184 protein-coding genes, 4 tRNA genes, 1 other RNA gene and 1 riboswitch (1 of these 190 only partly in view) are annotated in these 230,686 nt (G+C 44.8%); of the genes, 106 read left to right on the forward strand and 83 right to left on the reverse strand.

What is annotated here, in order from left to right:
* Positions 1 to 122: 122 nt before the first annotated feature.
* From CS948_RS00805 to CS948_RS00845, 9 genes are all read right to left on the reverse strand, one after another.
* Entirely contained in the window at positions 123 to 1,445 is a 1,323-nt protein-coding gene (locus CS948_RS00805) for a sigma-54 dependent transcriptional regulator (protein ID WP_004293870.1), read from the reverse strand.
* Positions 1,438 to 3,756 (reverse strand): ATP-binding protein, encoded by a 2,319-nt coding sequence (locus CS948_RS00810; RefSeq protein WP_004348456.1) that lies wholly within the window; start codon positions 3,754 to 3,756, stop codon positions 1,438 to 1,440. The genes CS948_RS00805 and CS948_RS00810 overlap by 8 nt, the downstream gene beginning before the upstream one ends.
* Positions 3,756 to 5,681: a tetracycline resistance ribosomal protection protein Tet(Q) gene (gene tet(Q) / locus CS948_RS00815; protein ID WP_004293868.1), complete on the reverse strand. Its 1,926-nt coding sequence runs from the start codon at positions 5,679 to 5,681 to the stop codon at positions 3,756 to 3,758. Before tet(Q) ends, CS948_RS00810 begins: the two co-directional genes overlap by 1 nt.
* 656 nt (positions 5,682 to 6,337) lie before the next feature.
* On the reverse strand, positions 6,338 to 12,151 hold the full coding sequence (locus CS948_RS00820; protein WP_005790817.1) for an N-6 DNA methylase: 5,814 nt from the start codon (positions 12,149 to 12,151) through the stop codon (positions 6,338 to 6,340).
* Complete coding sequence (locus CS948_RS00825) at positions 12,141 to 12,593, reverse strand: DUF1896 domain-containing protein (protein WP_004304266.1); 453 nt, start codon at positions 12,591 to 12,593, stop codon at positions 12,141 to 12,143. Before CS948_RS00825 ends, CS948_RS00820 begins: the two co-directional genes overlap by 11 nt.
* A 162-nt stretch (positions 12,594 to 12,755) precedes the next feature.
* Positions 12,756 to 14,843 carry a type IA DNA topoisomerase gene (locus CS948_RS00830; protein WP_005790822.1) on the reverse strand — a complete coding sequence of 696 codons (2,088 nt, stop codon included), beginning with the start codon at positions 14,841 to 14,843 and terminating at the stop codon, positions 12,756 to 12,758.
* A gap of 61 nt (positions 14,844 to 14,904) precedes the next feature.
* Complete coding sequence (locus CS948_RS00835) at positions 14,905 to 16,473, reverse strand: DUF3945 domain-containing protein (RefSeq protein WP_004348473.1); 1,569 nt, start codon at positions 16,471 to 16,473, stop codon at positions 14,905 to 14,907.
* A 20-nt stretch (positions 16,474 to 16,493) separates the two neighbouring features.
* The gene (locus tag CS948_RS00840; RefSeq protein ID WP_004291454.1) at positions 16,494 to 16,844 is read right to left on the reverse strand and encodes a helix-turn-helix domain-containing protein; all 351 of its coding nucleotides are present in this window, start codon (positions 16,842 to 16,844) and stop codon (positions 16,494 to 16,496) included.
* A gap of 3 nt (positions 16,845 to 16,847) precedes the next feature.
* Positions 16,848 to 17,204: a helix-turn-helix domain-containing protein gene (locus tag CS948_RS00845; protein ID WP_002561004.1), complete on the reverse strand. Its 357-nt coding sequence runs from the start codon at positions 17,202 to 17,204 to the stop codon at positions 16,848 to 16,850.
* Between the two features lie 202 nt (positions 17,205 to 17,406).
* Between CS948_RS00845 and CS948_RS00855 the strand changes: the two genes are divergently transcribed.
* Together CS948_RS00855 and CS948_RS00860 are read left to right on the forward strand one after the other, a co-directional pair.
* Positions 17,407 to 17,706, forward strand: coding sequence for a helix-turn-helix domain-containing protein (locus CS948_RS00855; RefSeq protein ID WP_004348475.1), 300 nt, complete (start codon positions 17,407 to 17,409; stop codon positions 17,704 to 17,706).
* A 31-nt stretch (positions 17,707 to 17,737) separates the two neighbouring features.
* Positions 17,738 to 18,043 carry a helix-turn-helix domain-containing protein gene (locus tag CS948_RS00860; protein ID WP_004348476.1) on the forward strand — a complete coding sequence of 102 codons (306 nt, stop codon included), beginning with the start codon at positions 17,738 to 17,740 and terminating at the stop codon, positions 18,041 to 18,043.
* 80 nt (positions 18,044 to 18,123) lie between these two features.
* Here CS948_RS00860 and CS948_RS00865 read toward each other — a convergent pair whose 3' ends face one another.
* Entirely contained in the window at positions 18,124 to 18,486 is a 363-nt protein-coding gene (locus CS948_RS00865) for a hypothetical protein (protein ID WP_004348477.1), read from the reverse strand.
* A 12-nt stretch (positions 18,487 to 18,498) separates the two neighbouring features.
* Positions 18,499 to 19,734: a site-specific integrase gene (locus CS948_RS00870; protein ID WP_004348478.1), complete on the reverse strand. Its 1,236-nt coding sequence runs from the start codon at positions 19,732 to 19,734 to the stop codon at positions 18,499 to 18,501.
* A gap of 353 nt (positions 19,735 to 20,087) precedes the next feature.
* Here CS948_RS00870 and CS948_RS00880 point away from each other — a divergent pair, with 353 nt between their 5' ends.
* The 19 genes from CS948_RS00880 (at position 20,088) to ribE (ending at position 45,218) form a co-directional block, all read left to right on the forward strand.
* Positions 20,088 to 20,651, forward strand: coding sequence for an RNA polymerase sigma factor (locus CS948_RS00880; protein WP_099289866.1), 564 nt, complete (start codon positions 20,088 to 20,090; stop codon positions 20,649 to 20,651).
* 73 nt (positions 20,652 to 20,724) lie between these two features.
* Complete coding sequence (locus tag CS948_RS00885) at positions 20,725 to 21,888, forward strand: FecR family protein (RefSeq protein ID WP_099289867.1); 1,164 nt, start codon at positions 20,725 to 20,727, stop codon at positions 21,886 to 21,888.
* Positions 21,889 to 22,074: 186 nt separating this feature from the next.
* Complete coding sequence (locus CS948_RS00890) at positions 22,075 to 25,440, forward strand: SusC/RagA family TonB-linked outer membrane protein (protein ID WP_099289868.1); 3,366 nt, start codon at positions 22,075 to 22,077, stop codon at positions 25,438 to 25,440.
* Between the two features lie 12 nt (positions 25,441 to 25,452).
* Positions 25,453 to 26,949, forward strand: a complete 1,497-nt coding sequence (locus CS948_RS00895) for a RagB/SusD family nutrient uptake outer membrane protein (RefSeq protein ID WP_176554850.1) — start codon at positions 25,453 to 25,455, stop codon at positions 26,947 to 26,949.
* 17 nt (positions 26,950 to 26,966) lie between these two features.
* A complete protein-coding gene (locus CS948_RS00900; protein WP_176554851.1) occupies positions 26,967 to 27,656 on the forward strand; it encodes a DUF4843 domain-containing protein in 690 nt (229 codons plus the stop codon).
* A 25-nt stretch (positions 27,657 to 27,681) separates the two neighbouring features.
* Complete coding sequence (locus CS948_RS00905; RefSeq protein ID WP_099289871.1) at positions 27,682 to 29,229, forward strand: PKD-like family lipoprotein; 1,548 nt, start codon at positions 27,682 to 27,684, stop codon at positions 29,227 to 29,229.
* An 83-nt stretch (positions 29,230 to 29,312) separates the two neighbouring features.
* Positions 29,313 to 31,979, forward strand: a complete 2,667-nt coding sequence (locus CS948_RS00910) for a zinc-dependent metalloprotease (RefSeq protein WP_255301820.1) — start codon at positions 29,313 to 29,315, stop codon at positions 31,977 to 31,979.
* Positions 31,980 to 32,138: 159 nt separating this feature from the next.
* Positions 32,139 to 34,229: an alpha-L-fucosidase gene (locus CS948_RS00915; protein WP_099289872.1), complete on the forward strand. Its 2,091-nt coding sequence runs from the start codon at positions 32,139 to 32,141 to the stop codon at positions 34,227 to 34,229.
* 15 nt (positions 34,230 to 34,244) lie between these two features.
* Entirely contained in the window at positions 34,245 to 34,565 is a 321-nt protein-coding gene (locus tag CS948_RS00920; RefSeq protein WP_099289873.1) for a 50S ribosome-binding protein YggL, read from the forward strand.
* Between the two features lie 118 nt (positions 34,566 to 34,683).
* Positions 34,684 to 36,720 carry a M13 family metallopeptidase gene (locus CS948_RS00925; RefSeq protein WP_099289874.1) on the forward strand — a complete coding sequence of 679 codons (2,037 nt, stop codon included), beginning with the start codon at positions 34,684 to 34,686 and terminating at the stop codon, positions 36,718 to 36,720.
* Between the two features lie 583 nt (positions 36,721 to 37,303).
* Positions 37,304 to 38,044, forward strand: a complete 741-nt coding sequence (locus CS948_RS00930; protein WP_099289875.1) for a DUF169 domain-containing protein — start codon at positions 37,304 to 37,306, stop codon at positions 38,042 to 38,044.
* Positions 38,044 to 38,373 (forward strand): hypothetical protein, encoded by a 330-nt coding sequence (locus CS948_RS00935; RefSeq protein ID WP_099289876.1) that lies wholly within the window; start codon positions 38,044 to 38,046, stop codon positions 38,371 to 38,373. The genes CS948_RS00930 and CS948_RS00935 overlap by 1 nt, the downstream gene beginning before the upstream one ends.
* Positions 38,373 to 39,062, forward strand: a complete 690-nt coding sequence (locus CS948_RS00940) for an ATP-binding cassette domain-containing protein (protein ID WP_099290043.1) — start codon at positions 38,373 to 38,375, stop codon at positions 39,060 to 39,062. Before CS948_RS00935 ends, CS948_RS00940 begins: the two co-directional genes overlap by 1 nt.
* Complete coding sequence (locus CS948_RS00945; protein ID WP_099289877.1) at positions 39,028 to 40,350, forward strand: hypothetical protein; 1,323 nt, start codon at positions 39,028 to 39,030, stop codon at positions 40,348 to 40,350. The genes CS948_RS00940 and CS948_RS00945 overlap by 35 nt, the downstream gene beginning before the upstream one ends.
* A gap of 80 nt (positions 40,351 to 40,430) precedes the next feature.
* The gene (locus CS948_RS00950) at positions 40,431 to 41,351 is read left to right on the forward strand and encodes an Rpn family recombination-promoting nuclease/putative transposase (protein ID WP_099289878.1); all 921 of its coding nucleotides are present in this window, start codon (positions 40,431 to 40,433) and stop codon (positions 41,349 to 41,351) included.
* 57 nt (positions 41,352 to 41,408) lie between these two features.
* Positions 41,409 to 41,530: riboswitch (FMN riboswitch) on the forward strand.
* 93 nt (positions 41,531 to 41,623) lie between these two features.
* Positions 41,624 to 42,730: a bifunctional diaminohydroxyphosphoribosylaminopyrimidine deaminase/5-amino-6-(5-phosphoribosylamino)uracil reductase RibD gene (ribD, locus tag CS948_RS00955; RefSeq protein WP_099289879.1), complete on the forward strand. Its 1,107-nt coding sequence runs from the start codon at positions 41,624 to 41,626 to the stop codon at positions 42,728 to 42,730.
* Between the two features lie 81 nt (positions 42,731 to 42,811).
* Positions 42,812 to 43,459 (forward strand): riboflavin synthase, encoded by a 648-nt coding sequence (locus CS948_RS00960; RefSeq protein WP_099289880.1) that lies wholly within the window; start codon positions 42,812 to 42,814, stop codon positions 43,457 to 43,459.
* Between the two features lie 31 nt (positions 43,460 to 43,490).
* Complete coding sequence (locus CS948_RS00965; RefSeq protein ID WP_099289881.1) at positions 43,491 to 44,744, forward strand: bifunctional 3,4-dihydroxy-2-butanone-4-phosphate synthase/GTP cyclohydrolase II; 1,254 nt, start codon at positions 43,491 to 43,493, stop codon at positions 44,742 to 44,744.
* A 12-nt stretch (positions 44,745 to 44,756) separates the two neighbouring features.
* Positions 44,757 to 45,218: a 6,7-dimethyl-8-ribityllumazine synthase gene (gene ribE / locus CS948_RS00970; RefSeq protein WP_099289882.1), complete on the forward strand. Its 462-nt coding sequence runs from the start codon at positions 44,757 to 44,759 to the stop codon at positions 45,216 to 45,218.
* Positions 45,219 to 45,554: 336 nt separating this feature from the next.
* Here the strand turns inward: ribE and yidC are convergent, their stop codons facing one another.
* From yidC to CS948_RS00985, 3 genes are all read right to left on the reverse strand, one after another.
* The gene (gene yidC, locus CS948_RS00975) at positions 45,555 to 47,399 is read right to left on the reverse strand and encodes a membrane protein insertase YidC (RefSeq protein ID WP_099289883.1); all 1,845 of its coding nucleotides are present in this window, start codon (positions 47,397 to 47,399) and stop codon (positions 45,555 to 45,557) included.
* A 103-nt stretch (positions 47,400 to 47,502) separates the two neighbouring features.
* A complete protein-coding gene (locus CS948_RS00980; RefSeq protein WP_099289884.1) occupies positions 47,503 to 49,101 on the reverse strand; it encodes a CTP synthase in 1,599 nt (532 codons plus the stop codon).
* Positions 49,102 to 49,289: 188 nt separating this feature from the next.
* Entirely contained in the window at positions 49,290 to 51,149 is a 1,860-nt protein-coding gene (locus CS948_RS00985) for a DUF349 domain-containing protein (protein WP_099289885.1), read from the reverse strand.
* A 145-nt stretch (positions 51,150 to 51,294) separates the two neighbouring features.
* Here CS948_RS00985 and CS948_RS00990 point away from each other — a divergent pair, with 145 nt between their 5' ends.
* From CS948_RS00990 to CS948_RS01020, 7 genes are all read left to right on the forward strand, one after another.
* Complete coding sequence (locus tag CS948_RS00990; RefSeq protein WP_099289886.1) at positions 51,295 to 52,161, forward strand: lysophospholipid acyltransferase family protein; 867 nt, start codon at positions 51,295 to 51,297, stop codon at positions 52,159 to 52,161.
* Positions 52,162 to 52,217: 56 nt separating this feature from the next.
* Positions 52,218 to 53,222: a glycosyltransferase family 2 protein gene (locus CS948_RS00995; protein ID WP_099289887.1), complete on the forward strand. Its 1,005-nt coding sequence runs from the start codon at positions 52,218 to 52,220 to the stop codon at positions 53,220 to 53,222.
* 71 nt (positions 53,223 to 53,293) lie between these two features.
* Positions 53,294 to 53,863, forward strand: coding sequence for an RNA polymerase sigma factor (locus CS948_RS01000; protein WP_099289888.1), 570 nt, complete (start codon positions 53,294 to 53,296; stop codon positions 53,861 to 53,863).
* A 22-nt stretch (positions 53,864 to 53,885) separates the two neighbouring features.
* Positions 53,886 to 54,269, forward strand: a complete 384-nt coding sequence (locus tag CS948_RS01005) for a hypothetical protein (RefSeq protein WP_141560853.1) — start codon at positions 53,886 to 53,888, stop codon at positions 54,267 to 54,269.
* 22 nt (positions 54,270 to 54,291) lie between these two features.
* Positions 54,292 to 54,750, forward strand: a complete 459-nt coding sequence (locus tag CS948_RS01010) for a hypothetical protein (RefSeq protein WP_099289890.1) — start codon at positions 54,292 to 54,294, stop codon at positions 54,748 to 54,750.
* Between the two features lie 117 nt (positions 54,751 to 54,867).
* Positions 54,868 to 54,958, forward strand: a tRNA-Ser gene (locus CS948_RS01015).
* An 18-nt stretch (positions 54,959 to 54,976) separates the two neighbouring features.
* Positions 54,977 to 55,050 (forward strand) — tRNA-Pro (locus tag CS948_RS01020).
* Positions 55,051 to 55,225: 175 nt separating this feature from the next.
* Here CS948_RS01020 and CS948_RS01025 read toward each other — a convergent pair.
* The 5 genes from CS948_RS01025 to CS948_RS01045 all read right to left on the reverse strand — a co-directional run bounded on the left by CS948_RS01025 (position 55,226) and on the right by CS948_RS01045 (position 61,715).
* Positions 55,226 to 55,636, reverse strand: coding sequence for a hypothetical protein (locus CS948_RS01025; RefSeq protein WP_255301821.1), 411 nt, complete (start codon positions 55,634 to 55,636; stop codon positions 55,226 to 55,228).
* 33 nt (positions 55,637 to 55,669) lie between these two features.
* Positions 55,670 to 56,290: a fasciclin domain-containing protein gene (locus CS948_RS01030; RefSeq protein WP_099289891.1), complete on the reverse strand. Its 621-nt coding sequence runs from the start codon at positions 56,288 to 56,290 to the stop codon at positions 55,670 to 55,672.
* A gap of 17 nt (positions 56,291 to 56,307) precedes the next feature.
* Positions 56,308 to 57,825, reverse strand: a complete 1,518-nt coding sequence (locus CS948_RS01035; RefSeq protein WP_255301822.1) for a RagB/SusD family nutrient uptake outer membrane protein — start codon at positions 57,823 to 57,825, stop codon at positions 56,308 to 56,310.
* Between the two features lie 4 nt (positions 57,826 to 57,829).
* Complete coding sequence (locus tag CS948_RS01040) at positions 57,830 to 61,165, reverse strand: SusC/RagA family TonB-linked outer membrane protein (protein WP_099289892.1); 3,336 nt, start codon at positions 61,163 to 61,165, stop codon at positions 57,830 to 57,832.
* Between the two features lie 82 nt (positions 61,166 to 61,247).
* The gene (locus tag CS948_RS01045) at positions 61,248 to 61,715 is read right to left on the reverse strand and encodes a hypothetical protein (RefSeq protein WP_099289893.1); all 468 of its coding nucleotides are present in this window, start codon (positions 61,713 to 61,715) and stop codon (positions 61,248 to 61,250) included.
* Between the two features lie 159 nt (positions 61,716 to 61,874).
* Here CS948_RS01045 and CS948_RS01050 point away from each other — a divergent pair, with 159 nt between their 5' ends.
* Positions 61,875 to 62,096: a helix-turn-helix domain-containing protein gene (locus tag CS948_RS01050; RefSeq protein WP_099289894.1), complete on the forward strand. Its 222-nt coding sequence runs from the start codon at positions 61,875 to 61,877 to the stop codon at positions 62,094 to 62,096.
* Positions 62,097 to 62,549: 453 nt separating this feature from the next.
* Positions 62,550 to 62,978, forward strand: a complete 429-nt coding sequence (locus tag CS948_RS01055) for a helix-turn-helix domain-containing protein (protein ID WP_099289895.1) — start codon at positions 62,550 to 62,552, stop codon at positions 62,976 to 62,978.
* Positions 62,979 to 63,152: 174 nt separating this feature from the next.
* Here the strand turns inward: CS948_RS01055 and CS948_RS01060 are convergent, their stop codons facing one another.
* From CS948_RS01060 to CS948_RS01085, 6 genes are all read right to left on the reverse strand, one after another.
* The gene (locus CS948_RS01060) at positions 63,153 to 63,503 is read right to left on the reverse strand and encodes an Arm DNA-binding domain-containing protein (protein ID WP_099289896.1); all 351 of its coding nucleotides are present in this window, start codon (positions 63,501 to 63,503) and stop codon (positions 63,153 to 63,155) included.
* Positions 63,504 to 64,110: 607 nt separating this feature from the next.
* A complete protein-coding gene (locus CS948_RS01065; protein ID WP_099289897.1) occupies positions 64,111 to 64,863 on the reverse strand; it encodes a hypothetical protein in 753 nt (250 codons plus the stop codon).
* A gap of 22 nt (positions 64,864 to 64,885) precedes the next feature.
* Positions 64,886 to 65,602, reverse strand: coding sequence for a DUF4595 domain-containing protein (locus CS948_RS01070; protein ID WP_099289898.1), 717 nt, complete (start codon positions 65,600 to 65,602; stop codon positions 64,886 to 64,888).
* Positions 65,603 to 65,997: 395 nt separating this feature from the next.
* Positions 65,998 to 67,053, reverse strand: coding sequence for a DUF3871 family protein (locus CS948_RS01075; RefSeq protein ID WP_099289899.1), 1,056 nt, complete (start codon positions 67,051 to 67,053; stop codon positions 65,998 to 66,000).
* Between the two features lie 251 nt (positions 67,054 to 67,304).
* A complete protein-coding gene (locus tag CS948_RS01080) occupies positions 67,305 to 67,730 on the reverse strand; it encodes a JAB domain-containing protein (protein ID WP_176554852.1) in 426 nt (141 codons plus the stop codon).
* Positions 67,731 to 67,953: 223 nt separating this feature from the next.
* A complete protein-coding gene (locus tag CS948_RS01085) occupies positions 67,954 to 68,433 on the reverse strand; it encodes a hypothetical protein (protein ID WP_099289901.1) in 480 nt (159 codons plus the stop codon).
* Positions 68,434 to 68,659: 226 nt separating this feature from the next.
* Here CS948_RS01085 and CS948_RS21520 point away from each other — a divergent pair, with 226 nt between their 5' ends.
* From CS948_RS21520 to CS948_RS01100, 3 genes are all read left to right on the forward strand, one after another.
* Positions 68,660 to 68,836 (forward strand): hypothetical protein, encoded by a 177-nt coding sequence (locus CS948_RS21520; RefSeq protein ID WP_176554853.1) that lies wholly within the window; start codon positions 68,660 to 68,662, stop codon positions 68,834 to 68,836.
* 176 nt (positions 68,837 to 69,012) lie between these two features.
* A complete protein-coding gene (locus CS948_RS01090) occupies positions 69,013 to 69,774 on the forward strand; it encodes a Fic family protein (RefSeq protein WP_099289902.1) in 762 nt (253 codons plus the stop codon).
* Between the two features lie 757 nt (positions 69,775 to 70,531).
* Complete coding sequence (locus tag CS948_RS01100) at positions 70,532 to 71,908, forward strand: ATP-dependent endonuclease (protein WP_099289904.1); 1,377 nt, start codon at positions 70,532 to 70,534, stop codon at positions 71,906 to 71,908.
* 399 nt (positions 71,909 to 72,307) lie between these two features.
* Here the strand turns inward: CS948_RS01100 and CS948_RS01105 are convergent, their stop codons facing one another.
* From CS948_RS01105 to CS948_RS01120, 4 genes are all read right to left on the reverse strand, one after another.
* The gene (locus CS948_RS01105) at positions 72,308 to 74,236 is read right to left on the reverse strand and encodes a hypothetical protein (protein ID WP_099289905.1); all 1,929 of its coding nucleotides are present in this window, start codon (positions 74,234 to 74,236) and stop codon (positions 72,308 to 72,310) included.
* Positions 74,237 to 74,750: 514 nt separating this feature from the next.
* A complete protein-coding gene (locus CS948_RS01110) occupies positions 74,751 to 75,749 on the reverse strand; it encodes a hypothetical protein (RefSeq protein ID WP_099289906.1) in 999 nt (332 codons plus the stop codon).
* A gap of 119 nt (positions 75,750 to 75,868) precedes the next feature.
* Positions 75,869 to 77,068, reverse strand: coding sequence for a site-specific integrase (locus CS948_RS01115; protein WP_099289907.1), 1,200 nt, complete (start codon positions 77,066 to 77,068; stop codon positions 75,869 to 75,871).
* Positions 77,069 to 77,183: 115 nt separating this feature from the next.
* A tRNA-Ile gene (locus CS948_RS01120) sits at positions 77,184 to 77,257 on the reverse strand.
* 172 nt (positions 77,258 to 77,429) lie between these two features.
* Between CS948_RS01120 and rlmH the strand changes: the two genes are divergently transcribed.
* Positions 77,430 to 77,903 carry a 23S rRNA (pseudouridine(1915)-N(3))-methyltransferase RlmH gene (rlmH, locus tag CS948_RS01125; protein ID WP_099289908.1) on the forward strand — a complete coding sequence of 158 codons (474 nt, stop codon included), beginning with the start codon at positions 77,430 to 77,432 and terminating at the stop codon, positions 77,901 to 77,903.
* A gap of 19 nt (positions 77,904 to 77,922) precedes the next feature.
* Positions 77,923 to 81,546, forward strand: a complete 3,624-nt coding sequence (locus CS948_RS01130; protein ID WP_176554854.1) for a HAMP domain-containing sensor histidine kinase — start codon at positions 77,923 to 77,925, stop codon at positions 81,544 to 81,546.
* A gap of 4 nt (positions 81,547 to 81,550) precedes the next feature.
* On the opposite strand, the gene CS948_RS01135 is transcribed toward CS948_RS01130, so the two are convergent.
* Positions 81,551 to 82,582: a glycosyltransferase family 9 protein gene (locus CS948_RS01135; protein ID WP_099289910.1), complete on the reverse strand. Its 1,032-nt coding sequence runs from the start codon at positions 82,580 to 82,582 to the stop codon at positions 81,551 to 81,553.
* 93 nt (positions 82,583 to 82,675) lie between these two features.
* On the opposite strand from CS948_RS01135, the gene pssA reads away from it, so the two are divergent.
* Positions 82,676 to 83,521: a CDP-diacylglycerol--serine O-phosphatidyltransferase gene (gene pssA / locus CS948_RS01140; RefSeq protein ID WP_099289911.1), complete on the forward strand. Its 846-nt coding sequence runs from the start codon at positions 82,676 to 82,678 to the stop codon at positions 83,519 to 83,521.
* On the opposite strand, the gene CS948_RS01145 is transcribed toward pssA, so the two are convergent.
* Positions 83,487 to 84,191: a hypothetical protein gene (locus tag CS948_RS01145; RefSeq protein WP_099289912.1), complete on the reverse strand. Its 705-nt coding sequence runs from the start codon at positions 84,189 to 84,191 to the stop codon at positions 83,487 to 83,489. The genes pssA and CS948_RS01145 overlap by 35 nt on opposite strands.
* A 128-nt stretch (positions 84,192 to 84,319) precedes the next feature.
* On the opposite strand from CS948_RS01145, the gene galE reads away from it, so the two are divergent.
* Positions 84,320 to 85,336, forward strand: coding sequence for a UDP-glucose 4-epimerase GalE (gene galE, locus CS948_RS01150; protein ID WP_099289913.1), 1,017 nt, complete (start codon positions 84,320 to 84,322; stop codon positions 85,334 to 85,336).
* Positions 85,337 to 85,369: 33 nt separating this feature from the next.
* Here galE and glmS read toward each other — a convergent pair whose 3' ends face one another.
* Positions 85,370 to 87,208 (reverse strand): glutamine--fructose-6-phosphate transaminase (isomerizing), encoded by a 1,839-nt coding sequence (gene glmS / locus CS948_RS01155; protein WP_099289914.1) that lies wholly within the window; start codon positions 87,206 to 87,208, stop codon positions 85,370 to 85,372.
* A gap of 74 nt (positions 87,209 to 87,282) precedes the next feature.
* The gene (locus tag CS948_RS01160; RefSeq protein ID WP_099289915.1) at positions 87,283 to 88,089 is read right to left on the reverse strand and encodes a glycogen/starch synthase; all 807 of its coding nucleotides are present in this window, start codon (positions 88,087 to 88,089) and stop codon (positions 87,283 to 87,285) included.
* Positions 88,090 to 88,300: 211 nt separating this feature from the next.
* Here CS948_RS01160 and CS948_RS01165 point away from each other — a divergent pair, with 211 nt between their 5' ends.
* From CS948_RS01165 to CS948_RS01215, 11 genes are all read left to right on the forward strand, one after another.
* Positions 88,301 to 88,651: a YraN family protein gene (locus tag CS948_RS01165; RefSeq protein ID WP_099290046.1), complete on the forward strand. Its 351-nt coding sequence runs from the start codon at positions 88,301 to 88,303 to the stop codon at positions 88,649 to 88,651.
* Positions 88,652 to 88,965: 314 nt separating this feature from the next.
* On the forward strand, positions 88,966 to 89,373 hold the full coding sequence (locus tag CS948_RS01170; protein ID WP_099289916.1) for an OsmC family protein: 408 nt from the start codon (positions 88,966 to 88,968) through the stop codon (positions 89,371 to 89,373).
* Positions 89,373 to 90,365 carry an NAD-dependent epimerase/dehydratase family protein gene (locus tag CS948_RS01175; protein ID WP_099289917.1) on the forward strand — a complete coding sequence of 331 codons (993 nt, stop codon included), beginning with the start codon at positions 89,373 to 89,375 and terminating at the stop codon, positions 90,363 to 90,365. The genes CS948_RS01170 and CS948_RS01175 overlap by 1 nt, the downstream gene beginning before the upstream one ends.
* Before the next feature lie 530 nt (positions 90,366 to 90,895).
* Positions 90,896 to 92,098, forward strand: a complete 1,203-nt coding sequence (locus tag CS948_RS01180) for a FecR family protein (protein ID WP_176554855.1) — start codon at positions 90,896 to 90,898, stop codon at positions 92,096 to 92,098.
* 136 nt (positions 92,099 to 92,234) lie between these two features.
* A complete protein-coding gene (locus CS948_RS01185; RefSeq protein ID WP_255301823.1) occupies positions 92,235 to 94,907 on the forward strand; it encodes a zinc-dependent metalloprotease in 2,673 nt (890 codons plus the stop codon).
* A 31-nt stretch (positions 94,908 to 94,938) separates the two neighbouring features.
* Complete coding sequence (locus tag CS948_RS01190; protein WP_099289920.1) at positions 94,939 to 97,503, forward strand: zinc-dependent metalloprotease; 2,565 nt, start codon at positions 94,939 to 94,941, stop codon at positions 97,501 to 97,503.
* 43 nt (positions 97,504 to 97,546) lie between these two features.
* On the forward strand, positions 97,547 to 100,153 hold the full coding sequence (locus CS948_RS01195; protein ID WP_099289921.1) for a zinc-dependent metalloprotease: 2,607 nt from the start codon (positions 97,547 to 97,549) through the stop codon (positions 100,151 to 100,153).
* Positions 100,154 to 100,215: 62 nt separating this feature from the next.
* Positions 100,216 to 103,614 carry a SusC/RagA family TonB-linked outer membrane protein gene (locus CS948_RS01200; RefSeq protein WP_099289922.1) on the forward strand — a complete coding sequence of 1,133 codons (3,399 nt, stop codon included), beginning with the start codon at positions 100,216 to 100,218 and terminating at the stop codon, positions 103,612 to 103,614.
* A 37-nt stretch (positions 103,615 to 103,651) separates the two neighbouring features.
* Entirely contained in the window at positions 103,652 to 105,115 is a 1,464-nt protein-coding gene (locus CS948_RS01205; protein ID WP_099289923.1) for a RagB/SusD family nutrient uptake outer membrane protein, read from the forward strand.
* Between the two features lie 19 nt (positions 105,116 to 105,134).
* The gene (locus CS948_RS01210; protein ID WP_176554856.1) at positions 105,135 to 105,803 is read left to right on the forward strand and encodes a DUF4843 domain-containing protein; all 669 of its coding nucleotides are present in this window, start codon (positions 105,135 to 105,137) and stop codon (positions 105,801 to 105,803) included.
* Positions 105,804 to 105,827: 24 nt separating this feature from the next.
* Positions 105,828 to 107,384, forward strand: a complete 1,557-nt coding sequence (locus tag CS948_RS01215) for a PKD-like family lipoprotein (RefSeq protein WP_176554857.1) — start codon at positions 105,828 to 105,830, stop codon at positions 107,382 to 107,384.
* A gap of 75 nt (positions 107,385 to 107,459) precedes the next feature.
* Here the strand turns inward: CS948_RS01215 and CS948_RS01220 are convergent, their stop codons facing one another.
* Positions 107,460 to 108,038, reverse strand: coding sequence for a sigma-70 family RNA polymerase sigma factor (locus CS948_RS01220; protein ID WP_099289926.1), 579 nt, complete (start codon positions 108,036 to 108,038; stop codon positions 107,460 to 107,462).
* A 180-nt stretch (positions 108,039 to 108,218) separates the two neighbouring features.
* Between CS948_RS01220 and prfA the strand changes: the two genes are divergently transcribed.
* Positions 108,219 to 109,304 carry a peptide chain release factor 1 gene (gene prfA / locus CS948_RS01225; protein ID WP_099289927.1) on the forward strand — a complete coding sequence of 362 codons (1,086 nt, stop codon included), beginning with the start codon at positions 108,219 to 108,221 and terminating at the stop codon, positions 109,302 to 109,304.
* A gap of 36 nt (positions 109,305 to 109,340) precedes the next feature.
* Positions 109,341 to 110,168: an orotidine-5'-phosphate decarboxylase gene (pyrF, locus tag CS948_RS01230; protein ID WP_099289928.1), complete on the forward strand. Its 828-nt coding sequence runs from the start codon at positions 109,341 to 109,343 to the stop codon at positions 110,166 to 110,168.
* A 203-nt stretch (positions 110,169 to 110,371) separates the two neighbouring features.
* On the opposite strand, the gene CS948_RS01235 is transcribed toward pyrF, so the two are convergent.
* The 4 genes from CS948_RS01235 to CS948_RS01250 all read right to left on the reverse strand — a co-directional run bounded on the left by CS948_RS01235 (position 110,372) and on the right by CS948_RS01250 (position 115,067).
* Positions 110,372 to 110,935 carry an AAA family ATPase gene (locus CS948_RS01235; RefSeq protein ID WP_099289929.1) on the reverse strand — a complete coding sequence of 188 codons (564 nt, stop codon included), beginning with the start codon at positions 110,933 to 110,935 and terminating at the stop codon, positions 110,372 to 110,374.
* A gap of 5 nt (positions 110,936 to 110,940) precedes the next feature.
* Positions 110,941 to 111,765 carry an HAD family hydrolase gene (locus CS948_RS01240; RefSeq protein WP_099289930.1) on the reverse strand — a complete coding sequence of 275 codons (825 nt, stop codon included), beginning with the start codon at positions 111,763 to 111,765 and terminating at the stop codon, positions 110,941 to 110,943.
* Between the two features lie 101 nt (positions 111,766 to 111,866).
* Positions 111,867 to 112,733, reverse strand: coding sequence for a pyridoxamine kinase (locus tag CS948_RS01245; RefSeq protein ID WP_099289931.1), 867 nt, complete (start codon positions 112,731 to 112,733; stop codon positions 111,867 to 111,869).
* 39 nt (positions 112,734 to 112,772) lie between these two features.
* On the reverse strand, positions 112,773 to 115,067 hold the full coding sequence (locus CS948_RS01250) for an ATP-binding protein (protein WP_099289932.1): 2,295 nt from the start codon (positions 115,065 to 115,067) through the stop codon (positions 112,773 to 112,775).
* A 615-nt stretch (positions 115,068 to 115,682) separates the two neighbouring features.
* Between CS948_RS01250 and CS948_RS01255 the strand changes: the two genes are divergently transcribed.
* The gene (locus CS948_RS01255) at positions 115,683 to 117,863 is read left to right on the forward strand and encodes a glutamine synthetase III (RefSeq protein ID WP_099289933.1); all 2,181 of its coding nucleotides are present in this window, start codon (positions 115,683 to 115,685) and stop codon (positions 117,861 to 117,863) included.
* An 83-nt stretch (positions 117,864 to 117,946) separates the two neighbouring features.
* Here CS948_RS01255 and CS948_RS01260 read toward each other — a convergent pair whose 3' ends face one another.
* The 3 genes from CS948_RS01260 to CS948_RS01270 form a co-directional block, all read right to left on the reverse strand.
* Positions 117,947 to 118,966 carry an META domain-containing protein gene (locus CS948_RS01260; RefSeq protein ID WP_255301824.1) on the reverse strand — a complete coding sequence of 340 codons (1,020 nt, stop codon included), beginning with the start codon at positions 118,964 to 118,966 and terminating at the stop codon, positions 117,947 to 117,949.
* Between the two features lie 153 nt (positions 118,967 to 119,119).
* Positions 119,120 to 120,619 carry a GH3 auxin-responsive promoter family protein gene (locus CS948_RS01265; protein ID WP_099289935.1) on the reverse strand — a complete coding sequence of 500 codons (1,500 nt, stop codon included), beginning with the start codon at positions 120,617 to 120,619 and terminating at the stop codon, positions 119,120 to 119,122.
* A gap of 98 nt (positions 120,620 to 120,717) precedes the next feature.
* The gene (locus CS948_RS01270) at positions 120,718 to 121,323 is read right to left on the reverse strand and encodes a ribonuclease HII (protein ID WP_099289936.1); all 606 of its coding nucleotides are present in this window, start codon (positions 121,321 to 121,323) and stop codon (positions 120,718 to 120,720) included.
* Between the two features lie 316 nt (positions 121,324 to 121,639).
* Between CS948_RS01270 and CS948_RS01275 the strand changes: the two genes are divergently transcribed.
* Positions 121,640 to 122,104 carry a DUF4268 domain-containing protein gene (locus CS948_RS01275; RefSeq protein WP_099289937.1) on the forward strand — a complete coding sequence of 155 codons (465 nt, stop codon included), beginning with the start codon at positions 121,640 to 121,642 and terminating at the stop codon, positions 122,102 to 122,104.
* 35 nt (positions 122,105 to 122,139) lie between these two features.
* A complete protein-coding gene (locus CS948_RS01280) occupies positions 122,140 to 123,246 on the forward strand; it encodes a pyridoxal phosphate-dependent aminotransferase (RefSeq protein ID WP_176554859.1) in 1,107 nt (368 codons plus the stop codon).
* An 85-nt stretch (positions 123,247 to 123,331) separates the two neighbouring features.
* Here CS948_RS01280 and CS948_RS01285 read toward each other — a convergent pair whose 3' ends face one another.
* From CS948_RS01285 to CS948_RS01305, 4 genes are all read right to left on the reverse strand, one after another.
* Positions 123,332 to 123,844: a ParB/RepB/Spo0J family partition protein gene (locus CS948_RS01285; protein WP_099289939.1), complete on the reverse strand. Its 513-nt coding sequence runs from the start codon at positions 123,842 to 123,844 to the stop codon at positions 123,332 to 123,334.
* Positions 123,831 to 125,135 (reverse strand): DUF3440 domain-containing protein, encoded by a 1,305-nt coding sequence (locus CS948_RS01290; RefSeq protein WP_099289940.1) that lies wholly within the window; start codon positions 125,133 to 125,135, stop codon positions 123,831 to 123,833. The genes CS948_RS01285 and CS948_RS01290 overlap by 14 nt, the downstream gene beginning before the upstream one ends.
* Positions 125,132 to 125,527 (reverse strand): hypothetical protein, encoded by a 396-nt coding sequence (locus tag CS948_RS01295; protein WP_099289941.1) that lies wholly within the window; start codon positions 125,525 to 125,527, stop codon positions 125,132 to 125,134. The genes CS948_RS01290 and CS948_RS01295 overlap by 4 nt, the downstream gene beginning before the upstream one ends.
* A 1,090-nt stretch (positions 125,528 to 126,617) precedes the next feature.
* Complete coding sequence (locus tag CS948_RS01305; protein WP_099289943.1) at positions 126,618 to 127,604, reverse strand: aldose epimerase family protein; 987 nt, start codon at positions 127,602 to 127,604, stop codon at positions 126,618 to 126,620.
* Between the two features lie 170 nt (positions 127,605 to 127,774).
* Here CS948_RS01305 and CS948_RS01310 point away from each other — a divergent pair, with 170 nt between their 5' ends.
* Both CS948_RS01310 and CS948_RS01315 read left to right on the forward strand, forming a co-directional pair.
* Entirely contained in the window at positions 127,775 to 128,929 is a 1,155-nt protein-coding gene (locus CS948_RS01310) for a galactokinase (protein ID WP_099289944.1), read from the forward strand.
* A 25-nt stretch (positions 128,930 to 128,954) separates the two neighbouring features.
* Entirely contained in the window at positions 128,955 to 130,580 is a 1,626-nt protein-coding gene (locus CS948_RS01315; protein WP_099289945.1) for a sodium/sugar symporter, read from the forward strand.
* A gap of 39 nt (positions 130,581 to 130,619) precedes the next feature.
* Here CS948_RS01315 and CS948_RS01320 read toward each other — a convergent pair whose 3' ends face one another.
* The 5 genes from CS948_RS01320 to CS948_RS01340 all read right to left on the reverse strand — a co-directional run bounded on the left by CS948_RS01320 (position 130,620) and on the right by CS948_RS01340 (position 134,955).
* The gene (locus CS948_RS01320; protein ID WP_099289946.1) at positions 130,620 to 131,171 is read right to left on the reverse strand and encodes a 2-oxoacid:acceptor oxidoreductase family protein; all 552 of its coding nucleotides are present in this window, start codon (positions 131,169 to 131,171) and stop codon (positions 130,620 to 130,622) included.
* 153 nt (positions 131,172 to 131,324) lie between these two features.
* The gene (locus CS948_RS01325) at positions 131,325 to 132,092 is read right to left on the reverse strand and encodes a thiamine pyrophosphate-dependent enzyme (RefSeq protein WP_099289947.1); all 768 of its coding nucleotides are present in this window, start codon (positions 132,090 to 132,092) and stop codon (positions 131,325 to 131,327) included.
* A 3-nt stretch (positions 132,093 to 132,095) separates the two neighbouring features.
* Positions 132,096 to 133,184, reverse strand: coding sequence for a 3-methyl-2-oxobutanoate dehydrogenase subunit VorB (locus tag CS948_RS01330; protein ID WP_099289948.1), 1,089 nt, complete (start codon positions 133,182 to 133,184; stop codon positions 132,096 to 132,098).
* 18 nt (positions 133,185 to 133,202) lie between these two features.
* Positions 133,203 to 133,430, reverse strand: coding sequence for a 4Fe-4S binding protein (locus CS948_RS01335; protein ID WP_099289949.1), 228 nt, complete (start codon positions 133,428 to 133,430; stop codon positions 133,203 to 133,205).
* Between the two features lie 211 nt (positions 133,431 to 133,641).
* Positions 133,642 to 134,955: a pyridoxal phosphate-dependent aminotransferase gene (locus CS948_RS01340; RefSeq protein ID WP_099289950.1), complete on the reverse strand. Its 1,314-nt coding sequence runs from the start codon at positions 134,953 to 134,955 to the stop codon at positions 133,642 to 133,644.
* A 295-nt stretch (positions 134,956 to 135,250) separates the two neighbouring features.
* Here CS948_RS01340 and CS948_RS21420 point away from each other — a divergent pair, with 295 nt between their 5' ends.
* The 11 genes from CS948_RS21420 to CS948_RS01390 all read left to right on the forward strand — a co-directional run bounded on the left by CS948_RS21420 (position 135,251) and on the right by CS948_RS01390 (position 147,304).
* Positions 135,251 to 135,484 carry a hypothetical protein gene (locus tag CS948_RS21420; protein ID WP_141560854.1) on the forward strand — a complete coding sequence of 78 codons (234 nt, stop codon included), beginning with the start codon at positions 135,251 to 135,253 and terminating at the stop codon, positions 135,482 to 135,484.
* Between the two features lie 106 nt (positions 135,485 to 135,590).
* Complete coding sequence (locus CS948_RS01345; protein ID WP_099290047.1) at positions 135,591 to 136,820, forward strand: ABC transporter permease; 1,230 nt, start codon at positions 135,591 to 135,593, stop codon at positions 136,818 to 136,820.
* A gap of 17 nt (positions 136,821 to 136,837) precedes the next feature.
* Positions 136,838 to 137,611, forward strand: coding sequence for an energy transducer TonB (locus tag CS948_RS01350; RefSeq protein WP_099289951.1), 774 nt, complete (start codon positions 136,838 to 136,840; stop codon positions 137,609 to 137,611).
* Between the two features lie 52 nt (positions 137,612 to 137,663).
* Positions 137,664 to 138,365 (forward strand): ComF family protein, encoded by a 702-nt coding sequence (locus CS948_RS01355; protein WP_141560855.1) that lies wholly within the window; start codon positions 137,664 to 137,666, stop codon positions 138,363 to 138,365.
* Between the two features lie 81 nt (positions 138,366 to 138,446).
* Positions 138,447 to 140,363 (forward strand): Ig-like domain-containing protein, encoded by a 1,917-nt coding sequence (locus CS948_RS01360; protein WP_099289953.1) that lies wholly within the window; start codon positions 138,447 to 138,449, stop codon positions 140,361 to 140,363.
* A complete protein-coding gene (locus tag CS948_RS01365; protein WP_099289954.1) occupies positions 140,360 to 141,121 on the forward strand; it encodes a DUF3108 domain-containing protein in 762 nt (253 codons plus the stop codon). The genes CS948_RS01360 and CS948_RS01365 overlap by 4 nt, the downstream gene beginning before the upstream one ends.
* 139 nt (positions 141,122 to 141,260) lie before the next feature.
* Positions 141,261 to 142,274, forward strand: coding sequence for a DUF4837 family protein (locus CS948_RS01370; protein WP_099289955.1), 1,014 nt, complete (start codon positions 141,261 to 141,263; stop codon positions 142,272 to 142,274).
* A gap of 3 nt (positions 142,275 to 142,277) precedes the next feature.
* Complete coding sequence (locus CS948_RS01375; RefSeq protein WP_099289956.1) at positions 142,278 to 143,432, forward strand: exo-beta-N-acetylmuramidase NamZ domain-containing protein; 1,155 nt, start codon at positions 142,278 to 142,280, stop codon at positions 143,430 to 143,432.
* A 69-nt stretch (positions 143,433 to 143,501) separates the two neighbouring features.
* Positions 143,502 to 146,576, forward strand: a complete 3,075-nt coding sequence (locus CS948_RS01380) for an AsmA-like C-terminal region-containing protein (RefSeq protein WP_099289957.1) — start codon at positions 143,502 to 143,504, stop codon at positions 146,574 to 146,576.
* A 67-nt stretch (positions 146,577 to 146,643) separates the two neighbouring features.
* Entirely contained in the window at positions 146,644 to 146,937 is a 294-nt protein-coding gene (locus CS948_RS01385) for a nucleotidyltransferase family protein (protein WP_099290048.1), read from the forward strand.
* Entirely contained in the window at positions 146,930 to 147,304 is a 375-nt protein-coding gene (locus tag CS948_RS01390; protein ID WP_099289958.1) for a DUF86 domain-containing protein, read from the forward strand. The genes CS948_RS01385 and CS948_RS01390 overlap by 8 nt, the downstream gene beginning before the upstream one ends.
* Before the next feature lie 61 nt (positions 147,305 to 147,365).
* Here CS948_RS01390 and CS948_RS01395 read toward each other — a convergent pair whose 3' ends face one another.
* The 8 genes from CS948_RS01395 to CS948_RS01430 form a co-directional block, all read right to left on the reverse strand.
* The gene (locus CS948_RS01395; RefSeq protein ID WP_099289959.1) at positions 147,366 to 148,544 is read right to left on the reverse strand and encodes an AIR synthase related protein; all 1,179 of its coding nucleotides are present in this window, start codon (positions 148,542 to 148,544) and stop codon (positions 147,366 to 147,368) included.
* Positions 148,545 to 148,694: 150 nt separating this feature from the next.
* Positions 148,695 to 149,378 (reverse strand): LytTR family DNA-binding domain-containing protein, encoded by a 684-nt coding sequence (locus tag CS948_RS01400; RefSeq protein WP_099289960.1) that lies wholly within the window; start codon positions 149,376 to 149,378, stop codon positions 148,695 to 148,697.
* Positions 149,379 to 149,390: 12 nt separating this feature from the next.
* Complete coding sequence (locus CS948_RS01405; protein WP_099289961.1) at positions 149,391 to 150,452, reverse strand: sensor histidine kinase; 1,062 nt, start codon at positions 150,450 to 150,452, stop codon at positions 149,391 to 149,393.
* A 141-nt stretch (positions 150,453 to 150,593) separates the two neighbouring features.
* Positions 150,594 to 151,814: an ABC transporter permease gene (locus tag CS948_RS01410; RefSeq protein WP_099289962.1), complete on the reverse strand. Its 1,221-nt coding sequence runs from the start codon at positions 151,812 to 151,814 to the stop codon at positions 150,594 to 150,596.
* A 98-nt stretch (positions 151,815 to 151,912) separates the two neighbouring features.
* Positions 151,913 to 152,671 carry an ABC transporter ATP-binding protein gene (locus CS948_RS01415; protein WP_099289963.1) on the reverse strand — a complete coding sequence of 253 codons (759 nt, stop codon included), beginning with the start codon at positions 152,669 to 152,671 and terminating at the stop codon, positions 151,913 to 151,915.
* Between the two features lie 14 nt (positions 152,672 to 152,685).
* The gene (locus CS948_RS01420) at positions 152,686 to 153,843 is read right to left on the reverse strand and encodes an efflux RND transporter periplasmic adaptor subunit (protein ID WP_099289964.1); all 1,158 of its coding nucleotides are present in this window, start codon (positions 153,841 to 153,843) and stop codon (positions 152,686 to 152,688) included.
* Positions 153,844 to 153,861: 18 nt separating this feature from the next.
* Complete coding sequence (locus CS948_RS01425; protein ID WP_099289965.1) at positions 153,862 to 155,202, reverse strand: TolC family protein; 1,341 nt, start codon at positions 155,200 to 155,202, stop codon at positions 153,862 to 153,864.
* 163 nt (positions 155,203 to 155,365) lie between these two features.
* Positions 155,366 to 155,439: transfer RNA gene (locus CS948_RS01430), tRNA-Asn, on the reverse strand.
* A 231-nt stretch (positions 155,440 to 155,670) separates the two neighbouring features.
* Between CS948_RS01430 and CS948_RS01435 the strand changes: the two genes are divergently transcribed.
* Together CS948_RS01435 and CS948_RS01440 are read left to right on the forward strand one after the other, a co-directional pair.
* On the forward strand, positions 155,671 to 156,003 hold the full coding sequence (locus CS948_RS01435) for a diguanylate cyclase (protein ID WP_099289966.1): 333 nt from the start codon (positions 155,671 to 155,673) through the stop codon (positions 156,001 to 156,003).
* A gap of 85 nt (positions 156,004 to 156,088) precedes the next feature.
* On the forward strand, positions 156,089 to 157,564 hold the full coding sequence (locus CS948_RS01440; RefSeq protein ID WP_099289967.1) for a catalase: 1,476 nt from the start codon (positions 156,089 to 156,091) through the stop codon (positions 157,562 to 157,564).
* A gap of 44 nt (positions 157,565 to 157,608) precedes the next feature.
* Here CS948_RS01440 and CS948_RS01445 read toward each other — a convergent pair whose 3' ends face one another.
* The 3 genes from CS948_RS01445 to CS948_RS01455 form a co-directional block, all read right to left on the reverse strand.
* Positions 157,609 to 157,992, reverse strand: a complete 384-nt coding sequence (locus CS948_RS01445; RefSeq protein WP_099289968.1) for an MmcQ/YjbR family DNA-binding protein — start codon at positions 157,990 to 157,992, stop codon at positions 157,609 to 157,611.
* A gap of 119 nt (positions 157,993 to 158,111) precedes the next feature.
* Positions 158,112 to 158,513, reverse strand: a transfer-messenger RNA (tmRNA) gene (gene ssrA, locus CS948_RS01450).
* A 116-nt stretch (positions 158,514 to 158,629) separates the two neighbouring features.
* The gene (locus CS948_RS01455; RefSeq protein ID WP_099289969.1) at positions 158,630 to 159,184 is read right to left on the reverse strand and encodes a manganese efflux pump MntP family protein; all 555 of its coding nucleotides are present in this window, start codon (positions 159,182 to 159,184) and stop codon (positions 158,630 to 158,632) included.
* A 99-nt stretch (positions 159,185 to 159,283) separates the two neighbouring features.
* On the opposite strand from CS948_RS01455, the gene CS948_RS01460 reads away from it, so the two are divergent.
* Positions 159,284 to 160,273, forward strand: a complete 990-nt coding sequence (locus CS948_RS01460; RefSeq protein WP_099289970.1) for a GSCFA domain-containing protein — start codon at positions 159,284 to 159,286, stop codon at positions 160,271 to 160,273.
* A 46-nt stretch (positions 160,274 to 160,319) separates the two neighbouring features.
* Here CS948_RS01460 and CS948_RS01465 read toward each other — a convergent pair whose 3' ends face one another.
* Positions 160,320 to 160,850, reverse strand: coding sequence for an SPOR domain-containing protein (locus tag CS948_RS01465; RefSeq protein WP_099289971.1), 531 nt, complete (start codon positions 160,848 to 160,850; stop codon positions 160,320 to 160,322).
* Positions 160,851 to 160,996: 146 nt separating this feature from the next.
* On the opposite strand from CS948_RS01465, the gene CS948_RS01470 reads away from it, so the two are divergent.
* The 5 genes from CS948_RS01470 (at position 160,997) to CS948_RS01490 (ending at position 168,220) form a co-directional block, all read left to right on the forward strand.
* Positions 160,997 to 162,283: a serine dehydratase subunit alpha family protein gene (locus tag CS948_RS01470; protein WP_099289972.1), complete on the forward strand. Its 1,287-nt coding sequence runs from the start codon at positions 160,997 to 160,999 to the stop codon at positions 162,281 to 162,283.
* Between the two features lie 3 nt (positions 162,284 to 162,286).
* Positions 162,287 to 162,967, forward strand: coding sequence for a TatD family hydrolase (locus CS948_RS01475; RefSeq protein ID WP_099289973.1), 681 nt, complete (start codon positions 162,287 to 162,289; stop codon positions 162,965 to 162,967).
* Positions 162,967 to 163,710 (forward strand): ThiF family adenylyltransferase, encoded by a 744-nt coding sequence (locus tag CS948_RS01480; RefSeq protein ID WP_099289974.1) that lies wholly within the window; start codon positions 162,967 to 162,969, stop codon positions 163,708 to 163,710. Before CS948_RS01475 ends, CS948_RS01480 begins: the two co-directional genes overlap by 1 nt.
* 373 nt (positions 163,711 to 164,083) lie before the next feature.
* Entirely contained in the window at positions 164,084 to 167,293 is a 3,210-nt protein-coding gene (locus tag CS948_RS01485; protein ID WP_099289975.1) for a hypothetical protein, read from the forward strand.
* An 18-nt stretch (positions 167,294 to 167,311) separates the two neighbouring features.
* A complete protein-coding gene (locus CS948_RS01490; RefSeq protein WP_099289976.1) occupies positions 167,312 to 168,220 on the forward strand; it encodes an ABC transporter ATP-binding protein in 909 nt (302 codons plus the stop codon).
* A 46-nt stretch (positions 168,221 to 168,266) separates the two neighbouring features.
* On the opposite strand, the gene clpX is transcribed toward CS948_RS01490, so the two are convergent.
* The 3 genes from clpX to CS948_RS01505 form a co-directional block, all read right to left on the reverse strand.
* Entirely contained in the window at positions 168,267 to 169,484 is a 1,218-nt protein-coding gene (clpX, locus tag CS948_RS01495) for an ATP-dependent Clp protease ATP-binding subunit ClpX (protein ID WP_099289977.1), read from the reverse strand.
* Positions 169,484 to 170,161, reverse strand: a complete 678-nt coding sequence (clpP, locus tag CS948_RS01500) for an ATP-dependent Clp endopeptidase proteolytic subunit ClpP (protein ID WP_099289978.1) — start codon at positions 170,159 to 170,161, stop codon at positions 169,484 to 169,486. The genes clpX and clpP overlap by 1 nt, the downstream gene beginning before the upstream one ends.
* Before the next feature lie 72 nt (positions 170,162 to 170,233).
* Positions 170,234 to 171,535 carry an alpha-L-fucosidase gene (locus tag CS948_RS01505; protein ID WP_099289979.1) on the reverse strand — a complete coding sequence of 434 codons (1,302 nt, stop codon included), beginning with the start codon at positions 171,533 to 171,535 and terminating at the stop codon, positions 170,234 to 170,236.
* 256 nt (positions 171,536 to 171,791) lie between these two features.
* On the opposite strand from CS948_RS01505, the gene CS948_RS01510 reads away from it, so the two are divergent.
* Both CS948_RS01510 and CS948_RS01515 read left to right on the forward strand, forming a co-directional pair.
* Entirely contained in the window at positions 171,792 to 172,118 is a 327-nt protein-coding gene (locus CS948_RS01510; protein ID WP_099289980.1) for an RNA-binding protein, read from the forward strand.
* 190 nt (positions 172,119 to 172,308) lie between these two features.
* Complete coding sequence (locus CS948_RS01515) at positions 172,309 to 172,821, forward strand: DUF4494 domain-containing protein (RefSeq protein ID WP_099289981.1); 513 nt, start codon at positions 172,309 to 172,311, stop codon at positions 172,819 to 172,821.
* 182 nt (positions 172,822 to 173,003) lie between these two features.
* Here the strand turns inward: CS948_RS01515 and CS948_RS01520 are convergent, their stop codons facing one another.
* Positions 173,004 to 173,981 carry a hypothetical protein gene (locus CS948_RS01520; protein WP_099289982.1) on the reverse strand — a complete coding sequence of 326 codons (978 nt, stop codon included), beginning with the start codon at positions 173,979 to 173,981 and terminating at the stop codon, positions 173,004 to 173,006.
* A 335-nt stretch (positions 173,982 to 174,316) separates the two neighbouring features.
* Here CS948_RS01520 and CS948_RS01525 point away from each other — a divergent pair, with 335 nt between their 5' ends.
* The 9 genes from CS948_RS01525 to CS948_RS01570 all read left to right on the forward strand — a co-directional run bounded on the left by CS948_RS01525 (position 174,317) and on the right by CS948_RS01570 (position 186,992).
* Complete coding sequence (locus CS948_RS01525) at positions 174,317 to 174,877, forward strand: DUF3575 domain-containing protein (protein WP_099289983.1); 561 nt, start codon at positions 174,317 to 174,319, stop codon at positions 174,875 to 174,877.
* 8 nt (positions 174,878 to 174,885) lie between these two features.
* Positions 174,886 to 176,424 (forward strand): hypothetical protein, encoded by a 1,539-nt coding sequence (locus tag CS948_RS01530; protein WP_099289984.1) that lies wholly within the window; start codon positions 174,886 to 174,888, stop codon positions 176,422 to 176,424.
* Between the two features lie 49 nt (positions 176,425 to 176,473).
* Positions 176,474 to 178,057: an Mfa1 family fimbria major subunit gene (locus CS948_RS01535; protein ID WP_099289985.1), complete on the forward strand. Its 1,584-nt coding sequence runs from the start codon at positions 176,474 to 176,476 to the stop codon at positions 178,055 to 178,057.
* Between the two features lie 106 nt (positions 178,058 to 178,163).
* A complete protein-coding gene (locus CS948_RS01540; protein ID WP_099289986.1) occupies positions 178,164 to 179,189 on the forward strand; it encodes a FimB/Mfa2 family fimbrial subunit in 1,026 nt (341 codons plus the stop codon).
* 18 nt (positions 179,190 to 179,207) lie between these two features.
* The gene (locus CS948_RS01545) at positions 179,208 to 180,617 is read left to right on the forward strand and encodes a hypothetical protein (RefSeq protein ID WP_099289987.1); all 1,410 of its coding nucleotides are present in this window, start codon (positions 179,208 to 179,210) and stop codon (positions 180,615 to 180,617) included.
* A 19-nt stretch (positions 180,618 to 180,636) separates the two neighbouring features.
* Entirely contained in the window at positions 180,637 to 182,949 is a 2,313-nt protein-coding gene (locus CS948_RS01550; RefSeq protein ID WP_099289988.1) for a hypothetical protein, read from the forward strand.
* Between the two features lie 18 nt (positions 182,950 to 182,967).
* Positions 182,968 to 184,632, forward strand: coding sequence for a hypothetical protein (locus CS948_RS01555; protein ID WP_099289989.1), 1,665 nt, complete (start codon positions 182,968 to 182,970; stop codon positions 184,630 to 184,632).
* Positions 184,633 to 185,031: 399 nt separating this feature from the next.
* On the forward strand, positions 185,032 to 186,444 hold the full coding sequence (aspA, locus tag CS948_RS01565; protein WP_099289991.1) for an aspartate ammonia-lyase: 1,413 nt from the start codon (positions 185,032 to 185,034) through the stop codon (positions 186,442 to 186,444).
* A 65-nt stretch (positions 186,445 to 186,509) separates the two neighbouring features.
* The gene (locus tag CS948_RS01570; protein WP_099289992.1) at positions 186,510 to 186,992 is read left to right on the forward strand and encodes a DUF3332 domain-containing protein; all 483 of its coding nucleotides are present in this window, start codon (positions 186,510 to 186,512) and stop codon (positions 186,990 to 186,992) included.
* 109 nt (positions 186,993 to 187,101) lie between these two features.
* Here the strand turns inward: CS948_RS01570 and recG are convergent, their stop codons facing one another.
* Complete coding sequence (gene recG, locus CS948_RS01575; protein WP_176554863.1) at positions 187,102 to 189,204, reverse strand: ATP-dependent DNA helicase RecG; 2,103 nt, start codon at positions 189,202 to 189,204, stop codon at positions 187,102 to 187,104.
* Positions 189,205 to 189,334: 130 nt separating this feature from the next.
* Here recG and CS948_RS01580 point away from each other — a divergent pair, with 130 nt between their 5' ends.
* From CS948_RS01580 to CS948_RS21525, 4 genes are all read left to right on the forward strand, one after another.
* Entirely contained in the window at positions 189,335 to 189,955 is a 621-nt protein-coding gene (locus tag CS948_RS01580) for a hypothetical protein (protein WP_099289993.1), read from the forward strand.
* Positions 189,956 to 190,083: 128 nt separating this feature from the next.
* Positions 190,084 to 190,644, forward strand: a complete 561-nt coding sequence (locus CS948_RS01585; RefSeq protein ID WP_099289994.1) for a cob(I)yrinic acid a,c-diamide adenosyltransferase — start codon at positions 190,084 to 190,086, stop codon at positions 190,642 to 190,644.
* 57 nt (positions 190,645 to 190,701) lie between these two features.
* Positions 190,702 to 191,364: a DUF2461 domain-containing protein gene (locus tag CS948_RS01590; RefSeq protein ID WP_099289995.1), complete on the forward strand. Its 663-nt coding sequence runs from the start codon at positions 190,702 to 190,704 to the stop codon at positions 191,362 to 191,364.
* Positions 191,365 to 191,448: 84 nt separating this feature from the next.
* Entirely contained in the window at positions 191,449 to 191,619 is a 171-nt protein-coding gene (locus CS948_RS21525; RefSeq protein WP_176554860.1) for a hypothetical protein, read from the forward strand.
* Here the strand turns inward: CS948_RS21525 and CS948_RS01595 are convergent.
* On the reverse strand, positions 191,603 to 192,178 hold the full coding sequence (locus CS948_RS01595; RefSeq protein ID WP_099289996.1) for a Fic family protein: 576 nt from the start codon (positions 192,176 to 192,178) through the stop codon (positions 191,603 to 191,605). The genes CS948_RS21525 and CS948_RS01595 overlap by 17 nt on opposite strands.
* Before the next feature lie 143 nt (positions 192,179 to 192,321).
* Between CS948_RS01595 and purD the strand changes: the two genes are divergently transcribed.
* Positions 192,322 to 193,590, forward strand: coding sequence for a phosphoribosylamine--glycine ligase (purD, locus tag CS948_RS01600; protein ID WP_099289997.1), 1,269 nt, complete (start codon positions 192,322 to 192,324; stop codon positions 193,588 to 193,590).
* Positions 193,591 to 193,602: 12 nt separating this feature from the next.
* Positions 193,603 to 194,577, forward strand: a complete 975-nt coding sequence (locus CS948_RS01605) for a hypothetical protein (protein ID WP_099289998.1) — start codon at positions 193,603 to 193,605, stop codon at positions 194,575 to 194,577.
* Between the two features lie 26 nt (positions 194,578 to 194,603).
* On the opposite strand, the gene CS948_RS01610 is transcribed toward CS948_RS01605, so the two are convergent.
* From CS948_RS01610 to murF, 3 genes are all read right to left on the reverse strand, one after another.
* Positions 194,604 to 195,929 (reverse strand): dihydroorotase, encoded by a 1,326-nt coding sequence (locus CS948_RS01610; RefSeq protein WP_099289999.1) that lies wholly within the window; start codon positions 195,927 to 195,929, stop codon positions 194,604 to 194,606.
* A 157-nt stretch (positions 195,930 to 196,086) separates the two neighbouring features.
* Positions 196,087 to 196,827, reverse strand: a complete 741-nt coding sequence (locus CS948_RS01615; RefSeq protein ID WP_176554864.1) for a polyprenol monophosphomannose synthase — start codon at positions 196,825 to 196,827, stop codon at positions 196,087 to 196,089.
* A 5-nt stretch (positions 196,828 to 196,832) separates the two neighbouring features.
* Positions 196,833 to 198,125 (reverse strand): UDP-N-acetylmuramoyl-tripeptide--D-alanyl-D-alanine ligase, encoded by a 1,293-nt coding sequence (murF, locus tag CS948_RS01620; protein WP_099290001.1) that lies wholly within the window; start codon positions 198,123 to 198,125, stop codon positions 196,833 to 196,835.
* Positions 198,126 to 198,264: 139 nt separating this feature from the next.
* Between murF and ispF the strand changes: the two genes are divergently transcribed.
* Positions 198,265 to 198,744, forward strand: a complete 480-nt coding sequence (gene ispF / locus CS948_RS01625; protein ID WP_099290002.1) for a 2-C-methyl-D-erythritol 2,4-cyclodiphosphate synthase — start codon at positions 198,265 to 198,267, stop codon at positions 198,742 to 198,744.
* Positions 198,745 to 198,778: 34 nt separating this feature from the next.
* Here ispF and CS948_RS01630 read toward each other — a convergent pair whose 3' ends face one another.
* Entirely contained in the window at positions 198,779 to 200,158 is a 1,380-nt protein-coding gene (locus CS948_RS01630; protein ID WP_099290003.1) for an aminopeptidase C, read from the reverse strand.
* Positions 200,159 to 200,259: 101 nt separating this feature from the next.
* A complete protein-coding gene (gene lpdA, locus CS948_RS01635; protein WP_099290004.1) occupies positions 200,260 to 201,651 on the reverse strand; it encodes a dihydrolipoyl dehydrogenase in 1,392 nt (463 codons plus the stop codon).
* Positions 201,652 to 202,209: 558 nt separating this feature from the next.
* On the opposite strand from lpdA, the gene CS948_RS01640 reads away from it, so the two are divergent.
* The 7 genes from CS948_RS01640 (at position 202,210) to CS948_RS01670 (ending at position 210,955) form a co-directional block, all read left to right on the forward strand.
* Positions 202,210 to 203,082 carry an electron transfer flavoprotein subunit beta/FixA family protein gene (locus CS948_RS01640; RefSeq protein ID WP_099290005.1) on the forward strand — a complete coding sequence of 291 codons (873 nt, stop codon included), beginning with the start codon at positions 202,210 to 202,212 and terminating at the stop codon, positions 203,080 to 203,082.
* Between the two features lie 90 nt (positions 203,083 to 203,172).
* Positions 203,173 to 204,192 (forward strand): electron transfer flavoprotein subunit alpha/FixB family protein, encoded by a 1,020-nt coding sequence (locus CS948_RS01645; RefSeq protein ID WP_099290006.1) that lies wholly within the window; start codon positions 203,173 to 203,175, stop codon positions 204,190 to 204,192.
* Positions 204,193 to 204,293: 101 nt separating this feature from the next.
* Positions 204,294 to 206,000 carry an acyl-CoA dehydrogenase family protein gene (locus tag CS948_RS01650; RefSeq protein WP_099290007.1) on the forward strand — a complete coding sequence of 569 codons (1,707 nt, stop codon included), beginning with the start codon at positions 204,294 to 204,296 and terminating at the stop codon, positions 205,998 to 206,000.
* Positions 206,001 to 206,267: 267 nt separating this feature from the next.
* Positions 206,268 to 207,476, forward strand: a complete 1,209-nt coding sequence (locus CS948_RS01655; protein WP_099290008.1) for a hypothetical protein — start codon at positions 206,268 to 206,270, stop codon at positions 207,474 to 207,476.
* A 94-nt stretch (positions 207,477 to 207,570) separates the two neighbouring features.
* Positions 207,571 to 208,920: a hypothetical protein gene (locus CS948_RS01660; protein WP_176554861.1), complete on the forward strand. Its 1,350-nt coding sequence runs from the start codon at positions 207,571 to 207,573 to the stop codon at positions 208,918 to 208,920.
* A 60-nt stretch (positions 208,921 to 208,980) separates the two neighbouring features.
* A complete protein-coding gene (locus tag CS948_RS01665; RefSeq protein WP_176554865.1) occupies positions 208,981 to 209,724 on the forward strand; it encodes a YjbH domain-containing protein in 744 nt (247 codons plus the stop codon).
* A gap of 34 nt (positions 209,725 to 209,758) precedes the next feature.
* The gene (locus CS948_RS01670; RefSeq protein WP_099290010.1) at positions 209,759 to 210,955 is read left to right on the forward strand and encodes an OmpA family protein; all 1,197 of its coding nucleotides are present in this window, start codon (positions 209,759 to 209,761) and stop codon (positions 210,953 to 210,955) included.
* A 103-nt stretch (positions 210,956 to 211,058) separates the two neighbouring features.
* Here the strand turns inward: CS948_RS01670 and CS948_RS01675 are convergent, their stop codons facing one another.
* Positions 211,059 to 211,277 carry a hypothetical protein gene (locus CS948_RS01675; protein WP_099290011.1) on the reverse strand — a complete coding sequence of 73 codons (219 nt, stop codon included), beginning with the start codon at positions 211,275 to 211,277 and terminating at the stop codon, positions 211,059 to 211,061.
* A gap of 196 nt (positions 211,278 to 211,473) precedes the next feature.
* On the opposite strand from CS948_RS01675, the gene CS948_RS01680 reads away from it, so the two are divergent.
* From CS948_RS01680 to kdsA, 3 genes are all read left to right on the forward strand, one after another.
* On the forward strand, positions 211,474 to 211,773 hold the full coding sequence (locus CS948_RS01680) for a DUF3276 family protein (RefSeq protein WP_099290012.1): 300 nt from the start codon (positions 211,474 to 211,476) through the stop codon (positions 211,771 to 211,773).
* 214 nt (positions 211,774 to 211,987) lie between these two features.
* On the forward strand, positions 211,988 to 213,259 hold the full coding sequence (locus CS948_RS01685; protein WP_099290013.1) for a replication-associated recombination protein A: 1,272 nt from the start codon (positions 211,988 to 211,990) through the stop codon (positions 213,257 to 213,259).
* 67 nt (positions 213,260 to 213,326) lie between these two features.
* A complete protein-coding gene (kdsA, locus tag CS948_RS01690) occupies positions 213,327 to 214,124 on the forward strand; it encodes a 3-deoxy-8-phosphooctulonate synthase (RefSeq protein WP_099290014.1) in 798 nt (265 codons plus the stop codon).
* A 34-nt stretch (positions 214,125 to 214,158) separates the two neighbouring features.
* Here kdsA and CS948_RS01695 read toward each other — a convergent pair whose 3' ends face one another.
* Positions 214,159 to 215,130 carry a type I phosphomannose isomerase catalytic subunit gene (locus CS948_RS01695; protein WP_099290015.1) on the reverse strand — a complete coding sequence of 324 codons (972 nt, stop codon included), beginning with the start codon at positions 215,128 to 215,130 and terminating at the stop codon, positions 214,159 to 214,161.
* Positions 215,131 to 215,257: 127 nt separating this feature from the next.
* On the opposite strand from CS948_RS01695, the gene CS948_RS01700 reads away from it, so the two are divergent.
* On the forward strand, positions 215,258 to 216,310 hold the full coding sequence (locus tag CS948_RS01700; RefSeq protein WP_099290016.1) for a hypothetical protein: 1,053 nt from the start codon (positions 215,258 to 215,260) through the stop codon (positions 216,308 to 216,310).
* Positions 216,311 to 216,461: 151 nt separating this feature from the next.
* Here CS948_RS01700 and CS948_RS01705 read toward each other — a convergent pair whose 3' ends face one another.
* The 8 genes from CS948_RS01705 to CS948_RS01740 form a co-directional block, all read right to left on the reverse strand.
* A complete protein-coding gene (locus CS948_RS01705) occupies positions 216,462 to 217,241 on the reverse strand; it encodes an alpha/beta fold hydrolase (protein ID WP_099290017.1) in 780 nt (259 codons plus the stop codon).
* A gap of 101 nt (positions 217,242 to 217,342) precedes the next feature.
* Positions 217,343 to 218,104 carry a succinate dehydrogenase/fumarate reductase iron-sulfur subunit gene (locus tag CS948_RS01710; RefSeq protein WP_099290051.1) on the reverse strand — a complete coding sequence of 254 codons (762 nt, stop codon included), beginning with the start codon at positions 218,102 to 218,104 and terminating at the stop codon, positions 217,343 to 217,345.
* Between the two features lie 18 nt (positions 218,105 to 218,122).
* Positions 218,123 to 220,063, reverse strand: coding sequence for a fumarate reductase/succinate dehydrogenase flavoprotein subunit (locus tag CS948_RS01715; RefSeq protein WP_099290018.1), 1,941 nt, complete (start codon positions 220,061 to 220,063; stop codon positions 218,123 to 218,125).
* Positions 220,064 to 220,158: 95 nt separating this feature from the next.
* A complete protein-coding gene (locus CS948_RS01720) occupies positions 220,159 to 220,851 on the reverse strand; it encodes a succinate dehydrogenase cytochrome b subunit (protein ID WP_099290019.1) in 693 nt (230 codons plus the stop codon).
* Between the two features lie 285 nt (positions 220,852 to 221,136).
* Positions 221,137 to 224,109 carry a glycoside hydrolase family 3 N-terminal domain-containing protein gene (locus CS948_RS01725; protein ID WP_099290020.1) on the reverse strand — a complete coding sequence of 991 codons (2,973 nt, stop codon included), beginning with the start codon at positions 224,107 to 224,109 and terminating at the stop codon, positions 221,137 to 221,139.
* 128 nt (positions 224,110 to 224,237) lie between these two features.
* A complete protein-coding gene (locus CS948_RS01730; protein WP_099290021.1) occupies positions 224,238 to 225,323 on the reverse strand; it encodes a TlpA disulfide reductase family protein in 1,086 nt (361 codons plus the stop codon).
* 37 nt (positions 225,324 to 225,360) lie between these two features.
* Complete coding sequence (locus tag CS948_RS01735; RefSeq protein WP_255301825.1) at positions 225,361 to 226,620, reverse strand: hypothetical protein; 1,260 nt, start codon at positions 226,618 to 226,620, stop codon at positions 225,361 to 225,363.
* Positions 226,621 to 226,645: 25 nt separating this feature from the next.
* Positions 226,646 to 228,043, reverse strand: coding sequence for a DUF4270 family protein (locus CS948_RS01740; RefSeq protein WP_099290022.1), 1,398 nt, complete (start codon positions 228,041 to 228,043; stop codon positions 226,646 to 226,648).
* A gap of 232 nt (positions 228,044 to 228,275) precedes the next feature.
* On the opposite strand from CS948_RS01740, the gene CS948_RS01745 reads away from it, so the two are divergent.
* The 3 genes from CS948_RS01745 to CS948_RS01750 form a co-directional block, all read left to right on the forward strand.
* Entirely contained in the window at positions 228,276 to 229,427 is a 1,152-nt protein-coding gene (locus CS948_RS01745; protein WP_099290023.1) for a kelch repeat-containing protein, read from the forward strand.
* Positions 229,428 to 229,872: 445 nt separating this feature from the next.
* Positions 229,873 to 230,016: a CxxxxCH/CxxCH domain-containing protein gene (locus tag CS948_RS21940; protein ID WP_369689222.1), complete on the forward strand. Its 144-nt coding sequence runs from the start codon at positions 229,873 to 229,875 to the stop codon at positions 230,014 to 230,016.
* A 47-nt stretch (positions 230,017 to 230,063) separates the two neighbouring features.
* On the forward strand, positions 230,064 to 230,686 hold the 5' end (the start) of the coding sequence (locus tag CS948_RS01750) for a tetratricopeptide repeat protein (RefSeq protein WP_255301826.1). Its footprint extends 1,339 nt past the window's final position; only the first 623 of its 1,962 coding nucleotides appear in the window; it begins with the start codon at positions 230,064 to 230,066; the stop codon falls past the right edge of the window.

A 230,686-nucleotide genomic window follows, 5' to 3' on the forward strand; every position in this document is an offset into this window, starting at 1 on the left:
TACCAGATTTTCGCTTGAAACGCCTTGCGGTCTTATCCTATATGTTGGCGGCGAAAAGCTCCTGCCAATCGCCGTTTTTCTCAAATGTTATGCAAAGATAGCCAAATTCAGTGAATTACGGGCTATGATTGCTTGAATTTATATTTAAGTCCATACTCTTCAAGTTTGCTGTATAGTGTTGTCCTGCCTATGCCGAGCAGTTCTGCGGCGACACTCCGGTTGCCGTTTGCCTGTTTCAACGCACGCAATATCCGCTCCTTATCCTCCGCGTCATTGCGCAAGGCGAAGCTGACAGTAGAGGTCGGTTTCGTCACGGCAAGTTCCAGATGCTCTTTCATGACAACACCTTCCTGCGCCTGCAATACAGCACCCATAACTTTCTGCCGAAGTTCCCGCACGTTGCCCGGCCATGCGTGTGTCAGCAACGCTTTACGTGCTTCGGAACTGAACCCGCTCACGCTACACTCCAGCTCTCTGTTTGCCATATCACGGAAGAACTCTGCCAGCGGCATGATGTCTTCCTGACAGTCACGCAACGGAGGAACGGTTATCCCGAAGTCGTGCAGGCGGTACAGAAGATCCTGCCGAAAACGCTTTTCATTCACCGCTACTTCCAAATCTTCATTGGTAGCAGCGATGATGCGGACATTGAAATTCCGGTCTGCCTTGTCTCCGACCGGGCGATACCGCCTCTCCTGTATGGCGCGGAGCAACATCTGTTGGGTTTCCAACGCGAGGTTTCCTACCTCGTCCAGAAAAAGCGTGCCGCCTTCCGCCTCATGGAAATATCCTTTCTTGGCATTGTCCGCACCTGTAAACGCTCCCTTGACGTGTCCGAAGAAAGCCGACGGTGCAAGCTCTTTGGAGAGTGAACCGCAGTCCACCGCCACAAATGGCTTGCCTGCACGTTTGCTCTTGTCATGCAACAGATGGGCAATATGCTCCTTACCCGTGCCGTTCTCACCAAATATCATCACGCTCATGTCGGTGGCGGCTACCAGCCTTATCCGGTGCATGATTTTCTGAAAAGCGGAACCTTCACGGGCGAATACAGGCATACGGCGTTGTCCTGCCTGACGTTCTTTCAGTATGGAACGGATCAGGGGGACAAGTTTATCCTCCACAAGCTGTTTGGGAATATAGTCTATCGAGCCGAGTTTCATGCTTTCCACGGCGGTATTAACTTCGGCGTAGTCGGTCATAATGATGAAGGGCTGCATCTTTCCCTCCTTTCGCATCCAGCACAAAAGGTCTATGCCACTGCCGTCAGGCAGACGCAGGTCGGCAACCACGATATCATTATCTGTTGCCTGTTGCAGATGTTTCTTCGCGGTTGAGAGGTGGTAAGCCTTCATATTGCGGTAGCCCTCCCGTGACAGCATATTGCAGACATATTCGCAATACACGATGTTGTCTTCCACCACAATTATTTTTGTCTTATCCATCTTCGTATTTTCTCCTTTCCTCTTCTGCCAACCGTATTATTTCCACTCCCTTATCCAGCACAGCAGTCACGGCATGGCTTAACGCTTCACCATCCGGGAGAGCATCGCCACGAAGCAATCCGTAAAGTACATTCAGCGGTTGGTCGGCACGGAGCACCTCCCACGAACTGCGCAGGTGGTGGATCAGGGAATCCAGCTTTTGCAGGTCTTTTTCTTTTGCTGCATCCCGTACCGCCTGCATTTCCTTTTCTGTTTCAGTTATCAACTTTTCCAGCATGACGGCTTCATTGCCATAGGACAATAAGGCGGAAAAGTCCGGTTTCCCGTCCGGTGTCGCTTTTATGGCACACCTGTCGGAAACCTCCATCAGTTCCGATATGGAGAACGGCTTGAACAGGCATCCGGCAAAGCCTTTTGCCAATAGTTCCCCTTTGTTACAACTGCCCGAAGCGGTTGCCACAACCACCGGGATTGTTGGTGAATTGCCCACGTTGGACGAACGCAACAGTTCCAGCAATTCGAAACCGTTTATACCAGGCATATTCAAGTCTGTCAGCAACAGGCTGTATTCTTTCTGGCGTATCATTTCCATCAGTGCCGCAGCATCGGTGCAAGTGTCGCAGTGTATTCCTTCTTGGGAATACATCTCTTTCAGCATTAGAAGTAATACCTCATCATTGTCAATGGCGACAACATCATGGAATTTATTGTTATGATAAACAGGTGTATTGCTTGTATATCCAAGCTGTTCTTCAGCTTCCTGCATAGAAATTTCAACTGTGAAACGACTGCCTTTCCCTTTCTTGCTGTCCAAACGGATTGTTCCGCCAAGCATCGACACAATATTACGCATTATGGCAAGCCCAAGCCCGAAACCCTCCTTTGCAGCGGCATTTGATAGACGTTCAAACGCACCGAACGCTTGTTTCTGTTCCTCTTCTGTCATGCCTGTACCTGTATCTTCAATGACCAGTGTCAGAACTCCATTATCATATTCAGTAATCAAAGAAACACCGCCTTCTTCTGTGAACTTGACAGCGTTTGACAGCAGGTTATTCCCGATTTGTATTATTCGCTCTTTGTCGGTCAATACAATGGCATCGTGTCCAGTCTTCACGGACAAGGACAACCCTTTGTTCACGGCAACAGGCATGAACTCCGTTTCAAGTGTGTGCGTGATTGCAGAAATCCGGCAGGGTGACAGACGGGGCTGTTCCTTGCCGTTGTCCAGGCGGAAGAAGTCAAGCAAAGTGTTGAGCATATCCCGCATACGGTCGGAGGATTGCAGTATATTTTGGATATATTGCCCATTATTACCGCTATTGCATTCTTTCCGCAAAAGTTCGGTATAGCCGGTTATTGCCGTCAGTGGTGTACGCAACTCATGGGTAATAGTATATACCGCTTTCTTTCGGGAGGTTATGAGTATCTCATTTTGTTGCACGGACTGTTCCAATTGCTCGATCAAATCCGTTGTCTTGCGTTTGTATCGTTTAATGTTCTTTGCATCACGGTGTATGATGATATAGGAAATGACCAACAGCAAAAGAACAAATCCCATCAAGCCGCCTATCTGCATAAATGATTTTTTACGCATGGCTGTTATCTCGCTTTCTCTATTTTGTAAATCAGATTGCACCTTCTTTTCGATTTGGCAAATCAATCCTTGCAGTTGTCTGTTAAGTTCTGCATTACGGGCAGCAAGACTATCGGCTTGTTCTGACAATCGACGGCTCTGCGCATTCTGTTCGTTGACCATGTTTCTATTGGATGAACGGAGCGTAGTCGTTGTTGTCGTTGGCTTCGTTCCCTCTTTTTTGCCGAAGATGCTCAAGAAACCTTTTCGTTTTGGCTTTTTGGACTGTTCCTGCACACTTTTCTGCACAATAACCGGAATTTGATTGGCTATCTTCTTGTTAATAGATTGTTGTTCATCCATTAACCGGACTATCTGGAACATCTGTCGTTCCTTATCCTCTAAAAGACTGCGCACACTATCGATGCGCTCTGCTGGATAGGTGGCCTTGAAACGGCAAAGCATACTGTCCATTGCCATACGCCGTGCATGGTAATGCTCGATATCTTTATCGTTCCATTCCAGTATTGTTTCACCCAATAGAGAAAATTTTATCATTTGAATATTGATATTGTTTATTTCTTTTCGGAGCTCGTCTATTTTTTTATTGCCAAGTTCTAATGCTTCTATCTCCTGCCATTCATAGAGGCTATTATATGCCATACATCCGATAAGAATGGAGATAAGTATATATCCCAACTGTATTGCCTTATAGAAATTTCCTGACCGCTCCATTATTTTGATGACATTGATTTTTGGAACATGAATAAAAGTTTATCTTTTTCGTTCATGCGGATATTATCAGAATAACCGCCTTTTGTTATTTGATACCCGCATGGCTTAACCATAAAAATGCCTAAGCCCTTAGTGTATGAACTTACTTCTGATGCATAGTCTTTACTTGTATTTAATGGAACTTTCCCTTTAATATGACACCACTCATTATTGCAACTGATGTCTTCAATCTCAGACATCATTTTTTGCAAATCTGTAATAGCTTTGGAACTTGCCGCTTGGGGTATCTGCAACTCAAAATAGAGCATCGGTTCGAGAATGTCCACACCTGACTGTTGCAAGGCCAGCCTGAAGACATAAGGGGTCAGCTGTCTGAAATCAGCAGGTGTACTTACCGGGCTATAATACTCGGCTTGAGTAAAAGTTACTTTCAGATCAGTCACTTCCCATCCATGTAACCCGGATTGGCAAGACATACGAATCCCTTCAAAAACGGCATTTTGAAAAGAATGGTTCAGATAACCATAGGAGATGTCACTTTCGATTTGCAACCCTGTCCCTAACGGTAAGGGTTCAAGAGTCAGCCCTATTGTGGCCCAATAAGGGTTGGGCGGCACTTCGATCTGAATAATCTTATTGACCTTTTTTACAGGTCGTTCTTTGTATATAGTCTTGATCTCATCAAAATGGACCTTTACGGAAAATCGTTCTTCCAGCAATGTCTGTATGATTTCCTTTTGGGTTAAACCATATAACGAGATTTCCAATTCATCACTATATGAGTTTATGGAAAAGGACAAAGACGGGTCTTCAATCCACAATGTATTCAGAGCGGATATCACCTTGCTTCTCTCTTCGGGCCTGTCTGGCCGGACGGAGGATTTGAGAGCGGGATGCTGATGCGATAATCCTTGAATCAAACAAGGTTCAGCACCTAAATAATTTCCGATTCGAAAATCATCCATATCCTCTACAATCGCGATATCATTGGCGCCCACTTCATCAACATTTATCTCTCTGCCCTGATTGATAGTTTTTAGATTTTTAATCTTGATGAATTTTTCCGAATCGTTGATTCTTACAACGTCTCGAAGTCTCAGACTTCCGTCAATTATTTTTAGAAAACTTCTTTTATGTCCTTTGGGGTCATGCTCTATCTTATAAAGATAAGATGAAAGTCTGTTTGAGACCGATGCCGGAGGAAGTATAAAAGAAGTGATGGCGTCCAACAACTCATTGATACCGATATTGAACATTGCTGATCCATGTAGCACCGGATAGACTTTGGCTTTTGCCACAAGAGCGATTATCGTATTCCAATAATCAGCCGGTGAAATTTCGCTATCCGCCAAATATCGTTCTAATATATTGTCGTCATGGTTGCATACAAATTCTTTGTATTCTTCCTTTATATATGTTTGGGAGCAAACCGGATAAACCGATCCATCGACAACATTTTGCATAAACAGGACATCTTGAGACAGATTTGCTTTTATATCCAGATACAAACGCTCCAAATTCACACCGGCTCGGTCAATCTTATTGATAAATATAATTGTCGGGATTTGCAGCTTCTGTAAAGTATTGAACAGCAACTTTGTCTGCGCTTGTATGCCTTCCTTTGCGGATAAGATGAGGACTGCTCCATCAAGCATTTTGAATGTCCGCTCCACTTCCGCAATAAAATCCATGTGTCCCGGAGTGTCAATGATATTGCATTTCACACCATTCCAGATAATAGATGTCGTAGAAGCCCGAACAGTAATTCCTCTACGTTTCTCTATATCCATAGAGTCCGTTATGGTGTCACCATTATCCACACAGCCGCACTTTTCCGTTGCTCCACTGGCAAACAGCAGATTCTCGGTTACGGAAGTTTTTCCTGCATCAATGTGAGCAAGAATTCCTAAATTTATAATATTCATTTGGATTAAGCAATAATATACTACAATAGATGCATTGTCGAAACGCACCTTTTAATACCTCCTCGTAGCATATGAGAACTACAGGATTCCTAACTCGTATTAATATGTATATTATTACTGCCGCATAACGATTACAAAATTACACAAAAAAATATATCTAACAAAAGTAGGAGGATTTTTTAACTTTTTACCATAGACATTTTATTAGGGAAACGTAGGTTCAACTGGTAAGTACAAATAAGTAGAAATGTTTGAACAACACTGTTTTAGGAAGTTGAAAAATCAAGTTTCTCTCTCGGTATAGCGTTTATTTTGGCCAATATCTTCTTTAGTTTGGCATTTGAGTATTTCCCATTCGTGTTCTATTTAGCTCCTTATTATGAGTATGTAGCAAGTTGCTTATCAAATTCAGCCTCTTTGAGGGTCAAATATGGTTTTGCAAATGGTGACTGACAAGACATAAACAAGGTCAGCAGGATTTTTTACATAAATGGACATGAATGTATATAACCTAAAATAAGAATAAATTTTAATAAGGGCTGCCCAAAAAGAAAAAAATGCAGTTGCCATCCTACAGATACTTGCAGAAAGGATAAAATTTACTTTTAGACCTTTTGGGATAGCCCTTATTAATACTTCAGATAAAATTCCTAAGGTTATATTTTCAATCCTTTGAACCGGGTTTCCTCCTTGGCATACAGTCCCGGACGCCCGATTATGACATGGTTGGCAACGATACTATCCGCCGGACTGCGTATCTGCGGCGGTGCATTTTCGGGATATTGCGCCTGCCTGTTCCTCACATCTTCCGCTTCCGGCTTGACCTGTTGCCCTTCTTTCTCCTTTTCGGCGACTTCGGGCGTGGGCGGCGCAAGTTCCAGCTGTATTTTTCGGTCAAGGGCGGCAAGTTCGGATTTCAGCTGCTTCAGCTCGTCCTCCTTCTTCCACACCTTGCCCGCTATCTCCTGCAACTGCGGTATCTCCCTCTCCAGCACCTCGTTCTTCGCCTTGTACTGGTCGATAATGGAGGGTATCCTCTCCATCGCGTTCAGGAAGTTTCGGGCGGCAGCCATCGGATCAGCCATTGCCAGATGTCCGTTGTTATAGGTGTACTTGTAGTTCCCCTCTACCACGAAGCGGTTGTCGGTAAACTCCAATCCCTCTTTGAGTATCCTCTCGCTCACCACCTTTATCGGAAAACCGTACAGTTCTCCGACCTGTGTGTAAAGCCCGCCCGTAGTGGCGTTTTTCGCTATCTCCTGCAAACGCTTTCCGATAACCTTCTCATCGGCGGAATCCACACCGTCCACCTTTATTATATTAAGGCGGTTGCCCTCCCTGTCGGTCTGCGCCACCGAAAGGAAGCGGTTCCAGTCCTCCGTCATGGCATCTATGAAAGCCGTGTTGTTACGCAACTCGCCCGTCTTCGACTCTAACTTGAACTCCGAATCACGCTTGCCCTTGTTAAACGACTTGCGTTCCCCTTCGAGCGAGGCGATGCGCTTTTCAAGTTTCGCCTTGTCCAGCAGGTCGGTGTTGCCGGATAGCAACGCCATATATTCCGAAAAGTTCATGCCCGATTTCTCGTCCACTGCCCCCTCGTCGATGGTACGCGCCCCCATAGCACCGCTTTTGAGCTGGCTGATGAAAGTCTGCTTGCAGTGCAGGAGGTTGAACTTGTAGCTGTCCAGTGACTTCTCCACCGCGTAGATGATTACGTCCACGTTGTTCCCGGCGAAATGCTTGGCAATTTCGTTTCCGGCTCTAACTCCGCGTCCGTCACGCTGTTGCAGGTCGGACGGTCGCCACGGCGTATCGAGATGATGAATTGCCACACACCTTTTCTGTGCGTTCACACCCGTTCCGAGCATGGAGGTGGAGCCGAACAGAACACGCACCGTTCCGGCATTCATGGCGTCTATCACCGCCTTCCGAGCCTTGTCGGTCTTGCACTCCTGAATGAAGCGCACCTCGCTTGGCGGTATGCCGTAATCCTCCGTCAGCTTGCGCTTGATTTCCGAATAGACGTTCCACCCGTCGCCCGGCTGATATGTCCCCAAGTCCGAGAAAACGAACTGCGTGCCTTTCTGCGCGTCGTATTTTTGGTAATACTCCGCGATCATCTTGGCACAGTGGCTCGCCTTGTTATCGGGGTGGTCTTCATAATGCGGGTCTATCATGCGCATGTCGAGTGCCATCTTGCGGGCGTAGTCGGTGGCGATAAGCATCTTCGCCTTTTCCTCCGTTTCCGAAAGCGGCAGCCTGCCCAGAAGTGTGGCATCGCCAGTCTTGGCGAACTGCATCAGCTTCTGTATGAAGTCCTCCTGCTCCGGCGTGGGCGGTATGTGGTGCAGTATCTCATTCTTGTTGGGACGATCTACGCCCACGTCCTCTGCCGTGCGGTAGTCCGTGATTTCATTATAGAAGGCGGCAAGTTCCGGCACCTTGATGAAGTAGCGGAAACGCTCCTTTTGAACCACGTTGTTCGTCACGTTAAATTCAAAATCCGTCGTCTTCTTGGCGAATATCGCCGCCCAAGCGTCGAAACATCGGATGTCCTGCCGTTCCAGCTCCTTCGGACGCAAATACTTGAACAGCAGATACAACTCCGTCAGCGAGTTGCTGATGGTAGTACCCGAAAGGAAGGTCGCTCCCAAGTCTCTGCCCGTGCGCTCCTGTATGGTGCGTATGGCAAAGAGCATGTTCAGTGCCTTCTGGCTTCCCTCGCTGTTGCCCAGTCCCGCCACACGGTCATGGCGCGTGTTGAACGTCAGATTTTTGAACTGGTGGCTCTCATCTATGAAGATGTGGTCGATGCCCATCTGCTTGAAATCCACCACGTCGTCCGTGCGTGACTTTATGGCATGTTCCACCTTCTCCAGCTTCGCTTCAAGGTTGTGTTTGCGCTTCTCCAGACCTTTCAGCATAGCCCGCGACACGTTCTTTCCCTGCTGCCGCAGCACTTCGAGGTTTTCCTCCACCGTGTCAAGCTCCGCTTGCAGGATGCGCTGCTGCAACTCCGGCGACTGCGGTATCTTGCCGAACTGGTCGTGCGACATGATGACACAATCGTAGTCGTTGTTCTTTATATTATTGAAGAAGCGCACACGGTTGGCGGTCGAAAAGTCCTTCTCCGAAGCGTACAGAATACGTGCGTTGGGATATGCCGCCTGATAGGTGGCGGCAATCTCCGCAACGTTGGCTTTCAGCCCGATAATCATCGGCTTATGTGCCAATTTCAGACGCTTCATCTCATGCGCGGCGATGCACATTATCAGCGTCTTGCCGGTTCCCACCTCGTGGTCGCAAATTCCGCCGCCGTTCTGTTTCAGCATCCAGACGCAATCCATCTGCGAGGGATAGACGCTCTTGATACCCCGGCTTGCCAAGCCTTTCAGATTGAGGTCGGGGAAGGTCTGGTGCGAGCCGTCATACTTCGGGCGCACGAAACAGTTGAACTTGCGGTTATACATTGTCGTCAGCCGTTCCTTGAACTGCGGCGACTGTTCTTCGAGCCATTCGGAGAAACCGTTGCGGATTTCATCAATCTTGGCGTTGGCGAGCTGTATGCCCTCGCTGTCGCGCACCTTGATGTCGTTGCCATGCTCGTCCTTGCCGATGGACTTCATCATGTCGGGGCAGGTGTTGTGCAGGGCGTGTTTCAAGAGGTGCATACCGTCATAGTTCCGGTAATACCCCTTTACCAGAAACTCGTCCGTGATTTTCATGGTGCGGTAGCCGCACGCAACCGAAAACTCGTCCATGCTTGCGGAATAGGCGATTTTCACCTCCGTGTCGAACAGCCGGCTCATGTAGGCGGCATAGACACCCGTCGGAATCCAGCGTTCCCCGAAATTGAAGTCCAGATCCTCGAAGGCGATACGCGGCGGTTCGGCATCTTTCAGAGCCTCCAACGCCTGTTTCACTTCCGGCATACGCTCACTTTCGGGGTTTTCGCCCATCCAAGCCTCTATGCGTTCCGCCTTCTCTATCACGTTCCCGGCTATGAAGCGGTCTTTGATTTCGTAACCGGTCACGAGCGGATTGTAATAGATGCGTCCTTGCAGGGCTGTGAGCAACTCCTCCGCCGTGCTGTCGGTTATCTCCCGCATATAGTCGAGATTGACCGTGCCATATTTGTTGAGCGACGCGGACAGGGCTTCTTCGGGAGAGCCTACGTTGGCATGGCTCTCCACGGAGAAGGAAACGGGATGCTCGAAGATGTCCGCCTTGACGAACTTTCCGTTCTCCACCCGTTCCAGCGAAAGGATGTCACGCCCGCCCGCGTCCATCATCACTAACTTCACGTTCTGCTTGGCGTTGAGGTTGCCGTAGCGCATGACAAACTCATCGTAACAGGTATTCAGATGCTCTCGCCACGGAACATTTGCCTCGCGCCGGAGCGATTCATAACGGTACAGACGCTCGTAGGCGTCACGCAGCGACACATACAACAACGCCTTTTCCTTCTGGTATCCTTTCAGGTCGAGCGGCTGGAATGTAGCCCCGTATGGCGTGATGTCCTTCAGATAGCCGATGTTATGACGCCCCCGGTCAGCCACCAGCGAGCCTTCGCGCAGGTGCATCTCCGGCGTGCGATGGTAGGCACGCGGCGTAAGGTCCGCGACTTCCTCCTTCGGCTTTTCCGGTTCGATGTCGGGAAAAAGGGAAGTAGCCACCGTTTCCGGTGGAGCATCGGTAACAGCAGGTGCGGCGACTGCTTCCGGCTGTGTTTCCTCCTGCCGGGGTTGTTCACGTGGTACTTCCGGCGTGATCGTCGCAACCGTTCTGTTTTCATGTTTTTCATTATGCTGCCTTGCCAGCTCCCGAAGTTCCTTCCTGCGCTCCGGCGTGAGTTCCATCATCATCTCGTAGAAGCCGTTGATGGGAGGATTGGTTTCCCAGTCCAGCTTTGCATAGATGTCGTCCGGGTCGGCAGGCTTGGCGGTGTTCTCCGCTTTCACCTCCTTATTCTCCATAGCGGGTTTTGCAGTTGGAGCTGTCGGTGTAACCGTGACTTTCGGTTTGGGCGGAGTGGACTTTGCCGTAACTGCCTTTTTCACCGTCTTTTTCTTTTTGGAGGTTTTCGGTTGGCTGACCTCTTCCGTCATCCCCCAGAGGTTGAGCAAGGAGAGCTGCACCCCGTCAGAATATTTCGGACGTGGCTCTATCTCCGGTTTTTCCTCAACGGGTTGCGGTTTTTCCGTCGGAGTTTCCACCGTCTGCGCCGAAGATACCGTTTCCAATTTTATAGCAGGACGCTCCGCCTCCTTTTGAACGGTAACCTTTTCTTCCGTTCCCGACTGCCAGATTGTTCCCGAATACAGACGCATGGCGAGCCTGTAATGGAAATCCTCGTTGAGCATCCGGCGCAAGTCCCCGGCGATACCTGCGGTCTTGCCCTCGTGCAGATAAACCATAGCGGGCTTCCCGTAGGGGTCAGTGTCAAGTTTCGACGTCGTATGCACGATGCGTTCCGGGTGGTGGATGAAATAGGCGTTGTCGGTCAGGTCGGTTTTCGTGTCCGTCTGTATCACGGTCATCAGCCGCTCGTCCTGCGACATTTCCTTCTTGCTGAGGTTCTTTTGCAGGACAATCAGGTCGCTGCCCACCTCCGTCCCCGCGTTGTCCGTGAACAGGTTGTTGGGCAGGCGTATCGCGGATACCAGATTGGCCTGACTGAACAGCTCGTTACGCACGGAGGTCTTGGTGCTATTCAATACCCCTTGCGAGGTGATGAACGCCACGATACCGCCGTCACGCACGGCATCCAGTCCTTTGAGAAAGAAATAGTTGTGGATGGTTTTCTGGGCGGAGCGTCTGCCGAAAGAGTCGCTCCGCTGAAACTCCGCGTCGAACACGGCAATGTCACCGAACGGAATGTTGGACACCGCCAAGTCGAAATAATTGTTGAACGGTCTTTCGATTTTCTCAAAACCGCAGGTGCGCATTTTCTGGTCGGGATAGAGATGCCTCAAGATTGTACCCGTGAGCAGATCCTTCTCGAAAGCCATCACATCCGCATTGGGGCTGTGCCGTAGCATGGAATCCACGAACACGCCGACACCTGCCGACGGTTCGAGCATACGGGCGGGGCGGACGCTGTAATCTGCCAGCACGTCCGCGATGGTGTCGGTTATCTCTTTGGGGGTGTAGAAAGCGGTCAGCACGGACGCTTTCAGCGAATCCACAAACCGCTTGTACTCTGTTTCGTCCTTGCTGTTCTCACGGATAAGCCTGTGCAGCTCCACCGTCGGGGCGAACAGTTCGAGGTCGGATTTCGCCCACCGGACGGCATCCGTCAGTTCCTTTGCAGGGTTGAGGATACATTTCAGACCGCCGAAACCGCAGTACCTTTGAAGTATGGCACGCTCTTCGGTTGTCGCTGTCCTGTTTTCCCTGTCAAGGATGAATGCCGTCCGTATCGCCTCGATGTTGTCCCGCAGTTTCTGTTTGCGGTTAAACGCCATATTCGTCTAAGTAAAGGACGGTTGCTCCCGTCAGCTCCGTGTAGAGCAGGTCGTAATCGGAAGACAGGGCGAAATTGTCATCCGAGAGGTCATAGACGGAGAACACGTTGCCGACAAGCGGCAGCAGTTTCAGGACAAAGGCTTCACGCTTCTCTTCCGGCACTTCATCGGCAAACTCGTTTTCCACGACTTCGCGGAGGATGGCGTAACGGGAATAATGCAGCCCGCGCAGCAGCGTGTCCATCGCCAGTTCCTGCGCACCATCGGCGGGATAGCCTTCAAGCCGTGCCCTCTCATACGTTTCGGCGGCACGGTCGGCCCGTTCCCGTATGAAAGCGGTGTCGTCAGCCTGTTCAAACTTGTTCGTGCGGAGATAGTCCAGCAGGTACAGACCGTAATAGGAAAAGTCGGTCTGACCCTCGTTTTTCTTCTTGTTGTTCATTACTTTGGATTTAGCGGATTGATAATTAACGGGATAATCGGTTGGAAAAAGGAAGAAAAAGGCACTCGGTATCCCTCCGAGTGCCACCACTAAATCCAAAGTATGAGTGTAATCCGGTATCGAAGAACAATTCATTACTCTGAACAAGTGGCAAAGTTAATACTATTTCTTCCGTCCTGAAAATTTCTTGCCCTTTTTAGCCTCCGGGAACACAAAAGTCGTGTTATATTCCCCGTCAAAGGCGACAACAGCATCGAAACTCTTGCCCTGTTTGCTCTTGAACCCTTTGAGCAGCTTGGTATGCCCTTCGGTGAGCAGGTCTTTGATTTCATCGTCGGACAGGGTGCGTCCCGCTTTCAGCCGGAACACGGGCAGTCCGCACTCCGTGTTGTCGCAGCGTACCACCTTGCCGTAGAACCGCATCCTGCCCGTGCCACACTTGGGACACGCGCAGCCGGAGTCACGGCTGCCGAAGAGCTTGTCGCACGAGAGCAGTTCGGAGGTTATCTCACGTGTGTACGCCTCTATCTCCTTGCGGAAGGTGTCGGCGGACAGTTCCCCGCGCTCGATACGCGCCAGCTCCTTTTCCCATTCGCCCGTCATGGCAACATCGGCGATGCGCATCGTCTTGACGACGGAATTGAGGGCAAGTCCTTTTTCGGTGGGAACAAGCGACTTCTTGCAGCGTTCCATGTAACCGCGCTTGAAAAGCGTTTCGATGATGGAGGCGCGTGTGGCGGGAGTACCGATGCCACAGTCCTTCATCGCCTGCCGCAGTGCGTCGTCCTCAATTTCCTTGCCCGCCGTTTCCATTGCCGAGAGCAGGGTGGCTTCGGTATGCAGCGGCTTGGGTTTGGTCTTTCCTTCGGTAATGGACGAGCCTTTCGGTGTCAGCGTGTCGCCTTCCTGCCAGCCGGGGATGGTAATTTCCTCTTTTTCCTCGCCATAGACGGCACGCCATCCGGTTTGCTTCACGACGCTGCCTTTTACGGTAAACTCCACTCCGGCACATTCCGCCGTGACAGTGGTCACATCCTTGACGCATTTCTCAGAGAATGCCTCGACCATGCGCCCGGCAATCATCTGATAGATGGTATTGTCCTCTTTGGAGAGGAAGAGCGGTTTCTCACCCGTGACGAGCAGGGCATGGTGGTCTGTCACCTTGCCGTCGTCCACGCTGCGGCGTGTCGGGGCGGCTTTTGCCCGCACCTTGTCTTTCCATTCGGGCTGTGTGCCGATGAAAGCGAGCAGTTTGGGAATTTCGGCAAACACGTCTTCGGGGATGTAGCGGCTTCCCGTTCTCGGATAGGTTATCAACTTCTTTTCGTAGAGTTTCTGCGCGATTTCAAGCGTCTGTTCCGCCGTGAAGCCGTGCTTGGCGTTGGCTTCTTTCTGGAGCGTGGTCAGGTCGTAGAGCAAGGGAGTTTCCTCCGTCTTCTCCTTGCGCTCGGCTTTCGTGACAGTGGCGCAACCTGCCGCCTTTACCTTATTATATAGTTCCATCGCCGGTTCTTTCTCTTTCCATTTCTCGGAGGATGAGAATTTCACGACTTCGCCGTCGCAACCGTCCGTTGCGATATGGAGCAGCCAGAATGCTTCGGACGTAAAGCGGCGGTTCTCCCAGTAGCGTTCACATACCATAGCCAACGTTGGTGTCTGCACCCGCCCCACGGAATACGTGCCGTGTCCGGCGGCGATGGATAACGCCTGTGTGCCGTTGATGCCCACGAGCCAGTCGGATTCGCTCCGCGCTTTGGCGGCGAGGTAGAGGTTGTCGTATTTGCTGCCGTCTTCGAGTTTCCGCAGTCCCTCACGGATAGCTTTGTCGGTGAGAGAGCTGATCCACAGGCGCACGAAAGGAGTGGTGCAACCCGTATAGTGGTAGAGGTAGCGGAAGATAAGCTCTCCCTCGCGTCCGGCATCGGTCGCCACGATGATATGTTCGCTTGTGTCGAACAGTCTTTTGATGACTTTTATCTGCGACACCACGCCGCTGTCGGGCTTGTAACCTTTCTCCGTCCTGACCTGACGGGGGACGAGCGTGAATGTGTCGGGAATAATCGGGAGGTTGTCACGGACAAATCCGCGCACGCCGTAGCCGTCGGGCATGGCAAGCTGAACGAGGTGTCCGAATGCCCATGTCACGGCATAGCCGCCTCCCTCGAAATATCCTTCCTCTCTCTTTGTCGCGCCCACGATGCGGGCGATTTCACGTGCCACGGAGGGCTTTTCTGCAATGATTGTCTTCATGTTTTCTTGCTTTTTTGTTGATACTTTGGATTTTATTTTGGATTCAGTGGCGGACACGGGATTACATTTTCATGCCTTTGTTGTTCTTCTTTTTCGGCTTCTCCTGCTGCTGTTGCTGGCGGTCGTCCTTCGGGGCGGTCTGACCTTTCTGCAAAGGCTCTTTCAGGTTCTTTGTCGCCTCGTTGGTTTTGCCCTCGTTGTTCACCGCCACCTGTGTGCGGCTCTCGTTGGACGGGGCGACCTGCTGGGCGTTGTCGGGGTTCGTTTCGTAGCGGTACGGGCGGCCCTTCTCCGGGTTGAACTTGATATACATCGTGGCATGGAAGCCCTGCTTGTCGGTCACGTTCTCCAGTTTCACGGCTTTACCCGCCACGTAGTCGGCTTTCTGCTTGTCGGTGAAGTTCACGCCGCTCCATTTGCTGATGGGGCGGATGCTGCCGTCCTCGTTCATCCACGTGTTGCGGCGTTGCTCCTTCTTGGTCTGTGCGGCATTTTCCCCGCCTTGCGCCTGACTTTTCGAGGTGTCACCTTTGGCTTCCTGCGTCTGTGCGGTACGGGGCGACCTTCCGGTTCCCGGCACGAACTCCACGCCGCGCTGCTCCACGTTCACTTGAAGGGTGGTGACGAACTTCCTGCCGTCGTTGCGCTCGATGAGCTTGTCGCGCACGGGCAGTCCGGCGCGGAGCATGTCCTGCTCCTGTTTGGTGATTTCCGTCTTGCCGATGCGCTCCGGGATGCGCACCTTGTTTGCCGGAATGTCCGTGATTTCATTCGTCTTGCGGTCGATGCTGATGTAGGAGGGGATGATTTCGCCCGTTTCCCTGTCCTCAATGTCCACGACCCTGCCGAGGTTGCCCGTTTCGCGCAGGTTCTTCCGGTCATCGTCGGAGAATTTGTGTTCCTTGTACTCATCTAACTTCTGCTCCTTGCGGATGAAGTGCGGCACGAGGCTGACATTTCCCTCACCGTCCTTCTTGAAGGAGAGGCGGGCGTCCAGCTCGAATGATTCGCCGCCGAAGGTGGGCTTGACCTTTACCAAGTCGGACTTGCCGTAGTGGAGCATCTTCGTAAGGTCTCCGGACTTTTCAAGGTCGTCACGCTTCACGCCCCATCTGTCCTCCAGCTCCTGCCAGTTGATTTTGCTCTCGTTGATGGGTTGGTAGCCCTGTCTGCCCTGCGTCTGTTGCGGGCTTTCCTGCTGTTCTTTCTGTTGTTCCATGTTTTCCTGTTTTTGAGGTTCTTGTTTCTCTGTCTTTTGTGCCGCCATCTCTTCCTGCACCTGCTGTTGATAAGGGAAGGTGTCGATTTTGTGCGGTGCAAGGATTTGTTTGTTCTGGTACGGATGCTGAAGCAGGTCTTTCATCACGCCAAGCATGGAATCCACTTGGTCTGCCGCGATGCGGTAGAAACCGAAGCGGCTGGGTTCCTTGCACTGCCGGAAGAAGTTCTTGAAGAAGTTGTCCAGCACGTCGCCTTGTCGGTCGAATTGCAGGAAACTCTGCGCGTTCTCAGCTTTCGCAGGGGTACGCTTGGGTGTGCCGTCTGCATTCAGCCCGGCTACCACGCTGATCTCGCCCGTCTTCTCATCACGGACTACCAGCACGTCCTTTTCGTCTTTTTTCTTTGCCATTTGAAAAATGTTTTAATGGGTTATTTATGAAAGAAATTATGGATACGAGCCTTGTAGAAGGCTATATCTTCTTTTTTGAAGTCCTTGATATGGTTGGAAAGGAATGTCAGCACATCCTCCTCGCTGTAATAGGTTTTCTTGCCCAGTGTCTTGTAGGGCAATGCGCCGACACTGCGGTAGCGTTGCAGTGTGCGCTTGCTTATCTGGAGCAGCATGCACAAATCCTGATTGTCGAAAAGGCGGATGCTTTCCGTGATAGTAGGCTGTTTCCCCTCAGCCTTCATCGCCAGCAGCAGTTCGTCCTGACGGTCGAGCCGTTCCATCAGCTTCTGCATCCAGCCCTCGAAGTTGTTTCGTGTGAGCAGTTCCATGACCTATGTCCTCCTTCCTTTTGGTTTGCCGCCAGTGCGCAGCGTGTGGTTGCGTTTCAATTCCTGCGGTGTCGCCGCGTCCTCGTTGACGGCACACGCTTCAAGCAGGCGGTCTATTTCCGACTGCCGGTAGCGGCATTTACCGCGAAGCACGACATAACCGATGCGTTGCTCGCTGCGCATACGCTGGAGGGTGCGGGTACTCACGTTAAGCAGGTGCGCCGCCTCGCGTGTGGTGAGCAACCTGTCGGGCGATGCCGCTTTCTTGTCGCCGGAGGCGGCACGGACGTGTGCCGCAATCTCCGCTATCTGTTCCGTCAATGACCGGAAGGCGGAACTTTCCATCGTTATCACTTTCATATTCAGTCCTTTCTTTTTGTTTCTGCAGCAAAAATCGGCAATAAACAAAAGGGGCTTTAACAACTCACTACGTGACTCACGTAAGATTTTTACGGAAGATGGCTCCGTAACCCGGTCAAACGGCGCAACAGGCAGCCTTTCAGCGGAAAACGGCACGTGTTCAGGACCGTACCGTTACCTTTGCGGGCAAACCGATAATTGCATGAATATGGAAATAGTATCTATCGAGAAAAAGACTTTCGAGATGATGGTGGCGGCATTCGGCGCACTCTCGGAGAAGGTCGCCGCCCTGAGGCGCAAAAGCGACACGAGGCGCATGGAAAGATGGCTCACGGGCGAGGAAGTCTGTAGGCAGTTGAGAATAAGTTCGCGCACGTTGCAGACGCTGCGCGACAGGCGGCTTATCGGCTACTCGCAGATAAACCGCAGGTTTTATTACAAGCCGGAGGAGGTGAAGCGGCTGATACCGCTTATCGGCACGCTCTATCCGCACGGCAGATGATTTGATTTATTCACCCACTGAATCCGAAGTTATGATGAACGAGAACAACGATGTTTTTACGATGGAAGACGAGCCGATAGCCTCTGTGGTGCAGGATATGCGCAAAGGCTCGAAATGGCTGTCCGCCTTTCTGGAAAGTTACCGTCCTCTGCTGGACGGGGAACGTTACCTGACGGACGGCGAGGTGGCGGAACTGCTCCGCGTAAGCCGACGCACATTGCAGGAATACCGCAACAACCGCGTGTTGCCCTTCATACTTTTGGGAGGGAAGGTGCTTTACCCGGAAACGGGGCTGCGTGAAGTGCTGGAAGCAAATTACCGCAAGCCGCTGGAGTGAGCGCGGTTGGCAAGAAAAAAGGAAACGGGCGACACTTTTTGTGGTGCTGCCCGTTTCCTTGTCTTATGTGGTATGCGCAATCAGCAGTACCCGGCTTTTCCGTTCTGTATGAACATCACGTATGCCTGCCGTTTCTCTTTGGCGAGAGCTTTTCCCACCAGCCATGTGCGGAACAGGTGGGTGTTGTAGGTGTTCAGCCGGAAGGCGACGGGGATGATGATTTCAAGCGCGTACACATCTGCGTACAGTCCGTTTTCAAGTTGCATGTAGCGGCACACCTCGTAGTCGTTAAGCACGTCCGACTTGCGGATGGCTTTGATGGCGGCGTTCACTGCCGGGACGGTCGTATGGAACAGTCCGGCGATTTCGGTGGCGGTCATCCACACGTCGTTACCGGTTACGCTGACCGCCTTGTCCTCTATGATGATTATGTCACGTTTCATGGCTTCTCTTTTTTAGATGGTGCAACCTGCAAATTCCTCAACACTGTTCAACCTTGCGGCAAGGTTCTTCATGTCCTGATTGAGTTTTTCTTTGGTTATCTTCGCGTAAATCTGCGTCGTCTTTATGCTCTTGTGTCCGAGCATGGAGCTGACGGTTTCGATAGGTACGCCATTAGAGAGAAATACCGTCGTGGCTGCCGTGTGGCGGCTCTGATGCCACGTGATATGCTTGGTGATGCCGCAACGCTTGGCGACGGCACGGATACCGGCAAGGCACGTGTTATAATGCGGGACGGGGAATATCTTGCCGTTCTCGCACAGCCCACGGTATTTGCCGATTATGCGGTTGGCGATGTCAAGCAGGCGGATGTTGGACACCACGCCCGTTTTCTGGCGGTTGATGTTTATCCACTCGTGTTCGTCGAAGTAGGTGCGGATATTCTCTTCCGTGAGGTTGCGCATATCCGAGAACGACAACCCGGTGAAAGCGCAGAACAGGTAGAGGTCACGGTACAGTTCCTGTTTGGCGTTTTTCAGTTTCCCGTCCATCAGCAGGCGTATTTCCTCTTTGGTCAGAAAACTGCGTGTTGTTTCCTCCTTCTTGATTTCATACTCGCGGAACGGGTCGCGTGTCAGCCACTCGTTGTTGATGGCGATGAACACCATCGTCCGTAGCGGGCAGACGTACAGCCACACGGTATTGGTGCAGCAGTGTTTGTCCGTGCGCAGGAACATCTCGAAGTCGGAGATGAAAGCGGGGGTAAGCTCTTTCAGTGCGATGTCCTTCACATGGTAGCGGATGTCGAGGAACTCTTGCAGGTGCTTGTAAACGATACGGTACTTTTCCAGTGTACCTTTTGCTTTCATGCCTGCTTCCACCTGTTTCTCATAGTCCTCATTGTGACGACGGTACACCTGCATCAGCGTGTGGTAGCGGTGTTCCAGTCCGAGAAAAGCGTTCTTCACCTTCTCAGCCGTGACGAAGTTGTCACGTTCCATGATTTCCTGATAGTGCCTATTGATGCGCACCCGCATCTTGTCAAGCATACGGTTCGTTTCGAGTGCCGCCGCGCTTCTGCCTGTGACACGTCCACCTTTGGTGTCCCACAGTTTCGGATCGACTGTCAGCTTGCAGCTGAACTGCGTCTGGCTGCCGTCCACCGTGATGCGTCCCATGACGGGTACTGTCCCGTCCTTTTTCACTACCTGACGCTTGAGGTAATAGATTACTGAAAATGTACTCTTCATCGTCCTTAATTTTTTGGTTTCAAAATTAGTTGGTGAAGAGTCCGGTGTCGGTACGCAAAACGGGGAGGAACGGAGCAATCTTTTTCCGTAACCGAAATTTTTGCGTGAGTTATCGGTAACTCACTATTCCTTAACGTATTGTTTCGCTATCCGTACCCGTTTGTCGCATTTTCGGGCATGGTTACGAACAAGTAACGTTGCGGCGTCAGGATTTGGCTTCGGCAGGGATTGTAATGGCTTCACGAATTATCGCCACTTCAACTAAAACCCTTGTAACTCAATTCTATCACTATAACTTTCCGCATTTCACTTTTTTGTAGTAACTTTGTCAACAAGAAGTGAATGCGTTTACGATGATGGAGGATACTGAAAAGAAACTTATTTTGACCCAAAGTGTCTACAAGGAGATATTTATGGAATATTACAAACCATTGTGTCTCTTTGCCGGGAAAATGCTGTCATGTGATGAGGATGCTGAAGATATGGTGCATAACGTGTTTCTGGCAATATGGGAAAAGAAAATGAGTTTCATTGACAAGAGTCATTTGAAGGCTTATCTTTTTCAGGCTGTCTACAATCAATCATTGACTTTTATTCGACGCCGGAATTTTACGATTCGTTTGCAAGGGGGGGAGGGAGAAGAACGGGCGGATGATAATAATTATTTAAAACAGCGGATTGAAACGGAAGTATTTTTGGAAATACTAAAAGCAATCGATCAATTACCGGCACATCGGAAGGAAATCTTCAAGTTAAGTTATATCGACGGCTTGAAAGTGTCAGAAGTGGCTGAAAAATTGCATATTGCAGAGGAAACCGTGCGGTCGCAACGAGTAAAAGCCCGAAAACAATTGCAAGTGATTTTAAAAGATTTATTTCCGCTTTGCTGTCTTCTTTTTCTTTCCGAGATATGTTAAAATAAGATTTTTTTTCTTTCCGGATAACTCATTTTGTAAGTTCGTTAGTCTTAGGGATAGATAACAGACAATTATGAGGACAGATGAGAAAATAATAGACCGGATGACTCGTTTATTCCTGAAAGAAGTTTTTGAGAAACTTACTCTTGAGGAACAAAAGGAATTGAATGATTGGATTCAGGCAGATCCCGGCAACAAGGAATGGCGCGAGGAGATGAAAACATTGAAATTTGTGGAGGAGGATTATCGGAATTATAAACGTATTCCGGAAGCTGAACAAGCTTGGGGACGTTTGGAGAAAGATATGAATCGAAGATCAAAATGGCGTCGTAAAGTATGGACTTATTCTTCCGTGGCTGTCTTGGTGTTGTTATTGTGTTCTGTTTTCATTTTGCAGTGGGAAATAAAGGAGGACAACGAGATTATGGAACCCGTTTGTGTACATGAACTGGCATTGATTTCTCTTGTCGTGGATAACCATAGGGACTCTATTTTGCTTGGGATAAACAGGAATGTTGAGATAGATTTAGCCGGAGTGCGTAACGAAAATAACACTTTGATTTACGATACTACTGCGTTAACTGTTGAGGAAACAGAATATCATACATTGATTGTCGGTCGGGGTGGTGAATATCAATTGACACTCTCGGATGGGACTATTGTTTGGTTAAATTCAGAGTCTTCATTAAGGTATCCGGTACATTTTAACGGAGATCGGCGAGAAGTGGAATTGAAAGGAGAGGGCTTTTTTCAAGTAAGTCGTAATGAGGCTATGCCTTTTTATGTGAAAAGTGAGGGGTTTGATGTTGAGGTGTTGGGAACATCATTTAATATTATGAATTACGTGGATGAGCAGTATGCGTGGGTGACGTTAGCCTCGGGAAAATTGAAAGTCAACCGAGGGGAATGCCATACGATAATATATCCGAATCAACAGGTGGAAATAGGAGAAAATGATTTTAAGATACACGAGGTTGATTCTCGCTACTACACTTCATGGATAGAGAGTAAATTTATGTTCGATGATGAATCATTGGATATGATCGTCCGCAAGTTAGCCCGTTGGTATAATTTAGATTACGAATTTAGAGATTCAACGTTGATGAGTACCCGATTCTCGGGGCAATTACTAAAATATGATGACATTACAAAAGCTTTTGAATTGTTAGAGTTGACGACAGATGTACATTTCACTATTAACCAAGAAACAATACAGATTATGAGAAAGAAAAAGTAATTTTATTAAATACAGAAAACCGGAATGGGGACTCCGGTTCTGTAAAAAGGTTTCATCACTGGGTGATGAGTAATCACGATTCAAAAATACGAAAATTAATTGAATAACCAAGCTTGCTAATTTATTTTGTACCGTTGGTGACGGTATGGGGAGTTGTATGCTAATGGTTAGATAAATTGAAACAAAATGATGATGAAAAAAAATATGAAGTTTATGCTCGGGTGGCTTTCCGTGCTTCTACTGTTATTCTCTTGCCCAACATATGCGCAGGAACAAGATTATCTTAAAAAGAAGATAGATGTGACGTATGCTGCTGCTGCAATGAAGGAAATATTGACAGATTTAACTAAAAAAACGGGAATCGAATTCTTGTACAATCAAGATGAGGTGAAACAAGTACAACCGCAAACCTTTACCATGAAGCAGGTTACTGTAACGGAAGTACTAGACCGCTGTTTTAAAGGGACTAATTTAGGGTACAAATTTGTAGATGGAACTATTATTATTACCGTGAATAAAATTTCGCCAGTAGTGAATATGATTAAATTGACCGGTAAAGTGACAACATCTAAAGGTGAAGTTTTGTCCGGGGCAACTTTAACGTTGAAAGGTACTACTGTTGGAGTCGCGACTGATGTAAACGGGAAGTATGAGTTAAATATTCCGGATGGTAAGAATCAGGTATTGATTGTGTCGTTTCTCGGGATGAAAACACAAGAAATTAAAATACAGTCGAATAAGACCGTGTATGATGTCGTGTTGGAGGAAGATAATGTAGAGATGGAAGATGTTGTCGTGACAGGGTACGCGAACATTAAGAAGTCAAGTTTTACTGGGGCTTCCGTGCGGGTTAGTAAAGAGGATATATTGAAAGTGGCATCCCGGAACGTGATTGATGCTTTACAAGTATTTGATCCGTCTTTACGTTTGATTAAGAATAATCTGATGGGTTCCGACCCTAATACTTTACCGGAGTTTTATATCCGGGGGCGTTCCGGAATAGGAGTTAAAGAACTGGATGTACAGGATATTTCTCAGGCTGCATTGCAAAATAACCCGAACTCTCCCGTGTTTATTATGGATGGGTTTGAGGTTAGTATGGAGAAAGTGTATGATTTTGATCCTAATCGTATCGCAAGTATTACGATTTTGAAAGATGCGGCGGCAACTGCAATTTATGGTTCCCGTGCGGCTAATGGCGTGATAGTTATAGAGACGGTTGCCCCGGAAATAGGTAAGGTAAAGGTAACGTATAATTTTGTAGGTTCTTTGACATTGCCTGATTTGTCGGATTATAATTTGATGAATTCTCGGGAGAAGTTGGAAGCCGAAGTTTTGGCAGGAGCCTTTATTGGAGAAACAGAGCTTGACAAGCGTAGTCTTTACCAAGAATATATGGAGAAATTGACGGCAGTAAATAAAGGTATGGATACCGATTGGTTGGCTCAACCTTTATGCGATGAGTTTAATCACAAGCATAGTCTTTATGTTGAAGGGGGAAGTCAGGAATTACGTTTTGGTGTGAGTTTCAAATATGATTCACAGGGAGGAGTAATGAAAGGTTCTTCTCGTGATCGTGTAGGTGCGGGATTGGATTTGGGATACCGAATGAATTCAGTACAAATCAAAAATCAGATTACTTTTGACCGGGTGAAAGCTGTAGATTCTCCTTATGGCAGCTTTAGCGATTATGCCAAGATATTACCGTATAGTACACCTTATGATGAAGAAGGTAATTTGGTGCAAAAATTCCCTTACTGGCATGTGGGAAGCGATAAAAATCCTTTGTACGAGGCATTGAAAACCAATAATTTCAGTAAAAACGGATACACTGAATTTGCGAATAATCTTTCTGTCGATTGGTATATACGGGACGATTTGCAATTCAAGGGACAATTTGCCATATCTAAGTATGATTCGGATTCGGAAGTGTTCTATGACCCTGCATCGGGGAGATATGTCGTGTCTTTTGAAACAGATATAGCGATAAAAGGCGAGTTAACTCAAACTACATTAGAACGTTTGAGTTGGAACACGAATTTGTATCTAAATTATTTGAAGTCATTCAAGAAACATCATTTGAACTTTTCTTTGGGAGTAAATGTGAAAGAAACAAAATCCAAATTTTCTTCAGCATACTATAAAGGTTTCCCGTCGGGACAGTTGCATTCACCTCAATTTGCAGCAGAAATTGCGGAAAAACCGACTTTCACGGATGACCATAATCGTTTGTTTGGTGCATTTTTGGCTCTTAACTATACTTTTAATGATATTTATTTATTGGATGCTTCTTTCCGGGTGGATGGTTCTTCTGATTTTGGAACGAAAAAGAAGTATGCCCCTTTTTGGTCTTCCGGTGTAGGAATCAATATCCATAATTACGATTTTATGCAACAATTGGATTGGTTGAGTTTGCTGAAAATCAGGGCGACTTACGGGCAAACCGGTAAAGTGAATTTCCCTGCATATGCAGCAAAACAGAGTTATGATATTATCGATCATTGGTATGATACGGGTAATGGCGTCTTGTTAACTTACTTGGGAAACGAGAATTTAAAATGGGAACGTACCAATACATCGGATTTCGGGTTGGAATTGGGCTTTTTGAAAGATCGTTTTCTTGTTAAAGGGACTATTTATAATAAGAAAACCATTGATTTGATCACGGATGTCGATCTGCCGGCTTCTACCGGCTTCGTGTCATATAAAGATAACATGGGAGAAGTCAGTAATAAAGGATTCGAGTTGGATATAAAATTGGACGTGATAAAGAAAAAAGATTTATTTATTTCTTTGTACGGGAATCTGGCACATAACAAAAATGAAATATTAAAAATATCCGAATCGTTGAAAGCTTATAACGAATTGGTAGACCAGCAATTCGCTGCTTACGGGTCTTCGGTTGCCAGTACGAAAGATGCAAAATATTCCAAGCCGTTGATGAAATATGTTGAAGGAGGGGCTATGACATCCATTTTTGGAATGTATTCTTTGGGAATAAATCCGACAGATGGAAAAGAACTTTTCATGAAGGCGGATGGTACGGTTACTTCCACGTGGAATGCTTCCGATCAAATGATTATCGGGGATAGTGAACCGGATGCCCAAGGTGCCTTTGGAGTAAATGCGCAATGGAAAGGTTTCACTTTGTTTGCTTCTTTCTTGTATGAATTCGGGGGAGACGAGTATAATCAGACTTTAGTAAATAGGGTGGAAAATGTAGATATATACGAGTATAATGCAGACAAACGGGTATTAACGGACCGATGGAAAAAGCCGGGAGATATCACGAAATTGAAAGATATTGGAGAACAAGGTATTGTTACTCGCCCGACCTCTCGTTTTATTCAAAGATATAATGGTGTGACGTTTAATTCTTTGACCGTTGGTTATGACTTTGATAAAAAATTGATTGGTAAAATTGGTTGTAGTATGTTACGTATACAATTTAACATGAAGGATATCGCGAAGATCACGAGTGTACGACAGGAGCGAGGTACGGACTATCCTTTTGCCCGGACTTATAACATAACATTAAATGCAAGTTTCTAAATGAGAGTAATTATGAGAAAGTATATATATTTAATGATGACAATCCTAGCCATAGCCTTGTTTTCATCTTGTGATGAATGGTTGGATTTAGAGCCCAGTGACAAAGTGGATGATTCCAAATTGTACGGTACGTACGAAGGATTTCGGAATTCGTTGAATGGAATTTATACTTCGATTTCAGAAGGAGAGCTTTACGGGCGAGAAATGACATGGGGACTGTTGAGTGTTTTGGGGCAGGATTACCTGAGTGGAAGTTCGGGTACGAGTTCAACCTATCAATATGCGCAACAATACAATTACACGAGAAGTACGATTAAGACCATTATTTCCAAAATGTGGTCTAAGAGTTATAATGCAATAGCGAATTGTAACAAGTTAATTCAGGAGATTGATGATAAAGACCCGGGATTTTTTCCTGAAGGAGATATGGAGAAAAATTTAATACTGGGAGAAGCTTTAGCTTTGAGAGGTTTCCTGCATTTTGATATGGTCAGATTATTTGCTCCAGCCCCGGAATCCGGGGATAACGGGGAGTACGTGCCTTATTATGCAACATTCCCTTCTTACTCGGAACCCCGTTTGAGAACCAGTGAAATATTGGAAAAAATTATTATAGATTTGGAAAGGGCGAAGGATTTGGTTATACAGTGGGATACAACAAATTATCGAATTATGAGTTCTGTTTCGGGACGTTTCACGAGAATGTCGACGCCAGAAAGTGGTAATTTTTTTGCCAGTCGGGGTAATCGTTTGAATTTTGTGGCAATCAACGGCATGTTGGCAAGAGTGTGCCTTTATGCAGGGCAGTTGGATAAAGCGAAAAAATATGCTCTTTATGTTTATGAAAATTTCGGACCGGAAGGAAAGAATAAATGGAGTTCTTCAGCATGGTTTAAATTTACGGCGACAAGTAATATCGGGTCTTCGACTGCATCGAGCAATTATATAAAATTATTTGATGATGTAATCTTTTCTCTTTATGATGATTTACTCTTATCGCATATTTCAACTTATAAAGGGTCTTCTGTGTATATGAGATTGAATATGAATATATTTGATTTCGGTGCTTATGATGATACTGATGATGCTCGGGCAAAATTGATCGTTAAAGACAATGGTAATAAGGAAGTCTGTCAGAAATGGCTGGATACCGGTGCTGCAACATCGATTAATATCAAGTGCCAGTATAGAATGTTGCCCAATTTGCGGATGAGCGAGATATATTACATCTTGAGTGAATGTTACTATGCTGAGGGTAACACGGTGGAGGCAGAACGACTTTTGAATTACGTGAGAAATAGTCGAGGAGCAAAACGTCAAGTAAGTGGGACTACGCCGGCACAATTCAAAACAGAGTTGATGTGGGAGGCTCGTAAAGAGTTTATGACTGAAGGACAGACTTTTTTTGTTTATAAACGATTGAATGAGAATATAAAGATCGGTAGCCAAGTGATTCCAATGAAAGATAATTTCGTGTTCCCGTTACCGGATAATGAAACGATTTTCTAATTCAAAAATATAAGATGATGAAAAAGTATATTTATATATTATTCCTCGTGTTAGCTATTACGGGATGTGAGAAAGAAGAAATGGAAACTTATGTCGGTTTTAATTACGTTCAGTTCGTGGATTCATATGCCGATTCAACGACGCTTTCGTTCTTTTTTTATCCGGGGCAGACAGAGTTGAAATATCCTTTGGGAGTCAAATTGTTAGGGGTAATGCAAGGTGAAGATGTTCATTATAAATTGAGAGTTGTAAAGGAAGAAACGACAGCGTCCCTCGATATGTATGATATTCCCGAGTCACAAGTACTACATGCTGGCAACGTGACAGACAATGCCGATATTCTATTTAAGAAATCGGGAGAATTGGATATGAAGGCTTTTCGTATCGTGATCGACGTGGTTGATTCTGATGAAGCGTTGGCAGGGGAAACGCTCTATTGCCGGAAGGTTTTTTGGATATCAAACATGATCGCCCAACCGGAATGGTGGGATGCCGATATCGTAAAGTCTTTTCTGGGAACTTATTCGGATGAGAAATTTGAAGAATTTATCAAAATCGCGGGAACGGGAGATTTAAGTGGTAAATCCCCGGACGAGAAACGAGCTTTAGTCTTAAAATTCAAGTATTATTTGCAAAAAAGAATAGATGATGGCGATCCGGTAAAAGAGCTGGACGGTTCAAACATGACAGTCCCTATTCTTGGTTAGTTATTCACTTAATAAGTATGAGATTATGAAGATACGAATTTTATTATATGCGTTGATCGGTGTTTGGTTGTTTGCCTCGTGTTTTGATGATGAAGGCAATTATAATTACGTCGAAGATCGTGGTGTATGGGGTGATCTGAATGTTATTTCCACGTATATCGGGGAAGAAATAGAGATAGCACCTGAAATGCATTATGGTGATTTGAAAGATACAATGGATGTTAGTTTTGTCTGGTTCGTGAAAGATACGGTTATATCGACAGATCGAACCTTACATTTTAAAGGAGAAAAAAGTGAGACTGTTAATTGTTATCTTTACGTGACGGATAACGGCACAGGGATCGCTTCTGCAACTTATTTCCAAATTAAAGTGCTTTCACCTTTCGCAACCGGATGGTCTATTCTTTACCAGAGAAATGGGAAATCCGAGATTGGGCATATCTCTATGTTGGAAAAGGAAGTCGAGGGAAATGTGGTGGAGATAGAATACCGGGTTTATGAAGATTTATATAAGCAGCAGAATGGTGGGATGGAATTAGGAAGTCAGCCTGTGAAATTAATCGAGCATTATAGTCTGGCTGAAACTCCTAGCGAAGTGTTGGTTATTCAAAAAGGAGGACAAGGAAACGTGGAATTGGATGGTAATTCTTTCCAGCGGGTGTTAAACATTTATCAGGAATTTATAGGGGAGCAGTTGCCGACAGGCTTCTCCCCGACGGATTACGTGTATCTTTCCTATTTGCATTTTATCCGGAATAGTGATGGGAATTTATATTCTCGCTTGGTGACAAACCCGAGGGATGGGTTTCATGTGGCTCAGTTTAATAATACCCCGGTGTATGTTGCAGGTGGATTACGGGTGGAGCAGGTCTTTCCTTCGGCATACTATACGACGGATATGGTGATTCTGTATGACGGTTTGAATAAACGGCTTCTTCCTTTCGGCACCCAAGTGGCTACTAACACGGGGAATATAGGCGAACTGATATTCACGGGGACTTATCCTGATGGATATACGCGTCTGGATAATTTCGGGGATATGGAAGTGATACACGGAGCTTCATGTAATGATTTTTATAGCGTGTACGGGAATGAGTGCGACTATTCAATGATATTGAAAGAACCGCAATCAGGAAAATACTACTATCAAACTTTCCATGTGCTCTATAAGAAGCCTACTTTCACGGTAACTATTCCGGAAAAGGATGCTTGTGTTGAGTTTCCCGGGGAGAATTTACTTACCGAAAAGACCTTGTTCTGGTTGTTGAAACAAAGGGCATATCTATTCTTTACTGCCGGTACGAATAATGATAAACTGTATTATTATGATACCAAAAAGAAGTCCGTGCATCTGTATAAAGATTTTGATGGCGTGGAGATTGTTGCTATGCATCCGAACAAAGGATTTACCCAGTTAGGGGTTGGGCTTAAAAACGGAACATTCACGCTGTTTGATATCACGGATGCGACATTTATTTCCGGGCAACCTAACGTGATTTACAGTAAAGATGGTTTCGGGGAAATCGTGGATGTAATTTATCGCTACGGAGTGCGCAAAGAGTATTGGATGTAAATGAATTTATCAATTCATCTTTCATGGGGTGGTTCGTACTACCCCATGGGATACTTATCAAATATTTAATTAAAACTAATGTTATGAAATCACTGTTTATTTTGTGGATGATATGGGTATTTTTAGTACCATATCCTATGAATTTGTATGCTAGAAAAAAGGACAAGAATGCCACTAAAGAAGTAAAGCAAAAAGAATCGGCTTATGAAAAACTCTTTAGTGGGCACAAAAAGGAAACCGTCAAGGGAATGTTGACGATTTATAAGATGGAAGGGAAAATATATTTTGAGATTCCCTTGAATTTATTGGGACGGGATATGTTGTTAGGTTCAACGGTATCAGAGATTAATGATAATGGTGATGCTTTGGTCGGACAAAAACCGACGAAACCGCTCCATGTGAAATTTGTGAAACATGATAGTACGATACAATTGTTGGAATATACATCATTGAACTCTTTATACGATCCGGAATACAAACAGATTGAGAAAGCGATAAAATTGAATAACGCCCCGGCTGTTTTCCAAAGTTTTAAAATTGAGGCTTTCAGTCCGGATAGTTCTGCCGTTGTTGTAGAAGTGACTCCTTTGTTCACCACGGATATTAAATCACTTCAGCCTTTTGATCCTTACGGGGATAATATGTTCTTTGGATTAGCAACCCGAACCTCAACATTCCAAAAGGATTTGGCATGTTTGAACGAGATCAAGGCTTTCGAGGATAATGTTTCTGTAAAATCGACTTTAACTTACATGTCCGATATCAAAATATTAGGATTGTTTTTGTGGAAGAAAGATAAACCGACAACGGCTAAGATGACAAGGACGTTTTTGTTATTACCGGAATACCCCATGCGTCCTAGGATTGCAGATCCCCGAATCGGAATTTTTTACACGGGTAACGAGTACTTCACTGCAAAGGAGGATCGGGTGAAAGCGTTGTATTATGCCAATCGTTGGCGTTTGGAACCTGTTGACGAAGTGGCGTACAAACGGGGAGAACTTGTTGAACCCCAAAAGCCAATCGTATTTTACGTGGATGATGCTTGCCCGACAGAATGGCGGGAAGCTGTGAAATTGGGAATAGAAGAATGGAATGCGGCTTTTGAAAAGATCGGTTTTAAAAATGTTGTACGAGCATTGGATTTCCCGAAGGATGATCCGGAGTTTGATCCGGATAATTTGAAATACTCCTGTGTGCGTTATGCTCCCACGTGGACGGCTAACGCGATGGGACCCTCGTGGACAGATCCTAGAACGGGCGAAATTATCAATGCTTCAGTCTACTTGCATCACAACATTGTAAAGTTACTAAATAATTGGCGGTTTATTCAAACGGCACAGGTAGATCCCTCTGTTCGAGTAAAAGTTTTACCCCATGAGGTGAAAGCAGATGCTCTTAGGTATGTTGTCGCTCATGAAATCGGTCATTGTTTGGGATTGATGCACAATATGTCAGCTTCTGCTGCTTTTCCGGTGGATTCATTACGTTCCGTAACTTTTACGAACAAATATGGAACGACAGCCTCTATTATGGATTATGCCCGTTTTAATTACGTGGCGCAGCCCGAAGACAAAGGGGTTAAACTTACACCGCCTCGCTTGGGAGAGTATGATTATTACGTGATTAAATGGCAATATACGCCTTTGTTCGTTTCTCCTGATGAAGAGGCAACTATTCTAGATAGATGGATTTCGGAAAAAGCGGGGAATCCGATATACAGATACGGGAAACAGCAAATCCGTTCAAAATATGATCCTTCCTCTATGACTGAAGATTTGGGGGATGATCCGGTTAAGGCGGGAGAGTACGGTATTCGGAACTTGAAATATATCATGCAACATTTGAACACATGGTTCGTGAACGATGATAAAGATTTTTCACATAGGGAAATACTTTATGGGCAATTGATTAATCAATTCAAACGTTATTTGAATAATGTGATGATGAATATCGGGGGGATGTATTTGTACGAGAAAAACGAGGGAGACCCGTATCCTACTTATAAGTCTGTGCCAAAAGAGGTGCAACGGAAATCTTTACAATTCTTGTTGGAGCAATTGAAAGATGTTTCTTGGTTAGAGAACGAAACGATGGTGAGAAATTTTTCTTTGGACCAATCCCCGGTGAAAGAAATGCAAGTTGGTAAATATTCCGTGTTCAGTAAATTAATGGACAAAAAAAATGCGGTATTGCTATCTTCCGAACGTTCGGATGATCCGTATACATTGAAAGAGTATTTGGATGATCTTTACCAAAGCGTATGGCAAGGAACAGTGACCGGACGTACATTAACAACGGCAGAGAAGAACTTCCAAATTAATTTCATTACAGCCTTGGCAGCCGATGTTGATCCTTCAGTGAAAAAAGGTGCAATGTTCTTTACCGATCCGGAAGCCTTGAAGGAAGGACGGTTGAGTGCCTGGGATAAGGCATACGCGATTTCTTTGGATGATATGATACTTTATAACTCGGGTTTAAACGGAAATGTCGAAAGAATGGGCAATACGATAAAAGAATTGGTGACCATGATAGATGACACGGAAGTATTTGATACTAATGGCTTCGGATGGTTAAGAGAAGTGAAAACCGAGGACGTGTACGATACAAAATCTTTGTATTATAATTATCTGTTGAAAGTGAGAAGTTTACTGGAGAAAAGTCAAAATACTGGCTCACAGGATACGCGTGACCACTATAAGCATATGCTGTATAAAGTGAAAAAGATGTTAGATACTTTTAAATTGTAATTGACACATCTTTACACGGGAAAGAAATGATTATCAAACATTTCTTTCCCGTGTAAGGACTTTTTTCTATTACTTGGTAGAGATAATTTTCCAAAATCTTTCCGTGCAAACATGATTAAATACTATATTTACAACCGTTAAATTGTAAATGTGTTTATTATGTTATTGCGCGGATGTTTAATTATTATTTTGCTGGGTGTGCAGTTTGCTTTCGGGCAACAGAAACCCGATCCTGATTGGGTAAATCAGAAGTTTTCAATGTTCATTCACTGGGGCTTGTACTCGGAACTGGGGGGAGTTTGGAAGGGAGAACCGGTACGGACGGGATACAGTGAGCAGATTCAGTCGTTTGCACGGATTCCGAAAGCGGAGTACGAGGCGGTGGCGAAACAGTTCGAGCCAAAGAAGTGGAATGCGGACGAGGTGGCAGCTTTGGCGAAAGCGGCAGGGATGAAGTCGATCGTGTTCACGTCGAAGCATCATGACGGTTTTTGTATGTACCATTCCAAGTACACGAAATACAATATCGTGGATGCTACTCCGTTCAAACGGGACGTGATGAAGGAATTGTCGGATGCCTGTCAGCGGCAGGGAGTGAAGTTTGCGGTGTATTATTCTTTGATAGACTGGAACTTCCCGGGCAACGGGATTACTCCTCATAACGCGGATGCTATTTCCCCGAAACATCACGAGTTTAGTATGAAGCAAGTGGAAGAGATCATGACGAACTACGGTCCGATCTCCGAAATTTGGTTTGACATGGGTTCCTTGACGGCGGAGCAGAGTAAGGAATTGTACGACTTGGTGACCCGCTTGCAACCGCGATGTATGGTGAGCGGACGTTTGGGAAATGACCGGGGTGACTTTGCCGTGATGGCGGACAATAAAATGCCTGACCACAAGATCGGGGTGCCTTGGCAAACCGCGGCTTCATTCTTCCATGAAACGTGGAGTTATCGTTCATGGCAGGAACGGGGTAATTTGGATGCGAAGATCAACGAGAAGATAGGCAGTATGGTCAAAGTGGTAAGCCGGGGAGGGAACTACTTGTTGAATATCGGTCCCCGGGGAGATGGTTCCGTGGTAGAGTTCGAGAAGGATGCTCTTTTGGCGATGGGACAATGGCTGAAAAATTACGGGGAAGCGATTTATAGTACCACTGCGAATCCGTTTGACCATGCCCCGGAATGGGGTGATATCACCCGTAAGGGGAACAACCTCTATTTGTTCGTCGAGAAAATGCCGGACAATCGGGAAATCGAGTTAAAAGGCGTGATAGGCAAGGTAAAGCGTGCGACGTTGTTGCTTGACGGCAAGGCGTTGGACACGAAACAAAACGGGCAAACGGTATCCGTGGCCATCCCGCGAACCGTGCAGCCGGATAGGGGTATAATCGTGGTAAAACTTGAATTTGAGGATACATTCCGGGCGGTACCTGATCAAGTTTTAAAAACGAAAGTGTTGACGGTGGATAACGCTATACCCGTGTACGCGCATTCAAGTATGGATTACTATTCCAGTTACCGGAGTACGGTCGGTTTCGTGTGGCATTTCGAGAAAAAGGGGGCAACGGTGACCCCGACGGTCGTTTACACGGCAGGGGATCAGGATCGGGTGGTACGTCTTACGATAGATGGAGAAGTACAAGATGTTACTTTAACAGGTGGTAAAATTCAAGCGTTGAATGGTAACCCCCGATCTTTACACTGGGGCAACGTGTACATGTACAGTGCCCGGGGCGGAGCCTATACCGGTAATGCCGAGGGATTGAAAAAGAATATCGATATCATCGGGGATGGTTGGAAATCCCGTCAGGACTTAAAGCCGGGCGAGGAGGTGAAAATTCCGGTAGAAGAAAAGGAATCCGTGGAGATTTTACACGAGTTCACGAGTGACCGGGAACAAGATATTCTGGTGGAGATTGCCGTTGCCGACGGTACCCAAGTTATTTTGAACGGGAAACGAGTATCCTTGCGCTCGTACGTGGGAGGAGTGCCCCGGAATAACACGGTGGTGAAATTGCACGTGCAAAAAGGGAAAAATCAATTGATAGTGCAGCTATATAACCGTTACGGGAAAGAAGTTACCTACTTGATGAACCCGAACGTGAAACAAGAAGAGTATAAACTACGTTTGAATCCTATGGAGCTTTACCCGGGAAATATCCATGACTGTACGTTGAAAGAGGCATTCCCGGTGAACAAGAACAGTGACATGGGATTACGGGATACACGGGTAGAATTTGAATAATCAATAATAAAGAGTATGAGAAAGAGATTGCGGAAAAAATTGCACAAGGGAGAATTCCAAGAATTGGGGTTCTCGTTTGAGGCTGTAATTAAGGAAAATGTAGATGACAACGGTTTTGATGCATGGATGAATGAATTGGGAAAGTTATTGAACCAAATGGACTTGAATATGATAGGCTCCGTGTATTCCGGTGTTTGCGGGGGGACCATCACTCGCCAGCAAGGATGCGTGACCCTGAAAGAATGGGAATTGTTGAGCGCGTGGCTTCGCGAGCATGATCAAATCTTTGACCAGGTCATCGTGGGCAAGTTGGAAGATCTTTGGCGTGACGACTAAAAATAGCCTGATCGCTTTTCGTTTTATTACAAAATATTTTACTTTTGTCAGTCACTACCCGGGGACAGGTTCTCCGGGTATGTGTTTGAAAGGAAAAGACGACTAGAAAACTGATAATATGAGAAAAACAATTTATTTACCTTTTATTGCATTGGCATTAATGGCTACAAGTTGCAATACCAAAAAAGCAGCCGCTCCCCAAGGGGGTATTCGGGTGGAGAACCTCGATAAGACGGCGAATCCGCGTGCTGATTTTTATCAATACGCTTGTGGAGGTTGGATGGCAGCGAACCCGTTGACCGACGAGTATTCTCGTTTCGGTTCTTTTGACCAGTTGGCGGAAAACAATCGCACGCAAATCAAAAGTTTGATCGAGGACTTGGCTCACAAACAGTCCGAACAGGGGAGTGTTGCCCGGAAAGTGGGTGATTTGTATAATATCGCCATGGATAGCGCGAAGTTAAACGCCGAGGGGATTGCCCCGATCAAGGCGGAACTGGAAAAGATTGCCGCTATTTCCAACCGGAAAGGGCTTCCCCAATTGATCGCGAATATGCATCGTGACGGTTTCGGACCTTTCTTCGGGTTGTACGTGGGGGCTGACGAAATGAACAGTTCCATGAATATAGCCCAACTTTATCAGGGAGGCTTGAGTTTGGGACAACGTGATTATTACATGGAGAATGACGAGCACACGAAAGAAATTCGTGCGAAATTCGAAGAGCACGTGGCTAAGATGTTCCAGTTAGCAGGATTCACGGCAGAGGAGGCTCAAAAGGCTGCCGCTAACGTGATGAAAGTGGAAACCCGTTTAGCTGAAAGCTCAAAATCCATGGTTGAATTGCGTGATCCGCAGGGAAACTATAATAAAATCACGGTGGCTCAATTGCAGAAAGAAGTTCCGGGGATGGATTGGAATACTTATTTCACCACGATCGGGTTGAAAGACTTGAAAGAGGTAAATGCCGGGCAGATCGCTCAATTGAAGGCGGTTGCCGATTTACTGAACAAGGAAAATCTGGATGTGTTGAAATCATACTTGGAATGGAACGTGATTAATTCCGCTGCCGGTTACTTGAGTGATAACTTGGTTGCCCAGAATTTCGAGTTCTACGGAAAAGTACTGTCCGGGAGAAAAGAGATGCAACCCCGTTGGAAACGTGCTGTGAGCACGGTCAACGGCGTGTTGGGAGAGGCGGTAGGTCAGATGTACACGGAGAAATATTTCCCCGCCGCGGCAAAGGAACGTATGGTGAAATTGGTTGCTAACTTGCAGAAAGCGTTGGGTGAACGTATCCAAGGTTTGGCATGGATGAGTGACGAAACAAAAGCGAAAGCGCAAGAGAAGCTGGCTGCATTCCACGTGAAGATCGGTTATCCCGACAAATGGAGAGATTATTCCAGCTTGGAAATCAAGAATGATTCTTACTGGAATAACATCGTTCGTTCCAATCATTTCGATTATGACTACATGATCTCTAAAGCCGGCAAACCGGTGGATAAAGACGAGTGGTTGATGACTCCCCAGACCGTGAACGCGTATTACAACCCGACCACGAACGAGATTTGTTTCCCTGCCGGGATTCTTCAATACCCGTTCTTCGACATGAATGCCGATGACGCTTGCAACTACGGGGCTATCGGTGTGGTGATCGGACACGAGATGACTCACGGGTTTGACGATCAAGGTCGCCAGTACGACAAGGACGGTAACTTGAAAGACTGGTGGACGGCTACTGACGCCGAGAACTTTGAAAAACGGGCTCAAGTATTGGTGGATTACTTCAACAATATCAAAGTATTACCCGATTTGAATGCGAACGGAGAATTGACTTTGGGTGAGAATATTGCGGACCACGGGGGATTGCAAGTGGCTTACACGGCATTGCAAAAAGCGATGGCTGAAACCCCGCTCGGTAACGATGCAAACGGCTTTACCCCGGCACAGCGTTTCTTCCTGTCATACGCTAACGTGTGGGCAGGTAATGTTCGTGACGAGCAAATCCGTCTGCAAACGAAATCCGATCCCCACTCTTTGGGACGCTGGCGTGTAAATGGTGCTCTTCCGCATATCGGTGCTTGGTACGAGGCATTCGGGGTGAAAGAGGGCGATCCGTTGTATTTGCCCGTGGAGCAGAGAGCTTCTATCTGGTAATTTGTAAATAGAATTTATTATGAGGGTGTGTTGAAGCACACCCTCTAGTTCATAAAGTCTAAAAGTCCATAAGGTCGTAAGGTCAAATGTGTAGGTGATTTGTATATCATTATATTGAATATCATCGTGTTTTTGACTTTGTGGACTTTAAGAGCCGGAGGCTCGACTTTATGAACTTTATAGACTAGAGGTGTGTTCTGACACACCTCCTTTTTATTTTTAGTCGCGATAACAGCTATATTCTCGTGTAGTTATTTGGCTCGTGTTTGAGAAAAATTTCTATCGATTTTAGTTATCCTATTGTTATTAATCATGATTTTATCAAGTAGTTTTCAAGTATTAAATTTTAAATAATTACTATTTAATTTCTATTTTTCAACTATTGTAATAGGCTTTGAATGGGAGATGAATGGGAATTGAATAGGAGATGATACTAATGAACTATAAATGTGATAAAATAAAAATACTTATTATTTAACTTTTGTTTTGCTTTTCCGGTCTGTCCTTCTTATCATTTTGGGCATAGGGCTTGTTTTTAACAAACAAATAATATATATTTGTTTGATACTAAAAATAATGGGTCATGGACATAGTTAAACGAGATCGTTTTACCGCACTCTGGAAGAAATATTTCAATGATGCGGAACTTCCTGTCGCCTTTTATTATTCGAAAGAGAATAATAATGCGACTATCGTAAAAAAAGCCGTGGGACATACTTGTATTATTGCTCAACTCGGACGGGTAAGAAAAGGTGAGCCACTTTGTTTCCTGCCGGATTCGGTCGGTTGCGGAGGGGGAAAATATTACTTGGGATTTAGTGACGGGATGCGTGAAGGGTTCGAGTATTTTTTGTCACACGGGGAGAACGAGCCTCATTGTGAGCGCTATAAACGTACACTGGAACAAGTGAACGCGTTAATGAAAACTATACCGGTGTTGCCGAGGAAAGGTGATTGTCTGGTATTCAAGCGTTGGGATCATTTGACGGAACAGGATGAACCGGAAGCGGTATTTTTCTTTGCGACACCTGATGTACTGTCCGGTCTTTTTACTCTAGCCAACTTTGACAGTACCAAGCAAGAACCGGTGATCTCTCCTTTTGGAGCGGGATGTACCTCTATTATTTATTATCCTTACCGGGAACAACTGGAGGGGACGCGAAGAGCCGTAATCGGGATGTTTGACCCGTCGGCGAGAAAATGTATCACGAATAATTTAATATCGTTTGGCGTGCCTATCACGAAATTCATGGAAATGATCGACCAGATGGAGGAGTGTTTTCTGGTAACTGACACGTGGAAGGTGATACAAAAGCGAATTTGATGGGGACGGGGTGTACTTTGAGGGCGTGTATCTCTTTTTGTAGAATGTACATGACTCCTGCGTTGGCGGTATCTTGCTCTTGCGGGGGAATCATGTACGCGTATAGCATGAAAGCACCTGCCGTCATCGGGGTAATTATAGTCGCCACGTTTTGGTTCAAGGTGGCGACTATGGTGTTTTTCTATTTTGCCATGAAACGGAAAGTGTGGAAAATCTTCTATTATTACAAGAACGTGGGGGTGTCTGTCCGGTGGTTGTGGGGAACGACTTTGTCGTTTGACTTCTTGACATACGTGGCGGCTTTGTTTGTCGGTTATTATATAAGGTGATGCATAGACTTGATATAAGTAATCTCCGTTTGGAGTATGGTTTTAAACGTGTACTGTGGGACGTGTTTTTGCGTTGCGAAACGGGAAAAGTACTCGGTTTGTTAGGACGGAACGGTTGCGGCAAGACCTGTTTGATGAAAGCCGTGTACGGGGAATTGAAATTGCAGGATCAATACGTGGGGATTGACGGAAAGGTTTTGTTGACAAGCGAGAGGCGACCGGAAGATATGCGTTATTTACCCCAGCACGATTTTATTCCTTCCGGTTTATCCGTGAAGCGGGTGTTTGGTGATTTTGGCGTGGATTTTGAACGGTTTGTAACGGACTTCCCGGAGTTTGAGCAAGTTTACCGGAAACGGATAAAGGCGTTTTCCTCGGGAGAACGGAGAATAATCGAGGCGTATTTGATATTGACTTCCGAAACGAAGTTTTGTTTGCTGGATGAGCCTTTTTCTTTTTTGATGCCGTTGCACGTGCAGAAAATGAAAGAAATTATTCACCGGGAAAAAGCGACGAAAGGTATACTGATTACCGATCATTATTTCGAGGACGTGATGGAGGTTAGCGACGAGTTGTTCGTCTTGCGGGGTGGCAAGACTTGGAAAGTAAACGAGCGTACGGATTTGGAATTATTGCAATATATAAAAGAGTCAGATGGAATTCAAGACAGACGAGCAGACATTGAATGACCTTGAGTTATTCGCCGCGAGAGAGGGAAAAAGTGTCTTTTCCTATTTCGATTATGCCCGCTCGGATGGGGGACGGGCGTACATGAAAAAGTTATTCGAGAATCCGTTGGCTGACGCGGAGCGTATTCGGGAACGGGTGGAGGCTATCGTTTATTTGCAGCGGTTGCCTTTCTTCTTGGAAATACGGCGGGATGAATTGAGTTTTATCGAGATATATTTGCAGCAGAAGGAGGTGCCTAAACGGGACGTGCTTCATTTGATGAAACGTGCCGTGGCGGGATGGGTGAATCCGGATAACGATCACTACGTGCGTCAGCGTGCGGTGTCCTATCTGGGGCGGTTGATTCACGAGTTGGCTGTTTTTATGGATGATGTACCTGCGGTTCGGGTACCGAAGATCATGCGGGAATTGAAAGAGCAAGTGGCTAAGGTGCTCTCTCGTCCCGGTATGCGCTATCTGGCAAACCGGAAAAAGGATACTTTTTGGTCGAGGGAGAAGTTAGACCTTTATTTCAGGGGAAAAGAAGCGGATGCCGTACGGACGGTGTTGGATACGCTTTATATGTTGGAGGCTTTGAGGACAATAGGTCAGGTGGCACTGGAGCATGGTTTTGTTTTTCCGGTTTTTGTCGAGGAGAGAAGAAAGATTGAAATAGAAGGTTTGTTTCATCTTTTTTTGCCTGATCCGGTGAGGAATGACGTGCGGGTGGATGATAAGCATCACTTGTGTTTTTTGACAGGACCGAATATGGCGGGGAAATCGACTTACATGAAGGCTTTCGGGGTGGCGGTGTATTTGGCGCATTGTGGTTTCCCGGTTCCCGCGCGAAGAATGGAAGTTTCCGTGTTCCGTGGATTGTTCACGACGATTAATTTGTCTGATAATTTGTCATTGGGGTATAGCCATTATTATAATGAGGTGGCGCGGGTGAAGTACGTAGTGGAACGAGTGCGTGAAGTGGGGGACGTGGTGGTTGTGTTTGATGAATTATTCCGGGGCACTAACGTGAAGGATGCTTACGATGCTTCGTTCGTGGTGGTGGACGGACTGGCACGGTTGAAACAGGGAGTATTTGTTATTTCATCGCATATTGTGGAGGTGGCGGAGGCGTTAAAACGAGAGTCTTCGGTGGACTTCCGGTTTTTCGAGATCAATATGGAAACCGGAGAACCTCGCTACAGGTATCGTTTGCGGGAAGGTGTTTCTGACGAACGTATCGGGATGTATATTTTGAGAAAGGAGAGGGTGGTAGCTTTAATAGAGGAGTTGACGAGGAATCCGTCGTGAGAGAAAAGCAATTTATATTTGATACCCGCTTTGTCGAAAAAAGTCGTAACTTTGTAGAAGTATACTAAACATCCTATTGTATGGACGATAGAAATAAATATATTCGTTTCGATTGGGCAGCCAAACGGCTATTGAGGAACAAGGCGAATTTCGGGGTATTGGAAGGCTTTCTCACCGTGTTGTTGGGGAAAGAAATCCATATTATAGATATTCTCGAGAGCGAGAGTAACCAGCAAAACGAGGAAGATAAGTTTAACCGCGTGGACATTAAAGCTAAGGATAGCGAGGATGAGATTATCATTGTAGAGATTCAAATTACCCGCGAATTATATTATCTTGAGCGGATACTTTATGGGGTTGCAAAAGCGATTACCGAGCATATCGAGTTGGGACATCTTTACTCGGAGGTGAAAAAAGTGTATTCTATCAGTATACTTTATTTTGATATTGGTAAGGGGGATGATTATTTGTATCACGGTCAGAATACTTTCACGGGGGTTCACACGGGGGATTTGTTGCAGGTAACCATGAAAGAAAAGGGCGCTATCGTACGTAGGCTCCCCTCCGAGATATTTCCGGAGTATTTCTTGATTCGCGTAAATGAGTTTAATAAGGTTGCGGTAACTCCGCTTGAGGAGTGGGTGGAATATCTCAAGAGCGGTCATATTAGTCCGGATACACAAGCTCCCGGATTGAAAGAGGCTCGTCAGAAGTTGGTGTATTATAATATGGATGTGGCAGAGCGTGAAGCTTATGATCGCCATATCGATGCCATTATGATCCAGAATGATGTTCTGGGTACTGCTAAGTTGGAAGGGTTGGTAGAAGGGAAAGCAGAGGGGTTAGCAGAAGGAAGGGCGGAAGGGTTAGTAGAAGGAAGAGCAGAAGGGTTGGTAGAAGGAAAAATAGAGGTCGCCAGAAGCTTGAAGCAGATGGGCTTGCCGGTTGAAACAATAATGAAAAGTACGGGTTTGTCTATTGAAGAAATAGATAAGTTATAAATCTATTTCTTGTTTGTTTGTATTCGTGAAAATATTTACTATTTTTGCGTTCGTGAAATGTTTCTTCGGGGCAGGGTGCAACTCCCTACCGGCGGTTATAGTCCGCGACTCCCTTTCGAGGGACTGATTCAGTGAAATTCTGGAACCGACGGTTAAAGTCCGGATGATAGAAGAGATGTTGATTGTAATTGATATTATATTAGTACAATATAAATCTATGCCCCGAATGTATTACATTCGGGGTATTTTGTTTTTGGAAAGGAGTAACACGTATGGTAAAACAGAAAGATATCGAGTACATGAGGCGGGCGATAGAACTTGCCGAACAGGGAGCGGGATTCGTGAATCCCAACCCGATGGTGGGAGCCGTGATCGTGAAGGGGGGACGAGTGATAGGTGAAGGTTGGCACGAGCGTTACGGGGAGTGGCACGCGGAACGGAATGCGTTGAAAAATTGTACGGAAGATGCCCGGGGTGCGACGATGTACGTGACTTTGGAGCCGTGTTGCCATTACGGGAAAACTCCGCCTTGCACGGAGGCGATTATCGAACACGGAATTGAACGGGTATTTGTCGGGATGCCTGACCCGAACCCGTTGGTGGCGGGAAAAGGATTGTCTTTATTGAGAGAAGCGGGGATAGAAGTGGTTTGTGGGGTTGAAGAAGAAGCGATACGGGAGCAAAACAAGATATTTTTGAAGTATATAGCGACACGGCGTCCGTGGGTAATATTGAAGACGGCGATGACGTTGGACGGAAAGATAGCCACGTGGTCGGGCGATTCGAGATGGATCACCGGTACGGAAGCACGGGCTTACGTGCACGAGTTGCGTCATCGTCTGATGGCGGTAATGATTGGTATCGGTACTGCCGTGGCGGATGATCCGTTATTAAACTGCCGGATAGAAGGGCGGGGAGTGCGTCAGCCGATACGGGTTATCGTGGATAGCAATGCCCGTTTGGGATTGGATAGCCAAATTGTGAAGACCGCGGGTAAATATCATACGATTGTGGCTCATACCCGCTTTGCTGCGGAGGAACGTTTGGAAGCGTTGAAGCAAGCGGGTGTTGAAACTTTGCTTTGCGAGGAGAAAGAAGGATTGGTAGACGTGGATAACTTGCTTTTCTTACTAGGACAAATGGGGGTGGATTCCATTTTGTTGGAAGGCGGTGGAGGTTTGAACTACAGCTTTCTTGCCGGTGGTTTCACGGATGAAGTCTACTCTTTTATCGCCCCGAAGATAGTGGGAGGCGAAAAAGCCAAAACCCCGGTGGAAGGTGTCGGTATTGAAAAAATGGCAGATGCCGTCACTTTAGAAAGAACAGATGTGTTGTGTTTGGGACAGGATATACTCGTGAAGCTAAAAGTTAAAAATTAAAAGATAATAGATTTGGTGATTTAAAAGCGGGGGATTTGAGTGGGGAAATCTAAAATCTAAAATCATAAATCTAAAATTAGTATGTTTACAGGAATAATAGAAGAAATAGGAACAATAAAAGGTATCAAGCGGGGAAACCGGAGTGTGGTGCTGGAGGTGAAGGCGAAAAAGGTGTTGGAGGATTTGAAAGTGGGTGATAGCATTGCCACGAACGGGGTTTGCCTGACGGTGATTTCTTTTGATAGCGGAAGTTTTTGCGCGGATGTGATGCCGGAAACGATGCAGCGCAGTAATCTCGGAGAGTTACGCGCGGGTAGTCCCGTGAATCTGGAAAGAGCGTTGAGTTTGAACGGTCGATTGGGGGGGCATATTGTTTCGGGACACGTGGACGGGATGGGAAAGATCGTGGGGCGAGAGAAGGATGAAAATGCGATACGGGTGACGATTGCGACCTCTGGCGAATTGTTGCGGTATATCGTGGAGAAGGGGTCTATCACGATTGACGGGATTAGTCTGACCGTGGTGTCGGTATCGGATAGCGTATTTACCGTTTCTGTTATTCCTCACACGCGGGATGAAACGACCTTGGTAAAGAAACAGGTCGGGGATAACGTGAACTTGGAGAATGACGTGATTGCCAAATACGTGGAGAAGTTAATGCGTCCGGCATCTCCCGCGGAGCCTAAGGGTGGATTGACGTTGGATTTTTTGTTGGCGAACGGGTTTTGAGAATTTAAAATATAGAATTTAAAACAAAGATATGGAAGATTTCAAGTTTAGTACGATTGAAGAGGCGATAGCCGATTTGAGAGCCGGGAAAATGATTATCGCGGTGGATGATCCGGATCGTGAGAACGAGGGGGATTTGATTTGTGCCGCGGAGTTTGCCACGTTGGAGAACGTGAATTTTATGGCATCATACGCTAAAGGTTTAATTTGTATGCCGATGAGCAAGGCTTTGACGACAAAGTTAGGCTTGGAACAAATGGTGACCACGAATACGGATAATCATTGTACGGCTTTCACCGTGTCAATCGACCACGTGGATACAACCACGGGTATTTCCGCGTTGGAGCGTTCGGTTACGGCAATGAAGGCGGTAGAGGATGATGCCAAGCCGGCGGATTTTCGTCGTCCGGGACATATGTTCCCGTTGGAGGCGAAGAAAGGCGGTGTGTTGGAGCGTATGGGACACACGGAGGCCACGGTGGATTTGATGCGGATTGCCGGGTTGAAAGAGTGTGGGTTGTGCTGCGAGATCATGCGGGAGGATGGGACGATGATGCGTACCCCGGAATTGATGGAATTCGCTAAAGCACACGGGATGAAGATGATTACCGTGTCGGATTTGATTACTTATCGTCGGCAGACGGAGATGCTCGTGGAACGGGTGACAGAGGCGGATATGCCCACGAAGTACGGTTTCTTCAAAGCGTACGGGTACGTGAATAAGATTAACGGGGAGCATCACGTGGCGTTGGTGAAAGGTGACGTGACGGATGGCGAACCTGTTTTGTGTCGGGTGCATTCGGAATGTCTAACGGGCGATGTGTTCGGTTCCTTGCGTTGTGATTGTGGCGACCAGCTTGCCGAGGCGATGCGCCGGATAGGCGAGAGAGGGCGTGGCGTGTTATTGTATATGCGTCAGGAAGGTCGCGGTATCGGGTTGATTAATAAGCTGAAGGCTTACCACTTGCAGGACGAGGGCATGGATACGGTGGACGCGAATCTGGCACTCGGTTTTAAAGCCGATTTACGGGAATACGGCACCGGGGCAGAGATTCTCGCTGATCTTGGCGTGAAGAAAATGGTATTAATGACCAATAACCCGTTGAAAATTAACGGGCTGACAGGATACGGGATTGAAATCGTGGGACGTGAACCGATAGAGATGACGTGTAACGAGAAAAACGAGTTCTACATGTACACGAAGTACAAGAAAATGGGACACATGCTTCATGTGCGTGAACGCGAAGAGGTAGAGAGATTGAAAGAAGAATTGAAAAATAAATAAATATAGGAAACGATGAATTTACTCGAAGGAAAATTATTAGCAGAAGGACAGCGCATCGGTATCGTTGCGGGACGTTTTAATGAATTTATCACCAGCAAATTGTTGGGTGGGGCAGTAGATGCTTTCAAGCGTCATGGCGGTGACGAGTCGAATATTGATTTGGCTTGGGTTCCCGGTGCATTCGAGATTCCGTTGGTTGCCAAGAAAATGGCAGAAACAAAGAAGTACGATGCCGTGATTTGTTTGGGTGCCGTGATTCGCGGTGCAACTCCTCACTTCGACATGGTCGCTAACGAGGCTACCAAAGGTATTGCTAACGTGGGTTTACAAACCGGGGTACCGATTGTTTTCGGTGTTTTGACTACCGACACGATTGAACAAGCCGTTGAGAGAGCCGGAACGAAAGCCGGAAACAAAGGTTTCGAGGCTGTAACCACGGCAATCGAGATGATTGATTTGTTGAAGCAGATTTAAGACAATAAATGATAAGTGAAGAAAAACGTCGCTCTCACGAGTGGCGTTTTTTTTTAAAGGTATATTTCCTATATCTACTGAAGACCTATCGTAATCCTACTGAGGAACTAGGGTAATCAGTACGTGGTGCTGTGTTTGCTGCGGCGAATACCCGGGGTTTCTATATGGGAGATAATAGGATGTCCGGGGAATAAACGGAGGACAACCGGAGACAGGGTATGATTACGGTATTATTTGGGTAGGATTACAATGGATTCTCGGTAGGAATTGGTACAATAAAACAAAGGGGCTGCATCAGAATTTTTGATACAGCCCCTAATCGAGTTCTTTTGAACGTTATTTCTTTTTCGGCATTTGTTTCATGCGTTGTTCTTGCATACGTTGCATATCTTCCAGTCTTTGTTGGAACTTGGATTTCTTCACAGGTTTCGTTTTGGCGAGTTCTATTTGTTTCAATAGTTTCTCGTCGTTGACGAATTTACGGATAGCCCAAGTTTGCACGATGGTGATCAACGTGGCGATGAAGTAGTAGTAACTCAAACCGGACGAGTAGCTGTTGAAGATGAACAGGAACATGATAGGCATGATATACATCATGGTCTGCATACCTTTCATTTGGTCGTTTTGCGGTTGGTTCTTACTGTTATACCACATGTACAGGATGTTCGTGATTGTCATTAACAAACAGAATAAGCTGACATGGTTGCCGTAGAACGGGATGTTGAACGGCAGCGTGGCGATAGAGTCGTATGACGCGAGGTCGGTAGCCCACAAGAAACTCTTCTGGCGCAATTCGATGGCACCGGGGAAGAAGTAGAAGAGGGCGATCAAGATCGGCATTTGTAATAGCATCGGCAAACAACCGCCCATGGGGTTGACTCCCGCCTTTTTATACAGTTTCATGACTGCCTGCTGGCGTTCCATGGCTTTGTCGGCAGGGATTTTCTTGTTGATTTCGTCAATCTGCGGTTTGAGTACCCGCATTTTCGCCTGTGACATATAGGATTTATAGGTCAAGGGGAAGAGTACTAATTTGATAATCAACGTCAACAGGAAGATGATTAAACCGTAGTTCAGAGTCACGTTTGATTCCAAGAAGTTGAAAATCGGAATTACCACGTAACGGTTAAACCAAGCAATCCATTTCCACCCGAGGTTGATTAGTTGGGGAAGTTCTATGTCTTTTCCGTATTCTCTTAGTATCGGGTAGGAGTTCGGTCCGAAGAAGAATTGCATATCGTATTTCTCGATAGCTTTTCCCGTGTAAGGGAGAGATATTTCAGCCTCGGCGTTCTTCAAGTAGCCCGGGGTATTGTTTGTTGTGTTGGAAACGTCGGCGTTTGGAAACGATTCTTTGGCGATAAGTACCGAGGAGAAGAATTGTTGTTTGAATGCAATCCATTTCACGCTCGTTGCCAGATCGGTCTTCTCGTCGCCGGTAAGTGACAAGTGTTCCACGTCGTTGTTCGAGAAGTTATAGTAGACTCCCGTGTAGCGACTTTCGAAATCACGGCTCTTTTCCAATTGCGGCATATCCACTTTCCAGTAAAGGGTCAGGAAATTCGTGTTGGCGGCAATGACGTCGTTAAGGTTATAGGTGTTGATATTGAAATCGACCATGTAGGAGTCGGGTGCCAGCCTGTACTCAAATTCGAGGTATTTGTTTTCTTCCACGTATGCACGCATGGTGAGCACTTGCTCGGAATTTGCGGCGATTAGGTTTTTCTGGTTCGTACTGGGAACAAAGATCAAGTCTTCGGTGTTGATCTGTTTATTTCTGGCATAGAAATTCATTCCCAAGGCACTCTTGTTTTCTTTCCACAATACAAGCGGGAGTGAGTCGTGGGTACGGTAGTCTTTCAAGTCCACGTAGTCAATCCGTCCGCCTTTGGTGTTGATATGCAATTTGATTTTGTCATTTTCCAGCGTGTATTGTTCCTCGACAGCCGAAGAGTCTTGCGTGAAGACACTTGTAGCGGTTTGAGCCGTTGCCTCCTGTTGTGAAGCGAAATCAGCTTCTCTCTGTTTCTCCAGCGCGGCGGCTCTTTGAGCCTCCACTCTCGCTATGGAGTCACGGCGGTGTATTTGCCGCAATTCCTCTTTCGATGGGCTCATGAAATAAGAGTAGCCGATTAGCATTAATGCGATAACGACTAAACCGGTTATTGTATTTCTATCCATATACTGATTTTAAATTTTATGATTTATTGATTCTGTGATTTATTGATTGCCGATTCTGTGATTCTTGTAATCTGGGAATCATTGAATCGGCAATCACGGAATATCATGATAAACACGCTTTTACAAATGCCACGAACAAGGGATGCGGGTTGGTTACCGTACTCTTGTATTCCGGGTGGAATTGAGTTCCCACGAACCATTTGTGCGTGGGGATTTCCACGATTTCGGTCAACCCTGTTTCCGGGTTTACCCCTGTCGTGATCATTCCGGCTGCTTCGAATTGGTCGGTGTATTCTCCATTAAATTCGTAGCGGTGGCGATGTCTTTCTTCAATCTCTTTCGAGCCGTATGCTTCCATGGCCTTGGAACCTTCTTTTAACACGCACTTGTAGGCTCCCAGACGCATGGTACCTCCCTTGTCGGTTACTTCTTTTTGCGATTCCATGAGGTCTATCACGGGATATTTGGTTTTGGGTGCCATTTCCGTAGAATCGGCTCCTTCAAGGTGCATCACGTTGCGAGCGTATTCGATAACAGCCATTTGCATTCCGAGGCAGATACCGAGGAACGGGATGTTATTGGTGCGGGCGTATTCGATAGCCAGCAGTTTGCCTTCTATGCCGCGTTGCCCGAAACCGGGAGCAACCAAAATGCCGTCAACGTCCTTGAAGAGTTCGCAGATATTGTCTACATGGATATCATGGGCACTGTGCACCCATTTGATATTCACTTTGCAGTCGTTGGCTGCACCGGCATGGATGAATGATTCCACGATAGATTTGTACGCATCGTGTAATTCCACGTACTTACCCACGAGGGCAATGTTTATTTTGCGGTTGTAGTTTTTGAATTTGTACAAGAAACGCTCCCATGATTCCAAATCCGGCTCGTGTTTTAAAGGTAATCCCAGTTGGGATAGTACTATCTCGTCGAGTTTCTCTTCCCGCATTTTGATGGGCACCTTGTAAATGGTGTCGACGTCGATGGATTGAATGACAGCTTTCGGGTCTACATTACAGAATAAGGCTACTTTTCTCCGGATGTCGGAACCCAGTTCATGTTCCGTGCGCAACACGATGATATCCGGTTGTACCCCGTTTTCCAAAAGGGCTTTCACGGAATGTTGCGTGGGTTTGGTTTTCAATTCTCCCGATGCGGTGAGATAAGGAACCAAGGTCAAATGGATGAACACGGATTTCTCCCCGAGCTCCCAGCGTAACTGGCGAACGGCTTCGATGAACGGCAGCGATTCGATGTCGCCCACGGTTCCCCCGATCTCGGTGATAACGAAATCGTAGTCACCTTGGCTGCCGAGAAGTTTTATATTTCGTTTGATCTCATCCGTGATATGCGGAATGATTTGTACGGTTTTTCCCAGATAATCTCCGCGGCGTTCTTTGGTAATCACGTTCTGGTATATGCGTCCGGTCGTGATATTGTTGGCCTGTGAAGTGGGGATGTTCGTGAACCTTTCGTAATGTCCCAAATCCAAATCGGTTTCCGCACCGTCATTGGTCACGTAACATTCTCCGTGTTCATAGGGATTCAAGGTTCCGGGATCTACATTAATATACGGGTCCAGTTTTTGGTTTGCGACTTTATAACCTCTTGACTGGAGGAGTTTGGCTAGCGAGGAAGCAATGATTCCTTTCCCCAAAGATGAGGCAACTCCACCTGTAACGAATACATATTTTGTTGACACGATATAAATATTTTATAATTGTTTCTATATTCTACATCCAACGACTTGAAAATACTTGAACTGTTTGTTATTCTGCTGAATAACAAGCAAAATGATCAAGTATGTCGAAACTTAACGACAAAAGTAAGAAAAAATATGATACAAACATAAAAAGAGGGGCAACTGTGTGCCCCTCTTTTTTATCTTTCTTAGATCATGCCGTCGATAAGTTTTAGCTTTTCTTGCATCAGACTTAGTTTGTGGCGGGCGTTTTCGATCTTGGCGGTAAATTCCCGGATTAAACCTTCCGATTTGTTGGACTTGGAGAAGAACCCGATATTGTTCTCCCAAGCGTGCAGGTCTGTTTCCAGTTGCTTGATCTTGTTTACCAGTTTTTCCCTTTCTTGGATGATCTTGCTTACCTTGTCGTCGCTGTTGTCGAACGTGTTGATCTTGGATTTGAAGCGTTCGATGTTTTTATCGAATTCGTCAATGTCAAGTAGATCAAAATGTGCGTTAATCAGTTTGCGGAATTCTGTTTGAACCGCGTCTTTCTCTTTGATAGGTACGAATCCGATTTCAGCCCAACGGGTTTGGAATGCTTTCAAAGTTTCGATATCTTCGTCTGTGTTGCCTGTCAGTTGGAAGTTGCGCACCTCTTCAATCAAGGCTTTCTTGAGTTCCAGATTCTTCACTTGATCGGCATTCAAGTTCTTTGTCAATTCGGATTTTCTGTCAAAGAAATAGTCACAAGCGGAACGGAAGCGATTCCATATTTTATTGGAAACCTTTTTTGGTACGGGTCCGATTGTCTTCCATTCCCGTTGATATTCAATAATCTTGGATGTAGTCGGTCGCCAATCAGTACTTTCTTTTATAGCCTCTACTTTTTCACAAAGAGCTATTTTCTTTGCCAGATTCTGGCTTTGCATATTTTGAATTTCTTGGAAGTATTGGCGTTTCTTGTTAAAGAACGCGTCGCACGCTGCCCGGTATCGCTTGTAAAGGCGATTACGTTCTTTGATAGGAATGGTGCCCGCGTGTTTCCATTCTTCTTGAAGGGCGAGTACTCCGTCTGCTGCCGTGTTCCAATCCGAGATCTTTTCGATGTTCAAGGCGGCGTATTCTTCGAGTTTCCGGCAAATCTCTTCTTTTAATTTTAAATTGTTTTCTTGTTCTTCCCGGAGGGTGTCGAAGAATTTATGATACGCGTCATTGATCTTGTCGGTCACTTCTTTGAATCGATTCCACGCCTCTTCTTGATGTTCTTTGGCAACCGGGCCAATCTCTTTCCATTGTGCATGGAGCGATTGCAATTGGCGGAAGGCGTTGCCGACATTGTTATCTTCGAGTAAGGCGGTAGCCTGTTCGATCAATGTATTTTTGGCGTCGAGGTTTTTCTTCAGATCCAAATCACGCAATTCTTTATTGATCTTGACGTAGTTGAAGAAGTTCTCCACGTGGTGGTGGTATGTTTCCAGCAGGTTGTTTGCTTGTGCTTGCGGAACCATACCGGTATTACGCCACCTGTCTTGCAGGTTTTTGAAATCCTGATAAGTTTTATTCAACGATTCCTCGTGTTGGATCAAATCTTTGAGTTCCTCTATGATCTGGAGTTTATCTTTTAAGTTTTGTTCTTTTTCCTCTTCCAGTTTTTTATAAAATTCCGTTTTCTTTTCGCGGTAGGTTCTGTACACGCTATAAAAACGCTCCTTGGAATTGTCTTGATAATCGAATGTTTCCGCCGGACTTCCGTCTTTCGTGTACTCGGCGAGAGCTTTGTCGTATTCTTTCTGGTATTGTGCTTCGAAAACTTGCGGCAGGCTGTCCAGTACCTTCAAGCGTTGCACGGGAAAGTCGTCGATCAGAGCTTTCATGTGAGAGATGATCTCATCCGTGTTAAAACTGGAGAAATCCCATACCGGAACTTCTTTTTCGGGGGTTTTCTCGATAGGTGTAGGTTGACCCTGAACTGAAACTTCGTTTTGTGTTTCGTCATTTAAAGTGTCCGAAGAAAGCTGCTCGTTATTTTGCAACTCCTCGGCTTGTTGTAAGTTTTCTTGCTCCATAGCTATTCCTGTTTTTACGCATTCAACTGACGAAAATAATGATTTATTCTGACACTGCCAATTTATATTAACTAAAAAAACGGAGAAGACTTCTTTTTGGAATTCTATCGTAAACATGTATCTTTGACATTTATTATTAGCGATTATGTTTTCATATATATTATATGGTCTTGTTTGGTTGATCAGCTTTTTGCCGTTTCGGGTGCTGTATATTATCGCGGACATAAATTATGTCCTGCTATATTACGTGTCCCGTTACCGCCGGGAAGTGGTGCGTACGAACCTCTGTAACTCTTTTCCGGAAAAGAGTTTGAAGGAGATTGTGGCAATAGAGAGGAAGTATTATAAGCATATGGCAGATCTGTCGGTCGAACTGTATAAATTGTGGCATATGTCCGAGGCCGCGATACGGAAACGCTGTGTTTTTCGAAACACGGAGTTGCCGCAGAAATATTTTGACGAGGGAAGGAGCGTGATCGGCGTGCTGGGGCATTACGGCAATTGGGAATGGATGTCTTCGTACAGTCTTTGGGAGAACGATGCCGACTTTTTGGCTTTATATAAGCCTATCCGGAGTAAGGTGACCGACCGGATGATGAAAGCGATTCGCTCGAAGTTTGGTGCCGTGTTGGTTGCCAAGGATGATACCTTGCGGGTGATTGTCCGTTATCGTTCGGAAAAAAAGTTGTTTTTAGCCGGATTTATCGGGGATCAGACACCCAATGTTCACAATCTTAATTTCTGGACTCGCTTTTTGAATCAAGATACTCCTGTTTTACTGGGGACGGAACGAATCGCGAGAAAGTACAATTTTCCTGTTGTTTCCGTGCGTATGCGTAAAGTAAAGCGTGGTTATTACGAGGTGGAGTTTATTGATGTTTGTGCTAATCCTGCCGGGTTGGAACCGGGGGTATTGACCGAGATGCATACCCGGTTACTGGAGTCATTTATCCGCGAGGAGCCGCAGTATTGGCTGTGGTCGCACAAGCGATGGAAACATAAGAAAGTTTAAGACTCGAGAATAGAGTGTGCGGGGGAAAATTAGAAATCTAAAATCTAAAATCTAAAATGTATAAGCGTGTTGCTGTCATTATATTGAATTGGAACGGGGAGAAGTTGTTGAGGAAATTCCTGCCTTCGGTGATTCGGAATACCAATCCGGAATTGGGAAGGGTGATCGTGGTAGACAATCATTCTTCTGACGATTCGTGGGGGTGTTTGGAACGGGAGTTTGCGAGTGTGGAACGGGTGTTGTTTGAAGATAATTTCGGTTTCGCGGGAGGGTATAACCGGGCGTTGGAGATGATCGAGGCAGAGTACGCGGTGTTGTTGAATAGTGACGTGGAGGTTGCACCGGGATGGCTGGAACCGTTGGTTGATGCTTTGGATCGTGATCCGCGTGTTGTTGCCGTGCAACCCAAAATATTGGCTTACCGGGAGAAAGATAAATTCGAGTATGCCGGGGCGAGTGGCGGTTTTATCGACTATCTCGGCTTTCCCTTTTGCCGCGGCCGCGTGATGGATTGCACGGAGGTCGATACCGGACAGTATGATGATGAGCGGGAAGTGTTTTGGGCAACCGGGGCGGCGTTGTGTATCCGGCGGGAGCGATATCTGGAGGCTGGCGGGTTGGACGAGGCTTTCTTTGCCCACATGGAGGAAATCGATCTTTGTTGGCGATTGAAAAATAGCGGGTATATATTAAAGGTAGTACCTTCTTCCGTGGTGTATCATTTGGGTGGAGGCTCCTTGCCCATGAATCATCCCCGGAAGTTGTTTTTGAATTATCGCAATAATCTGTTGATGTTGCACAAGAACCTCGGGGGGGCTTCCCGGCAGAAAGTGTTTTTCGTGCGTTTGCTGTTGGATTGTATGGCAGGGGCTCTTTTTCTGATGAAAGGAGAGTTTGCCAACACTCGTTCGATCATGCAAGCGTACAAGGCATTCCGGAAGTTGAGGAAAAGATACCCGATCCCGGCAGGCATGAAGCCGTTTGCCGAAATGTATCCCCGTAGTATTGTTCTGGATTATTTCTTGTGCGGGAAAAAGAAATTCTCGGATTTGAAATTTTAGAGGTGTGGGAATAAACCTTTGACATAAAACCTTGTCTTAGTGTAGAAGGCTTTTAAAACTTAGGAGTTAGAATGAAGGAAATGAGCGATGAAGATATAGTAAAGCTTTTTCACTCGGGTAACGGTGAGGATAAAGCATTCCGCGCGCTGGTGGCTAAATACGGCGAGCGGCTCTATTGGCATATCCGGAAGATCGTTATCGACCATGATGATAGCGATGATGTATTGCAAAATACATTTATCAAGATATGGAGAGGTCTGAAGGAGTTTCGCTACGAAGCGAAATTGTTCACGTGGATGTACCGCGTGGCAACGAACGAAGCGATTAACTTCTTGAACGAGAAGCGTCGGAAGACTTACGGGAATTCGCAGGAGATTACGCCCATGCTGGAGAATCAGTTGGAGAGTGATACCTTTTTCTGCGGGGACTCTATTCAGCGCGAGTTGCAAAAAGCCGTGCTGAAGTTACCGGAGCGCCAACGGTTGGTTTTCAACATGAAGTATTTTGATGATATGAAATACGAGGATATCGCGGAAGTATTGAATGTGGCGGTAGGGACTCTCAAGGCGACGTATCATAATGCGGTGAAGAAGATCGAGGAGTGCTTGAAGATTTCGGATACTTTGCCCACGTTTGATTAATAATGAATGTAAAGGGATGATTATGGATAATTTAGACGAGAAATACAGATCAAAGAACCCGTTCTCCGTACCTGACGGTTACTTCGACTCCTTGGAGGAGCGAGTGATGGAACGGGTGAAGGAAAACGGGAAACCCAAACGTGCGGGGGCTTTGCAGATGTTGAAGCCTTATTTGGGATTGGCGGGATTATTCGTGTTCGCGATGCTTTTCGTGCAATTTTTATTGCCTCGTTTAGTAGATGATAATGAAATGTTGGCAAAGAAAACGGAACAGAAAGCGTCGGCCGCACAAGAAGAGGACGAGTATATATTCGATACGGATTTCGACCCGTCCCGCGAAGAGATTATCGAGTATTTGTCACAGGAGTCCGATGTGGCGGATTTCTTGTATGCTGAACGCAGGTAAAAATGTAAAGAAGGTATCATATATGAAAAAAGCTGGATTAATTATATTGATGGTTGGACTTTCGCTCTCGTTGTTCGCTCAATCGGGTAAATTGAGCGACGAGAAACGCAAAGAGTTTGAAGCCCAAAAAATAGCGTTCTTTACCCAAGAAATGGAATTGACACCGGAGGAGGCTGTCGTGTTCTGGCCTCTCTATAACGAGATGCAACAGAAAATGCGGGTTGAAAACGATAAGATACGTGCGTTGACCTGTAAAAAAGAAAAGACAGCCCCGGTAACGACGGAGGAACAAGCGAAAAAGAATCTGAAAACCGTTTTGGACGCGGAGCAGGCGGCATGGAATATCAAGAAGGAATACACGGATAGGCTGTTGAAAGTGTTGCCCGCTAAAAAAGTGTGGCTGATGTTCGAGGCAGAACAGAAATTCCGTCACCAGTTATGGAAAAAAATGGAGAATAAACCCGTTCCTGCCCCCAGATAATGTATTTCGGAGGTATTGAGATTTAGTTTATTAGCCGTGTTATCTGAAAAAAATAGAAAAAAAAGACCTTAAAAGCTTGCAAGAACGATAAAAAGCACTACTTTTGTCAGCGCTATTGGAGAGATGGGTGAGTGGCTGAAACCAACAGTTTGCTAAACTGTCGTACGGGATTACTGTACCGGGGGTTCGAATCCCCCTCTCTCCGCCACAAATTTTAGAGGTGCTTCGGGGCGTAGCGCAGTCCGGTAGCGCATCTGCTTTGGGAGCAGAGGGTCGCAGGTTCGAATCCTGTCACCCCGACGGAGAATCAGACAGTTACGAAAGTAGCTGTTTTTTTATTGCCTTGATTTTTGGGCGAAATGGGTGGTTCCCGTCAACCGATGAGATAATATTTCTCAAATTGTGTGTTCCGAACGTTTCCTTCGCACAAGGAAACGTTCGGAAATTAACTTTACAGCGTTAAAGCAATTTTGCTTTATTTCACGATTACCGTGTACATGGAATCCAGTTCAACCGTGTACCCCTCGTTCTCGATACGGATATTTATCACGTATCGTCCCGGCGGCACGGTGTGATCGTAAGGCAATTTTATAATCCCCGCTCCCTGCATCGAGAACTGACTTGTCGCTTCCGGGTGCTCTCCGGTTATATTCTTGATCGAATACTTGATAGGGGCGGTTCCCAGAATCCCCTCTATGGATGTACTTTGCCACGGGATTTGAAACTCTATTTGCCTCGCGTCAATCTCCGGGTCTAACACCGCTTTCACGATCATACTGTCCGGCGCGTACACCGCGTCCCGTGTTTCCAAATACCCGACTGTTATATCCTGACATCCCGTCACGATCAACAGCAGTCCGATAATACTTGTAAATATCCCTCTCATAATTTTCAATTTTACATTTTGCATTTTCAATTGTTACAGTCGCGTGAGTTGATAGGTATAGTCCAACGCGTGTACCACCCCGTTCGTCACTTCAATATCGGCGGAGGCGATCGAGGCCATGTTCCCGCTAACGGGAGCGTGTATTCTTAATCCTTCCGCCCCGATGTCGGGAATACCGCCGTACCCCGATTTCGTCCGGTAAACACGTAGTTCGACACCCGATAAAGTTTTTGTCATTGTTCCGCCCGTGAGCGTCCCTTTCACCTCGTGAGCACATTCGGATTTCATCATCTTTCCCGCGATAACATGGGATAAAAGCATCTCCCGGCACAAGTCAGCCGGAATATCCTTTACCCGGTTATAGACAGGTTCCCAATCATCATCTATCGTTTTCACGAGAAACTGTTCGATAGATAAATTCGTCACCCCGAAAAACGTGATCTCTTTATACCCGGGGTTCGTCCCGTCGAACACGTCTTTCAGCCCGGCGTGTTCTATCAATATCATCGTGGAATCCCAATCTCCCGGCTGGCTCTTGAAATACTCCCACATCGTGCAATCGTGCTTCCCGTTCGCCAAACCCGAATCGTGGTAATAATCCTCGCACGAGCAAAGAATACCAAACAAACCGATTAAAAATATATATCCTTTCATAATTCCAATATTTTAAATTAATAAGCATAACCATTCGCCTTCCAGTACGGGGTTTGAAGCATTAACGTGTTGTTAAAGAAAGCCATCTTTCCCACCGGGATAAACAACGCCCCGTCTTTCACGTCCTGTTCGGTCAAAGTCTTGAACTTCCCCCGTAACCTCTCCCGGTAATCACCGTTTCGCACGCAATCAAAATACCTCATGGATATTCCCTCGCAGAAAAATTCCCGCTCCCGTTCGTCTTGTATCTCGTCTTGCAAATCGACGTCCGCCCCGGCGTAATCCTTCACCCCCGCGCGGTTACGGATACGGTTCAAGTCAATTCTCGCCCCGGCATAATCCCCCGTCCGTGCCTTGCACTCTGCCCGCAGCAGGATAATATCCGCCAAGCGGATAATAATTTCATTCGCTTTATAAGACTTTATTTGTCCCTTTTGATTACCTGACTCGTGTATGATAATTTGTTGATACTTTCGCACGTAAGCGTTTCCTTTCGTTATCGTGGTGGAAACCTTCGCCATGCTGTCAAGTTTATAAAAATATTCATCCCGTCTTTCATCGTCCGGATCGGGGAACATCTTGTAAACGGTCGAGTTGCTTATCAAAAGTCCCCGGCGAGCCGTGGCGGGCGTTGTCAGGGGGACAACAGGCCACCACTGGCAAAATCCCGCCATGTAAGCGCCCCATCCCTTTTGATCGTACTGGGTGTCTTTAAAGTCACACTCCAAAATACCCTCCCGGCTGTTACCGGGAATTACCGTTTGACAAACGTCGTGAATCGTGTTCGCCAAGGCATATGATTTATCGGCAATCACGGAATCACATTCCAGTATCGCCAGTTTTAACAAATCCGGTTCCCCGTTCAACGCAGCTTTCCACGCGTACAGGTGAGCCAGTATCGCGTGACACGTCCCGGAGGAAACCGCTTGTTTACTCGTTACCGGGTTCCCCTCTATATCTCTTAACTCGTCCGCCACGGGTAACAAAGTGATCGCCTCCCTTAAATCGACGATACATCGTTCCGCGACCTCCTGCCATGCCGTCCGGCTCTTCATCCCCACGTCTTCCGCGTGAACTATCAAGGGTACATCTCCCCAGTTCTGCAACATGTAGAAATACACGTAAGCCCGAAGCCCGAGGGCTTGTCCCCGGAAGAAATTGTACTGTTCTCCCGTGAGGTCGGCACGCTCAATATTATCCAGTATCAGGTTTGCCTCGTTGACCACTTTATACTCGTTGTTCCAATTGATACAGCCATGCGTCTGTGTCCAACCTCGTGATAAATCGTTGTTGCTCGGGTTCGTCCAAATTCCAAGCACGTCAAAAGGCAATCCCCGGTCACGGTAAACAACAGAACTATTATACGCGATGTTGTAGCGAAATGTCGCGTACAAGCCGTGGTTCGCTGCGTCCAAATCACTCGCGTTCTTCCAGTAGTTTAAACTTGTCACTCCCGTGTCGGATTCAACCGTCAAGAAGTCATCACAAGATGATAGTGACAACGCCAACAATATAAACATATATATCCTTTTCATACCTTTAAAATATCGCGGTTATACCAAGTGTCAATTTCCGGTTCAAGGGATAATTACCGAGATTATCCACGCCCGTCATTATATTTACAGATTCCGGGTCTGCACCGGAATAATTCGTTACGGTGAAGAGATTTTCCCCCGAAACAAATACACGAAGCCCGAAACCTACTTTTTTCTTCCACCTCTCCGGCAACGTGTACCCGATAGAGAACGTTTTCAATTTTATATAACTGACATCTTCCACGTTAGCGGTCGTGTAAGAATTAAAACTACCTAACCCGCCTTCTAGCCGATTCATCGGGAAATCCGTTTTGTCACCGGGTTTCTGCCAGAAAGAAACGTTGTTTAAATCAACATACACGGGGGTAACGCTATCATCCGGCGTTAGCCCGATGATGGTTCCAACCGAAGCCCCGCGAGCCGCGTTCAAGATATGTCGGCTAATCACGAAATTGAATAACACGTTCAGGTCGAACCCTTTCCATTCCAAGGATGTGATAATACCACCCTGCGCGATGGGGGCAGGTGCGCCAGCGTAAACGCGGTCGTCCGAGTTTACCACCCCGTCACCGTTCACGTCATACACTACCCGATCTCCCGCCCGGTAATGTTGCGTGTTTCCATTACTCGCGAGAGGGGTATCCTTCCCGTTTATGAACATTCTCGGCACGTCTTTATCGTCGTTATAAATTCCCCCGGTTTTCAACACGTGAAGACCGTTCAACGCTTTCCCGATGATATTGAGGTTTGTCGTGTTATCTTCCGTTAGAAAATCCCGCTTGTTCTCGCTTTTTTCAAGCCGGTTCCAGTTCCGGGCGATGTTAAACGATATATTCCAGTTCAACTTCTCGCTCCTGATGGCGTTCCATTTCACCTCTAGCTCGATCCCCTCGTTGCTGATCGCGTAAGCGTTGCGCCATTGTCGATTGAAAGCGGAATAATTACCGGGCAACATCACGGGATAAAGTAATTTGTCCGTGTAGCGGTAATAATAATCCACGACAACCCCGAAACGATGATCGAAGAAATCCAAGTCCAAGCCGAAATCGTATTGCCCCGTTTCCTCCCACGTCAGGTATTTATTGCTTAATCCCCTCGACAAATCGGGATGGATGGTCGGGTTGCCGAGGTAAGGATCACCCGGAGAAAAAGAGCCTTGCGCGATATACGGCTGATCGAACTGCTTGCCCGATTTCCCGTAAGAAACCCGGAGTTTTCCATGATCAAGTATTCCCTTGCTCCAATCCATGAAAGGCTCCTCGCTGAACGTCCACGCCACGGCGTAGGAGGGAAATGTTCCCCATCGCACGTTTTCCCCGAACTTTGAACTGGCGTCCCGGCGTAACGTGACAGCAAGGAAATACCTCTCGAGATAGTTGTAATTCAAACGCCCGAACACGCCCACGCTCGTGCTTACTTCACGTCCGGTCGTGCCGTCCTTTAACGCCCTGTTCTCGTTCACGTTATAAACATTACCGAACCAAGAAATGTAATGTATTAAATCAGAAGGAGAATCTTTACCCCACGTCCCGATCGAGTTTCTCTCGTCTTTCTGCACCGACAAACCGAGTAGAACGTCAACCGTGTGTTTTTCAACAAACGTGTGCCTGTAAGTCAAAAGGTCCTCGTTCAGCAACGTTAAATTTCTCTCGACCTGACCGGAAGAATAGCTTTCCCCGTACTCGTCCAAACCCGAGGGCAAGAAAAGATTTTGATTTTGCTGCGTGAAATCCAACGCCACGGAAGACTTTAATTTTAACCCTTTCACGATCTCGAGAGATAAATCCAAGGAGGTTCGTACCCGGTAGGACTCGTTGTCCTCTTTTATCGTGTTGAAACGCTTTATCATTTCATCAAAGGCAGGCGTACCCTCGCCCGGCAATATCGTTGACGTGGTTAGCAACTCTTCGGGTATCTGTTCCAGTTCCTCCCCGGACGTGAAACCCGTGTAAGCCGTCAAGCGAGAAGCCCGTTTACGTCCCGTCCGGGCAAGGTAAAAGCGCACGTTGCTCTCGACTTTCGGCAAGGGCTTGATAAAGAAATTCGCCAGCAGGTTCACCCGGTCAAATCCCGTGTTCCTCAGTACCCCGGACTCGTCATAATACCCTAATCCCACGTTATAAGCAACGTTTGACGTCCCCCCGCTTAACTGCAAGTTCGCGTTCAGTACCTTGGCGGTTCTGAAATAATACTTGAAGAAATTCGTGGAATTGTTGTAGAAAGGGTTCAAACTATCCTGATAGGCGGCGATACCCGCCCCGTCACCTTTATTCCAGAAGTAATTGTAGTGCATGTTCTCGTTGTACGACTCCCGGTACGAGTTAACGTACTTGTACGTGTTTGTCGAGACATCGAAATAGGCTTGTTGGAAATCCCGTAACGCCTCCAAGCGCAGTTTTCTCTCGGCGTTTCCCCCGGTTAGTTCCGGCAAAGAGGGGTCAAAACTCCACGTGTGGGAAAAATTAACGCTTATCTTCGCCCTTTGGTTCAAACGCCCGCTCTTCGTTGTCACGAGCATCACCCCGTTGGCGGCACGTGAACCGTAAATAGCCGCGGAAGCGGCATCCTTTAACACCTGTATGCTCTCGATGTCGTTCGGGTCGATCTCCGCTAGGGTGTTCGTTCCCGTGACGGGCGAGGTGAAAGATTGCATCGGTACGCCGTCAATCACCCACAGGGGATTGGAAAATCGTTGTTCCCCGGCGATGTCAAAAGAATTGTATCCCCGAACGTTTATCGACGTTCCCCCGCCGCCGGGCGCACCCGTCATGTTGGTGACGTTCATTCCCGAAACCCTGCCTTGCAGCAGGTTCGCGATGGAGGGAGAGGGTATATCTTTTATGTCTTCCCCGCTGACGGTACTCATGGCTCCCACCACTTCCCGCCTCCGTTGCGTCCCGTAAGCGATAACCGTCACCTCGTCCAAACTTGACGTTTCCTCTTTCATGCGGATAGTCAACAATTTTCCCGCCTCGAATTTCGCTTTTACCGTTTTAAAGCCGATAAATGAAAATACCAACACGCCCTTTTCGCGGGGCAACTTCAACGTGAAATTTCCTCCCGTGTCCGTGGTTACTCCTAGCCTCGTTGAATCCAACAACACAGTCACCCCCGGCATGGGCTGCCCCTTCTCGTCCATCACCCTACCTTTTATTATATTCTCTTTTACTACCGTGCTGTCCCGTGCCGGAACTGCGTTCGCTAACAAGGATAAGCAACAAAGCAAGGGTAAAAGCAGCATTTTCAGGTAAATCGCTGCCGTGACCTCTCGCGGTGAACGAGTTTTGACTTTGGCACGTGATTTACGGCTGTACATTTTTCTTTCTGTTTTTTTCTTCATAACTTTAGACGTTAATTTATTAGTAATTAATACCGGGGGGAAGTCGCGAAGCGGTCAACTTTAGACAACTTCCCCCTTTTCTTTATTCCTCCTTTTCGTGGGCAAGGAATTGTTTTATTTCAATCTCGTTTATTTCTCCCTCTTTAAAATCATTCGGGTAGCAGATTTGCATCACGTGTGCCAAAGCCTTTAAATGGCTGTTCGTGTAATAGTAATAGTGCGTTGTCAACTCTTTAAATTTTGTAAGTTGAAATATAAATTGACTGTACGCGGACAAGTGCGTGTTCATCCGGTGTTTAACCTTTCTTTCTCCCTCCTTTTCGGTAAAATAAAACCCGAACACGTTTAATACTTCCATGTAGTGTACTTCCATATTGGAGTAGCACAATGTACCTAGTAATTTGTTTATCTTTCTCAATGAACCAAATAGTATATGTAACTTCTCGATTTCTGATTCCTCAAAACGAGTAGCAGGACAAAGCAACATGGCTTCATTTAAGAAGAATTTTTTTAATTCTTCATCACTCATAATTTCGTGGTCTTTTTTCATTTCATTGATTTTTGATTAAATTTTAGTAATAAATAATATAAAGCGCTTTAAAATTATTTTTGTAATAGTTTTTTCTTCTCAATTAAATTTGTAATACTATGCTATAGCTGGGCGGATTGTATTTGAAATATCTCGTTATTCGTGTATTAATTTTTAGATATGAAAACAGAGATAGATTTATATGTGATTGATAAGGTACGTGAATACAGATTGAAAGCTGACCATACTCAAGAATCTCTTTCTTACGCTTTAGGGTATTCTCGAACATTTATTAGTAATTTCGAGAATGGTTCCAAAAAGTTTAATATCAATCAACTTAATAAGATTGCCCGAGTTCTTAAATGTTCACCAAAAGATTTCTTGCCACAAGACCCGCTATAATTTGCCAATAAAAAAAGAACTGTTATACCATTCTGTAAGTAGGTATCGGCAAGACCCTTTCCAGCAGTTTGAATACAACAGTTCATACCATAGTATGAAACTATTGCTACAACCCGCTGAAAAGTATTATTTTGCCGATTTTACTTACAAGGTCGATACAATAACTTCAAATATTTCATGCGGACTCTTCCGCACCTAATTTTTCAACTTCTGCAAATATAAAATATTTTTTACAAAAATCAAACATTTAATCTCTTTATGGCTATGTTCTCATAAAAATTCTTCTTTTAAATAGGCAAAAAGAAACGGTTCTACCTTTCCCGTGTAGTTTATTACTTTTGAACTAGACTATAAAAGTACGTTATTAACTTCAAACGCAAATATATGGTATAATTATTATTATACCATATATTGTATGAAAAATCTTTCCTTTAGGATAAATTTATTTTTGAAATGGAAACTACAAAGAAACCCAAAGAGATAAAAAAGACTGAAATTGAATTATTTATAATCAATAAGGTAAAAGAGTTAAGAGAAGCAAAGAAAATCGGTCAAAAAAGATTATCTTTGGAATTGAAATTGTCAATTTCTTACGTGGGGCAAGCTGAAGATGTTTATAACGATGCAAAGTATAACTTTAATCACTTGAACGAGATTGCAAGGTTTTTCAACGTTCCTTTCTCTTATTTCTTTCCCGAATTTCATCTTGAAAAAGATTGTATAGAAGATTATTTGGGAAAACACCCTAAGGTAAAAGCTAGGTACGAAAAAATGGCTAAGAACTACGAGGAAAAAGAGCGAAAGAAACTTGAAGAAAAGGAGAGGAAGAAAGCAGAGAAAGTTGCGGCAAAGAAAAAAGCCGTGAAAACGAAGAAGAAATAGAAGATTTCATGCAGGGCGAGAATTTTTTGGCTTATAACTCCGAGTATCTAAAAAAGATAGATTTCAGTAGAGATTATGAAATAACAAGAGAGGGCAATTATGATGTGACCCCGAAAAGTTGGACGGTTTAACACTATCATGATACTCTTTTAGATTGGAATAAAGCTCGGTATTTCATCGGGCTATTTCCTGTAAGAATAGAGCATTTACATTCATTCTCTTTACAGGCTTACTTACTTTCTCTATTAATGTTTTAGCTGTAAAGTCTTTATCTTCTGCTTTCAATTCTATTATTTGGTCATTATACGTTTTTGATTTGTTGATAATGAGTTTTTCAATTTCTTGCCTGTTCGGGCAGTTGGGTTTGGGTTTATTCTTATTGAAATCCCAATATTTGGGATTAATGGAAATACCTAGACTTACATATTTCTTTTTTCCGTCTTTACAAACACGAATCATTAATGGGTGTTCACCGTTTGCAAGTGTTTTTGATTTGTAACACAAGATGTTAATGCCTGTACTCATGCTGATTTTTGGTTTAACTCTTGGTTTAACTTTCAGTTGAAATTGGCAGTAAAAACCATATAAAAACAAAAAAGCAGTTACATTGTTGATTTTGTAACTGCTTTATTTTCAAGTGGTCCCACTTGGGCTTGAACCAAGGACCCCCTGATTATGAGCAGTTGGCTCTCTTCGGTCATCGAAAGCTTCGCTTTCTCTGACTACCAGCTGATCTATAGGACTTTATAGATTTTGAATAGGATAATTAAATCTATAAGTAATTATACGGTTGACGTTTTGGTTGACTTTTGATCAACTAGAACTTGATTAATACTATTAATGAACTCTCTCTTATTGAATCTCAAATATAAGTAACATATAGCTTATATACAAGCAACTTACCACTAAATTATGGTGGTTAGAATATGATTTTTATACACATATTTTCTGTATTAATTGGTAATGTAATAGGAATCAAATTTTATGCACATATCTAATTGAAACACGTAAGCTGGTGTAAAATTATCAACTTCTATATACAATTCAATCTTTTCAAATTTTCCACCACGATATAAAAAGGGATGACAAACCGAAGTCTATCACCCCCTCACGCCATACTAGCACACGCTAACTATTCTTTGTATGTGATTGTTGTTGTTACTTCTAACTCTTTTGTCCCATTATGATTGAAATACTCTTTAATAACAGTAACATTCCCTTCTGAATCAAACTCGTATTCATAACTAATATCATTGTTTTTAGTCATTCGCAAGTTTTTATTTTTAATTCCGAAATAACCGTACATAAATAGTATGTTGTCTGGATTATCTTCTATAAAATAGTTTATACCAAAACTTTTTAGAAGTTCAGAATTGTAAGTATATTCTTCTGTTTCGTGTGCATCCGTCCCGTATGTATAAACTTGTTTGATAACATTTCCGTTACTCCAGGTAAACGAGTAATCATCTTCACCACTTTCGCTTTTTATACTTGATAATTGGTTCAAATTATCGTAATGGTAAGTGGCTGTTTTGTAATCGCCTGTTTCAGATATAACAACACCTTTTTCGTTTAAATCGTAAACTGCATCAATATTTTCTGTATAGTCATTTCCTTTTTCAACTTCTTTTCTTGTAATTTTATCTTTTTCATAAGTGTACGTGACATCAAGGGTTGTTGCATCATCTTTCCAACGATAACTGATAACACGCCCTTTCTTGTCATAGCTGAAATTTTTATAAGAGCTTTTGTAACCGTCTTTATCAGTAGATGTGATTTCACTAATTTGTTTTTCTCCCGAGATGGCATCATCTTTGTTGTCATCATCTGAACAAGCAACAAAAATAGAAGTACATAACATGATTAATAACAATATGTTTTTCATTTGATATAGTTTTTAAATATGATTATTCTTTATATGTAATAGTATATGTTGTAACTTCTCCTTCTGAAGTTGCTTTAATTGTACTAACGTACCCTTCTGTATCAAGTGTGTATTCATAACTAGAATAATTACCTTCTTTTTGAAGTAAGTTCTTGTTACGTTTTCCCATGTATCCATAATCCATGAGGAATGCATCAATCTCGTTGATACCTCCAACAAACCAACCCAAATTGCCTTTATACTCGTTTGTTGAATAAGTGTATTCAAAAGTGTCGTACTCCTGCCCATTATACTTTAAGGATTGTTTGGTAACATTACCATTTTGCCATGTAATACTCGTTTCCCAAGTTTCTTCTTTTATATTTAGAAGTTGCTCGTTTGCATCATAAGTGTAACTACTTTTGTCACCTTCTTCATTTGTACTAGATGTGATTAACCCCTTATCATTGAGCAAATAAGTTATCACGTACTCGTTCTCGACTTCTTTGGCAATGATTTTTCCTGTTTCGTAAGTATAAGTGGTTGTTGAAATACCTTCGGGGTCATTATTGACAATTTTAGTAATTCTTCCTTGTGCATCATACGTGAATAGAATGTCGTAATTATGCCCATTCTCCACAACTGAAATCTTACTAACTAACTTCTCTTTTTCTGCTGATTTGTCCTTTTCGTCATCGTCATCAGAACAAGCTACAAACACAGTAGCGAATAACGCTAATAATAAAAAAATCTTTTTCATTTTGAATTGCAATTAAAATTCACTCCCAACCACCCAAGAAGTAATTAATATAAATAAGAAAGCGTGGTAGTTGTTAGCTTATCTTACGAAAGGTACGACCAAGTAACCCGCACAAGAATAAACAGCAACCCCACGCTAAACCATGTATATAGTAGATATATATACGGCAAGCATGAACGTCTGTATTCGTCTATCCTCTTGTGCAAAAATTTGGTCGTTTTTTCGTAAAGGATAAAACTAAACGCTTCCATTAATTCAATATGTCCGCCATCCAGTAAACCGAATGACACCACAAAAGTAAATAAATTTCAGCATCTAACAAACGCAATTTAGGGTTGCTGTGTGGCAAAATTAGGCTAATCAGTGGAATAAAAAGAATATATTACTAACGGTTTTCACTCTATAAACCATTTATAGGTGTTATCACCGTGTAAAGCTCTATCTATTCCTTCCGTTAATTGCGTGGCGTTTAATGACCTATCGAGGAAATTATCTATGTAAGAAGATTTATTCGCACCCGTGAGCATGTTGTAAAATTTCCATAAATTTATTTCATTCTCCCCATGCTCCCTCTTGAAATTGTCATCGTTGTAATATGCCTTCGCCACCATGTTAATCTGGCTATCCGTCAACTCCATGCATGGTAAACGCTTCTTCTCTCTGGCAGGTAAGCATTGATACAACCTGCTTTTACCCAAGAATTGTGCGAATTGATGTTCCGTGAGGTAAGAACCTGTAAAGCTCTTCATCAACCTTAAATGCTTGTCCGCATCATACTGTTGGAATAACTTCATCACACCTCTAAACAAGTCATGGTAACTCGTCGCTCTTAAATCAGTCTGGAAACCATCAGTAAACGTACACAGGTTACAACATACTTTATTCTGGAAGCCAATAGCTACACTGAACCTTTCTGATGTCTTCTTTGAATAGAGGTTCTCCCTGTTATACGCCCTAACGCCAGTAATACATAGATTCACCCTGTTGCCGTTTATAGATTCATAGATAGTTGGAATCTCAAATGCAAACGCCATTCTTTCATAATAGATGGTCTTGTCACTTTCCAGTAATTCAGATACTGGTTTATGTATGGCTTCTGGAATCCTACCTTTTATAACGTGGCTAACCATTATATCAGGTTCATCCATGCTTTCCCCTCTAAACAGTTCACTAGCCACCTTGTGCACTGTTTCAATAAATGCTGGATGGGATATTGTCATCTCGTTATCCTTGCTGAACACTGGCACGATACAATCATTCTTTAAATGTAGCATATCTACTGGTGAAGTGTTAGCCTCTATGAAATGTTTTCTCCTTTTGTCTTTTTTAATTGGTTCATTTACCACTTCATAAGGAGTGTAAACAGGTTCTTCTTGCTTGACATTATTACTGCCAAATAAAACTGGCAATAACCCTTCATTCTGGCTTGGAATTAATATTGACGTGTTCATAATCTAGTCTATTTACTGGTGGTGGAAATATTTGAAATTTCAGTTTATATATACAATTCAAAAATTCTCCACCAACCTTGATTTGTAATGTTCATTATCACTTTTACTTGTTTTATTTATTATTCATCTTTTAGCCAGTTAAAAAATTAAACTGGAAATATATTTATAGTTTAATTGCTAATAGTGGTGAGAATTATTGTCCCTATTGGCTATATATACCAATCCAGACAAAAATTCACCAACCTAAATTTTCATATCTTACCGTTAGCTGAATAACTGTAATACCCCTCTTCATAATAGAGAACGTAATCCAGTAACTCTACATCTATGTATGAAAGTGCAATCTTTACCTGTTGTACCAGTTCATCATCCTGTTTAGTTGGTTCAATATCACCAGAAGGTTGATTTATACAAACTATCACACTTTTACAATTAGAGAGTGCTGCCAGTTGTACTATAAACCTAATATCCGTGATGTTGTAAGATAACGCACCTTCACTGATTGTGGATACACCCAGTACTTGATTCCTACCATTTAACAGGATAACTCTAGTTGAGATATGGTGTTCGATGGTATCTTTAAACGGGGAAACCAGTAATTCGTGCACGTCCCTAGCCATTTTGATTTTATACCTTTTAGAAGGCTTGGTATTATTCCTGTACACCAGTTCCACCACTGGCACTTTTATTAATTCTTCGTTCATGATATTGTTTTACTTGATTTTTAATTTGAATACGTTAATGGTAATGAAATTTAGAGTGTCGTAAGTTTATCAGGTTTGGCAATGGAGAGGAAAGATTCTTGTTTATACTGCCTGTTTAGAAAGGTGATACTTCCTTCACTCTGGTACAACAATATCTTTCCCCTATCCACTGCGCTCGCTGTCCCTGTATCTTTAACTACTCTTCCAAGTAGGCGAATTTCTTAATCTGCATCTTTGTCTTGGTTCCAGCATAAACGGCAGGAGTTTCAACCTGACCGCATAGCACTATGGTTTTGCCTTTAAGCGCTAGGATAAGCTGGTCTAGCATCATGTTCTTGGCGAGAGAGTAAATGAAACGTAACTTGTCACCATGTTTCTGTTCTATGGCAGGGTCACAGGGAATGTCATCAGGCGTGATGTCCCCTTTCTGGCTCGCACGGACGAGTTGAGTGTATTTAATCTCTTTCACCTCTTCCTCTCCCAAGGCACAAACCAGTTGTAATTGTTGAGGGGTTTCCCCTTTAAAGTCAATAACGGTCATTTCATCACCAACCTTAACGGGAGTGGGTAATACCGCCACCTGATTTTTAAACTTTTCAATCAGTTCAGGATTGAGTTCAAGGGAATTGTTAGGTTGGGCAACCTCCAAATTTTGGTAGTAAGTTTTCAAGTTCATAATTGATAAGATTTTGATTAATTAATTTGATTTTCTTCACTCTTGGGGTGGGGGTATAAATGGTTACACTACCCTAGCGTGGAACACTTACCAGTATATAATGCCAACCTGAAATTGAAGGGGAGGGGGTATTTTATAGAGGATTCTCTATTTTAACCACTCTAATTCTCCCTGTATTTAGAATATATTCTTAACTTTGTATAGTTATATCAATCAAAGGAGAAGCATGGAGATACGTTTTGAAACTAAAGCGGAAAGTCAAGCCAGACGAGAGAGGGAGGCACTGGAAAGAACCCCCAACGAGAGATTTATATTCTTTTTGCGTCTGGTCGCCGAAATCGGCAAGTTTCAAACATTGAAGGAGAGAACGAGTAACAACTTTATTCTTGAACGGAAAAAATAAACCTTAATTTCTTTTGACTGGGCAACTCTCTCCTTGTAGGCATTGGTCTTTATCAATGAAGTAAGGGTTGGTGGAAAATTTTTAAAATGTATATACCGACCATAATTTTATATTTTCCCACCAGATATAAACAATGATAATTTCTTACCTTTGTAATCAACTAAAAATATGGCAACATGAATAGTAAGTTGGTTGATTTATTAAGAGAGGTAGATTCATTGAAAGTGCGGTTATCTTCCTTACGTCCTTTACCTGTCGAGGCATTAAAGAAAATTCAGGATGCTTTAGATATCGAGTACACTTACGAGAGTAACCGTATAGAAGGGAACACGCTTACCCTGCAGGAAACGGCACTTGTTGTCAATGAAGGAATCACTATTTCTGGTAAATCCATGCGTGAACACTTGGAGGCAATCAATCATGCGGAAGCTATTGACTATATAAAGGAGGTTGCCAAACAGGATATTGAAATAAGTCAAAGAACTATCAAGGAGATTCATGCACTCGTGTTACACGGCATAGATAGGGAGAACGCTGGAAGTTACAGAACCGTACCCGTGATGATTTCGGGTAGCACTCATGTACCGCCTCAACCTTATTTGTTGGAGAAGCTAATGGAAGATTTCATGCTTACATTTCAAAGTATGGAAAAAGAAAACGTTCATCCAGTTATTATTGCCGCCTATTTGCATGATGAACTGGTGAGGATTCATCCGTTTATAGATGGTAACGGGCGCACTTCTCGACTTCTGATGAACCTCTACCTGTTGCAAAAAGGTTATACCATTGTTACCCTGAAAAGTGATAATGATATGAAGTTACGTTATTATAAAGCTTTGGAGTCTTCTCACACGGGACAACAACATGATGATTTTTACTTGTTAGTTGCCGAAGCTGAAAAAGCATCTCTAGAGAGGTATATCTCTATTTTAGAATGAAAAATAATCACGTGTTAGAATGTTCCTGTAACTAGAGATATTCGTGCGTGTAATTTCCTTGTGTGGTAAAACTGGAAATAGAATGTCAAATCAATATGTTATCATAGATATAAATATTTGATATTCTGATACATTTACTTGGTGCTATCCTGTTCAATAAGTACCTTTGTACATGTAAATGATTGGTCTGATGTTCTTTCCTGAATTAGATACTCTTTTGTTTGTTAGAAAAATTTGTTCCTATGAAATTACGTAAAAAAGGAAAAACCACCAATTCAGAATGGTTTGGTATAGAACATTATCGAATTTTCCATGAAATGGATTTATTCAGGTATGTAAACATGGAGAGATTAAAAATGTTATATCCTGATATTTTTGGAAGTTCCAAACCGAAGCTTCTCAAGAAAAGACAGCGCAACTAAATGATTGAAGCCAGTACCTCATATGTCCTTAGGGTGCTGGCTTTTTTATTTGTTGGTGGAAAATTCATGAATAGTATATAGAGAGCAAAATTTTACATTTTACCACCATAGGTTATAAATATGTTATCCATAGCATTACTTCTGTAATGGAGAAAAGTTAATTATAATTGATTCCTAATAAGTTTATCATTTTATTCTTTGATGAATGGTAAAAAATAATCCTTAATAAGAAAAAAGGGATGTCGAAGTATTTTTAAAGGATATGAAATTTATTGTATCCTAAATAAATTATGTATATATTTGTATGATATGTTTACATATTAAAATTTGAAAGTATGATAGAGGAAATTAGTTGTTGTGGTTATAGAGGATTTGCAGAGAAACAAACTTTAAAGCTTGCAATCCCTAATGGAGTAGAAGGTAGTGGGTTAACGGTTTTGGTAGGTCCTAATGGTGGTGGAAAGTCAACATTGGTAGAGTGTTTTTCTAAAATAGTGACAGATGGTATTTCTTTTACGGAAGGTAAGAGAAATAAGTTGGCAAATGATAAAGTAGCTATTGAAGTTGCGTATGATGGTAAAAAGGCTATTCTTGCTTCTGTTGTTGGTGGAGGAAGTGAAACAGAGTGGAGTGGACCAATGGAAAAACCTAAAATATATTATTTACCTTCAAGAAGAGTCTTTAATCCTTATTTTGGAAAAAATATGTGGAATAGAGATACATTTATACATAATCCTGAAAATAGCCAGTTTAGAGGTAACCCGCTAAACAATTTTACTTATAGGTTATTTGATGCAAATAAGCATTCAGATGAATTTAATAAGGTTTTTTGGAGAATACTTGGAAAAGAATTGCACTGGACAATTGATCAGGATGATTCTGGCAATTACTATGTAAAGATTAGAAAGGGTGACTCTATTTATCATAATTCTGATGGTTTGGGAGAAGGGATTGTAAGTTTACTTTTTATTGTTGATGCTCTTTTTGAGGCAAAACCTGATGAATTAATTGTGATTGACGAACCTGAATTGAGTTTACATCCCCAATTACAAGCTCGTTTATTAAATGAAATATTAAGATTAACAAAGAATATTCAAGTTGTTATTTCGACCCATTCTCCTAATATGATTTCTATTGATGCTGCTATTAATAATGGTGTAATAGCTAGAGTACATGAGGGAAAAAATAGTTCTGTTATTTCTTGTATAGATGATAAATGTAGAGATATTTTTAATTCTTTTAGTGGTAATATTTATAATCCACATACGATAGGTAGTGATGCTCGTGCTTGTTTTTTTGCAGAAGATGGATTCATTATAACAGAGGGGCAAGAGGATGTTATTCTTTTTCCCAAAATATTAGAGCAGTTAGGGATAACTAGAGATATACCATTTTTTGGATTTGGAGCAGGAGGGGCTAATAATATAAAACAAATAGCTTATATTCTTAAATGCTTAGATTTTTCTTGTATCGGGGCAATATTTGATGGTGACAAGCAAAAAGAATATGACCAATTCCGTGAAGAATATGATAAGTTTGGTTATCGAGCATGGATTATTCCAGCAGATGATATTAGAGATAAACCTGCTTGCGCACGAAAAGAAAAAGGTGGTTTACTAAACCATGAGAATATGCTTAAAGCTGAATTTGATAGAAGTAGCTTAAAACAAATGTTTGAAGAAATAATTGAGTTTTCGTCAGAGCATAGATGAAAAATATTCAATAACAATCCCTCTTGGATATGGGTTCAAAAGGGATTGTTAGATTTTTAAAGTATCTGAAACTTTATTATTTCATTTTTTAATAATATATTTTATGGATTTGTGTTGTATATTTATTTGAATTTAGATGAATGTCATGTAAATTTTATAATGTATGTTAAATTGGCATCCATGATAGAAAACTGGTGATTTTATTCTGATAAAGTCTGTGTTTTAAGGTGCTGTTTTTCTTTTGTACTCTTATTCAGAGCTTTCTGTTTCCCTGATTGTATTGAGGGAGGAATGAATCACTGATTGTCATTCTTAACTCTCTAACGGTTTGGAAAAATTCTGGGTATGTCATAGTTGTATATTGTTTAAAATTTATACTTGGTGGTAAATTTGAAAATTTCACTCTCTTGTACCTTTTGAAATTTTTTCCACCAACTCTGGTTTCATGGCGACAAGTCTATACGCCCCTCCGTTGGCGTTGGAAATCTTGAACTCGGGGTAATAATCTTCTATCGTTTTGTCGGTTAAAGTGAAATATACTTTCTCTAGTCCAGCTTTTACCCCGTACTCTTTAAAAGGAATACCGTGAGCCATGAATATCACTCTTAACCTCTCTCGAATGGTTTTACTCGGTATATAATCACCATTATTCATTTCTTGCTCGAACGCCTTGAATATATCATGTACAACATCGGGAGAGAAACGTCGCTCTTCGGCTTTTTGCTCGTGGAACGCTTTCATCATTTTATCTATCTCTCCTTTCTTGTAGTCGGCTTGTTCTATGGCAGCTTTGCCGATAGTATCATAGGCGTTCATTATATACTCGGCATCCTCGAACTCTTTCAACATTTCAATGTCGGGAGTGATGTCGTGGTCGGGATTTTGTAATACTAGCTGTTGCAACCTGTCGAGGTGGCTGATAACCTTTTTCCAGAGTTGTTTCTTGTTAGCCTTCCTCATGGCTATTTTATCATCTTCTCCAATTCTATTGGTGTCATCGATGAAATTAATATTGAAATGTCCCGTGCCCTCGTACGCCTCGTGCAAGCTTCGGGCGGAGGTGTAATATCCCTTCACTCTTTCCTCGTTGTAAAGGTTATCAACGGAGAAATAGTTTATCTCTCCTTCCTCGTCCAGTAATTCTTTATACTTGATTTTTTCCAAATCTTCAAGTATGGCGGTTCTATCCGCCTTGGTGGTGGCTTCCTCCAAACGTTGGTTTAGATTCTGGTGGGTGATTTCAAATTGTCGTGTCATGGCGGTAATCTCTTCCTCGGTCATCACTTCCATTTCTTCATCAATGTTACTGATAATAGTAAGAGAATTGTATGTATTTCCGTCAGCATACTTGTTCCTGAACCTTCCCTGTGCCTGTATCACCTCGGTGTACGGGTCAACAATTGAGTGTGGGATACTACAATCTGATAATATTAAAATATCAGGCTTCTTGGTGGTATAAATATCAACGGCAGAGAAGAACCGACAGGTGAAGAAATTGATCTTGGCTAGCGGTAAATCCAGATTCTCGTGGCTGTTCTTGAAATTGCACTCTCTCAACTTCTTCACGCTCTCGTTAGAACAAAACACTTTATAATCTTCCTCTTTTATCAAGTTATTATTTAAAAGGTAGGTTATCACTTTATTTATTCCCGTAGTGGAATTGAAGAAGACGCATAAACATTGACTATTATTGATTAACTCTCTTAACTGTCCCGTCATGGTGCGATTGAAACTTCTCGTTACTATTAATGTCATGTTCTTCCTGTAATCGAAATTTGGAACCACTTTCCAAATCTTGAAATCCTGTCTTTCCAGTTCGGGGTGACGCATTTCTAGTGGAGTGGCAGATACCATCGCTTTCCTCTCGAACTTGAAGAAGTCATTTATCGGTTGTGATATTCTGGGACGGTAATCAACATCTTGAGTTATCTTCTCGCACTCGTCGAACAGGCAGAAGAACTCTTTATAGATGTCTATTCCCAGTTCCCGTGCCGCTAGCCTGATTTTCTCGAATCCCTCTGGTGTGGTTAATAGCTTTTTGTTGGTGATAGAGTTGTTATTCAAGAACTTCTTTACCAGTGTTTTATTGCATAAAGCATATACCGCTAAAGAGTTGTCAACCTTTTCAGCTTTACCGATAATAACAGGCACGTTTGGCTCTATAATAATAGAGGGACGTTTAGCCAAGTGTAATTCCCAGTAGGTTGCCCCGATACCTGTTATAGTTTTGTCAAGTATAACGTTACTCCCTATCTCGTGAATACCTTTATTTTTGAACGCTTCTACTAGAGTTTCGTTTCTCTCGATTAAAAAGTTTCTAGTTTGCATATCATTAATTGTTACAAGTTACAGGAATCCCGTCTGGTGGTAATTTTAGAAATTTCATGTCCTGTATGGTTTTCAAAAATTTTCCACCAACCATGAAAAGGGGACTAGAGCGTTATCTCTAGTTACTTTCCAGATTCCAACCTTTGCCTTCAACACTGCTGAAGACTTGCAGACAATCTAATGAGGTGCGCACCGTAAAGATTGATTTGTCACAAAAGTAGAGTTCAGGGAGAAGGTGTGCCATAAAGAATAATAGCCATTTCGAACGCTATTCTTTAGACTTTCCATTTCCTTCAAGAACTCTATTTTCACGTGGTAAACTAACTTAAAATCGAGAGGTTAAACCATAAAGAATGGAGGTCATTTAGAGGTCTATTCTTTAGATGTTCTCTCTTTATCAATTCGTTCGCCAAGACAAAAATGCGGCAAAAAAGGGAGGTAGGTTATAAAGAAATATAGCCAGTTCAAGGGGTATTCTTTAGCTGGCTATGAATCAAGCATGTACGTGGTAATACTACCAGAAATAAAGTTTGGAAGGATTGTTAGGGGAGGTTCTATAATTACCTTGTGAGGCAGGAATCCATTCTGGTTTGTAACCATGCTTGTCCAAATAAGCTATTTTAGAGTTTATATAGTTCTCGTCTATCTGGCTCTCTTCATCCTTTACCAGTCCTATCAATTCCATGTAATCGAGGATAAATTTATATATATCACTTTTTCTCTCCATGCCAGAACGGTTTACCAGTAAACGGTATATCCCTACCATCACGAGATTCTGTGCTGGGTTATCCGCCTTACGCCCTTTCTTCGGTGAGTAGACTTCTTTTAATTCTTCTTCCGCTTCTTCAATGGAATTTACTCCCAAGTATACATGAAGGTAAGAATCTAGGAGATTGGTAAACCAGCTCTCCATGGCGTTGTTAATGGTAATCTTTTCTTGGTTGTTACTTAAAGTGATTGATTTATCTTTCTTCCTTTTATCTCTTTCAAGGAACAGGTAGAGTTGTAACATTTCAGGTCTTACTTGCTGGAAATAGGTATCCATGTTATACGTTTCTTCCAGTAATTCAGGGTCGAGGATAGGTTTGAACGCTTCATGCTTCTTGTAGATAATGGCTAGCATCCAGAGGGTGTAGAATATGGCATCCCTGTTTTTATCTGGCAATTCACTAGTCAACTCCTCTATTTTCTTTTTCAATCCATCATCTTCAAAAAGGATACCTTTTATATTGTCTGTCATGTAAGCCAAGGTATCAACCACTTTTATCATCTTTTGCTCTCTAGGAGCGTAACGTTGCCTATCAAACGGGTTATCGCTTGTTGCCAGTTCATCTAGCGTGTTGGGAACTTCTATCATGTATTTATCCTCTACCTTACCCATGAATCCCCACGTGGCTAGATACATTCTTTCTATTTCTGTATATAACATAGTTCTGTTATAGGCGAAATACTCTACTAGAAATGGTTCTACTTGTAGTAAGGTTGCAACTGGATAGATAATATTGTTTGCCATGGTATGTATACTTTAAACAGGTATAAAGGTAAAAAAAATACCACCTCCCCAGAAAGAGGAAGTGGTATAAAATTTCAAAGTTTTAATCTCTATATGGAAGTGAAAATATTTCCACCAAATCAAAGTAAATTGCTCATTGCTTCATCTATCTGGTCATTCTCGAAACTATCCAGATAAATTTGTGTTACCTTTTCAGAACTATGCCCCAATGCTTCACAAATGAGTGATGTACTTACACCTGATCTTTTGAGTGTGGTTGAGAATGAATGTCTGGCAACGTAGGTAGTCAACTTCTTATCCAATTCTAATTCAACTCCTAATGCTTTCAAATGCTTGTTTACCTTACCAATAACTTTATGAATCCTATTTATCTTCTGTTGTTCCGTTTTGTGGAAATTAGATAGGATGGGGAAGATGTAAGGATTGTTGGGTGATTTGTACTTGTTGATAATCTCTATCGCTTTTGATTGTAACGGTAATTGTATCAGCTTCTTTGTCTTTTTACGTTTATATGCCAATCGTCCGTCTATTATGTTATCATGTTTTATGCGTGCCATATCCGTAAAGTTGATACCTCCCATGAAATAAGAGAAAGTGAATAAATCAATGGCTAATTCTTTATAAGCATTATTCGCAGAGGTCGTCACAATCTTTTTCACGTTATCTTTGACAATAGCCCGTTTGGGCGTGTCTTCATGTAATTTTGCAACCTTATATTCCTTGAATGGATAAAATTCAGCTTTTACATACCCTTCTTTGATAGCAATGTTATACATGGTTCTTAAAGTTCTAAATTTGAAGCCAATAGTATTTTCGCTGTTTCCTTGACTTCTTAACCATGCTTCATACTTCTTTAGCCATTGTACATCAATATCTGAAAAGTATATATCAAGATGCTTATTAAATTTGAGCAAAGATTTGTACACGTAATCATGACATTCTGCATACCTGATTCTTTCTTCCTTTTTTAGTTGGGCTATTTCCTGTAAGAAGAGATCATTTACATTCATCCTCTTTACTGGCTTACTTACTTTCTCTATTAATGTTTTAGCTGTAAAGTCCTTATTCTCACTTTTGAATTCTATAATTTGATTGTTGAATTCATTTAGTTTGTTCGTAATGAGTATTTCTATTTGCTCTTTATTAGGACAATTGGGTTTAGGTTTTTGTTTTTCAAAATTCCAAAATTTGTGATTTACAGAGATACCTAAACTTACTAATTTACGTTTCCCATTTTGACTAATTCTAACCATTAAGGGATTTTCACCATTAGAAAGCGTTTTGTACTTGTAGCAAATGACTGAAATTGAGGCTGTCATGTCTAATTTTCTGGTTGACGTTCTGGTTGACTTTAAAGCCATTTTTCATGCCAAAAACCATATAAAAACAAAAAAGCAGTTACATTTTTGATTTTGTAACTGCTTTATTTTCAAGTGGTCCCACTTGGGCTTGAACCAAGGACCCCCTGATTATGAGTCAGGTGCTCTAACCAGCTGAGCTATAGGACCTACACTTGCGTGTGCTAAAGTGGTTAGCTTTAACGGGTGCAAATATAGTGTTTTCTTGAAATTCGGGCAAATATTGGTGTGCTTTTTTTTAACGATTTGCGGAAGATATGGTATTTTTATCTACATTTGCGTGTAGATGAACATTTTAGTGTAATAGAAAAAATATTGTGGTGTGAAAGTTTGTTTGCTAGTGATAGGAAAGACGGATGCTGAGTTTGTGCGGGCGGGGATTGCCGAGTACGAGAAGCGGTTGAAATATTATATTCCTTATGAGATGAAGGTGATTCCGGATGTACGGAACACGAAGAATATGAGTGAGGTGCAACAGAAAGAGAGGGAAGGGGAGTTGATACGGGGACAATTGGAGGCGTCGGATTTCGTGGTTTTGTTGGATGAGCGTGGAAATGAATACACTTCTAAGGCGTTCGCGGAGTTTTTGGCACAGAAGATGCTGACAAGTATTAAGCGAATGGTATTCGTGATCGGGGGACCATACGGGTTTGCCGAGGAAGTTTATAAACGTGCGAATATGAAGATTTCGTTATCCAAGATGACATTCTCGCACCAGATGGTGCGGATGATTTTCACGGAGCAATTATACAGGGCAATGACAATATTGAAAGGAGAACCTTATCATCATGAGTAAGTCGGGGATTAGAAAAAGAATGAGAAAGTTTTGGCTCGTGTTAGCCTTGGCCATGGGATGTCTCTTGGTGGCTTCGTTGTGGGAAACCTCTTTGAGTGATTGGTCGGCGGATTCCCAAGTCGCTCTTTTTCAGGCTCAATTGCAAGCGGAAGAGAAGCATTTGGACGAACAGTTGCAGAAGTTGGACGAGAATACTCAGATTTCCAAAAGTAACTGGCGGATGCGGAATTCGATCCTGCTCGGCTTCAAGAATGGGCAATTGGTGTACTGGAGTGACGAACGGGTGGGGACTCCCAACCTATACGAGCGTTTGAAGGAGGGGGGCGAGTTAGTGAAGTTGAATAATTTGTATTTTGATGTCCGAAAGCGGTTTATCGGGGACATGGAGTATTACGGGCTTTTATTTATTAAAGAGGATTATCCTTATTCCAGCAGTTACGTGAAGAATCATTTTAACCCGCGGTTCGGGAGTAATCTGGATGATGCCAGTAAAGTGACGATCAAGAATGTATGGGAAGAGGGAGGGTACACGATATATAGCCGGGACGGGAAAGCGCTGTTCAAGATCGAGAGTAACGTGGGGTACGGGGATACATTGCCGAATTATTTTTTGCTGGTACTCTATTTCGTGTTTCTCTATCTCTTGTTTTATGCTTACGAGATATCGCTGGATCGCTCCGTGAGTTTCAGGGAACAGGTGGGACATTCGTTTGGGTTCCTCTGCCTGTTGATTCTGCTGCGGGTAATCATGGTGAGGTTTCAGGTGCCGTACTCGCTTTATCATTTGTCGATCTTCGCGAACAGCAAGGTGGCCGGAGGCGGCTCGTTTATTGTCTCGGTGGGAGATTTGTTCGTGACGATGTTTTGTTTGGCACATTATCTTTTTATCACGTTCAATAAGTTGCGGATAAGATATAATGAATACCGTTTGATGCGCTATCGGTGGCTTTTTCTCGCGGGCTTCGTGTTCGTGGCTTTTATCTACACGAATTTGCTTCATTTTTCAATCAAGACGTTGATAGAGAGTACGTCTATCAGTTTGAATATAGCTCGTCTGATTAATGTCGATTTCTCGTCCGTGGTAGCGTTTGTAACTTTGATTATCGCGGGTATGGGATTTATCGTGTTGATCAATAGTTCCGTCCGTTATTTTCGGAACCTTTTCACGATGAAACAAGCGTTGCTCGGGGTGACAATCGTGATCTTGTTTTGCGCGGCTCTTTGTTATTTCTTTAATTTTTCGTTGACTCCTTTGGAGTGCTTGTTTACTTTGTCGCTTTACCTTTTGTTTATACTGGGGATTTACCTGATGAAGATGGATGCCCAGAAAAGCGTATTTATGCTTGCTCTCGTGGTGGTTTGCGTTTATATCATCTTTTTGGCCAAGAGTAACGAGATGGAACGCGAGTTGAAAATTCGTGCCGATTATATCGTCCAGATCGTGAAAGAAGTTGATCCCGTGTTCGAGGAGAAGTTGGTCGAGATCAACAATGAGATCATGAAAAGTACGAAGGTCGATTCACTGATCAGTGTCGGGGACGAGAAGGTGCTGGCCCGGTATATTTCGGAAGAATTGCTGGATATGACGGGATTTTACTATGATTGCGAAACTATTATATGCACGGGACGGGATACCATACTGGTAACTCCGAAACACGTGAAATACGGTTGCTATGATTATTACGACGGTATGATAGACAGTCTCGGGATAAGAGTGGATAGTACTTTATTTTATAATATTGATCTGTTTGACGGACAGAACGTGTACTTGGGGCGTTATATGTTGCCGGACGTGAAGAACGGCAGTTGCCTGTATATCCGTTTTACTTCTAAGAAAGGACACGAGGGAATAGGGTATGCGCAGATATTGTCGCGGGAGACAGATTTGGAGAATGAATTCGTGTATCCCTATTCGTATGCCAAGTACCGGAAGGGGGTGCTTGTAGATGCTGACGGAACTTTTAATTACCCGCGCTCTACCGAGCGTTTCGGGGCATACGAGCATGCCCGCACGATTAATGTGGACGGGTATTCCCACATGATCGTTCCGATTAAAGAGGAAGGTATTTGCGTTGTCAGTCTGGCGGATGACGTGTTTGCGTTGTACTATATGAACCTGTTGTACGCTATTTTCGTGAGTGCTATACTGACGTCTTACGGGATGTTTTTCCGGTTTGACGGCGGGTGGGAAAATTTCCGTCAAGTGAGTTTGAAGTCAAGGATCAAAAGTAATATTATTTCGCTGGTTGCCGGTTTGTTCGTGCTTATGACGATTATGAGTATCGTCGGGAATGCCGCTAGTTTCGAACGTCGGCACAGTGAAACGCTTGTTCAGGTGTCGAAGTATATCACGAGCGAGTTGGAGCGCTACAATTGCGTGGATGCGGATAAGTGTCCGGAGATCGAGACGGCGTTGAGGAGATTGGCGGATGTGCTTTGGGTTGATATTAATGTTTATAATTGGGGTGGTGAGTTGGTTGCTACTTCCCGACCGATGATTTTCGAGAAAGGGTTTGACGGGACATTGTTGAATCCCGAGGCTTACAGGAAAGTCGTGACGCAAGAGCAAATGAGTTTCGTGCAGGACGAACGGATTGCCGAGATGATCTATATGGCGGTTTATATGCCGCTAGTGCTGGAATCGGGAGAGAGATACGTGTTGAGTATTCCTTATTTTACCAAAGGGGAAGAGCTGAACAAAGATATTTTCCTGACCGTGATAGTCGCGGTGAATATCGCGATGATTGTTATGGTATTGGCTTTTATTTTATCCAGCGTGGTTGCCGAGCGAATCACGAAGCCGTTGCAGGTCGTGAACGATAAGTTGAGACGGATGCGGGTAGGGGGTAAGAACGAGAAAATTATTTATAACCAGAAAGATGAAATCGGGTTACTGGTGAAGGAGTACAACGCGATGGTGGATAAACTGGAAGCGAATGTCAAGCAATTGGCGAAGTCCGAACGCGAGAGTGCTTGGAGGGAGATGGCAAGGCAGATAGCGCATGAGATTAAGAATCCGCTAACGCCGATGAAGTTGAATTTGCAATTTATGCAACGTACTTTGCAGAAAGGGGATATTGAGGAAGTTCGGCTGCGGTTTAAAGATATATCTTCGGTTTTGATCGAGCAGATAGACCACATGGCGTCTATCGCTTCCGCATTCTCTGATTTTGCTAAATTACAGGTGGCGAATAATGAGTGGTTTGATCTGAGTGAGCTTGTGGATGGGTGTGCCAAGTTGTTCCACGAGAACGTGGCGAACATGACATGTGACATAGAGCCGGGTGTTTTTGTATATGGAGATCGGGATCAGGTGAACCGGGTGGTTGTGAATCTGCTGAAAAACGCGGAACAAAGTATCCCGGAAGACCGGGAAGGACACGTTCACGTGCAGTTGAAGACGGCATTGGGCAAGATTATTTTGTTCGTGCGGGATAACGGTTGTGGTATTCCGGAAGGTATCCGGGATAAGATTTCCGAACCGAATTTCACGACCAAATCAGGTGGTACCGGACTCGGACTGGCAATGTCGTACAAGATTATAGAGAGTATGGGTGGAACGATCTCTTTCGAGAGCGAAGAGAACGAGGGTACAACTTTCTACGTGACATTAAGACATGATAAGGGGGAGTCGGAGGAGTAGTTTTTCAATCTAAAATTTGAAATTTAAAATCTAAAATAGCTTTAGCTTTTTGGGCTACTGCTTGGGGGGTGATGTCGACCATACATTTTTGCCAGACGGGTTGTTTGCATTTTCCTCTACCGTCTTTCGTGCAGGGACGACAGGGAAGGTTTACTTCCATGACTTCGGCTTCTTTTCCGGTGGGGAAACCGAACGCGGTGGGACCCATCAAGGCTATGGAGGGCGTGTGGAACAGATCGGCGGCATGCAGGAAGCCGGTATCGCCACTGATGACAAGGTGAGATTGCTTCACTAGGTAACAGGATTCCAACAGAGAGGTTTGTCCGGCGAGGTTGTTCACTCGTTCGGGGGCGATGGCTTTGATTGTTTCACAGAATGTGTCTGTCGGTCCGGCGAGAATGATAAATCGGTATTCCGGCATAAGTTGGATAACTTGCTGCCAATGGCTGACTGGCCAGCGTTTCATTTCCCAGTTGGCCGAGGGAACTAGGGTAATGGTCTTCGGGGTAAAGGTGCGGGCAAAGTGTTCTTTGTATTCTTCGGGGAAGCACCAGTCGGAATAATCCGATTCGAAATTCGTGATACTCCATTTCGCGAGAGGTTTCCGGTAAGAAATGATACCCCGGAAGGGTTTGTCGAATTTGTTGATTCCCAGTTTGAAAAGCAAGAAACGTTTCCACCGTTCTTTGCCGCGTAGCGTGTAGTGCGGTCCTCTCGGGAACAAAGAGTAAAAGGGAGGTAATAACACGGCTTTCAATATGTTCGAGCGGATATTACTGTGTGCGTCATAAATGTAATCGAATTTCTCGGCTTTCAGTTCTTTTGCCATGCGAAGTAAACCTTTCAACCCCGTTTTCTTGTCAAATCCCCAAACCCGGTCGATACGTTTGTCCATATTGAGAAAAGAGCCCATGTCTTTACGGGCAATCCAGTGTATTTCTGCGTCCGGGAAGTGATTTTTGATCCCGTTTACCACGTTCATGCATTGGATGATATCTCCGATGGAACTGAATCTAATAATGAGAAATTTAGCCATGTCGATAACAATTTTGCAACAAAAGTAATAAAAATGTAGTTTACCTATTGTAAAAAGAAGTATTTTCGTGTTCGAATCATAAAAGTATAGTCCATGAAAAAACATATCCCAAATCTGATCACGTGTCTGAATGTTACTTCCGGAGCGTTGGCTATTTATATGGCGTTTAACGGTAATTTGCTAATCGCTGCATGGCTGGTGATTCTTGCCATGGTGTTTGATTTTTTTGACGGTTTTGCCGCACGCCTTCTACACGTGAAATCGGATATGGGGAAAGAACTCGATTCTTTGGCGGATATGGTGAGTTTCGGTGTGATGCCGGCGGTGATGGCGTATTTCCTGATTCGGGAAACATTTTGTTCTTTTGCTCCGGGAGAGACATATTATTGGGTGGAACGGGTGCTGTCGGCTGTTCCCTTGTTGGTGCCTGCTTTTTCTGCTTATCGTTTGGCTAAATTCAATCTCGATACCCGGCAGACACATTCGTTTATCGGGTTGCCGACTCCCTCGAACGCGTTGTTTTGGGTGATGTTGGTGTTTTGTTTCTATTACCAGCCGGAGTTTTTCAAGACGACGTGGGGTAATCCTTGGCTTTTAGCAGGATGTTCCTTTGTATTAGCATTATTGTTGATTAGTGAGGTACCCATGTTTTCTTTGAAATTGACTAATTTTTCATGGAAAGAGAATAGTCTTTTGTATTGTTTCGTGAGTACTATTATGATTGGTTTTGCCGTGTGGGGAGTGAAAGCGTTGACTTGGATGATACCTGTTTATGTGCTCATATCATGCCATGGTTATAGGAAGAATTATAATTGGATGATATTTTTTGGGATAGTCCTGCTATTACTTTGGGCTATGCGTCAAGAGGCATTGTTTATAATTATTCCGGCTTACCTGATTGTTGTCATTGTGAGATTGACTTCCCGGTCAAATCAATAACGGGATCGTAATCCACGAAATCACAGTCGGGAGAAATCTTTGCCGTTTCCTCCGTTTGAATCAATTTACTTTTCATGGATGCGGGTTGCATATTACTCAAGTTGGCGGCTGTGTCCCCTTGGAATATATCCTGTTGCGAGAGTACCACGATTCCCGCGATCATGGCTGCCGATAGTCCGAATTTGAACAGACGGGTAACTAGGTTTCCGGATTCGGTATTTATGTATTCTCCGTTTGTCTTCTTAACTTTTTTGCCGTTTGCCACGAGGGGCATTGCTTCCATTCCCATGACGTCGGGCAGGAAGTTGTGGTTAGCAGATTCGAAGAGAATATTGAAACGGCGGTCTACACTGAGCGTCCCTATTTTGCCGAAGTCTACTTTTTGCTTTTGGTTCAATCTTACTTTTACCTCTTCGCGGAATAAGGCGAGGCGGCGTTGTGCTTTCTCGTAATCGATTTGTTCCTTGCGGGCGATCCAATTGATCAAAAGTCCGTCATTCTGTTTCAAGTGTTTGTTGAACACGACCTTTTTGGCAGGGGGGATGATCATCCCTGTCTTGTCGTTGATCGTTGCTCCGGTATAGTTGCAGATAAAGCCTCCTAGCCCGGGGACTATCACGCAATCATGCAGATATAACAATTCTTCTATGTGTTCAACGTATTTATTCATACGGCAAAGGTAAGAAAAAACGCAAGGTTGTCAAACTCATTTTAGGCATTTCGGATTATTATTATTTACTTTGTTCTGTCTATTACAGACACACAGATTGTTATAAATTGAGAAAAAATTATTGGTGTATGAAAATTTTTGTGACAGGAGGTACGGGGTATATCGGGTCCCACACGGTGGTGGAACTTCAACAGAGTGGTTATGACGTGATTATAGCCGATAATCTAGTAAATTCAAGTATTGACGTGTTGGACGGGATCGAGAAGATCACGGGTATTCGTCCCGAATTCGAGGAGATTGATCTTACCGATCGGGTGGCAACGAGAGATTTTTTTATTCGCCATTCGGATATCAAGGCGGTGATTCATTTTGCCGCGTTGAAAGCGGTGGGCGAATCCGTGCATAAGCCGTTGGAGTATTATTTCAATAACTTGAATTCATTGATGAACGTGCTCGATGCAATGCGTGAGTTTCAAGTGCCGAATCTGGTATTCTCTTCTTCTTGCACGGTATACGGGCAAGCGGATGTACTTCCCGTGACGGAAAAGACTCCTCGCCACGAGGCCGAATCGCCTTACGGGAACACCAAGGTGATGAGTGAAGATATTATCCGTGACTTGATGAAGGTGGAAACGAAGATGAACGCATTGGCTTTGCGTTATTTCAACCCGATAGGGGCGCACCCGACTGCCTTAATCGGGGAGTTGCCCAATGGCGTGCCGAATAATCTGATTCCTTACCTGACACAGACCGCTATCGGTATCCGGGAGCAATTGAGTGTGTTCGGTGATGATTATAATACACCCGACGGGTCACCTTTACGTGATTATATTGACGTGGTGGATTTGGCAAAAGCTCATGTGGTGGCTATTCGCCGTTTGCTCGAGGGTAAGAATAAGGCGAATTACGAGTTTTTCAATATCGGGACGGGAAAAGGGCTTTCCGTGTTGGAGATCATCCATGCTTTTGAGCGAGCAACCGGGGTAAAGGTGAATTACAAAATCGTGGGACGTCGTGCCGGTGATATCGAGAAGGTGTGGGCTGATACGACTTTAGCGAATAAAGAGTTGGGATGGAAGGCTGCGACACCGATCGAGGACACGATGAGGAACGTGTGGAAATGGCAGCAATCGTTAAAGCAATAAAAAAGGGGTTTTTAAAACCCCTTTTTTATTGCTTTATTCTACAGTTACCGATTTTGCAAGGTTGCGCGGCATATCCACGTTACAGCCTCTCATCACTGCAATGTGATAGGAGATGAGTTGTAATGGAATCACGTTCAGCAGCGGGGAAAGGAATTCCAGTGTTTCGGGAATTTCGATCACGTGTTCCGCTAGTTTTGTGACTTGCGTGTCGTTATCGTTTACCAGAGCGATCACGTGTCCTTTGCGGGACTGTACTTCTTTGATGTTGGAAACGATTTTATCGTAGTAATTGTCGTTCGTGGCAATGGCGAACACGGGCATATTCTCGTCAATCAAGGCGATGGGACCGTGTTTCATCTCCGCTGCCGGGTATCCTTCGGCATGGATGTAGGAAATTTCTTTCAACTTCAACGCTCCTTCGAGAGCCACGGGGAATTGACAACCTCTTCCCAGATAAATGGCATTCGTGGAGTCCTTGTAGATAGCGGAAATTTCTTTGATTATGTTGTCCTTTTCCAGTATAGCTTTGACCTTATCCGGTAGGTTATAGAGTTCGTTGATATATTTTTTATATATATCGTCTGCCAGTGTCCCCTTACGGTGACCTATTTGCAAAGCCATCATGGCAAGTACCGATATTTGGGCGGTGAACGCTTTCGTGGAGGCGACACCGATTTCCGGTCCCGCGTGGGTGTATACCCCGGCATCCGTTTCGCGTGCGATGCTTGAACCGACTACGTTGCAAATGCCTATAACCGTGGCCCCGTGTGTTTTGGCATACTTGATAGCTGCCAATGTGTCGGCTGTTTCTCCACTTTGGGAGATGGCTATCACGATATCGTTTTCATTCACTATCGGGTTGCGATAACGGAATTCCGAAGCGTATTCCACTTCTACCGGGATACGGGTAAATTCTTCCAGCATGTACTCGCCGACTAGTCCGGCATGCCATGACGTTCCGCAACCGATAATGATAATCCGGTGCGCGTTTACCATCTTCGGGATGATTTCAGAGATACCACCAAGGTAAATCTCGGAGGCATCCACGTTCACCCGTCCCCGGATAGTGTCATAGATAGAATTTACTTGTTCGAAAATCTCCTTCAACATGAAGTGCGGGAAACCGCCTTTTTCTATTTTCTCGATGTCGATATCCACGTGTTGGATGCTTAAAGAAACCGGGGTATTCTTGATCGTTTTCAAGATCATCTCGTCTCTTTTCAGGATAGCGACATCATCGTCGTTCAGGTAAATCACGTTTTTCGTGTATTCCACGATAGGCGTGGCGTCAGATGCCACGAAATACTCGCCTTGTCCCACTCCGATTACCAGAGGACTGCCTTTGCGTGCCACCACGAGTTGATCCGCCTCCGCTTTGCACAAAACAACGAGCCCGTAGGCACCGATTACTTTGGTCAGAGCCAGACGAACCGCGTTTTCTGCATTTATCTGACCTTTCAAGTATATGTACTCGATGAGGTTTGCCAATACTTCCGTGTCGGTTTCGCTTTTGAACGCGTATCCTCTTGCCTGTAATTTTTCTTTCAACAGGGAATGATTCTCGATAATACCGTTGTGCACGATAGAGAAAAGACCGTTCATGGAAGTATGCGGGTGAGCGTTCGCGTCATTCGGCTCACCGTGGGTAGCCCAGCGCGTATGCCCCATCCCGATCGTGGCACTCGTGTCTTCGAGTTCCATGTGTTGTTCGAGGTCGAGCACTCTTCCCTTGCATTTGTAAACTCTGATGTCATCGTTGTGAATCAACGCGATCCCGGCAGAATCGTATCCCCGGTATTCCAGGCGTTTCAGACCATTGATTAAGATCGGACAGGCTTCTTTGGGTCCGATGTATCCCACAATACCACACATAATGTTTGTCGTGTTTTATATATTTGTTAATAATAAAACAAGCGGCTAACAACCATTGCCGCTTGTTTCTATGTTTATTCGATTATTTTGTCAAAAAAGTCGGAGTATGCATCGATATAGCATTGCTCCCCGGGGTACTCCAAGGTCGGTTTCTTCAATTCGCTGGCGAAAGTACGAAGTTCGTCATCCACGTCCTTGTGATTAAAGATGATGCCATCCGCGTATTGGAATGCCAATTTGTTGATATTCGTGTGTGTCGGATCTTTTAACAGTGCCAAGTCTTTGCGCGCAACACCTTCCGTTATAGCTTTCTCCTCGAATTTGCTATCCAATTTCCCCTCGAATCTATCGTTGTAAGTGGAGAACACCACTTTTGTTTTGGAGAATACCGGGTCATCATGGTACTCTTTTTTGAGGTAAAGCGGAATCAACGCGGTAAACCATCCCTGACAATAGATCAAGTCCGGCGCCCATCTTAGTTTGCGTACCGTTTCGAAAACACCCCGTGCGAAAAATATCGAACGTTCGTCGTTATCGGGAAAAAATGTTCCGTCTTCATCGGCGATCGTGTGTTTGCGTTGAAAATAATCTTCGTTGTCAATGAAATACACCTGCATTCTAGCAGATTGTATGGATGCAACCTTGATAATCAAAGGATGGTCAGTGTCATTGATAATCAAATTCATCCCGGATAACCGGATGACCTCGTGCAATTGATTGCGTCTTTCATTGATACAGCCGTAACGCGGCATGAACGTTCTGATTTCTTTACCTTTTTCTTGAATCCCCTGAGGTAAATATCTTCCGATATTAGCCATTTCGGAATCAGGAAGATAAGGTACAATCTCTTGAGATATAAATAAAACTCTTTTTTTAGCCATAACTACTACTTTTCCCAAAAACCTTACAAAGATAGGCAATTCCGATTAGAATTCAAAACTTCGAGGTAATAAACCTCTCTCAAAATAAACCACTTGAAATTCTAAAATGACTCCTTTCAAGGATTTTCATGCAAAATATTTTGCTTTTATCTTAGATTTATATAACATTGCGGAACTCTTTTTAGCCTGTAAATTAGGGGAAGACTTGACTATGGCTTGGCATAATGAATTTGGAAAGTTGGGAGAAGATAAGGTGTATCTTTATCTGTTAGATCTGGGATATACTGTTTTGGAACGTAATTGGCGAATCGGACGTCGGGAATTGGATTTCGTGTGTTTGGACGGAGAGATGCTTGTCGTGGTCGAGGTGAAAACCCGGACGAGCGAAGAGGTGGATATTTTCGAGTTGTTGGATTACAAGAAAAAGCAAAGTCTGCAAGCTGCCGGGGCTGCTTATCTCACGAAAAAGAATATACATCGGGAAATACGTTTCGACCTCGTGATTGTCACGGGTTCCAATATGCGTATCAAGTACGTGCGTGAAGCTATTGATTTGTTTTAGAAAGAACCGGGTGGCTTCTGTCGTGTGTGTGGTGTGGTAGGAATATGAATGCCACCCGGCATAAGAAAAGTGTCAATAGGGATACTAGAGGTATATCAAAAATTGTGCTAGAAATCGAGAATCATTGGATAAATCTTGATAATTTAGGGAATTAATTCAAAATTTACAAAACCGAAAGGAAAAGCTGACACCTAGGGTTTGTAAGGGTGACAGCGTCCATGAGGTTGCGGAAATGTTTTTTTCACCGACCTCTTCTCTTGTAAAGCTGTCCGGAAATGATTACTTTTGGAGAGTTAAATCTAAAAAAAGAGAGTATGGCAACAGTAAAAGCAAAATATTTAGGAGGTTTACGCGTGGAATGCACGCATTTACAGAGTGGTACGACGATCATCACGGATGCGCCGACGGATAATAACGGTAAGGGGGAGGCTTTTTCTCCGACCGATTTGTGTTCTACTTCTTTGGCGGCCTGTGCCATGACAATCATGGGAATTTATGCCCAAAATAACGGAATCGACCTGACAGGAACTGACATCGAGATCACCAAGAAGATGGCTGCAGAGCCTCGCCGTATAGCGGAGATTGATGTGATCTTTAATTTCCCGGCGAACGGGTATACCGAGAAAGAGAAAAAGATTCTGGAACGTGTGGCGCATACTTGTCCCGTGCATTTGAGTTTGCATCCCGATGTGAAACAAAACATCGTGTTTAATTGGCAGTAATGGTAACCGGGGCTACCGGGTTATTGGGTAGCCATTTGTTGTGTCATCTGGCTCGTTCGGGCGAGAAAATCATAGCATTAAAAAGAAAAGAGAGTCGTGTCGAGGAGACAATGGCTCTCTTTTCTCGTTATTTCTCATCCCCGGAAGAAGCTGTTTCTCGTGTAACATGGGTAGAGGGTGACGTGTTGGATGGGGAATCCATCTCCCCGTACGGGGAGAAAGTCCACACGGTGTACCACTGCGCGGCGATGGTTTCTTTTAACGGGAGCGACCGGGATACTCTGTTGCAGACGAATATCCGGGGAACAGAGAATATATGTTCCCTTTGCCTACAACATCGCGTGCGGCTCTGTTTCGTGAGTTCTATTGCCGCCTTGGGGGATGCTCCTGACGAGAGTGTCATTATTGACGAGGATACACCCGAAATCCCCGGCTCTGTTCATTCGCTTTATTCGGGTAGTAAGGGAGCGTCCGAGAAGATCGTGTGGGATTACGTGCGGAAAGGGATGGAGGCTGTCATTGTCAACCCGGCGATTATTCTGGGTACCGGACTTCGGGGACGTAGTAGTGCCAAGTTGTTCGAGCAAGCCCGGAAAGGAATGCCTTTTTACACCGATGGGGTGAACGGTTACGTGGATGTGAGGGATGTTTGCGAGGTAATGATTCGTTTGGTAAATATTTCTTCCATCCGGGGAGAACGGTTCGTGCTTTGCGGTGGAAATTATTCTTACAAGGAGTTGTTTGCCGTGATAGCCCGTGCCGCGGGGAAACGACCGCCATATATACGGATGGCGCCTTGGATGACTTCTTTAGCTTGGCGTTTGCTCGCTTTCTTTTCCTTGTTTACAGGAAAGAAATCGGCTTTTACACGTGAAACCGCCCGTTCCTCTCAAAATAAATCCCGTTATTCCAGTGCCAAATTGTTGAAAACGTTACCTGATTTCCGTTTTCATACCTTGGAGGAAACGGCTCGATTCTTTATTCATTTGTGAGAGTTGTTTTTATTCTATAAGTTGAAAGGGAGTGTAGCCGTGGAGAAGCATTAGTTGAACCGGGGTAATAATCTCTCACGGTCGTGTATGCTACATTTCCGCTTTTATGTTGCTATAATCTTTTATATAGTAACATAAGAGTACAAACGGAGGAAACACGAACGTGGGAGATTATTACGGTTACTTTTCTTGGGATTTACCATGGGTGTAGAGCGAGATAAGGGGGGATAGAGTTATTCCTATGGTTATTCTCGGGTTATCCTACCGTAATCCTACCTCAACTTCGATATAACACGGAATCATTCTCGTTACATGACCGACGGCACTGGGTGGTGTTCGGGCGGGTATTCGATATAGCTCCGAGGGTGAGATAGGATTACGGTAGGATAACCTTGGGTTCATGGTAGGATTGTATATTCATTGAAAATGAACCTTTTGCCGCTAAGAACGTATTTTTTGAAAAAAAATATGACTTACATTACCCCCTTTTGGTAGATTTAAGTGTATTAGGAGTATAAAATCACACTATGATGAGTAAAGTAACTGACAAGTCGTTTAAAATATCATTTTCTATCGCCCGTGTAATCAGCGGGGAAGCCACTGTCGCGGAGCGAAGAACGGTAGATGAATGGCTTGTGGTTTCGGAGGAGAACAAGCGGTTGTTTGAACGATTGCAGGATGAGAAAGAATTAGTACGTAAGATTGAATTGTATCGGACGATTGATAAACGTATGGCTTTTAAGGAGTTTTTGCGAGAAAAGGAGAGAATGGAAAAAGTTCGCCGACAACGCCGGATAAACAGAATTTTCCGGTATGCAGCCATATTGCTTATTCCTTTGTTGGTTGGGGGTATATATATGCTGCAACAGAGCTTTTCCGGTGATGAGGTTATGCAGGTGGCATCGGCTATTGCCCACGGGGACAAGAGAGCCGTGTTGCGTTTGTCGGATGGTAGCGCGATAGAGTTGGGAAAAGACAACGTGGTATTAAGTGAGCGGAATGGTACGATGATATCCAACCGGAATAGCGGGGAATTGGTGTATCAAGGTACGACCGGGGGAGAGGATGCAAAAGTCATTTATAATACATTGGAAATTCCGGCTAACGGGGAGTTTTTCATGCAGTTGGCGGATGGTTCCAAGGTATGGTTAGGGGCTTGCTCCAAGCTTAAATATCCGGTGGCGTTTAACGGAAAAACGAGAGAGATTTATCTGGAAGGAGAAGCATTCTTCGAGGTGGCGAAGAATCCGGATAAACCGTTTATCGTGAAAACTAAAGGTTTTGGGGTGAGGGCATTAGGAACCTCGTTTAACGTGATGAGTTACATGGATGAAACTTTCGCCCATACCACGTTGAAGACCGGAAAGGTGGAGGTGACAACACGGGAGCAGGAAAAGGTGGTTCTAACCCCGGGACAACAGGCGTATTACTCGGAACATGGAGTAAACGTGAGAGAGGTGGACGTGGAGGTTTATATAGCATGGATGGGGAATACGTTCAAGTTTGACAAAGAGAATATTGATGTGATCCTGCGAAAGATAGCTCGTTGGTATAATGTACATATATTTTATATGAACGAGAATTTGAAGAACTATCATTTTAAAGGAACACTTCCCAAGTACACGGATATACATGATGTGCTTGAATTATTGGAACAGACAACAAATATAAAATTTGAGATAAAGGGAAATACTGTAATAGTGATGCAAGATTTGACAAGATCGAATCACTAGTGTGCCAAAGGTATTTTTCCAGCTTGTCAGGTGTGAGTTTATAAGATTTGCAAAAGTATTGTTATGTGCATCGGGTAAATAATTTGCTCGTTGTGAGGATATTGTATGTATTATTTTAAAATTAATGATGATTATTATGAGACGAACTTTTTTGTTTTTTGTTACTTGTCTTGTTGTGCTTTCCGCGGCAGAACCGCTTAGCGCCGGAACGAGGAAGAAGAAAAAGGTAGAGGAGAAAAAGGTAACCCCTTACGAGAAACTGTTCCAAGGCAAGAAGGTGGAAACAGTGAAAGGGATGGTTACATTGCACAAGATGGACGGGAAGGTCTATTTTGAATTTCCATTAAACTTGATGGGGCGGGATATGTTGTTGGGTTCCACCGTTTCGGAGATTAGTGATAACGGGAATGTATTGGTGGGACAGAAGGTGAAACAACCCTTACATATAAAGTTTACACTTCGCGATAGTACGGTGGAATTGAGGGAAGTGACCAATAGAGCTCGTCGTCAAATATTCACGGATTACGAGGAAGAAGGTGTTCTTGCTGCCTTGGCACAGGGAGTGGGATGTCCGGTGATGCAGGGATTTAAAGTGAAAGCGTATAACGCGGATAGTACTGCCGTTGTGTTTGAGATGACTGATTTTCTGGTGAGCGACAACAAGCGGCTTGATCCTTTTGATCCGAACGGGAAGAAGACTATGTACGGGGCATGCGCCCGTCGGGCTTCTTTTAAAAAGAACCTGTCGTATGTCGATCAGTTGAAATCGTTCGAGGACAATATGTCGATTACCTCTTGTCTGAGTTACACGCAGGATTTGTTGTACATGGGAATCGTGATGATTGCTTATCAAGAACCCGTGCGGATAAAAGTGAACCGTTCTTTTGTTCTTTTGCCGGAAGAACCTGTTATGCATGCCCGTATGGCGGATCCCCGGATTGGTTATTTCACTTCATCCAAAGAGAAATTGACTCGGTACGCGGATGAGGTGCAGATTCTGACTTACGCCAATAAATGGGATATTCGTCCGAAAGACGTGGAGGCGTATAAAAGAGGGGAGTTGGTGGAACCGGTGAAACAGATCGTGTTCTACGTGGATGACAAATTCCCGGAAGCATGGAAGAAACCGGTAAAAGAGGGCGTGTTGGAATGGAACAAAGCGTTCGAGAAGATCGGTTTTAAAAACGTGATGGTGGCGAAAGATTTCCCGAAAGATGATCCTGAGTTTGATCCTGCCAACTTAAAATATAACTGTGTTTATTATGCGCCTATCGGTATCGCCAATGCTATGGGCCCCTCTTGGGTAGATCCCCGGAATAGTGAGATTATTCAAGCTTCGGTGTTCATTTATCATGATGTGATCCAGTTGGTGAATGATATGCGTTTCGTGCAGACTTCGCAAGTGGATCCCCGTGTACGCACGACAAAATTACCGGAAGATGTGTTGGAAGAGAGTATGCGTTATATTGTGGCGCACGAGGTTGGGCACTGCCTCGGTTTGATGCACAATATGGCTTCGTCGGCTTCAATCCCGGTAGAGAAATATCGTGATAAAGAGTTTATGGAGAAATACGGGACGACGCCTTCCATTATGGACTATGCCCGTTTTAATTATATTGCTCAGCCCGAAGACAAAGGGGTGAAATTAACTCCGCCTCGTTTGGGTGTATATGATTTCTACGCAATAGACTGGGGATATCGTTTCTTCCCGGATGCCAAGAGTACGGAAGAGGAAGTTCCTCACTTGAACAAAATTATCGAGGATAAGATTGGTGACCCGATGTATCGTTACGGGAAACAACAAATTTATTACGGGGTATTTGACCCGACTTCCTTGACGGAAGATTTGGGTGACGATGCAGTGAAAGCCGGGGAATACGGTATCAAGAACTTAAAATATATCATGAGTCATTTGAACGAGTGGCTGGATGGACAGGATGCGGATTATAGTTATCGATTCCATATTTATCAGGCAATAGCTTCTCAATATATGCGTTATTTGTATAACGTGAATATGAATATCGGGGGATTCTATATCAATGAGCATATGGTCGGTGATCCTTACGCCACGTCTGCCATTGTCCCGAAAGAGATGCAGAAACGTTCGGCACAGTTCCTGTTTGAACAATTGAAAGACATGGATTGGATTGATAACATCGACGTGGTGAAGAATTTGCCGCTGGACGGATCGACAGCCCGGTTGATGCTGAAAAATCTAGCCGGTTCGCTATTGAACACGAAACGTTTGTCGCTGGCAGTTTATCGGGATAAAGATGCTTATTCGCCGGAAGAATATCTGACGGATTTATACGAGAGTATCTGGGCTTCCGCGATAAAGGGAACGAATCCCACGGAATGTGAGCGTATCCTGCAAACCGAAGTGTTGAAGAATTTAATTAAAGGGGCAGATCCTCTCACTCCCAGAGGTGAAGTGGATGAATTGCTTGCGGCCGAGATGAATCGGGATGTACATGCTTTGTCACCTCGTGCGGATTTACCCGTGTATCAACAAATGGAATTGTTTGATCATTTGAGAGATATGCCGGTTGTTTCAGGTAATTTCCAAGGCGATATGTTGGATTACTATCATTCATTGAATCAGATGAATGAATTGAACGAGCGTGCCGGGTTTGACTATATTTATTATGTATTCAACACGTCGACGAATAACAATAACTATTTGTATTATCAATTATTGACAAAAGTGAAAGCCGTGATGGAAAAAAGGAAAAACAGTGGCTCGTATGAAACTCGTGCGCACTATACTTATTTGCTTTCTATCGTGGAGGATTTTATGAAGTCAAAATAAATAGGGTGATTAATACTTTAAGTGTTTGAAGATGAGAATAAAAATATACAGGTTATTCATCTGCATCATGGGACTCTTGTTTCTTGTGACCGGAGAGGTTGCCGCGAAAGGGAAAAAGAAACAAGAGGTGAAGGCGGATGCACCTGCTCCCCAGAAGCGTTCCGTGAAGTACGATCGCCTCTTCCGGGGGAAGAAGGTGGAAACTAAAAAGGGATTGCTGACGATTCATAAGATCGGGGCGAAGTTATACTTCGAGTTGCCCATGAATCTTTTGAACCGGGAGTTCCTGCTCGGAACGACGGTGAGCGAGATCAGTAATAACGGGAACGTGTTGGTCGGGCAGAAAGCATCGGAGCCGTTGCATGTGAAATTCAATATTATTGACAGCACGCTGTATATGCAGGAGGTGACGAATGGCACTCGTCCCAACGTGTATGCTGACGAGGTCGGAATGCAACAGGCTGTGGCTAAAAGTACAATTATCCCGTTGATGCAAGCCTTTAAAATTGCCGCTTATAATCGGGACACTACCACGGTGGTTTTCGATGTGACTGAAATGTTTTTGGGTGATAACAAGCGAATGGATCCTTTCGACCCGTATGGAAAGACTGCGGCATTCGGTTTGTTGACGAGAAAAGCGACATTGAATAAGTCGTTGTCATACTTGGACTCTTTTAAAGCATTCGAAGATAATATCTCGATTTGTTCGGTGTTGACTTATCACGAGGTACTTACCCGTAAGAACACGGGGTATCGGCATGCTGAACAGGTAACCATGAAGGTGAATCGTTCCATGATTTTGTTACCGGAAAAGGAGGATATGATGCGTTGGCGGTTGGCGGATCCCAGAGTTGGGTATTTTGTTTCATCTCGTGTACATATGGGGATGGATGTAGACCGGAGTACTCGAACTTATTTTATGCATCGTTGGAATCTGGAACCTTCGGACATGGAGAAATTCAAGCGGGGAGAACTTGTAGAACCGGTGAAACCGATCGTGTTTTACGTGGATAATACTTTCCCCGCTTCATGGAAGAATGCTATCCATGAAGGCATACGGACATGGAACAAGGCATTCGAGCGTATCGGTTTTAAGAATGCCGTTCAATCGAAGGATTTCCCGAGAGATGATGCGGAATTTGACCCGGATAACCTGAAATACTCTTGCGTGCGTTATGCACCGATTGGGGTTGAAAATGCCATGGGACCTTCTTGGGTAGACCCTCGCACGGGGGAGATTATGAACGCTTCGGTATTTGTATATCATGATATCGTGAAATTGGTGAACGAGATGCGTTTCGTGCAGACGGCACAACTGGACGAGCGTGTACGTACCCCTAAATTGTCAGATGAAGTGATGCACGAGAGCCTGCGTTATATTATTGCTCACGAGGTCGGGCATTGTCTTGGATTGATGCATAATATGGCAGCTTCGGCAGCCTTTCCCGCTGATTCGTTGAGGAGTGCGGCATTTACCCGGAAATACGGGACTACGCCTTCTATCATGGATTATGCCCGTTATAATTATATTGCGCAACCGGGAGATAAAGGAGTCGGTTTGACTCCGCCGGATTTGGGTGTGTATGATTATTACGCTATTGAAGTGGGATATCGTCCGGTACCGGAGGCGAAGAACGCGGAGGAAGAACTTCGTGTGGTACAATCTTGGATTGCGGCTAAATCCGGAGATCCGATGTATCGTTACGGCAAGCAGCAGGTGTACGACGAATATGACCCGAGCGCGTTGACCGAAGATTTAAGCGACGATGCCGTGAAAGCCGGGACTTACGGTATCAAGAATTTGCAATATATCTTGAAAAACATGAATGGTTGGTTGGATGCGGAAGACCGGGATTATACCTACCGGATAGATATGTACCGGGGAATTGCCAATCAGTTCGCCGGATACTTGAAAAATGCTTTGTTGAATGTCGGGGGATATTATTTGAACGAGAGTTTTGTCGGGGACGGGCGTATCGCTTTCAGCGTGTTGCCCAAGGAGAAGCAGAAACGTGCCGCGATATTCGTGATGGAGCAATTGCGCACGTTGGATTGGATTGATGCCCCGGAAGTGACTAAAAACCTGACAGTAGGAACGCCGAAGTCAGAAATTCTGGTGAAAAAGTTTGCCAAGGAACTGGTGAACACGAAACGGGTATCCTTGGGCTACTACCGGGACCCGAAGAGTTATTCTCCGAAAGAATATCTTGATGATATATACGCGCACGTGTGGGCATCGACAATAAAGGGCAGGAATCTCACGAAGGCTGAACGTACTTTACAGTATGAGGTCGTGTGTGCTATATTGAAACGGATACAGATTCCGAATCATCGGTTAGGAGATGGCAAGAAGAGAAGGCAGACTCAAGTGGAAACGCTGGCGAAAGAGATAAATCCCGTGTTGCCGGTACAAGGATTCGGTTTCCAATATTACGTGACGAACCTGTCTAATGATAATCAGGCGCATTTATGGCATGGGCTGTTGATTCGGGTACAGAAATTAATGGAGTCCCGACTGAACGGCGGTTCACGGGAAACCCGGAGTCATTACGGCTTCCTTTTGGAAAAGATTGAGGATGTGCGTAACTGGAAATGAGCGAGATATTAATTGATAAATAAGAAAATAAAAATATAAACAGATGAAAAGAAGTTTTGTTTTATTCACGGTTCTCCTTGTACTGGTGGCTTTCACGGATATTCACGCTGCCGGTAGAAAGGATAAAAAGAAAAAGGACACGGAGAAGGTGGAGAAATTGAGCAAGTACGACAAACTTTTTAAAGGTAAGAAGGTCGATACCAAGAAAGGTTTTATGACGTTACATTTGGTGAACGGTAAAATCTATTTCGAGTTGCCGGTTTCTTTGTTGGGCAGAGAGTTCTTGTTGGGCTCGAAGATCGTGGAGACTTCCGACATGGGGAGCGGTACCGTGGGATTGATGGGAACCCGCCCGAAACATTTTGCTTTCTCGTTGCAGGACAGTACCCTGATGATGTGTGAAATCAGTCGTAATGGTCAACTTCCTTTATATTCGGATTCGAGTGAAGAGGGGGTGCAGGAGGCTATCCGTATGAATAGTATTCATCCGCTTATCAATTCATTCCCCGTGTTGGCGTATAATGCCGATAGTACGGCTATCGTGTTTGATATGACGGATTTCCTTGTGGGGCATGATGAGGATATGACTCCTTTCAGTAGCGGGAAACGTACGCAGGAGTACGGTCGTGCCGGGATAGCCCCTGAATTTAAAAAGGATTTGTCATACGTGGTGAGCACAAAGGCTTTCGAGGATAACGTGTCTGTTGTTTCCTGTCTGGGATATTGGTTTGATTTGGTTATGGGCGGACAATATGTGATTTCGAAGAGCGAACCCTTAACGGCTAAAGTGAATCGTACCTTCATGCTGTTGCCGGAGCATCCGACAATGCGTCCCCGTTTGGCAGACCCGAGGGTAGGTATCTCAACTTCTGCTTGTGAGAATATGACAACCAAGGTCGATCGTTCCGTTGAAAGACATTACATGGAGCGTTGGGATATTCAACCCGCGGATGTGGAAGCCTATCGACAAGGGAAATTGACAGAACCGGTGAAACCGATTGTGTTCTATCTGGATCCTAATTTCCCTAAAGCGTGGCGTGCGCATGTGGCGCAAGGTGTTTTGGATTGGAATAAGGCTTTCGAGGCTATCGGTTTCAAAAATGCCATTCAAGTAAAAGATTACCCGACAAATGAGCCCGAGTTCGATCCGGATAATATGAAATATAACACGATTCGCTACGTGCCGACGGGTGTGGTGACGATGATGAAAGACGCCGCTTGGGTAGATCCTCGCAATGGCGAGATTCGTAACGCTTCTCTATTCTTGTTTCATGACTTGTTGAAATGGAATAACATTCAACGTTTCGTGCAGACTTCGCAAGTTGACGAGGGTGCCCGTCACTTGAAATTGTCGGATGAGTTGCAGGGTGAATCTATTCGGGCAGCCGTGCGTCACGAGATTGGACACACGTTGGGATTGATTAATAATATGGCAGGTTCGGCTGCTATCCCGACGGATTCTTTGCGTTCGGCTTCCTATACCCAAAAGTACGGGATTACGGCTTCCGTGATGGATAATATCGGCTTTAATTACGTGGCTCAACCGGAGGATAAAGGGGTAGCTTTAGTACCTCAACTGGGGACGTATGACTATTATGTTATAAAAGTGGCATACCAACCTGTATTTGGCGTGAATACGCCGGAAGAGGAGAATAAGGTGGTTGCCGGGTGGATTGCCGAGAAAGCCGGCGATCCGATGTATCGTTTCGCTCCCGAACAATATCTGTTGACGACCTTCGACCCCAGTGGATTATCGTACGATTTGGGTGACGATGCCATTAAAGCCAGTGCATATGGGCTCAAGAACTTGAAATATATCATGGAGCACATGAACGAATGGATGGATAAGGAAGACCGGGATTATAATTACCGGAATGACATGTATCGCTTTATCGTGGCACAGGTAAAGGGATATTTGTTCAACGTGTACCGAAATATCGGTTCTTTCTACTTGAATGAACCGTTCGTGGGTGATCCGAATCCGACACTTACAGTCGTGCCGAAAGAGGTGCAACGGGCTTCTTTGAAATTCGTGATCGAGCAGTTGAAAGATTTAAGGTGGTTGGATCAGGAAGAGGTAATCAAAAATCTAAGTTTTAACGGTTCTCAAGCGATGAAAATTTTGAAATCTTATGTCGTGAAGGAAAAAAACGTGATTACCGATTTATATCAGACCAAACGCATATCTTTGACTTATCATCGTGATCCTAACTCATATAGTCCGAAAGAGTATATCGAGGATTTATATGAACTTGTATTCGAACCCACGAAACGGGGAAGGGCGTTGACGGATGAGGAGCGAGTGATGCAAGCGGAATTCATTTCAAACGTGCGTAATGATGTCGATATTAACGGTCGGGTAAGATGGTTCGGGCAATATTATGCAACAGAGGCAGATGTAAACGCCGGTTTGGATGAAGAATTAGAAGAAGAATCCGCGCAAGAACCGGAACATCAAGCTTTCGGACATCGTTGGGTGGTGGAAAACATTGCGGCGGATAACCAGAAACATTTGTGGTACTCCGTGTACGATAAGATAAAAGAGTTGCTTAAAAAGCAACGCTATACGGGTGATGCCCGGACACGAGCTCATTATGATTATTTGTTATTCCTGATGACTCGTTCGTGGAAGGACATGCCTAAGATCTAAATATGTAGTCCGGGTGCCCGGACTACTTGAGTCAGAATTATTACTAACAAAATCCGTAGGATATGAATTTCAGATTTGAGAAAAAAATGAGAGAAAATTTTTTACACTCGGGTATTCTGAAGGGAGTCTTGTTACTCTGCTTCATGTGCGTACTCAAGGTAACTCCTGCCGCGGCGCAGAAGTTATCGTTGACCTTCCAGAATGCAACCATGGAACAGGTGCTGGAGGAGTTGAAAAGTAAAACATCTTATGATGTGCTGTACAATTTTGAAGAAATCGCCAAGATTCCTTCCGTGACGAAAGTATTTAAAGACGCTTCCGTGGAGGAGATTCTGCAGTATTGTTTGAAAAACACGAACTATACTTACAACATCGTGAACAACATCATCGTGATTAAGTTGAAAGAAGCGAATGACAAAAAGGACGTGAAAGTAAAAGAACGCACCGTTCGGGGAGTCGTGATGGATGAGCGGGGCGAACCGCTACCCGGTGCGACAGTCATGCTCAAGGGAACGAAGATGGGGGTCGCAACCGATGCGAACGGAGCATTTAAAGTCACTTTTGTCCCGATGGACAGTACCGTTTTTGTTGTTTCCTTTGTCGGTATGGTCACGAAAGAAGTGGTGGTCAGCAATGATACCAAGAATGATGATAAACCTTTATCTATCCGTTTGGCGGAAGAAAAAATGGAGATGGAAGAGGTGGTGATCACGGGATATGGTAACATCAATAAGAAAAGTTTCACGGGAAACTCGATTAAGGTCGATCGAGAAGAATTGTTGAAAGTATCCAAAAATAATGTTTTAGCGGCTTTACAGACATTCGATCCGTCTTTTCGTATACAGGAAAACACGGAGTGGGGGTCTGACCCGAATGCCGTGCCGGAGTTGTATATTCGTGGTCGTTCCGGTATTGGGGTGAAGGAATTGGATGCTGACGCTTTGTCAAAGTCTAATTTGAAAAATAACCCGAACTTGCCGCTTTTCATCATGGACGGATTCGAGATATCGGTAACCAAATTGTATGATATGGATATTAACCGAATCGAGAATATCACCTTGTTGAAAGATGCTGCTGCGACAGCCATGTATGGTTCCCGTGCGGCAAATGGTGTGGTTGTCATCACAACTGTAGCTCCGACACCCGGAAAGCTTTCCGTTTCATACAGTATGACCGGAACGGTAACTATGCCGGATTTGTCGGATTATAATTTGATGAATGCCAAGGAAAAATTGGCAACAGAATTAGCTGCCGGAATTTATCAGAGTGATAAACCGATGGAACAATATATATTGGATAGTGAATATAACAAGAAATTGGATAATGTGGCACGTGGGGTGGATACCTATTGGTTATCGAAACCATTGCACACGGCGTTTAATCATAAGCACAGTTTATATGTAGACGGGGGAACGAATGATATTCGGTTTGGTGTGGATTTGGGATACAATAATGAAGACGGTGTAATGAAAGACTCCTACCGAGATCGTATCAGCATGGGGTTGTATTTGGATTACCGTATTAAATCTTTTCAAGTGAAGAACTATATCTCTTATGGGGTAACGCGTTCTGCTGATTCTCCTTATGGGACTTTTTCCGATTATACGACCAAATTACCGTATGATGAATACAAAAATGCGGATGGAACTTATAAACGAGCTTTGGAATCGTGGCACATGTCTACCGACCAAACCAATCCGCTGTATGAAGCCGGGTTGAAGAGTTTCAATCGTACAGAATACCATGAACTGATAAATAACTTGAGTGCAAATTGGTATATTAATGATTATTTGCAGGTTAAAGGTCAGTTTACTGTAACAAAAACAAACAATAAAACCCGCAATTTTATAGATCCGTTATCTAAAAAGAATACGGATGAATTGGATGTTTCCAATGCTGTTGCGGGAGAATTGACTGTATCTACTTCCGAGAGCTTGGGATGGGATATGAATGTCGTATTAGCCTATAACCGCTCGATCGAGAAGCATAATATGAATTTCTCTTTGGGTATCAATGCAACTTCGAGTTCGGCTGAAAGTGTGTCAACTCAATATCGCGGATTTCCGTCCGGAGATTTTAGTTCTCCCAGTTATGCGCAGGATGTGTACGAGAAGCCGTCAAATGGCGATGACAAGAGTCGTTTATTCGGTTTCTTGGGAATGTTGAATTATAGCTATAATAATATTTATTTATTGGATGCTTCGTTACGTGTAGACGGTTCTTCAAAATTCGGAACGGACAATAAAACCGGATTATTCTGGTCATTGGGTGCGGGTATCGCTCTGCACAATTATGATTTTATAAAAAATATCGGTTTTATTGATGAGTTAAAACTACGCGGGACTTATGGGGCGACAGGAAAAGTGAATTTTGAGCCTTATGCGGCGAAAACCGTGTATAACATTGACGGATTGGAGTGGTATGAAACCGGGATGGGAGCATCCATGGTTGCCATGGGAAATAAAAATTTGGGTTGGGAAACTACCTATACGACAGATTTAGGAGTGGATATAGGTTTTCTTGACAGATTGTTTTACGTGACAGCTTCTTGGTATAACAAGAAAACGGTGGATTTGGTGAATGATGTAACCATACCGAGTTCTACCGGTTTCACCACGTACAAGGATAACGTGGGCGAAATGCAGAATCGCGGGTTCGAGGTCAGCGTACGTAGCAATATTTTTAGAAGTCGGGATATTAACTTTTCTATTTTTGCAAATTTGGCTCACAATGAGAATAAGATATTGAAAATCTCCAGTACTTTAAGAGATTATAATGCCCGAGTTGATGCGATGTACGAGGAATTAGGCAAATACAAAACCGAGGCAACCAAACCGTTTAAAAAATTCGAGGAAGGGGCTTCGACCACGGCTATTTCGGTTGTGAAATCGCACGGAATAGATCCGGCAACCGGTAATGAGATTCTGGAAAAAAGAGACGGGACATTGACCACGGTATGGGATTCTGCCGACCAGATTAGTTATGGTGACACGGAACCGGATATACAAGGGTCTTTTGGTTTTAATTTCAGGTATAAGCAATTGTCGTTATACGCTACTTTTATGTATGAGTATGGAGGTCAACGTTACAATCAGACTTTAGTAAATAAAGTGGAGAATGCCGATGTGTACAATGATAACGTGGATAAACGAGTGTTGTCCCAGAGATGGAAACAACCGGGTGATAATGCTAAATTCAAAAAATTGGAAAGTGGAAAAAACTCTATCGTGATGACACGTGCTTCTACTCGGTTTGTTGAAGATTATAATTTATTGACGTTGAATTCTGTTACCCTAGGTTATGATTTTCCGCAGAGGTGGTTGAAAAAAGCGGGTTTAAGTATGGTACGTTTCGAGTTGGGCGCTAATGATTTGGCTCGTTTCTGTACCGTGAAGCAAGAGCGTGGATTGAGTTATCCATATGCGCGAACGATGAATTTTTCATTGAAAGCTACTTTTTAAATGATTCTTTTGAGGTAGAAGAAGAAAAAACAGAAATATGAGAAAGATTAATATACTATACGTGATTATACCTTTATTGCTCAGTGCCTGCGGCAATTGGCTGGATGTGAAACCGAGCAATGAAGTGGATGAGGAAGACCTCTTTAATTCAGGCAGTGGTTATAGAACAGCCTTGAATGGTATATATAAAGATATGTCATCCAGTGAATTGTGGGGACGGGAATTAACGTGGGGATTTGCGGATGTACTTGCTCAATATTATTATAAGGGGAATTTGGGAAATAATTCTATACCTTACAATCGGGCAGTACAATATTTGTATGATGACAAAAATTTGGAGCCGCTGATTCAGAATATCTGGTCTAAAGGGTACAATGTGATTGCCAATTGTAATAACTTGATTCAGAATATTAGTCTGGAAGATACGGTAAAGTTTCAGGAAAAACGTATCGAACGGGATATGATTCATGGGGAAGCCATTGCTTGCCGCGGATTTATGCATTTTGAATTGTTACGTTATTTTGCACCTTCTCTAAAAGAGGCGGGGAGTGATTTGTATATGCCTTATTTCGATAAATTTCCTTCTTTAATGGAATCATATTTGTCTGTTCCGGATATGATTAAGAAGATAGAAGCGGATTTGCTGAAAGCTCGTGAAATACTGGCTACCACTGATTTATTGGAAGGCATGGTTTATTTATTGCGGACAGACCTCCGCTACGAGGGTGGTGCCAGTTCGGGTAACGCACCTTCGGATATATTCTTTAATTATCGGGGATTCCGCATGAATTACACGGCAGTGACGGCTGCTTTGGCTCGTTTATATTTTTATGCCGATCGTTTGGAAGAGGCTGCGGATATGGCGACGGAAGTGATCGATTTTGTAGATGAGAATAATAATAATGTATTCACGTTTACCGATAAGTCGAATTTCTCCGTGAATACGAAAATGTATAATGATTTGATTTTTGCGCTTTCCCAACGTAAATTGACCGAGAATTTCGAGAAGTATGACGAAACGGAAGATAGTGAATGTCATTTAGGTATGGATTATGATGATTGGGAGGAGATTGCCGGAGAAGATGCTGGGGATAGAAGAGTGTCTCAAGACGGAGGATTGGTACGTGTTTTTTACGACGAGTATTACGTGTTGACCCGTAAATATTACAATGCATCAGAAATGAATGATGTAAACAAACGTATTATTCCAGTTATTCGTTTGAGTGAGATGTATTACATCCGGGGAGAGTATTATGCGAGCCTCGGGCAATATGATCAGGCGGTATTGGAATTGGAAAACGTAAGAGGGGCAAGGGGGTGTACTACCGGACGTATCAGTGCATCAGACTTGGAGGAATTTCATGATTTGATATTGGAAGACGCGAAAAAAGAATTTTGGGGTGAAGGTCAGCTTTTCCAATTCTATAAGAAATATAACGTGAAGCCGACTTCAAAGGCAAACTTCGTGTTGCCGTTACCGGAAAATGAATCAGCGCTTTAATGAATTAAAATTTAGAGAGATGAACAGGTGGTTTATAATCAGTATACTTTTGATGATATTTCTGGCATCGTGTGAAAAAGACCAGATAGGACGTTATGACTTGGAGCGTTACGTGTATTTTACCATGACCGAGGAGCAGGATACCGTTTTGGCTTTCTCCAAGTATGTTGGTGCTGAATCTTACGATTTGTATTTTGAGGTCAACTTGATGGGACAACTTTTGACAACCCCCTTGGCTTTTAAGTTGGCGGTCGTGGATACTTTGACAACAGCTTCCCCGGAACAATATGATTTTGATACGCAACCTCTTTTTGGGGCAAATCAGGATAAGGATACGATCAAAGTTACCTTGAAGAAGACTCCGGCATTGAAAGACAAGGAGGACACTTTGACGATAGCCGTGGTTGCCAACGAGAATTTTAACCCGGGATTTGAAGGAAAACGTTATATCAAGATTCGTTTTAATGATAAAGATGCCGCTCCTCTTTGGTGGGATGATACGTTTAAGATCTATTTCGGAGATTATTCCCGGGTTAAGCTTGATGCTTTGATTGCGTGTATCGGCATAACTGATTTTACGGGTGTCGAGGAACCGTTATTGAGAAAATACGCTATAGAACTGAAGAAGTATATCAAAGACAACAATATCACTGACAATGGAAAAGAGATAATTATTCCAGTGAATTAATTTGACCATTTAAAGAATATGAAGATGAAAAATATAATATGGTTGTTCGCTTTATTGCTGGCATTCTCGGGATGCTATGAAGATAAAGGGAATTATGATTATTCCGAAAGCAATAGTATCAGCATTGATATGGGAAACTCGATGTATTCGGCAACTTTCGACGAAACGATAAATATTGAACCGGTGTTTACGTTTGCGTTGGATAGTAATGAAACAGGATTAACGTATGAATGGAGATTGGAGAATAAATTTCTATCCGATAAGCGGAATCTTTCTTTCCACGTGGATACGATAATGAAAGGGAACTGTTATCTTCGGGTTTTGGATACCAAAACGGGTATCACTTATTCTGCATATACTATTTTTAATTTGACCGAAAAGTTTAATAACCAAGGGTGGATGATTTTGTCGGAAAAGGATGGCGAATCATACTTGACCTATATAAGTGAAGCATCCGATGCTTCCGCTCCGGGAGGATTTGTTTACAAGGAAAATCCGGGTGTTTATCAACAAGAGAATCACGTCAAGTTGGGCGGAAAGCCGGTAGGATTATTGGAGCATTTTTATTTCGGTACATCATCCTCTAATACGTGGGTATTATTGGATGGTGCGGAAACGGTGGATTTGAGCGGGCTTTCTTTTAAGAAAGAAATTACATTAAAAGAGAGTTTTATTGATGAACAATTGCCTGTTGGCTTTACCCCGTTGAAGATGGCTGAAATGAGATGGATCTCGGCGGTGATTAATAAGAAAGACCATAAAGTATACACGCGGAAAAAGATTTCCGATAAATCGTATTTTACCGGTTCTTTCTTGGATAATCCATTGCAATATAACGGGGAAGACCTGTATGTGACGGATTTTGTTATCGCTCCGTCCAATGGTCCCGGTTACACGTTGATGGTGGAAGGAAAGAAAGGACATCAACGTTATCTGGCTTTAATTGACAAGGATAAGAGTAATGCAGGGAAGGTATTACCATTGACCGTGTCCAAATACCCGGATGGTTTCTCTCGTTTGGACAATTTGGGAGATATGGAGGTTGTCTATACCGGATACAATCGGGACGGATCAAACGGTTCCGGTAAAAATCGATATCATTCCATATTGAGAGATCCCGATGGCGTTTATTATTATCAGGATTTTGTAATTGCGAAGATGAGTGGAACGTCTTCTGTTGTTGCGACCCCGGGCAGACAAACGAAATTTGATGTGGAAAATATCCTTGATGAAACCACGTTGTTTAATATAGCTGCTTATCCTATATCTACATATATGATGATAGCTCATGGACCCGATCTGTATATCATTGAACGTGCTAATATCGGTAAGGATAATATGCAGACGTTCGTGAAGTTGTACAAGCATTTTGATGCTGATATTACTGCATTGGATTCTGAATCATACCAGAGCTATCGTTTAGGCGTGGGGCTGGAGAATGGGAAGTTCTACGTGTTGAATATGAAAGATGGAATAAATGATGAAAGCAAGCGTGTGATTTACGAGGCAGAAGCTAACGTGGGTAAAGTGGTGGATGTTCGTTATCGGATTCAGAAAGGTAATAACTGGACATCGAATTAAAGAGATACTTTTTGTTTTGCGAAAGAGAGGGCTGAAATGAATCATATTTCAGCTCTCTTTGTATATTCTCTTCATTTAAATACTATGATACAATTCGAGCAACATCATGAAAAGCATGAATGCCGAGTAATCCTTACGGGAAAGAAGATATTCGGTAAGTTTCTTTTTGCTGCTTTTCTTGTAGGACTTCACGGTTTCGACAGAGAGTTGCAGGCGTTCGGCAATATCGACATTACTCAGTCCTTCGAGTGATAACAGCATGACTTCCTTGCTTTGTGGCGAGAGGTTGTCCAGCGCGGAGAGGAGTAACGAATAGACATCTTCCTCGATTGTTTTCTGCTCGAAAAATTCATCACTAAGATATAGTTCTTCCTGCAAAAATTCTTGTTTGATCTTCTCGTGACGCAGGTGATTGAGGCATTTGTTGCGAAGGGAGTTGTACAGGTATGATTTAAGATGCAACAGGTTCTCGAATTTTGTTTTTACGTCCAGTAAGGCGATAAAGACTTCTTGAACCAGATCGCGGGCAACATCTTGATTGGAAACATAATGATCGGCAAACAACACGAGAGGCGTATAATATTCATTATACAAGTGTTCGTATGCTTCATTTCGGTTTGACGAAAGCATTTTTAATAGTTCCTTTTCATCCATGTACAATATCTTCAAATCCAGAGTATAATATAATGCAAATATAAAATATTCAACTCAATTTTACACGTGTTCTATCTTAAAAGTATTAAAGAGTTGATGTTACACTTGTTCTATTCCCGGGTGGGGGCTTTTTTTCTCCTGATAATTTATTAAATTCGCGACAAATCTAATTAGACATATATGAGTGATAATTCCCTATTAGAAAAATTAGAGGTATTTTATATCCGATTCCGCGAGATCGGGCAGTTGATTACAGACCCCGAGGTGATTCAGGATATGAATCGTTTCGTGAAACTGAATAAGGAGTATCGGGAGCTGGAGCAGATCGTGGAGGCGGGTGACGAGTTGAAGAGTGCGGTGAAATCTTATGACGAGGCACAAGAGATATTGAACACGGAGAACGACAAGGAGTTGCGGGAGATGGCGGAGATGGAGATCGAAGAACTGGAAACGAAGATACCGGAACTGGAAACCAAGATTAAAATGTTGTTGGTGCCTGCCGACCCGGAAGATTCGAAAAATGTTATTCTGGAAATCCGTGCCGGAACGGGTGGTGACGAGGCGAGCCTCTTTGCCGGTGATTTGTTTCGTATGTACACGAAGTATTGCGAGTCAAAGCGTTGGAAGATCGAGATCACGAATTACAGTGAGGGTACTTCCGGCGGTTACAAGGAGATCGTGGCGAATATATCGGGCGACGGGGTGTACGGGATCATGAAATACGAATCGGGGGTTCACCGCGTGCAACGGGTTCCGGCAACGGAAACACAGGGACGCGTGCATACCTCGGCGGCTACCGTGGCGGTATTGCCGGAAGCGGAAGAGGTAGACGTGGTTCTGAACCCGGCTGATATACGGAAAGATACCTATTGTTCTTCCGGTCCCGGCGGACAGTCCGTGAACACGACCTATTCGGCTATCCGTTTGACACATATCCCCACGGGTATCGTGGTGACTTGTCAGGACGAGAAGTCGCAGTTGAAAAACTTGGCGAAGGCTATGACCGAGTTACGTTCGCGTATTTACGCTATCGAACACCAGAAGTATATGGACGAGATCGCCACGAAACGGAAAACGATGGTATCCACGGGTGACCGTTCGGCAAAGATCCGCACGTATAATTACCCGCAAGGACGGGTGACCGATCACCGGATCAATTTGACCTTGTACAATCTGGCGGCAGTGATGGACGGTGAGATCGGCGAGATTATCGAGAAATTGCAGATAGAGGAGAATACGGAGAAGCTGAAAGAGAGCGGATTCTAGGAAGTGAAAAGATAAAAATTAAAAGCTGAAAGTTTTATGACCTATAATGAACTGTTTGAGCAGGTAAAGAAGAAGAAATCCTTTTTGTGTGTCGGTTTGGATTCTGATATCAAGAAGATACCGCAACATTTGATGGATGCCGAAGATCCGGTGTTCGAGTTCAACAAGGCAATCGTGGATGCCACGGCGGACGTGGCAATTGCTTACAAGCCGAATATCGCTTTTTACGAGAGTCGGGGTGTTGAGGGATGGATCACGTTAGAAAAGACCGTGAAATACATTAAATCCACCTACCCGGAGATATTTACGATCGCTGATGCCAAGCGGGGAGATATCGGGAACACTTCCGAGATGTACGCTCGTGCTTTTCTCGAAACACTGGAGTTCGATTCTATCACGGTGGCTCCTTACATGGGGGAGGATTCCGTTACGCCTTTCTTGAAATACGAGGGGAAATGGGTGATATTGTTAGCGTTGACCTCAAACAAAGGTGCTTTTGATTTCCAATTCTTCGAGGAAAACGGTGAGAAGTTGTATGAAAGAGTATTGCATAAATCCCAAGAATGGGGTAACGATCGGAATATGATGTACGTGGTTGGTGCCACGAAAGCGGAGATGCTGTCGGGCATCCGCGACATCGTGCCGAATCACTTCTTGCTGGTGCCGGGTGTCGGTGCTCAAGGCGGTAGTCTTGAAGAAGTGGCAAAGTACGGGATGAACGCCCACTGTGGTCTGATCGTGAATTCTTCCCGCGGAATTATCTTTGCGGATAAAACCGAGAACTTTGCTACCCGTGCTCGCGAGGAAGCCGTGAAGTTGCAACAACAAATGGCTGAATTGTTGGCAGCGAGAGGGATTATTTGATCTGATGTTATCATATAAAGAACAAGAGGAGAGGGTGTTTTGACATCCCTCCTTTTTTTATACCCAATTCGAGGAGAGATTCTCAAGAGTTCGGCTCGCGATTATTAAATAAAGTCGAGTTAGAGCCGATAGGAGTCGTCTTTGAACGTGTCCGGAATCCAAGGTATTCCCCGTGTTTTTCTCGAAAAGGGGAGAAATTCTTCCTAAACGTGTTTGTAATCGAGTGATTGGCTGATTTGTCGTAGTACAAAGTCAGCCCGTTCCGCGGGTGTCGCTTTTGGAACAAGGGTGAGATCGTAGCCGATGGATTGGTAGGTGGCAGCCATCGTGTGGTAGGTGTCAATGGCTTCTTGATAGGTTTGTTTGCGCTCGGGGTCGGTATGGTATATTTCGGCCCAAGGCGGGAGAATAAATATGCGGGTATTGTAGCGATAGTCGGCGCAGGCTTGCGGGAGTTCGGAAAAGAGTGGTTGATTGGTGAGATGAGCGTAGGCGAGGGTATCGGGGATACCCCGGTCGAAGAAGAGGGTTTCGTTGCGGGATACGTTCTCTTGATAGGAGTCAACGGAACGGGAGAGCATCAGCCGGGTATACGCGGGTATATTGCCCCAAGGAAGAGCATTCCCGTTTTGTGCCGATTGTTCCCGGATGATCTCCCGGGCGACTTCGGGAATGCAGGGAAAACCCCGTTGTTGCAGTTGTTCTAGTAGGGTAGTCTTGCCTACACCGGGACCTCCGGTGATGATGATGAAATTTGGTTTATACATCACGTTTATAAAGTTAGTGCGGTATGGATAAATTCTGCCAGCCCGTTGTTCGTGTCGCTGGTGACATTGTTGAACTTGCCCCGTAGCGGTTCGGGGGCGTTGGCGACGATGAACGGGTGCCCGCAACGTTCGAGAAAGTCGATATCGTTGTAGTCGTTCCCCAGCCCGGCACACTCGTCATAGCGAATATCAAGTTGGTCGAGCAGAATTTGGCAGGAGGAACCTTTGTTCACGTCCCGGGCGAATATTTCCGTCCATATCGCTTGATTGTCGATCGGGGAGGTGGAGCGGATTACCGAGTATCCGGATAGTTTCTCTTGAATCTCCCCGTGGAGTTGCAATTGTTTGGAGTCGAGTATCACGAGAAATTGCGTGGCTCCGCCGCGTATGTCCCGTGTGCTTTGAATGGAAGTACCTAGTCCGGGATAGTTTTCTACGCGTCGGCGGAAGTCCTCGTGCAAGGGAGAGGTGTTGCGGTACAGGAAGTGGTGATTGTCGGGAATCGGTTGTTGTATGGTGAAATTGATGTCGTATTCCCACAACATGGTGGCGATATCCAGTGTTTCTTCCTGGGATAGTTCCCGGGTACAGAGAAGGCGTTGGTCGTTCCAATGCATGATGCCTGCGCCCGAGGAGAATACCATGTAATCAATGGGAAGTCCTTCCGGCAAAGCGTTACGAAACGAAAATACGGAACGTCCCGTTGCCAGAACGCGGGTGATTCCCGCGCGTCCGGCTTCTTCCAATGCTTTTTTGTTTTCTTCGCTGAGCGAATTCCAACCGCGCGGGAGCGTGGTTCCGTCCAGATCGATAATGATAGCCCTTATCATATTTTAGATTTAATGATTTATGATTTTAGATTTTTCCCCGCTTGCCGGCGTTCTTTCCCTTCAAGAGAAGTTTCGCTTCTGTCATTTTCAATTTTCAACTTTCAATTTTCAATTGTTACAAGTTCATACTTGTAGTAAGGCAGAGGTTCGTTGAGGTAGTGTAGCACTTTCTCTTGGTTCATGCCGTCCAGCGGGTTGTGGTTGTACCCGAAGGTGGATTTGATACCCATGTTGATGAAATGGACGGCTCGGTCGAGGGCTTCCGGGAGGCTGTCACCGTTGAGCATGCAGCCCGTGATGACACTGGCGAAAGCGTCGCCCGTTCCGGGATAGGAAGCCGGGACGTAGTCGCACAGCACGCGCCACGTGCGTCCGTCCAGTTTGTTGTACGCGAGAGTGGCGACGTTGCACGTGTTGCTTCCGGGGGCGGAAGTGATGATCACGTGTTCGGGGCCGAGTTCGCTGAGTTGGTTACACCATTTGACAGCCTCTTCCACGGATATTTCTTTGCGGGGATTGCGTCCCAACAGGAATGCGGCTTCCGTGAGGTTGGGGGTGATTACTTTGGCCTTCGAGCAGAGTTGTCGCATGCCCTCGATCATATCGGGTGTCATGCTGGAATATAATGTCCCGTGATCTCCCAACACGGGATCGACCAGTATAAAATTATTATTGTCTTTGAAATAGTCGAAGAAGTCGCTGACGATTCCCATTTGTTTCACGGAAGCGAGGTAGCCCGTGTAAATCGCGTCGAAATGAAGGTTCAGTTCTTTCCAGTGTTCGATGAATGTTTCCATGTAATCGGTCAGATCGAGGGAACGAAAGTCCTTGTACTCGCTATGGGCGGACAGTATGGCCGTCGGCAACGGGCATACCTGATAACCCATGTGCGTGAGAATGGGGATGGCCACGGTCAAGGATGCCCTTCCATAGCCGGACAGGTCGTGTATTGCGGCAATTTTCTTCATGTCATTTCATTATCTTGAGTCTTCAAAGATAATAAAAAATCAATGAACGGGCATATAGGGGAGGGTAAACCAGAACGTGGAACCTTGTCCGACGGTGGAGTCCACCCCGATTTTGCCGCCTAATTTAGTGATAATGGTTTCACTGATTGCCAGTCCGAGTCCCGTGCCTTGCGAGAAGGTGTTCAATTTGGTGAAACGGTCAAACACTTTCTTCAGTTTTTCGGGTGCGATACCGCAACCGGTGTCCTTCACGTAAAAGCAGAGAGTTCGCGGATCGATTAGTTTGTACCCGGTACGAATGCTGCCGTTTGTCGTGAACTTGAGCGCATTCGTGATGAAATTGTGGAGCACTTGTGCTACCCGGTTCCTTTCCGTCCGGATGATACATTCCGGAAGACGTTCTTCAACGAGGAATTTGACGGGAGTATCCGTGTCCATTTTCAACCGGGTACTTTGTTCTATTTCATCGAGCAATATATTTATGTCCACCTCAGTGTACACGAATTCAAGAGTTCCGGCCTCGATTTTCGAAAGGTCGAGGATGTCGTTGATCAGTTGTAACAACAGGTTGTTATTGTTGTTTATGATGTTGAGATATTCTTGTTTTTCCTTTTCATCCGTGGTGTACGCCAGAATCTCGGAGAACCCGACAATGGAGTTGAGCGGGGTACGTATTTCGTGACTCATGTTGGCGAGGAATGCCGACTTTAGACGATTGCTCTCTTCGGCTTGTTCCTTGGCGTCCCGGAGGTTTTGTTCCATGCGTTTTTGTTCGGTAATCACGACGCTTGAACCGATGATGGTTTTCGGTCGGCCGTTCACGTCATACTCGTACACGGCCCCTTGTTTGTTTATCCATTCGTATTCCCGGTCGTTGTACCAATGCACGAGGTATTCCTCGTGAAATTCTTCCCGTTTCCCGGAGAGCAGTTCTTCGAAGACGGAACGCATATGCTCCCGGAAGTCCGGGTGTATGGAATTGATATATTTTTCGACTTTACAATAGTATTTGCCGTCAATAGCTTCTTTGGTGTCCTCGTGGTGGTATATAGAATAGTCGCACGAGAAAGTTTGAGAGGGTACGTCGCAGTCCCACGGTAGCACGTGTGCCAGACTGAGAACAGAGGAAAGGGTGGAGTTCGTGATTTCCAGTTTTTCTTTGGCGTCGCGTAGTGATTCCTCCAGTTTTTTGTGGTCGTTGATCGAACAGGAAGTCCCGATAAGACGGGGAGATTGTTTGTTCGATGCAGGTTTTTCCAGTTGAGCTTGAATTTCGATCCATTGGTATATTCCTTTTTTCCGGTAATCTGCCCGGAAGAGGATGATGAGCTGTTGCACTTCCTGCCGGATAAGGCTTTGAAACCCTGTTTTTACTCGCTCGATGTCTTCCGGGTGAACCGCCTCGAAAAAGGCTTCGAGGGGAATTTCCGTGTCCCATTTTAATGTTTCGCTGTATATGCCCTTTAGTTGCAGGGAATCCATGATAAATTTCTTCGCTTCAATGTCATACATCCAGAGAAGATGCTTGGAGATATGCAGGGCGAGGGACAATTTTTGAGTGATGGACTCTATCTCTTCCCGTTGTGCCTGCAATTCGGTAATGTCAAAGGAACTGCAAACCAGCCAATTGTTGTCTTCATGAGTGAAGATATTCTTGGTGATCATGAGCGTGTGTTCCTTACCGTCAGCCATGATGAATTTCTCGATTCCTTGGTATGAGCCTTTTTCCGCGAATAGTTTCCTGTCAAATTCCTGCAATGTTTTTGCTTGTTCTTTATTCATGAAAATATCTTCGGTCTGCCCGAGGATTTGTCGCGCCGTGGCTCCGAACATTTCTGATTTTTTACTCCAGAATATATAGCGCCCCGTGTTCATGTCTTTGATTGAAGTGGGGATAGCTGTATTTTCCAACACTTGACCGAGGAAAAATTGAAGTTTCTCGGATTCTATGCGATGGAGCGTGTATTCCGTGATGTCACGCAAGAACGCGATTACTTTATTGCCGGGGAGAACTGCCGTGCAGGTTTCGAAATAATAGGGCTGACCTTGCGTGGGCAGGCAAACATCAAAACGCAGGGAGGTGTTTGACACGAGCGTCTTCGTTATTTGTTGACAGAAATAATCCCGTTCCGAGGGTGAAGTTATCAGTTCATGTAACTGTTTGCCGATCATTTCTTCTGCGGGAAGGGGTAATTGCTCCCGGATGGGGTTGATAATATCCATGATATGATGCGTTTCATCGAAGATGAGCATCATGTCCGGGAAAGCTGCTATAATGGCTTTCAGTATATCTTCGGGGCCTTGATTTTCAAGGGAAGTAGTACCGTGTAACATATTGTTGATTTTAGTAGGACCTCACTATATAGCTGTTATAACGGAACAAAGTTAATGTTTTTATTCATGTATCGGGTAAATTATCGGTATTTGATGTTGAATTTTAAATTTTAGATGTTGGAAACCTCTCCGGCATTGTCTTTTATTTGTGTTATTTTTGTTTTTAGTCGCTAAATTTAATCCTATTTCCGCGAAGTGTCGAGAGCGGTTGTAAATTGCTGGCAAAAAGAGTGTTGCACGTTTTTTTTGTTTTTGCCCTCTCGTAACCCGCGCCGGCAAAGGGCTGAGCGGGTATTTAGCCTGCTTGTAGCCTGCTGAAACCTTGCTGATAGCTTGCTATAGCAGGCTATCAGCAATATATAAACAATATATATTTAGTTAATAGACATTGTGCTCCCTTTGACGTGTTGCTGTTTCTTTGTTCTGTCATTCTGGATGAAGCGAAGAATGTTATATGAAATTCGCGTGAGGGGTGGTCGTTTGGGGGGTGTTTTTCTTTTAAAATGTATTTTATTTGATTTTTGATATAAAAAATAGGGGGTGTTCGTGTAAAATAATGGATATTTTGTATATTTGCCCCGATAAAAATAGGGCTCATTCTAAAAATACAAATTTATGGCAAAATTCAGATTCTTAGCTTTGCAGGAAATCACCCGTCGTAAACCCGTGGAACGCGGGGAATTACCCCGGTGTTCTGCTGTTTTTGGCGAAAGCGTGTTTTCGATGGACAAGATGAGGCATTATCTTTCGATCGAGGCTTACAAGAAGTTGGAGAGGGCGATGGTGGAGGGAAGTGTCATTGATCGGGGATTGGCGGATCAAGTGGCTTCGGCGATGAAGGCATGGGCGGTAGAAAGAGGGGTTACTCATTACACGCATTGGTTTCATCCCTTGAATGGTGCGACGGCGGAGAAACACGATTCTTTTATTGATTTGTTGCCGGACGGTGACGTGATCGAGTGCTTTGACGGGCGATTACTGGTGCAGCAGGAACCCGATGCATCCAGTTTCCCGAACGGGGGGATTCGCAACACGTTCGAGGCGCGCGGTTACACGGCGTGGGACCCGGCTTCTCCGGCTTTTATTAATAATCGCACGTTGTGTATCCCGACCGTGTTCGTGGCGTACACGGGGGAGGCGCTTGATTTCAAGACTCCTTTGTTGAAGGCGTTGGCGTTGATTGACCGGGCGGCGGTGGATATTTGCCAGTATTTCGACAAGGACGTGAAGCGGGTTTTAGCCACGTTGGGCTGGGAACAGGAATACTTTTTGGTAGATGAGGCTTTGTATAATGCCCGTCCCGATTTGAAGTTGTGCGGGCGGACGTTGATGGGACATTCCTCGGCGAAGGATCAGCAGTTGGAAGACCAGTATTTCGGCTCTATCCCGGCACGGGTGACCGCTTTTATGGACGAGCTGGAACACGAGTGTCATTGTCTTGGCATCCCGATTAAAACACGTCATAACGAGGTGGCACCGAATCAGTTCGAGTGTGCCCCGATCTTCGAGGAGGCGAATCTGGCGGTGGATCACAACCAGTTGCTGATGTCCACGATGAAGCGGGTGGCACGGCGTCATAATTTCCGCGTGCTTTTGCACGAGAAGCCGTACAAGGGGGTGAACGGTTCCGGGAAGCATAATAATTGGTCGTTGATGACCGACACGGGGGTGAATTTGTTATCCCCGGGCAAGAACCCGAAATCGAATATGCAGTTTTTGGTTTTCTTGGTGTCGACGATCAGGGCGGTATACGAGCATGGCGATTTGTTGAAAGCCTCTATCGTTTCGTTGGGTAATGAGGCCCGCTTGGGTGGGGACGAGGCTCCTCCCGTGATTATGTCTGTTTTTCTCGGTAATTATCTTTCCGGGGTATTGGACGAGTTGGTGGAGAAAGTGAGCGACCGGAAAATGAGCCCGGACGAGAAGACGGAATTGAAGTTGAACGTGGGCAAGATCCCGGAAATCATGCTGGATAACACGGATCGTAATCGTACTTCTCCTTTCGCCTTTACCGGGAATCGGTTTGAATTTCGGGCGGTGGGTTCTTCTGCCAATTGCGGGGGACCGATGATCGCGCTGAACGCAGCGGTGGCTGAACAGTTGATTCATTTCAAACAAGAAACGGATGCCTTGATAGACAAGGGGGTGAAGAAGGATGAAGCGATATTTCAAGTGCTGCGTAAATATATTATCGAGTCGAAACTCGTGCGTTTCGAGGGGAACGGGTACAGCAAGGAGTGGAAAGAGGAAGCGGAGCGTCGCGGCCTGTCGACGGAGGTCGATTGCGTGCCCGCGCTGAAGGCTTATTGCTCGGGGAAGGCAAAACGATTGCTGGTGGACAGCGGTATCCTGAGTGAACGGGAGTTGAAGGCGCGGTTCGAGATCAAGAACGAGATATACTTGAAGAAGTTGCAGATCGAATCGCGGGTATTGGGTGATTTGGTTTTAAATCACGTGATCCCGACGGCTATTTCGTACCAGAACACGTTGTTGACGAACGTGACTTCTTTGAAGGCCATTTTGCCGGATTACGAGCAGGTGGCTGATGTGCAGATTGACGAGATTCGTACTATTTCCCATCATATCCGGGAGCTCCAGAAGATGGTGTCGGACATGACTGAGGCGCGTAAACAAGCTAACACGATCTCCGACGAGGTGAAACGTGCCGAGGAGTACACGATAAACGTGCGTCCCTACTTGGAAAAAATCCGTTATCACGTGGATAAGTTGGAGTTGCTTGTAGATGATGAGATTTGGCCGTTGCCGAAATACCGGGAATTGCTGTTCTCTCGTTGAGAATGAGTTTATAAGGTTTGTAAAGTTTATAAGGTTCATAAAGTAACTTTACAAACTTTATGAACCTTACAAACTTTATAAACTTATTTCTTCTTTTCCTGTAAATTCAGTACTTTCCCGTCGGGAAGGGTGAGTTTTGCTTCGGTTCCTTTGCCGATGAGGCTTACGTTATCTTTCTCGTAACGGTAACCGGAAGCCATTACTTGTTGCGGTAACTCGTAAGTTTGCTCGTCGAGGGTAACCACGGCAAGTTCTTCGTTCGGGTAAAAGGTTACATTTACTTGGTAGAGCATTTTGGTTTTGCCGTCACCTCCTTGAAATACGGCGTTGATGACGCTATTCGGGGTTTCCGTGTAAAGGGTTTGCGCCCGTTGCTCGATAATCCATTGTCCGTTTACTTGGCGTACATTGTAAGTGTCGTCATCTTCCACGTTCCACGCGTATCCGCCATTCGGGAGGCTGCGTCTGTCAAGGACGGGGTGATTCTCCACGTTCGGGAGGAATACTTCCACTTGCGCGGAGTCAGCCGAGAACACGATAAAAGCGGAAGTCGCGGCTTCCGGATCATTCACCGGATTCATGCGAACCCCCTTTTCAAACAATCGGATGCAGTCTTTTTTCACTTCAGACCAAGTGAAGCCGGCAGCAGCGTTACACCCGTGATTGTCGTTGGCCACGCCTACTTTAGGATCGGCTTTCGTGAATACCAGAGTCATTTTTTTATCCTTGTCGGTGAACTTCAGTTCTCCGTTTTCCACGGAATAAGAGGTCATGGCGGCGAGAGCCTTCACGAATTGATCCTCGAACTTCAAGTCGGGGCAGGCCATCATGGTCATACCTCCCGGTTCCAGTTTGATGGTGTTGCCCTCGGTAGAATACCTTCCGAAGAAACGGTTACACCCGGCGAAACCGTACATGGTATTGGTGTCCGTGAGGATGATGGTTGGAACTCTTTGAGAAAGGGCTACTTTCTCGTTGTTGTTTGTCATTTCTTTCAGTTGCCACTCGTTGGCGGTCAACGCCGCCTTGTTGCCCGTGTTGCTTTTGCATCCCGCGAAGGCGAAAACCGTGGCGATCATCATTAAAATTGTTGTTCTTCTCATGTGTGTGTTATTTTTACGCGAATATACGTAGAGAAAATATAAAAGTTTAGGGATAACGGGAAAAGATTTACCGGATACCGATGCTATTGAAACATTGGTATCCGGTTAAGCGATTCTTTGTTTTGCACTTTCACACCCCGGGTATGATGGTTATCACATTTTAAGCAATTCTTCGATATGCGTGCGGTCGTTCCATAATTGGGGTATTTTATTTTGTCCGCCGAGTTTGCCTTTTTCTTTTAGCCAGTCGATGAAAAGGTTCGGACGGGCGACGTGAAGAATAAGGCGTTGGAGTGACAGGAGGCGCTTGGCCTCGTAGTCGGAGTTCACGCGTTGAAGTTCTTTGTCAAGCATGTCGGCGAAAGTTTCCGGGTCGGAGGGAGGGGTTCCGAATTCGATGATCCACTCGTGGGCACCTTTTTTGTTCTCGTTCATGAAGACCGGGGCCGCAGTGAAATGGAGTACGGTGGCTCCGGTTTGTTCGCAAGCCCGGTTTAAAGCCGCGATAGCGTTGTCGATGATTAATTCTTCCCCGAAAGCGTTGATAAACAGTTTTGTGCGTCCGGTAATCTTGAATTTGTAGGGGCGGGTGGAGGTGAACTGAACGGTGTCGCCGATCATGTAGCGCCACAGTCCGCCGTTGGTGGAAATGACGATGGCGTAGTTGACGCCGGTTTCTACTTCTTCCAGCAGGAGCGCTTTCGGGCGGGATTTGCCCAGTTCGCTCATGGGTACGAACTCGTAATACACGCCGTAGTCGAGCATGAGTAGCATCGACGGGTCGGAGGGATCGTCTTGTAGTCCGAAAAAGCCCTCTGAGGCGTTGTATGTTTCGAGATATTTCATCTTCGGGTCGGGCAACAGGCGTTTGTACTGTTCCCGGTAGGGGGTGAAATTGATACCGCCGTGTATGAATAGTTCAAGGTTAGGCCATACCTCGTGGAGGTTGTCTTTGCCCGTGCGTTCGAGAATACGGTTGATGAGCGTGAGAAACCACGAGGGTACGCCCGCCAGACTGCGCACGTCTTCCTTGATGGTGGTTTCGCATATCTTTTCTATTTTCTCTTCCCAGTCGCCCATGAGCATGATGGATTGGTCGGGTGTCTTCATCATGTTTGCCCAGAAAGGCGTGTTCGAGATCAGGATGGCGGAGAGATCTCCGTAGCGGCAGTTGTTGTTTGTTTTGGAAATCTCACTGCTGCCGCCGAGAGCGAGAGTCTTCCCGTTGAATGCTTGAGCGTCGGGATAGAGGTTGTTGAAGATGGCTATCACGTCTTTGCCGCCCCGGAAGTGACATTCTTCCAGTGAAGTTTTACTCACGGGTATGAATTTGCTTTTGGCGGCGGTCGTCCCGGACGATTTGGCAAACCACGTGATGGGTTCCGGCCACAAGAGGTTTTGTTCCCCGTTCATCAGACGCTCGGAATAGGGAGCCAGTTCCTCGTAATGGATGATGGGTAACCGTTCCCGGTATTGTTCGGCAGTGAGGATGGAGGCAAAATCGTACTTCTGCCCGTATTCGGTGGTCGCGGCAGCGCGGAGTAATTCATCCAGCGTGTCACGTTGCACCTGCACGGGATTCGTTTTGAAGTACTCTATTTGCGTCAGTCGCTTGGACGAGAACATGGATATGATGGAGTTGATGATTGGCATATTGTAGATTTTAGATTTCTTGATTTATGATTTTGGATTAGATAATACCTTCCAGTTGATGAATGCTGTTTTTAATCGTAAATCGTAATTCATAAATCTTAAATATTAAAGTCTAGAGTTAGCTGGGGATCAAGCAGGGTGAAGCTGCGACGATGGAACGGGGTGATACCGTGTGTTGCGATGCCTTCCCGGTGTTTCTTGGTGGGGTAGCCCTTGTTACTTGCCCAGTCGTACACGGGGTAGCGCTCGTGCAATTGTTGCATGTACTCGTCCCGGTGAGTCTTCGCAAGTATCGAGGCGGCAGCGATTGCCATGTATTTGCCGTCACCTTTGATTATGCAATGATGTTCGATGTTCCCGTAAGGTTTGAAACGGTTGCCGTCCACGAGAATGTGCTGGGGGGTGACGCTCAATTGAGCCAATGCCCGGTGCATTCCCTCGATGGACGCGTTGAGGATGTTTATTTTGTCTATTTCCTCGTTGTCCACGGCGGCGACTGCCCACGCGAGAGCCTCCCGCTCGATGATTATTCTTAATTCGTCCCGTTTTTTTTCGGAGAGTTGTTTCGAGTCATTGAGCATTTCGTTGGAAAAGTTTTCCGGTAGAATGACTGCCGCGGCGAAGACGGGACCCGCCAGACAACCTCTTCCAGCCTCGTCACAACCGGCTTCTATTTTGTCCGAATAGTATTTTAATGTCAGCATACAGTAATCTAAAAGTTTAAGGCTACAAGTAGCGTTCGGGCAAATATACAAATAAAGTTCATAAGTCGGTTTATAAAGTTGAGCTTTCGGCTCCTAAAGTTTATAAAGTAACGGGCATCCTTCGGATAAGGTTTGCTGGCAGCTATGCTGCCGTGGACAAAGCGCCTGCTAGGGTCCATAAACCTTATGAACTTTATGGACTTTATAAACTTTTAACAAACAGGGCGAAAAGCGTTTTGACGCATTCGCCCTGTTGCAAATGACAATTTGCAAACTTTTCCTATATTCGCGGGTAAATAAGGTTAAATCAGGAAAGATGTTCACGAAAGAGGAAGCGAAAGAGATTCGGGTGAAATTCTGGGAGGGCTTCAAGCGTTATTGCAAGCGGAAGCATATTTACCGGAAGTGGGTACTGACGGGGGTGAAAATCCCGTCGGTACAACTGAAGTTTTATGTCGATAGGGAAAAGGCTTTGGTGTTATTCCAGATTGACCACAGGAACGAGTTGCGTCGGTTCGAGGTGTACGAGTGTATGTTGTCATATCAAACTCTGTTTCGGGCGGAATGCGGCGAAGAGTTGAAATGGGAAGAGGAGTACACCGGAGTCGAGGGACAGAAGGTGAGTGCTATTTATTTCGAGTTGTCGGGGGTGAATCTTTACCGGACGGAAGATCATGAACGGATATACGCTTTCTTTGCGGAGAAGATGCCCTTGCTGGAAGATCTTTATTACGAGTACCGGGATTTGATTAACGAGAGGTTGAAGGATTCGAGATTTTAGATTTACGATTGAAGGATTTAAGAAATAATATGACAATGAAAATCAACAAGAGTGGGGCGGTGCTTTCCCGTATAGTACAGTTGGGCGAGACGCTGAAAGAGCTTTCCCGGAAGAACGGGAAGGAGTATTTACCGTTGAACAGGGGTGTGAATCAAGTGGTAAATATCGACTTGACGGAAGTCGTGAAAGGTATTGATTTCAATTCGCCGGAAATACAGGTGTACCCGCATGGTGCCGGGCGACCGGAGTTGCGGGCGGCGATAAACGATGAGTTTTTCATGGGGAAGTCTTCCCCGGATAATATATTGATTACGGCGGGCGGAATGCATGCGCTTGATCTGGTGGCGCAGACGGTAAATATCGGACGGTTGTATCTGCCGACTTATTACTGGGGGTGTTATTTCAAGATGTTGAAGATTCGCGGTATCGAGAGTGTGGGGTATGATAATCAGTCCGATTTGACGGGAATGATTGACGAGTTACGGGGAAATGCCGTGTTGATCAGTGATCCGAGTAATCCGCTTGGCGATAAGCACGACGACGGGGAGCAATTGGCTATTATCAGCGCGTTGAACGATGCAGGGGTGGTTGTGTTTCACGATTGCCCGTACCGCCGCCTGTACATGGATGCTACCGATGATTATTATACGAGGTTGATAAACATGGAGAACGTGATTATCACGGAGAGTTTCAGCAAGTCCGTGGGGTTAAGCGGGCAGCGGTTAGGTTTCGTGCATACTTGCAACAAGGAGTTGCACGACGAATTGGAAGTGCGCGTAATGTATAACACGAACGGGATTAACGGTTTCGCTCAGGAACTGGTGTTGCGTTTGTTGACAACACCGGAGGGACGTGCCGCCGTGACGGCTTTCAAGGAACGTACGACACGTGATATCGCCTTGAATATCGATTATTTGCGGGAGCGGGGTTTTCTTGCCGAAGAATTTTATCATGGAACGAGCCCGCGAGGTATTTTCGTTATCGTGAATCGTGGTGAACAGGAGTTAATGGATCATTACATCGGGGCGGTGGGACTTGATTTCTTCACGAAGACAAAACAGGAGTACGCGAAGGGCTTTGCCCGGATTTGCGTGTCCGTGCCGCACGAGAAGCTCGTGAAGTACTTTAATGAAATTCAGTGATTCCAGCCGCACGGGGTGGTAATTTGCGTGTACGCCCCGTGCGGCTGGAATCACTGAATCGTCAATCATAAATCACTAAATCAATTCAGTCTTCTTTCGTCAGCGTGAACTCCTTGTCGGCAAAGAGTTCCGCAAGTCCCGATATCTGTTTCAAACGTAGAAGTTCATCTTTATCCATACCGATGTTGCGGAGAATCCAGCTGTCGGACATGCCGGCTTTCGTGAGTTCTGTCACGATTTCGGTCATCAGTTCTATGCTGTGGGTGCCGCGGGCGCGATTGTGGCGGATGGTCGATGCCATACGGTTGGAAATATCCTTGTCGATAACCACGACGGGGAGCATACCGTGTTCGCGCTCGTAGATGCGTTGCGAGGTTTTCATGACCTTGTAGCGATGGTAGCCGTCCACCAGCTCGTAGATGTCTTTTTCCGGGATGTAATAGCATACAACGGGCATAGTATAGCCATCTTCCCAGATGGAGAGTTCCAACAGGCTCATTTCCGGCGGGGCAACTACGTTCGGGTTGTACGAGTTGGCGACGACTTTGTCGATGGGTACGGGTATTACCTTGTAAACGGGGCTGTTAAAGTTTTCCATAGCTGTCCATTAATGCTTTATATTTATTCATGACGCGTTTGCGACGGTCGTTCTCGGTTTTATTCATAGCGAATCCCATGTACTTGCAGGCGTGGTCGTTCTTCAAGATACAGATGCACATCCTTTTGAACGTGGGAAGTTCTTTGAACTCGGGGATATTCACGTCATCTTGATATTCCATGCGCACGGGTTTCTTGTCGGTCTTGTAATTCGTGCTTTCAGCGACCGTGATGGGGATACCCATCCGACGTAATTTGGCGATGGTTTCTTCTGCAAGGCATCCTCCCTTCTTGCGCCAGAATTCCATGCTCGTGGAGAGTTTGTTCAAGTAATTCTGGCGGGTTTCTTCCGGCAGGGTACAGAGCAGGAATTTCATGTATTCAGCCCATGTCATGCCTTCGGGGAGGGTGATGGATTGCCATCCCATGGCGGTGGTGCCGCCATATATGCCGGTGAAATTCACCCCGTTCACGCGGCTGACCATTTTACCCCACGTGTCGGGATCGATTGCCCGGTAGAGTTTCAAGCTGGGTAATGCCTGCGAGATGAACGGGCTTGCCACGCGCTGGCGTTCGAGCGGAACCCCGGCTTGGTAGTATAAGTCGTAAAGGTGGTTGTAGTCCCAGCCGTGCTTGCCGTTCGCCGTCCATATATCTGTGGTTTGCCAGTCGAATATGGGGTAAGCATTGTAAATGCCTTTGCTAATCCGGTGAGTCCATTTCAAGTGCTTGTAACTGTGGTAATTTCTGGCTCCATGTATTGCCTGCCAGCGATGGTAGCTTTCCTGCGTGCGGATACCGATCAGACAGCAAACGCGCTCGACTCCTTTTTGTCGATATATCCATTCCGCGAATTTGTTCTGGTAGTCATAGTCCCACATGTCTTCTGTGTAGAAATCAAAGTCTTCTTTCCGGTAACAGTCTTGTGGCATTTCCCTCACCCAAAGGTGTCGTAAATCATCTTCCCACGGGCGCCAGAAACGCTGGTGCATGGAGGTACAGGTGGATACCTTGAAGGGAATACATACCCGGTAAACTTCCAGTAAATCGGGATTGTCAGCTAAAGCTCGGTCCACGTAACGAATGGTTTCTTGGTATTGTACCTCGTAGTCCATGTGAAACACCCCGAGTTTTCGCTTCAACCTGTGTTGACGGATATAATCGATACACAGGTTTAATAGAACTCCGCTATCCTTCCCACCGGAGAAGGAAACGTAGACATAATCGAAGTCGGAGAATATCCGCTCCAATCGTGCCTGTACAGCGTCATATACACTTCTGGCTTTTCTCATTTCGGTTCGTGTATCATCTTTACATACAGTTTCCATTCTTTCTTGACGGTAAAGCCACACGCGCGGAATGTATCCGCGTGGGGAGTGTGGGAAATCACGTACAAGGGTTTTTCCCCGGAAAATTCGTCGATCGCTTTCCGGGCAAACATGGATAACAGCGTGGTATTTTCACCGGACACGTAATAGTTGTCGATGCATACGCACGAGTCTTTCACTTCGACGGGCATAAAGCCGCATACTTTTTCCTCTTCCAATGCCACGAACCACACGTGGTGGTTGGAGGTTTTGAAAGGATAATTGTTGTTCTGGCGGAGCACGGGAGGGCTCATCACCAGTGGAGCCACGAGTTGATACAACCGGGTTGACGTTCCATGTAATTTTTCTATATTCATTGCCGAACTCTTTCTGGCAAATTTAATAAAGATTGGCAATGATTCAAAATGATGGTAAAAAAACCTTTCAATGAAATATTTACCGGGTATTTGGCGAGTGCCGGAGAGGTCTGGAGGTGTGCAGTATTCTTTTTTGAAAGTGAGATTGACTTCTTTTAGGCTGTGCGGCTATGTGTTCGTTTGTTTTCAATGTGAAATAATCGTGTCCGTTTCCGGCGTAAATTTGTTCATTTTGATAGGGTGTGAAATACCCCGTATTTTTATATCCATGCTCCATAATATTCGTAGAAATAAAATTCACCGACAGTGAATGATGCCTGTGGTTTTCCAAGTCGCGTGATAAAAAATAAACCGGGAAGTTATTGTGTTGTGCAATAAACTTCCCGATCGGTGTATAGTTCAAATTAAAGTATCCTTAAAAATGGTGGAAGACCCTAGCAATCTTCCACCGTACTCTCTGTCTTTGCTTTACACCAACTCAGCATCACGCCGATTTTTGAAAATTCTAGTTTGTCTGAAAGTGGATATTCATTTCACTTCATGCTTTTAACAGTTTGAGTCAAAACTATGACATATCCCGAAAGTAACGGGAATAAGCGGCAATTTCCGTGTAAAGTCAATGTAACAAAGAACGCCCTTTTGACAAAATAGTGTCAATATTGGATAACAAAGAAACAAATAATTTTTGTTATTCGCAACAATAAGCATATAAAATTGTCAATATTCGGCATTTTTTTTTAGTGAGGGGTATTGTTTATCTTAACGTGTAATTGTTGTGCTTGATGGTTTTGTGTTTGATATATAGTTGCTTGTGTGAAATTGGAAGTGTTCGTTTTGTTACACGAATGTATTTGATAAAATTAAGAATTTTCCTTGAATAGATTAGTGTAATATTGGAATATTGTATTTGTTTTTTGTATTGCCTATTTGACTGAACGGTTGAATCTCGAAAATTATCAACATGTGAAGGTGCGGTATGAGCGTTATTTCGCTCGGGAGGACGATAATCTATCCATAATCCAGAATAATACCGTCTGGTATGCCTTGTCTTGTTCGGACATGAGTGCGTTTATTTTTAAGTCTGTTTTTCTTATACGTTAAAGCAGTTGAACGAGTAAACCGTTTTATGACGATACACCTCGCCCGGCTTGAGTAATGTCGCGGGGAACGAGGGATGATGAGGACTGTCGGGGAACATTTGTGTTTCTAGGGCAATGCCCGAATAAGCCCCGTAATGTTTACCGTTTTTACCGTTTGGTACGTTGATGTGTTTGCCGGTATATACTTGCAGTCCGGGGTAGTCGGATAGAATGGTGAGCGTGATCCCGTTTTTCGGGTGGGACAATTCAGCCATGAGTTGCGGAACCCCTAGATCCCCGTACACGTAGCAATCGTCCAACCCGTCTTCCTGTAAGGCAAGGAAAAGCGGTTTGTTGAAATTGAAAGCGTACTTGTTTTCTGCAGGGAGGATATTGCCCGTGGGAATCAAGTCGGGAGTTGTTTCGAGATAACGTTGGGAATACAGGCGTAACTCGTGGTTTCCGATATTCTCGTCATCCGGTTTGAGGTTGAAGTAAGGGTGTTGCGTGAGGTTCACGTGAGTGGCTTTATCGCAGGTCGCCTCGTGAATGACCCGAAACACGTTTTGTTCTATCGAGTACCGTACGGTGACATCCAATGTCCCGGGGAAACCTCCCTCTCCGTCTTGATCGGTAAGGCGAAGGAGCAAGTGTTCGTCATCCGGTTGCTCGACATTCCAAATTCGCTTGTCAAATCCTGCCGAACCGCTATGCAGGCAATTCCCGTTGTCGTTTTTATCTAAAGAGAATGTTTGCCCGTTTATTTCAAAAGCGGCATCTTTTATCCGGTTACCATAGCGTCCGATAAGTGCGCCGAAATACGGGTAATTATTCAGGTATGCGGGCTCGGCGTATTGTTCGACAGTATCGAACCCGAGTACGACGTCCGTCTGCTTCCATTTGCAATCACGGACAAATAGATTTTTGATGATTCCACCGAGGTTACAGACATGAATCTCAAGGCACTCGTTTTTCAAGATATATTCTTTCAGTTTCATGGTTCGTGATTTTTATCGAGTCATAAAAGTAAGCAATAGACGACGATTTTCATTCATGTACCGTCAAAATTTTAAAGAAAATACTTTAACTTTGTAAACAATGGTCGTGCAAAAGCTGTCAAAGCTCTTGTTGCGTGTCATTTTAAACTCTAAATTTTAAATTCTACACCATGGATACAAGCGTGTTGGAACAGAGATTTCAAGAGATATACGGGGGAAAGGCGGAACATCTTTATTTTGCCCCCGGACGGGTGAATCTGATCGGAGAACATATTGATTATAACGGGGGACGGGTGTTCCCTTGTGCCTTGAGTTTCGGGACTTATTTATCGGTCGCCCGTCGGGGTGACCGTAAAAGCGGTTTTGCCAGTATGAATCTGCCGTATCAAGGCGTGTTGGATGAAAGTGCTTTCACGGGTAAACTGAACGAGTGGGTGAAATATCCCTTGGGCGTCATGAAAGAATTTGCGAACCGGGGATTCAACCCGTGGGGTTTCGATATATTGTATTTCGGGGATATTCCCGGTGGTGCGGGGCTATCTTCTTCCGCCTCGATGGAGGTGGTGACGGCGTATATGCTGAATGATCTGCTAGGAGCGAATTTAGACACGGTCGAGCTGGTAAAAATGTCCCAGCACGCGGAAAACGATTTCGTGGGGATGAATTGCGGGATTATGGACCAGTTTGCCGTGGGAATGGGAAAGAAGGAACATGCCATTGCGCTGGATTGTGCCACCTTGGATTACGATTTGATACCCTTGAATATTAACGGTTACAAATTAGTGATCACCAACTCGAACAAGAATCACGATTTGGTGACTTCCAAATATAACGAACGGAGAAGCGAGTGCGAACAAGCGTTGGCGGCTATCAACCGGGAGGTGAAAACCGCTCACCTTTGCGATCTCAGTCCCGTGGCATTCGAGAAACTGGCGTATCTTATGCCGAACGATACGGTGTATAGAAGGGCTCGCCACGCCGTGACGGAAAACGAACGGGTAAACGAGGCGATCGAGGTGCTCCAAAAAGGTGATCTGACTCGCTTCGGGCAATTGATGAACGACTCGCATCGTTCGTTGAAAGAGGATTACGAGGTCACTGGCAGGGAGATGGATTTTTTGGCAGAAGAGGGGCAGAAACTGCCCGGTGTGTTGGGTTCCCGTATCACGGGCGGCGGTTTCGGCGGTTGCACGGTGAGCCTTGTGCAAGAGGATAACGTGCAGGATTTTATCGAGAGGCTTGCCGGGATTTACCATGACAAGATCGGTTTGAATGCCGAGTTCTACGTGGCGGATATCGGCGACGGGGTGCGGAAAGTTTACTAAAGTACAAACCTAAATAATTGGAAAGATGTTGAACACGAATTTTGAATTCTGGGATTATCTCATTTTCGGGCTATATGCCGTTATGATTATTGCCGTGGGTTTGTGGGTTTCGAGGGGAAAGAAAGGCGTACAAAAGACAACGGAGGATTATTTCCTCGCTAGTAAATCATTGCCGTGGTGGGCTATCGGGGCTTCTCTGATAGCGGCTAATATCTCTGCCGAGCAGTTTATCGGGATGTCCGGTTCGGGCTTTGCCGTGGGGTTGGCTATTGCTTCCTACGAGTTTATGGCCGCCTTGACGTTGATTATCGTGGGTAAGTTTTTCCTGCCTGTTTTTATCAAGCAAGGGTTATACACCATCCCGGAGTTCGTGGAGAAGCGTTTTTCCAAGAATTTGAAAACGATACTTGCCGTTTTTTGGATTGCTTTGTTTGTTTTCGTCAACTTGACATCCGTGCTTTTTCTCGGGGCAAAAGCGATAGACACGATTATTGGTACGGGCAACGGGGACTTGTTTATCCCTTCCATCGTGTGCCTTGCTTTCGTGGCGGCCGCTTATTCCATATACGGGGGACTGTCGGCAGTGGCTTGGACGGATGTGATTCAAGTCGCTTTATTGATTATCGGCGGTGTGATTACAACTTTGATAGCCTTGGATAACGTGTTGCCCGGCGGCGGAGTGGTGGAAGGCTTCAAGCACGTGGTGGATACGGCAGAGGACAAGTTTCACATGATTATTTCCAAGGATAACCCGGAATTTAAGAACTTGCCCGGAATCGCCGTTCTGGTAGGAGGTCTGTGGGTAGCGAATTTGTATTACTGGGGGTTCAATCAATATATCATCCAGCGTACACTGGCGGCGAAATCATTAAAGGAAGCCCAGAGGGGAATAGCTTTCGCGGCATTCTTGAAATTGATCGTTCCGTTGATAGTGGTTATTCCGGGCATCGTGGCTTTCGTGATGTACACGGAGACAAAAGATCCCTCGGTAACGGTGATGTTCGAGATGACGGGTGGTAATGACAAGGCTTACCCGTGGCTGATCGGAACTTTCGTTCCCACGGGATTAAAAGGATTGGTTCTCGCGGCTTTGGCGGCGGCGATCGTGTCTTCGTTGGCTTCCATGTTAAATTCCACGTCTACCATTTTCACGATGGATATTTATAAACCTTACATAAATCACGGTGCTTCTCACGAGAAGTTGGTAAACGTGGGACGGTTAACTGCTGCCGCGGCTTTGATTATAGCCGGTTTTATCGCTCCTTTGATGGCGAATTTCGATCAGATGTTTGTGTATATTCAAGAGTACACGGGATTGGTGAGCCCCGGTATTCTGGCAGTGTTCCTGATGGGATTGTTCTGGAAGAAAACGACCAACCGGGGAGCCATTATCGGGGTGCTGGTTTCTATCCCGGTAGCGTTGTTGCTGAAATTTTTGCCGATACAAATGCCATTCCTCGATCAGATGATGTACACCTTCCTGTTGACGATGGTAACAATCGGTATGGTTAGTCTGGCAACCTGTGAAACCGACGATGACCCGAAAGGCTTGGTGTTGACTTCCGAGTTATTCAAAACAGATAAAGTATTTAATATCTGTGCCTATATTATCTGTATTCTTTTGGCGGTGATATATACGTTGTGCTGGTAGGAGAGAATTAAAAAGCCCCGCCGGAGCGGGGCTTTGTTTTTATAGTTGGTTTACAACTTCAACGTTGTCCATTCCCATTTGAATAGCCTCGATGTTCATCGGGATCATCTTGTGGTGACGGGCGGGCAATGATTTTGCTAACCCTTTTTCCACGTTATCCAATTTCACGATCGGTTTTACTTTCAAGAAGCCACCGAGAACGATCATGTTGAATACTTTCGGGTTACCTTTTTCAGCCGCGATGGCTGTTCCCTCGATTTTGTAGATGTTGATATCTTTTCTCGTGGGATTGTGGGTAATACCGTTCGGGTCGTAGATCAAGACACCACCGGGTTTTACCATGCTCTCAAACTTATCCATTGATTGTTGGTTAAGAATGATGGCAGTATCATATTTGGTTAAGATCGGGGAGCTGATGCGCTCGTCACTCAGGATGACGGTTACGTTGGCAGTACCACCGCGCATTTCAGGACCGTAAGACGGCATCCATGCCACCTCTTGATCTTGCATAATTCCGGAGTAAGCGAGAATTTTTCCCATGGAAAGAACTCCTTGCCCACCGAATCCTGCTATAATGATTTCTTCTGTCATAATTAGTAAATTGAAAATTGAAAATTGAAAATTGAAAATGATGATTGACAATCTTCAAGTTTCTTGTTATTGTTTTAATTCGTCTAATTTGTAAACTGCGATTGAAAATTGAAAGTTGAAGGATATTCATTTTCAATTTTCAATTCTGCATTTTCAATTATCTTTGATGTCTCCTAACTGGTATTTCGGGAACATGTTGTCAACCATCCACTTGTTGGCGTCAACCGGGGTCATTTTCCAACCGGAGTTACAAGTACCGACGATTTCCACGAAAGAAGTACCTTTTTCTTTCCGGGTATTCTCGAATGCTTTGCGGATAGCGGCTTTTGCTTTGCGCACGTTAGCCGGGGTATGTACCGACTGACGGGTTACATAGCAAGTTCCGTCCAATTGAGCGAGTAATTCGGTCAATTTCATCGGGAATCCGTTCAACTTGGCGTCACGTCCGTAAGGAGTGGTAGCGGTAACCTGTCCCAAAAGGGTGGTCGGTGCCATTTGTCCCCCGGTCATACCGTAGATAGCGTTGTTGATAAAGATCACCACGATGTTTTCACCACGGTTGCAAGCGTGCATGATTTCCCCGCATCCGATAGATGCCAAGTCACCGTCACCTTGGTACGTGAACACGTAACGATCCGGGTGAACGCGGCTGATTCCGGTAGCAACGGCAGGTGCGCGACCGTGGGCTGCTTCCGCCCAGTCAATGTCCAAATAATTGTAAGCGAGTACGGAACATCCTACCGGAGATACACCGATGGTCTTGTCCTGAATACCCATTTCTTCGATCACTTCCGCCAAGATTTTGTGAACCACGCCATGGGAACATCCCGGGCAGTAGTGCATCACGTTGTCGGTAAGCACGGGAGTTTTCTTGTAAACAATATTCTCCTCTTTTATTATATCTTTTAATTCTACTGACATAGCTTATGCTCCTATAATTTGTTTTTCAAGTGCTTCAACGATCTCTTCCGGTGTCGGGATCACACCCCCGAAACGTCCGTAGTGTTCTACCGGGATGTCATGGTTTGCCACGTTCAATCGAACGTCTTCAATCATTTGTCCGGCACTCATCTCTACAGTCAAGATACCTTTAACTTGTTTTGACAGGCGAGCCACTTCTTTTTTCGGGAAAGGATAAAGCGTGATCGGGCGAAGGATACCCACTTTGATTCCTTTTTCACGACACAGTTGTACGGCCTTTTGGCAAATACGGGAAGCTGATCCGTAAGCCACGAGCAGGTAGTCTGCATCCTCGCATTGGATCTCCTCGAAGCGAACGTCGTTCTCTTCCATTTCCTTGTATTTAGCCTGAAGTTTGTGGTTGAACTTTTCTTGTTTGTAAGAGTCAAGTTCAAGAGAAGTAACCGTGTTGTGGTAACGATGCGGTTTCTTTCCGGTCAATGCCCAACTATCGGACATTTTTTCGATCTCTTCCTCTGTCCAGCGAGCTTTGGGTTCGCTCAATTGAACTTTTTCCATCATCTGTCCGATAACACCGTCGGCAAGGATCATGGCGGGATTGCGATATTTGAAAGCGAGGTCAAATCCAAGACCCACGAAATCATTCATTTCTTGCACGGAAGCGGGAGCAAGCACGATCAAGTGATAGTCACCATGACCACCACCTTTGGTTGCTTGGAAATAGTCACTCTGTGCCGGTTGGATGGTTCCCAATCCTGGGCCTCCGCGTACAACGTTCACGACCAGACACGGTAACTCGGCTCCTGCCAAGTACGTGAGTGCTTCTTGCATTAGCGACATACCGGGGCTGGATGAAGATGTCATAGCTTTTTTACCGCAAGCGGCGGCACCGTATACCATGTTGATGGAGGCCAATTCACTCTCGGCCTGCAACACAACCATTCCTGTTTCCTCCCACGGTTTGCGTGCCATGAGAGTTTCCATGACTTCGGATTGCGGGGTAATAGGATAACCGTAGTATGCGTCACATCCGCAACGGATTGCGGCCTCGGCTATTACCTCATTCCCTTTCATTAATTTTACTTCTGCCATTTTTGGTAGTTTTTATTCTTATTCTACATTCATTTTGTAAACGGTAATTACCGAGTCAGGGCATACCAGCGCACAGCTGGCACATCCAATACATGCTTCCGGATTTACCATCTCGGAGTAGTTGTATCCTTTACCGTTTACCTCTTTTGCCAAAGCAAGAGTTTTGGTAGGACACGCGACCACGCAAAGGTTGCATCCTTTACATTTTTCTTTGTCAACGACGACAGCGCCTCTAAATTTTGCCATAATTGAATAATAGGTTATGATTTATAAATAAATTCTCTATTTCTCTTCTAGTTTGTAACGCATTTACGGGATAAAATTACAAACTTAAATTGAATCTTGAAATAGTTTGTTACCATTTTAACATTGTTTTGCTTTTATCCCGAAATTGTTTTCTTTCAAGGCTTGAATCAATTGAAAATTGAAAGTTGAAAATTCAATTCTCCATTTTCAATTATTTGTGGTCCGCGGCGAAACGTTTCAACCGGTCTTCTAGGTCGGGCATGCGTTCGAGTCCCGTTTGGGATACGCAAGCGCGCAAACCTTGTTTTTTTGAGCCGGTATCCCGCAACGGAATCGCGGATATGCCATAATACAGGATTGCTTTTGCCAACTCGCCACCGGAGAATCCCGGGTAAATCAGCGTGAAGTAGAATCCGTCGGCAATCGGTTCCTCCAGATCCCGATCGTACACGATCTCGAAACCGTATTTGGTAAAGAGTGTTTTCATGGCGTTAGCCCGCTCGGCGTATTCCCGTACCCCGTCGAGGATGTTGATGCGCCCCTCGTTGGCAGCTTTCAGTATTGCAGCCATGGCGTACTGGCAGGAGTGGGTGGTTCCGGATGACAGGGTATAGATGATGCGGTTTACAATCGTGTACCCGAGTGTACCCATTCCCCCGAAACGGTCGTGCAGGTTGTCGTACTTGCGGTTGTAAAGGGCGTCGGAAATACACATGATACCCAGACGTTGTCCCGCGTAGCTGAATAATTTCGAACCGGAGATCATCACGATATAGTTGTCCGTGTATTTGCCGACTGTGGCTTGGAACGGGGCCTTGCCCGGTACGGAAAGATCACGGCGGAAGTCCATGGCGAAGTAAGCGAGGTCTTCCAGCACGATCACGTCATACTTGGTGGCGAGTTCCCCGATAATTTTCAACTCTTCGTCCGTGAAGCAAATCCACGCCGGGTTGTTCGGGTTACTGTACAGGATGGCGGAAATATTTCCCTTGGAGAGGTGTTCTTCCAGTTTCTCCCGGAGTTTTTCCCCGCGGTAGTTGTACACGTCGAATGACTCGAACGGTTTACCGATGACTTGCATCTGTGTTTTCTGCACGGGAAAGCCGGGATCGATGAAGAGCACGGTGTCTTTTCCCTTCTTGCATTCGGTCACTGCCATAAAGGCGGCGAAACAGGCTTGCATGGAACCCACCGTGGGAATGATGCCTTCCGGTTTGATGTCAATGTCCATGAAGTTTTTCACGAACTTGGAACCTTCTTCCTTGAATTCCTTGTGTCCTTCCAGCATGGGATAGAATTGGGCACATCCGGCACGTAAAGCCTCTATTTCGGCGTCAATACCGATCTTCGAGGGTGCCAATCCCGGTACACCCATTTCCATGCGGATGAATTTTTCCCCGCATTCGGCTTCAACCATGTTTACAACTTTCACGATGTCGCGTATCGTGGCATCTTCCATGTCACGGATCCCGCACGCTTCCAGCTTCCGGTCAACGATTTGTTTGTCAATTAGATTATTCTGCATGATTATATTTTATATGATTTATTCTCATTCTTTTAGCATGTACGCGAGTTTAATAAAAAATTGTCATTTAATATCCCGAAATCGTTTTAAATTTGAAGCCATCGGAGTAATTTAGTTTGATTCTGTAAAGGAGGGGTAGACGTGGCGCGTGTTTGCCCTATCTTCTCCGGCTCCTTTCTCTACCTTAAAAAGCTTTCATTAACAAACTAACTTCAAAGCATGAACGTTCGTTTACGTTCATGGTACGTTCATGATACGTTCATGATACGTTCATGCTTCGAAGATGAGGTAGAGTATGGGTAGACTAGGGGTAAACCCACGGTTATCCTATGGTAATTCTACCTCAACTTTCTTGCAGGCTACTTCCGGAGAGCTTTCAGCCCCCTTGGGGACGGATGGTGTAAGAGTGGTAAAACGAGGGGGTAAGCGGGAAAAGGCAGGATTACGGTGGGATAACCGTGGAAACGGGGTTGAATCGTTCTGTACAAAAATTGTTTCGGGTGCGGAAATAATCGGGGCAAGTTTTTGAATCTGTTATTGTTTTCGTAGTTTCGCGTAATTAAAACCGGAAGATTGAAATATTGATATGGGTTTTGGCTTCATTTTCAATTTTCAATTTTCAATTTTCAATTGTTATGAATCTGGAATGGTATATTGCGCGTAGGTTGTTGAAAGGGGACGCGATGAAGTCCGTGTCGGTGCCGATCGTGAAGATCGCTATCGTGGGTATCGCGTTGGGATTGTGCGTGATGTTGTTGTCGTTGTTCATTATCACCGGGTTCAAGCAGGAGATCACGGAAAAGTTATCGGGTTTCACCGCGCATCTGAACGTGCAGCCTTTTATGCCCGGTTCAACGGGAGATGAGGGCGTTATTCGGGGGGCGGACTCGCTGATGACGGAATTGAAACGGGTTGAGGGGGTGAAGGACGTGTACGGGTATATCGAGAAGCCTGCTATATTCAAGAGCAAGGAGGAGATTCACGGGATTGTGCTGAAAGGGGTGGATGCGGGTTATGATGCGGCTTTTTTTCAACGGAATTTGAAGGAGGGGATGTTTCCGGATTTTTCAACGGAGACGACCTCGAATGACATATTGATTTCCCGCTCTGTCGCTTCCATGCTAGGTTTGGGGTTGGGCGACCGGGTGACGTCGCATTTCGTGCAGGAACCGCCTCGGGCACGGGTGTTCACGGTAGCGGGTATATACGACACCGGGTTCAAGGAGTATGACGACGTGATGGTCGTGGCGGATGTCCGGCATCTGGCTCGTTTGAACGGTTGGAAAGCGGGAGAGGTGTCAAAGATTGCCGTGGAGTTGGACGACGTGGAACAGGTGAATGAAATGGCGGAGAAGGTGGACGACTTGCTTGACGAGCTGGGATGGTATTGCGAGGTGCGGACGCTTGCCGACGAGGCACCGCAGATTTTTGACTGGCTGGCGTTGTTGAACATGAACGTGTGGGTGATTTTGCTCCTGATCGTGACGGTGGCGGGATTTAATATGGTATCCGGTCTGTTGATTTTAATATTGGATAAGACAACATTTATCGGTATCATGAAAGCGTTGGGATACAAAAATGTATCTTTGCGTAAGTTGTTCCTTTATATTTCAGCCGGGTTGATTGCCCGAGGGATGTTGTGGGGCAACGTGTTGGCATTTGTGCTGGCAGGTGTACAGGCGGCTTGTAACGTGATACATCTCGATCCGGTGACTTATTACATGGATACAGTGCCTGTAAATTTCAGTATCGGGTACGTGATTTTGTTGAATGCGGGAGTGATAGCCGTGACGGTGCTGATGCTGGTGATCCCCACGATGCTGATTTCCAAGATCAGTCCGGTGAAGGCGATAAAATTTGAGTGAGATATTATATATGTATTATGGGAAAACGAATTGATTTTTCTGGGCTGAAAGAATCTTTGCTGTGCTGGCTGGACGAGCATCGCCACGGGGTGATGGGGACGGTGATATTTCATCTGTTGGTGGCGATTTGTCTGGTGAGTATGGGGATATCCCAGTTGGAGAATCACGTGGAGATGGAGATCGAGTTGGATATGCCGGAGCCGGAAATTATTCAGCAGAAACAGGAGGAGATCAAGAAGAAAGAGGAGGTGGCTCGCCAGAGTGCGGATGAAGAGGTGGAGAGGATGTTGCGTTCGATGGCGGTAAATGAAGACGCGGTGAAAAGTAATGAGGCGTCGGAGTCGCACGAGCGGATAGAGGAATATATCAACGAGATACAGGAAGAATTGCGGGGGGATTACGGGGATCGTTACAAGGCGGAGAAAAATAAACATTTCAAGGAGGATAGTATTCGTTTTAGCCGGGACGAGAAGCAGAGGCTGTTGGATTCGTTGCAATCCACGGTGTACGTGGGGAAGAGTAGCGTGTCTTATAATATCAAGGGGCGTTACAAGACTTATTTGCCGATTCCGGTTTACAAGTGTGAATTCGGGGGGAAGGTGGTTGTTGCCGTGGTGGTAAACCGACAAGGGCGGGTGTTAAAAGCCGAGGTCGTGGATAAGGAATCAAATCAGGATAGTAATTTACGGGAAGTGGCGGTAGACGCTGCATTGCGGTCTGAGTTCAATGCAGACGCGAGTGCCCCGGAAAGGCTGGCTGGAACGATTACTTATAACTTCGTGAAACAGTGAAGGGAATTTATGATTTTGGATTTATGATTTTAGATTGAAAGATTTTGGATTTGTGATAAATAGGTTGGGGAAGATATTTTTGGATTATTTGCGGTCGGGGGTTGGATTGTTGTTTCCGAGAGTTTGCGTGGTGTGTGGTGACGTGTTGGTACGCAGAGAACGGTTCATGTGCTCGGGATGTTTGTGTCGGATGCCGTTGAACGAGGGAGCGGATGAAGGGGCGGACGAGAGAATGAAAGAGGTGTTGGACGCGGAGAATTTGTTTTGGTTGTTCACGTATAACCGGGAGAGTGATTTTCATCAATTGATATATGCCATAAAATACAAGTCGAGGCGGGAGTTGGGTGTGTGGGCAGGACGGATGCTTGGAGAGAGGATCGGGACGGGACATGGAATTGATTGTGTTATTCCGGTGCCGTTGCATCCGGCACGTGAAAAAGAGCGGGGATTTAACCAGTCGTTGGCGATTGGCACGGGGATTGCAGGGGTTTTAGGGGTAAAGATTGTGCCGGATGTGCTTGAACGGAAGGAGAATACTCGTTCGCAGACAGGGTTGAGCCGGGAAGAAAGGGCGGATAACGTGATGAAGGCTTTCCGTTTAACGGACCCGGGGCGGTTGCGGGGGTGTCACGTGTTGCTGGTGGATGATGTCCTCACGAGTGGCGCGACAACCAAGGCTTGTCTGGCTGAGTTGCGGAAGATCGAGGGTGTGCGATGTAGCGTTGCTTGTCTCGGTAAAGCCGGTAAAATTTAAAAAACTGAAATCTTAAAACTGAATTTGAGAGGATTTTAGCTTTTTTTCCCTAGTTTTGTAAAGTTAATATTTGGAAGAGCTATGAATAAGATTTTTTGGAACGGATTCTGTTTTGTTGCTGTGATGATAGCGTTGGTGATTTATGCTTGCGCGAACCGGGGATACCCGCAAGGGGGGGAGAAGGACGAGACTCCGCCAAAAGTGATCAAGGAGGTGCCGGAATCGTATTCCACGAACTTTAAAGGGAAGTATATTGATATTTATTTTGACGAGTACGTGCAACTCAAGGAGATTAACAATAAATTCGTGATGTCGCCCCCGGCAAAGAAGAAAGCGAGAGTGAGCCTGCGGGGGAAATATATACGGGTGACCTTCCAAGACACGTTGTTGCCGGAAACGACGTACACGTTGGATTTTGCCGATGCAATCGTGGATAATAACGAGGGTAATCCGTTGGGGTTCTATCGTTACGTGTTTTCCACGGGCCCGAAACTGGATTCGATGGAGTTGGCGGGACAGGTGATCGACATGGAATCGCAGTTGCCCGTGTTGGGGGCTATGGTGCTGTTTTACGAGAATCACGCGGATTCTGCCGCCATGTTGGAATTGCCGAATTACGTGGCAAGGACGGATAGTGCGGGAATGTTCCGGGTGACGAATATAAAAAATACGACCTACCGGATACTGGCGATCGATGACGCGAACCGGGATAACAAGTTTATGCCGGAGGAGGAAAAGGTCGGTTTTATAGATTCGCTGGTGACGACAATGGCTTTCCCGGTAGTGGTGTATGACACGATACGTCCCGATACCGTGGTATTGGAGGGACGTCGTACAAAGAAAGGTGTAGAGTTGAAAGTGTTGACACAGGACACGATCGTGCAGAGGGATTACACGGCGTTCGGACCGAGTAACCTGTTTATCCCGATGTTTGACGAGGAGAAAACTCAGTTGTATCTCGTGGATGGGGATCGCAAGGAGAGGGAACGGTTGGATTTTATATTCAGTATCCCGGCGGAGAATCGGTTGAGTGTACGTCTGCGCGGGTTGCATTTGCTGGAAAAAGAGGATCAGAGTGACTGGTTCCTTGAAGAGCGTTCTGCCGGCAGAGATACCATTCAGTTGTGGATAAAAGATTCGCTGGTGTACAAGATTGATTCTTTAACGGCGTTAGTGACTTATTTGCGTTCAGATTCCCTCGGGAAACGGGAACTTTTTACCGACACGACTCGTTTCTATTTCAAGGATAAACCGGAACCTAAAGGAAGACGTAAGAAGGATAAGGACACGATTCCGGAGATCAAGTTTATGGAGGTGAATGTCGGGGTTGGCGGAACGGCCGATTTGAATAAAGGGATTCGTTTTGATTTTGACCGACCGATTCACGAAGACGGGTTTAAGAATATTCATTTGTTCGAGAAGGTGGATACGATATGGGAACCCGCTGATTTCACGATGAAACGGGATAGCCTGAAGATTCGTAGATATGAACTTGGAACGAAATGGAAGCCGGAAACAGAGTATAAATTAGTTGTAGATTCTATGGGAATATATAGTATTTACGGGTTATATAACAATAAGATCGAGAAAACGTTCAAGACCAAGGCTGAGGAGGATTACGGGAAGATTTTCGTGCAGGTGAAGAATGCCCAAACGCCGATAATTATACAACTTTATCAAGGGGATAAGGAAGTGAAAGTGCTGGAAGAGCGTTGGATAGAGAAGGACGGGAAGGTGATGTTTGATTATTTGAACGAGGGGAAATATATGATTCGCGGGATACTCGACCGGAACGGTAACAAGAAGTGGGACACGGGTAATTACTTGAAAGGTATTCAACCCGAAGAGATAAAATATTTGCCCGTGGAGATTAATTTGAAGAAAAACTTCGACGTGGAGCAGGAATTTGACGCGAGCAAAACGTACAAGAGAGAAGACCCGAGTAAAAAGAAAAATACAGAGAACAAGGATAACCGGAGAAACAGAAACAATAGATGAGAATAATTATACTGATATTGGTATTGTTCGTCAGCCTGCCTGCCGTTTCGCAGAGAAAGGTGCCCAACGTGATAGAAAAACTGACATACAGAGGCTATTACAATTGGGGCTTTATCTGGATTAACGCCGGTGCGGTGGAGATGAGCGTGAAGCCTTCCGAAAAGTACCCGAATGCGGAGGAGGTGTTCGCCGTGGGGTATTCCAATCCCTCGTGGGATTGGGTGTTCAAGTTGCGCGATACGTTGATTTCTCACCATGATAGCGTGACTTATATGCCTTACGAGTTTTCCCGGAAGGCTCACGAGGGGAATTATCACAAGACGTTCGATTACGTGTGGGATTATGACAGTAACCGGATTCTGTCCGACGTACATAAGATAGGAAAGTATAAGCGTAAGGATACGATTGCTTTGCAACCGGACACGTATAATATGTTGTCCGTGGCGTGGAAAGCCCGTGAATTGGATTTTGACAAGTACAAGAAAGGGGATATGATTCCCATACGTATATTGTTGGATGATAAGATTTACGATTTATATATCCGTTATCTGGGACTGGAAAAGGTGAAGACGGATAGCGGACGCAGGCAATGTTACGTGTTCTCGCCTTTGCTTGTTGCCGGAGATGTTTTCAAGGGCGGGGAGAATATGAAGGTATGGGTGAGTAATGACGAGTACAGGATTCCCGTGATGGTGGAGGCGAAAATCCTCGTGGGATCGGTGAAGGGGATTCTGGATGAGGCAAACAGTAAATTTTAGCAATTGAAAATTGAAAATGCAGAATTGAAAATTGCTCTGTGTTTTTGATTTTCAATAATATATATAATGGAAAATAGATAAATGAAGTTTTTGGTAGGTTCATTTTCAATTTTCAATTTTTAATTTTCAATTGTATGCTATGAGAAAGATATTATTTGTTTTCGCGATGATTTTGGTGTTGGGTTCTTGTAAGAATGCCACGAAGAATTTGATGCCTTCTATTTCGGGCAAGATTAATCAGGTTTTGGTGATTGCCGAGAAAAACGTGTGGAACGGTCCGGTGGGAGATACGATAAAGGCTTTCTTCGGGCAGGAGCAGGACGGACTTCCGCAGGCGGAGCCTATTATGGATGTGATGAATTTGCCGGAGATGTATTTCGACAAGAATATGAAGGGGCATCGGAATGTATTGCAAATCAAGATTTCCCCGACGATTGATTCGGCGTACGTGCAATACGCGGATAGTCCTTGGGCAAAAACTCAGAAGTTTATAAAAATTGCCGCCCCGAATAACAAGGTGGCGATACAATTGTTCGAGGAGAACAAGATGAAGATATTGGGTATTTACGCGAAAGCGGAGCGTGACCGATTGGTGTCTATCTACAAGCGTACGGCGGATACCCGGATATTTAACCTGTTCAAGAAGAAGTATGATATGTTGTTGTATTGCCCGACAGGTTATTATATCAATAAGGATACGACCGATTTCGTGTGGATTTCGAGTGAAACCAAGAAAGATAGCAAGGGGATTATATTTTTCACGGAGAAATACGAGCACGAGAGCCAGTTTAATCACGTGGTTATCGTGGATCGGGTGAACGAGGAGTTGGAGAAGTTTATTCCCGGACCGAGAAACGGTTCGTATATGGCGCTGGACACGGAAATCCCTTATACTTTCGTACAATATAAATATAACGGACATTACGCGGTGTCTGTTCGGGGACTGTGGACGGTGGTGAATGATTTTATGGCGGGACCGTTCGTGTTGAACGTGGTGTTGGACGAGGAACACCAGCGGGTGATCTACATGATGGGGTACGTTTATTACCCGAACGAGGAGAAACGGGATATGCTGAAACAAGTGGAGGCTATACTGAACACGATGGTGATCGATTTCAAGGAGAAAGAGCAGCAGCAGGAAACAAAGAAGTAATTGATGAGATATTTGATATTGATGTTGGTGATAGCATCCGCGTGTACGGATGCTATTTCCGTGAATTTACGGAACGGGATAGAGCGTTATGATGCGTACCGTGATTTGTTGGCAGGTAAAAAGGTGGGAGTGGTGGCTAATCATACTTCCCGCGTGGGTGAACAACACGGGGTTGACTTTTTGCGGGAACAGGGAGTTGATGTGATTCGTGTTTTCGCACCGGAGCATGGATTCCGGGGAACGGCGGATGCCGGGGAGACGATAAAGAATGATACGGATGTGACGACCGGTTTGCCGATAGTATCTCTTTACGGGAAAAACAAGAAACCCCAACCGGCGGATTTGAAAGGGATAGAAGTAATGGTTTTTGATATACAGGACGTGGGTGTCCGTTTTTATACTTACCTGTCGACGCTGCATTACGTGATGGAAGCGTGTGCGGAACAGGGGATTCCTTTGATTGTCATGGATCGTCCGAACCCGAATGCTTTTTACGTGGATGGTCCCGTGCTAGAAAAAGAATGCGTGTCGTTCGTGGGGATGCACCCGGTGCCTGTGGTGTATGGAATGACGATTGGCGAGTACGCGCGAATGATTAATGGTGAGGGATGGTTGAAGGGACAGGTGAAGTGTGACCTGACTGTCGTTTCTTGCGAGGGGTGGAATCGGGAACAACCTGTTGCTTTGCCTTATGCGCCTTCGCCCAATTTGCCGGATTCGGTTTCCGTGATGCTTTACCCGTCAACTTGTTTTTTCGAGGGGACGGCGATTAACGAGGGGCGGGGCACTTTGCGACCTTTTCAAGTCTTCGGTCATCCCGACCTGAAAGATATGCCGTATAGTTATGTCCCGAAACCGATAAAAGGGATGAGCATGACCCCGAAGTGCGCGGGGAAGACTTGTTATGGAATGGACTTGGCCAAAGAATATAACACGATATTTGAGATGAAACGGTTGGATTTGGCGTGGTTATTGTTGGCATACAGGAAGTACGAGGGGAAAGAGCCTTTCTTTAATGCCTTGTTTGACAAGTTGGTCGGGAATACCCGTGTCAGACAGCAAATCAAGGATGGCAAGACGGAAGAGGATATCCGTGCCGGTTGGCAGGAAGACGTGGCGAACTTTATGGATGTAAGAAAGAAATATTTAATTTATTGATAAATTGATTCAGTGATTCCGTGACTGGCGGTTTAGTGATTCATTTTCAATTTTTAATTTTCAATTGTTATGTGGCGTTTTTTGAAGTATTTTTTAATAACGGTGCTGGTTATTGTAGTGTTGGTTTGTACGGCGGTCGGTATCGTGTTGAATTTCATTTTTACCCCGGAGAAATTGACCCCCGTGGTGGAGAGAACTGCGAACGAGTTGCTGGATGCGGAGGTGCATTTTGATTCGATTGAATTGACATTCTTTTCCACGTTCCCGAATTTCGGGTTGGAGATACGAAACGGGAGTGTCGTGACGAAGGTATTTCAAGACACGATTAACGGGGAAAATGTTTACTCGAAAACGGATTCTTTGATGAGTTTCGAGCGTTGTCTTTTGACGATAAACCCGATGGTATATCTCGCGAAGAAAGATATCGTGGTGAAAGAATTGCGGATAGAGAAACCCCGTATATATGCCTATATTAATAGCGACGGGATTCCCGCTTGGAATGTTATGCGGTCGGAGTCGGCTGATACATTGTCAGTGGAATCGGATACCGAGTCGGAAAAGTTATTCGAGGGTGTTGATATCAAGAATATTCGTGTGGAGGACGGTTATTTGGTGTTTGACGACCGGGCGAATCGGCTTTATGCCCGTGCGGAAGGTTTCGGCTTGAAGATCGATGGTGATTTCACGGGGCGTAAGGCCAATTTGCAGTTAGGAATGAAAGCCAAGAATGTATTGTTGTGGCAAGAGGGGGATTTATTGGTCAAACGATTGGCTTTTGGCGTTCAGACCGGGATGCACGTGGACAGGGATTCTTTATTGTACACGTTGGACAGGGCGGTGATGAACGTGAACGGGATAAAATTCGGTGTCGGGGGACAGTTGCGAGGCGATACGGTAAGGCGGCAGTTGGCGGTAGATTTGACTTTCGGGGTAAAAATCCCGTCATTGAAAACGATTCTCGATTTGGTACCGGAAACCATATTGAAGCGGGACGATAGGGTGGAAGTTGCCGGGGAGGTTTCATGTAAAGGAACATTGAAGGGTATTTACGGGAAAGACCGGGTGCCTGTACTGGAAGCCCGTTTCCGGGTACGGGACGGGGCGGCAAAATATGCCGGGATGCCGTACGCTTTGGAGAAATTGGATGTTGATATGGAGGGGTTGATTGATTTGCAGAAAGAGCAGGCTTCATACGTGAAATTGAACTGTTTGTGCGTGAAAGGAACGGACGTGGATGTGGATATCGAGGGACGGGTGGACGAGTTAATCACGAATCCCAAGGTAGACGCGAAAGTGAAAGCGGATGTGAATTTTTCGATATTACCCAAGATATTCCCGTTGGAGGAGGGCGTGACTATGAAGGGGAGTTTGAGCGCAGCTTTGAGGACCCATATCTTGTTGGCGGATGTAAAGAATAAGAATTACGGGAAGTTGGATATCCGGGGCGGTTGTCGTTTGCGTGACGTGTTGCTGGCAAGCGAAAAAGATAGTTTGTCCCTGCGTTCGAAATCCGTGGGGTTGGGATTCGGGACGAATATGGAAGATACGACAATCATGCAGGGAAAGAATTTGCTGAACGGAATATTCGGTTTTGACAGCGTGGATATCAAGTGGAAGGAAGCATTGGTATTTCACATGGATACTTCTTACGTGAAGGTGAAAACTTCTCCGTTGAGAGATACCTCGGCTGTTGCATCCATGTCGGCGGATGTCAAATTCGGCTGGATTGATTTGACGGTGGGGGATTCCGTGCGTTTCCGGATGGGAAACAGTAAAGCGAGTGTGGCTCTGGCTCCTTCGCCGGAGAATAAAAAACTGCCGTTGGTGAAGGCACGGGTAGATATGGATAGTTTGCGGATACGTGCCAAGGGAAATCGGTTACGATTGGCTTTTGCCGGATTTGATTTGTCCGCCGTTCCGGGTAAAAAAGACGAGCGACCGTGGAACGTGGAGGGGATAATCGGATTTAAAGATATGCGGGTATATACGCCGCTGTTCCCGTTGCGCATGAGAATGCCCGGAACGAAGATTACCTTGAAACCGGGGCATGTTAAATTGAACGGGGCAAGGCTGAGAATGGGTAAGTCCGATTTGTTGTTGACCGGGGAGGTGTATAATCTTGCCGGAGCGTTCTTGCGGCAAGAGGAATTGGAAGCGAAATTGAAAGTGAAATCAAAGATGATTGATTGCAATCAATTGATGAAAGCGATGGAAGTCGGGGAGGCAAACCGGGCAAATATGAAGTGGGGGATGGATGAGGAATTGAGCGAGGATGAATTGTCAGATGTTGATCTGGCGGCAGATTCAACTTACGTGGCAGATTCAACGATGTCGGTATTCGTGGTTCCGCCGGGAATAGATTTCACGTTCGAGACGGATATTAATCGTGTGCTGTACGGGAAATTGGTTTTGGATAGTATTCATGGAGAGGTGAACATGAAAAATCAATGTATAGAGCTGTCCGATTTAAGGATGCGTTCTATGGCGGCGGACGTGAGGACAAGCATGTTGTACCGGGCGTCTTCGCCGGAGAGGGCATATGCCGGGTTTGATCTTCAACTGGACGATATACACGTGGGGGCTCTGATTGATTTTATGCCTTCACTGGATTCTATCGTGCCGATGTTGAGGTCTTTTGACGGGTTGGTGGATTTCCACATGGCGGCGGAAACGGAGATGGATTCTTCGATGATGATTGATATACCGACTTTGCGGGCTGTCGCTCATATCGACGGGCAGGACTTGGTGCTGATGGACGGGGAAACGTTTGCCGAGATATCGAAAATGATGATGTTCAAGAATAAGGAACGCAATTTGATTGATAGTGTTTCGGTTGATTTCGCAATCAGAAATAGCACGATAGAGATTTTCCCGTTTATGGTCGAGATGGATCGGTACAAGGTAGCCGTTGGGGGTGAGCATAAAATAGATATGACTTTTAACTATCATATTTCTGTTTTGAAATCTCCCGTACCGTTTAAACTGGGCGTGGATATTCTCGGTTCCATGGAGAAGATGAAATTCAAGATAACAAAAGCTAAGTATAAGAACCTGTTTATCCCTTCCCGTAGAGCGAAAATGGATAGTGCGCAAATTAACGTCCGCAACCGGATACAGGAGATATTACAGGCAGCGAGAAAATAAAATAATTAGACGAATATGTTTACAGGAGAATAATTCGTATATTTGTTGATACAAGTTTGTAATGATTATGAAGTCAATAAGTGAATATTTGCAGTTGTTGTCCGATTATATGAGGACACATGCTTCTGTTTATCGCATCACACGAATGGGGATATTCGGTAGTGTGGCTCGTGGTGAACAGACTGAAACAAGTGATATTGATATTTGCTTTGAAGGAGATGCTCCGACTTTATTTACATTAGCTCGTATCAAGTATGAGCTGGAGGCTTTGTTAGGACGTCCCGTTGACTTGGTGCGTGTGCGTGAAAGAATGGATGAGGTATTGAAGCAAAATATTCAAAAGGAAGCTATTTATGTATGATGTGAAGGTTTTGCACTTGCTGGATAAAATCATAGAATCTGTGGAAATTATTCAGCAGAGAACAGTGGCAATTCATTGTGTAAATGATTTCTTGGATTCATCGGCAGGTACATTGTTATTAGATAGTATCTGTATGAAATTGATAGCGATAGGAGAAAGTGTTAAAAACTTGGATAAAGTGACAACCGGAAGTTTGCTTGTTCATTATCCCCAAATTCCGTGGCGAGAAGTAATGGGAATGCGTGATATAATTGTGCATCATTATTTTGAGGTTGATGCTGATGTTATTTTTAATACGATACAAGAAAATATTCCTTTATTGATGAGTTCATTAAAGCAGATACGGAAAGATTTATCTGAAAAATAGAAAAAGGATGCCCGAGAGCATCCTTTTTTATATATATGATGTTTAAGAATGAAACCCACGGTCAGTATATGAACTTCCCGAGTTCGCTGATAATCGTGAGCTTATTACCTTGTCCCTCGTCGTTGTCGTAGCAGCGACCGACGATCCGGGCGTCAATATTGAAACTTTTGGATATGGCGATGATGTCTTCCGCGATCTCTTCGTTCACGTAGATTTCCATGCGGTGTCCCATGTTGAACACTTTGTACATTTCTTCCCACGGGGTGCCGGATTGTTCCTGAATCAATTTGAAGAGAGGAGGTACGGGGAACATATTGTCTTTTACAATATGCAGATTTTCCACGAAGTTCATCACTTTGGTTTGGGCACCGCCGGAGCAGTGTACCATACCGTGAATTTGTTTCCGGTATTTGTCAAGAACTTGTTTAATAACAGGGATGTAGGTGCGTGTCGGGGATAATACCAGTTTCCCGGCATCAATACCCAAATCGGCAATCTTGTCGGTTAATTTGCACCCACCGGAATACACGAGGTCTTCGGGTAGAGAGTTGTCATAACTCTCCGGGTATTTTTGCGCTAGGTATTTGGCGAACACGTCATGACGCGCGGAGGTCAAGCCGTTGGAACCCATTCCGCCGTTGTATTCGGTTTCGTAGGTTGCCTGCCCGTAGGATGCCAGACCGATAATTACATCGCCTGTTTGAATATGGTCGTTGGAAATCACGTCGGAACGTTTCATGCGACAAGTGACCGTGGAGTCCACGATAATCGTACGCACGAGATCGCCTACATCGGCTGTTTCTCCCCCGGTAGAGTAGATGTTCACGCCTAATTTGCGGTATTCTTCTATCAATTCTTCCGTGCCGTTGATGATAGCTGCGATGACTTCGCCCGGAATCAGCCGTTTGTTACGTCCGATAGTGGAAGAGAGTAGGATGTTGTCTACCGCACCCACGCAAATGAGGTCGTCAATATTCATGATGAGTGCATCTTGCGCGATACCTTTCCACACGGAAAGATCACCGGTTTCTTTCCAATACATGTATGCCAGTGATGATTTGGTACCTGCGCCGTCGGCGTGCATGATGTTGCAATAACTTTTCTGACCCCCTAAATAGTCCGGGATGATCTTGCAAAAAGCTTTTGGGAATATTCCCTTGTCAATGTTTTTGATGGCGTTATGAACGTCTTCTTTGGATGCAGATACACCCCGTTGATTATACCTTTCGTCTTTTCTCATGCGATACAATTGAAAATTGAAAATTGAAAATTGAAAATGGATTTGAATAGAATCCGGTATATTCTAAATTTTCAGTTTTCTAAATTTTATGCTTCTAAATTATTTTGTTTGCAAAGTTAGGTATAATTTTCAATTTTCAATTTTCAATTTTCAATTTATTGCTCGTTTGTCGAGCAATTCCGTGAAGCGGTCTTTGTAGGAGTCCGATATCGGGATATAGACTTTACCGAAAATGATGCGGTTGCGTTCGATCGTTTTGATTTTGTTCATGTTGATAATATACGAACGATGTACCCGGACGAAAGTGTCGGCGGGCAGGAAATCTTCGATAGATTTCATGCTCATCAAGGTAAGGATACCTTGTCCGTCTTCGGTTTGGATGCGGATATAATCTTTCAATCCCTCGATGTAGAGTATATCTTTTAATTGAACTTGGACGAGTTTGTAATCGCTTTTCACGAAAATAGATTCCGGGGCGGGGTGGGTGCGCAATGCTTTGGTGGCTGCCCGCAGAAATTCCGAGTAATTGAACGGTTTCAGCAAATAATCCAGAGCATCTACACGAAAGCCTTCGATGGCGTACTGTTCGAATGCCGTGGTGAATATGATTTTTACTTTATTTCCTACCAGTCGGGAGAGTTCCAGTCCGTTCAGTTCCGGCATCTGTATATCCAGAAATATCAAGTCTACCGGGGTTTCTTCAACGACGGACAAGGCTTTGATGGCACTGTCACACCGGTCTACAAGATGCAGGAAAGGGGTACGACTCACATAACTTTCCAGTAATTCGAGAGCCAGAGGCTCGTCATCCACGATCAGGCAGTTTAGTGTCATGAGAGTTTGTGTTTAGAGGTGAATATTCAGTTCCGCGATGAAGCGGTTGTCTTCCGTGCGGGTGGAAAACAGGAAATTACCCGGGTAAAGTAATTCCAACCGGCGTTTCAAATTCTTTATTCCTATGCCGGAGCCGCTGCGATCGTTATCTTTCTTGGGGAAATTGCTGTTCGCGACGAGGCAATGCAGCCAATGGTCTTCGTGCAATTCCAATTGTATATGTATAAACGAGTCCTGCGTGTTGCTGACCCCGTGTTTGAATGCATTTTCTATCAGCGGGATAAAAAGCAATGGGGCTATCATTGCACCTTTTCCGGTTTCGGGAATGGAAACATCCAGATGGGTGGTTCTCGAGAGGCGTAAGCTCATTAATTTGATGTAACTCCGCATAAAATCAAATTCCCGATCTAAAGAGACCAGATTGTCGTTATTTTCGTATAGCACGTGGCGAAGCATCTTGCTTAAATCTTGTACGGCGTATTGTGCTTTGTCTTGATTGATTGCAATCAAAGAATAGATGTTATTCAACGTGTTGAATAAGAAATGCGGGTTGAGTTGGCTTTTTAGATTTTGTAATTCAGCCTCCGCTTGTGCTTTTTGAAGTTCTTGTTTTTCGCCTTCCGTTTTATACCAACCGCTTGTCATTTTAATTGCCACGCTAAGTCCCACGGTGAGTCCCATGAGTAGTATGTCGCGACTGATGAAAAGCAATACCGGCGGTTTGGGCAGTGCATCTTTGAGGGCTTTCAAGTTTTCCGGCATGGGTTCGCTCAAGTGTACCCGGTGGAAGTTCTGCCAACTATGGAGTAAAATGCCTAGAAGTATGATAAACAATAGATTTGTCAATATGAATTGTACAATCTTTCTGCGGAATAGCAAGCAATCTATCAGTTTGCCGTAATTAATGTAGAAGATAATCAGGCAGGAAAGCGGCATAAAACAATACCCGAGGTATCGGTTTAGGGTAATAGCTTGTTCCCCGCGATACATGAAGAAAGGAAGGGTAAAAAATATACCCCATCCAATCACGTGGATCGCGATTTGTAACACATTCTTGTTGATCCTCTTGGGCATTATATTATTGTTGGTTGTCTGCAAAGGTAGAAAAATTAGAGTTTATAAGGTTTATAAAGTTCATAAAGTTTTTAAAGTTTATATTGTTTGAAAGAACCTGCAACTCGCTGCGGGCGAACGAATAAAGTTGGTAAAACAACTTTATTCGTACCGTATGGCGTCAATCGGGTTGAGGCGGGATGCCTTTTGTGCCGGATACCACCCGAAGAATATACCGGTAACGGTACAAACCAGAAAGGAGAGTACTACCGAATATAATTGGATGTATACAGGCCACCCGATCACGTATTTAATAACTAAAGAAGAGCCTATGCCGAGAACAACCCCGATGAGTCCGCCCGTGATGCTGATAATCACAGCCTCGATAAGGAACTGAAACAGGATATGGCGTCCCTTTGCCCCGATGGACATACGGAGTCCGATCTCCCGGGTTCGTTCCGTGACGGAAACGTACATGATGTTCATGATACCGATACCACCGACCAGCAGGGATATTCCCGCGATACAAGCCAATAGCACGGTCATAAGATCGGTCGTGGTACTCATCATGGAACTTAGTTCCTCTTGCGAGCGCACGTTGAAGTCATCTTCGGCTCCCGCGGCAATCTTGTGATTCTGCCGCAGGATAGCGGATATTTCTTCTATTGCCTCTTGCGAGTCTTCTTCCGTGACCGCGGATGCATATATTCCTTGAATATAAGTGATTGCCAGTAATCGTTTCTGTATAGTGGTATAAGGAGCGATAATCATATCGTCTTGATCTTGTCCCATGGAATTGTATCCCTTGGGTGCCAATACGCCGATAATACGGAATGGGGTTTTGTTGAACCGAATGGTTTTGCCGAGCGGTTCTTCGCCCTTGGTGAAAAGGTTGTCGACGACGGTTTGCCCCACGATGCAAACTTTGGCAGATGTTTTGATGTCATGATCCGTGAACATTTCACCCTCTCCGACACTGAATTTCCGAATGTCGAGATAATCTTGGTTTACCCCGTAGATTGAGGTCGGGGCGTTGTTGGCCCCGTAGATAACTTGACCGCTGGAGTTCACGGAAGGGGTACATTTATCAATTAACTCAACTTCCCGTACAATGGCTTCATAATCTTCCATTTTTAGCGTCTGCATACTGCTGGCACTTTGACGTACACCCCCGAAGCGACCGTTACCGGGATGTACCATGATCATGTTGGAACCCATTTCCGATATTTGTTCACGAATACTACGTTTTGAGCCTTGACCGATAGCCAACATGGAGATCACGGATGCTACCCCGATGATGATTCCCAACATGGTAAGGAATCCCCTGAACTTGTTATTAGCAAGGGCTCGTAATGCGATTCGTATTAAATTTCCGTAATTCATGTATCCATTTATGATTTAAGATTTGAGATTTATGATTTTAGATTAGATGACCAATGTTTTTATTAATCGTAAATCGTGATTCATAAATCTTAAATTAGTTAGTTTTCAATTGTTTCGTCGTTCTCTTTCGGTAGCGCTGCCAGTGCTTCCTTGGCAGAAGCGACATTCGGGTTGATGGTGTCTTCCGTGATATGTCCGTCCCGCAACACGATGTTCCGGCTACTGAATTGTGCTATTTCCGGGTTATGGGTAACGAATATAATGGTTCGTCCCTCCGAATGTAACCGTTGGAAAAGCGTGAGGATCTCGAAAGAGGTTCTCGTGTCGAGGTTCCCGGTCGCTTCGTCTGCAAGCAGGATTACCGGATCGTTCACGATTGCCCGCGAGATGGCAACACGCTGCTGTTGTCCCCCGGACATCTGGTTGGAACGATGGTTTACCCGGTCGCTCAAACTTACTTCTGCCAGTGCTTGCATGGCTTTTTCCTTGCGCTCTTTGGCAGAAAAGGTCGGGTTGTAGAGCAACGGGAGTTCCACGTTTTCCAAGGCTGTCGTTTTCGGGAGTAAGTTGTAAGATTGGAACACGAAACCTATCTTGCGATTGCGTAATGTGGCACGATCATTTTTCCCCATGTCCCTGACGGCGATCCCGTCAAGGTAATAGTCGCCCGAGGTAGGGGTATCAAGGCATCCGAGGATATTGAGCAGAGTGGATTTCCCGGAGCCACTGGTACCCATTATCGTTACGAATTCCCCCGGTTGGATGGAGAATGATACACTGCGTAAGGCGTGTACAACTTCTGAACCGACCGTAAAATCCCTCCTCAGGTTCTCTATTTTTATGATATCGTTTGTCATGTCTTTTGTTTTACTTATTTTCTTTTTTGTCCGGGACGGGGCGGCATGAACGGGTTGGATTCTCCGCCGTTATCGCCGGATGCCGAGGCTGCACGTGCGCGTTGTATTCCGACTACCATGCGAGCTCCTTCCTGTATTCCTTCTTTTACCTCCATGTAAATACCGTCGCTTACCCCCGTTTTAATGACTTTCGGGACAATGCCTTCTGCTGTCAGTATCCATACCGTTTTTTCTCCTCTTCCGGCTTCCGGTGCTTGCATGGCTTCCGGCGTGAAGCGGAATGCTTTCAGCGGGGCAAGCAAAATATTGTCTTTTTCCATCGTGTACACGGTAATGTTTGCCGTTAATCCCGGTTTCAGCTTCAAGTCCGGGTTCGGTGCATCGATGACAACTTCGTAAGTAACCACGTTTGACTCGGTCGTCGGGTTCAGGCGTACTTGTGTCACATCGCCCTCGAACGTATCTTCCGGGAATGCGTCCACGGTAAATGTTACGCGTTGTCCTTCTATTACTTGACCGATGTCGGCCTCGTCCACGTTGGCGATTACCTGCATCTTGCGCAAGTCGTTGGCAATCGTGAACATGGTTGGCGTTTCGAAGCTGGCGGCAACGGTTTGTCCTTCTTCTACTTCTCTCGATAGTACCACCCCGTCAATGGGAGAGTAAATTGTAGCGTATTCGAGATTCGATTGGGCTTTAACCAAGGTAGCTTGCGCTTTCTCGTAAGTCTGTTTTGCATTCTCGTATTGATATTCGGCTTCCTCGAATTCCGTGTCACTGATTAATCTCTTCTCGTGCAATTGTTTGAGGCGTTTGTAATTCTTTTGCTGGTATTCATACGAGTTTTTGCTAGACTTCAAGTTCGCCATCTCGGATTTTAATTCTGCCTCCAGCAATTTTCTGTCAAGTTCGGCTAGCAGTTGCCCTTTCTTTACTACTGAATTATAATCCGCGTAAATGCGTGAAATTGTTCCGGAAACTTGTGTACCCACGTCTACTTTGGTAATAGGTTCAATAGTTCCCGTGGCGGTGACTGTATTATTGATAGCTCCTCTTTTCAATTCGACGGTTTCGTACGTTACGGCTTTTTTATCTCCCGAGCGGAAGAAGAAAAAGGCTCCTACAATGACTGCAAGGACAATGATTATGGTTACAATCTTTTTCATTCTGATTATTGTTAATATTTTATACTATAATTCGATGGGTTGATTCCGGTAGAAGTTCAACAGTTTGAGCGAAAGAATAGCTTCGAATTTCGCTTGAATCTGTTCTTGCAGAGCGGAGAGATAGTTGTTCTTTTCCGTGAGTAACTCTACCGTGTTCTTCATGCCTTCGTTAAACTGTTCCTGCACGAGGTTGTAGCTCATCGTGGCGGACTTGACACTGTTTGTTGCCGCGAGATAACGGCTTTGCGAAGCTGTCACGTTCTGGTGCAGTGTTTCTATCGTTTTCCATAGTTCTTTGCGGGTATTCAGTTCCTCCAGTTGAGCCGTTTCGGTTTGTAGCTTTGCTTTTTCCACTGCCGATTTCGTTTGGCGGTTTCGAGAAATGGGGATACTTACGTTAATCCCCAAATTCTCGTTCAATCGGTTATTTATTTGTTTTGAAAGAGAATGATTCGATTCGGAATCATGGTTCGTGGAAACAGACGCGCTGAAAGTAACACTCGGTAAACGATCGCCGGCCGCTATTTTTTCATTCAATTGGGAGGCTTCCACGTTCAATTGACTGTTTTTCATCTCAGGCATTGTTTCAAGGGCAACCCGATAAACCTCGCTCAATGAAGGGACAAGGCTGAGGACTTGTGTACTGTCCAGTTCCGGGAAGTATATATCGAAGCTGTCATTCGGTTCCAGTTCGAGGATTTGTTTCAGTTGTAATTTATTTAGAGCAAGCGTGTTCTCTGCCATGGTCACGCTATATTTATCGTTACTGTTTTGTGCTTCAATCTGCGCGAAGTCGCTGATGGCTATGGAACCGGCATCCAGTAATTCTTTGGAGCGGGCTAGTTGTGCTTCCGAGGTTTCCAGATTCTGACGGTTTGTCTTTAATGATTCGTTCGCGTAAAGTATTTGCAAATAAGCCTCGGTAACGGCAATCTCGATATCATTTTCCGCCATATTTACTTGATATTCTTGAGCTTCATTTGTCATTTCCTGTTTGCGTATGGAACGGGTTAATTTTCCCCCGTTGTACAGTGTCAACCCGCTGTTTAGCGTGTAACTGCCCGTGTACGCGCTTTGTGATTTGAATTTACCGTCGCTTTGCTCTATCTTCTGGTGTCCCCAGCCTTGAGAGCTGCTGAACGTGAGAGAGGGGAAGAGTTGGGCTTTGGCTTCCAATAAATCCACGTTACTGCTTTTTTGGCTTACCCGTGCCGATTGTACTTGAATGTTATTTTTCCGGGCATAATCGATACAATCCTTGAGAGTCCATGAAGAAGTGGGCTTTTCTTTTTGAGAAAAACCCACTAAGGACGGAATGATTATAAAAAGGATGGTTGCAATGTAAGTACGTCTTATTTTGTTCATAGCCTTTGTTCATTTTGTTTGATGCAAACATAAAGCATCCGACAAAGGCTTACAAATCATTTAGATGTTTGGGGAAAGCGACTCGACAAAAAGGGATATTTTATCGACGAATGGAATTGCACGAAAAGAAAAAAGCCCACAACAACATTGTGGGCTTTGCTTGCTCCTCAGGTAGGACTTGAACCTACGACCTACGGATTAACAGTCCGCCGCTCTAACCAACTGAGCTACTAAGGAATTTTCTCAAATCGTGGTGCAAATATAGAGCCTTCCGGGGAATTTGCAAAATATTTCGGCAAAAAAATATGCCCAAAATGTAAATAAAATGCAGCCTGTATAACGATATCCGTTATAATCAATAAAATAGCTTTAGAAAAAAAACTTTCAAACTAAGAATACTTGCGCTTTTAAGCGTGTAAAGCTGCGAAAAGTTGTAGATTTGCGGAATCAATCAAAAATATAACAGCTATGGATTACATGAAAGAATTGAACGTGGCGATCACGGTATGCGATAAAGAAGGTAAGATACTTCAGATGAATGAGAAATCCCAGAAAACAAACCACGGTAATCTGGTGGGGCAAAACGTGTTTGATTGTCATCCGGAACCTGCCCGGACGAAGTTGGGCGAGTTGATGGAACAACACGCCACGAATGCGTACACGATAGAGAAGGGTGGGGTGAAGAAATTGATTTATCAGACACCGTGGTACGAGAACGGGGAGTTCATGGGATTGGTGGAATTCTCTTTGGAGATACCGTTTGAAATGCCGCACTATATCCGGAAACCGAAGACGGAATAATATTTATCTTCGATTTGTAAAACATTTTAATGGTTTTATAGGTATACACTTTATAACTATAAATAACGATAATACCTATAGAACTATGGAACAAAAGAAAAAACTTACGACGGAAGCCGGAGCGCCGGTCGGTGATAACCAAAATATTCAAACGGCTGGTCCTCACGGTCCGGCATTGCTGCAAAACGTGTGGTTGCTGGAAAAACTGGCGCATTTTAACCGGGAACGTATTCCGGAACGAATTGTGCATGCTAAAGGAAGCGGGGCTTTCGGAACTTTCACGGTAACAAATGATATCACTCGATATACGAAAGCGAGCATTTTTGCCCAAGTAGGTAAAAAGACCGACGTTTTTATGCGTTTTTCCACGGTAGCGGGAGAGAGAGGAGCCGCGGATACCGAACGGGATGTACGGGGTTTTGCCATGAAGTTTTACACGGACGAGGGCAACTGGGATTTGGTGGGCAATAACACGCCTGTTTTCTTTATTCGTGATCCTTTGAAATTCCCCGACTTTATTCACACGCAAAAGCGTGATCCGAAGACGAACTTGAGGAGTAACACTGCCATGTGGGATTTCTGGAGTCTTTCGCCGGAATCGTTGCATCAAGTGATGATTTTGATGAGCGACCGGGGTATTCCCCAAGATCTGCGGCATATGCATGGATTCGGTAGTCATACATTTAGTTTCTATAATGCCAAGAATGAACGTCATTGGGTGAAATTCCATTTGCGTTGCATGCAAGGTATCGCCAATTTCACGAACGAGGAGGCAGAGCAAATCGTGGCAAAAGACCGGGAACATTCGCAGCGGGATTTGTTCGAGAATATCGAGAAAGGAAATTTCCCGAAATGGAAAATGTGCGTTCAGATTATGCCGGAGGAAGATGCTAAAACCTATCGTTTCAATCCTTTTGATTTAACTAAGGTGTGGAGTCATAAAGATTACCCGTTGATTGAGGTCGGAATTATCGAGTTGAATCGTAATCCGGAGAATTATTTTGCGGACGTGGAGCAGTCGGCTTTCAACCCGGCTAATGTTGTTCCGGGAATATCGTTTTCGCCGGATAAAATGTTACAGGGGCGTTTGTTCGCGTACGGGGATGCTCATCGTTACCGTTTGGGTGTCAATGCTGATTCGATTCCGGTAAATACACCTCGTTGTCCCGTGCATAATTATCATCGTGACGGGCATATGCGGGTTGATGGCAATAACGGCGGGGACGTGAATTACGAACCGAATAGCTTTGGTGGTCCCGTGGATGATAATAAATACAATCAACCGGCTTTTGATATTGAGGGTAAGGGGGAGCATTACAAGCAAGATAAAGATTACTACACCCAACCGGGAGATTTGTATCGCTTGGTACCCGAGGACGAAAAGAAACGGATACACACGAACGTGGCTGCCGCTATGGATGGTGTTCCCGTGAATATTAAAGTCCGGGTAGCTGCTCGCTTTTATCAAGCGGATGAACGTTGCGGTAAAGGTATTGCCGAAGCCGCGGGATTAAATATGAACGATGTACTTGCCGAGGTGAAACGCCAACAGCAAGAATAATAATTGATTTATTCTGTACGAGGGTGACCTAAAAGTCACTCTCGCTAACTCTTTCTATTGGACTCTGTCAAAGAGAATTCCGGAAAGTTCTTCTGCACGAAACTTTTGGGTAGTTTCTTTATTACTTCCCTGTAAGAATGTTCGACAAGTTCCTCGATAAACTTGTCGGAAAGACTACCGTGCATGTAGACACCGTTCCAATGTTTTTTGTTGGAGTGATAAGCGGGGGTGATTTCCGGGTATTTTTCCCGTAGTTCGATAGCCCGGTCCGGATCACATTTCAAGGCGATTGTTTCGAAGGGCATGATATCTGCGTACGTGAACATTTTATTGAACACCTTGAATACCAACGTCGTTTCGTCAAACGGGAATTCTTCCGTCGTGTGTGGGAAAGAAAGACACAATTCTCTAAATTCTTCAATATTCATATTTGTCGTGTTGCTCGGGAACAAAGATTATTAGTTATTTCCATACATGAATGTTTTGGAAAACAAATGTAATCATAGTAAACGAAAAAACGACCATTTGTAGGTCGTTTTTCTTGAAGGGGTGGAGCAGCGGGGAATCGAACCCCGGTCCAAACACGGAATCAATATGCTTTCTACATGCTTAGCTTTTTGTTGGTTTTCGAATATAGCCCGGAAAAAAGCACCCAAACTATACCTTAGCTTCTAAAGTTTCATCAGCGTCGCGAAGCAAGACGTTGACTAACCTCGTATTGCCTGCACCCCGGATGCTGGTTGGCACAAGGTGGGACCGCCAGCGGGATGTCCTGTCTCCACTACCTTGAGCGGAGATTAAGCCTCAATCTACTGTGATTCGATTAGGCAGCAAGAGCGTAATTTCTTTCGCCAATTAAAATTTTGCGTCCGGGATTAACGGGCCGGCTTCACTACGCCCGACATGCTTACATACCTATTCATCATGCTGTCAAATCCACGTCTGCCCCTTCGGTATGCGGGTACAAAGATACGAAATAATTGAAAATTGAAAGTTGAAAATTGAAAATTATTTCTTTCCGACGATCACTAAATCATAAATCGTAAATCATGAATCATAAATTCCTTACTCCATCAAGTGTTCCACGAGGATTTTGATACCGATGGCGATGAGGATGATGCCACCGAGAAGTTCGACGTTGATGCCTTTGATCTTGCCGAAACGATATCCGCAGATAACCCCAAGCAAAGAAAGGGTGAAGGTGACAAGGGCGATTATGAAAGCGGGGAAATAAATACTTGTTTTCAGGAATGCCATACTGACGCCGACAGCTAGCGCGTCAATGCTGGTGGCAATGCCAAGGGTGATAAGAGTTTTGTTGGAAAAAGACGAGATGGTTGTTTCCTCTTCCTCGAATGATTCGTAAATCATTTTGCCTCCCAGAAAACCAAGCAATACAAAGGCAATCCAATGGTCGAAAGAGGTGATGTACGAGCTGAAGCTAACCCCGAGCAACCAACCGAGTAAGGTCATGCCTCCTTGAAATATTCCCATGGTGAAGGCAAGGCGTAATGATTGATTCATGCGGAACGGTTGCATGACGATCCCCCCGCTGATACTTACAGCGAGGCTATCCATTGCCAACCCTAAGGCGATCATTAATACGGAGATAATACCCATGCATGAAATTTTTGACAAAAGTATAAAAATGATGGCGAAGTTAAGCGCAAAAAATGTAACTTTGTAGATAAGGAGAGTTTATTTATAATAAGAATAGATATGAATTTGCAGACGAAGGTTAATATTACGGCACCCGATTTTATGATAGATTACAGTTCCAAATTGATGATGCTGGGATCGTGTTTCGCAGAGAATATGGGAGGTAAGTTTTCATATTACAAATTTGATGTTGATGTGAATCCTTGCGGGATTGTTTATAATCCGCGGTCGGTAGCTAACGTGCTCCGTTTGATCGTGGAGGGGAAGAAATTCGGGAAGGAAGATTTGATGCAGGTTGGGGATAAGTGGGTGAGTTTGTTCCACCACGGTTTTTTTTCTTCGACAGATCAAGAGGAGTGTCTGGATAAGATTAACCGTCGGTTGGCTCGTGCCACTGAAGAGATTCGCTCCGTGGATTTACTGGTGATCACGTGGGGAACGGCATGGGTATACCGACACACGGGAAAAGACGTGGTCGTATCGAATTGTCACAAGATCCCCTCGCAGGAATTCGAGCGTTATCGGTTGAACGTGGAAGAGATCGTGAAAGAGTACACTGAATTGATCGGGAGTTTGCAGAAGGTGAATCCCGGAATGCGGGTATTGTTTACCGTGAGTCCTATTCGGCATTGGAAAGACGGGGCGCATGGAAACCAGTTGAGTAAAGCAACCTTATTGTTGGCAATCGACCAATTGCGGGAAAAGCTGAATAACGTGTATTATTTCCCGGCTTACGAGATCGTGCTGGACGAGTTGAGGGACTACCGATTCTATGCGGATGATATGTTGCATATGTCCAGCCTCACGATTGACTATACTTGGGAGAGATTCCTGTATAGCTTTATCAGTCCGGAGGTGTTGGGACTGATGAACCGGATTGGAAGGATAAACAAGGCGGTAGCTCATCGACCTTTTGATCCGGCGTCAAATGATTATCAACGTTTGGTAAAGAATTTACTAACGGAAATTGTAGCGATTTCCCGTTCTTTCCCGTCAATTGATTTTAGTGAAGAAGAAAGAAAGCTGAAAGATTCGATAAGCAAGTGGTGATTATCCGTGTTTCATGGTACTTGGGTACGTGGATGGTAGCTGTGATTTAGAGAGAGGGCATTGGTTCTCGTGATGTCAGCGGAATCGTGTCTTGTTCCACCACGGGAGCGAGTTCTTTCAAATAGATCACGGTCTTCACGGGATAAGCCCCGGCATATTTCTTACGAATACGTTTTAATGCGGGGATAGTCTCGATGCGGGTACGGAAGTTGCCGACACGAATTTTAAAGTCGGGATCCGTGTATTGCAGATAGGCACGAATATCCGGAAATTCTTCCTCGAATCGTTGCGTGTAACTTTTCAACGTGTCGATATTGGTATTATAAGAACTGGCAGATAATATTTGGATACGATAGCCTTGGAAAGCCTGTTCCTTCCTGTTGACAGAAAGATTCAGTTTCATTAGCTGTTCGATTTTCGGGTCCCCGTGGAGCGTAACTTTCCCGCCCGTGATAGAGTCTGCTTGAGAAAGTTGTTTGAAAAAGTCTACATCCGGTTTCACCGCGGGTATAGTGTCTGTCTGTGCCCAAGTTTGATGGGTAATGAATAATATTAAAATAACAAGTATTGATTTCATGAATAAATGTCTATCGTGATACAACTAATTCGACTTCAATCGACAAAGATAGTATAAATTGTCTTTTTGTGGTAGAAAAATAGATAAATAACACTATTTTTGTAGCCGTGAATATGAAACATTCTACATGAATAAAATAGGAAAAGATGAATCAAGTAACAGATCAACAAATCATTGAAATATTGAGAAGAGAGGCCGTTCCGGCCTTGGGGTGTACCGAGCCAGTAGCCTGTGCTCTGGCTTGTGCAAAATGTAAAGAGGTATTGGGAGGCGTGCCCGAGCATTTGGATGTACTGGTTAGTGGCAATATTTATAAAAACGGCATGGGTGTCGGGATTCCCGGAACCGGAATGGTAGGTCTTCCTATCGCCGCTGCTTTGGGAGCGGTTTGTGGGAAGTCCGAGTACGGTTTGGAAGTATTGAAGGACGTGAACGTGGGGGATAACCTGCAACGTGCCAAGGATTTGTTAAGTCATGTTACGGTTTCTCTGAAAATGGATGCCCCGGATAAATTGTACGCCGAGGCATTAGCAACCAAGGGAAATGATAAGGTGAAAGTGATTATCGCTCACACGCACACGAATATCATTCTGGTGGAAAAGAACGGGGAAGAGCTTTTCAAGAGAGAATTTAAGTTAGATACGACAAAGAAAGAAGATAAGGGACCGGAGTTAAGTGTGAAACGTATTTGGGATTTCGTGCACGAGGTAGACGTGAAAGATATTGAGTTCGTGTTGCAAGGAGCCGAGATGAACAAGGCCATTTCTGCCGAGGGGTTACAATCTGAGTACGGTTTACAAATTGGTAAGACGCTGAAAGAGAATATAGATAAGGGATTGTTGGAGGACGATTTGCTGAACCGCACATTGATTCGCGCGACGGCAGCGTCGGATGCCCGTATGGACGGATGCCCGAAACCGGTTATGACAAATTCCGGTAGCGGTAATCAGGGGATCACGGTGTATTTGCCCGTGGTGGTGGCTGCCGAAAAGTTCGGGGCTTCACGCGAGCAGTTGGCTCGCGCCTTGGCATTGAGCAACCTGATTGCGGTGCATATCCACCATTACATGGGACATCTTTCTGCTCTTTGCGGGATTTTGATTGCCGGTACGGGAGCTGCTTCGGCTATCACTTACTTGATGGGCGGTACTTACGAGAATATGGTCAACACGATCAAAACGATGTGTTCCAACTTGACCGGAATGATGTGTGACGGAGCTAAACAGGGATGTGCCTTGAAAGTTTATTCCGGGGTATCTGCTGCCGTACAGGCGGCTCTGTTATCCATGAACGGTATAAAAACAAATAATGACGGGATAGTAGAAGAGGATATCGAGCGAACCATTCGTAACGTGGGATTGATTGGAACCAAGGGAATGGAGGAGACGGATAAGACGATCCTGAACATCATGTGCAACAAGGAAACAAAATAGTTTTTGAATTTGAACCCGTACGTGAATATACACACGCATCATGTCGGTGAAGGAATCAATGTCTTGGATGTTGGAGAGGGAAAAGCGTGGATTGAAGACGAGAAAAGACGGGGGATAGAAGAGGGGCAGGAAGTTTTTTACTCGGTAGGTGTTCATCCGATGAAACTCGGGGAAATTGGAGAGGATGCTTTGACGTGTGTAAATGACATGCTTTGCACGGGGAGAGTTATCGCGATCGGAGAGTGCGGTTTGGACCGTCGCTCTCCGGTTTGTATAGAGGAACAGGAACGGGTGTTGGAAAGACAGGTTGAATTGGGCGAAAAGTTTCGGAAACCTCTGATTATTCATTGTGTAAAGGCGTATTCCGAGTTGATAGCTATTCGGAAAAAGATGAAATCTTCGATTCCGTGGATTATTCATGGGTATAATAATAACGAACAGATATTACGACAATTGTTGGAACACGGGTTTTATATTTCCGCGGGGACGGCACTTTTAAATGACCGCTCCAACGCTTTTCATTTGTTACGACATGTTCCTTTGAACAGGTTGTTTTTGGAGAATGATGACAAGACGGTGGGGATTGATGTTATTTACAGCGTGGCATCCGGTATATTGGGACTTACCGTGGAGGAATTGAAGAGGGTGACAAGGGAAAATCTAAAGAATGTTTTTGCGATATAATTATGGATTGGCTGAGTAGAACGGAATTGCTCTTGGGACAGGAGCGGTTGGGACAGTTGAAAAACGCGCACGTGTTGGTTGCCGGATTGGGTGGTGTAGGGGCGTATGCCGCCGAGCAATTGTGTCGGGCGGGGATAGGCGAGTTGACAATTATTGACGGTGATAGTGTAGACGTGACGAATAAAAATCGGCAGTTACCGGCATTGGACAGTAATATCGGGAAGGCGAAAGCGGAAATCATGGCTGCCCGATTCCGGGATATCAATCCGGACATCCGGCTTCACGTGATCAATGATTTTATCAAGGACGATCGGATGATCGAGATATTGGAGATGGCGAAGTATGATTACGTGGTAGACGCGATAGACACATTAGCTCCCAAGATTTTCCTGATTTACCATAGTCTGCAAAAGGGATATCGTATCGTGAGTTCCATGGGTGCCGGGGGAAAAATGGACCCGACACAGGTATGTATTGCCGATATTTCCAAATCTTATAATTGTAATCTTGCCCGTATGCTTCGCAAAAGGCTTCATAAGCTGGGTGTCTACAAGGGAGTGAAGGTCGTGTTCTCGCCCGAGGAAGTCGCTCCGGAAGCTATTGTGTTGAGCGAGAGTGAGAATAAGAAATCGAACGTGGGAACGATTTCTTACATGCCGCCCGTGTTCGGGTGTTTTTGTGCTTCGGTAGTTATCCGTGATCTGGCGGAACCTGTTTCTAGTGAAGACCTAAAGAAGAACTAGGGAAGTCCTATGGAAATCATTCCCCGGTGACGGTGTTTATGTGCTTTTAGTGCGTGCTTTCTATATGTGAGATTATAGGATCTCCACAGGATAACCGGAGCAAGAACGGAGGAAGGGTATGATTACCTTAGGACTTCGGTATTATTATAGTGGGTCTTGGGTATTAAGCCGCATAGAGGTGTGTCTGTGAATGGCGATGAAATAATCAAAATTAATAAAAATAACAATTTACTTGTAATTGATGTAATTAATGTATACGTTTGTAAGGGATGAATGCTGACTTTAAATGATGATAATAGACTGCAATCTATTTTTCAAGAACGATTTTATGGGAGGCGTGCGTTTTTAAAATGTGTTACTAAAAATTTTAACTATGAACTATCGAACTATTGGCTTGATCGCCCGTTACGAGGCGAAGGCCATCACGAGGGAATGGAGTTTCAAGGTTGTCACGGTATTGAGTGTATTGATTGTGGCCTTTCTTCACGTTATCACGCAAAGTAGTATCAAAGAACCGGAATGGATAGCGATATCCTTGCCTTCCGCGATTCCTTTTGCCAATGCTTATCTGGTAAATATCCTGCAAATCATTATCGCTATTTTCTGGGCGGGTAATTTTCTGTGGGAAGACAAATACGTGGATGCTAATTCATCTGTTTCGGCACGACCGTTTTCTAACATGGAGTTATTGCTCGGGAAAACGTTGGGTTTTATACTTGTTATTTTGTGTCTGGATATTTTGTTGGGGATCATCGCCTTGTCTATTCATTTATTGGCAAGTGATTCTCCTTTTGTTTTTTCTCCTTATGTATTTTACTTTTTAACCGTAACTTGTCCGATTTTATTTTTTATCACGGGATTCACGATATGCGTGAAAGGAATAGCGCGTAATTTTGCACTGGCTTGCGTCCTGTTGCTTGCTTTTCTTTATTTTGGCGTATTTTTCGGTAAAGGAGTGCTTTACGGTGCTTTCGATATTTTAGCCTTGGGGATGCCCAATGCTTTCTCGGATGTCACGGGATTTGCCGATTCGAGTAGTTTTCTGTTGCAGCGGTTCTCGTTTCTCGCTTGGGGATGCGGGTTAATTATTCTGGGAATAACTTTTATCTGTCGAATATCCAATAGTGCCAAGGCTAATTTCGCTACCGGGAAGTTCGGAATATTATTACTTGTGGTGGGGTTCGTTGTTTCGGGCTTTTATGTGGGTAAATATGTTCAAAGGGATAAAGAACGTGAGGTTATTCGGGATGTATTCGTGAAATACCAGAATTTACCCAAGGTTAATGTCTTGGAGCATGATATAAATTTCAAACAAGAGGGATATGCTTACCTTGCCTCCAGTAAATTGAAAGTGTATAACCCGTACGAGCGGAAAATAGACTCTGTCGTGTTGTACTTGAATCCGGGGCTGGAGGTGTTGAAACTCGCTTCGGGTAAAGAGAATTTATCTTATCGGCGGGAGAGGCAAGTGATTGTTCTCGCGATGTCGATGCAGCCGGGTGAAACGAAAGAAATCGGGGTGGATTACCGGGGTGGTATTTCTCCAGCCGTCTGTTACGCGGAGGTGGTGAATATCGATTCTCTTGCGGCACGTTCACGTGGTTACTACATGTATAACATGGGACGTGATTATTATTATCTCCGCCCGGATTACACGTTGTTGACCCCGGAATGTTTATGGTACCCGACGAGTAAACCCACGGTGAACGTGAATGCACCTTACTTCACGGAGCGGGAATTTACTCGTTTCAAGTTGACCGTGAGTGGAGAGGATAAACGAGTACCGGTAGCCCCGGGAGAAGAGAGCAGGGAAGGTGATAATATTTGTTTTACCGGTAAATTCGGGGTGTCCGGGTTGACTCTTTGTATCGGTGATTATGTGCGAAAGGGGATTCAGAATGGAGATGTGTTCTACGAAGTCTTTCTGTTGCCGGGACACGAGTATCTTCTTTTCAAGGAGTTAGACATGGAGATAATTTTTGATCAGTGGAATTTAGCACTTATGTTTGACCGGAATAGTGCGTATGTATATGATAAATTGAATCTTGTTGAAACTCCTGTCCATTTTTGCGCATATAGCAGGGATTGGAAGGGTAGTAGCGAATATGTACATTCGGGAATCGTGTACCGTCCGGAAAGGGAGCCTTTATTCCGGTTGCCATTTAAACCCATGCATGACGAGAGAGAGGGTTTTAACCCGTCTCACGAGTTTTTGTGGATGTACAGAGGTTTTTTAGTGAATGATTTAATTGATATGCCGGCGGGCGATATGTTTTTAGGTCGATTCGCGAGACGTACTCCAAATAATCAGGTGAAAAATGCAAATGACATTTCTTCCTTGTTACAAAAAGACCATTATAATGTATTTTCTCCCGAGTTTGCGGGAATCGATCTTTTGTTTCATATGATGCAGGAGGGGGTTGGAGATAATTTTAATAGCTATAGTGGTGAATTTGCAATTAGATATTTCAAGGATCACAATCTTGAAGAAGCATTGCAAAATCCGAATCGTGATATAAAATTAGATTTTGCAATACACCTTAAAGGCTATAACTTCTTTAAAAATCTTTTGTGTTCTGTTCCTTACGAGGAATTTGATCGTTTCAATTCCGGCTTCATGGAAAATCACGCCTTCCAATGTTTCAGTTACGAGAAGTATTGCGAGGCTGTAGAGGATGAGTTCGGGATAGATTTTCTTGATTTGACCCGGCAATTGTATAGCGAGAGAGGTTTACCCGCTTTTTATTTTAGAGATGCGCGGTTAGATGCGGTGGAAACATCAAAAGGTGAAGAAGGTCATGTGTTTGGTATTAAAGTATGGAATAAGGGGAATCTGGATGGAATAGTTTCGATAAGTAGTTACAGGGGAAAATCACGAGATTATTTTATTCCGGCAAATGCTTGCAAAGAGATTAAATATTATAATGAATTCGGGGTGAGTGAAGGGGTTAGGATAAGTACGAACTTCGCGATGAACAATCCTTCGTTACTTCATTTTGATAATTTCCCTCAAACGAATAGGCTAAGTAAGCCAATAGAAGGCATTTTTGATGCGGATACTCTTGCTTTTGCCCCGGAGGCGGGAGTGTACATCGTGGATAATGCAGATCCGGGTTGCTGTGTTATCGAGGACAGGCGTGTTCTTGATAAAGTGTATAACAAGAGAGACGATAGTTATAATGGTACTCGTTGGCATGAATCGGCTATGGAGAACTCGTACGGGGAACTGGTAAAAAGTTATTTAATGAAAAGATCGGGGGATGGTGTTTCTGCGGTTGAGTGGGAAGTGAATTTACCCGAGTTCGGGAAGTATGAATTGTTTGTTTATAATGATAATAGTGTGGATGCCGGTCTTGTAAAAAGTGGATGGCTAACGGCTCCTCGGGTGCAAACGTATCGGTTTGCTCATGCCGAAGGGGAGGAAACGATAGAATTATTACCGTTGGAAGAGGCGAATGGATGGGTTTCGATGGGGGTATATCAATTTAATGCAGGTATGGCAAAGATTAACTTGTCCGGACAGGGAGCGGATCCCAATCAATCTATCGTGGCGGATGCCGTGAAGTGGGTTAAAGTAAAATAATACTAATACTATATAACTATGAAAATAAGAATTGAACATCTTGGGAAAATATATGCCGGTGGTAAAGAGGCTTTACGTGATTTGAATTTAGAAATAGAATCCGGTATGTTTGGTTTGCTGGGACCGAACGGGGCGGGTAAAACGACTTTGATGCGCATAATGACGTTATTGCAGAATCCGACTTCCGGCACGATATTTTTTGATGATTATGATTTATCGAAAGACAGGAAAGCGATTCGTTCTATGCTAGGGTATTTGCCACAGGATTTTCGTACTTTTCAAAAGTTTCGGGCTTGGGAGTTTTTAGATTATAGCGCGGGGCTTGCCGGTATTGAAAAAAAGAAACGGGGGGAGCTTGTTGACGAAATGTTGAGGAAAGTGGGACTTTACGAGGAACGTGACCGTTGGGCAAATCGCTTGTCCGGGGGTATGAAACGTCGGTTGGGTATAGCGCAAGCGATTATCGGGAATCCCAAGATTATCATTGTCGATGAACTTACAACCGGGCTCGACCCGGAAGAGCGTATCCGTTTCCGGAATATTCTGTCGGATATAAGTGATAAAGATGCGACGATTATATTATCGACACATATCGTGGGGGATATTTCCAGTAGTTGCAAGAATGTTGCTTTGTTAAATCACGGGCAATTAAAGTTCATGGGTACCCCGGGGGAGATGCTCAGACAGGCGAGGGGGAAAGTTTGGGAACTGTTCGTCATGCAAGACGAGTATGAAGCGATAAAAGGGAAATATCCCGTGATCATGACGGTTCCCGAAGACGGGGGACTGAGGATCCAAATTGTGGCAGAAGAAGTTGCAGAATATGCAGACGTGAAGTCAATAGAACCGAATCTGGAACACGCTTACGTTTATTATATGGATTTCGTGTTGAAAGACAAGATGGATATGCAGGCTAAGCGTTTGTAAGTAAAAAACGAGATTCATTCCGAATCTCGTTTTTTTTGGGGTAAAATCACGCCCGTAATTTCTGGGCAGTAAATTTGTCGAGTTTGCTCTCGGCGTATTCTTTGGTGACCGTGATGGAGTCGCAGTGTTGCGAGGGAATCTCGAACATCAAGTCGGTCATGATGGCTTCGCAAATGGAACGTAGTCCGCGGGCTCCCAGTTTAAATTCAATAGCCTTGTCAACAATGTATTCGAAGACATCTTCGTTGAAGTTCAACGTGATATTGTCGAGTTCAAATAGTTTGATGTATTGGCGGATGATTGCGTTTTTGGGTTCCGTGAGGATGTTCCGCAGGGCTTGGCGATCCAGTGGTTCCAAGTAAGTCAATACCGGAAGACGCCCGATGATCTCGGGAATCAACCCGAAAGACTTCAAGTCTTGCGGGGCGATGTATTGCAACATGTTGTCACGGTCGAGGAGGAAAGTTTCTTTGCTTGCCGTGAATCCTACCACTTGGGTGTTCATACGTTGGGCAATCTTTTTCTCGACACCGTCGAATGCTCCGCCACAGATGAAGAGGATATTCTTGGTGTTTACCGGGATCATCTTCTGGTCAGGGTGTTTGCGTCCGCCTTGCGGGGGTACGTTCACGATAGAACCTTCCAGTAGTTTCAACAAACCTTGTTGCACGCCTTCGCCGCTGACATCACGGGTGATGGACGGGTTGTCGCCTTTGCGGGCGATCTTGTCGATCTCGTCAATAAAGACGATACCTTTTTCTGCTGCGTCCACGTCGTAGTCGGCTGCTTGCAATAAGCGTGTCAGGACGGATTCGATGTCCTCGCCCACGTATCCCGCTTCCGTCAGCACGGTGGCGTCCACGATAGTGAAAGGCACGTGCAGCATTTTGGCAATCGTGCGTGCCAGCAAGGTTTTCCCCGTTCCCGTGCGACCGACCATGATGATGTTGGACTTCTCGATCTCCACGTCGTCGTTACCGGGCTTTTGTGTCAATCGTTTATAATGGTTGTAAACAGCCACGGCAAGGTGTTTTTTCGCCTCGTCCTGACCGATCACGTATTGATCCATGAATTGTTTAATCTCTATCGGTTTCTTGACCTCGATATGATCCATGTCTAAAGGGGTGGAATGGCCTCTCTGTTCCTCTTGCACGATGTCGTACGCCTGTTGGGCACACATCTCGCAAATGAAACCGTCCATCCCGGCAATCAGAAGATCCACTTCGTCACGTGATCTTCCGCAAAACGAACATTTATCTTGCATTATTTATGATTCCGAGTTAAAACAGTGTCAATCATTCCGTATTCTTTCGCTTCCACAGCAGTCATCCAGTAGTCGCGGTCTGAGTCTTTTTCCACTTTTTTCAGCGGGTTACCGGAATGATCGGCGATGATTTGGTAAAGTTCTTTTTTCAATTTCATGATTTCCCGTGCCGTGATCTCGATATCGGATGCCTGACCTTGGGCACCGCCCATCGGTTGGTGTATCATGATGCGGGAGTGTTGCAGCGCGGAACGTTTTCCTTTGGTGCCTGCCGTCATCAGCACGGCACCCATGGATGCGGCCATACCGGTACAGATGGTTGCCACGTCACATTTGATGTATTGCATCGTGTCATAGATTCCGAGTCCGTCGTACACGCTACCGCCCGGGGTGTTGAAATAGATCTGCACGTCCTTGGTCGGGTCGGCTGATTCCAAAAATAACAATTGCGCCATAACGATATTTGCCACGGTGTCGTCAATCGGTACCCCGAGGAATATAATACGGTCCATCATTAATCTTGAAAAAACGTCCATGCTTGCCACGTTCAATTGGCGCTCCTCGATGATCGTCGGGGATATATAGCTGGCAGTAGCTGATTCGATACGATGTAGATTCAGGCTACTGATTCCTTTATGCTTCATGGCATATTTCTTGAATTCGTCTTGTGAAAACATAAGTCCTGTTTTTTTAGTTATTCGGCTGCTAAGTTACGAAAAAAGGGTGAGAAAAGATACACTTCGTTGGTTTTATCGCCAAACAATCTCTATCACGTGGTCAATGTCCGCGGGGATTTCTTCCAGTTGGAGCAAGATGCCTTCTTTCGTTTTCTTGTATTTTACCGGGGTTTTATCTTTGAAACGTGCAATGCTTTTGACTTTTTTATCCGTGATGGGAAGTAGGAGTTCGGTTTTGTCCAGATTAAGGATGTGAACATATAATTTATTATCTTTTTGCGTGGTTACTCCCCACGGTTGATGGGGGACGATACCTGCCCGGGTGCCGTAGAGTGTTTCGCCGTAAGTTTTCATCCATTCCCCGATTTCTTTCAAACGCGTGACCGAGCCTTCGGGAAAATCTCCGCCGGGGCGGGGGCCCACGTTCAGGAGAAGGTTGGCGTTGTTGCCGGAGGCACCGACCAGCGTGTGAATAAGTTGTTTGGTCGATTTGAAGTTCCGGTCATTGATGTTGTATCCCCACGTGTTGTTCATGGTTTCGCAGCTTTCCAACGGGAGGGTGCTGATTTCGGCATCGGCGGAGTAACCTGCCTTGTTTTGCCCGGGAAGGTCACGCTCGAACATCTGGAAGTCTTCGCCCTCGAAGGGTGCTTTGTGGTGATTGTTACCGATGAGGCACCCCGGTTGCAGGCGGTGGACTAAAGCGTATTGCCTTTCCAGTTGCCAGTCTGCGTCCGGTTTGTCCCACCAGCCGTCGAACCAGATACCCCCGATAGAACCGTAGTTCGTGAGTAGTTCGGTGAGTTGGGCATCCATGAATTTCAAGTAGTCTTCCCATGTCCCGGAAGGCGTGCGCCCGGTGTTGCGCCCGGTACGTCCCCACGGGTAGTAGTCGGGACGGTGCCAGTCGATATGCGAGTAATACAGGAATAGTTTCAGCCCGTGCTTTTGGCAGGCTTCGGCGAGTTCCTTGATGACGTCCCGTTTGAACGGGGTTGCTTTCACCACGTTGTAGTCCGATTGTTTGGTGTCGAACATGGAAAAGCCGTCATGGTGCCGTGACGTGAAACAGATGTATTTCATCCCGGCGTCTTTGGCAGTGCGTACCCATTCGTCGGCGTTGAATTTGGAAGGGTAGAAGCCGTCCGCCAGTTTTTGGTATTCTTCTTCATTCAGGTTTTTGTTGGTAAGCACCCATTCCCCGTCCGCCAGCATGCTGTATATTCCCCAATGGATGAACATACCGAATTTAGCGTCCCGGAACCATTGTCTGTTTTCCAAGTTTTCTTTCGATGGGGTATACTTCTCTTGCGCGAGGCAGAATGATGATATTCCACCCGATAATAAAAGCGTGATGATGAATATTTTTCTCATGATATGGTTTTGATTAAATTTTTCACGAAAATAGTAAATGTGTGTTTATTATCAAATATTCGGGGGTAGGATAGAATTATTTTAAAATAAATACATGAAAAAGCTTGCATATCCGAATAATAGAGATACCTTTGTTCCGAATTGAGTTGATTCCTTTGTTTTAAATCACTTTCCTAACATGTATTTGTATCGTTAAGTAGACTTTTATTCAATGCACACCTCAATCACTATTAATTAATTATTAAAATTGTACTTGATGAACATTTACATTTCAAATTTAAGCTATGGCGTTGATGACGCTGATTTAAGCACATTGTTTGCAGAATACGGAGAGATTGTATCTGCTAAAGTTATTATGGACAGAGAGTCAGGAAGATCAAGAGGCTTCGGTTTCGTTGAATTGGCTGACGATACTCTCGGACAGAAAGCGATTGACGAATTGAACGGTGCTGAATATGACGGTAAAGTGATTAACGTTAATGTGGCTAAACCGAGAGAAGAAAGATCAAACGGTGGTAACCGCGGAGGTTATAACAGAGGTGGCGGTAATCGCGGAGGTTATAATTCAAACAGAAGATATTAATATATCGATATGGTACAGAAGAGAGGCTTGGTTTTCAAGCCTCTTTTTTTTGACTGTAAACAAGCGGATCGAACTTTATATTTTATCACGAATACATTGGTTCCAATTTTTATTTTTTTTGAGAGAGGTGTGTTTTGGGCAGAATTATTTTAATTTTGCTGTCCGATTAAACAAATTAAAAACAGAAGAAATGATAGCAAATTGGTTTGAAGCGAAGGTGAAATACGTGAAAGTGGGTGAGGACGGGAAAGAGAAGAAAATGTCCGAGTCGTATTTGTTGGATGCCATGTCTTACACGGAGGCGGAGAGCAGGATCACGGAGTGTTTGAGAGAGATGATTCAAGGGGATTTTTATATTGCCGCGTTGAAGAAGTCGAACGTGACGGAGTTGGTGGAGTCGAATGACGGGAATGACGACAAGTGGTACAAGGCGAAGGTGAACATTATTGATGCCGACCAGATTAGCGGAAAAGAGAAGAAGTCCGGTCAGTATTTCCTGATCGCGGGGTCAGATTTGGAAAGAGCTTTGGTTAATTTGCAAAAGAGTCTGTCTACTTACGTGGTTCCTTTCGAGATCGCTTCTATTGCCGACACGACAATCATGGACGTGTTCCCTTATTTCTCGGATGACACGGAGGAGAGGATTCCTTCGAATCTGAAACCTCTCGGTGAGATGGAGGCGAATGCCGAAGAATTCGAATAGGGAAAAACTGCCGTAATCATATGGTAATCCTTGGGTTATACTACCTCTTCTTTCTTACAGCTATGATATAGAATGCTTGTAGCAACGATTTTTATCGGGGATACAAGTGTTTGCTAGGGGTGTTGTGAGCGGGAAGAGGTAGTTTTACGATAGGATTACTTGGGGAAAACCCGAATGAGGGCTTACTCTAAAATATTGTCCAATATTTTGTACTGTGCGTTGAAAAACAGCCTTCTCTCGAAACGTCCGCTTTGGGAGAGTAGGGTGGAGATGTTGCAAAAGGAGTTTATCCATTCTTTCACCTTGGTGAAGTCTTCCTCGGAATTCTCTATCATGGAGAAACTGAAGTTGCTTTGAAACGTGGCAAAGTGTCTGTTACCGGATTGATAATAGTTGCTTGTAAAGCCGATATTGACGGAGGAAACATAGAAGGTCGTTTCCGGCGGATATGGGATTGCGGGTACACGGGTACCATTTAATGTCATTTCGATATTTGATAAGAGCTCGTGAAGTTCTTCCTTTATATCTTCTTTTTCTTGTGTCGTGATAATGTTCATTTTGTAGAAATTGTCAATTTCTCTGGCTAATATCCAGATTAATGAATTATCCCAGACGTAGAAAACTTCTCGAAAGTTGTATGTGTCAATGTATTCTCCTGCAAGGATAGATAATTTGTGGGGAAGTTCCCATGAAGAAAAATGATTGAATTCTTCCGACCGGATGAAGTAATTTCCCCATTTGAAGAACATGAATTTCATAATCATGGGAAAATGGATGAAAAATTCCAGCGGTAGGACGTGGTAAACATTTCCCATTTGTCCGGGAATGTCCCGGTTGATGTATTCGATTCGTTGGATGTTTTGCTCTATCATGTCACACAAGCAATCCATGGAATGAAATTTCAAGGGGATTTCCAGCACGACGGGATGCCATTGATGGTTTTCTGCTTTGTAAAGTAGTCTGTCGATAGAGATATTCAGTTCTTTTGCCAATATTCCCATTTCCCGGATAGAGAAATTCACTTTTCTTGCCAATCTCCTGTAAATGGATTCCTTTTCTAATTTTAGAATGTCGGATACCAAATTTATCAGATCTGCCCTTTTGGGGATTTTCTTGTATAATTCATCAATGAATTCGTCATGGAGATCCTTCTTTTTCATCATGGTTTGTATTTATTTGAAGATGGAATATGTTAAATTCAATATCAAAAATAACTATAAATACGGAGTTTTTTGATAAATATTAGCTTAAAATGCGTTTAAGTATAATATTCGAGTGTCATGTTTTTCTTTTCTCCGTTTAGGAGAAATTTTCCGGTATTTTTCCTCTGTTTAGGAGGAAGTTACTGAATGGTTTCCTATCATTGAGCGGGATAGAAAAATTGTTCGCCCGAAACTTCTCCGGGATGTTCAATTCCGGTGGTAGGAGTTGGATAAAGTTGTCTTTTTCAAGCGATAACAATGGTTTACATTTGCATTAAGAAAATTAAATCTGTATGCAAAGTAAAAGATTTATATTATTAATCATGGTGATTTCGTTCTGCACGTTAGCCCGTGCTCAAAAAATCGCATTGAAAAATAACCTGCTGATGGACGGTATGGCATCTCCGAATCTGGGTGTGGAATTCAAGGTCGGGGTGCGTACCACGTTGGATGTTCCCGTCAGTTGGAATTTGTGGAGTTTCAGCAATGATAAGAAGTTCAAGCATTTTGCCGTGCAGCCGGAATTACGGTGGTGGAAATGTCAACCGTTCACGGGACATTTCTTAGGTGTTCACGCTCATTATGCTTCTTATAACGCGGGAGGTATCGGACCTTTCAGAACGATAAAGGATAACCGGTACGAGGGATGGTTGGCGGGTGTCGGCGTGAGCTACGGTTATAACTGGATATTCGCACCCCGCTGGTCGCTGGAAGCTACTGTCGGGGCAGGATACGCTTATATGTCGCACGATAAATTCCCGTGTGGCAAGTGTAAACCCAAGATCGGGCATAAGACCGCGCATTATTTCGGGTTGACGAAACTCGGGTTGACTCTTGTGTTTCTGATAAAATAATACAGACTATGAAAATCGATGGTAAGATGAGGTTTAAAATGGTGGCTCTGGCTGGGCTCGTGTTGCTTTTTATGGCTCCTGTCGCTTTAGTTGCCCAACAGAAAGTGTCAGACGTGCGAGTGGTGGTGCGTGACGTGCGGCAGGAGCGTGACAGTATACGTGTTGTGCTTGATATTGAGGCTATCGGGGTTTCTGTCCCTGCCCGAGGTCAGATGTACCTTTTCCCGGTGATTCGTTCCGGGATGAACGAGAGGAAGCTGCTGCCTGTCGTTATCAGCGGCAGGATTCAACAGGCGGTGGTGAACAGGGTTGAAAGGCTTTCGGGGCGTGTCGAACCCGTGTACGCGTCTTTCTCCGCGAGGGGGCAAAAGTTTTTTCACGGGAGGATAAGTTACAGTGCGACGATTCCTCTCGAAAGTTGGATGAGAGATGCGAATGTTGCCATGGTACAGGAACGGCGCAATTGCAGGGGTGAGTTTCATCACCTTTCCATGGAGGTTATCGCTGATAGAATCCGTTTCGCGGAAAAGCCGACACGTGTAATTTACGAGCTTCCCGTGGAACTTCCCGTCCCGCCGCGGGAGGAGATAAAGATCAGAACGGAGTCCGGCGAGGCACAGATTATCTATACGGTAGGCAACGCGGAGATTAAACCCATGTTAGCCAATAACCGGAACGAGTTGGATAAGATTCGGCAGAGTATTGAAAAGGTGAGAAAAGTACAAGGAGTGAAAATTAACTCCGTTACGATTTCTTCTTACGCGTCACCCGAGGGGACGTGGGAGTATAACCTTAAACTGTCGGAACGGCGGGCGGCTTCGCTCACGGGGTGGCTTCGCGGGAATTATGATCTCGCGGGAATCGCTCTTTCTTCGCGAGGTTACGGGGAGGATTGGGAAGGACTTGAAAAATTAGTTCGGGAAGATCCGGGCATGCCCGAGGGCGAAAAAGGACGAGTGCTTGAAATTATCGGGAATACGGATGTATTTGACGGGCGCGAGAGGCTGTTGATGCAGTATAATGAAGGACGGACTTATCGTTATATGCTTGCCAATCTTTTTCCCATGCTTCGCCGGAGTGCCTATCGGATTACTTTCACGGTTCCCGAATACTCGATCGAAACCATAAAGGAAGTGTTCAAATCTTACCCGAGTATGTTGTCTTTGTACGAGTTTTACCTGCTTGCCAATCAATATGAACCCGGTAGCACTCAATTCAAGGAGGTTATCGTGCAGGCGGCAAGGATATTCCCGGAGGAAAAAAGCAGCCGCATCACGATGGGCGTGTTTAGTTACTTGTCAAATGATGTGTCGGCGGCGTTGAAGTTCTTGCAGGGACTGGAGGATGAGCCCGAAGCATGGATCTATTTCTCAGCGTTCCATGCCCGCAATAATGAGTTGGACAAAGCGGAATATTATGCGAAGAAGGCGGCGGCTACCGGTAATACCGATGCGGCAGCACATCTTAGATTGATTGAACGATACAAGGCAGATGAAAATGTTTATCAGGAGAAATTGAAAGATTGGGAAATGTATGGAATGGATTGATTCCATGATGATTGAAAATATAATTATTGTCCATTAAAAACACGACTAAATGAAGATGAAAATGATTCTAATGTCAATGTTGGCGATAGCGGCATTGACCGGTTGCAGTAAAAGTGATAGCGATAATGATCCGCCGATAATAAGTGATGCGGATGTTGCTTATCTTTCCATTAAAATTGCAACGCAAAACACATCAGCCCGTTCTTCGGGCGAGGAAAGCGGAACGAACGAGAGTGACTTGAAAAACCTTTATCTGTTGTTCTTCGATGAGGCGGAAAATATAGTGGGAATCCCGGGTACGACGGATTACCTCGTGAAGATTCCGAATGCTTCTTCAAGCCCGTCAGCCGTTAAGGTCTCCGCGGCGGCGACCAAACTTTTGGTGATAGCCAATCCCGGCGACAAATTGGAGGGAATGTTGAACGATATTAACGTAACGACGACTTTTAGCACGGTTAACACGGCAATCAAAGAGGCTACCCGAGAGGAGATCACGGATGTCGTTCTGCCTATTGCCAAAGGTTTTACCATGATTAATAGTGGCGATGAAACCGGGAAAGATGCCGGGGATAAGATTTCCGATCCTTTGATTGACATCAGCGGTAAAATTCAGAAAGTGACGAAGGACGTGGATGACGACGAGGCAAAGGAGGCTGCCGAGAAAACAGGTAACAGGGTGCAGGTGAAGATCGAACGTCTGGCTTCCAAACTGGAACTCAGTCTTAAAGGTAATATAGAGGTAAAACCTGACGGGGCAACATTTGTTTTCGGTAACTGGACTTTGGATGCCGTGAACAGTACGTTCTATCCTTTCGCGGAGAAGGCGCTACTTTCGGTTACTCATTCGAATGATGGAAGTTATACCAGTAATTTTTACACGGTTGACCCGAATTACACGAATGATGTCGGTATCGTGAATGCCACGGTAAATAGTAGTACTTATAATCCGGTATTGGTGTCGCCGTACACGTGGATGGCTACCGCGGATAAGACTTATTGTATCGAGAATACGATGTCTGCCGCCGAACAGAAGTTCGAGAATGCTACCCGTCTGGTGATTAAAGGCACGTATTATCCACCGGGACGCACTAGTGGGGGCGACTGGTTTAATTTTGCCGGGAGTAATTTCACTGATTTTGCGGCATTGAAAGCTGCTTACAATGCTGTCGATGTCGGACCGAATTTGAAGGCTGCCTGCGAGAAAATGTACACTAAAATAAAGGAGTACGCGGATGCGCACAGCGAGGTGACTCTTACCGGTACTTCGTTCGCCACTCTTTTGGAAACGGATTTGTCACAAATCCCGAATGGCGGAGAGGTTATCAAGGATGGTAAGAATCCTGTTATCCGTTGGTACCAGAACGGGCTTTGTTATTACTATTACGAAATACGTCATGATAATGAAACAACGCAGGAGATGGCTTTTGCCAAATACGGCGTCGTTCGTAATAACTGGTATAAATTGACCTTGGGTTCCGTGAAAGGTGCGGGAACTCCTTGGTATCCGGATATTGACAATCCGGGACCCGGTGATCCGGACCCGAAAGATCCGATTGACGGGACGGTAGGATATATCGGTATCACGGTTGAGGTAGCACCGTGGATCGTTTGGGAAAACGAAATAGGGATTTAGGGATTTTTGATTCGGTGATTCCTTGATTTAGTGATTGACGATTCAGTGATTCATGAAATACGGTTTGTATGGTTGGAATCATTTAGCATGATAAAATCTATAATGAATGAATGGTATGAACGTGAATAATGTACATCGAGACAGGTTCCGGTTGCTTCCGATTGTTATCTTGTCGCTTTTCTTCGTGTCGTGCGAAAGTATCAAGGACGATATGGATGATTGCGGGATATATCTGGAATTTGTCTACGATTACAATATGGAGTATGTTGACTCTTTCGAACTGCAAGTGGAGACGGTCGATGTATTCGTGTTTGACGGGAAAGGGCTGTATCTTTTCAACAGACACGTCGGGCGTAAGGAACTTGTTGGGGGGAAACGGATGTTTTTCGGGAATGATTTCCGTCCGGGGGAATACAAGATACTGGCGGTAGGAGGGTTGACAGAGCATTTTAAGGTTGCCGACAAGGACGGTAATTCTTTATCCCCCGGGCAGACTATGCTGGAAGATGTCCGGATAACGCTGAACCGGACTTCCGGGACGGTATCTCACGGATTCTCGCCTTTATGGGTGGGACAGACCATTGATATTCAGAATAAGTCCGATTTGTCGGTGTTTCCGGTGCATCTTGTCAAGAATACCAATCGTTTTACGTTGTTGCTGGATAAATCTGAAAAATATGCCGGAGCAAGAAGTGGGGCGGCTGCGTATACTTTTGAAATAGAAACCCCGGAAGGGGCGGTGTACGGTCATGATAATATGCCAAGGCTAAGGGAAAACGTGAGGTACATTCCATACGAACTGACAACGGGGAGCGAGCCGGGAGTGTTGTCCGCGGGACGTCTTAACACGGTCAGACTGGTATACGGTGAAGATTATAATTATAAACTTACCGTGCGTGATGCGCGAAGCGGAAGCGTGTTGTGGAATTACGATCTGATGTCTTTATTGGAAGAGATAAAACCAGCGAAAGGGTTGGACGGTAATGACTTGTCCATGCAGGGATTTCTTGATCGACAGAGCGAATGGCATCTGGTGCTTCTGTATAAAGAGGGAAGTGGGCCCGATGGTTTTGTTGCCGTGGGAATCAAGATCAATAACTGGATAATATGGTTTAATGATATAGGTGTCTGATTTTATATTGAAGTGTTTATGAAAAATAATATCTTACATATTGTCTTTACGCTGGTTTTTCTCGTTTCCTGTATCTCAGAACGATCGGAAAAGAATGAAGATATGGCGGGCAGTACGCGGGGAATGATGTCAATAGAGGTTCTTGTGGATGGAGCTGACGAACATGATTACGTTCATACAGCCCGTTTTATCACGTTCGATGACGCTTCGGTTTTCCCTGTTATCGATATCAACGAGGTCGTTGCTTTTGACACGAAAGAGCAGGACGCCAAGAAGTTCGGTACGACGTTGGAAGTCAGTTCGAACCCGGATAAAATGCTTGTCGTGGTCGTGAATGAGCCGGGGACAATAACTGCCGCATTGGAAGCGGTGACTTCCCCGTCCGAGTTGGAGGATTTGATTTTTCGGATGGGGGACGCATTTAATTTTAACCATACGCTCCCTGCTTCTTCGGGACTCCCGATGACCGGGGTAAAACGGAAAATTGCAGTAATCGAGGGGAACACGACACGGGAAAAGATCAATATAGAACGGGGGGTGGCACGGGTAGAGCTTTGGTTGAAAAAAGAGGATGCCGTTGCTTTTGCCCGACTGACCAATTCTTTCCGGGTGCTGTTGGAGAACACCTACACGGGAGGATATCTGATAGCAGGGACAGAGGCCGACGGCACTCGTTTTCAAACGGGTACGGACGTGGAAAATAATTTTGGGCGGATGTTGATTCCTGCCAGTGATTACGAGTATGTCGGTTGGTTTTACGGGGCAAGTAATTCTTTGGAGTTAGATGAAACCAAGCAATTGATATGTGCGTTTTACACTCCCGAAAGAACTTGCTCTGCCCCGGGAGATGTTGATAAGCTGGTATTGGATATCATAGGATTAAGTACTCCCGACGGGTTGAGGGATACCCGTACGATCCTGTCTGAATTTTCCCCGGAAGGAGGGGGGAATGTGCAAGCACTCACGGAGATCAGGCGGAATAACGTGTACTGTATCGTGGGTGTCGTGAAGGAGAAAACCGTGCAGTTCGAGCATACCGTCATTCCGTGGTCGGATGCGGGGCAGGGGATTATTATTGATCCCCAGTACTTTTTGCGGGTAAGTCGGGATAATCTTTATATCAGTAATGACGGGAAGTCGGTTATAATTACAACCGAGACCAATTACGACAGGACTGACCGCGGGTTCCCGAAAGGGATACAACTGGGAACGGTAAGTTATTACGATAAAAATGGCGATCTACTTGCACCTTCTCATGTTCAGAGTGATTGGTTACAAGTCGTGATGTCGGAAGTTGCCGGAAGTTTGTTTCAAAAGTTGACATTTACGGTTTCCGGGAATCTAGGTAGTGTTGATATAGGATGTTATGCCGTTGTAGAAATCAAGGCGGGAAATCTGACCAAGGAGGTACGGGTAACTCGTTCATAGTATAATAAATATGTGATAAATGAAGCGATTTAAAGTATTATCGAAACTGTTTTACCCGGCTGTTTTATTACTGCTTGGTGTGGCGGGGTGTGTATCGGAGAAACTGGATGCACCTGCCGGAGTATCGGGTGAGGTGGTGGCCATGGAAATGATTATTCCGGGTTTTGATGTGCCTGTAACCCGCTCGTTAGAAGGTTCCAAAGGGGAGGCCACGGTGGAGACGATAGACGTTTTGATTTTCGATCAATCGACTCCTGCCGCGAAATTGCTCCAAAATATCAAAGTGAGTAATTTTACGCAGGAACCGTCGGGTTCGGATTATAAGATAAAGTATAATTTGGCGTTACCGAAAGACGAGAATGCCGCTTTGATCGTAATTGTCACGAACGCTTCGGACGAGGTGGATAAGGCATTGACAGATTATCCGGTCAATTCGGAAAAACAAGACGTGTTAGGAGCGTTGAAATTTACCACGCGACCGGATGCCGACGGCTCCTATAAATGGAATGTATCGACACCGGGTTATATCCCGATACCGATGTACGGGGAAGTTCCTGTCAACGGGATTGCACCGGGAAAGACAGTCAGCATATCGTTGACTCGTATGCTTGCCCGTATTGACGTCGAGAACGAGGTTAAGGGGAGCATTTTCAGACTTGAGGAAATATACGTGGTGAATTACAATACTTTGGGTTATATTGCCCCGGCGTGGAACGCATCCAACGGTAATATCATAGCGGATTATTACACGAATAATAATAATCCTATGGTGCCGAATCCGGCGGGCAAGCAGCCCGGAACTTTGGATGACGCGATGATGTATGAATATAAGCAGGTTGGCGATGTTGCCGGACCTTTGTTGGCGGGGGAGATCTACGCCTATGAAGCCGCGAGGAACTCGGAAGCCGATCAAGTGAACGGAACTTGTCTGATTATCAAAGGAAAGTATTTTGGGAAGGATTACTATTATCGCGTTGATTTCACTCGTGAGTCGGCGGCGTCTACTGCCGCGGACTATATGCCCCTGTACCGCAACTACAAGTATATTGTCACGATAACGGCGGCAGAGGGAATCGGCTACGAATCATTTGATCAGGCGCTTCGCTCGAAAAGTGTGTTGTCAAATCTGAAAACTTCTATGCTGGTCGTGGATATGTCCGGGATAAAGCACATTGTTTATGACGGACAGTTCTTTATGGGGGTGGAAACACGGGTAATTGATATGCCATACGGCGTGAGCAGGCAATTGAAACACCGGGTGAGTTCCGATTATCACGGGGATTGGAATGCTGTCGTGCTGGAACCGAACGCGCACACGTGGCTCCGGCTTGCCGACAATAAGCCCTCGACGAATGGGGCTGACATTAACCAGACAGGGGTGGAAATCAATGTTACGGCGATTACCCCGCCGGGTAATCCCGAGGATTACGTGAGCGGTAAAATCGTGTTTACTGCCGGGAGGCTTATCGACACGCTGACGGTCCGGAGAGTTCCGGTCGCCGAATTGTTTGCCCGTAGTAACGTGGTTCTAAGTTCCGGGGTATTGACTTTTGCCATTACGGAACAGGATAACCGGACGATTCCGGCTTGGTCGCAGGGGCTGTTTTTTAAATGGGGATCGCTTGTTGCGCTGGCACCGGGAGGGAATCCCTATGATCCGACGGTACAAGTCGTGTATGCCCCGTCGGGGTTGAATCCGTCAGACTGGAAAGGCGGGCTTGGCGGTTGGGATAAAATACCGTACGGTCACCCGAATTTCGGCTTTACCTCGTCTTCCGCGGCGGATGATTCTTTTAAAGAGTTTTTTAATAACACGGGTTTCGACGAGGCAACGGGCATAGGGGATATATGTCGTTATATTTCCAGTGGAAAGGATGGAAAAGGTTGGGTGGAAGGAAAATGGCGTATGCCTACTTCTGCCGAATTGGAAGCATTGTATAATGAAACGGGGGTAAAAACAGCGAATAGAGGTAGTTTTAAAGATGTCACGTTAAACTTGAACGCCAATTCCGGCAGTTATTTGAATGGATCGTTTGATCCGGAAAGTGGTTGGTTTCTGGGGGCGAACGTGTCGGTTTCTACTTCAACGCCTGCCAACGCGGGGACACCGCCAGCCGGAACTGTTTTTCTGCCTGCCGCGGGACACCGCTATCCCAACGGGGACGGTAACGTGGTACAAGTCGGGGCTTACGGGTATTATTGGTCGGCGACGCCTTACACGATTAGTAGCCGGTACACGGTGAACTATCTTTTCATGGAAAAAGACGGGATGCTGTTTTACGATGCCGACCTGTCGTATGCTTTCCCGATTCGTTGTATCAGAGATTATTGATGGATAAATATATATGATATGGAAACACCGAAGTATATGATGAAAAAGATATTCTTTCTTTTGTTGGTATTGTTGGGAATGAGGGACGGTGTATCGGCACAATCCTCTCATCTTATGCCTTTTTTCCGGTCGTTTTTGGACGGGGATATGGAGAATGTGAAACTTTTTGAGCCGAATCAGATCGAAGCCTCGGGAAGAAAAGCCGATAACACGTACAAGAGAGCAAATCAGGCGAAGCCGGTGAAAAACTTGGGATTGCGACTCACGCAAGGAAAAGAAGAGGTCGGGGCTTTTTATTTGCCCGATTATATTTTCTCCACGAAAGACGGTTTACTAATCGAGTTCGAGTATATCATGATGTACACGAATCCGTCGGAAAAGGGTTTGACGGACGGTATTTGTATGTTTCTTGTCGATGCGACTACCAATCAATATATTGGGGATAATCTGAAATACGGAGCGGAGGGGGCGGGGTTTGGTTATACTCACAGGTCGTCGGTTCACCAGAGCATAAGTAAGGGGGTATTGCCGATAACCGGCATGAAAGGCGGGTATCTCGCCGTGGCGCTGGATCAGGGTAATTTTAAGAATTGGCGTATGGAAGACTACGAGATGAGAAACGGGATTCCTTATAATGATAATTTGACTACAATAGCTAATGCGCAACTTCTAAAGTATAACACCAGAAGTAATGTAACCATTCGGGGGGCTGCCGGTCGAGGAAAAAAAACGATAACAACTAAACAGAATACGCATGAAATACCGGAAGGCAGTTGGGGATTTCCGGTACTTATCACCCGACACACGGGATGGAGTATTACCGGAGGGCTTGAAGATGAACATTCGAACGGATTGAGAAATGAAGCCGGATTCGAGTTGAACACAATGAGCGGGCAGTATGAACGGCATGTTACTCCCCGGATTGATAAACCGTTCAATATTTCAGGCGGAGGTGTGTTCTCTCATTCAGATGAAAGTACATACCGTAAAGCAATTATCGCGTTGGAACCCAATGATAACGGGGGTGGTTTTAAGATTACGGTGACGATACAACACGGGACAGACAAGACGGTCGTGATAGAGAATTACACGTACCCGTCTTCTTTGAGTTATACTGAAAATAGTTTACCAATCCGGATTGCGGGCGGCAGTCCGCCTAAACCGATATGGTATACCACCCCACCGGTAACAGACCTAACCCTGATTACGCCACAGAGATTATGTATCGGGTTTATGGCATCGACCGGACAGCTTACGGCACATACCAATATTATTAAGAATTTGCGGATTACTCCTCTCTATGGGGCACGCGCGGAAGATGATATTTACGAGCATCGTCGAGGACCTGCCACTGTGAGACCATTGGATAATGACGTGGCGTACAGGGGTGAAGGCAGTACTCCGAATCCCGGTAAAGATAATTTGGACCCGAGGAGTTTCAGAATATGGAAAAATGATAAGGAATGTCTTGGGAGTGAGGTATTCGTGTACGAAGCTCTTAACGAGGGCAAATGGGTATATAATCCGGATCTGGCTGAAATGATGTTTTTTCCGGTCAAGGGTTTCAAGGGCGAGGCCTCGATCATGTATGACGTTAAGGGAAAGTATGCGCCTTATGACGATGAGTTGTTTCGTTCTTCTCTGGCGAAAATCGTGATTAATATAGATGATAATCAACCTTGAGTTCGCCTTCGGCGAGTTGCAGGTTACAGGTTGCATTTGCCTTCGGCGAGTTGCAGGTTGCTTCTCTAGCGTTAGTAATTTGTAACTCGCCGAAGGCGAACCCTACTCCCCAATCTTTTGTTTGTTTTTTCGGAAACGTTTGTAAAAAAGCCTTTTTCTGCACTTTAATTTGTTAAATTTTATTTGATTATATTGATATTCAATGTTATAACACTTGTAAAGTTACGTGTAAATTCTTGTCTAAAATTTGGCTTTATACTATTAACTTTTATACCTTTGCCGGATTAATTTTCTCCGGGTCGTTTTGTATGAGCGAGGGACATTTAGTGAGTTTTTGACGATCGGGTGAAACTTGAAAGAGATTCAAACGTATTTGGAAATAATTAATCTATAAGAATTATGAAGACAAGAATTGAACATGATTTACTCGGCAACAAAGAGGTGCCAATGGATGCTTATTATGGTGTTCAGACTTTGAGAGCAATCGAGAACTTCGCTGGGATTAGCGGTTACACGATCGGAATGTTCCCGAACTACGTGAAGGCTTTAGCGATGGTAAAATGGGCGGCTGCAAAGGCTAACTATGAATTAGGCTTGATTCCTTCCGATATAACGAATGCTATTACGGCAGCTTGCGAGGAGATCATTGACGGTAAATTGGCCGACCAATTCCCCGTGGATATGGTACAAGGTGGTGCCGGAACTTCCACGAACATGAATATCAACGAGGTTGTAGCTAACCGTGCGTTGGAATTATTGGGACATCAAAAAGGTGAGTACGACTATTGTCACCCGAACAACCACGTGAATCTTTCTCAATCCACGAATGACGCTTACCCGACATCTTTCCACTTGGCTATAATTTTGACCAATAAAGAAGTTGTGGCAGAGATCAAATTGTTGGTTGATTCTTTCCGTAGAAAAGCGAAAGAGTTCGAGCACGTGTTGAAAATGGGACGTACTCAGTTGCAGGATGCCGTGCCGATGACTTTAGGTCAGGAGTTCGAGGCTTATGCTTATACTTTGGAAGAGAATATCGAGCGTCTGAACGAGGCTGCTAAATTGTTCTTGGTCGAGAACATGGGTGCCACGGCTATTGGTACGGGTATCAATTCAGAACCGGAATATGCTGAAATCTGTGCTCGTGAATTGCGTATTATCAGTGGTGAAGAGTTCGTGTTAGCACCGAACCTGATTGCCGCTACGCCTGATACCGGGGCTTGTGTATCCTATTCTTCCGAATTGAAACGTTTCTGCGTTCAATTGTCCAAGGTATGTAACGATTTGCGCTTGTTGTCCAGCGGTCCGAGATGCGGATTGAACGAGATTAACTTGCCGCCGATGCAACCGGGATCTTCTATCATGCCGGGTAAAGTAAATCCGGTTATCCCTGAAGTGGTAAACCAAGTTTGTTTCCGTGTAATCGGTAACGATACGACCGTGATGATGGCTGCTGAAGCCGGTCAGTTGGAATTGAACGTGATGGAACCGGTGATCGTGTACGCTATATTCAACTCTATGCAGATGTTGATTAAAGTTATGGATCGTTTGAGAGTTTTGTGCGTTGACGGAATCACTGCTAACGCTGAACGTTGCAAGGATATGGTAATGAACAGTATCGGAATCGTTACCGCGTTGAATCCGACGCTGGGATATGAAAATTCTTCTCGTATTGCCAAGAGAGCTTTAGCCGAGAACAGAAGTGTTTACGATTTGGTACTGGAAGAAAAGTTGTTGACTAAGGAAGAGCTAGATAACGTTTTACGTCCGGAATTAATGATTGCACCGAAAAAATTTTATAAGAAAAAGTAACCTAACATGTTTAATTTCGTAAATATTGCTGTATCTTAGCAAAACTAAATTTTAAATATAAGGTTATGAAGAAAAGTTTTAATCGGTTTGTTGCAGTTGCTTTAATCGCTGCTTCATCAGTTGCTTTGAGCGGATGTTTCGGCTCTTTCGCGTTGACATCCAAATTACACAATTGGAACGGTAGCGTTTCTGATTCTAAATTCGTGAACGAGTTGGTATTTTTGGGATTATGCATCCTTCCGGCATACGAATTGTGCTGCTTGGGTGATGCTTTGATTTTCAACTCTATCGAATTCTGGGGTGGTAACAATCCTGTTGCCATGAAAGCCGGAGATATCGAGAAAGATCAAGTGATGTTTGCAGGTAAATCTTACACTGTAACCAAAACTATGAACAAAATGGCTATCTCTAGCGAAGAATCTGACGCTGTCGCTGAATTCCAATATTATCCGGAAGAGGATGCTTGGTATCTGATGAACGGTCAAGAAAAACAAAAATTGATGAAAAACACGAAGAAGATGATGAAAGCAGTTGTTGCTCTTCACTAATTTTTCGGAATATAGAGAATAAAAAAGGACGTCGAAAGGCGTCCTTTTTTGTCGTGTAACTTACCGAAGGTAAATGCAACTTGTAACCTGCAACTCGCCGAAGGCGAATTTAGCTGATGTATCGCCAATTGATTTTTGTCTTGAAGAGCCGTTTTACTTGTGTGGCGAAGGTTTGGTTTTCTTCTTTTTGCAGGGAAGGATCATCTTCCAGAATAATCGTGGCGGCTTGGGCGGCTTCATTTAGTATACGTCCGTCCTTTCCGAGGTTGGCTACCCGCAGGTTGCAGGTGAGTCCACTTTGCTGGGTGCCCTCGATATCTCCCGGTCCGCGTAGCTTCAAATCGACTTCTGCTATTTCGAAACCGTCGTTCGTGGAAGTCATCGTTTCGATGCGTTTGCGTGATTCGTTGGAAAGTTTGTACGAGGTCATAAGAATGCAGTAAGATTGATCTGCACCCCGCCCCACGCGTCCCCGGAGTTGATGAAGTTGGGACAGACCGAAACGTTCGGCGCTCTCGATGACCATAATGGAGGCGTTCGGGACGTTCACGCCGACCTCAATGACGGTAGTGGCTACCAATATCCGGGTTTCGCCGGATGCGAAACGCCTCATGTGTTCGTCCTTGTCGGCAGGTTTTAATTTACCGTGCACGATGCCTACTTTATAGCCGAGCGGGTCGAAATAACTCATCACGTGTTCATAGCCCTCTTCCAGATTACGGTAATCCATTTTCTCGGATTCGGAAATGAGCGGGTAGACAATGTATGCCTGCCGTCCGAGTTCCAGTTCCTTCTGGATAAATTTGTAGACTTGCAAGCGTTTATTCTCGAAAGCGTGGTGAGTCGTGATTGGTTTCCTGCCCGGTGGCAGTTGGTCGATCACGGATACGTCCAAATCCCCGTACAGCGTCATTGCCAACGTTCGAGGAATCGGGGTGGCGGTCATGACCAGCATGTGGGGCGGAATCGTGTTCTTCTGCCAGAGTTTGGCACGCTGGGCGACGCCGAACCGATGTTGCTCGTCGATTACGACAAGCCCGATATTTTTGAAACTAACCACGTCTTCCAGTAGGGCGTGAGTTCCAATCAGTATTTGTAACCTGCCGTCGGAAAGGGCATCATGCAGTACATCCCGCTCTTTCTTTTTGGTTGATCCTGTCAATAGCCCCACGCTAATGGGGGTATTTTTCAAAAGTTCGGAAATCGTTTCGTAATGTTGCGTGGCAAGGATTTCGGTAGGCGCCATGATGGCTGCTTGAAAACCGTTATCCAGAGCGATAAGCATGCACATTACGGCAACCAGTGTTTTCCCGCTTCCCACATCGCCTTGTAGCAGGCGATTCATTTGTTTCCCCGACCCGCAATCGGAACGAATCTCCTTGATTACCCGTTTTTGGGCATCGGTGAGGGGAAAGGGGAGGTGATTGCGGTAGAAATCATTGAAGTAATTCCCCACCACGGTAAACGGATGGCCTTGGAATGCCGCTTTCCGGTTGAATTTGAGTTTTAATATATTGAGTTGGATATAGAACAACTCTTCGAACTTCAGGCGATACTGGGCATTGCGCAACATATCCGGGTTCTCCGGGAAATGAATATTGTACAGAGCCTCGTGCAGGTAGATCAAATTGTGCTTTTTGATAAACCATGCCGGGAGGGTTTCCTGTATGCGGCCGTTGATAGCTTTGAAGATATTTGCTTGAATCTTGTTGATTACGCGGGAGGTCAGATAGCTTTTTTTCATCTTCTCCGTGGTCGGATAGATAGCTTGAAAACCCACGAGTTGTTTGGCGTTTGCCTCGTACAAGTCAATTTCGGGATGCACGATATTCAATTTGTGGTTGAACACGGATGGTTTCCCGAATATCAAGTATTCTTTCTCGGGTAGGATTTGGCTGGTCAAGTATTTGTAGCCGGTGAACCAAACCAGTTCCAGTTCCCCCGTGCCGTCGTACGCGGTGGCAACCATACGGGTCTGTTTTCCAGTTCCCACGGCGGACAGGTTCATGATTTTGGCTTTGACCTGTATGTACGGGAGCTCGGACGAGAGTTCTCCTATGGTATATATCCGGGTGCGGTCGATGTACTTGTACGGGGTATAATAGAGCATATCCTCGTAACTTTGGATGCCCATTTCCTGCTCCAATAGCGATGCCCGTTTTTCTCCGACGCCCGGGATAAACTTTATATTCAGTCCTGCCAGTTCCAAAATGCTCAATTAAATTTAATAGTATCGAATTTCACGAACGAAAGTAAAAAAAATAGATGACTTTAGTTGAGCATGTCGGGAATAAATTTTATTTTCGTAGGATAAATAATATAGATTAATTGTTCGTCGGGAGATGTATAATTATTTGAAACAACGGTTTAAGCACGCTATTCGATTTCGTCACAAGAGAGGGTACGGGGTACATTCCCCTTTTGTGTTTGACTTGATCACGAACGTGATAAAGGAAAAGGCGGAGTATTATGATTTCGCGCGTATCGAGGCAATGGGCAATGTCCGGGAGAAAGAACGAAAGTTATACCGGTTGATTTTCCGGTTGGCGGATTATTTTTCGTTTCGGGAGGTATTATGCGTGGGAGTGGAGAACCCGTGGGTGTCCCGTTATTTAGCTGCGGTCTCAAAGCAGATGAACGTGTTGAACGGGGGACATGATTGTCCCGGGGCGGAATACACGGGACGTGTGACTCCCGCGGAGATGAAAGGAAGGGAGATAGACTTGCTGTTTTTAGGACGTGCTTTCGAGGCGGATTGGCATGAGTCTTGGGAAGAGGTTTTGCAGGAACGCAAGAAAGGGCCTTTGTGCGTTGTGATAAAAGACATTTACAAAGGTCGGTTTAATTCCCTCGTCTGGCGGCAATTGCGTCAAGAAGGAACGGTGTCGATAGATATGATGTGGTACGGGATTGTTTTTTTCGATAAGCGGTTGCAAAAGGGGAGGTATAATATGATAATTTAATTGAAAATTGAAAGTTGAAAATTGAAAATGAATGGATTCGGTGATTGAAGAATTGCTGAATTTGAGATTATCGAATGAGTGCGGGGACAGTGGGAATCATAAATCTAAAATTTAAAATCTAAAATTGAATGAAGGTTTACACGAAAACAGGGGATAAAGGAACTACGGCATTAATCGGGGGAACTCGGGTACCGAAAAATAATATACGTTTGGAAGCGTATGGCGGGGTAGATGAGTTGAATAGTCATTTGGGAATGATCCGGTCGTACCCGATTGACGAGGTTAGTGTGAAAGAGTTAATAGAAATTCAAAACGTGTTGTTTGTCGTGGGTGCGAACCTCGCGACGGATACCTCGGTGAGTAATATGCAAAAAAAGATGCCCTGCACGGAAGAGGATGTGGCTTTTCTGGAGCGGGCAATTGACCGGATGGACGAGGAATTACCGCCTTTGCAATATTTCGTGCTGCCGGGGGGACATCCTGCCGTGTCGGCTTGTCATATCGCTCGCACGGTTTGCCGTCGGGTGGAACGTCGGATCATTGACATGGGCGAGGAAATCGAGGTAGAGGACGTGATTGTACGTTATGTGAACAGGCTTTCCGATTACTTGTTTGTATTGGGACGCAAGCTGGCAAAAGATTGCGGTTTGGAAGAAGCCAAGTGGATTCCGAGGAAAGATAAATACTAATTGATTCCGTGTTCAATCATAAATCATAAATCTTAAATCTTAAATCTTAAATCATCAATGCAAGAGATATTTCGTTTTTTAGAGGCATTAAGAGAGAATAACGACCGGGATTGGTTTCATGCCAATAAAGAGTGGTATTTGAGAATAAAGGCAGAACACGAGGCATTTATTAATCGTGTCATAGCGGCGTTGGCTGTCGTGGAACCGGAGGTCGAGGGGTTGGAAGCGAAAGATTGTATCTTCAGAATTTACCGGGATACGCGTTTTTCCCCGAACAAGCAACCCTACAAGACACATATCGGGGCGTACATGGTGAGGGGCGGTAAAAAGAGTCCTCGTTCGGGGTATTACGTGCATATCGAACCGGGTAACTGCTTGCTTGCCGGGGGAGTGTGGTGTCCGGAGCCATCTTTGTTGAAAGCGTTGCGGCAAGACGTGTATGATAATATTGATGAATTCACGGGTATTGTCCGGGATAAAGAGTTTGCCAAGTATTACCGGTTGGACGGAGAAAAATTGAAGAAAGTACCCGCTCCTTTCCCGAAGGACTTCCCGGAGGCAGAAATGTTGAAATTCAAGGCGTATACTGTTACTCACGGTGTGCCGGACTCGTTTTTCGAGGGTGAGGATGCGGTCGAGAGGGTGGTTGACCGTTTGTTGTTGATGAAACCTTTTCATCGTTTCTTGAATTACACGGTGGAAGAGACGTGGAATAATTGAAAATGGAGAATTGAAAATTGAAAATGAACGTGTTTTTCCTTTGAATGGCTTTGATAATAAGGGGAAAAGTCGTATATTTGTAGTATGGAAAAAACAAAAGAAAAAATGCCGCAGCTAGTGAAAAACGCCACGGTCCGGGAAGAGATTTTGCAGGGAATGATAACCTCGTTTCAATTGGAAGGAATAAAGATTTCCCAAGAGACGGCGTACACTATTCTGGAACGGGTGAATTTGAAACTTAAAATGCGTAAGTAATAATCTTTTCCATTCTGGAGTAGTCTTTGCGGGCTACTTGCTGAACGGCTATAATATACTCGTCGAAATTCACTCGTCTGAAATTCAATCCTGTATAACCTTGTTTGCGAGCCATTAGATTGGCAAGTATACGTGCTGTCCGTCCGTTTCCCTCCCGGAATGGATGAATGAAAAGCAATTCCCCGTGTACTTTGGCGATGTCCTTGATTAACTCCTCTTGATGAGCGTAGTGATCCGGAAGATGTGCCAGTATCTCTTCTTCAAAAATTCGCATATTATCCGGGATAAAGCGTCCGGCCGGAAAGACGAATCCCCCTTTCGATACATTCACGGAGCGGAAATGCCCGGCAAAAGAGTAGAGTTCTTTTAATGCGGTACGGTGGATGTCGCAAATGTATTTTATCGTGAATTTCGTTTTGGGCGTCAGGTTTTCTGTAAATAGAATTTCGGCAGTCAAAAAGCCCTCGAACTCGGCATTGTGTATTGCTTCCTCGTCGGTAAGTCCGAGTAAGTTGTGGAGTATTTCTCCCTCTTCACCATTGGTCGAGTATCTGTTCATGGCGTTCGATTTGCTTCAAAGTTATGGAAATCTGTCAATATCACCAAATTTATTTAAGATTTATGATTTATGATTTGTGATTAACCGCTATCTTTGTCATTCGGTAAAGCCGAGTTACAAGTTGTAATTATTATAAGATAACAATGAAGGTATTATTATTGGGTAGTGGCGGACGCGAGCATGCGTTGGCGTGGAAAATAAACGAGAGTGAGAGATTGACAACGTTATATGTTGCACCGGGAAATGCCGGAACTGCCGGGATTGCGGAGAACGTGAATATTAAGGTGACGGACTTCGAGGCATTGGCTGCATTTGTCGAGAATAACGGCATCGAGATGTTGGTCGTGGGACCGGAAGATCCTCTGGTGGAAGGTATTCGGGATTATTTCGAGGCTGATGCCCGTTTTGCACACTTGATGATCGTGGGTCCCGGAAAGGCGGGAGCGATATTGGAAGGAAGCAAGGATTTCGCGAAAGAATTTATGATTCGTCACCATATCCCGACGGCGGGTTACTTGACCGTGACGAAAGAAAATATAGAGGACGGGATTGATTTTCTGAAAACACTGAAACCGCCTTACGTGTTGAAGGCTGACGGACTGGCTGCCGGTAAGGGTGTCTTGATATTGAATGATATCGAGGAGGCGAAAAGTGAACTCCGCTTGATGTTGGGCGGTAAGTTCGGTAAGGCGGGCAATCGAGTGGTGATAGAGGAATTCTTGAGCGGGATAGAGCTTTCCGTGTTCGCCCTCACGGACGGGAAAGATTATAAGATATTAGGCTCTGCCAAAGATTACAAACGTATTGGGGAAGGGGATACCGGATTGAACACGGGTGGAATGGGAGCCGTTTCTCCGGTGCCGTTTGCCGACGAGGAGTTCAACCGGAAGGTGGAAGAGCGGATTGTACGCCCGACGATAGAGGGTTTCCGTGCGGAAGGTATCGATTACAAGGGATTCGTTTTCTTCGGGTTGATGAATGTTGCGGGTGATCCTTACGTGATCGAGTACAACGTGCGTATGGGTGATCCGGAAACGGAAGTAGTGTTACCGAGATTGAAGACGGATATCTTATCTTTATTCGAGGCGATGGCGAAGGGCGAGTTAAAACAAGCCGCTTTTGATTTGGATTTCCGTTTTTGCACAACGGTCATGTTGGTATCGCAAGGTTACCCGGGAGATTACGAGAAAGGAAAGGTTATTACCGGATTGGAGAACGTGGAGGGTTGTATCGTGTTTCATGCGGGAACAAAATTGACAGACGGGAAAGTGTTGACAAACGGGGGGCGCGTATTGGCTGTCAGTTCGTATGGCGATACCATGAAAGAGGCTTTGACTCAATCATACAAGAACGTGGCGAAAATTCATTTCGAGGGAATGAATTTCAGGCGTGATATAGGGTTTGATTTATAGCACGCGAAGAAAATGGGATTCAACTCGGTACTGAAGTCGAAAAATTTGTATTTGTTATATTTGTTGCCGTTTATTCTGGTAGCAATAGCATTTTTACGTTTCACGCTGGATGGAGACGGGGGAATCATTTGCCGCGAGAATGGTTTAATCTCATTTCCTTTTTTAAACGAAAACCAGCATCTTCTTTGGTTAAAGGCGGCAGGGATGTTCGTGTTGTTGTGCTTGTCTTTTCTGATTTTCTTTATCGCGGACCGGTACAAATTTTTATCCCGTATTACCGTGTTGCCCGCATTGCTCTATGCTTTGATGTCGGCGGGAATTATTTGTCATTATGGCGTGAATAATTACCTGCTGGCAGCATTTTGCATGATTGTGGCGATATCCCGTTTGCAGTCGGCTATCGTGCACTCTAACTCCAATGCTCCCGTGTTCGGGTTCGGTTTGTTTACTTGTTTGGCAGTCTTGCTTTGTCCCAAGTTAGTGTCGTTGTTGCTTTGGGCTATCGTGGTATTGCCTTTCTCCGGTCGTGCGAATGTCAAGGACTTGGTAGCTTTGTTTATCGGCTTTTTTACTACCCTGTTTTTTACTGCTGCCTACTATTTTTGGACAGATCAATTATTTGAGCTCCCGGCGGTGTTCTCGGAAACGTTGTTAGCAGGGGAAGGATTCTGGAGGTTGATGCCGGAGAAGCTGGCTGCCTATATCGTTTTCGGGGTACTGATTATCGTGTCGTTGTACAACGTGATCGTGAACTCTTCGACGGCAATTGTTGCGCAACGGAGAGGCATATTTTCAATGCTCTCGATGCTATTATTTGCGGGCAGTTCATTGTTTTTTATTCCATTCAATTGCCACGGCATCATGCTGATACTTGCGATACCCTTGTCCTACTTGTTTTCACAATATTTTATTTCACACCGCATCCCATGGTTGGGAAACGTGTTGTTTCTCCTCATGTTGACGGCGTGTGTTTGGACTATTTGGTAGAATATACAGGGTACAAATGTCGTACTCTAGTAGAATGTCAACATCTCTCCGCGTACCTTCTCGTTGATTTTACCGTTGTTGTACACGATTTGTCCATTCACGATTGTTGTTGCCACTTTATAAGTAAATGTCATTCCTTCCAATGGCGACCAACCGCATTTGTACCGTAAATTTCTTTTTCTGACCGTCCACGGGTGTTTTTCAAAGATGGCGATATCCGCCTTGTAGCCTTCCCGCAAGTAGCCTCTTTTCTCGACATGAAAGATGTCAGCGGGGGCATGACACATTTTGTCAACGACGTTTTCAAGCGTGATTTCACCCCGTTCCATGAGTTCCAGCATGACCACCAGCGAATGTTGTACCATGGGGCCGCCGCTTGCCGATTTGGTATAAACACCGGCTTTCTCTTCCGGCAAGTGGGGGGCGTGGTCGGTGGCAACGACGTCCAGACGGTGTTCATTCAGTCCTTGCAACAATGCCTTCCTGTCACTCTCTGCCTTGATTGCCGGATTCCATTTCACGAGGGAGCCTTTCGTGATGTATGCCTTGCTGTTGAACCATAAATGGTGGACACAAACTTCCCCGGTGATACGCTTTTCTTTTCTGGGGCCTTCGTCTAGCAGAGCCACTTCCTCTTTCGTGCTTAAGTGGAGTATGTGCAGGCGGCTGTTATGCTCGCGAGCCAATGCTGCGGCCAGAGAGGAACTCTTGTAACATGCTTCCCGGCTGCGGATCACGGGGTGGCAATACGTGGGGATGTTGTCGCCGAGCATTTCTTGAAGAAGTGCCAGATTCCGGTTAATCGTGGGTGTATCCTCGCAGTGCGTGGCAATTAAAACGGGAGATTCGGCAAATATGCGTTCCAGTGCTTCCGGGTTATCGACGAGCATGTTGCCCGTGGATGAACCCATGAATACTTTTACCCCGCAGGTCGTGTGGGGATCGACATTTCTGATCTCGTCAATGTTATCCACGGTTGCCCCAAGGTAGAATGAATAATTCACGACAGCGTTCTCCCGGGCGATTTGTTGTTTTTCCCGCAACAATTCGTTCGTGACGGTGGGCGGCTTCACGTTGGGCATATCCATGAACGAAGTGACCCCACCTGCTGCCGCGGCACGGCTTCCTTCCCCGATATCCCCCTTGTGGGTTAAACCCGGTTCGCGAAAATGTACTTGGTCGTCAATCACGCCGGGTATAATAAATTTTCCCGTCGCGTCAATGACTTTTACACCCTTGGGGATTTCAGTGATTCCGCCTTCAATGATTTTCTCGATTCTGTCGTTTTGAATAAGAATATCACCTTTAAATGTTCTCCCTTCGTTTATGATTGTTCCACCGTGAATAAGCATATTAATTTATGATTTACGATTTTTGATTTACGATTGAATAATTCTGTGATTTAGGTTCCTGTTAATTTCTTGACTTATGATTTTCCGCTAACCGATGCTTTTAAAATCGTAAATCGTAATTCATAAATCATAAATTAATCCGTTGGTAATCATAGAATTAATTTGTTCTCTTTTTACGTTTCCCGATGCTTCTGAGTTTCATGGTGATGACACCCCAGAATGCTTCGTTGAATATACCACCGCTCATTTTGGACGTGCCTAGGGTGCGGTCGGTGAAGATAATCGGGACTTCTTTCAGTTTGAACCCGAGTATCCATGTCGTGAATTTCATTTCGATCTGGAATGCGTATCCTTTGAATCGGATTTTGTCCAAGTTGATTTCTTCCAGAACCTTTCTCGTGTAGCACACGAATCCGGCTGTGGCGTCATGTACTTTCATGCCCGTGATCATTCGCACGTACTTGGAAGCAAAGTAAGACATCAGTACCCGTCCCATAGGCCAGTTCACAACGTTGACGCCGGTGACGTAGCGGGAGCCGATAGCCATGTCGCCCTCTCCCGAAGCACAAGCGTTGTAAAGTTTCACCAGATCGTCCGGGTTATGCGAAAAGTCCGCGTCCATCTCGAAAATGTAGTTGTACCCGTGTTCCAGAGCCCATTTGAATCCGGCGATGTAAGCGGTGCCTAATCCCAATTTCCCCTTTCGCTCGATCATGTGGAGTTGCGGGAACTCGGTTTGCAGGCGTTTGACGATTTGTGCCGTTCCATCGGGAGAATTATCCTCGATAACAAGGGCATCAAATGCCGGGGTAAGCGTGAAAACGTGTCGGAGAATGTTTTCGATATTCTCTTTCTCGTTATAGGTAGGTATGATGACAACTCTGTCGTTCATAACGATATATTTTATAAATAGTCAATAATCCGTTCCAACTTGTTCCCCCGGGAGCCTTTCACCAAAATGAAAGAATTTACCACTTCATGCGTTTTTAAATGTTCAATCAGAGTATCCGTGTCGGGAAAATAGGTTGTAAATGTATAGTTATTTATGATAGATTCAAAATTATGCCCCACGACAAATACTCGCGGGAAATTGTGATTTGCGATCATATCCATGATTTCCCGGTGCGCTTCGTGTGATATGTCCCCAAGTTCCCGCATTTCGCCGATAATGATGAGTTTGTTGTCCGCTTTCATTTCCGCGAAGTTGGAAATAGCCGCCCGCATACTGCTGAGATTAGCGTTGTACGCGTCCAGAATGATGGTATTCTGTTCGGTTTTCAGTAATTGGGAGCGTAGATTCGAGGGCGTGTAGGCTTCTATCGCTGCCTGTATTTGCAGCGGGTCTACCTCGAAAAATATTCCCGCGGCAGAGGCTGCCATGGCATTGTCGAAGTTGTAGCCCCCGATCAGTTTGGTACGTATATAAAGATGCCCTTGGCGGGTTTTTATCGTGTACACCAGATAGGGTGCGGTTTGCGCTATCTCGCCCTTGACTAAATCTCCGTCCGCGCCGTAAGTATATCGTTTCGCACCCTCGGACAGGCGGCAAAGCAGTTCATCTTCCCCATTTACGAAAAGAATACCTTGTTTCGCCTTGACGGATTTGTACAGGGCACTTTTTGTTTCGATGATATTCTCGTAACTGCCGAAACCTTCCAAATGCGCGTAACCGATGTTGGTTATAATCCCGTAATCCGGTTCTGCGATTTCGCACAGGTCTTTGATTTCACCGGGGTGGTTGGCACCCATTTCCACGATGCCGAATTCCGTGTCTGTATCCATGCTGAGCAAGGTGAGCGGAACCCCGATATGGTTATTCAAATTACCTTTGGTGGCAACGGTTTTGTACTTTTTCGAGAGTACGGCATGGCATAATTCTTTCGTGGTTGTCTTGCCGTTTGTCCCGGTGATGCCTAAAATGGGGATGTTTAACTGTCTGCGGTGATGATTCGCCAGTTGTTGCAGAAAGCGTAATGTATCGGGAACGAGTACGCACCGGGGCGAGATGTTGTACTCGGCTTCATCAATGACGACGTATCTTGCTCCTTGTGCTATAGCTTTCTCCGCGAATGTGTTACCGTTATGATTTTCCCCTTTTAAGGCAATAAATATATCCCCTTCTTTTATTTCCCGGGAGTCGGTGGTAACCCGACTGCCTTCCCGGAAGGCCTTGTATATAGATTCTAATTCTTCCATCTTTCGTTTTATTCGATAGGAATTACAAATTTATAAAAATAAATGAACCGATCAATTTTAGATTTATGATTTTAGATTTACGATTCTGTGATTGGGTGATTTTTTATTAATATCGCGGGATAATTTAATCTTAGAAATAATGAAAATCAAGACAGGGTTGGGGATTGATGTCCACCGGTTGGAACCGGGGTTGGATTTTTGGCTCGGGGGAATCAAGTTGCAACATGATAAAGGTTGCGTGGCACATTCAGACGGGGATGTGTTGATACACGCTATATGTGATGCACTTCTGGGAGCTGCCGGGTTGGATGATATCGGGACGTATTTCCCGGATACAGATCCCGCGTACAAGGGAATCGACAGCAAGATATTGTTGAAGAAAGTGGTCGAAATGCTTGAACGGAAATGTTTTTCTGTCGGGAATATTGATTGTGTCATCTGCCTGCAACGCCCGAAAATTAAGACGCGGACACTGGAGATGAGGGAATGTTTGGCAGAGATTATAGGAATTGATGTCGATGATCTCACGATAAAGGCTACGACCACGGAACAACTCGGTTTCGAGGGTAGGGAAGAAGGGGTTTCAGCCTATGCTACCGTGCTGCTTATCAAGTTATAAAAAAGGAAAGCCGAGCGGCTTTCCTTTTTTTATTTTAGTTCATGTAGTCCCACATGGGTAACAGGATTGGTTTCTGGTTCAATGCCTTCAAGGCTTTTTCTCCCAAGTATTTTTTATGAATTACCACGCGGAAGATGTATTCGTCAAACCATTTGTCCGTGAACGTGAGATAGCCGTTATGTCCCGCTTGCGGTCCCCAGCTATTCTCGAATTCCCATTTCGTGGGGTTCCCGTTCTCGTCAACATCCACTGCCACGAGCACCATGGCATGAGCGGAACCGCTTTGGCGAGTAAGAATACGTGCTTTTTTATCCATGGAGAAGTCTACGCCCATTAAAGAGTTGTAGTCGTACATCTCCGGGTCTAGAATCCCGGTTTCCCGGTTGAAGAATTTACCCACGTCGCTGGAAGTGTACATCGCCTCGTTCCCTTTGATGGAAGCGATTGCGGCTTGCTTGATGTCCTCGTTCGGCAGGTTCAGGTACACCCAGTTGATACCCTCTATCGTGTTGCGATAGTTCTGGATATCGTATATTTTGTAATATTCCCGGGTGGGGTCGTTCATAATCATGATATAGTTCTCCGGGCTGTAATCGGCGGGAGTGATTTCCTTGTAGAACTGTTGCGGGGTATAGTTTGCCAATTCCTTGATTTCGCCGTTTTTATCCTTGTATCTCCACGTGAAGGTGGTAGGCGGTTCGCCGAGGCAAAGAGCCAGAATACGGTAAATATCTTTCAGCACGGATATTTTTTCAACGCGCAAATCTTTGGCTTTTTTGCCTTGTGCCGCCATTTCCCGGATGGTGTAACCACCTTTGCGAAGGCGTTCATTGATTAACGATACCATGGCGTTGGTATTGTTCGAGTGGGCTGTTTCCGGCATCACCTCTTTCGGGACAACCCCGTATTTTTCGCCCAAATTGTAATAAAGATTCCATACGCCACCGTCGTTCACGGGAGCTTGGAACATATAGTACACGTCCCGATCGTCCATCGGTTTGCCGGCAGTGGAAATCATGTTCTCGAGGAAAAGATTGGATTTCTCGAACATGTCCCAGAAATAAAGATAGTTGTGCGAGAAGTCGAAGTTGGTAAGATTGTATTTCTTCATGATGCTCGGGCGCAACACGTTCATGGACGTGAACATCCAGCAACGTCCGGAACTTTTCTGGTCCGTGATGCCGTTCACTTTTACCCGATACTTGAAGTAATGGTCTGTTTTGCCTTGTACTTCCCGGTTTAGGGCATTGCTACGGATGTCCTTGTCATTCGTCAGCACGTTCTGAATGGCTTTCGTGGCAGCGTCTTTCCGGAAACTCCCTTTGATATCGTTCAGTTCTTTCTCTCCAACCGTTTGAGCGCATAGCGTTCCCCCGGCCAAAAGCAGAGAAAATAATGTCGTGTATAACTTCATAATTTTAGATTTACGATTTTAGATTTATGATTTTGAAACGGAGAATTGAAAATCGGAATACGTGTGTAATTTTCAATTTTCAATTCTCCATTTTCAATTGTTTAAAGGTGAATCACCTCGTCGTAAGCGGCACATGCCGCTTCCATCACGGCTTCGCTCATGGTCGGGTGCGGGTGTACCGTTTTGATGATGTCGTGGGCGGTAGCTTTCATCTTGCGTGCAAGTACCATTTCGGCAATCATCTCGGTCACGTTCATACCTACCATGTGGGCACCCAGTAACGTGTTGTCGGCAGCGTTGAAAATCAGTTTGATAAAACCGTCATTGGCTCCTGCTGCGCTAGCTTTCCCGGATGCGGTGAAGGGGAATTTACCGATTTTGAGTTCATAGCCCGCTTCCCGCGCTTTTGCCTCGTTCAGTCCCACGGATGCAACCTCGGGTGTGGTGTACGTGCATCCCGGGATGTTCGTGTAATCGATTGTTTCGGTGTGAACCCCGGCGATGTGTTCCACGCAACAGATGGCTTCAGCCGATGCCACGTGAGCCAGTGCCGGACCGTGTACGATGTCGCCGATAGCGTAAACGCCTTCCACGTTCGTGCGGTAGTACTCGTCGACCTTTACCCTACCTTTTTCCATTTCGATATTCAGCTCTTCCAAACCGATATTTTCCACGTTCGGGCTGATTCCCACGGCCGAAAGCACGATTTCTGCCTCGTGTACTTCGATTTCACCCTTTTTATTTTTGATGTTTACTTTCAACAGTTTTTCTCCGGCTTCTACGCTTTCCACGGATGATTTCACCATCACGTCGATGCCTGCTTTTTTGAAAGAACGTCCCACTTGTTTGGAAACTTCCTCGTCTTCTACCGGGAGGATTGTCGGCATGAATTCAACCAACAATACTTTGGTTCCCATGGCGTTGTAGAAGAATGCCAATTCGGAACCGATAGCTCCCGAACCGACCACGATCATGGATTCCGGTTTGTGGTCGAGCGTCAGTGCTTGGCGGTACCCGATGATGCGTTTCCCGTCTTGCGGGATATTCGGCAATTGGCGTGAACGGGCACCGGTTGCCAGCACGATATGTTGTGCCTCGTGAACGGTTTTCTCGCCCGCCGCGTCGGTTACCTCAACTTTCTTGTCGGCGGTCAGTTTACCGTGCCCCTCGATCACTGTGATATTGTTTTTCTTGAAAAGGTATTGGATACCTTTACTCATCTTGTCGGCTACTCCCCGGCTGCGGGCGATAATGGCATCGAAATCCGGTTTTGCGTGCTCGATTTTTACCCCGTAATCGGCGGCGTGTCCGGCGTATTCCAACACTTGAGCCGATTTTAGTAATGATTTCGTCGGGATACAACCCCAGTTCAAACAGATACCCCCAAGTTCCGCACGTTCTATAACAGCCACGTTCATTCCCAGTTGTGAAGCACGGATGGCTGCCACGTATCCCCCGGGACCACTTCCTACCACGATTAAGTCGTATTTCATTTTATTTGTCATTTATAATGTGAATAATTATTACACTGAATCATCGGGTGACAAAATTAGGGTATTTGTTTAGAATAGAAAACAAAATCGATTTTAGATTTTAAAAGGTTTCTCTTGCGTTCATGTTAATGTAATAAAAATAATATATATAAATAATGAATTTTATTTGTAGTTGATATATATCATCTCCTATTCAATTCCCATTTAACTCCTATTCAAAGCCTATTATAAAGGTATAAAAATAGAATTTAAATTGAAATAGTATAAAAATTATTAATACTGAAATTTATAGTATATACATTATTCTTTCACGTGGAATAACTGATTGTGTCGAGAGTTGTTTTTGAACGAGGTAGAAAATATTTTCCCGTTATGATATCGAGAGTTGAAGTTAAAATTTTGTATTTCTGAGTTGAAATAGTATCTTTACACGCTAAAATTTTATATAGTATTGAAAATAACTGGTATATGAAGTATTCCGTGTTGTGTGCCTTGCACTGTCGGTTGTGAATGAAGAGAATATTTCATGTCGCTTAAAACATAAAATTGGATATTAATATGAAAGGACTAAAAATTGTTGTTCTTGCTAAGCAGGTTCCCGATACAAGAAACGTGGGGAAAGATGCGATGAAGGCAGACGGAACTGTAAACAGGGCAGCTTTACCTGCCATCTTCAATCCGGAAGATTTAAATGCTTTAGAGCAAGCTTTAAGATTAAAAGATACAATTGAAGGAACTACTGTTCACGTGTTGACGATGGGACCGGGGCGTGCCGCCGAGATCATCAGAGAGGCGATGTACAGGGGTGCGGATGGCGGTTACTTGTTGTCGGATAGGGCATTTGCCGGTTCTGACACGTTAGCGACTTCTTATGCCTTATCTTGTGCTTTACGTAACTTGGAATATGACGTGATTATTTGTGGTCGTCAAGCGATTGACGGTGACACCGCGCAGGTAGGTCCGCAGGTGGCCGAGAAATTGGGATTGCCGCAGGTAACTTACGCGGAGGAAATACAGAAATGTGACGGGAATGTGCTCACGATTAAACGTCGCTTGGAAAGAGGTATCGAGGTGGTAACTTGCCCGCTTCCCTGCGTGGTAACGGTGAACGGTTCTGCAGCCGAGTGTCGCCCGAGAAATGCCCGTTTCGTGATGAAATACAAAAACGCGAAAGGCACTCAAGAGGCTCAAGATGCCAACGAGGATTATTTCGCGCTGGTGAACGAACGTCCCTATTTGAAGTTGACGGAGTGGAGCGTGAACGACGTGGAGAGTAATCCCGCGGATCTCGGTTTGAGCGGTTCGCCTACCAAGGTGAAAAACATCGAGAACGTGGTGTTCCAAGCAAAAGAGGCAAAAGTGCTCTCCGGCACGGATGTGGAAATCGATGCCATGATGAAAGAGTTGATAACGAATCATACAATTGGATAATTTATGATTTTGGATTTACGATTTTAGATTAGAATCAGCTAATCGTAAATCACGAAATCATAAATCATAAATTATTAAAAGAATTACGGAATGAACAGTGTATTTGTATATTGCGAGATAGAAGAGGGGGTAGTTGCCGACGTGAGCCTTGAGTTGCTGACGAAAGGTCGTGCCCTTGCAACAAGATTGGGTGTGAAGCTTGAGGCTATAGCGCTCGGACATAACTTGAAAGATATAGAGAAACAGGTATTTCCTTACGGGGTTGATGTAGTTTGGGTGGGCGACGATGCCCGTTTGGCTCCTTATACGACGCTGCCTCACACGAAGATGTTGGTTCGTTTGTTTGACGCGGAGAAACCACAGATTGCTTTGATGGGGGCTACCAGCGTGGGACGTGATTTGGGGCCTCGCGTGTCTTCTGCTTTACATAGCGGTTTGACTGCCGATTGCACGAGCCTTGAAATCGGGGAGTACATGGATGCCAAGAGCGGTAAGAAATACGAGAATCTGTTGTACCAGATTCGACCTGCTTTCGGGGGAAATATCGTGGCAACTATCGTGAACCCGGATTGCCGCCCGCAGATGGCTACCGTTCGCGAGGGGGTAATGAAAAAAGAGATTGTCGATCCGCAATATAAAGGTGAGATAAAGAATTTGAACATCGACGAGTATCTGGATGACACGGATATGGTCGTAAAGGTGATAGAACGCCAGATGGAGAAATCCAAGGTGAACATCAAGGGAGCCCCGATTATCGTTGCCGGAGGATACGGCGTGGGTTCCAAGGAGAATTTTGCTTTGTTGCATGAACTGGCTTCCGTGTTGGGCGGGGAAGTGGGTGCTTCGCGTGCTGCCGTGGATGCCGGGTTCTGTGAACACGAGCGCCAGATCGGACAGACGGGTACCACGGTACGTCCTAAATTATACATCGCTTGCGGTATCTCCGGACAGATACAGCATACTGCCGGAATGGAAGAGTCTTCCATGGTTATAGCGATCAACACGGACGCGGATGCCCCGATTAATAAATTTGCTGATTACGTGATCACGGGTGACCTGAACGTGGTAATTCCGAAAATGATCCAGTATTACAAGAAAAACAGCAAGTAAAATTATTTACGATTTATGATTGAAGATTTACAAAACAAAGAGTGTTTTTTGTGGGAGGGAATCTGAAATCATAAATCATTAAATCAAAAATTGAAAAAGGTATGGCAAATTTCTATACAGATAACGAGGATTTGAAGTTCCACTTGGGACATCCTTTGATGAAAAAGATCGTCGCGTTGAAAGAACGGAATTTCGAGGAGGCGGGAAAATGTGATATCGCTCCCCGTGATTTCGAGGATGCAATGGATAACTATGATAGAGTGTTGGAGATCGTGGGGGACATTTGTGGCAACGTGATCGCCGAGAACGCGGAAGAGGTTGACCACGAGGGACCGCAAGTGATTGACGGTCGCGTGAAATACGCTCGCGGAACACAAGAGAATCACGACGTGTTGACACAAGCCGGTTTGTACGGTATGTCATTGCCGCGTGAGTATGACGGGTTGAACTTCCCGATGGTTCCTTATGTAATGGCTGCCGAGTTGGTTTCCCGCGGTGATGGTGGATTCGCCAATATCTGGGGATTGCAGGATTGTGCCGAAACGATTCACGAGTTTGCCAGCGAGGAACAAAAACGTGAATTTTTGCCTCGTGCCGCGAAAGGCGATACTTACGCGATGGACTTGACAGAGCCGGATGCAGGGTCGGATTTGCAATCCGTGCAATTGAAAGCGACTTATTGCGATAAGACCAAGAAATGGTACTTGAACGGTGTGAAACGCTTTATCACGAACGGTGATGCCCAAATCTCGTTGGTTTTGGCACGTTCGGAAGAAGGTACGCATGACGGTCGCGGTTTGTCCATGTTTATTTATGACAAGGCTGACGGCGGAATGACTGTTCGTCGTATTGAAAATAAATTAGGTATCAAGGGTTCCCCGACTTGCGAACTGGTATTCAAGGATGCGCCTGCCGTGTTGGTGGGTGAGCGTAAGCTGGGATTGATCAAGTACGTGATGTCGTTGATGAACGGTGCCCGTCTGGGCGTGGGAGCTCAATCGGTAGGTATCGCGGAAGCGGCTTATCGTGAAGGTTTGAAATACGCCGGGGAAAGACGTCAGTTCGGTAAGGCTATCATTGAATTCCCAGCCGTGTACGAGATGTTGACCAATATGGAAGCCAAGTTGCACGGTGCTCGTGCCATATTGTACGAGACCAGCCGTTTCGTGGATATGTACAAGGCTTACACGCATATTGCCAACGAGCGTACATTGAATAAAGAGGAGCGCGAGGAGATGAAGAAATACCAGAAACTGGCGGATGTTTTCACCCCGCTTCTGAAATTATTCTCCAGCGAGTACGCTAACGAGATAGCTTATGATGCGTTACAGATTCACGGTGGGTCCGGATTCATGAAGGACTACCCGATCGAGCGTCTGGTACGTGATGCCCGTATCACGAATATATACGAGGGAACTTCTCAATTGCAGGTTGTGGCTGCTATCCGCGGTGTAACAACAGGACAGTACGCCAAGCATATCCGTGAAGAATACGAGAAAGCTCCTATTTGCCCGGAGCAGGAGTTCGTGCGTGAAACTTTAAGAGGCATGACTGCCGCCTACGAGGCTGCCGTGACGAAAGTTACCGCTGTCGGGGAAACGGAATACGTGGACTTCCATGCTCGCCGTCTGGTGGAAATGGCAGGGTATATCATTATCGGTTACTTATTGTTGATTGATTCTCAGCGGGATGGCCGTTTCGCGAAATCAGCCGAGATATTCGTGAAATACGGACAGGCAAAAGTTGCGGGATACGCGGCTTTTATCAATGATTTCGAATTGAAAGATTTGGGAATGTACAAGAAATAACGCGTTTCTAAAATTACAAAATACGTGAAGAGATCGTTCCGAATGGAGCGATCTCTTTTTTATCTCCACTCTTCCGGGGTCCCCCCTTGAAAGCCTGCTCTTGGAAAATTGTTTTTACAACTGTTTCGTTTTCTAAAAAAAAATAGTGTTTTTTTTTACACGAATATGATTAAAACATTATCTTTGCTATTGTAAATCATTGATTTGCAGAGTATTGAAATGATCAGAAATGGCTCTGGGAGGGCAGAGTCGTTAATTTGTAATTGTATGAACGGGATAAAAAAGTCTATTTATAATGTTTTTTATAAAACGTCAGGAGTATGTTTTATACTTTTCTGTACGATTGACTTTTTATACGCCCAAGGGACAGACGACGTGGTGAACGCGTTGGTGAATGCAGGGTACGAAAATGTCAGTCGGGAAATAGGGGAGACGGAAGAGGTAATCATGTTTGAGAATACATTGTGGCGGGCGAACGGGGACGGTATAAGAGAAGCCATTAAACTTATAGAATTATATCCGGTGACCCCAGGAAAAGGACGGCGGGTGGTCGTTCTGAGAAACAAGGTGCCACAGGTATCATTGTTGCTCCGTCCGGGAGAAGCTGCCGGGATAGGATGGAATGTCAGTTATGAACTGGGGGATTCATGGAAAAAGGTTCACGATAAAAAACTTGCCAATAATTCCCGTTGGAAAGCGGATTTGGTATTCTACCCGCAATTCTCTTTACGTAACCAGAAGTTCCACAAGATATACGATGTGTTGTTCAATATCGCCCCGGCGTTGGAGATTGTTCCGTTCCGGGGAACGAAAATCACGGGACAGGTTATTATCCCGGTTTTCAACGAGTTCGGCGGATTGTACGATGATGTGCGTCCCGGCTATATTACCGTGCAACAGAATTTTAGAGTGGAAAACGTGTTTCTTCAAGCAACGGTGGGGAATTTCAATCAAAACCGCTGGGGAATGGATTTGAGTTTTTTCCGTCCTTTTACAAAGGGCTGGTTGCAATATTTCGCGATAAAAGGGGGAGTCGGGTTGACGGGTTCTTCTTACTTTATAGATTGGAATTGGCATTATGGTCCCACGAAACTCTTTACGTGGAACGTCGGGGGAAGTTATTATAACCCGCAATATAACGTGCTTTGCGAGGTGCGGGTGGAGAAATTTCTTGCCGGGGATATCGGGGTGCGGGCAGATATGACGCGCCATTTCAGGCGTGCCTCTATTGGCTTTTACGTTATGAAAAATGACTATGATAATCTGGATGGCGGATTTCATTTCTCGATATTGATTCCACCGATGAAGTACAAGAGGAAGCGGGTGAGAGTAACCCCGGCTAAATACTTTAATATGGAATACAAAGCGGCCGGATTATTCTTTAACGGGAAGTCCTATAAAACGAATCCGGGACAGAATAAAGCGGAGGAGAACTTTAACCCGTATTACATAAAATCACAAATACAGAATAACTAATAACTTAAATTAAAAGCAGAAAGCAAGTAAAATAGTAAACAAAATCAGGAAATAATAAGTTAAACAAGTGTAAACCTTTATAAATGAAAGAATGATGAGAAAAGAAGTAAAACATTTTGGTATGAGCGCGAAAGCTATACTAATGGTAATGGTTGTCTTCGGAACGCTTTTCGCTAGCTGTTACACGAAGGATGATATTCCGGTGGTTCAGGTACCGGAGGAAGTTCCCAACAAGTACATTATCGAAGGTACGATTGTAGCCAACACGAATGGAGTTTTGGAAACTTTGAAAGGAGTTACCGTGACCAGCGACAAGAACGGCGTTGTTTCGTCGGGAGATGCTAACTTTATTGTTACAGTGGGCAGTCCTGATACTTACACGTTATCATTGAGTAAGACGGGATACGATCCTATTTCTTACAAAGTGGTTGTTCCGAGTGCGGGTGATAAGATTACCGGACAATTGATTTCCGTGAATGTACAATTGACGATGTATCGCGAGAATACCTCGAATCCGGGTACCGGAGAAGTTGGTGTAGACGGTGGAAACGTGGTAAACGGAAACGGTACGTTGACGATTCCTGCCGGAGCTCTTACAGCGAACACGACGATCACCATGAGTGTTAATGATGATGTGAAACAAGCTGTCGAGGTAACCGGTTCGCAGGAAGCTGCCGCTCAATTCCTGTTGGGTGAGTTCGGTCCCGGCGGAACGAAATTCCTTGCTCCTGTGGATTGGAGTGTAGCGTATGACGCTTTGTCTGATTTTTATTTGGCAAACACGCAATTACAATACAGGGCGAATAACAATGCCGGTGACTGGACGGTTATGACTGATGGTATTGTTTATGACAATGATAATGATAAGTACAATGTATCATTAACCCACTTCTCTCAATACCGTATGGTATACTTGGCAAGCAGAATGACGTTGGATGCTGTTACAGAAACTCTTCCGGCTATTGCGACAATCTTGAATACCAATCCTTCACCTGCTTCGATCACTGAAATTCCTTACAAGAAATACGAGGGTGCCGAGTTGACTTTAGGTGACGGATGGAATAATATCACGAATGCTTCTGATCAACAACAAATCGAGGAACTGGTGAAGAATGCCGTTATGGCTAAAGTAAACGTATCGGAATTTAAAGCATCTATCGGTGAGCCGGTTGCTGCTAACTATGTATTGAGGGATCCGATCACGTTACCGTACGATTATCACTTGTTGTCCAAAGGAGAACAATCCATGGATTACTACGTGTTCACGTTCAAAGTATACAAGAAAGCGGACAACGCGACTGTCGAGTTGAAAGTGAACGTGAAGGTGGCAGGTAAAGTTTCTATTTTCGTGGAAATGGATTATTGTGGAGCACATCATACTCACGGAAGCTGCGGACACGTGTATCACGGTGGTGCCGGCGGTGGTATGGTTATAGGAGATTAATTTAGAAAAGGAATCGAACGTTAAGTTAAATCCGGAAGCAAAATGTCATTGATATTGAATATGAAAAGGGTGTTACTCGCGAGTATATTTATCTTGAGCACTTTCATGCTTTCGGCACAATTAACGTCGGGTACGACCGGATTGTTGAACAGTCCGTCTGCCGATATGCAACCTGACAAGACGGTGATGCTCGGTGGAAATTTTTTGCACGACCGGATAACCCCGAACGGGTTCCCGTATAACACGTACAACTATTTCTTGAATATCACGTTCTTGCCTTTCCTCGAAGTGGCTTACACGTGTACCTTGTTTAAGGCTACCGACAAGTTTGTCCCGGAAAAGAAAGGGAGGTTTGTCAATCAGGATCGTGCTTTTTCTGTTCGTTTACGAGCGCTGACGGAGAGGAAATATCGTCCGGCTATTGTTCTCGGGTCTAACGACCTGTACACGCAAAGCAACGGGGGAGGGATTATGACGGAGGAATCCAATAATCAATATTTCAACAAGTTCTACTTGGCCGCGACGAAACACGTGAACATCACGAAAACAGAACAGGTCGGATTGCATTTAGCGTATCAGTACAACAGACGGGCGTCCAATCGCCTGAATGGGTTTTCCGGGGGAATTAGTTATAAGCCCTCGTTTGCTCCCAACTTGAATCTGATCGTGCAGCATGATTCGAAAAGTTTCTTTGTAGGTGCCAACTACCTGCTCTTGAAGCATCTTTTTATGCAAGTTGTTTTGCAGGACGGGCAATATTTTTCGGGAGGGCTGGCATACAAGATTTATTTGAAAGGTAAATAACGAGGAATTTGATAAAACTATAAATATTAATAGAATGAAAATAAAGACTTTATTACTCTCTGCACTGGTTGTGGCGGCTTCCTGTTCGGTAACCGCCCAAACGACCGATACGGATGTAAAATATATGTCTCCTAAATTTAAGGATAATATTTTTATCAGTATTGGTGTGGGTGCACAAGGTTACCTGACGCAGGATAACTTTGACCACGGTTTCGGGAAAGTGATCCAACCGTTGGTGAATCTGTCCGTGGGTAAATGGATGGATCCTTACTGGGGGCTTCGCGGACAGGCATCCGGTTGGCAAAGCAAAATGTACACGGATGTCGACCGTCTGAACAATGGCGGCGTATTCAATAAATTCGAACGTAAATATATCAATTTGAACTTGGATTTCATGTTGAACCTGACTAACCTCTGGCGTCAATATGATCCCGAAAACAAATGGGATATGACCTTGTTCTTGGGACCCGGTTTGAGTTTCGGTAAATTCCATGACAAACAACTCGATGTGCTTGTTAACGGTTCGTTGGGATTGGGTGGAAAATACCATATCAACAAGTATTGGGCTATCGACTTGGAGGCTCGTACACATTTGATGCCGACATTCTTCTATACCTCTAAATACACGGGGTCAGAAGAGATTGCCGGACGTTCGTACCAAGACGGATTGCTTTCTTTGTCGATAGGTGCGACTTACACTTTCGGCGGTCGGAAGTTTGCCCGTTACGAGAGTGGAGCGGAACAGATGCGCCAACAATTGAATGACAAGATCAACGGTTTGGAAAACGAGTTGCGCAACACGCAATCTCAGTTGGAAGCTGCCAAGATTGCCGAGCAAGTGGCTCAAAAAGAACTTGCCTTGACCGAGGCCGAGAAAGCTGAAGCTATCGCTGCCGCTGCAAGACAGGATTTCACTCAATACGTTGGTTTCACAATCAACAAGAGTGCCGTGAAAACGGAACAAATGGTGGTACTGCAGGCTGTAGCCAACTATATGGCTGAGAACCCCGGCGTGAAGATGAAAGTTGTGGGTTACGCCGACAAACAAACCGGTAGTAACTATTTTAACCAGAAACTTAGCGAAAGACGTGCGAAAAGCGTTTACGATCTGTTAGTGAAGAAATTCGGAGTGTCTTCAGACCGTTTGTCTTACGTCGGGTTGGGTGACCAGTCACAACCTTTCAAGGTGAACAATTACAATCGTTTAGTAATGATCCTTGGGGAAAAATGATAATCAAGAGTTTATGAGGTTCGAGAGTCCGAACAAGTCATTAAATACAAAATGAATCTTATAGACTTGTAAGTTGAGGGGGTGCGAAAGCAGCCCCTTAATTTTATTCTTCATTTTTACCAATTTCAATCGGTTTGTAACTCTCCCTTTCTTTACGGTCAGTTGTGGCAGCACAGCTGATGCCTCTTTCTCTCATGGCCTCGCTTTTACCGATGTGTGTATTCGGGAATTTTTTCTTTTTACTGAAAAACGTTGTTATTCCCAAGCCGATGAAAGCTATCCCGACCAGTACCAGTATGATAATGAAATAAGTTCCCAGCATAATATTATTCGTTTAGTTTAAACAAATGTACAATTAATTTTTTCACTCTTCAAGTTTGATATGTTTTACGTTGTCAAGAAAATTTGGTTGTGGAAGAGGAAAATGAGCGGGAGCTAAAAAAAAAGATTAAAAAAGTCTATTTATTACTTTGTTTTTTCTACATTTGGGGTGCAAAGTCAAATAAAATCGAGATATAATGGAAGGATACGAACAAAATGACGGAATGGATAGGGACGAAATCTATTCCAATGCAGTGAAAGCAGGGAAAAGAACTTATTTTTTTGATGTGAAGGCGACGCGTAATAATGACTACTATTTGACGATCACCGAAAGCAAGAAAAAATTTGATAATGATGGGAACGCAAGCTACGAGAAGCACAAGGTCTTCTTGTATAAAGAAGATTTTGATAAATTCGTCGAAGGCTTGGATGAGGCTATTGGAGTGGTAAAAGCTGCAATCAATGGCGAACTTCCTGAAAAGGATTCTGAACTGTAATCAAGCTGTTATTAGTATATGAGAGGGAGTGTTTCAACACTCCCTCTCGTCTGTAAAGTCTGAACGTCCATAAGGTCGTAAGGTCAAATTAAATCACGGACTTTATAGACTTTAGGAGCCGGAGGCTCGACTTTATGCCAACCTGAAACTTGTAACTTGCAAATGATAATATGCAAACTTTCCGTATCTTTGTGGGGATAGAATAAGGAGAGAAATGGAGAATAAGCCTTTAGCAGAACGTATGCGCCCCAAGTCTTTAGAAGACTATATCGGGCAACAACATTTGGTTGGACCGGGAAAAGTGCTTCGGAAAATGATTGATTCCGGGGTAGTGGCGTCCTTTATTCTATGGGGGCCACCGGGAGTGGGAAAAACCACCTTGGCAATGATTATCGCCGAGCAATTGAAACGCCCGTTTTACGTGCTGAGTGCCGTGAGTTCGGGGGTGAAGGATGTCCGGGAAGTGATTCAGAAAGCGGAAAGTCAGCGGTTTTTCAATTCACCGAATCCGATCTTGTTCATTGACGAGATTCATCGTTTCTCGAAAGCGCAGCAGGATTCGCTTCTGGCTGCCGTGGAGAAAGGAACGGTGACGCTTATCGGTGCGACCACGGAGAATCCTTCTTTTGAGGTTATATCTCCTCTGCTTTCCCGTTGTCAAGTGTACGTGTTGAAATCACAGGAGAAGAAAGATCTGGAAGACTTGATCGACCGTGCGGTGGAGAAAGATTATTATCTTAGTAAACGGAATATCACCGTCAAGGAAAAAGATGCCATGATATCGTACAGCGGGGGGGATGCCCGAAAACTGTTGAATATACTGGAGCTCGTGGTGAACGGGTTAGGCGAGGGAGATATTGTTATCGACAACGAGGCGGTACACCGGGAGTTGCATGAAAACCCGTTGATGTACGATAAAGACGGTGAACAACATTATGATATCGTGTCGGCGATGATCAAGTCTATCCGCGGGGGAGACCCGAATGCGGCGATTTACTGGATGGCACGTATGTTGCTGGGGGGAGAAGACCCGAAATTTATAGCGAGACGCTTGATTATCTCTGCCGCCGAAGATATAGGTCTGGCAAACCCGAATGCCTTGCTGATAGCGAACACTTGTTTTGAAGTAGTGCATAAAATAGGAATGCCGGAAGCCCGCATACCCCTGTCGGAGTGTGTGATCTATCTCGCGACTTCGCCGAAGAGCAATTCGGCTTATCTGGCGATAGACGCCGCGATGGCTACGGTAAAACAGACGGGCAATTCGCCCGTACCCTTGCATTTGCGTAATGCCCCGACGAAGTTGATGAAGGATTTGAACTACGGGCAGGATTACAAGTACCCGCATGATTATCCCGGTAATTTCGTGGAACAACCGTATTTGCCGGTGGAATTGAAGGAAAAGAAGTTCTACCTGCCGCAACAGAATGCACAGGAAATAAAGATACTGGAGCGCTTGAAAGCGTGGTGGAGAAAATATAAATAATTAATTTACGATTTATGAATTACGATTCATCAAATCATAAATCTAAAATCATAAATCTAAAATAGTAATGGATAAGTTGATTAATCAAGAGATGTTTTTTTTGTTAGCCGGACCTTGCGTGATCGAGGGTGAGGAAATGGCTTTGAATATTGCGGAACACGTGAAGAAAGTTACCGATAGACTGGGGATTCCCTATGTATTCAAGGGATCGTTCAAAAAGGCCAATCGCTCCCGGTTGGATTCTTTCACCGGCATTGGTGACGAGAAGGCATTAAGAATATTAGCTAAAGTAAGGCAAGAATTTGATATTCCTGTCGTGACGGATATTCACACGGAGCGGGATGCGGAGAGGGCAGCGGAGTACGTGGATGTTTTACAGATTCCGGCATTCTTGTGTCGCCAGACGGATTTGTTGGTTGCTGCTGCCAAGACGGGAAAGATCGTGAATATTAAAAAAGGACAGTTCCTTTCACCCGAAGCGATGAAGTTTGCCGTGGATAAAGTACGGGAAACGGGAGATGACAAGGTGATGGTTACCGAGCGGGGAACCACGTTTGGCTATCAGGATTTAGTTGTTGATTTTCGCGGTATCCGGGTAATGCAACAGGCTTGTCAATGCCCCGTGGTGTTGGACGTGACACATTCTTTACAACAGCCTAATCAGGCATCCGGGGTAACCGGGGGGCAGCCGGAATTGATCGAAACGATCGCTAAAGCCGGAATTGCGGTCGGGGCGGACGGAATCTTCATCGAGACTCATGCCGATCCCCGTTGTGCCAAATCCGACGGGGCAAATATGTTGCGATTGGATTTGATTGACGGTCTGCTGGAGAAACTTGTGCGAATTAGAAAAGTGATATCATAAAGAAAAAGGAAGTTGGTTACAACTTCCTTTTTCTTTATTCTTCCACGTATATTTCCAGCACCCGGCTTACTTCATCCGGGTATAGTGTGACATTTTTGAAACAGGCGGGTACAAGTACGGTTTCGCCTTTATTTACCATGACCGGATCGCATTCTCCCGTGGAGATCGTGAACTTTCCTTGAATACACATGTAAATCACGAACGAATCAAGGTGCACGTATTCTTTCTCTATATCCCTATCGAAGACAAGTAGATTTGTCGTGAAGTAGGGACATTTCACCAGTTGCACGGATTTATTGTCGTGTGGCGTGTAATCTACCTTGTGTTTCGGGTAATAGTGGTAGTCGATCACGTCGGTTGCCAGATCTGTATGCAATTCCCTTGTATGTCCCTCAGCATCTTTCCGGTTGTAGTCGTATATCCGGTAAGTGATATCAGAAGTTTGCTGGATTTCGGCGATATAACATCCTTTCCCGATGGCATGGACAAGTCCGGCAGGGATAAAGAAGCTATCTCCCTTTTTCACTTTTTCAGTATTCAATATATCCATGAGCTTGTTCGAGTGCAAGGCTTGCAGGTATTCGGCCTTGTCGGTTTCCTTGTTGAATCCCATGATCAACGAGGCGTCTTTCTCTGCATCCGCGATATACCACATTTCGGTCTTCCCGTAAGCGTTGTGGCGCTCCTTGGCGGTTTCATCATCGGGATGTACTTGAATCGAGAGATCGTCATTTGCGTCAATGTATTTGATCAATAACGGGAATTCTACGCCGAACTTCTCGTACACCCGGTCGCCGACCAAATCACCCATGTAGACTTCAATCAATTCCTGCAAATCATTGTCGGCCAGAATCCCGTTGGAAACAACGGATATGTTATCTTCCACGGCGGAAATCTCCCAACTTTCACCAATAGATTCCTCGTGTTGTTCACTCTTGTAACTTAATCTTTCCCCTCCCCATATCTTTTTTTTGAGAATCGGATGGAATTTTAACGGGTATAGCATGATTTATTTCTTTATTAGGCATAATTATTGTACAGAAAACAAAGATAGGAATTTTGTAGTTGGGGTTTATGATTTATGAATTAATTTTGTGGCAAGAATTACGAGAATAAAATAAAAACGTATAAGAATGAAGAAATTAGGTATGTTAAGCGTCATCGTGGCAGGTATATTCCTTGGGGGGTGTAGTGATGACGATAAAGAATTCCAATTGGATACAAACCGGATGACGGGAGTGGATTGGTATTATAACGGGGGAGCGAGCAATAATAGGCTTTCATTCACGGATGAAAGTGTATTGGATATAAATCGTTTTGATAAAAATGGTGAAATAAGGGGAATTGATATGCGGGTGCAAGTTGATACGGTGGCCGGAGTTTGGAAAGATGAGGGACTGAACACGCTTGCCGTGGAGTGGAAAGATGGAATCATGGATAAATGGACCGTGACTAAATGCAATTCCAGTAATTTTGTCGTGAAAAATACGTGGGGAGAAAGAAAATATGTAGTCAAGCCATCTTATCTTCAAGATTTAACGGGAGATGCTTTCTGGGAGAATTATTTTGACGGGGATGAATTTAAAACACGTTTAGGTTTTCGGGTGACGGGGAATAAAAGCTTGCGTGCGGGGTACGTGTATGCTTTGTTGTCTGATACCAAGGCCGGGCAGGTAGAATTGAAGGATAAAAATCAGAATAATATCTGGCAAGGTAATATTGAAACGCCCGTGGAGGAACGGAGAGTGCGTTTCTCTTGTCGTGTCGGTAGTGATAATTACGTGAAGTTTGACGAGCGAATCTCGGGTATGAATTTTGAGCCGTTAAGGCGTACGGATATTGATTTCAGTTGCAATATCGTGAGTGTATCCAATAAAAGTTGGAAATGTGCATGGAAAAAGATTAATGGTGAAAATGTTTGTTACAAAATAGAAGTGTACAACGAAGAGAAAGAAGGGGATGTTTATTTCGAGAGCTATTTGTTTACTTATGATGGTGAATATTCTTTTGACGGTAGTTCAACAAGTAAAGTTCCGAATAGACTGAAAGATATAGATACGCGTAAACACTATCAAGTGCGTTTGACGGCTTTCATGTTGGAACCCGGAGTCACGTATAATAGTATGACGGCTGAAAATAGGGTGCAGGCAACCGTGTCCGTTGCTTGTGCTTTGAGCGTGCGATAAGGTCGCTTTTAAGATTAGAAAAGGCTTTGGCGTTGCAACAAGAGTGTAACGCCAATTTTTTTGCACTTGACGTGTCGATTGCTATTCCGGTGTTATGTAAGTGTTATTCGGGAGTTGTAGCCTATTCTCTTCCTGTTTTTAGTTGATTCTCTTATGGAAACAGAAGAAAATCCCGTATGGCTTGTGCCAGTTTCTCCGGTTGTTCGCTATGAATCCAATGCCCGCATTGCGGGATTTCTTTCAGCCGGGCAGCCGGGAATTGTGCTTGCAGGCAATTGATGCTAGTGATTAGGTTCGACTGCTCACCTTTGATAAATAGAATCTCTTTGTCGTAAGTGTCGTGAGTGAGTTTTCCCGGGCAACCGCTGATTTCGTCAAAATGTTGGCTGAGTACTCGGTGGTTGATTTTCCATTCAAACCCGGAAGCAGTTTTCTTGATATTTTTCAGGAATAACTGTTGGGAACGTTCCGTTTTGAAATGTTGTTGGATGGCTTTTCTTACTTCTTCCCGAGTGGTAAAACGGGTAAAATCGAAATTTGCCATGAAATCAATGATCTTGTAGTGACTACCTCCATCCTGTTGCGAGTAGGATACAGGGGCTATATCCACGACAATAGCTTTGTTCACGATGTCCGGTCTTTTGAGTAATAATGCCATCACGATCTTGCCTCCCATGGAATGCCCCACGATATGTGGAGGTACGGGAAGGCGTAAATCTTCGATCAGTTCGATGATGTCGTCGCTCATGACCTCGTAATTCATTTCGTCGGCATGAGGAGATTGCCCGTGATTGCGAATGTCCGGCAAAATCACTTGAAACGTATCTTCCAGTGAATGAGCTATGGGAAGCCAGTTCTCGGAAGCCCCCCAAAGGCCGTGGAGTATCAGTAAAGGAGTTCCCTCTCCCTGCTTTCTAAAATATAACTTCATATTAATTCAGTGTGGTTCACGTTACAAATTTACAAAGAGGGGATGAATAATACAAAAAGACCGCTCGAAAGCGGTCTTTTTCTTATAGAACTAAATAAAAATTAGTCTTTCAGTTTGGCTTTCAAGAACTCTCTGTTCAAGCGGGCGATGTGCTCGATAGAGATGCTCTTCGGGCATTCGGCCTCACAAGCTCCAGTGTTGGTACAGTTACCGAATCCCAGTTCGTCCATTTTGGCAACCATCGCTTTTGCACGGCGTGCCGCCTCGATCTTTCCTTGCGGGAGAAGGGCTAATTGGGATACTTTTGCTGCCACGAACAACATGGCTGAAGAGTTTTTACAAGTAGCGACACAAGCCCCGCAACCGATACAAGCGGCTGCATCCATAGCTTCGTCCGCTGCCGGTTTGGCAATCGGGATAGCGTTACCGTCAGGTACTCCACCCGTGTTCACGGACACGTATCCGCCGGCTTGCAGGATTTGCTCGTAAGCGGTACGATCCACGATCAAGTCTTTGATTACCGGGAAGGCTCCCACGCGCCACGGTTCGATAGTGATTGTTGCGCCGTCTTGGAAACGACGCATATGCAATTGGCAAGTAGTCACGTCGTCATCCGGTCCGTGTGCACGTCCGTCGATAAACAAACTACATGTACCGCAAATACCTTCGCGGCAATCGTGGTCGAATGCCACCGGTTCTTTGTTTTCGCTCACCAATTGTTCATTCAGAATGTCGAGCATTTCAAGGAATGAACTGCCGGTTGAAATATTATGAATCTTGTAGGTTTCAAAACCGCCTTTTGACTTCGCGTCTTTTTGACGCCAGATCTTTAGGGTTAGTTCTTTTAATATTTTATCTGCCATAACGATTTTCATTTAAGATTATTTATAAGAACGTTGAGCAACCTGAATGTTTTCGAACACGAGCGGTTCTTTATACATTTCGGGTTCTTTGTTTTCTCCCTTGTATTCCCAAACGGAAACATACTGGAAGTGCTCGTCATCACGTTTTGCTTCTCCCTCTTCGGTAACGGATTCCAAACGGAAGTGACCTCCACAGGACTCGTTACGGTTGAGAGCATCCAATGCCATCAAGTGTGCGATGTCGATAAAGTCTGCCACGCGTCCCGCCTTCTCAAGCTCGTTGTTCATGGCGGTAAACTCTCCGGTCACGCGCAAATCCTTGTAAAATTCTTCTTTCAGTTCGGCGATTAACTTGATAGCTTTCTTCAAGCCTTCAGCCTCACGCGCCATTCCGATATAATCCCACATGATATGTCCCAACTCTTTGTGGAAGTGATCGGGAGATTTCGTACCCTTAATATCATACAATCTGCGCAAGTGGTCAGTGACGTTCTTTTCAGCGGCGTCGAATTCCGGCGTGTTGGTTTTGATTTTCGGGGTTTGAATATCGTGAGCCAGATAGTCACCAATGGTGTACGGTAAAATGAAATATCCGTCAGCCAATCCCTGCATCAACGCGGAAGCTCCCAAACGGTTAGCCCCGTGGTCAGAGAAGTTACACTCCCCGATAGCGTACAATCCCGGGATTGTGGTCATTAAGTTGTAGTCTACCCAAAGACCTCCCATGGAGTAGTGGATAGCCGGGTAAATCATCATCGGGTTGTGGTACGGGTCAACGGCGGTGATTTTCTCGTACATCTGGAACAAGTTTCCGTAACGTTCTTCGATTGTGTGTCTTCCCAAACGGTCGATAGCGTATTTGAAATCAAGGAATACAGCCTTTCCGGTGTTGTTTACCCCGAATCCGGCGTCGCATCTTTCTTTAGCGGCACGAGAGGCAACGTCACGCGGAACAAGGTTTCCGAATGCCGGGTAACGACGTTCCAAATAGAAGTCGCGGTCCTCGTCCGGGATATCGTTCGGGTTCAGGGTTCCCTCTTGCAATCTTTTGGCATCCTCGATCTTTTTCGGTACCCAAACGCGTCCGTCATTACGTAATGACTCGGACATCAAGGTCAGCTTACTTTGCTGATCCCCGTGTACCGGGATACAAGTCGGGTGAATCTGCACGAAACAGGGGTTTCCGAACATGGCTCCGCGTTTGTATGCTTGCCATGCGGCACTACCGTTACATCCCATGGCGTTGGTCGACAGGAAGAACACGTTTCCGTATCCACCGGTAGCCAATACAACGGCATGTGCCCCGAAACGTTCGATTTTTCCGGTCACAAGGTCACGGGCGATAACACCTCTTGCCTTGCCGTCTACAACAACGATGTCAAGTACCTCGTGACGGGTATATGATTTGATTTTTCCTTTTTCGATCTGACGATTCATGGCACCGTAGCAACCCAACAATAATTGTTGTCCGGTCTGACCGCGGGCATAGAACGTACGACTTACCAACGCACCACCGAAAGAACGGTTGTCCAAAAGACCGCCGTAATCACGAGCGAAAGGTACACCTTGTGCGACGCATTGGTCAATGATGGCGTTACTTACCTCTGCCAGACGGTAAACGTTGGCTTCACGTGCGCGGTAGTCACCACCCTTGATAGTTTCATAAAATAGTCTATAAACAGAGTCGTTGTCATTCGTGTAGTTCTTTGCTGCGTTGATACCTCCCTGTGCGGCAATAGAGTGAGCGCGACGGGGAGAATCCTGATAGCAGAATGTGGTCACGTTATAACCTAATTCAGCAAGGCTGGCTGCAGCCGATCCACCGGCAAGTCCGGTACCCACGATGATAACATCTAATTTTCTTTTATTAGCAGGGCTAACAACTCCGATATGTGCTTTATGATTCGACCACTTCTCGGCTAACGGTCCTGCTGGTATTTTAGCATTTAATTCTGTCATAACCTTAATAATTTTAGATTTTAAATTTTAAATTTTAAATTTAGATCGTTGATTCCTGCAATTTAAAATCTACAATCTATAAATTTAAAATTGTGTTAGTTCGCTAGTCCAAGCATGAAATAAAGCGGAATGATGCTGAATCCTGCTGCAATGATGAAAGCGAAAATTTTAGCAACACACTCTAATCTCTTTCTCCATATCTGGTTGCTGAAACCGATGGATTGGAATGCTGACCAGAAACCGTGAGTCAAGTGAAGTCCAAGGAAAATACCGCCTAAAATGTAAAGCAGGCAATAGATTACGCTTGACTGGAATAATCCGGCGACTAACGCGTAAGTGTTTTCCATTTTCACCCCGTCCACGATAGTTTCGGCTAGTGGCGTTCCTAATGACGGGAATTTGATATTCCACCAGAAGTTCCACAAGTGGATTACAAGGAAAATTAGTACTAATGCGCCTAGAATATACATGTTTCTGGACGACCAAGTACAGTTACCTGCTTGGCTGCGGCGATCGTACTTGATAGGGCGTGCACCTCTGTTTTGAAGAGTCAGGATAGAAGCCAGCACGATATGGAAGATAAATCCGATAGCAAGAATCGGTTCCACGATCTTGATAATAGGATTCGTTGCCATGAAATGGGCTCCAATGTTAAATAACTCTCCACTATTATCTACTATCAACAGTAGATTTAGTGCCAAGTGAACGCACAAAAACGCAATAAGAAAAAGACCTGAAATACTCAGGAGCATCTTTTTCCCAATCGACGATGTTAAGAAATTGCTCATAATGTAGATCTATTTATTTGATAACTATTTGTATTCTGTATTCGTGCACAAAAGTATCTTTTTTTCTGTCATTTTGAACCGTTAAAGCTATTTTAAAATCATTCTAAATATAAAGAATTTTTTCTCTAATGAATGGGTTCATAAAGTTTATAAAGTTCATAAAGTTTATAAAGTAATGGACCCCTGCGGGGCGCTTTGTCCACGGCAGCATAGCTGCCGTTAAACTCTGTCCGAAGGACACCCGTAACCTTATGAACCTTATAAACTTTATGAACTTTACAAACTCTATCTTCCAATCGATTCGTAAATGATTTCTTGAATCTTTGTCCGGATATTCTCCTTCATAAGTTTGTCGTTGAACTCGTTAGGATAAGTTCTGTTGGAAAGAAATATATAAATCAATTGGTTTTCAGGATCATTCCATGCGATAGCACCTGTAAAACCCGTGTGTCCGTAACTCGTGCAGGGGACTCCGTCACAAGTAGGGCTTGTTCTGTCGGGAAGAGTTTCCGGTTTGTCGAACCCCAAACCTCTCCGGTTTTGTTCGGGGGATAGTTGAATAGAAGTGAAAAGGTCGATGGTGGTCGAGTCTATCATCCGCTCGCCACCGTATTGACCGTGATTTAGATACACGCTCATGATTTTTGCCAGATCTTCTGCCGTGGAAAACAATCCCGCGTTGCCTGATACGCCTCCCATTAACGCTGCAAGGGGATCGTGCACGTAGCCTTTTAATTCCGATTTCCGGAATACGTTGTCATTACTGGATGGAATTACCCGATCCATGTCGAGATTCAGATGGGCGTTGAAACCAGAGTTATAGGCTCCCAGTTTTTTCAGAAAATGATCCCGAAGATACATATCGAAAGGCGTGACGGTTTGTTCCTCCACGATATCTTTAAGTAGGACAAACCCCAGATCGCTGTACGTGTATTTCTTTTGCGGTAATAAGTCCGTGTTCAAGATCAACGAATGGATAGAGTCTTGGAAATGGCGGTGCATATAGAAATGGGGGGAAACCATAAGATAATCCTCCCCGCCTTTAAAGCTGAATGTGCTGTCCCGGTATCTGAAGTTGGGATTGATGTACAAGCGATCTCTGAGTTTCTTCGTGTTTGTCTTAGTGTATCTGGTCGTGAATAATCTTCCTTGCATCTTTTCCCAGTCAATCGCGTGATGGAAGAATGAAAAGGAAGCTTTTAAGCCCGCATTGTGCAATAATAATTCCCGGATAGTCAAGTCTTTTTTGTTGGACTGTGATATCGCGTAAGAATAACGGGCGATAGGTGTATCCAGAGCTATTGTCTGTTGATCGTAAAGCATCATCACGGTCGGGAGAGTGGCAGCGATCTTCGTGATGGATGCGATGTCGTATATATTATCCGTCGTGTTTGCCTTTTTCTTGTCATAGGTATTGAAACCGAAAGCCTTGTTATATACCACGTATCCGTCTTTAGCCACGAGCACTTGACAACCGGGTGTCGCTTTCTCCCGGATAGCAACTTGACAAATGCTGTCAATGCGGAGTAACGTTTCCGATTGCATCCCGCTGCTCTCCGGTTTATGGTATCCCAAGCGTACTTTTGGGGTTGACAGTCCGGTCCCGACGGGGAAATAGTAGTTGATGCTCACGGGTAATTTCCCGTTCACGTTGATACCCCCGAAAATCGCTTGCGCGACAAATTCTTGCGCCGGGGTGTCATGGGAATAACTCACTAGAATGGCGTCCAAGGGCAGATAACTGTATATATCCAAACCGTAGGGAGTTGCCGGGTGACAGAAAATGACCCGTTTCCCTTTCAATTGTTTCAGTATATTCGATAACGCTTGCGATGCCCCGAACTGGCGGGATGTGGTGTTCCGTGCGGCGCTATTGTACACGATCACGCAATTGTAATCGGATAAATCTTTCAATAATTTTTCTATGGCATCTTTACTCGCTCCTGCACGAATGGAAAAATGAGAGCAAGGTGCGTATTTTTCCAGCATGTCTTCAAATGCTTTGGCTTTCCTGTCGCCAAAATTAAGGGATGCGATGCGCAATGTATCGAGATGCGTTAGAGGAAGTAATAAGTCTTTATTCTGTATCAGCGTGATAGCCTCCGCGTAGGTTTCCTGTAATAAAGCTTGATCGGCAGGGGTGTTTAACCGGGCGGACAGCATGGTCGTGTCGATCATGCCGACGTTGGGCAACACGTATTTCTCTTTCGCGGCAAGGACTCGGCGACATTTTTCATCAATATCTTCTTCCGTGAGAATACCCTTGTGTATGGCTGCTTTTACCTTCTTTACCGTGGCTTCCACGTTTTCGGGGAAAAGCAGGATGTCGTTACCTGCCGACAGGGCTTTGACATCAGCTTCACCGGGAGAATTTCCTTTGGTTACCCCTTTCATGTTCATGGCATCGGTAAAGCATAGTCCGTCGAAATGCATTTTTTCCCGCAGCAATTGAGTTACGATGTGATGGGAAAGGGAAGCGGGGATATTCGCCGAATCGTAAGAGGGAACATTCAAGTGCGCCACCATTACACCGGGGATGCCCGCGGCTATCAGTTGCCGGAAAGGGTATAATTCCACCGTGTCGATACGGGCGACCGAATGTCTGATAAGAGGTAAGGCAAAATGCGAATCCGTGTCGGTATCCCCGTGTCCGGGAAAATGCTTCGCTACCGGCATGATTTGCTGGGATTCCAAACCTCGGGTATATTGCAGGGAGCGGTTGCCAACTTCGTCTTTTTTCTCCCCGAACGAGCGAATTCCGATAACCGGATTTTTAGGGTTGACGTTAATATCTGCGACGGGAGCGAAGTTTACATGAATGCCCAGTGTGTGGCATTGTCTGCCGATGGCTTGCCCGATGCGATATATCAGATTCGTGTCGCGAATAGCACCTAGCAGGGTTTGATTCGGGAATTCCATAGCCGGCTTTATACGCCATCCGACTCCTTGTTCTGCGTCCATCCCGATCATTAGGGGAATGTGCGCCCGTTGCTGGTAGTCGTTGGTCATTGCGGCTTGTTTACTTGGAGTGCCTTGAAAGAAGATAATACCACCGATATGATATTTCTCGATTGTTGCACCCAATTGCTTCTCGTACAAACTGTCCTTGTTGCTGTACGCGGCAATCATGATCAATTGTCCGATTTTCTCCTCCAAGCTCATGGCATTTAAGGTTGAATCGACCCATTGTGATTGTGCTCGTCCTGCCAAGGGACAAACGAGTAAACAAATTAAACCGAAAAACAGGAAAAAACGCATTAGATTTTAGATTTACGATTTTAGATTGAAGATTCCGAGATTAACAAAAATAACTTGTAACTCGGTTAGTATAGAAAAGTGCGGTAAACAATCTTGTTTGCCGCACTTTTCTATACTAACCGAATAGATTATTTCAACAATTCAGCAACTTTTTGCTTCAATGCTTCGCCTCTCAAATTTTTAGCGATAATCTTGTTGTTCTCGTCTAACAATAATGTCGCGGGAATACCGGTAATGCTATATAATTTAGCCGGTTCGGATTGCCAACCTTTCAAGTCTGAACCATGTTTCCATACCAGACCGTCGTCAGCGATTGCTTTTACCCAAGCTTCTTTGTTGTTATCTAAAGAAACACCGAAGATTTCCAAGCCTTTAGGTTGATATTCTTTGTAAAGAGCAACAACATTCGGGTTCTCTCCGCGGCAAGGACCACACCATGATGCCCAGAAATCAACTAATTTCACTTTACCTTTGATGTCATACAGTGAAATAGATTCTCCTTCCGGGGTTGTAACCGTGAAGTTCGGGGCAACTTGTCCGATAGCCGTTTTTTCCAGTTTAGCGATTTGGTCTGCGATCGCTTTTCCTTGAGTGCTTGCTTTTGCGTTTTCGCCAAGGAGATCGAATCTTTCCTTCAATTGCTCGTATTCCATTTGTCCCATGGCAGATGCAATCACGAAAGCGGCTACATAAGTGTCAGAGTTAGCTTTGAGCAATTCAAGTTCTTTTGCTTGAGCGGCTTCAACGATTTTACCGAATTCCTCTTGGATAGCTTGCATTTTAGCTTGATCTTGAGTTTGAGCGGCTGCTTGATATTCGCCATTCAATCTCATTTGCTCTTGCATGATGCCTTGGTTGATCTCTGAGAATTGGTTAAACAATTTTTGAGCCTCACCACCTTCTATTTTCAAGCCGGATTGATCCGCGTTTACCGTGATGTTTGTGTTTTCAAGCATAACCGGAATACCGCCTTGTTGACCGGGGAAAACGATATAAGCTGCGGTGATTCCGTCCACTTTACCGGTGAATTCGAAAGCGCCGTTAGCGATATCTGCTTTAGCCAAAGTATCCACTTTGTTATCCGCGAAAGTTACAAGTGCAGCTTTAGGAACTTGTATTCCTTGAACGTTTCCGGTTACTTTGAAACCGCTTTGTGCGTTGCATGCTGCAAGAGTCATACTAGCAGCAACGATTGATAATAAAATCTTTTTCATGTGTTTTAGTTTTCTTAAATAGATATTTAATATGCCATTAATTAATTTTGGCTTTCATAAACCACAACTCTTTAAAGGCAATGTTTATTCTTAGTTTTACGTATTTTTCCATGATCTGGTTATTACGGTGCGTACCTCTCATTCCCAAGTCGACAGCAACTCCCAACATCAGTTCTTGATAAGGTAAGCGAATCGGAATTTGTGAACCAATAGTCACCCCATACGTGTTGATGTCGGTTAAATTAAACTCCAAATGTGAGCGGGTAAAGTAAGCTCCCGCCATGTATTGATTTTTTTGCCACCAATAACGTCCTTGGGCATTGGGTTGATAGAAACTACCGATCGCTATTTTGTGATAATTTTGATATTCTTTATTTGCCCCAAACTCTTCATATTGCGACATATTTTGGAAAGTATAATCTCCGGCAAAGAACCATTTTTTATTATACTGGAATGATGCTCCAGTCGTGATTCTAAAAGGATAAAAAATCGTGCCGTTTTCGGTCGCTTCATCATTTAAAAGAATTGAATTACCGGTTGATATACCTGTTTTGTAGGCTTGGAATGTTTTTCTTGCGTGTAGTGGTGTTCCGAAATTAAAACTCGTCCCTAACGTGAAACTTGAGTTCTTACCAATATTTAAAGGTAATTGTGCTCCCAATGTGAACAATGCCGCACTCATTTGAGTGATAGATTGAGTTTTCAAATAGTACCCACTTGTCATGGGAAGCAATATCATTGTTAAACGATCATCTACTTTTCCAAATAAATAAGACACGTTTACCCCTACTGATAATTTACCCAATTGATATCCCAATCCTAGATAAGCTTCATTTATACCACCACTTCCTTCAACTTGTTGTGTGCAGTATTGATTGAGATCGCCTCTAACCACGTCTGTATAATACACGTCGAATCCCCGGTTAGAACGTTGTAAAATACCAAAAGACATGAATAATTTTTTATATGCACGGAAAGCCATGCTGACTGCACCATTTTGTGCTACTTTGTAATTTGCATGTGTTTTATGGGATGAAATATCAACGTATTCTCCGGTAATTCCGGTTTGAAAATAGAAACGCACGGAATCTAATGCCGTGTAAGATGCAGGATTCAAGAAATTGATGTTATAATTGTCCCGCATAGCGGCAGAAACTCCACCCATGCCGATGTACGCTCCATACGTGTCCGGCAGTAATCCGAATCCCTCTTTAGAATAAGGTGTACCGGAAGTATTCTGACCGAACACATAAGTTGTTATTAATAATAGGGTGACGCTTGCTAATATCTTTCTCATAAATTTTATATTTGAAACCTCTGTATTAGTTGTAGTGACTATAATAAATATTTAATATCGGTTGTTCTTTCAGTACCACTCGTTGTAATGTATTGGCTACATTTCCCGTGAATATTTGGTACGAGGGATCATCTAATAAACTGTAATAACCTCCCGGCAAACCAATTAATAGGTAAATTTCCGGCACGATGGGAGGTATGCCTTCTACTAAGCTGGTATAATAATCCGTGATATCAATAATATAGGATCTCTCGTTAGGGTCAATTGAGTTTTGTGAAAGTACTCCATAAATAATATTACCTTGTGAAGATCTATCAGTTAAAAGTCCCTTGATAAAATTGTCTTTGGTAACAATATAAACCCCTAAAGATCGGGGTTCTGGGATATTGTTCTCCAATAGATCCGTGTTTATGCGGAGTTCAATCTCGGCTTTCATGATCGTTTGATAAGCTTCTGCATCAGCAATAAAAGGAACCTTTAGTTTTGTCATAAGCCCGTTCATCCCTTCAATAACAGCCATATCAAGATTCTCGAAAGATTTCGATTTGTGAAGTGTGATATCCTCGAATTTCTCCGTGGGCTTATAACCTAAATGCGTGAAAGCATACATCGTTTCCACCGGGGTGTATGTGGTGCTTGGTAAAGCAATTGGCCAACTGAAACTCGTTCCATCTGCGGCTTCGACCGCTCCAATATGATAATGGAATTTTAACGCAAGATTGGCAGGGTTAATACTCATTAAAATTGAATTATCTTCACGAGGAATGATAGCTAAAGCATTAAAAGCTTCGATATCGTTGGTACCTTCGATGAATTCAAGGTAATTTATTTGATCAAGACTATGATCTCTTGATCGCATGCGGTTGAATAACTTGAGTCCGAATTCATAATCCAGTTTGAAATAAGCCTGTGCGATATTATCTTTTTGCGGGTAAAGTTGCAGTGTAGCGAGTTTCTTCCCTCGTGTCAACGAGTCGATATTGCAAAGAATAGGGTTGTAACGATCGAATCGTATAGGCTCCGTGGTTTGATACAAGTCGAATACTTGGAATGCCGTTGAATCTCCTGCCAATGTTTTAACGTAAGGTATTTGCAGAATAAGGGAGTCAAATGTACAATTACTTTCCCATGTGACCGTTGAAACTAAACCTTGGGGTGCTACTTGAAAGTAAGGAATAGCTGTAATGGAACCGGTAACTTTATCCGTAATTTTTCCCATGGTAAGAGGTGATAGCGAGGAAGTCGAACTGGATATATTGGATGTCGGAAACGAATCCAACCTCACGGTTGAGGTTTCTTCCATTACGAAACGTTTGACTTCAATGAAATTTTCATTGGAAATTAAATCTCCTCCCATGGAAGAAAGATTATTGTCACATGCATATAATAGTAACAGAAAACTCACGATAAAGAATATTCTCATGTTTCTTGATTTTGATTAAATACAAGGGGCGAAGGTATAATTATTTTCCAAAAAATCGGCATTTAGAATTGTATTTTATCTAACAGGAGGTTAAAAAAAAAGAAGACGGTACATTTCTTTCTTTTTTTGTTGGATTTAAGGATAAAATATGTAGTTTTGCCTATCGAAATAAAGAACGTTTGAAGCAGGACGTTTAACGGATAAAATATAAATAAATCAAGTTGAAGAACGTATGAGAAAATTTAGTTTATTAGTACTAGCCATTTTAGGGTTTGCTTTTGTCGCTTGTGATGATGATGATCATTTGGGAGACTGGGGAAAAGCTCCTGAATATAGTGGAAAAATGAGAAATCAGGCAGTGTCGTTTACTATAGGGGATAATGTTTATGTCGGGTTAGGATATGGTGTAGATCTCTCTGAATACACGGATTTCAAACGCTTCGATATGAAAAGCATGACTTGGTATGATGTTGAGGATACATTTAAGGATGCTGTAGATAGGGATGGGGAGAAAGCGAAAGGACGCCATGGTGCAATAGCTTTTACGGCAGAGGTGGATGGTAAAACCTATGCTTATGTTGGATTAGGATATATCACTTCGAGAACAACTGGAAATGGAGAAAACACTGAAACTAGACCGAAAGAATATTTGAAGGATTTGTGGCGCTATGATGCAGAAACAAATTCGTGGAAACAAATGGCAGATTTTCCGGGAACAGCGCGTAGAGATGCTGTGGCTTTCTCGTTAGGGGGATATGGTTTCGTGGGAACAGGACGTGCTGATAATGCGGAAATGTTCAAGGATTTTTATCGTTATGATCCCAAAACAGATACATGGTCTGGTGATTTAGGTTTCATTGGTGGTCAGAGATATGGAGCCACAGCATTCGTTGTTGATGGTGCAGCTTATGTGTGCTTGGGATTGAGTGGCAGTACTCCAAGAACTGATGTTTCCAAATGTACTATTGATGCTAATGGAGAAGTAAAATGGGAAGCGATGCAGGCTTTGGCTGATAAACCGGGGGTAAAGCAAGATAAAGATTACGGGAGAATTCCGAGAGGGTATGCAGTTAGCTTTATTTCCAATAGAGGCAAAAATGGAGAGAACTATGCTTATATCGCAACTGGTCAAGGTAATAACCCTCAGACTGTATGGAAATATAATCATAAAAAAGACCAATGGCATCAGATGGAAAATATCGTGGGTGGCTCGCTTGTCGGAGCTGTAAGTTTTGTTGTCGATGGTTACGGTTATTATACCACGGGTGGTGGTTCAATTGATCCGATTGCTAGTTCAAGTAATGCATCTTCTAATTTCTCTAATTCAACTTGGAGATTTATACCCGATGTGAAAGAAGATCGTGCAAATGACTATGATTACTAGGAATTAGAATAATCTTAAATAAAGAGGGTGTGTAAAACACCCTCTTTTTTTATCTGATTGTTTAAACTGAAATGCCAAAGTAGAACCATAGTATTACTAGAGTAATAATCTCTCCCGTTCGTTTGTGCCGGAGTGAGAACGGAAAAGGAGGATTATTAGGGATAATCTTCTCCGGTTTTACAGTGGATTCACTGTATATTCAGGGGTATTCTACCCTAATCCTATCCTAATAATACCTCATGTCGCTTACTGGTTACTTTATTTACTGTTTCATCCCCCGTCGAGAAGGGTGGTGCGAGGGGAGTGCTAGCGGGTTGTAAGTGCCGAGAGGTATTATTGGGGTAGGAGTACTTTAGGTTATTGCCGGATAAACGGATGTGTCGTGTTTGAACAAAAATGCCGGAATAGAAAAGTAGAATGACTCAACAGATAAGTTCTCCTGTTCATTTATTTCCCGTTTTTATTTCGTTGTTGCCTCAATGTTTACTGTCACAACATCGGGCAACAACGAAACAAGAACGAGAGAAGGACTCGTTCGGTTTATTTATCCATTTTTATTGGTGAGGTATCTATTAGATACATGTGCTAGTAAGAATTTTTATTATCTTTATGCCCCAAATATTGATATTATTCCGCATGAAGAAGTTTAGTATTATTATATTTTTCTGTTTGGCGACCTTGGGTGTGTCGGCACAGTGGAACACGGCAAATATGTTGCGCGCGGGGAAGAGTGCGATTATGTTTGATGATTACGTGAGTGCGATAGAGAATTTCAACAATATCCTTCGGGTGAAGCCTCGTTTATCGGAACCGTATTTTTTCCGGGGATTGGCGAAGCTGAACTTGGACGATTTCGAGGGTGCGATACGGGATTACACGGAGGCGATAGAGTTGAACCCGAATTATTTCCATGCTTATATGTACCGGGGTATCGCTTACCACAACATGAAGCGGTACGAGGATGCCATGAATGATTACAACACGGCTATCTCGATTAACCCGGGAGAGGCATACGTTTATGCCAACCGGGCGATAACGGAGGCGGATATGGGTGACTACAAGAGCGCAGAGAAAGATTATTCGAAGGCGTTGATTATAGACAAAGAGTTGTTGCCGGCTTACCTGAATCGCGCGATTATGCGGGAGAAGTTGGACGATTGGGAGGGAGCTATCGAGGATTGCAATATGGCGATCAAATTGAATATGTTCTCGGATGATGCTTACGGGTTGCGGGGCTACTTGCATTTTAAAGAGAAAAA

It is taken from the genome of Butyricimonas sp. Marseille-P3923 (assembly GCF_900184685.1).
Taxonomy (GTDB): domain Bacteria; phylum Bacteroidota; class Bacteroidia; order Bacteroidales; family Marinifilaceae; genus Butyricimonas; species Butyricimonas muris.

What these genes read in the sequence shown, in the direction of transcription:
- CS948_RS00805 (WP_004293870.1), bottom strand. Translation starts at nt 1,445, where the DNA reads ATGGATAAGACAAAAATAATTGTGGTGGAAGACAACATCGTGTATTGC.
- CS948_RS00810 (WP_004348456.1), bottom strand. Translation starts at nt 3,756, where the DNA reads ATGGAGCGGTCAGGAAATTTCTATAAGGCAATACAGTTGGGATATATA.
- CS948_RS00820 (WP_005790817.1), bottom strand. Translation starts at nt 12,151, where the DNA reads ATGGCGTTTAACCGCAAACAGAAACTGCGGGACAACATCGAGGCGATA.
- CS948_RS00825 (WP_004304266.1), bottom strand. Translation starts at nt 12,593, where the DNA reads ATGAACAACAAGAAGAAAAACGAGGGTCAGACCGACTTTTCCTATTAC.
- CS948_RS00830 (WP_005790822.1), bottom strand. Translation starts at nt 14,843, where the DNA reads ATGAAGACAATCATTGCAGAAAAGCCCTCCGTGGCACGTGAAATCGCC.
- CS948_RS00835 (WP_004348473.1), bottom strand. Translation starts at nt 16,473, where the DNA reads ATGGCAAAGAAAAAAGACGAAAAGGACGTGCTGGTAGTCCGTGATGAG.
- CS948_RS00840 (WP_004291454.1), bottom strand. Translation starts at nt 16,844, where the DNA reads ATGGAACTGCTCACACGAAACAACTTCGAGGGCTGGATGCAGAAGCTG.
- CS948_RS00845 (WP_002561004.1), bottom strand. Translation starts at nt 17,204, where the DNA reads ATGAAAGTGATAACGATGGAAAGTTCCGCCTTCCGGTCATTGACGGAA.
- CS948_RS00855 (WP_004348475.1), top strand. Translation starts at nt 17,407, where the DNA reads ATGAATATGGAAATAGTATCTATCGAGAAAAAGACTTTCGAGATGATG.
- CS948_RS00860 (WP_004348476.1), top strand. Translation starts at nt 17,738, where the DNA reads ATGATGAACGAGAACAACGATGTTTTTACGATGGAAGACGAGCCGATA.
- CS948_RS00865 (WP_004348477.1), bottom strand. Translation starts at nt 18,486, where the DNA reads ATGAAACGTGACATAATCATCATAGAGGACAAGGCGGTCAGCGTAACC.
- CS948_RS00870 (WP_004348478.1), bottom strand. Translation starts at nt 19,734, where the DNA reads ATGAAGAGTACATTTTCAGTAATCTATTACCTCAAGCGTCAGGTAGTG.
- CS948_RS00880 (WP_099289866.1), top strand. Translation starts at nt 20,088, where the DNA reads ATGATGGAGGATACTGAAAAGAAACTTATTTTGACCCAAAGTGTCTAC.
- CS948_RS00885 (WP_099289867.1), top strand. Translation starts at nt 20,725, where the DNA reads ATGAGGACAGATGAGAAAATAATAGACCGGATGACTCGTTTATTCCTG.
- CS948_RS00890 (WP_099289868.1), top strand. Translation starts at nt 22,075, where the DNA reads ATGATGATGAAAAAAAATATGAAGTTTATGCTCGGGTGGCTTTCCGTG.
- CS948_RS00895 (WP_176554850.1), top strand. Translation starts at nt 25,453, where the DNA reads ATGAGAAAGTATATATATTTAATGATGACAATCCTAGCCATAGCCTTG.
- CS948_RS00900 (WP_176554851.1), top strand. Translation starts at nt 26,967, where the DNA reads ATGAAAAAGTATATTTATATATTATTCCTCGTGTTAGCTATTACGGGA.
- CS948_RS00905 (WP_099289871.1), top strand. Translation starts at nt 27,682, where the DNA reads ATGAAGATACGAATTTTATTATATGCGTTGATCGGTGTTTGGTTGTTT.
- CS948_RS00910 (WP_255301820.1), top strand. Translation starts at nt 29,313, where the DNA reads ATGAAATCACTGTTTATTTTGTGGATGATATGGGTATTTTTAGTACCA.
- CS948_RS00915 (WP_099289872.1), top strand. Translation starts at nt 32,139, where the DNA reads ATGTTATTGCGCGGATGTTTAATTATTATTTTGCTGGGTGTGCAGTTT.
- CS948_RS00920 (WP_099289873.1), top strand. Translation starts at nt 34,245, where the DNA reads ATGAGAAAGAGATTGCGGAAAAAATTGCACAAGGGAGAATTCCAAGAA.
- CS948_RS00925 (WP_099289874.1), top strand. Translation starts at nt 34,684, where the DNA reads ATGAGAAAAACAATTTATTTACCTTTTATTGCATTGGCATTAATGGCT.
- CS948_RS00930 (WP_099289875.1), top strand. Translation starts at nt 37,304, where the DNA reads ATGGACATAGTTAAACGAGATCGTTTTACCGCACTCTGGAAGAAATAT.
- CS948_RS00935 (WP_099289876.1), top strand. Translation starts at nt 38,044, where the DNA reads ATGGGGACGGGGTGTACTTTGAGGGCGTGTATCTCTTTTTGTAGAATG.
- CS948_RS00940 (WP_099290043.1), top strand. Translation starts at nt 38,373, where the DNA reads ATGCATAGACTTGATATAAGTAATCTCCGTTTGGAGTATGGTTTTAAA.
- CS948_RS00945 (WP_099289877.1), top strand. Translation starts at nt 39,028, where the DNA reads ATGGAATTCAAGACAGACGAGCAGACATTGAATGACCTTGAGTTATTC.
- CS948_RS00950 (WP_099289878.1), top strand. Translation starts at nt 40,431, where the DNA reads ATGGACGATAGAAATAAATATATTCGTTTCGATTGGGCAGCCAAACGG.
- ribD (WP_099289879.1), top strand. Translation starts at nt 41,624, where the DNA reads ATGGTAAAACAGAAAGATATCGAGTACATGAGGCGGGCGATAGAACTT.
- CS948_RS00960 (WP_099289880.1), top strand. Translation starts at nt 42,812, where the DNA reads ATGTTTACAGGAATAATAGAAGAAATAGGAACAATAAAAGGTATCAAG.
- CS948_RS00965 (WP_099289881.1), top strand. Translation starts at nt 43,491, where the DNA reads ATGGAAGATTTCAAGTTTAGTACGATTGAAGAGGCGATAGCCGATTTG.
- ribE (WP_099289882.1), top strand. Translation starts at nt 44,757, where the DNA reads ATGAATTTACTCGAAGGAAAATTATTAGCAGAAGGACAGCGCATCGGT.
- yidC (WP_099289883.1), bottom strand. Translation starts at nt 47,399, where the DNA reads ATGGATAGAAATACAATAACCGGTTTAGTCGTTATCGCATTAATGCTA.
- CS948_RS00985 (WP_099289885.1), bottom strand. Translation starts at nt 51,149, where the DNA reads ATGGAGCAAGAAAACTTACAACAAGCCGAGGAGTTGCAAAATAACGAG.
- CS948_RS00990 (WP_099289886.1), top strand. Translation starts at nt 51,295, where the DNA reads ATGTTTTCATATATATTATATGGTCTTGTTTGGTTGATCAGCTTTTTG.
- CS948_RS00995 (WP_099289887.1), top strand. Translation starts at nt 52,218, where the DNA reads ATGTATAAGCGTGTTGCTGTCATTATATTGAATTGGAACGGGGAGAAG.
- CS948_RS01000 (WP_099289888.1), top strand. Translation starts at nt 53,294, where the DNA reads ATGAAGGAAATGAGCGATGAAGATATAGTAAAGCTTTTTCACTCGGGT.
- CS948_RS01005 (WP_141560853.1), top strand. Translation starts at nt 53,886, where the DNA reads ATGGATAATTTAGACGAGAAATACAGATCAAAGAACCCGTTCTCCGTA.
- CS948_RS01010 (WP_099289890.1), top strand. Translation starts at nt 54,292, where the DNA reads ATGAAAAAAGCTGGATTAATTATATTGATGGTTGGACTTTCGCTCTCG.
- CS948_RS01025 (WP_255301821.1), bottom strand. Translation starts at nt 55,636, where the DNA reads ATGAGAGGGATATTTACAAGTATTATCGGACTGCTGTTGATCGTGACG.
- CS948_RS01030 (WP_099289891.1), bottom strand. Translation starts at nt 56,290, where the DNA reads ATGAAAGGATATATATTTTTAATCGGTTTGTTTGGTATTCTTTGCTCG.
- CS948_RS01035 (WP_255301822.1), bottom strand. Translation starts at nt 57,825, where the DNA reads ATGAAAAGGATATATATGTTTATATTGTTGGCGTTGTCACTATCATCT.
- CS948_RS01040 (WP_099289892.1), bottom strand. Translation starts at nt 61,165, where the DNA reads ATGAAGAAAAAAACAGAAAGAAAAATGTACAGCCGTAAATCACGTGCC.
- CS948_RS01045 (WP_099289893.1), bottom strand. Translation starts at nt 61,715, where the DNA reads ATGAAAAAAGACCACGAAATTATGAGTGATGAAGAATTAAAAAAATTC.
- CS948_RS01050 (WP_099289894.1), top strand. Translation starts at nt 61,875, where the DNA reads ATGAAAACAGAGATAGATTTATATGTGATTGATAAGGTACGTGAATAC.
- CS948_RS01055 (WP_099289895.1), top strand. Translation starts at nt 62,550, where the DNA reads ATGGAAACTACAAAGAAACCCAAAGAGATAAAAAAGACTGAAATTGAA.
- CS948_RS01060 (WP_099289896.1), bottom strand. Translation starts at nt 63,503, where the DNA reads ATGAGTACAGGCATTAACATCTTGTGTTACAAATCAAAAACACTTGCA.
- CS948_RS01065 (WP_099289897.1), bottom strand. Translation starts at nt 64,863, where the DNA reads ATGAAAAACATATTGTTATTAATCATGTTATGTACTTCTATTTTTGTT.
- CS948_RS01070 (WP_099289898.1), bottom strand. Translation starts at nt 65,602, where the DNA reads ATGAAAAAGATTTTTTTATTATTAGCGTTATTCGCTACTGTGTTTGTA.
- CS948_RS01075 (WP_099289899.1), bottom strand. Translation starts at nt 67,053, where the DNA reads ATGAACACGTCAATATTAATTCCAAGCCAGAATGAAGGGTTATTGCCA.
- CS948_RS01085 (WP_099289901.1), bottom strand. Translation starts at nt 68,433, where the DNA reads ATGAACTTGAAAACTTACTACCAAAATTTGGAGGTTGCCCAACCTAAC.
- CS948_RS21520 (WP_176554853.1), top strand. Translation starts at nt 68,660, where the DNA reads ATGGAGATACGTTTTGAAACTAAAGCGGAAAGTCAAGCCAGACGAGAG.
- CS948_RS01090 (WP_099289902.1), top strand. Translation starts at nt 69,013, where the DNA reads ATGAATAGTAAGTTGGTTGATTTATTAAGAGAGGTAGATTCATTGAAA.
- CS948_RS01100 (WP_099289904.1), top strand. Translation starts at nt 70,532, where the DNA reads ATGATAGAGGAAATTAGTTGTTGTGGTTATAGAGGATTTGCAGAGAAA.
- CS948_RS01105 (WP_099289905.1), bottom strand. Translation starts at nt 74,236, where the DNA reads ATGCAAACTAGAAACTTTTTAATCGAGAGAAACGAAACTCTAGTAGAA.
- CS948_RS01110 (WP_099289906.1), bottom strand. Translation starts at nt 75,749, where the DNA reads ATGGCAAACAATATTATCTATCCAGTTGCAACCTTACTACAAGTAGAA.
- CS948_RS01115 (WP_099289907.1), bottom strand. Translation starts at nt 77,068, where the DNA reads ATGACAGCCTCAATTTCAGTCATTTGCTACAAGTACAAAACGCTTTCT.
- CS948_RS01130 (WP_176554854.1), top strand. Translation starts at nt 77,923, where the DNA reads ATGAGAAAGTTTTGGCTCGTGTTAGCCTTGGCCATGGGATGTCTCTTG.
- CS948_RS01135 (WP_099289910.1), bottom strand. Translation starts at nt 82,582, where the DNA reads ATGGCTAAATTTCTCATTATTAGATTCAGTTCCATCGGAGATATCATC.
- pssA (WP_099289911.1), top strand. Translation starts at nt 82,676, where the DNA reads ATGAAAAAACATATCCCAAATCTGATCACGTGTCTGAATGTTACTTCC.
- CS948_RS01145 (WP_099289912.1), bottom strand. Translation starts at nt 84,191, where the DNA reads ATGAATAAATACGTTGAACACATAGAAGAATTGTTATATCTGCATGAT.
- galE (WP_099289913.1), top strand. Translation starts at nt 84,320, where the DNA reads ATGAAAATTTTTGTGACAGGAGGTACGGGGTATATCGGGTCCCACACG.
- glmS (WP_099289914.1), bottom strand. Translation starts at nt 87,208, where the DNA reads ATGTGTGGTATTGTGGGATACATCGGACCCAAAGAAGCCTGTCCGATC.
- CS948_RS01160 (WP_099289915.1), bottom strand. Translation starts at nt 88,089, where the DNA reads ATGGCTAAAAAAAGAGTTTTATTTATATCTCAAGAGATTGTACCTTAT.
- CS948_RS01165 (WP_099290046.1), top strand. Translation starts at nt 88,301, where the DNA reads ATGGCTTGGCATAATGAATTTGGAAAGTTGGGAGAAGATAAGGTGTAT.
- CS948_RS01170 (WP_099289916.1), top strand. Translation starts at nt 88,966, where the DNA reads ATGGCAACAGTAAAAGCAAAATATTTAGGAGGTTTACGCGTGGAATGC.
- CS948_RS01175 (WP_099289917.1), top strand. Translation starts at nt 89,373, where the DNA reads ATGGTAACCGGGGCTACCGGGTTATTGGGTAGCCATTTGTTGTGTCAT.
- CS948_RS01180 (WP_176554855.1), top strand. Translation starts at nt 90,896, where the DNA reads ATGAGTAAAGTAACTGACAAGTCGTTTAAAATATCATTTTCTATCGCC.
- CS948_RS01185 (WP_255301823.1), top strand. Translation starts at nt 92,235, where the DNA reads ATGAGACGAACTTTTTTGTTTTTTGTTACTTGTCTTGTTGTGCTTTCC.
- CS948_RS01190 (WP_099289920.1), top strand. Translation starts at nt 94,939, where the DNA reads ATGAGAATAAAAATATACAGGTTATTCATCTGCATCATGGGACTCTTG.
- CS948_RS01195 (WP_099289921.1), top strand. Translation starts at nt 97,547, where the DNA reads ATGAAAAGAAGTTTTGTTTTATTCACGGTTCTCCTTGTACTGGTGGCT.
- CS948_RS01200 (WP_099289922.1), top strand. Translation starts at nt 100,216, where the DNA reads ATGAATTTCAGATTTGAGAAAAAAATGAGAGAAAATTTTTTACACTCG.
- CS948_RS01205 (WP_099289923.1), top strand. Translation starts at nt 103,652, where the DNA reads ATGAGAAAGATTAATATACTATACGTGATTATACCTTTATTGCTCAGT.
- CS948_RS01210 (WP_176554856.1), top strand. Translation starts at nt 105,135, where the DNA reads ATGAACAGGTGGTTTATAATCAGTATACTTTTGATGATATTTCTGGCA.
- CS948_RS01215 (WP_176554857.1), top strand. Translation starts at nt 105,828, where the DNA reads ATGAAAAATATAATATGGTTGTTCGCTTTATTGCTGGCATTCTCGGGA.
- CS948_RS01220 (WP_099289926.1), bottom strand. Translation starts at nt 108,038, where the DNA reads ATGGATGAAAAGGAACTATTAAAAATGCTTTCGTCAAACCGAAATGAA.
- prfA (WP_099289927.1), top strand. Translation starts at nt 108,219, where the DNA reads ATGAGTGATAATTCCCTATTAGAAAAATTAGAGGTATTTTATATCCGA.
- pyrF (WP_099289928.1), top strand. Translation starts at nt 109,341, where the DNA reads ATGACCTATAATGAACTGTTTGAGCAGGTAAAGAAGAAGAAATCCTTT.
- CS948_RS01235 (WP_099289929.1), bottom strand. Translation starts at nt 110,935, where the DNA reads ATGTATAAACCAAATTTCATCATCATCACCGGAGGTCCCGGTGTAGGC.
- CS948_RS01240 (WP_099289930.1), bottom strand. Translation starts at nt 111,765, where the DNA reads ATGATAAGGGCTATCATTATCGATCTGGACGGAACCACGCTCCCGCGC.
- CS948_RS01245 (WP_099289931.1), bottom strand. Translation starts at nt 112,733, where the DNA reads ATGAAGAAAATTGCCGCAATACACGACCTGTCCGGCTATGGAAGGGCA.
- CS948_RS01250 (WP_099289932.1), bottom strand. Translation starts at nt 115,067, where the DNA reads ATGTTACACGGTACTACTTCCCTTGAAAATCAAGGCCCCGAAGATATA.
- CS948_RS01255 (WP_099289933.1), top strand. Translation starts at nt 115,683, where the DNA reads ATGGCAAAATTCAGATTCTTAGCTTTGCAGGAAATCACCCGTCGTAAA.
- CS948_RS01260 (WP_255301824.1), bottom strand. Translation starts at nt 118,966, where the DNA reads ATGAGAAGAACAACAATTTTAATGATGATCGCCACGGTTTTCGCCTTC.
- CS948_RS01265 (WP_099289935.1), bottom strand. Translation starts at nt 120,619, where the DNA reads ATGCCAATCATCAACTCCATCATATCCATGTTCTCGTCCAAGCGACTG.
- CS948_RS01270 (WP_099289936.1), bottom strand. Translation starts at nt 121,323, where the DNA reads ATGCTGACATTAAAATACTATTCGGACAAAATAGAAGCCGGTTGTGAC.
- CS948_RS01275 (WP_099289937.1), top strand. Translation starts at nt 121,640, where the DNA reads ATGTTCACGAAAGAGGAAGCGAAAGAGATTCGGGTGAAATTCTGGGAG.
- CS948_RS01280 (WP_176554859.1), top strand. Translation starts at nt 122,140, where the DNA reads ATGAAAATCAACAAGAGTGGGGCGGTGCTTTCCCGTATAGTACAGTTG.
- CS948_RS01285 (WP_099289939.1), bottom strand. Translation starts at nt 123,844, where the DNA reads ATGGAAAACTTTAACAGCCCCGTTTACAAGGTAATACCCGTACCCATC.
- CS948_RS01290 (WP_099289940.1), bottom strand. Translation starts at nt 125,135, where the DNA reads ATGAGAAAAGCCAGAAGTGTATATGACGCTGTACAGGCACGATTGGAG.
- CS948_RS01295 (WP_099289941.1), bottom strand. Translation starts at nt 125,527, where the DNA reads ATGAATATAGAAAAATTACATGGAACGTCAACCCGGTTGTATCAACTC.
- CS948_RS01305 (WP_099289943.1), bottom strand. Translation starts at nt 127,604, where the DNA reads ATGAAACTGAAAGAATATATCTTGAAAAACGAGTGCCTTGAGATTCAT.
- CS948_RS01310 (WP_099289944.1), top strand. Translation starts at nt 127,775, where the DNA reads ATGGATACAAGCGTGTTGGAACAGAGATTTCAAGAGATATACGGGGGA.
- CS948_RS01315 (WP_099289945.1), top strand. Translation starts at nt 128,955, where the DNA reads ATGTTGAACACGAATTTTGAATTCTGGGATTATCTCATTTTCGGGCTA.
- CS948_RS01320 (WP_099289946.1), bottom strand. Translation starts at nt 131,171, where the DNA reads ATGACAGAAGAAATCATTATAGCAGGATTCGGTGGGCAAGGAGTTCTT.
- CS948_RS01325 (WP_099289947.1), bottom strand. Translation starts at nt 132,092, where the DNA reads ATGTCAGTAGAATTAAAAGATATAATAAAAGAGGAGAATATTGTTTAC.
- CS948_RS01330 (WP_099289948.1), bottom strand. Translation starts at nt 133,184, where the DNA reads ATGGCAGAAGTAAAATTAATGAAAGGGAATGAGGTAATAGCCGAGGCC.
- CS948_RS01335 (WP_099289949.1), bottom strand. Translation starts at nt 133,430, where the DNA reads ATGGCAAAATTTAGAGGCGCTGTCGTCGTTGACAAAGAAAAATGTAAA.
- CS948_RS01340 (WP_099289950.1), bottom strand. Translation starts at nt 134,955, where the DNA reads ATGCAGAATAATCTAATTGACAAACAAATCGTTGACCGGAAGCTGGAA.
- CS948_RS21420 (WP_141560854.1), top strand. Translation starts at nt 135,251, where the DNA reads ATGGGTAGACTAGGGGTAAACCCACGGTTATCCTATGGTAATTCTACC.
- CS948_RS01345 (WP_099290047.1), top strand. Translation starts at nt 135,591, where the DNA reads ATGAATCTGGAATGGTATATTGCGCGTAGGTTGTTGAAAGGGGACGCG.
- CS948_RS01350 (WP_099289951.1), top strand. Translation starts at nt 136,838, where the DNA reads ATGGGAAAACGAATTGATTTTTCTGGGCTGAAAGAATCTTTGCTGTGC.
- CS948_RS01360 (WP_099289953.1), top strand. Translation starts at nt 138,447, where the DNA reads ATGAATAAGATTTTTTGGAACGGATTCTGTTTTGTTGCTGTGATGATA.
- CS948_RS01365 (WP_099289954.1), top strand. Translation starts at nt 140,360, where the DNA reads ATGAGAATAATTATACTGATATTGGTATTGTTCGTCAGCCTGCCTGCC.
- CS948_RS01370 (WP_099289955.1), top strand. Translation starts at nt 141,261, where the DNA reads ATGAGAAAGATATTATTTGTTTTCGCGATGATTTTGGTGTTGGGTTCT.
- CS948_RS01375 (WP_099289956.1), top strand. Translation starts at nt 142,278, where the DNA reads ATGAGATATTTGATATTGATGTTGGTGATAGCATCCGCGTGTACGGAT.
- CS948_RS01380 (WP_099289957.1), top strand. Translation starts at nt 143,502, where the DNA reads ATGTGGCGTTTTTTGAAGTATTTTTTAATAACGGTGCTGGTTATTGTA.
- CS948_RS01385 (WP_099290048.1), top strand. Translation starts at nt 146,644, where the DNA reads ATGAAGTCAATAAGTGAATATTTGCAGTTGTTGTCCGATTATATGAGG.
- CS948_RS01390 (WP_099289958.1), top strand. Translation starts at nt 146,930, where the DNA reads ATGTATGATGTGAAGGTTTTGCACTTGCTGGATAAAATCATAGAATCT.
- CS948_RS01395 (WP_099289959.1), bottom strand. Translation starts at nt 148,544, where the DNA reads ATGAGAAAAGACGAAAGGTATAATCAACGGGGTGTATCTGCATCCAAA.
- CS948_RS01400 (WP_099289960.1), bottom strand. Translation starts at nt 149,378, where the DNA reads ATGACACTAAACTGCCTGATCGTGGATGACGAGCCTCTGGCTCTCGAA.
- CS948_RS01405 (WP_099289961.1), bottom strand. Translation starts at nt 150,452, where the DNA reads ATGCCCAAGAGGATCAACAAGAATGTGTTACAAATCGCGATCCACGTG.
- CS948_RS01410 (WP_099289962.1), bottom strand. Translation starts at nt 151,814, where the DNA reads ATGAATTACGGAAATTTAATACGAATCGCATTACGAGCCCTTGCTAAT.
- CS948_RS01415 (WP_099289963.1), bottom strand. Translation starts at nt 152,671, where the DNA reads ATGACAAACGATATCATAAAAATAGAGAACCTGAGGAGGGATTTTACG.
- CS948_RS01425 (WP_099289965.1), bottom strand. Translation starts at nt 155,202, where the DNA reads ATGAACAAAATAAGACGTACTTACATTGCAACCATCCTTTTTATAATC.
- CS948_RS01435 (WP_099289966.1), top strand. Translation starts at nt 155,671, where the DNA reads ATGGATTACATGAAAGAATTGAACGTGGCGATCACGGTATGCGATAAA.
- CS948_RS01440 (WP_099289967.1), top strand. Translation starts at nt 156,089, where the DNA reads ATGGAACAAAAGAAAAAACTTACGACGGAAGCCGGAGCGCCGGTCGGT.
- CS948_RS01445 (WP_099289968.1), bottom strand. Translation starts at nt 157,992, where the DNA reads ATGAATATTGAAGAATTTAGAGAATTGTGTCTTTCTTTCCCACACACG.
- CS948_RS01455 (WP_099289969.1), bottom strand. Translation starts at nt 159,184, where the DNA reads ATGGGTATTATCTCCGTATTAATGATCGCCTTAGGGTTGGCAATGGAT.
- CS948_RS01460 (WP_099289970.1), top strand. Translation starts at nt 159,284, where the DNA reads ATGAATTTGCAGACGAAGGTTAATATTACGGCACCCGATTTTATGATA.
- CS948_RS01465 (WP_099289971.1), bottom strand. Translation starts at nt 160,850, where the DNA reads ATGAAATCAATACTTGTTATTTTAATATTATTCATTACCCATCAAACT.
- CS948_RS01470 (WP_099289972.1), top strand. Translation starts at nt 160,997, where the DNA reads ATGAATCAAGTAACAGATCAACAAATCATTGAAATATTGAGAAGAGAG.
- CS948_RS01485 (WP_099289975.1), top strand. Translation starts at nt 164,084, where the DNA reads ATGAACTATCGAACTATTGGCTTGATCGCCCGTTACGAGGCGAAGGCC.
- CS948_RS01490 (WP_099289976.1), top strand. Translation starts at nt 167,312, where the DNA reads ATGAAAATAAGAATTGAACATCTTGGGAAAATATATGCCGGTGGTAAA.
- clpX (WP_099289977.1), bottom strand. Translation starts at nt 169,484, where the DNA reads ATGCAAGATAAATGTTCGTTTTGCGGAAGATCACGTGACGAAGTGGAT.
- clpP (WP_099289978.1), bottom strand. Translation starts at nt 170,161, where the DNA reads ATGTTTTCACAAGACGAATTCAAGAAATATGCCATGAAGCATAAAGGA.
- CS948_RS01505 (WP_099289979.1), bottom strand. Translation starts at nt 171,535, where the DNA reads ATGAGAAAAATATTCATCATCACGCTTTTATTATCGGGTGGAATATCA.
- CS948_RS01510 (WP_099289980.1), top strand. Translation starts at nt 171,792, where the DNA reads ATGAACATTTACATTTCAAATTTAAGCTATGGCGTTGATGACGCTGAT.
- CS948_RS01515 (WP_099289981.1), top strand. Translation starts at nt 172,309, where the DNA reads ATGATAGCAAATTGGTTTGAAGCGAAGGTGAAATACGTGAAAGTGGGT.
- CS948_RS01520 (WP_099289982.1), bottom strand. Translation starts at nt 173,981, where the DNA reads ATGAAAAAGAAGGATCTCCATGACGAATTCATTGATGAATTATACAAG.
- CS948_RS01525 (WP_099289983.1), top strand. Translation starts at nt 174,317, where the DNA reads ATGCAAAGTAAAAGATTTATATTATTAATCATGGTGATTTCGTTCTGC.
- CS948_RS01530 (WP_099289984.1), top strand. Translation starts at nt 174,886, where the DNA reads ATGAAAATCGATGGTAAGATGAGGTTTAAAATGGTGGCTCTGGCTGGG.
- CS948_RS01535 (WP_099289985.1), top strand. Translation starts at nt 176,474, where the DNA reads ATGAAGATGAAAATGATTCTAATGTCAATGTTGGCGATAGCGGCATTG.
- CS948_RS01540 (WP_099289986.1), top strand. Translation starts at nt 178,164, where the DNA reads ATGAATGGTATGAACGTGAATAATGTACATCGAGACAGGTTCCGGTTG.
- CS948_RS01545 (WP_099289987.1), top strand. Translation starts at nt 179,208, where the DNA reads ATGAAAAATAATATCTTACATATTGTCTTTACGCTGGTTTTTCTCGTT.
- CS948_RS01550 (WP_099289988.1), top strand. Translation starts at nt 180,637, where the DNA reads ATGAAGCGATTTAAAGTATTATCGAAACTGTTTTACCCGGCTGTTTTA.
- CS948_RS01555 (WP_099289989.1), top strand. Translation starts at nt 182,968, where the DNA reads ATGGAAACACCGAAGTATATGATGAAAAAGATATTCTTTCTTTTGTTG.
- aspA (WP_099289991.1), top strand. Translation starts at nt 185,032, where the DNA reads ATGAAGACAAGAATTGAACATGATTTACTCGGCAACAAAGAGGTGCCA.
- CS948_RS01570 (WP_099289992.1), top strand. Translation starts at nt 186,510, where the DNA reads ATGAAGAAAAGTTTTAATCGGTTTGTTGCAGTTGCTTTAATCGCTGCT.
- CS948_RS01580 (WP_099289993.1), top strand. Translation starts at nt 189,335, where the DNA reads ATGTATAATTATTTGAAACAACGGTTTAAGCACGCTATTCGATTTCGT.
- CS948_RS01585 (WP_099289994.1), top strand. Translation starts at nt 190,084, where the DNA reads ATGAAGGTTTACACGAAAACAGGGGATAAAGGAACTACGGCATTAATC.
- CS948_RS01590 (WP_099289995.1), top strand. Translation starts at nt 190,702, where the DNA reads ATGCAAGAGATATTTCGTTTTTTAGAGGCATTAAGAGAGAATAACGAC.
- CS948_RS21525 (WP_176554860.1), top strand. Translation starts at nt 191,449, where the DNA reads ATGGAAAAAACAAAAGAAAAAATGCCGCAGCTAGTGAAAAACGCCACG.
- CS948_RS01595 (WP_099289996.1), bottom strand. Translation starts at nt 192,178, where the DNA reads ATGAACAGATACTCGACCAATGGTGAAGAGGGAGAAATACTCCACAAC.
- purD (WP_099289997.1), top strand. Translation starts at nt 192,322, where the DNA reads ATGAAGGTATTATTATTGGGTAGTGGCGGACGCGAGCATGCGTTGGCG.
- CS948_RS01605 (WP_099289998.1), top strand. Translation starts at nt 193,603, where the DNA reads ATGGGATTCAACTCGGTACTGAAGTCGAAAAATTTGTATTTGTTATAT.
- CS948_RS01610 (WP_099289999.1), bottom strand. Translation starts at nt 195,929, where the DNA reads ATGCTTATTCACGGTGGAACAATCATAAACGAAGGGAGAACATTTAAA.
- murF (WP_099290001.1), bottom strand. Translation starts at nt 198,125, where the DNA reads ATGGAAGAATTAGAATCTATATACAAGGCCTTCCGGGAAGGCAGTCGG.
- ispF (WP_099290002.1), top strand. Translation starts at nt 198,265, where the DNA reads ATGAAAATCAAGACAGGGTTGGGGATTGATGTCCACCGGTTGGAACCG.
- CS948_RS01630 (WP_099290003.1), bottom strand. Translation starts at nt 200,158, where the DNA reads ATGAAGTTATACACGACATTATTTTCTCTGCTTTTGGCCGGGGGAACG.
- lpdA (WP_099290004.1), bottom strand. Translation starts at nt 201,651, where the DNA reads ATGAAATACGACTTAATCGTGGTAGGAAGTGGTCCCGGGGGATACGTG.
- CS948_RS01640 (WP_099290005.1), top strand. Translation starts at nt 202,210, where the DNA reads ATGAAAGGACTAAAAATTGTTGTTCTTGCTAAGCAGGTTCCCGATACA.
- CS948_RS01645 (WP_099290006.1), top strand. Translation starts at nt 203,173, where the DNA reads ATGAACAGTGTATTTGTATATTGCGAGATAGAAGAGGGGGTAGTTGCC.
- CS948_RS01650 (WP_099290007.1), top strand. Translation starts at nt 204,294, where the DNA reads ATGGCAAATTTCTATACAGATAACGAGGATTTGAAGTTCCACTTGGGA.
- CS948_RS01655 (WP_099290008.1), top strand. Translation starts at nt 206,268, where the DNA reads ATGAACGGGATAAAAAAGTCTATTTATAATGTTTTTTATAAAACGTCA.
- CS948_RS01660 (WP_176554861.1), top strand. Translation starts at nt 207,571, where the DNA reads ATGAGAAAAGAAGTAAAACATTTTGGTATGAGCGCGAAAGCTATACTA.
- CS948_RS01665 (WP_176554865.1), top strand. Translation starts at nt 208,981, where the DNA reads ATGAAAAGGGTGTTACTCGCGAGTATATTTATCTTGAGCACTTTCATG.
- CS948_RS01670 (WP_099290010.1), top strand. Translation starts at nt 209,759, where the DNA reads ATGAAAATAAAGACTTTATTACTCTCTGCACTGGTTGTGGCGGCTTCC.
- CS948_RS01675 (WP_099290011.1), bottom strand. Translation starts at nt 211,277, where the DNA reads ATGCTGGGAACTTATTTCATTATCATACTGGTACTGGTCGGGATAGCT.
- CS948_RS01680 (WP_099290012.1), top strand. Translation starts at nt 211,474, where the DNA reads ATGGAAGGATACGAACAAAATGACGGAATGGATAGGGACGAAATCTAT.
- CS948_RS01685 (WP_099290013.1), top strand. Translation starts at nt 211,988, where the DNA reads ATGGAGAATAAGCCTTTAGCAGAACGTATGCGCCCCAAGTCTTTAGAA.
- kdsA (WP_099290014.1), top strand. Translation starts at nt 213,327, where the DNA reads ATGGATAAGTTGATTAATCAAGAGATGTTTTTTTTGTTAGCCGGACCT.
- CS948_RS01695 (WP_099290015.1), bottom strand. Translation starts at nt 215,130, where the DNA reads ATGCTATACCCGTTAAAATTCCATCCGATTCTCAAAAAAAAGATATGG.
- CS948_RS01700 (WP_099290016.1), top strand. Translation starts at nt 215,258, where the DNA reads ATGAAGAAATTAGGTATGTTAAGCGTCATCGTGGCAGGTATATTCCTT.
- CS948_RS01705 (WP_099290017.1), bottom strand. Translation starts at nt 217,241, where the DNA reads ATGAAGTTATATTTTAGAAAGCAGGGAGAGGGAACTCCTTTACTGATA.
- CS948_RS01710 (WP_099290051.1), bottom strand. Translation starts at nt 218,104, where the DNA reads ATGGCAGATAAAATATTAAAAGAACTAACCCTAAAGATCTGGCGTCAA.
- CS948_RS01715 (WP_099290018.1), bottom strand. Translation starts at nt 220,063, where the DNA reads ATGACAGAATTAAATGCTAAAATACCAGCAGGACCGTTAGCCGAGAAG.
- CS948_RS01720 (WP_099290019.1), bottom strand. Translation starts at nt 220,851, where the DNA reads ATGAGCAATTTCTTAACATCGTCGATTGGGAAAAAGATGCTCCTGAGT.
- CS948_RS01725 (WP_099290020.1), bottom strand. Translation starts at nt 224,109, where the DNA reads ATGCGTTTTTTCCTGTTTTTCGGTTTAATTTGTTTACTCGTTTGTCCC.
- CS948_RS01730 (WP_099290021.1), bottom strand. Translation starts at nt 225,323, where the DNA reads ATGAAAAAGATTTTATTATCAATCGTTGCTGCTAGTATGACTCTTGCA.
- CS948_RS01735 (WP_255301825.1), bottom strand. Translation starts at nt 226,620, where the DNA reads ATGAGAAAGATATTAGCAAGCGTCACCCTATTATTAATAACAACTTAT.
- CS948_RS01740 (WP_099290022.1), bottom strand. Translation starts at nt 228,043, where the DNA reads ATGAGAATATTCTTTATCGTGAGTTTTCTGTTACTATTATATGCATGT.
- CS948_RS01745 (WP_099290023.1), top strand. Translation starts at nt 228,276, where the DNA reads ATGAGAAAATTTAGTTTATTAGTACTAGCCATTTTAGGGTTTGCTTTT.